The sequence below is a fragment of the Neobacillus paridis genome, from assembly GCF_016765675.1.
In the GTDB taxonomy this organism is placed as follows: Bacteria; Bacillota; Bacilli; order Bacillales; family Cytobacillaceae; genus Neobacillus; species Neobacillus paridis.
The window spans coordinates 1-177,151 of sequence record NZ_JAESWB010000362.1 but is presented as its reverse complement, the minus strand read 5'-3'; the positions used below and the strand labels follow the sequence as shown (position 1 = coordinate 177,151).

Annotated in this window: 139 protein-coding genes, 2 pseudogenes, 1 riboswitch and 1 other annotated feature; of the genes and pseudogenes, 99 read left to right on the top strand and 42 right to left on the bottom strand. The window is 42.0% G+C overall.

Annotated elements, in window-relative coordinates:
• Positions 1–484 precede the first annotated feature (484 nt).
• Together JK635_RS21605 and JK635_RS21600 are read right to left on the bottom strand one after the other, a co-directional pair.
• The gene (locus JK635_RS21605; protein WP_368857111.1) at positions 485–2,488 is read right to left on the bottom strand and encodes an oxidoreductase; all 2,004 of its coding nucleotides are present in this window, start codon (positions 2,486–2,488) and stop codon (positions 485–487) included.
• 275 nt (positions 2,489–2,763) lie between these two features.
• Positions 2,764–3,783, bottom strand: a complete 1,020-nt coding sequence (locus JK635_RS21600; RefSeq protein ID WP_202655993.1) for a LacI family DNA-binding transcriptional regulator — start codon at positions 3,781–3,783, stop codon at positions 2,764–2,766.
• A gap of 409 nt (positions 3,784–4,192) precedes the next feature.
• On the opposite strand from JK635_RS21600, the gene JK635_RS21595 reads away from it, so the two are divergent.
• From JK635_RS21595 to JK635_RS21495, 21 genes are all read left to right on the top strand, one after another.
• Complete coding sequence (locus JK635_RS21595) at positions 4,193–5,515, top strand: extracellular solute-binding protein (RefSeq protein WP_202655992.1); 1,323 nt, start codon at positions 4,193–4,195, stop codon at positions 5,513–5,515.
• The gene (locus JK635_RS21590) at positions 5,515–6,393 is read left to right on the top strand and encodes a carbohydrate ABC transporter permease (RefSeq protein ID WP_202655991.1); all 879 of its coding nucleotides are present in this window, start codon (positions 5,515–5,517) and stop codon (positions 6,391–6,393) included. Before JK635_RS21595 ends, JK635_RS21590 begins: the two co-directional genes overlap by 1 nt.
• Positions 6,380–7,210: a carbohydrate ABC transporter permease gene (locus JK635_RS21585; RefSeq protein ID WP_202655990.1), complete on the top strand. Its 831-nt coding sequence runs from the start codon at positions 6,380–6,382 to the stop codon at positions 7,208–7,210. Before JK635_RS21590 ends, JK635_RS21585 begins: the two co-directional genes overlap by 14 nt.
• A 23-nt stretch (positions 7,211–7,233) precedes the next feature.
• Positions 7,234–8,841 carry a glycoside hydrolase family 13 protein gene (locus JK635_RS21580; protein ID WP_235888290.1) on the top strand — a complete coding sequence of 536 codons (1,608 nt, stop codon included), beginning with the start codon at positions 7,234–7,236 and terminating at the stop codon, positions 8,839–8,841.
• Positions 8,838–9,776 (top strand): MTP-1 family protein, encoded by a 939-nt coding sequence (locus JK635_RS21575; protein ID WP_202655989.1) that lies wholly within the window; start codon positions 8,838–8,840, stop codon positions 9,774–9,776. Before JK635_RS21580 ends, JK635_RS21575 begins: the two co-directional genes overlap by 4 nt.
• Before the next feature lie 22 nt (positions 9,777–9,798).
• Positions 9,799–10,863 carry a BtaManbiosPhlase gene (locus tag JK635_RS21570; RefSeq protein ID WP_202655988.1) on the top strand — a complete coding sequence of 355 codons (1,065 nt, stop codon included), beginning with the start codon at positions 9,799–9,801 and terminating at the stop codon, positions 10,861–10,863.
• 99 nt (positions 10,864–10,962) lie between these two features.
• Positions 10,963–13,524, top strand: coding sequence for a glycoside hydrolase family 2 protein (locus tag JK635_RS21565; RefSeq protein WP_202655987.1), 2,562 nt, complete (start codon positions 10,963–10,965; stop codon positions 13,522–13,524).
• Positions 13,496–14,491 carry a zinc-dependent alcohol dehydrogenase family protein gene (locus JK635_RS21560; RefSeq protein ID WP_202655986.1) on the top strand — a complete coding sequence of 332 codons (996 nt, stop codon included), beginning with the start codon at positions 13,496–13,498 and terminating at the stop codon, positions 14,489–14,491. The genes JK635_RS21565 and JK635_RS21560 overlap by 29 nt, the downstream gene beginning before the upstream one ends.
• Positions 14,492–14,533: 42 nt before the next feature.
• Complete coding sequence (locus tag JK635_RS21555) at positions 14,534–15,757, top strand: MFS transporter (RefSeq protein WP_202655985.1); 1,224 nt, start codon at positions 14,534–14,536, stop codon at positions 15,755–15,757.
• 72 nt (positions 15,758–15,829) lie between these two features.
• On the top strand, positions 15,830–16,690 hold the full coding sequence (locus JK635_RS21550) for an ROK family protein (protein WP_202655984.1): 861 nt from the start codon (positions 15,830–15,832) through the stop codon (positions 16,688–16,690).
• A 243-nt stretch (positions 16,691–16,933) separates the two neighbouring features.
• Positions 16,934–17,893 (top strand): mannose-6-phosphate isomerase, class I, encoded by a 960-nt coding sequence (manA, locus tag JK635_RS21545; protein WP_202655983.1) that lies wholly within the window; start codon positions 16,934–16,936, stop codon positions 17,891–17,893.
• Positions 17,894–18,994: 1,101 nt separating this feature from the next.
• A complete protein-coding gene (caiT, locus tag JK635_RS21540; protein WP_202655982.1) occupies positions 18,995–20,566 on the top strand; it encodes an L-carnitine/gamma-butyrobetaine antiporter in 1,572 nt (523 codons plus the stop codon).
• Positions 20,567–20,661: 95 nt separating this feature from the next.
• Positions 20,662–21,801: a crotonobetainyl-CoA dehydrogenase gene (gene caiA, locus JK635_RS21535; RefSeq protein WP_202655981.1), complete on the top strand. Its 1,140-nt coding sequence runs from the start codon at positions 20,662–20,664 to the stop codon at positions 21,799–21,801.
• Between the two features lie 72 nt (positions 21,802–21,873).
• Positions 21,874–23,085: an L-carnitine CoA-transferase gene (gene caiB / locus JK635_RS21530; RefSeq protein ID WP_202655980.1), complete on the top strand. Its 1,212-nt coding sequence runs from the start codon at positions 21,874–21,876 to the stop codon at positions 23,083–23,085.
• 118 nt (positions 23,086–23,203) lie between these two features.
• On the top strand, positions 23,204–23,974 hold the full coding sequence (locus tag JK635_RS21525) for an electron transfer flavoprotein (RefSeq protein ID WP_202655979.1): 771 nt from the start codon (positions 23,204–23,206) through the stop codon (positions 23,972–23,974).
• Between the two features lie 24 nt (positions 23,975–23,998).
• A complete protein-coding gene (locus JK635_RS21520) occupies positions 23,999–24,952 on the top strand; it encodes an electron transfer flavoprotein subunit alpha/FixB family protein (protein WP_202655978.1) in 954 nt (317 codons plus the stop codon).
• 133 nt (positions 24,953–25,085) lie between these two features.
• Positions 25,086–26,369, top strand: coding sequence for an FAD-dependent oxidoreductase (locus JK635_RS21515; RefSeq protein WP_202655977.1), 1,284 nt, complete (start codon positions 25,086–25,088; stop codon positions 26,367–26,369).
• On the top strand, positions 26,366–26,650 hold the full coding sequence (locus JK635_RS21510; RefSeq protein ID WP_202655976.1) for a ferredoxin family protein: 285 nt from the start codon (positions 26,366–26,368) through the stop codon (positions 26,648–26,650). Before JK635_RS21515 ends, JK635_RS21510 begins: the two co-directional genes overlap by 4 nt.
• A 67-nt stretch (positions 26,651–26,717) precedes the next feature.
• Positions 26,718–28,274, top strand: a complete 1,557-nt coding sequence (gene caiC / locus JK635_RS21505) for a crotonobetaine/carnitine-CoA ligase (RefSeq protein WP_202655975.1) — start codon at positions 26,718–26,720, stop codon at positions 28,272–28,274.
• Positions 28,275–28,563: 289 nt separating this feature from the next.
• A complete protein-coding gene (locus tag JK635_RS21500; protein ID WP_202655974.1) occupies positions 28,564–29,439 on the top strand; it encodes a MaoC/PaaZ C-terminal domain-containing protein in 876 nt (291 codons plus the stop codon).
• 119 nt (positions 29,440–29,558) lie between these two features.
• Complete coding sequence (locus JK635_RS21495; protein ID WP_235888289.1) at positions 29,559–30,899, top strand: MFS transporter; 1,341 nt, start codon at positions 29,559–29,561, stop codon at positions 30,897–30,899.
• A 132-nt stretch (positions 30,900–31,031) separates the two neighbouring features.
• Here the strand turns inward: JK635_RS21495 and JK635_RS21490 are convergent, their stop codons facing one another.
• The 9 genes from JK635_RS21490 to JK635_RS21450 form a co-directional block, all read right to left on the bottom strand.
• Positions 31,032–32,504: a sigma-54 interaction domain-containing protein gene (locus JK635_RS21490; protein WP_202655973.1), complete on the bottom strand. Its 1,473-nt coding sequence runs from the start codon at positions 32,502–32,504 to the stop codon at positions 31,032–31,034.
• A gap of 1,454 nt (positions 32,505–33,958) precedes the next feature.
• Positions 33,959–35,773, bottom strand: coding sequence for a methyl-accepting chemotaxis protein (locus JK635_RS21485; RefSeq protein ID WP_202655972.1), 1,815 nt, complete (start codon positions 35,771–35,773; stop codon positions 33,959–33,961).
• Positions 35,774–35,962: 189 nt separating this feature from the next.
• On the bottom strand, positions 35,963–36,961 hold the full coding sequence (locus JK635_RS21480) for an HAAS signaling domain-containing protein (protein WP_202655971.1): 999 nt from the start codon (positions 36,959–36,961) through the stop codon (positions 35,963–35,965).
• Positions 36,948–37,295 carry a PadR family transcriptional regulator gene (locus tag JK635_RS21475; RefSeq protein WP_202655970.1) on the bottom strand — a complete coding sequence of 116 codons (348 nt, stop codon included), beginning with the start codon at positions 37,293–37,295 and terminating at the stop codon, positions 36,948–36,950. Before JK635_RS21475 ends, JK635_RS21480 begins: the two co-directional genes overlap by 14 nt.
• A gap of 205 nt (positions 37,296–37,500) precedes the next feature.
• Entirely contained in the window at positions 37,501–37,728 is a 228-nt protein-coding gene (locus tag JK635_RS21470; protein ID WP_202655969.1) for a hypothetical protein, read from the bottom strand.
• Positions 37,725–38,942, bottom strand: a complete 1,218-nt coding sequence (locus tag JK635_RS21465; RefSeq protein WP_202655968.1) for a Ger(x)C family spore germination protein — start codon at positions 38,940–38,942, stop codon at positions 37,725–37,727. Before JK635_RS21465 ends, JK635_RS21470 begins: the two co-directional genes overlap by 4 nt.
• Positions 38,939–40,045, bottom strand: coding sequence for a GerAB/ArcD/ProY family transporter (locus tag JK635_RS21460; protein WP_202655967.1), 1,107 nt, complete (start codon positions 40,043–40,045; stop codon positions 38,939–38,941). Before JK635_RS21460 ends, JK635_RS21465 begins: the two co-directional genes overlap by 4 nt.
• A gap of 11 nt (positions 40,046–40,056) precedes the next feature.
• Entirely contained in the window at positions 40,057–41,637 is a 1,581-nt protein-coding gene (locus tag JK635_RS21455) for a spore germination protein (RefSeq protein ID WP_202655966.1), read from the bottom strand.
• Between the two features lie 618 nt (positions 41,638–42,255).
• Positions 42,256–43,266 (bottom strand): LacI family DNA-binding transcriptional regulator, encoded by a 1,011-nt coding sequence (locus JK635_RS21450; RefSeq protein ID WP_202655965.1) that lies wholly within the window; start codon positions 43,264–43,266, stop codon positions 42,256–42,258.
• Between the two features lie 459 nt (positions 43,267–43,725).
• Between JK635_RS21450 and JK635_RS21445 the strand changes: the two genes are divergently transcribed.
• The 6 genes from JK635_RS21445 (at position 43,726) to JK635_RS21420 (ending at position 49,885) form a co-directional block, all read left to right on the top strand.
• Positions 43,726–44,676, top strand: coding sequence for a sugar kinase (locus JK635_RS21445; protein ID WP_202655964.1), 951 nt, complete (start codon positions 43,726–43,728; stop codon positions 44,674–44,676).
• A gap of 88 nt (positions 44,677–44,764) precedes the next feature.
• Entirely contained in the window at positions 44,765–45,847 is a 1,083-nt protein-coding gene (locus JK635_RS21440; protein ID WP_202655963.1) for an alanine racemase, read from the top strand.
• A gap of 25 nt (positions 45,848–45,872) precedes the next feature.
• A complete protein-coding gene (locus tag JK635_RS21435) occupies positions 45,873–47,051 on the top strand; it encodes a M20 family metallopeptidase (RefSeq protein ID WP_202655962.1) in 1,179 nt (392 codons plus the stop codon).
• Between the two features lie 141 nt (positions 47,052–47,192).
• A complete protein-coding gene (locus JK635_RS21430; protein WP_202655961.1) occupies positions 47,193–48,503 on the top strand; it encodes an MFS transporter in 1,311 nt (436 codons plus the stop codon).
• A 147-nt stretch (positions 48,504–48,650) separates the two neighbouring features.
• Positions 48,651–49,289 carry a bifunctional 4-hydroxy-2-oxoglutarate aldolase/2-dehydro-3-deoxy-phosphogluconate aldolase gene (locus tag JK635_RS21425; RefSeq protein ID WP_202655960.1) on the top strand — a complete coding sequence of 213 codons (639 nt, stop codon included), beginning with the start codon at positions 48,651–48,653 and terminating at the stop codon, positions 49,287–49,289.
• A 134-nt stretch (positions 49,290–49,423) separates the two neighbouring features.
• Positions 49,424–49,885, top strand: a complete 462-nt coding sequence (locus tag JK635_RS21420) for a RidA family protein (RefSeq protein ID WP_202655959.1) — start codon at positions 49,424–49,426, stop codon at positions 49,883–49,885.
• Positions 49,886–50,231: 346 nt separating this feature from the next.
• On the opposite strand, the gene JK635_RS21415 is transcribed toward JK635_RS21420, so the two are convergent.
• The 5 genes from JK635_RS21415 to JK635_RS21395 form a co-directional block, all read right to left on the bottom strand.
• A complete protein-coding gene (locus JK635_RS21415; RefSeq protein WP_202655958.1) occupies positions 50,232–51,311 on the bottom strand; it encodes a YkvI family membrane protein in 1,080 nt (359 codons plus the stop codon).
• 218 nt (positions 51,312–51,529) lie between these two features.
• On the bottom strand, positions 51,530–52,636 hold the full coding sequence (gene menC / locus JK635_RS21410) for an o-succinylbenzoate synthase (RefSeq protein ID WP_202655957.1): 1,107 nt from the start codon (positions 52,634–52,636) through the stop codon (positions 51,530–51,532).
• The gene (locus tag JK635_RS21405; protein WP_306792985.1) at positions 52,633–53,649 is read right to left on the bottom strand and encodes a GNAT family N-acetyltransferase; all 1,017 of its coding nucleotides are present in this window, start codon (positions 53,647–53,649) and stop codon (positions 52,633–52,635) included. The genes menC and JK635_RS21405 overlap by 4 nt, the downstream gene beginning before the upstream one ends.
• On the bottom strand, positions 53,615–54,787 hold the full coding sequence (locus tag JK635_RS21400) for a M20 peptidase aminoacylase family protein (protein ID WP_202655956.1): 1,173 nt from the start codon (positions 54,785–54,787) through the stop codon (positions 53,615–53,617). Before JK635_RS21400 ends, JK635_RS21405 begins: the two co-directional genes overlap by 35 nt.
• A gap of 279 nt (positions 54,788–55,066) precedes the next feature.
• Complete coding sequence (locus JK635_RS21395) at positions 55,067–55,918, bottom strand: MurR/RpiR family transcriptional regulator (RefSeq protein ID WP_202655955.1); 852 nt, start codon at positions 55,916–55,918, stop codon at positions 55,067–55,069.
• Positions 55,919–56,355: 437 nt separating this feature from the next.
• Between JK635_RS21395 and JK635_RS21390 the strand changes: the two genes are divergently transcribed.
• Positions 56,356–57,537 carry a NupC/NupG family nucleoside CNT transporter gene (locus JK635_RS21390; RefSeq protein ID WP_202655954.1) on the top strand — a complete coding sequence of 394 codons (1,182 nt, stop codon included), beginning with the start codon at positions 56,356–56,358 and terminating at the stop codon, positions 57,535–57,537.
• 431 nt (positions 57,538–57,968) lie between these two features.
• Here the strand turns inward: JK635_RS21390 and JK635_RS21385 are convergent, their stop codons facing one another.
• The gene (locus JK635_RS21385) at positions 57,969–58,487 is read right to left on the bottom strand and encodes a glycerol-3-phosphate acyltransferase (RefSeq protein WP_202655953.1); all 519 of its coding nucleotides are present in this window, start codon (positions 58,485–58,487) and stop codon (positions 57,969–57,971) included.
• Positions 58,488–58,791: 304 nt separating this feature from the next.
• Between JK635_RS21385 and hcp the strand changes: the two genes are divergently transcribed.
• From hcp to JK635_RS21370, 3 genes are all read left to right on the top strand, one after another.
• Complete coding sequence (gene hcp, locus JK635_RS21380) at positions 58,792–60,084, top strand: hydroxylamine reductase (RefSeq protein WP_202656001.1); 1,293 nt, start codon at positions 58,792–58,794, stop codon at positions 60,082–60,084.
• A gap of 191 nt (positions 60,085–60,275) precedes the next feature.
• Positions 60,276–61,097: an ABC transporter ATP-binding protein gene (locus JK635_RS21375; RefSeq protein WP_202655952.1), complete on the top strand. Its 822-nt coding sequence runs from the start codon at positions 60,276–60,278 to the stop codon at positions 61,095–61,097.
• Positions 61,098–61,100: 3 nt separating this feature from the next.
• Complete coding sequence (locus JK635_RS21370; RefSeq protein ID WP_202655951.1) at positions 61,101–62,744, top strand: hypothetical protein; 1,644 nt, start codon at positions 61,101–61,103, stop codon at positions 62,742–62,744.
• 98 nt (positions 62,745–62,842) lie between these two features.
• On the opposite strand, the gene JK635_RS21365 is transcribed toward JK635_RS21370, so the two are convergent.
• From JK635_RS21365 to JK635_RS21355, 3 genes are all read right to left on the bottom strand, one after another.
• Entirely contained in the window at positions 62,843–64,060 is a 1,218-nt protein-coding gene (locus JK635_RS21365; RefSeq protein WP_202655950.1) for an MFS transporter, read from the bottom strand.
• Between the two features lie 220 nt (positions 64,061–64,280).
• Positions 64,281–65,912: a PucR family transcriptional regulator gene (locus JK635_RS21360; protein ID WP_202655949.1), complete on the bottom strand. Its 1,632-nt coding sequence runs from the start codon at positions 65,910–65,912 to the stop codon at positions 64,281–64,283.
• A gap of 202 nt (positions 65,913–66,114) precedes the next feature.
• Positions 66,115–67,008, bottom strand: a complete 894-nt coding sequence (locus tag JK635_RS21355) for a sulfite exporter TauE/SafE family protein (RefSeq protein WP_202655948.1) — start codon at positions 67,006–67,008, stop codon at positions 66,115–66,117.
• Between the two features lie 342 nt (positions 67,009–67,350).
• Here JK635_RS21355 and argF point away from each other — a divergent pair, with 342 nt between their 5' ends.
• The 5 genes from argF to arcC all read left to right on the top strand — a co-directional run bounded on the left by argF (position 67,351) and on the right by arcC (position 73,112).
• The gene (argF, locus tag JK635_RS21350; RefSeq protein WP_202655947.1) at positions 67,351–68,364 is read left to right on the top strand and encodes an ornithine carbamoyltransferase; all 1,014 of its coding nucleotides are present in this window, start codon (positions 67,351–67,353) and stop codon (positions 68,362–68,364) included.
• Positions 68,365–68,414: 50 nt separating this feature from the next.
• The gene (locus JK635_RS21345) at positions 68,415–69,938 is read left to right on the top strand and encodes a YfcC family protein (RefSeq protein WP_202655946.1); all 1,524 of its coding nucleotides are present in this window, start codon (positions 68,415–68,417) and stop codon (positions 69,936–69,938) included.
• A gap of 132 nt (positions 69,939–70,070) precedes the next feature.
• Positions 70,071–70,925, top strand: a complete 855-nt coding sequence (locus JK635_RS21340; RefSeq protein ID WP_202655945.1) for a dimethylarginine dimethylaminohydrolase family protein — start codon at positions 70,071–70,073, stop codon at positions 70,923–70,925.
• A gap of 70 nt (positions 70,926–70,995) precedes the next feature.
• On the top strand, positions 70,996–71,928 hold the full coding sequence (locus tag JK635_RS21335) for an NAD(P)-dependent oxidoreductase (RefSeq protein ID WP_202655944.1): 933 nt from the start codon (positions 70,996–70,998) through the stop codon (positions 71,926–71,928).
• 245 nt (positions 71,929–72,173) lie between these two features.
• Positions 72,174–73,112 carry a carbamate kinase gene (arcC, locus tag JK635_RS21330; RefSeq protein ID WP_202655943.1) on the top strand — a complete coding sequence of 313 codons (939 nt, stop codon included), beginning with the start codon at positions 72,174–72,176 and terminating at the stop codon, positions 73,110–73,112.
• Positions 73,113–73,345: 233 nt separating this feature from the next.
• Here arcC and JK635_RS24495 read toward each other — a convergent pair.
• Together JK635_RS24495 and JK635_RS21325 are read right to left on the bottom strand one after the other, a co-directional pair.
• Positions 73,346–73,516 (bottom strand): annotated as a pseudogene (locus tag JK635_RS24495) (proline dehydrogenase family protein); the annotation flags it as partial.
• Between the two features lie 104 nt (positions 73,517–73,620).
• On the bottom strand, positions 73,621–74,526 hold the full coding sequence (locus tag JK635_RS21325; RefSeq protein WP_202655942.1) for an acetamidase/formamidase family protein: 906 nt from the start codon (positions 74,524–74,526) through the stop codon (positions 73,621–73,623).
• Between the two features lie 261 nt (positions 74,527–74,787).
• On the opposite strand from JK635_RS21325, the gene JK635_RS21320 reads away from it, so the two are divergent.
• The 9 genes from JK635_RS21320 to JK635_RS21280 all read left to right on the top strand — a co-directional run bounded on the left by JK635_RS21320 (position 74,788) and on the right by JK635_RS21280 (position 83,790).
• Positions 74,788–75,567, top strand: coding sequence for a sensor histidine kinase (locus JK635_RS21320; RefSeq protein ID WP_202655941.1), 780 nt, complete (start codon positions 74,788–74,790; stop codon positions 75,565–75,567).
• Positions 75,545–76,270, top strand: a complete 726-nt coding sequence (locus JK635_RS21315) for a response regulator transcription factor (protein WP_202655940.1) — start codon at positions 75,545–75,547, stop codon at positions 76,268–76,270. Before JK635_RS21320 ends, JK635_RS21315 begins: the two co-directional genes overlap by 23 nt.
• A 10-nt stretch (positions 76,271–76,280) precedes the next feature.
• Positions 76,281–77,321: a hypothetical protein gene (locus JK635_RS21310; protein WP_202655939.1), complete on the top strand. Its 1,041-nt coding sequence runs from the start codon at positions 76,281–76,283 to the stop codon at positions 77,319–77,321.
• Positions 77,322–77,325: 4 nt separating this feature from the next.
• Positions 77,326–78,984 (top strand): ABC transporter substrate-binding protein, encoded by a 1,659-nt coding sequence (locus tag JK635_RS21305; RefSeq protein ID WP_235888286.1) that lies wholly within the window; start codon positions 77,326–77,328, stop codon positions 78,982–78,984.
• A 63-nt stretch (positions 78,985–79,047) separates the two neighbouring features.
• On the top strand, positions 79,048–79,995 hold the full coding sequence (locus JK635_RS21300) for an ABC transporter permease (protein WP_202655938.1): 948 nt from the start codon (positions 79,048–79,050) through the stop codon (positions 79,993–79,995).
• 11 nt (positions 79,996–80,006) lie between these two features.
• Positions 80,007–80,927, top strand: coding sequence for an ABC transporter permease (locus tag JK635_RS21295; protein WP_235888285.1), 921 nt, complete (start codon positions 80,007–80,009; stop codon positions 80,925–80,927).
• Positions 80,928–80,942: 15 nt separating this feature from the next.
• Positions 80,943–81,833: a DUF1028 domain-containing protein gene (locus JK635_RS21290; protein ID WP_202655937.1), complete on the top strand. Its 891-nt coding sequence runs from the start codon at positions 80,943–80,945 to the stop codon at positions 81,831–81,833.
• A 5-nt stretch (positions 81,834–81,838) separates the two neighbouring features.
• The gene (locus JK635_RS21285; RefSeq protein WP_202655936.1) at positions 81,839–82,825 is read left to right on the top strand and encodes an ABC transporter ATP-binding protein; all 987 of its coding nucleotides are present in this window, start codon (positions 81,839–81,841) and stop codon (positions 82,823–82,825) included.
• Positions 82,826–82,827: 2 nt separating this feature from the next.
• Entirely contained in the window at positions 82,828–83,790 is a 963-nt protein-coding gene (locus JK635_RS21280; RefSeq protein ID WP_202655935.1) for an ABC transporter ATP-binding protein, read from the top strand.
• A gap of 209 nt (positions 83,791–83,999) precedes the next feature.
• Here the strand turns inward: JK635_RS21280 and JK635_RS21275 are convergent, their stop codons facing one another.
• On the bottom strand, positions 84,000–84,527 hold the full coding sequence (locus JK635_RS21275) for an NUDIX hydrolase (RefSeq protein ID WP_202655934.1): 528 nt from the start codon (positions 84,525–84,527) through the stop codon (positions 84,000–84,002).
• A 403-nt stretch (positions 84,528–84,930) separates the two neighbouring features.
• Here JK635_RS21275 and JK635_RS21270 point away from each other — a divergent pair, with 403 nt between their 5' ends.
• The 5 genes from JK635_RS21270 (at position 84,931) to JK635_RS21250 (ending at position 91,235) form a co-directional block, all read left to right on the top strand.
• A complete protein-coding gene (locus JK635_RS21270) occupies positions 84,931–85,899 on the top strand; it encodes an SIS domain-containing protein (protein ID WP_202655933.1) in 969 nt (322 codons plus the stop codon).
• Positions 85,900–85,916: 17 nt separating this feature from the next.
• Positions 85,917–86,735, top strand: a complete 819-nt coding sequence (locus JK635_RS21265; RefSeq protein ID WP_202655932.1) for a fructoselysine 6-kinase — start codon at positions 85,917–85,919, stop codon at positions 86,733–86,735.
• An 88-nt stretch (positions 86,736–86,823) separates the two neighbouring features.
• Positions 86,824–87,543 (top strand): GntR family transcriptional regulator, encoded by a 720-nt coding sequence (locus JK635_RS21260; RefSeq protein WP_202655931.1) that lies wholly within the window; start codon positions 86,824–86,826, stop codon positions 87,541–87,543.
• 528 nt (positions 87,544–88,071) lie between these two features.
• Complete coding sequence (locus JK635_RS21255; protein WP_202655930.1) at positions 88,072–89,697, top strand: amidohydrolase; 1,626 nt, start codon at positions 88,072–88,074, stop codon at positions 89,695–89,697.
• A 65-nt stretch (positions 89,698–89,762) separates the two neighbouring features.
• Positions 89,763–91,235, top strand: coding sequence for a YfcC family protein (locus JK635_RS21250; protein ID WP_202655929.1), 1,473 nt, complete (start codon positions 89,763–89,765; stop codon positions 91,233–91,235).
• A 105-nt stretch (positions 91,236–91,340) separates the two neighbouring features.
• Here JK635_RS21250 and JK635_RS21245 read toward each other — a convergent pair whose 3' ends face one another.
• On the bottom strand, positions 91,341–93,056 hold the full coding sequence (locus JK635_RS21245; RefSeq protein ID WP_202655928.1) for a putative bifunctional diguanylate cyclase/phosphodiesterase: 1,716 nt from the start codon (positions 93,054–93,056) through the stop codon (positions 91,341–91,343).
• Between the two features lie 244 nt (positions 93,057–93,300).
• Between JK635_RS21245 and JK635_RS21240 the strand changes: the two genes are divergently transcribed.
• The 11 genes from JK635_RS21240 to JK635_RS21190 all read left to right on the top strand — a co-directional run bounded on the left by JK635_RS21240 (position 93,301) and on the right by JK635_RS21190 (position 107,735).
• The gene (locus JK635_RS21240) at positions 93,301–94,662 is read left to right on the top strand and encodes a sigma-54 interaction domain-containing protein (protein WP_202655927.1); all 1,362 of its coding nucleotides are present in this window, start codon (positions 93,301–93,303) and stop codon (positions 94,660–94,662) included.
• 382 nt (positions 94,663–95,044) lie between these two features.
• Positions 95,045–95,536 carry a zinc ribbon domain-containing protein gene (locus JK635_RS21235; RefSeq protein WP_202655926.1) on the top strand — a complete coding sequence of 164 codons (492 nt, stop codon included), beginning with the start codon at positions 95,045–95,047 and terminating at the stop codon, positions 95,534–95,536.
• A 12-nt stretch (positions 95,537–95,548) separates the two neighbouring features.
• The gene (locus tag JK635_RS21230; protein WP_202655925.1) at positions 95,549–97,165 is read left to right on the top strand and encodes a zinc ribbon domain-containing protein; all 1,617 of its coding nucleotides are present in this window, start codon (positions 95,549–95,551) and stop codon (positions 97,163–97,165) included.
• Between the two features lie 59 nt (positions 97,166–97,224).
• Positions 97,225–98,664: a zinc ribbon domain-containing protein gene (locus tag JK635_RS21225; protein WP_202655924.1), complete on the top strand. Its 1,440-nt coding sequence runs from the start codon at positions 97,225–97,227 to the stop codon at positions 98,662–98,664.
• A 1-nt stretch (position 98,665) separates the two neighbouring features.
• Entirely contained in the window at positions 98,666–100,021 is a 1,356-nt protein-coding gene (gene nagZ / locus JK635_RS21220; protein WP_202655923.1) for a beta-N-acetylhexosaminidase, read from the top strand.
• Between the two features lie 570 nt (positions 100,022–100,591).
• Positions 100,592–101,911, top strand: coding sequence for a GntP family permease (locus tag JK635_RS21215; protein WP_202655922.1), 1,320 nt, complete (start codon positions 100,592–100,594; stop codon positions 101,909–101,911).
• Positions 101,912–102,292: 381 nt separating this feature from the next.
• Positions 102,293–103,069: a 3-hydroxybutyrate dehydrogenase gene (locus JK635_RS21210; RefSeq protein ID WP_202655921.1), complete on the top strand. Its 777-nt coding sequence runs from the start codon at positions 102,293–102,295 to the stop codon at positions 103,067–103,069.
• A gap of 367 nt (positions 103,070–103,436) precedes the next feature.
• Positions 103,437–104,273, top strand: a complete 837-nt coding sequence (locus JK635_RS21205) for a DUF4405 domain-containing protein (protein ID WP_202655920.1) — start codon at positions 103,437–103,439, stop codon at positions 104,271–104,273.
• A 217-nt stretch (positions 104,274–104,490) separates the two neighbouring features.
• Positions 104,491–105,702 carry an acyl-CoA dehydrogenase gene (locus JK635_RS21200; protein ID WP_202655919.1) on the top strand — a complete coding sequence of 404 codons (1,212 nt, stop codon included), beginning with the start codon at positions 104,491–104,493 and terminating at the stop codon, positions 105,700–105,702.
• Between the two features lie 94 nt (positions 105,703–105,796).
• Positions 105,797–106,573, top strand: coding sequence for an SDR family oxidoreductase (locus JK635_RS21195; protein ID WP_202655918.1), 777 nt, complete (start codon positions 105,797–105,799; stop codon positions 106,571–106,573).
• 91 nt (positions 106,574–106,664) lie between these two features.
• A complete protein-coding gene (locus JK635_RS21190; RefSeq protein ID WP_202655917.1) occupies positions 106,665–107,735 on the top strand; it encodes a phosphotransferase family protein in 1,071 nt (356 codons plus the stop codon).
• A gap of 260 nt (positions 107,736–107,995) precedes the next feature.
• On the opposite strand, the gene JK635_RS21185 is transcribed toward JK635_RS21190, so the two are convergent.
• The 3 genes from JK635_RS21185 to JK635_RS21175 form a co-directional block, all read right to left on the bottom strand.
• Complete coding sequence (locus tag JK635_RS21185) at positions 107,996–108,901, bottom strand: PhzF family isomerase (RefSeq protein WP_202655916.1); 906 nt, start codon at positions 108,899–108,901, stop codon at positions 107,996–107,998.
• A gap of 137 nt (positions 108,902–109,038) precedes the next feature.
• Positions 109,039–109,242, bottom strand: coding sequence for a zinc ribbon domain-containing protein (locus JK635_RS21180; RefSeq protein ID WP_202655998.1), 204 nt, complete (start codon positions 109,240–109,242; stop codon positions 109,039–109,041).
• A gap of 178 nt (positions 109,243–109,420) precedes the next feature.
• A complete protein-coding gene (locus JK635_RS21175; RefSeq protein ID WP_202655915.1) occupies positions 109,421–109,723 on the bottom strand; it encodes an MTH1187 family thiamine-binding protein in 303 nt (100 codons plus the stop codon).
• Positions 109,724–109,938: 215 nt separating this feature from the next.
• On the opposite strand from JK635_RS21175, the gene JK635_RS21170 reads away from it, so the two are divergent.
• Positions 109,939–110,736 carry a carbon-nitrogen hydrolase family protein gene (locus JK635_RS21170; RefSeq protein ID WP_202655914.1) on the top strand — a complete coding sequence of 266 codons (798 nt, stop codon included), beginning with the start codon at positions 109,939–109,941 and terminating at the stop codon, positions 110,734–110,736.
• Positions 110,737–110,890: 154 nt separating this feature from the next.
• Here JK635_RS21170 and JK635_RS21165 read toward each other — a convergent pair whose 3' ends face one another.
• The gene (locus JK635_RS21165; protein WP_202655997.1) at positions 110,891–111,811 is read right to left on the bottom strand and encodes an NAD(P)H-dependent flavin oxidoreductase; all 921 of its coding nucleotides are present in this window, start codon (positions 111,809–111,811) and stop codon (positions 110,891–110,893) included.
• 354 nt (positions 111,812–112,165) lie between these two features.
• Between JK635_RS21165 and JK635_RS21160 the strand changes: the two genes are divergently transcribed.
• Positions 112,166–112,945 (top strand): TIM barrel protein, encoded by a 780-nt coding sequence (locus tag JK635_RS21160; RefSeq protein ID WP_202655913.1) that lies wholly within the window; start codon positions 112,166–112,168, stop codon positions 112,943–112,945.
• A gap of 16 nt (positions 112,946–112,961) precedes the next feature.
• On the top strand, positions 112,962–113,855 hold the full coding sequence (locus tag JK635_RS21155) for an NAD(P)-dependent oxidoreductase (protein WP_202655912.1): 894 nt from the start codon (positions 112,962–112,964) through the stop codon (positions 113,853–113,855).
• An 864-nt stretch (positions 113,856–114,719) separates the two neighbouring features.
• Here JK635_RS21155 and JK635_RS21150 read toward each other — a convergent pair.
• Positions 114,720–115,220 (bottom strand): sigma-70 family RNA polymerase sigma factor, encoded by a 501-nt coding sequence (locus JK635_RS21150; protein WP_202655911.1) that lies wholly within the window; start codon positions 115,218–115,220, stop codon positions 114,720–114,722.
• A gap of 304 nt (positions 115,221–115,524) precedes the next feature.
• Positions 115,525–116,427: an AraC family transcriptional regulator gene (locus tag JK635_RS21145; protein ID WP_202655910.1), complete on the bottom strand. Its 903-nt coding sequence runs from the start codon at positions 116,425–116,427 to the stop codon at positions 115,525–115,527.
• Between the two features lie 164 nt (positions 116,428–116,591).
• Between JK635_RS21145 and JK635_RS21140 the strand changes: the two genes are divergently transcribed.
• From JK635_RS21140 to JK635_RS21110, 7 genes are all read left to right on the top strand, one after another.
• Complete coding sequence (locus tag JK635_RS21140; RefSeq protein ID WP_202655909.1) at positions 116,592–117,935, top strand: carbohydrate ABC transporter substrate-binding protein; 1,344 nt, start codon at positions 116,592–116,594, stop codon at positions 117,933–117,935.
• Between the two features lie 74 nt (positions 117,936–118,009).
• On the top strand, positions 118,010–118,900 hold the full coding sequence (locus JK635_RS21135; RefSeq protein ID WP_202655908.1) for a carbohydrate ABC transporter permease: 891 nt from the start codon (positions 118,010–118,012) through the stop codon (positions 118,898–118,900).
• A gap of 12 nt (positions 118,901–118,912) precedes the next feature.
• The gene (locus JK635_RS21130; protein ID WP_202655907.1) at positions 118,913–119,794 is read left to right on the top strand and encodes a carbohydrate ABC transporter permease; all 882 of its coding nucleotides are present in this window, start codon (positions 118,913–118,915) and stop codon (positions 119,792–119,794) included.
• A gap of 18 nt (positions 119,795–119,812) precedes the next feature.
• Complete coding sequence (gene gnpA / locus JK635_RS21125) at positions 119,813–121,984, top strand: 1,3-beta-galactosyl-N-acetylhexosamine phosphorylase (protein ID WP_202655906.1); 2,172 nt, start codon at positions 119,813–119,815, stop codon at positions 121,982–121,984.
• A complete protein-coding gene (locus tag JK635_RS21120; protein ID WP_202655905.1) occupies positions 121,974–122,141 on the top strand; it encodes a DUF6903 family protein in 168 nt (55 codons plus the stop codon). The genes gnpA and JK635_RS21120 overlap by 11 nt, the downstream gene beginning before the upstream one ends.
• A 137-nt stretch (positions 122,142–122,278) precedes the next feature.
• Positions 122,279–122,366: riboswitch (glycine riboswitch) on the top strand.
• 90 nt (positions 122,367–122,456) lie between these two features.
• Complete coding sequence (locus tag JK635_RS21115) at positions 122,457–122,732, top strand: ACT domain-containing protein (RefSeq protein ID WP_202655904.1); 276 nt, start codon at positions 122,457–122,459, stop codon at positions 122,730–122,732.
• A gap of 14 nt (positions 122,733–122,746) precedes the next feature.
• Positions 122,747–124,108 carry a PFL family protein gene (locus JK635_RS21110; RefSeq protein ID WP_202655903.1) on the top strand — a complete coding sequence of 454 codons (1,362 nt, stop codon included), beginning with the start codon at positions 122,747–122,749 and terminating at the stop codon, positions 124,106–124,108.
• Positions 124,109–124,286: 178 nt separating this feature from the next.
• Here JK635_RS21110 and JK635_RS21105 read toward each other — a convergent pair whose 3' ends face one another.
• Positions 124,287–126,404 carry an Ig-like domain-containing protein gene (locus JK635_RS21105; protein ID WP_202655902.1) on the bottom strand — a complete coding sequence of 706 codons (2,118 nt, stop codon included), beginning with the start codon at positions 126,402–126,404 and terminating at the stop codon, positions 124,287–124,289.
• A gap of 409 nt (positions 126,405–126,813) precedes the next feature.
• Here JK635_RS21105 and JK635_RS21100 point away from each other — a divergent pair, with 409 nt between their 5' ends.
• From JK635_RS21100 to JK635_RS21065, 8 genes and pseudogenes are all read left to right on the top strand, one after another.
• On the top strand, positions 126,814–127,581 hold the full coding sequence (locus JK635_RS21100; RefSeq protein WP_202655901.1) for a dimethylarginine dimethylaminohydrolase family protein: 768 nt from the start codon (positions 126,814–126,816) through the stop codon (positions 127,579–127,581).
• Positions 127,582–127,665: 84 nt separating this feature from the next.
• Entirely contained in the window at positions 127,666–129,099 is a 1,434-nt protein-coding gene (arcD, locus tag JK635_RS21095; RefSeq protein WP_202655900.1) for an arginine-ornithine antiporter, read from the top strand.
• A 331-nt stretch (positions 129,100–129,430) separates the two neighbouring features.
• Entirely contained in the window at positions 129,431–131,848 is a 2,418-nt protein-coding gene (locus JK635_RS21090) for a molybdopterin-dependent oxidoreductase (RefSeq protein ID WP_202655899.1), read from the top strand.
• 11 nt (positions 131,849–131,859) lie between these two features.
• The gene (locus JK635_RS21085) at positions 131,860–132,426 is read left to right on the top strand and encodes a 4Fe-4S dicluster domain-containing protein (protein WP_202655898.1); all 567 of its coding nucleotides are present in this window, start codon (positions 131,860–131,862) and stop codon (positions 132,424–132,426) included.
• Positions 132,427–132,445: 19 nt separating this feature from the next.
• Positions 132,446–133,291, top strand: a complete 846-nt coding sequence (locus tag JK635_RS21080; RefSeq protein ID WP_202655897.1) for a dimethyl sulfoxide reductase anchor subunit family protein — start codon at positions 132,446–132,448, stop codon at positions 133,289–133,291.
• Between the two features lie 83 nt (positions 133,292–133,374).
• Positions 133,375–134,070 carry a Crp/Fnr family transcriptional regulator gene (locus JK635_RS21075; RefSeq protein ID WP_202655896.1) on the top strand — a complete coding sequence of 232 codons (696 nt, stop codon included), beginning with the start codon at positions 133,375–133,377 and terminating at the stop codon, positions 134,068–134,070.
• A complete protein-coding gene (locus JK635_RS21070; protein ID WP_306792982.1) occupies positions 134,042–135,316 on the top strand; it encodes an MFS transporter in 1,275 nt (424 codons plus the stop codon). Before JK635_RS21075 ends, JK635_RS21070 begins: the two co-directional genes overlap by 29 nt.
• A gap of 56 nt (positions 135,317–135,372) precedes the next feature.
• Positions 135,373–135,567, top strand: a pseudogene (locus JK635_RS21065) (twin-arginine translocase TatA/TatE family subunit).
• 405 nt (positions 135,568–135,972) lie between these two features.
• Here JK635_RS21065 and JK635_RS21060 read toward each other — a convergent pair.
• A complete protein-coding gene (locus JK635_RS21060; protein WP_202655894.1) occupies positions 135,973–136,644 on the bottom strand; it encodes a Crp/Fnr family transcriptional regulator in 672 nt (223 codons plus the stop codon).
• Between the two features lie 341 nt (positions 136,645–136,985).
• Here JK635_RS21060 and JK635_RS21055 point away from each other — a divergent pair, with 341 nt between their 5' ends.
• Genes JK635_RS21055 through ulaA form a run of 4 tightly spaced genes read left to right on the top strand, consistent with a single transcriptional unit; the run spans position 136,986 to position 141,108 of the window.
• On the top strand, positions 136,986–139,100 hold the full coding sequence (locus JK635_RS21055) for a BglG family transcription antiterminator (RefSeq protein WP_202655893.1): 2,115 nt from the start codon (positions 136,986–136,988) through the stop codon (positions 139,098–139,100).
• A 25-nt stretch (positions 139,101–139,125) separates the two neighbouring features.
• Positions 139,126–139,554: a PTS sugar transporter subunit IIA gene (locus JK635_RS21050; protein WP_202655892.1), complete on the top strand. Its 429-nt coding sequence runs from the start codon at positions 139,126–139,128 to the stop codon at positions 139,552–139,554.
• 12 nt (positions 139,555–139,566) lie between these two features.
• Positions 139,567–139,839 (top strand): PTS sugar transporter subunit IIB, encoded by a 273-nt coding sequence (locus JK635_RS21045; RefSeq protein WP_202655891.1) that lies wholly within the window; start codon positions 139,567–139,569, stop codon positions 139,837–139,839.
• Between the two features lie 6 nt (positions 139,840–139,845).
• A complete protein-coding gene (ulaA, locus tag JK635_RS21040) occupies positions 139,846–141,108 on the top strand; it encodes a PTS ascorbate transporter subunit IIC (protein WP_202655890.1) in 1,263 nt (420 codons plus the stop codon).
• 153 nt (positions 141,109–141,261) lie between these two features.
• Here ulaA and JK635_RS21035 read toward each other — a convergent pair whose 3' ends face one another.
• The 3 genes from JK635_RS21035 to JK635_RS21025 form a co-directional block, all read right to left on the bottom strand.
• Entirely contained in the window at positions 141,262–141,405 is a 144-nt protein-coding gene (locus tag JK635_RS21035; RefSeq protein ID WP_202655889.1) for a YvrJ family protein, read from the bottom strand.
• Between the two features lie 69 nt (positions 141,406–141,474).
• Positions 141,475–141,693: a DUF2922 domain-containing protein gene (locus tag JK635_RS21030; protein WP_202655888.1), complete on the bottom strand. Its 219-nt coding sequence runs from the start codon at positions 141,691–141,693 to the stop codon at positions 141,475–141,477.
• Positions 141,694–141,807: 114 nt separating this feature from the next.
• Positions 141,808–142,029 (bottom strand): DUF1659 domain-containing protein, encoded by a 222-nt coding sequence (locus tag JK635_RS21025; protein WP_202655887.1) that lies wholly within the window; start codon positions 142,027–142,029, stop codon positions 141,808–141,810.
• Between the two features lie 230 nt (positions 142,030–142,259).
• Here JK635_RS21025 and JK635_RS21020 point away from each other — a divergent pair, with 230 nt between their 5' ends.
• Positions 142,260–144,650, top strand: coding sequence for an Ig-like domain-containing protein (locus JK635_RS21020; RefSeq protein WP_202655886.1), 2,391 nt, complete (start codon positions 142,260–142,262; stop codon positions 144,648–144,650).
• A 1,419-nt stretch (positions 144,651–146,069) separates the two neighbouring features.
• Here the strand turns inward: JK635_RS21020 and JK635_RS21015 are convergent.
• From JK635_RS21015 to JK635_RS21000, 4 genes are all read right to left on the bottom strand, one after another.
• The gene (locus tag JK635_RS21015; protein ID WP_202655885.1) at positions 146,070–148,223 is read right to left on the bottom strand and encodes a methyl-accepting chemotaxis protein; all 2,154 of its coding nucleotides are present in this window, start codon (positions 148,221–148,223) and stop codon (positions 146,070–146,072) included.
• A gap of 551 nt (positions 148,224–148,774) precedes the next feature.
• Complete coding sequence (locus tag JK635_RS21010) at positions 148,775–149,146, bottom strand: hypothetical protein (RefSeq protein ID WP_202655884.1); 372 nt, start codon at positions 149,144–149,146, stop codon at positions 148,775–148,777.
• Between the two features lie 279 nt (positions 149,147–149,425).
• Positions 149,426–150,310, bottom strand: coding sequence for a cidABC operon transcriptional activator CidR (gene cidR / locus JK635_RS21005; RefSeq protein ID WP_202655996.1), 885 nt, complete (start codon positions 150,308–150,310; stop codon positions 149,426–149,428).
• A 33-nt stretch (positions 150,311–150,343) separates the two neighbouring features.
• Positions 150,344–151,192 (bottom strand): glycerophosphodiester phosphodiesterase, encoded by an 849-nt coding sequence (locus JK635_RS21000; protein ID WP_202655883.1) that lies wholly within the window; start codon positions 151,190–151,192, stop codon positions 150,344–150,346.
• A gap of 301 nt (positions 151,193–151,493) precedes the next feature.
• On the opposite strand from JK635_RS21000, the gene JK635_RS20995 reads away from it, so the two are divergent.
• The 10 genes from JK635_RS20995 to ftsH all read left to right on the top strand — a co-directional run bounded on the left by JK635_RS20995 (position 151,494) and on the right by ftsH (position 164,662).
• Positions 151,494–153,998, top strand: a complete 2,505-nt coding sequence (locus JK635_RS20995) for a bifunctional diguanylate cyclase/phosphodiesterase (RefSeq protein WP_202655882.1) — start codon at positions 151,494–151,496, stop codon at positions 153,996–153,998.
• A 349-nt stretch (positions 153,999–154,347) separates the two neighbouring features.
• Positions 154,348–155,601, top strand: a complete 1,254-nt coding sequence (locus JK635_RS20990) for an ABC transporter substrate-binding protein (protein ID WP_202655881.1) — start codon at positions 154,348–154,350, stop codon at positions 155,599–155,601.
• A gap of 228 nt (positions 155,602–155,829) precedes the next feature.
• A complete protein-coding gene (locus JK635_RS20985; protein ID WP_235888291.1) occupies positions 155,830–156,762 on the top strand; it encodes a carbohydrate ABC transporter permease in 933 nt (310 codons plus the stop codon).
• A gap of 89 nt (positions 156,763–156,851) precedes the next feature.
• Positions 156,852–157,610: a carbohydrate ABC transporter permease gene (locus JK635_RS20980; protein ID WP_202655994.1), complete on the top strand. Its 759-nt coding sequence runs from the start codon at positions 156,852–156,854 to the stop codon at positions 157,608–157,610.
• Positions 157,611–157,638: 28 nt separating this feature from the next.
• Positions 157,639–158,904, top strand: coding sequence for a Gfo/Idh/MocA family protein (locus JK635_RS20975; RefSeq protein WP_202655880.1), 1,266 nt, complete (start codon positions 157,639–157,641; stop codon positions 158,902–158,904).
• Positions 158,905–159,004: 100 nt separating this feature from the next.
• Positions 159,005–159,724, top strand: coding sequence for a GntR family transcriptional regulator (locus tag JK635_RS20970; RefSeq protein WP_202655879.1), 720 nt, complete (start codon positions 159,005–159,007; stop codon positions 159,722–159,724).
• A 68-nt stretch (positions 159,725–159,792) separates the two neighbouring features.
• Entirely contained in the window at positions 159,793–160,980 is a 1,188-nt protein-coding gene (locus JK635_RS20965; protein ID WP_202655878.1) for an SIS domain-containing protein, read from the top strand.
• A 236-nt stretch (positions 160,981–161,216) separates the two neighbouring features.
• The gene (locus JK635_RS20960) at positions 161,217–162,149 is read left to right on the top strand and encodes an ROK family protein (protein ID WP_202655877.1); all 933 of its coding nucleotides are present in this window, start codon (positions 161,217–161,219) and stop codon (positions 162,147–162,149) included.
• 195 nt (positions 162,150–162,344) lie between these two features.
• A complete protein-coding gene (locus JK635_RS20955) occupies positions 162,345–162,815 on the top strand; it encodes a MarR family winged helix-turn-helix transcriptional regulator (RefSeq protein ID WP_202655876.1) in 471 nt (156 codons plus the stop codon).
• Positions 162,812–164,662, top strand: coding sequence for an ATP-dependent zinc metalloprotease FtsH (gene ftsH, locus JK635_RS20950; protein ID WP_202655875.1), 1,851 nt, complete (start codon positions 162,812–162,814; stop codon positions 164,660–164,662). The genes JK635_RS20955 and ftsH overlap by 4 nt, the downstream gene beginning before the upstream one ends.
• A gap of 571 nt (positions 164,663–165,233) precedes the next feature.
• Here the strand turns inward: ftsH and JK635_RS20945 are convergent.
• A complete protein-coding gene (locus tag JK635_RS20945) occupies positions 165,234–166,067 on the bottom strand; it encodes a TetR/AcrR family transcriptional regulator (RefSeq protein ID WP_202655874.1) in 834 nt (277 codons plus the stop codon).
• Positions 166,068–166,165: 98 nt separating this feature from the next.
• On the opposite strand from JK635_RS20945, the gene JK635_RS20940 reads away from it, so the two are divergent.
• The 5 genes from JK635_RS20940 to JK635_RS20920 all read left to right on the top strand — a co-directional run bounded on the left by JK635_RS20940 (position 166,166) and on the right by JK635_RS20920 (position 174,552).
• Positions 166,166–169,249: an efflux RND transporter permease subunit gene (locus tag JK635_RS20940; RefSeq protein WP_202655873.1), complete on the top strand. Its 3,084-nt coding sequence runs from the start codon at positions 166,166–166,168 to the stop codon at positions 169,247–169,249.
• Positions 169,250–169,478: 229 nt separating this feature from the next.
• Positions 169,479–169,772, top strand: a binding site (T-box leader).
• A 240-nt stretch (positions 169,773–170,012) separates the two neighbouring features.
• Positions 170,013–170,870: an SAM hydrolase/SAM-dependent halogenase family protein gene (locus tag JK635_RS20935; protein ID WP_202655872.1), complete on the top strand. Its 858-nt coding sequence runs from the start codon at positions 170,013–170,015 to the stop codon at positions 170,868–170,870.
• A gap of 339 nt (positions 170,871–171,209) precedes the next feature.
• Positions 171,210–171,767, top strand: coding sequence for an ECF-type riboflavin transporter substrate-binding protein (locus tag JK635_RS20930; protein WP_202655871.1), 558 nt, complete (start codon positions 171,210–171,212; stop codon positions 171,765–171,767).
• 251 nt (positions 171,768–172,018) lie between these two features.
• Positions 172,019–173,722: an ABC transporter ATP-binding protein gene (locus JK635_RS20925; RefSeq protein ID WP_202655870.1), complete on the top strand. Its 1,704-nt coding sequence runs from the start codon at positions 172,019–172,021 to the stop codon at positions 173,720–173,722.
• Positions 173,722–174,552: an energy-coupling factor transporter transmembrane component T family protein gene (locus JK635_RS20920; protein ID WP_202655869.1), complete on the top strand. Its 831-nt coding sequence runs from the start codon at positions 173,722–173,724 to the stop codon at positions 174,550–174,552. Before JK635_RS20925 ends, JK635_RS20920 begins: the two co-directional genes overlap by 1 nt.
• 304 nt (positions 174,553–174,856) lie before the next feature.
• On the opposite strand, the gene JK635_RS20915 is transcribed toward JK635_RS20920, so the two are convergent.
• Complete coding sequence (locus JK635_RS20915) at positions 174,857–176,041, bottom strand: transglutaminase-like domain-containing protein (RefSeq protein WP_202655868.1); 1,185 nt, start codon at positions 176,039–176,041, stop codon at positions 174,857–174,859.
• A gap of 45 nt (positions 176,042–176,086) precedes the next feature.
• Positions 176,087–176,767: an HTTM domain-containing protein gene (locus JK635_RS20910; protein WP_235888283.1), complete on the bottom strand. Its 681-nt coding sequence runs from the start codon at positions 176,765–176,767 to the stop codon at positions 176,087–176,089.
• Between the last annotated feature and the right edge of the window lie 384 nt (positions 176,768–177,151).

The following is a 177,151-nucleotide window of genomic DNA, read 5'->3' as shown; positions in this document are numbered from 1 at the left end:
TTCAGGTTAAACTGTACTTGAGTCATTTTTATTCCTCTTTTCATTGTTTATCGTGGTTGAAAACAGTGTTGCCAAAAGTGAATAAAATGACTCATTATTTTTACACAATTATACGGACTTAATCGAAAAACCCCCGAAAAGTGCTCATGGTGCTGTTCAATGAACAGTTTTTTGGGGAAAGGTCCAAGTGAAGTGCTCATGGGATGGTCCAATGAACACTTTATTGTGGAAAAACCCCCGAAAAGTGCTCATGGTGCTGTTCAATGAACAGTTTTTTGGGAAAAGGCCTCAGTGAATTGCTCATGGGATGGTCCAATGAACACTTTATTGTGGAAAAACCTCCGAAAAGTGCTCATGTCTGTACTATTTTGGACTTTTTAAGAGGATAAAAAAAGAGGCTGTTCAAAAGCCATGGTGTCAGGCACCACGTGAACAGCCCCTGTTGCGCTTTTACTAAACCTTTGCTCCTTTTTAGGGCGTCTGATTATACAGAACGAGCTACTTCGTAAGCTTCCCAAATAGCTGCGCGGATATTACGGACTTTTTTGCTGTCGCCTAAACGATAAACATTTGTATATTCGTTCTTCAGTTCATCGTATAAAGGGCTGGTGGATTTATAGCCGACCGAGATGATCACTTGGTCTGCCGCGAGTTCCTTTTCTTCGCCGTCCACTACGACTTTCGCCCCGGCAGCGGTCACTTCAGCCAATTTGGCATTGGTGACAATCTCCACGTTATTGAAAGCTAATAAGTCACGCAGCATGAAGTCATTCATTGGCGGTAGCGGAATGCCAGACGTCAGTATATCATTCATCGCTTCGACAATCGTTACCTTTTTCCCTTTTTGTGCCAGATCCAGCGCCAGCTCGCAGCCGACTAAACCGCCGCCGACAACCACGCAGGTCTCGTCTACCTTGTTTGGATCGAGCAACACATCTTGAGCATAATAAACATAATTACTTTCAATACCAGGCAGATTCAATTTGATTGGCTGGGAACCTTCCGCTAAAAATAGATAATCTGGTTGTAACACTTCGATTATTGCTTTACCAGCTTTCGTATTGAGGTGAACATCGACCCCTAATTTCTTCAACTCGTATTCATACCACTTGATGAGTTCACGGTCGTCCTTTTTGAAATCGGACATGCCTCCTGGAACGAGCTCGCCGCCCAAGCGATCTTTTGCTTCAAATAAGGAAACTTGATGTCCACGGATGGCGCTGACACGGGCTGCTTCCATCCCGGCAGGACCGCCGCCGACAACGACCACATTTTTCTGCTCTTTGGCCGGCTCGATACCGGTGAAGATTTCACGTCCGCATTCCGGATTGACGGCACATGAGCCGATTCCGCCTTCCAATAAACGGCCAAAGCAGCCATCATGGCAGCCCAGACATGGACGGATGTCATGCAGTTCTCCGGATTTTACTTTATTTACGTAGGCCGGATCCGCCAATAGAGGACGTCCTAAGCCAACGGCATCAATTTTTCCAGAATTTAAGGCTTCAACCGCCATATCCGGATCATCCATCCTGCCGGCGACCATCACTGGAGTGTTGGCTACTTCTTTTAACTTTTCACTCAGGTGCAGGTAGACTCCTTTTTCAAAATACATTGGTGGATGGGCCCAGTACCAGGAATCGTAGGAACCGGCATCGGCATCAAAGGCATCATAACCGGCTTCTTGTAAAATTTTTGCAGCTTCCAATGCTTCGTCAATATCGCGGCCCAACTCCTTGAAGTCTTCACCTGGCAGACCGCCTTGGCGGAGTTCTTTTATGTAGCTTTTTATACTAAAGCGAAGAACGACTGGGAAATCTTCGCCGCATGCGGCTTTAATGCCTTTGACGATTTCGGTCGCAAAACGGAGACGGCCTTCGAGATTGCCGCCATATTTATCCGTGCGCTGATTAAATAAGGCCATTGTAAAGCAATCCAGGAGATAACCTTCATGGACGGCATGAACTTCGACGCCATCAAATCCTGAATTTTTGGCGATTACAGCCGATTCAATCATTTTTTGGATAATATGTTCGACTTCTTCGGTTGTGATTTCACGGCATTCGGCATTCGGGATCCAACGGTTAGTTGTTGGTGACGGTGCCACAAAGCCGCCATGAACAGCAGTCGGTAAGGCTGAGCGCCCGAGGCCGGCAGTGATTTGCATGAAAATTTTTGTATCATAGGCATGAACGCGGTCCGTCAATTCACGGGCCCGTTTTTCATAGAATTCCGGTGATTTCGTAGGGCATGGAAAGAGGACGCCGGTATGCTGCTCGACATCATTTTCGACAAAGTGGGCCCCGGTAATAATCAGGCCGACTCCGCCCTTCGCTCGCTCCACATGGTATTGGATGCTCCGGTTTGTGTAGGCGCCATTTTCATCTACTTCTGACAAAGTTCCCATCGGCGCCATAAAGAACTTGTTTTTAATCTGGACCTTGCCAATTGTAAATGGCTCAAACAGGGGTTCATATTTTTTGTCCACATTGATCACGATCCTTATAGGTATTTTTTAAAAAATTGTGAACTACTGAACAAATTGTAAATCTTTATTTTCGGGAGAACAATGGGGGCACGAAAGTCTTAACAAAGTTTTCGAAATTGAACGCTTTAATTATAAAGAGATAACGAAATGGGATTGGATCAAAGAAAATTCAATTCCAAGATAAAAAGACTTTGAATTGCTCGATACCAGCGGATAGCAAAAAGACGGTTTCCATACTTCCTGTTATGAGCAGGAGCTGGGAAACCGTCCTTTCTTTAATTTTTTCGTTCAGCGGTGGATTCCCTGATGAGCAACTTAGTTGGCAGCAATATTTCATGGATGGGATCATCACGGTTTTCGATTCTCCAGCACAGCTGTTCAACCGCTTTTTTGCCAAAGTATTTCAGGTCTATATCTACAGTGGTGATTTTGGGGGTCGATATTTGTGATAATTGTCCGTTGTCAAAGCTGCAGATGGAAACATCGTCGGGAACTTTAAAGCCTTTTTGCTGCAGAAGTGACAGGATCAGGAATCCATGTCCGTCGTTGACGCAAAACCATGCTGTTGGCTTTCTTTCCAACCCTTCAAAAAAATCAGTTAATTCATCCTGATCTTCATGTGCTGTTTTAAACATAAAATCTTCGTTCGGAGTAATGCCGTATTTATTTAGAGCGAGCAGGTATCCTTCTAACCTTTCTTGATAGCTTGGTGAAAACTCTACATCTCCAATATAGGCAATATCACGATGGCCCAGTTTTATTAGGTGTTCGACGGCTGTAAATGCCCCAAAGCGATTATTGGTCAAGATCGAATCAGCCTGCAGCCATGGTTCGTGATGGTCGATTAAAACGGCCGGGATCCCTGTTTCGAGGATTTTTAAAATATAATCTGTGCTTATATGAGATAGAATCAGGATACCATCTATATTATGGGTAGAAAGCAGAGCAGGCAGGGTTAAGCTTTCTTTCGCCTCGCGATCAATTGATTCGATAAATAAGTTCATTCCGCGCTCTCTTACTTCTTTTTCAACGCTTAAATAAATTTCTCCAAAAAAGCTTTTAAATGAGAAAGCATAATCTGAGGCAATTAGGGCAATGTTTTTAGGTGCGTTTTGTTCAGCCGGCTTTGCCTTTCGTGATTTGGTATAATCATAACCTAACTCATCGGCCGTTAGTTGGACCAGCCGCCTTGTTTCCTCGCTGACACCCGGTTTTCCGGATAACGCCTGAGAAACAGAATTTTTTGAAATGTTGAGCCTGTCTGCGATATCCTGCATGGTAATTTTTCTGTCCATATTTAAACGATCTCCTCTAAATAATCAATAGATAAGCATGATTACGAATTTAGTTTGTAATTATATTGTAACGTTACAAAATATATTTAGCAATAGTAGAATTACCTTTTTAATAGTCCTATTTCATCGTTTTGTCATAATTTGCCCCAATATTTTATTTGACATTATATTATCAAGGTGTAATAATTACATTGTAAGGTTACAAAAATAGTTACAAACGAAATAAGTAATTTAATTTGTAATTTTAAAAAGAAAGAAATAAGAAAAGAGGGGTCCTGACAAACATCATTCGATCATTACCTTTCTATTTTACTCATTTTTGATAGCGTTACCATATTATTTTAGTAGATTTGCTTTTACTAATTAGGTTTATCATGGATGGTCATAATAATAACTGGAGGGAAGAAGAATGAAAGTTAAAAAGGTTGCATCAGTCCTATTAGCGGCTTCACTTGCTGTATCCGGACTGGCCGCTTGTTCCGGGAAGGATCAAAGCAAAGGAGAAAGTTCAAAGGATGGAGTAACAACGATTGAGTTTTGGGCAGCTCCAAACCCAACACAGCAAGTATATTGGAAGGAAGTAGCGCAACAGTTTACCAAAGAAAACCCAAAAATCAAAGTGAATGTAAGCCCAATGAAAGAAAGTCCAACTTCGGAAGCTAGTATTCAATCTGCAATTGCCGGCGGCAGCGCTCCAACAATGTCTGAGAATATTAACCGTGGATTTGCTGCTCAATTAGCTGAAAGTAAAGCGCTTGTTCCGCTTGATACTTTAGCTGGCTGGGATGAAGTGAAAAAAGAACGCAATATGGAAAATACCATGAAGGGTTGGCAATTTGCCGATAGCCATCAATATGTATTGCCAATCTATTCAAACGCTATGTTGTTTGGCTGGAGAATTGATGTTCTAAAAGAACTTGGCTATAACGAAGCGCCAAAAACTTATAGCGAAATGTTGGATGTAGCGAAAAAATTAAAACAAAAATATCCTGATAAATATGTCTGGGCAAAAGCGGACCTTGCTGACCCAACTGCTTGGAAAAGATGGTTCGACTTCTTTATGCTATATGATGCCGCTTCAAATGGGAATAAATTTATCGAAGGTACAAAGTTTACCGGGGATCAAAAAGCCGGTGAACAAGTGCTGACATTAATGGCTGTCCTGCAAAAGAATAAGGCGCTATTAACGAAACAAGCGAAGGATCCATTTGAAAATGCTTTAGGAATTTTCTCGGATATTGGTCCATGGACGATTGCTTATTGGAAAGATAAATTCCCGAAAATGAAATATAACGAAACCTATACATTATCATTACCTCCAGTCCCAGATGGTGTGGATACGACGAATGTTAAGACATTTGCTGATACAAAAGGTTTGGTCATTTATGCTTCTGCAACCAAAGCACAACAAGAAGCAGCAATGAAATTTATTAAATGGGTTTATTCAAAACCTGAAAATGATGTGAAATGGCTTGAAAAAACAAGCTTACCGCCTGCGCGTGATGATTTAACAACTAATGATTCTTTTAAAGCGTTCTTTGACAAGAATCCAGCGTTACAACCATATGCTGCAGCTGTACCAAATGCAATTCCGCCAATGGATAACGCAAAATACAATGACCTGCAAACGATTATTGGTCAACAGGCATTCAATCCGGTTGTAAAGGGAGAGAAAGATCCGAAAACAGCCTGGCAGGATATGCAAAAGGCAATTGAGGGGGCTCTCAAATAATGAGAACAAAGGAAGGACGGTTGGGCTGGCTTTTTGCCAGTCCTTATCTTTTATATGCGGTCGTTTTTTTCTTGATTCCGCTCGTTTGGTCGCTCTTTTTGTCGGCGACGAATTGGAACTTAATTTCACCGACCTTTAGTTTTGTCGGAATTCAGAACTATCTTGAGGCGTTTAAAAGCCCTGGGGTACAGGCCGCCTTTTTTGTAGCCTTTAAATTTATGGCTGTATTCGTACCTTTGGTGATTGCTTTATCGATTATTGTCGCATTAATTGTTCAAGGTCTGCCAAGATTTAAAGGGATATTTTTAATTGGCTTCTTCTTGCCTTATTTAGCATCGGGTGTTGTCTCGTCTTTAATCGTTAAAGGGATCTTATCTTACAACAGCCCTGTAAATGAATTTTTGCGGAAGGCCTTTGGATTGGATATTGACTGGCTGGGGTCGCCATTTGCCGCCCTGTTCGTAGTCGCCTTGATTATCGCTTGGAAATTTACCGGATATTATGCCTTAATCCTAACGTCCGGCTTTGAAAGCATCAATAAAGAGGTATATGAAGCGGCGATGATTGATGGGGTCAATGCTTGGCAGCGGTTTTGGAAAATTACCTTTCCTCTGCTTTATCCGGCGTTATATACCGTTTTAATTTTAGCGATTGGTGTTACATTCGGTATTTTTACTGAAGTGTACCAGTTAACCGGCGGGGGACCGAACTTTGCCACGAATACATGGCAAATGGAGATTTTCAGCCGAGCCTTCACGAATCTTCAAGCTGGCTATGCATCAGCCATTGCCATTATTGCTTCAGTTGTCACATTTATTTCTATTTATGTCATTCGAAAACTATTAGAACTATGGGGGAAACGAAATGGCTGGGACTAAGAAAAAAGGTTTATGGTTTCGTTACCTAATAGCGGTGGCCTTTTTACTCGTTATGATCTTTCCTTATATCTATATGGTATTGAATTCCTTTGCGGATTGGGATCAAGTGGACAGAAAGTTAATTCCCACTCATTACACTCTCAAGTCTTATCAATGGCTCTTGGGTGGTGGAGAAGCGGTCATCCCAAGGCCATGGATTCATGCATTTTTCAACAGCTTTATTGTATCTGCCGGATCGACATTTTTGATGATGGTAACGGCTGTAATGGTTGCTTATGCCTTAGCAAAAATCCCTTTTAAAGGAAGAAATACGATTAATAACATTATTCTGTTTCAAATGTTCTTCCCGGCGATTATTTTGCTGATCCCAACTTTCCTGGTGATTCAAAAGGTAGGGATGTACGACTCTTACTGGGGAATGATTTTGCCAAAAGCGCTTAGCTTATGGGCCATCTTCATGTATACAAACTTTTTCAAGGCGATTCCGGAAACCTTTATCGAGGCTGCGAAACTGGATGGGGCCAGCAACCTGCAGATTATGTTTAAAATTGTGCTGCCAATGTCCAAATCGATTACAACGGTTATTTTCTTATTCTTATTTATGGAAAGATGGACAGAGCTGTTATGGGACATGATTGTTACGAAAAGCGACAATATGTTAACGCTGAACGTCTTGTTATCACAAATGTTTGGTCCTTACGGCGGCTATCCAGGCCCCATGTATGCGGCCTCTGTTTTATTGACCATGCCAATCATTCTTATCTTCTTGGCTTTCGCGAAAAAGTTCCAGGAAGGTATGCAATTTACGCTTAAATAAAATAGCCGGGAGCTGCTATCGTTATGAAGAAATGGTGGAAAGAAGCCGTATTTTATGAAATCTATATGCCAAGCTTTAAAGATGGAAATGGAGATGGAATTGGCGATTTTGCCGGGATTACCTCAAAACTTGATTATTTGAAGGAATTGGGGATTGATGGTTTGTGGCTGACGCCTTTTTATCCATCGCCAAAAGTCGATAACGGCTATGATATTGCTGATTATTATGATATCGACCCTGATTATGGAACGCTGAGCGATTTTGAGCGATTGATCAAAGAAGCTCATCAGCGGAATATTCGAGTCATTGCTGATTTGGTATTGAACCATACATCGAGCGCCCATCCGTGGTTTCAGGAATCCCGCTCCTCCAAAGATCATCCAAAGCGGGATTGGTATATTTGGCGCGATCAGCCCAATAATTGGGAATCATTCTTTGGCGGTCCGGCATGGGAATGGGATGAAGAAACTAATCAATATTACTATCATGCCTTTGCCAAAGAACAAGTGGATTTAAATTGGGCCAATCCCGAGGTTAAACAAGCAATGTTTGACGTGATGAAGTTTTGGCTTGAAAAGGGAGTCGACGGCTTCAGGCTTGACGTCATTAACTTTTTGACAGTTCGTGATTTGTTTCCAGACAATCCGTTTGATGCTGCTAAACAGGAACAAATCCATGTATATGATAAGGACCAAGACGGGGTTTTAGAGGTTATTTCGGAAATTGCTGCTTTCGTTCATCAATATCCCGACAAATTCCTTGTCGGGGAGGTTGGTTCCGAGGATTTGGATGTTTTGAAACACTATTCGGGCACCGGCAAGCTTGATGTGGTATTTAATTTTAACATTGGCAGTATCGAAGAGTTTAATCCGAAAAAACTTTATCAGGAGTTATCGGCAACTGAAAAGACTTATGACCTGGAACAAACGCCAACTTTATTCTTTTCCAGCCATGATATGCCACGGTTTATTTCTCGTTTTGGCGGCGGTGAAGACCGGGCGAAACAATTTGCTGCCTTTATGCTGACAGCAAAAGGGGTGCCGTTTATCTATTTTGGTGATGAAATTGGTATGCGTGATTGGGTGACAGATGACATTGAAAAAATGCAGGATGTTCAAGGAAGAATTGCCTATACGCTGGCATTGGAGGAAGGCAAGTCTGACGATGAAGCCCTCTTGATTGCTAATGATAAATCACGTGATAAGTCACGAACTCCGATGCAATGGAATGGAGATATCTATGCAGGATTTTCAGAGACGGAGCCTTGGATTACGATCCCAGCTGATTATCGGGAAGTAAATGTCGAGAAACAGCTTCAAGATCCAAATTCGATGCTGTCCTTTTACAAGCAATTGTTACAGCTGCGAAGGGAACACCCATCGTTACGCACGGGTGAGTATGAGTTATTTGATTATGATTCAGGCATGATCTATTTCGTTCGAAAAGATCCTTCAGAAAGGGTTCTTGTCCTATTCAATTTCACCGACCAGATCAAAACATTAGATCTAGATCGGTATTTTTCAACCGATGTGAAATTATTACTATCAACTAAGCGAAAACCAATCGAGGCTGGTAATACCGTAAAGATTCTTCCCGATGAAGCCTTGATAGTAAAGGAGGAAAAAGGGTGACCGGATTACAGAAAGGCAACGTGAAAACATGTGAACAGCTGCTGCAGGAATTTTCCGTAAGATCTGTTCAAGTTGAAAAAATCCGCTTCTCTGGAGTTGGCGAAAAGGATGTCTATAATATAACGGCACCATTTGAAGATGAAGGTGAGCTTGTCATTGCGGGACGGGTGGAAGCGCGTGACAGTGAACATTCCCAGGTTCACTTTTTTGTCGAGCGGGGCGGGCAGTGGATTCCAAGAGAAAACGCCCCTGTATTTGAGCTGCAGGATCCTTTTTTTACGAAAATAGCCAGTGAACTGGTGTTGGGAGGCGTACAAATTTTTCCTCACGCTACTCTTGCTGGTCAGCTGGGCTGGCGCACCGTACTTTATCGGGGCAAGTCGATTGCCGAATTAACTGAATTTGCCAAGGGCCCGAACGGCATGAAGGACCTCCGTCTGATTGAGCTAAAGGACGGAACAATTGGCGTGTTGACAAGGCCGCAGGGAGAAAAGGGCGGTCGGGGAAAAATTGGCTGGACACGTATTTCCTCGTTAGCGGAACTGTCAATTGAGGTCATCAATAAGGCGCCTTTATTGGAGGGACAATTTATTGACGAACAGTGGGGCGGTTGCAATGAACCACATTTATTGGCACATGGTTTAGTAGGTGTTTTAGGGCATATTGCTAATTTTGATACGGAAGGGAATCGTCATTATTATCCAATGGTTTTTGCTCTTGACCCAGATACCGGGGAAATCTCCGATATGAAGTTAATTGCAGTGAGAAGTCAGTTTCTGCCCGGGCCTGCAAAACGTCCAGATTTAATCGATGTCGTCTTTAGCGGCGGGCTTGTCCGTCAGGCTGATGGCAACGCTGTATTATATGCCGGGATTAGTGATGCAGAAGCGCAAAAGATGATTCTGCCCGATCCTTTTTTACAATATGAACGTTAATTTATGAATAGGAGCATTAAAAATGAAAGTATATCGATATGAACAAAACCCATTGGTTACCCCTGCCGATGTTAAGCCCCATCGGGACGACTTCGAGGTAATCGGTGCGTTTAATGCTGGTGTTACCACCTATCAAGATGAAACGATTATGCTGCTGCGCGTAGCGGAGCGGCCCATTAGCGAAGATCCAAACATAATAAAAGCTCCGATTTACAATCCTGACAAGGGACAGCTGGAAATTTTAGAATTACGTTTAGATGACCCTAAATATAATTTTTCCGATCCCCGGGTCATTCGTGAAAATGACTCATCCGAAGGGTTTAAATACTTAACTTCTTTATCATATTTGCGGATTGCCAGAAGTAAAGACGGTCATCATTTTACAATTGATGACAAGCCGTTTGTGTACCCTTCTAATGAATTGGAGACGTTTGGAATTGAGGATCCGCGGATTACTAAAATCGATGATACGTATTATATCTACTTTAGTGCGGTTTCTCCTGTTGGTGTTGGAGAGGCGATGGTTTCAACCAAGGATTTTATCCATCTTGAGCATCACGGGATGATTTTTGCGCCGGAAAACAAGGATGTATTGATTTTCCCGGAAAAAATTAATGGCAAATACTATGCGCTTCACCGACCTGTTCCACGAAGTGTGGGTAAACCAGAAATTTGGATTGCTGAATCTACCAACCTTTTACATTGGGGAAATCATAAATACTTGCTGGGTTTACGAGAAGGCATGTGGGATAGCGGCCGTATGGGCGGAGGCGCCGTGCCGATTAAGACAGAAAAAGGCTGGCTCGAGATTTACCACGGGGCGTCCAAGGATGACCGCTATTGTATGGGGGCGGTGCTTTTGGATTTGGAAGATCCGACAAAGGTCATCGCTCGTTCAGATAAGCCTGTACTTGAGCCGGAGGCTGACTATGAAGTGGATGGTTTCTTTGGAAATGTCGTCTTTTCCTGCGGCGCAGTTGTTGCTGGCGACGTGGTAAAACTGTATTACGGGGTCGCTGATACATCCATGGCTTGCGCAGAATTAAGCTTGCAGGAAATCCTTGATTCTCTAAACTATGGAAATTAGTAGGTAACGGGCCATAATTGCCGCAGCAATTCTGGTCCTTTTAAGTGTGCATCTACTTTTTGAATCACTTCAGCAAAGAACAAGGCAGGCGAAGTTTCAATGAAATTAAATGATAACTGGAAAATTCGGCAATTTGATGTGGGAGCTGCTCGTGATCTTGAAGTGGCTTCCCCGGAATATATTGATTATTTTTGGATGACAACGAAGGTACCGGGTGATGTTCATTCTACCTTAATCGAGCACAAGCTGATCGATGCCCCCTTTTACGGTCATAACGATTTAAAATGCCAGTGGGTGGAGGAAAAGGTATGGTGGTATCGCAGCACCTTTGAATTTCATGCTGATATAAGTCAGGAAGACCGCTATGAATTAATTTTTGACGGACTGGATACCTTTGCCACCGTCTATTTAAACGGAATTGAGCTAGGTTCAACGGAAAATATGTTTATTAGCCATACCTTTGAAGTGACAAGGGAGCTGCGGCATGGAAAAAATGTTTTGGCGGTTAAATTTGACCCTGTTCATATTCACGTGAAGGATAAGGTGCAATATTATTGGTCTGGTTTTAGTAAAAAGCGGATTTGGACGAGAAAAGCCCAAAGCCATTATGGCTGGGATTGGGGACCTCGTCTGGTTACTGCTGGCATTTGGAAAGATGTTCATTTAGAAAAAAGAACAGCAGCCAAAATTGATGCCGTGTTTGCCAAAACGACGTCTATTTCAGCAGATCAAGCGCGAGTTGCAATTGAGCTAGAGATTGAAAAGTTTCACAGCAATAAAAGTTTCGAGGTGCAGGTCAGCCTTGTGGATTCTGATAATGCGGTTACGGTTACGGCTCATCAAAAGATTGTCGGTAAAAGCACGGTAATGAATTTGGAAGTGCCTGCTCCCAAGCTGTGGTGGACCCATGATATTGGAACACCACATTTGTATCAGCTTCAGGTAGTTTTGTTTGCAGATGGGATCCAAATTGATTGCCGAAGTGAGGATTTTGGGATAAGGACGATAGAGGTAATGCAGACGGATGAGAAAGGAAACCATCGTTTCACCTTTGTTCTAAATGGAGTGAAGATTTTTGCTAAAGGAGCTAATTGGATTCCCATTGATAGCTTTATCGGGGCCGTACCGGATTCTCGCTACCAGCATTTAATCGGAATGGCGAAGGATGCCAATATGAATATGCTTCGTGTTTGGGGCGGCGGCATTTATGAAAGGGAAGTCTTTTATCACGAATGCAACCGGCTGGGAATTTTAGTTTGGCAGGATTTTATGTTTGCCTGTGCCTTGTATCCTGATTACAACAGAAATTTCATGGCTAATGTGCGCGCGGAAATCATCCAGATTGTCAAGCGATTACGCAATCAGCCGTGTTTGGCGATTTGGTGTGGTAATAATGAGAATGATTGGCTCTACGAGGCTCTGGCAGCTTCAGGGGAAATCCCGCATCCTTTTTATGGAGAAAAGATCTATCATGAATTAATGCCCGAGCTGTTGGCAGAATTGGACCCAACCAGACTGTTTTGGCCAAGCTCGCCCTTCGGAGGGAATGACCATAACTCAAGGGAACAAGGCGACACTCATAATTGGCAGGTTTGGCATGGAAATATTGAGCCGAGAAAGTTTGGTGAACCGCAAAGGGTGGATTACAGCGTAGCAGGTTTATCGTTTAAAAACTTTAAAAACGATACAACCCTGTTTGCCAGTGAATTTGGAATGCATGCCTCATCAAACCGCTATACTTTAGAGCGCAATATTCCGAAGGAGCAATTTTTCTGGGGCAGTGAAGAAATGGCATACCGCAATAAAGATATCCATCATCCAAAGGGCATTTTGTTGATGGAAGGGTATACGGGGGTTCCCCAGAATCTCGATGAGTACATTGCTTATTCGATGTTAACCCAAGCGGAAGGCTTGAAGTTTGGGATTGAGCACTATCGCAGGAACAAACCGCATACGAGCGGAACATTGGTTTGGCAGCTCAATGATTGCTGGCCGGGAACAAGCTGGTCGGTGATCGATTATTATCTGTTGCCGAAGGCTGCTTATCATTATGCACGGAAGTTTTACAGCCCAATTTTATTAACGGCAGACCATGAACCGGGTGAAAAAATCGCCATTTGGGTTGTCAATGATCGATTATCTGCCTACAAGGATGAGATTGAATTGGCAGTCTATCACTATAATGGGGAAAAAGTCTTTTCCAAGACATGGTCTGTATTGGTTGAGGCCAATGTTTCAAAACAGATTGATATAGTAGTGGAAACTGAGGCATTAGGCAGGCTTAATCCGACAGATGCCGTTATGGTGCTCCGCTCGAAAAATCATCAAGTCTATGAAAATATGTATTATTTCCGTGATCAAAAGGATTTAAGCTTAGGTTGTGCTGAGTTAACGGTAAAGGTAAATAAAGCTGCAGGTGAGTTAACCATTACCACGAATGTATTGGCACGGATGGTAACGATTGAACTGGATATGGAGCAGTTAATTATCGAGGATAATTTCTTTGATCTGCTTGCCTATGAATCCAAAACAATTAAAGTTTCGCAGGCGCAGGGAAAAGAAATTCCTTGGGGTACATTAAGAGTCAGTGCACTTAATAGTACGGGTATTTTTAAGTTTGGAGATGAGACGAATGAAAGCAGCGGTGTTACAAGGCGTTAAGCAATTAGAGGTTATCGATTGGGCCTATCCCAAACCGGCAGAAAAGGAAGTGGTCATTAAGGTCAAAAGCTGCGGTATTTGTGGGACCGATCAGCATATATATCATGGGCACCCGGGATCTGCCGAGGTCCATACCCCGATTGTTCTTGGCCATGAATTAGCGGGGGAGGTAGTCGAGATAGGTTCAGAGGTTACGAACTTGGAAATAGGGGACCGGGTTTCAATTGATCCCAATATTTATTGTGGGACTTGTAAATATTGCCGTAGTAACAGGGCACATTTATGTGACCATCTTCAGGCAGTAGGTGTGACCCGGGATGGCGGTATGGGTGAATACTGTACAGTACCGGCGGCAAATTGCTACCCCTTTCCTGACAATTTAACGTTTGAAGAAGGATCACTGATCGAGCCTTTGGGCTGTGTGTTGCATGGCTTTAAAAAGATTCAACTATCCCCACTTTCAAGGGTATTGATTATTGGCGGCGGCTTTATTGGACAGTTATTTTTACAATTGGTCAAACAGCAGCATGTCCAATCAATTATCGTGAGCGAGCCTGCCGAGAATAAAAAAGATCTCTTGTATAGGCTTGGCGCCGACCAGGTAATCAATCCATTCCATTCTTCTAAGTTGGCGGCAGACGTTGTGATTGAATGTGTCGGCAGACCGGAAAGTATGGAGCTGGCTGTTCGTTCTGCTGCTAAAGGCGGGCAGGTATTGCTTTTTGGAGTAGCTGCTCCGGAAACGGTTATGATGGTCTCACCGTTTGAGATTTTTTCTAAAGAGCTGACTATCAAGGGCTCGTTCGTCAATCCCTTCACACATGAAGAAGCTATTTCCTTAATTGAAAAAGGGGTGGTAGACGTCAAATCACTTATTTCTCATCGCTTTACCGTTGACGAGCTGCCGAAGGTGATGGGGGATTTTGCAAGCTTGCACGTTTCCAAGGCTGTTATTCTTTACGAATAAGAACAGGGTGTAATAAAATCTGTTTTTTGAAGGGTCATTTAGATGATAAAAATTTTTAATTCCTTTTCAACTGAGTTGAAATTTTACCTAATCATGAATGGTTTGTTTTCCTTTGGCACGTCTCTGTCAGCTATTTTTCAAAGTGTCTTTTTATGGAAATTGGACAAAACGTATTCCTTATTGGCCTATTACAGCTTATTTTGGTCGGTTTCGATTATCTTTTGTTTTGGAATATGTGCGTGGTTTGCCAGGAAAACCAGTCCGATGATTACGATGCGCTTAGGGTTTATTTTTTACCTTATTACGTATTTAATCATGCTGCTATTTCACCATAGCTTAAGCCATCACATTTTTTTGATGGGGATCTCCATGGGCTTGGCGATGAGCTTGTATTATGTCGGGGTGCATATGGCTGTACTGGACCTGACAACTAATGATAAACGTGACCAATTTTTATATATTGAGGGAATTTTGTTTACTGTTGGCGGGATCATCGCTCCTTTTCTTTCTGGGATCATTATCTCTCAATTTAAAGGGATGATCGGATACTATATTGTCTTTATTGCAACCTGTATTTTCTTTTTTCTTTCATTTTTGGTTTCGTTAAAAGTAAAGGGAAATCCTGTTTCTGAAAAAAGCTATCTCTGGGAGGTACTGAAGAATCCATCGCGGGAATGGAAAAGAATGTATCCGGTTATGCTGGCTGATGGGGTTGTTTCGGGAGTCTATACGACCTTCCTTATTACGATGATTACATTCAAGGTGGCTGGCGGGGAATTTAGCCTGGGTGTCTTTAACACAGCAGCTGAGGTAATGTCGATGTTGGCTTTTTATGTATTGGCCAAGTTTTCAAATCCCGATTATCGCATTGCTATTTTTTCGATTGGCTCCATTAGTATTTTATTAGGATCGATTTTAATCTCGGCCTATCCGGTAATCCTATCATTAATTATTTTTGCTGTGATTCAGCCGGTTGCGATGAATATGATTAACACATCGATGAATGCGATGATTTACTCTTCGATTGAAAAGGATCCACAATATAAAGTTAGACGACTGGATTATATCATTATTCGTGAAATTCCACTTGGAGTTGGTAGAATAATAGGTGTATTGATCTTTTTGCTGATGAGAAAATACTTAAATATGGAACAACTGTTGCCGATTTCGTTTAGTCTTTTTCCAATTATTTATGTGATAATGGTTCCAACGTTATATTGGATTTGGAAAAAGCCAAGCCTGGTGACAAAGAACGGGAATGGTTAGTTTGCTTTTTTCAAAAAAGCATCCCGTTACTTCTGGTAAAATATATGATTGAGCGGTAGGAGGGAAATGTTAATGTTAGGGGCAATTGAAGCAGGTGGAACAAAATTTGTTTGTGCTGTTGGGGATGAAAAGGGAAATATCGTGGACCGGGTTCAGATTCCAACGACGATTCCTGAAGAAACAATTGGGAAGGTGATCGAGTTTTTTCAAGGACATTCAATCAAGGCGATTGGAGTGGGCTCTTTTGGACCGATCGACGTTGACCGCGAAAGTCGCACTTACGGGTACATAACGTCGACTCCAAAACCGGGATGGCGGAATTATCCGTTTGTCCAAACATTGAAGGATGCGTTGGCTCTACCCGTAGGTTTTACGACGGATGTGAATGCCGCTGCCCTGGGCGAGGTAACGCTGGGGGCGGCCACAGGGGTAGACAGCTGTTTATATATTACCGTCGGGACAGGAATCGGCGCTGGTGCGGTCGTTCACGGACAGATTCTTGAAGGGCTTTCCCATCCTGAAATGGGGCATATTCTGATCCGGCGTCACCCAAACGATTCTTATCAGGGCAAATGCCCTTATCACCATGATTGTCTGGAAGGCTTGGCTTCCGGGCCGGCGATCGAAGAACGTTGGGGCGATAAAGGGGTCCAGCTTGCTGACCGGGCAGAGGTGTGGGACCTAGAAGGGTATTATCTGGCACAGGCTTTGATGCAATATATTTTGATTCTTTCGCCAAAGAGGATTATCCTAGGTGGTGGAGTCATGAAGCAACAGTCGGTATTTACAGCAATCTATCGGTATTTGCCGGAGTTTGTTCAAAATTATATCTCATTGCCCGAGCTGCCTGATTATATTGTTAGCCCAGGTTTGGGAGACAATGCCGGGATTACCGGAGCGCTGATCCTGGCCCAGCATGCGTTAGACGCGTGAAAGCGTCATCGCGGCCTCTCGCATTTTTCATACTGAATTTCATTCAAAATTATTGCTATTTTTGATTCGCTAATAAAACCTTTCAATCCGCTAATAAGTGATCTGAATTCGCTAATATAACTTAAAAATTTGCTAATAAATTTATTAAATTCGCTAATTAGCTATGACTCTACACTGTATTTTGTCTTTTAAGAGTGATTTTAAAAAAAAGTTATCACCATGAAATGTAATGGGAGGTTTACAATGTACAATAATGAGCCGATTTTTTTGCAGCCAGTATTTCAGGAAAGGATTTGGGGCGGGCAAAAGTTAAGCACAGAATTTCATTATCAGATACCGTATGAGCGAACAGGAGAAGCTTGGGTAATCTCCGCTCATCCGCATGGCCCAAGCGTGATTATGAACGGCCCGCTTGCGGGGAAGACGTTGGTGGATGCCTGGAAAGATCATAAGGAACTTTTTAATAAAGATGCGGGCGAAACAGGAGAGTACCCATTACTCATTAAAATCCTCGATGCCGCTGATGATTTATCTGTTCAAGTCCATCCAAATGATGAATTTGCCCGTGAAGTGGAAGGCGTTCCTTATGGCAAAACGGAATGCTGGTATGTGTTAAGTGCGGAAGACGGGGCTGAGCTTGTATATGGCCACCATGCCAAGACAAAAGAGGAATTGGTCTCGATGATTGACCAAGGGGAATGGGACAGGCTGTTAAGGCGCATTAAAGTCAAGGCCGGCGACTTTGTCTATGTTCCCAGCGGTACCATTCATGCGATTGGAAGAGGCATCGTCATTCTCGAAACGCAGCAAAGCTCTGATATCACATATCGTGTTTATGATTATGATCGGACAGATGCTACCGGTAAGAAGCGCGAACTGCATTTGGAACGGGCCAAACAAGTGACTACTGTTCCCCATCAGGATGCGGTTTTAGAGCAGACGGAAACCGTGAATGGCGGCTTAGTTGAAAAGAAATTAGTAGAAGAACAGTATTTTACCGTGTCTCATTGGCAAGTAGACGGACAGGCCAATTGTAAAATGACAGCAGATTACCTGCAGGTGAGTGTCATCGAAGGGAAAGCTGTGCTCACAATTGCTGGACAGTCCTTCGACGTCAAAAAAGGCAGCCAATTTATCCTGCCTCATGGTGTTCGGGAATATCAATTAGAGGGAAAAGCGGAATGTATTGTTTCGCATGAATAAGTAAAAATTGTCACTCAGGAGTTTTTTTAAAAAAGGGTTTAAAGCATGGGGGAATGCCCTCATGCTCTTTTCTTACGCAGGAAAGGGGGTAAAGATCTGAACGGTGTCAGCCATCGTTTATTTTTTAAATAAAGTGGTGGAAAAAGCAACGTTGAGGACGACTTGAGTGTCGTTCTTTTTTCAAACGAGGGAAATAGGAAGCTCACGGAAAATTCTTCTGGAAAATTGTCGTGTGAAAATCCAATTCAATTAAACGTTTGTTTAAAATGACAAGATTTTTAAATATTTAGTGGCCAGACTCATTACCTACCAAGGAATTGGCTATTTTTAATCAAACGATTGTTTAACTTTGCTTAGCAGGACAATGTTGAAATTTGTCAGCGGTTAAACCTGAATCATCATTTTTTCAAAAAAAGAATGATGATTTTTTTTTGAGCAAAAAAGTGTCTCTCGAAGATCATCTCTGCTGAAGATTTTGAAATCCGAGCAACTTTGATTAGTAAAATAATTTTTACACCAACGCAGATTCCTTATGAAAAAAGGATATTTTCCTAGAAAAAATATTTTACACGTAAAAATTTTTTTACAACAGAGAATATTGGATTCTATTTTTTCTATCCGTTCTTTTTAAATTGAGTGACAAAATGCTCACCATTTCACATGTTAGTCACAAATTCGTGATATTCCTGTCAAAATTTCAGCGGCATAATTTTAAAATTTGGCACGGATGATGCAAATATATAAGGACGAAACCATGGTTTTTAGTACAAAGAGTTTTAGTTTCCTACAAAACATTCTAATTGAAGGGTGGGTGGCTTTTTCAAAGAGAGGATTTCAAAGAATGTGTTTAGCTAATAAGGAAGTGAAAATTTTTCCAAAATTTATACTCCCTTATGTCGCATAAATTCAACTACGCCTCATGAACCGTCCTTAAGGACTCGTCAGTCGGCAAGTTTTCATTTAATCGCAAACTTAAAGCTGAAAGCAGAATACAATTCTTGAAAACCAATCTACCAACAAACTTCTCCAGGCCCATAATAAGCAAAAACAATTAGATGGACCAACATTTGGAATTTTAATTTAGGTAGGAGTGGGATCTTTATGGAACCAAATAAGAAAAAATTGAGTCTTGATCACGCCATATTTTGGCCGCCATTAATCATTATTGCTATTGTATGTGCATTCATTATCAAAAATCCTGAGCAGGCAAACAAAATATCGGGAAGTGCCTTAAGCTGGGTAACCAACAACCTTGGCTGGGCCTTTGAATGGTACGTCATTATTATGTTTGCGATCTGTATGTATTTCGTTTTTGGAAAGCTCAAAGATAAGAGATTGGGAGACGGCCCGCCAGAATTCAGTACGTTTTCTTGGCTCGGAATGATGTTTACCTCTACGTCAAGTGCAGCTCTCATTTATTGGGCATCGATTGAATGGCTCTATTATATGCAAAGTCCGCCGCATGGCGCTAAACCATACTCAACGGAAGCGGCTATGTGGGGATCTGCTTATGGGATGTATCACTGGGGACTTATTCCTGTTGCCATGTATGTAGTTGTCGGTGTAGCCATTGGATACAACTTCTTTGTTAAGAAAAGAGATGTCATTAAACCAAGCAGTGTGTGCGGCGTTTTAGGCAAGCGGAAAGAGGGCTGGCTCGGGAAAGTGATTGACGTCCTCTATATTATTGGGATGGTTGCCGGCGTGGGAACATCGTTAGGCTTAGGTACTCCACTTGTAGCTGAACTTATTTCCAAGATTTTTGGAGTTAAACATACCTTATCGCTGGACGGTTCGATTCTGATCGCCTGGATTGCCTTATTCATCATCACTCTCTATTTCGGTTTACAGAAGGGGATCAAATTCCTTAGCGACCTCCGGGTTTGGCTGGCATTTGGAGTTATCATATTCGTTCTAATTTTTGGGAACATGTCTTATATTTTAAACGGCTTTACAGATGCAGTTGGCATGATGCTGCAAAATCTAATCGTTATGACCTTTTATACCGATACATTTGGAAAATCCGGTTGGCCGCAAGGTTGGACGATTTTCTATTGGGCTTGGTTCTTGAACTGTGTATTATCTTATGCGATTTATCTTGTCAAAATTTCCAAAGGAAGAACGATTCGCGAATTTGCGCTCGGCGTTTTAGGATCGATTACCATTGGTGAAATGGTGTTCTTCGGTGTGTTTACCCCTTACAGCATGAATATTTACTATAAAGGAATTATTGATATTCCAGCGATCTTTGCAAAATTTGGAGCACCACATACCATCGTCGAAATTTGGTCTACTTTACCGCTAGCTGCAATCGTTTTACCTGTTTTACTTGTATATTGTTTTGTTTCTACTGGTACATTCATCAACGGTGTGGCTTATACGTTGGCAATGGTTACGACGAAAGGGATTACCGAAAATGATGAACCTTCAAGATTTAATCGTATTTCCTGGGCGTTGATTCTTGGTTTATTAGCGATTTCATTATTGTTACTAGGTGGACTGCAGCCGTTACAAACTTCCTCTGTTATCGGCGGCTTGCCAATGATGGTCGTTTGTATCATTATTCCGATTTCTTTCTTCAGAGAAATTAAGAAGACCGGCTGGGGCGGTATTGAGCAAGATTTAAATGCAAATGTAGCGATGAATCTGAAAAAGAAAAAACAAAGTGTCTAGAAAAAACAACCGGATAAACATTTGTAAAAAAGCAAGTTTTCTCTGCCGCTTAGGCAGAGAAACTGCTTAATTGATAGATTTAGGAGGTTTCAACAATGGATTTCAGACTTACAGATGAACAGGAATTATTAGTAAAAGGTATTCAGGATTTAATGGCAAGAGAAAACTGGGAAAGTTATTTTGCAGAATGTGATGCCAAAAGTGAATACCCTGAAAGATTTGTAAAAGAACTAGCTGATTTAGGTGTGGACAGTCTTTTGTTACCTGAAGAATATGATGGCTTTGATGCAGGATTGGTAACGGTAACAGCTGTTTGGGAGGAACTTGGAAGGCTGGGTGCCCCGACTTATGTGTTATATCAGCTGCCTGGATTTAATACGATTTTGCGTGAAGGTACCGAGGAGCAAATCGAGAAGATTATGGCTTTACGTGGTACCGGCAAGCAAATGTGGAATTCAGCAATTACTGAACCAGGAGCAGGATCAGATGTTGGTAGCCTGCAAACAACGTACACCCGTAAAGATGGAAAAGTATATTTAAACGGCCATAAAACATTTATCACAAGCAGTGCAAAAGCTCCTTACCTGGTGGTTATGGCCAGAGATTCCGAAAACTACGATACCTTCACAGAATGGTTTGTCGATATGAAGAAACCAGGAATCAAGCTGGAAAAGCTGACAAAGCTTGGTTTACGAATGGACAGCTGTTGCGAAATCTACTTCGACAATGTGGAATTAGAAGAAAAGGATATGTTTGGTAAAGAAGGCAACGGCTTTAACCGTGTGAAAGAAGAATTTGACTTTGAACGCTTCCTCGTTGCCTGCACGAACTATGGTACGGCTTATTGTGCGCTTGAAGATGCCGCGAAATATGCGAACCAACGGGTCCAATTCGGTGAGGCGATTGGAAGAACGCAATTAATTCAAGAGAAGTTCTGCAACATGGCAATCAAAGTAACGAACATGCGCAATATGTTATATGAAGCTGCTTGGAAATATGATCATGGCATGATGACTTCCGGAGATGCGGCAATGTGTAAATATTACTGTGCCAATGCTGCCTTTGAAGTGGTTGATGATGCGATGCAGGTTTTAGGCGGCGTAGGTATTGCTGGTGACCACCGCATCAGCCGTTTCTGGCGCGACCTTCGTGTGGACCGCGTTTCTGGTGGAACCGATGAAATGCAAATTCTTACTGCAGGTAGAGCAGTGCTTAAAAAATATCGTAATCAATAAATAGCAATTTTTCGCTAGGAATAGTTGTTTAACAGCAATGGTGATCCGCTCAAGAGGAGGAAATGAATCGAAATGTCAATGGAAATGAAAACTCCCGCATTTGGGAACTTACAAGGATTAAAGGTTGTTTACTCCGCTGTTGAAATTGCCGGTCCGGAGGCCGCACAGATGATGGCAGAATGGGGTGCCGATGTTACCTGGATTGAAAATACCTTCAATGGGGATTCAATGAGGGATACAACATATGTCAAAGAATTGGAACGCCGCAATCAAAAGAGCTTATCCTTGAATATCTTCTCAGAGGAAGGCAGAGAAGTATTCTTAAAATTAATTGAAACCGCCGATATTTTTATCGAATCAAGTAAAGGTCCGGCATTCGCCAAGCGTGGTCTTACCGATGAATTATTATGGGAGCATAATAAATCACTCGTTATCGTCCATGTTTCCGGATTTGGTCACACTGGGGTACCGGATCGAGTCAACCGGGCTGCCTACGACCAAACAGCTCAAGCGTTCAGCGGCTATTTAGCCCAAAACGGTACAGAAGAACAGCCAATGATTGCTTCTCCATATACAGGTGATTATTTTACATCCCTAATGGTTGTAGGATCTTCGCTAGCCGCCCTCTATAAAGCACAAAAAACAGGGGTTGGCGAAAGTATTGACGTCGCCATGTACGAAGTTATGCTTCGCATGGGTGCCTATTATATGATGGATTACCTTAATGGCGGCATTCTCTATCCGCGTGCCGGGGCAAGACATCAGAACCTCTGCGGCATCGGGGTCTATAAATGTAAAGATGGCTTTTTGAGCCTCTGTCTATATGGAGCGAAACAGAACAAAGCCCTACTTGATCGAATCGGTCTGGGTTACCTGTGGGGTACTGAGGAGTATCCGGAAGGCACGACTGCGCTTTGGCTTGATGGACCTAAGGCAGAGCTTATCGAGCAGAAACTGGAAGAATACTTATTGACGCAGCCGGTAGACGAAGTGGAAGAGGACTTCTCCAATTGCAAAATTGCTGCGAATAAAGTGATGACATTTGAAGAATTGCCGGAGCATCCACATTTTAAAGCGCGTGAGGCCTTCATTGAATGGGAAACGATGGAAGGCAAGAAGTGTAAAGGACCAAACATCTTCCCTAAATTCAAAAACAACCCGGGACAAGTTTGGCGGCCAATGCCAACACTAGGAATGGATACGAAAACGATTTTAACAGATTTGGGATATTCCAGTGAAGAGATCCACGAACTGAAGGAAAAAGGCATTATTAAAATGTCTTAAGGGAAATGGCTCACATTTCAATTCATGAAGCGGGATGTATGAATCATTTGAATTCATGCACCCGCCCTATCAAGAAATCAACGATGAAGCAGACTAATGATTAAGAAGGTGTAAAAAAATGAGAGTTATTGCATGTGGCAAAGCGGTTCCTGAAGAACAGGACATTGTTATTTCAAAGGATAGACAAGTTTCTTTTGATAAAGCGGAATGGAAATTCGGTTCCTATGACCTAAACGCAGTTGAAGCAGGGAAACAGATTGTCGAGGCTGCAGGGGGCCAATTATCCGGTTTATGTGCCGGCGGAAAAATTCTCGAAAATCCAAAAATGAAAAAGGATATCGTTTCCAGAGGGCTTGATGAGTTATTTACCGTAACAGATGAAGCGCTAGAACAGGTAGACAGTTTTCAAACGGCTAAAGTTCTTGAAGCGGCAATTAAAAAAATGGGCGAATATGATCTCGTTTTATGCGGCGCTGGTTCTTCTGACTTATATGCACAAGAAGTCGGTAATCAACTAGGTGAATTATTAGGCGTGCCGGTAGTGAATGCGGTCAACAAAATTACTCCTGAAGGAGATAAAGTGATCGTGGAACGGGCGCTGGAAAATGAAATTCAAGTGCTGGAAATTTCTCTACCTGCCGTTCTGTCTGTAACTTCAGAAATTAATACTCCACGTATTCCTGGAATGAAGGACATTATTTCTGCGAATAAAAAACCAGTCACAAGATGGAGCTTGGCTGACATCGATGTGGCTGAATTGGAACCATCTCGTGAAGTTGTCAGTACGTTAGCACCAGAGCAAGCCGATCGCCGCCTGAATATTTTAGAAGGCGATTCTGAAGAAGCAGTTGCAGAATTTGTAAAACTGATTAGTGCCGAATTGAAGTAAACAGAATAACGAGGTGAAATGAACATGACTGTAAATAAAGTATGGATTATAACGGATGACCGTAATGCTTTAGGAGAATTATGTGCTGGCGGACGCCAGCTGGGCGAAACAGTATCCGCCGTTGTCTTTGCCGATAAAACACAAGCAGAAGAAGCGATTCAACTTGGAGCAGACGAGGTTTACGTATTTGGACAGCCTTCGGAATCAGTGGTGATCGAATCTTATTCCAAAGCAATTGCCGATATGATTCGTGAGGCGGAAGTAAATTTAGTGATGGTTCATGCTTCTGTTAGCGGCAAGCTCATTGCCGGAAAAATTGCCGCCCAATTAGGAACGGGAGCATTAGCTAATATCTCAGATATTGATGTCGAAGATGGCATCGTGGTGAAACATATGGTGTACGGCGGGGCCGCAGTTAGAACGGAAAAGGCCTTATCAAAAACGGCTGTTGTTACCGTAGGAACCGGTGTATTTACAGCATTGGCAAAAGATCCGTCACGACAAGGGAGCGTAACTGAAGTAAATCCGGAACTGGCTAATACAGGAATCCGCGTCTTGGAAACACGTCCAAAACAAGGTGAGGTCGTCAATTTAAGTTCCGCCAAACGAGTAGTCGGGGTTGGCCGTGGTTTTGCCAGCAAGGATGACCTGCAAATGGCGGAAGAACTTGCTGCTTTAGTTGGTGCGGAAATGGCTTGCAGCCGTCCAATTGCCGAAGGTGAGAAATGGATGAGCAAGGAGCGCTATGTAGGTGTTTCAGGTGCCGTTGTGAAGCCGGATATTTATCTGGCAATTGGAATCTCTGGCCAAATCCAGCATATGGTAGGCGTCAATCAGGCAAAAACACTTGTGGCCATTAACAAGGATAAAAATGCCCCGGTATTCAAACAAGTGGATATTGGTCTGGTCGGGGATATCTATCAAGTTCTGCCGCAAATTGTTGCCAAATTAAAAGAGCAAAAATTAGTGACGGTTTAGTAAGTGGAGGCTGCTGACAGCAGCTTCTTGCCACATCTAAACAAAAGGATAAGCAGAACGGAAGACAAGCTGCAAGGTTACAGCAACTTAGAATCAATTATCATCAAATACAACAGGGCAGAGGTGAAAAAGATTGAGCGAATTTGATGCCATTATAGTAGGTGGAGGCCTTGCCGGCTCTACTGCGGCTTATGTCTTGGCGCAGCAGGGGTTGGAGGTTCTACTTATCGAAAGAGGAAATTATGGTGGTTCCAAAAATATGACCGGCGGTCGTCTCTATGCTCACAGTTTGGAAAAAATCATTCCAAACTTTGCTGAGGAGGCACCAGTCGAGCGAAGAGTGGTTAAAGAGCGGATCAGCATGATGACAGAAAATGATGCGTTCACGATCGATTACCATTCACCGCGTTTAGCACAAGCTGGCAGTGATTCATACGTTGTCATGCGCGGTGAGTTTGACCGCTGGCTTTTCGACAAAGCGGAAGAAGCAGGAGCGATGACTGCAGCTGGTATCAAGGTAGACGAGCTGATTGTTGAAAATAATCGCGTCACTGGTGTGATCTGCGGTGATGAGGAAATGCGGGCTGACGTCGTCATTCTCGCCGATGGGGTCAATTCCTTATTGGCAGAAAAAGCTGGCTTAAGAAAAAGAGTTCAACCATCTCAGGTAGCCGTAGGAGTCAAAGAAGTATACGGGCTGCCTGCCAAGGTGATTGAGGATCGCTTTGGCTTAACAGGTAATGAAGGTACGGCTTGGTTATTTGCCGGTTCGCCAAGCAATGGCTTGGTTGGCGGCGGCTTTCTGTATACCAATAAGGAAAGCATTTCTCTTGGTCTAGTCCTCGGTCTTGAACATATCGGCGAAAGTGAAAAAACAATTGAAGAAATGATGGTTGCCTTTTCCAATCACCCTGAAATAGCTCCGTTAATTAAGGATGCCAAGCTATTGGAAAGAAGTGGACACGTTGTTCCGGAAGCCGGTTTATCGATGGTTTCAACCTTGTACGGTGACGGTTACTTAATTTGTGGCGATGCCGCCGGCTTTTGTTTAAACATCGGTTACATGGTGCGAGGAATGGATTTGGCGATTGCCTCAGGAGAGATGGCCGCAAAAGCTGTCATTGCTGCAAAGGAAAAAGGCGACTTCAGTTCAGCGACACTACAAAGCTATAAAACTATGCTGGATGAAAGCTTTATCATGAAGGATCTGGCTGTTTATAAAAATTTCCCATCGTTTATGGAAAATCCGCGGATTTTTAACCAATACCCGGCAATGGTATCGGAAATTATGGCAGAAATGTTTATCGTCAACGGGTCTCCTGCCGTTCCATTACGGAAAAAGGCCATGAAACATCTGAAGACTGTTGGCTTAATGAATCTGCTAAAAGATGGATTTAAGGGGGTTAAATCTGTATGACCATGTCTGTTGAAGAAAAATTGGGCGTCAATAAGTTTTTTGTGAATGAAGGCAAACCCCATATAGAGATCGACCCTAACTATCCCGATATGAAGGAAAAGCTGAAGCTTGTCAAAGCCTGTCCGGGCGGCTTATATAAACTGAATGAAAATGGAACATTATCGTTTGATTATGCCGGCTGTCTGGAATGTGGGACCTGCAGGATTTTGTGTTTAGGTACGGTTGTTAAGAAATGGGAGTACCCGGAAAGTACCATGGGTGTGGAATACCGGTACGGATAATAAAGTGAAACTTCCATCAGCGGGGATAAAATAGCTGAACCTTTTGAGATGCTAAGAGGTGGAAAAAATGGCAGATATAGTGGGGAACAAGACTTTACGGGATTTGTGGGATGAGCTGGTCCGTATCTACGGTGAAAAAAAAGTCTTGATCTTTCATGACTGCAATGGAAATGTCAATGAATTTACCTATCGACAGTTAAATGAAGAAATTAATAAGACAGCCAATTTATTCCTCGATCTAGGAATAAAGAAGGGCGATCATGTTGCCATTCAACTGCATAATTGCCCGGAATTTTTAATGAGTTGGTTTGGTCTGGCAAAAATCGGTGCCGTCATGGTTCCTTTAAACACACAATATACCGAAGAAGAATGTGAATACATTATCAATAAATGTGACGGTGTCGAGCTCGCCATTGTGGAAGAAGAGTTTTTACCGTTTTACCAAGGTGCCGACTCTGGCAAGATGATGGGGATCAAACACATATTGTTGGCGAGAACTGATAAGCAGCTCCCTGGTACAGTAAATTTTACCGAAAACAAGGACAAGCAGCCTGTGGAATTAACGGAACTGATCCCTTTAACAAGCGATGATACCGCCGAGATTTTGTTTACATCAGGAACTACATCAAGACCAAAGGGTGTTGTGCTGACACATTGCAATATGTTATATGCCGGTCATTTTACTGCCTGGCAGCTATCGATGCGGCAGGATGATCGCTATTTAACAATTATGCCGGCCTTCCATGTTGATTTTCAGCTTAATGCCTTAATGCCTGTGTTGACCGTCGGGGCGACGATGATTGCTGTGGAGAAATACAGTGCAAGAAGGTTTTGGAAACAAATTGTTGATTATAAAGCGACGATTACAGAATGTGTCCCGATGATGCTTCGGACAATGATGCTACAGCCTCAGCAGGAATGGGAAAAAGACCACTGCGTTCGTGAAGTGTTCTTCTACCTAGCAATGACTCCTGAAGAAAAGTTAGCTTTTGAAGAGCGTTTTAACGTGAAATTTTTAAATTCATATGGCTTAAGTGAATCTCTTGTTGGTGTTATTGGTGACTCTCCATCTGGAGAAAGGAACTGGCCTTCGATAGGGAAACCGGGACTGTCCTATGAAGCAAAAATTATTGATGAAGAAGGCAATGAGCTTCCTCCTAATGCCATTGGAGAAATTTATATAAAAGGTGTTCCCGGAAGAACGATCATGAAGGAGTACTATCATGACCCTGAAGCGACAGCAAAAGCCCTAAATTCAGAGGGATGGCTGCATACCGGAGATAAGGGTTATGTGGATGAGTCCGGTTGGTTTTACTTTGTGGACCGCAAAGTAAATATGATTAAAAGATCGGGAGAAAACATTTCCACCTCGGAAATTGAAAATATTCTGATGTCCCATCCGAAAATTGAGGAGGCGGCAGTCATCGGCGTCCCCGATCCGATTCGGGACCAGGCAGTCAAGGCCTTTATTGTCTTTAAAGAGGGCGAAGAGCTTAGCCAGGAGGAGATCTTAGCCTATTGTCATTGCCATATGGCTAAATTCAAAGTGCCTTCCTTTATCGAAATAAGAAAATCATTACCAAGAACCTGCACTTATAAGGTCCAAAAAAAATTACTTAAATAAGCAGATTAGTCAGCTCTGGCTGCATGAGCGGTCTATGAAATGATCAAACGCTGATGAATAGAATGAGTGGTAACAACTAGCATTTGCTAGGCTAATAAAAAAGCGTGCCTGTCTTCCTAAAGCTTTATACTTTCTTAACGCATAAGCGCACCAAGGAAAGCTTCATAAAAGCATAGGTATCGCAGCCCAAAAGTTATGTTTTGGGCGACCTAGCCTCTGCCTTCGCCCTTTGGGGCTCGCCAGTCGGCGAGTTTTCTTTAAAATTATAGATTTAGAAAGGATGAAAAAAATGACGTCAGCAACAGAAACCAAATCAAGAATTAAAATGGAAATGGTTGGACAAACATTCGGCCCATTCGAAAGGGATTACAATTTTAAAGATTTGATCCTTTTTGCCCTTGGCTGCGGTGCCGGCATCGATGGTAAAACAGATTTGGAATATGTTTACGAGAAGGACTTGAAAATTCTCCCCATGTTTGCAGCGATGCCAATTGTCGACAGTGAAGTCACGAAAACGATTGATTACGGCTATAATTATGCCGGCTCCCTTCATTGGGGCTTTGATTTAAAATTCCACAAGCCGTTGACAAAATTATCTGGTAAACTAAGTACACATGTATTGCTGAAGGGCTTATACGACCGTGGTCCTGACAAAGGTCTGTTAGCCCAGCATGTTGGTGATACGTATGATGAAAATGGCGAATTATTATTTACCAATGAAAGCTGGGATTGTTTAATTTATGATGGTGGCTTTGGCGGACCGAAACCACCAAAAGATATTGTAGAAATGCCGGATAGAGAACCTGATTTTGAAGTAGAGGAGCGGATTCCTGAGAATCAAGCGTTAATTTACAGACTATCAGGAGATTTCCATCCACAGCATATCGATTGGGAATATGCCAAGGCAAATGGCCAAATGAAGCCAATTCTTCATGCTGTAAGTTTTGCTGGGGTTGCCTGCCGTCATTTTATTAAAACATTCATTCCTGGTGAACCGGAGAGATTAACCCGCTTCAAAACACGTATAACGGCTTCTCTTCTGCCTGGAGCAACGATTAAAACACAAATGTGGAAAATGGGTGAAAATAAGATTCATTTTAGAGTCATCGATGCTTACACACAAGCAAAGCCTTACCTGAACTTTGGCATTATTGAATGGAAATAGATTGATGATACCTAAAGGTTAAACTCACTGGAATGCGGCAGCGGAGCCTTGGTGATTGTTAAAGAGTGAGCAAGTGCTTCGCTCCACTTCCAGCCGAAGGTTTACCAAAAAGGGAGATAATGATGATGCAACCACAAAAAACCCTCGATGATTTTGAATTAACACCTTTTTTAAAAAAGATGATCATTTTTGCCAGCGGCGGTCCATTTTTGGATGGCTATGTTCTCGTTATTATTGGGGTAGCTCTGGCCCAATTAGGCCCAAAATTGCATTTGACGGCGCATTGGAGTGCATTGGTCGGAGCAGCCGCCTTGGCAGGGATTTTTATTGGCACGGCCCTATTTGGTTATGTAACCGATATAATCGGCCGACAAAAGATGTTTACTATTGATATTATCGCTATTGCCATTATTTCTATTGCTACAATGTTTGTTACTACCCCCATTCAACTTGTTATTATGAGGTTTTTAATCGGGATCGTGATTGGAGCAGATTACCCGATTGCCACTTCTCTAGTAACGGAATTTACACCACGAAAGTACAGGGCTATTTCAATCGGATTTATTGCTGCTATTTGGTATGTAGGAGCCACCGCAGCGGACATTGTCGGATACTATTTGATTGATGTTGACGGTGGTTGGCGCTGGATGCTGGGCAGTTCTTTTATCCCTTGCGTGATCCTTTTAATCGGAAGATGGGGAACACCGGAATCGCCGCGCTGGCTGGCAAGCAAAGGGCGGATGGAAGAGGCGAGAGCGATTGTAGCCAAGCTCTTTGGTCCCGATGTAGAAGTGGAAGCAGAAGAGGTTCAAAAGACTCGTTATAGTAAGATTTTTGAAAAAGGCTATTTCGGAAGGATGCTGTTTGTCGGTACCATCTGGGCCTGTCAGGTAGTTCCGATGTTTGGATTATATACCTTTGGGCCGCAAATCATGAGTGCCTTTGGCTTTGGTTCAGGCAGCCAAGCGATATTAGGTGATATCGTGATCAGTATGTTTTTCTTAATCGGCTGTATTCCGGCAATGTTCTGGCTCAATTCGATTGGCCGACGCCCTTTACTAATTGGCAGCTTTGCGATTATGACGTTTGCCCTAGCTGTTTTGGGATTTTTCCCAAACGCTAATATCTGGATTGTTGTTGCGGCCTTTGCGCTATATGCTTTCTTTTCCGGCGGACCTGGGATTTTGCAATGGCTTTATCCAAATGAACTGTTCCCAACGGAGATTCGCGCTTCGGCTGTAGGAGCCGCCATGGCCTTTAGTCGAATTGGCACCGTTTTGTCAACCTATGCCTTACCAATCTTTATGGAGGCTCGGGGAGTTGGCCCAACGATGTTTGTTGGCGTGGCCATCACAGTTCTCGGTTTAGTCGTGTCCATAGCGATGGCTCCTGAGACAAAAGGATTAACATTGGCTCAGTCAAGCTCGGTCGATTTAGGGAAACGAGTAATAGCCAAATAATCTGGTTCCTAAACCGTATGCTGAAAAATTCGAAGAGATCCTTAATCTCGTATTACATTAAAAAGTTATCCTGAAAAAGACAATGAAAAAACCTTAACATTTACGAAAAAGTGTTAAGGTTTTTTATTTGTACTATTTAATGTGAGTCTCATACTCGATGTCGATATTCAATTTCTTTAGTTTGTAAAATAAACTTTGGCGTGACAAGCCTAATTCTTTTGCAGATTGATTCATATTCCCGTTATTTCGCTTGAGCGCTTGCAGCAATATATCTTTCTCAACTTGGTTCATAATTTGTTTAAAATCGTTTGTTTTTGGCAAAATGATCGGCAAAATATTACTTTTGAGGGCATTCTCTTGAATGAAAGCAGGTAAATGCCGTACTAACAGGGAAGTATCATTGGGATCAACCATGTTCATTGCATGCTCGATACAGTGACTTAATTCCCGGACATTTCCCGGCCAGTTATAATTTTCGAGTATTTTCATGACCTCCGGGGAGAGTCTGTCGATTTTTCTTCCCAGAATCTTATTGTATTTTTTTATATAATGCCAGGATAATGTAATGATATCCTGCTTTCGGTTTCGTAAAGATGGACATTCTAACGTAACAACGGCGAGCCGGTAATAAAAATCACTCCTTAGCTTTTCATTTTCAATCGCCTCTAAGGGATTAATATTCATCGCACTAATAATCCGTGGATTCACAGGGATTTCCTGGTTCCCTCCGACCCGGCGAATGCGATTGGTCTCCAATGCTCTTAACAATTTGGCTTGTAGAACAATACTCATGGAATTGAGCTCATCAAGAAAGAGAGTGCCATTTTTAGCTTCTTCAAATAGTCCGGCTTTATTTTCAGCCCCGGTAAAGGCACCTTTCGTTGTTCCGAACAGTATGCTTTCCAGTAACGAATCTGGAATCGCCGAGCAGTTGACGGCGATAAACGGCTCTTTTGCGCGGGAGCTTTCGTTATGAATACTTTGGGCAAAAAGCTCTTTACCGGTTCCGGTTTCCCCTAAAATCATGATGCGTGACTCTGACCGGGCCATTCTTTTTGCCGATTGAATCACACTTTGCATCGCTTCTCCCGAGCCAATAATGTCCTCGAAGCAAAACTGGGTTCCATTATTAATCTGATGATGCAGTTGATTATTAAGGGCTTTTTGCAGTTTAGTGACAATCTCTGTAAGGGCTTGGATTTTGCTGGTATCGCGGCTGATCGCGACTGAACCGGTGACCTCCTGTCCTGTGAAGACAGGAAAAATGTCCATTACGAGCTCTACAGGCCCTCCACTGGCTGAAGTATAACGTAATAGCGTATTTTTTAATACCCGTTTTTCTTTGATAGCCTTTATGTGGACACTATTTTCTTCCCCGAGTTTATAAACATCTAATACATTTTCTCCGATAATTTCACTCGTTTTATAGCCGTCCAGCTTTTCAAAATCCTTGGATGCAAAAACGATTCTTCCTGTGGCATCAACAATGGAAATATAACAGTCTTCTAAGCAATCTAAAGAGTGAATAATTAATTCCAAATCATCATGGTCCGCTATCGAATTGTTTTTAACTATTTGAGATTTCGAAAAATTGTTTATGGCCATCAATTACATCTCTCCTAAATGGCGTTCATTATTTGTTAAAAAAATCAGATAACTTACTGAAAAATCTTTGATGTCCTGTAACAGTACCGTTTCCTCTATTCTATTTTGTCACAGTTTTTCTAGCTGTGTGATTTCAAAAAATGAAAGTTTTATTAAATTTAGCTGCCTGTTATCTTGACGAAAGCTGGGATGATCGGGAAGTAAAGTTGATTGAAATTCTCTGATGCTACAATCAACATAGAAAACATTCCCAAGACGGCGATGCATCCATAAAGATTCATATTTCTTTAATTACGGGAGATGGTCATGAAAAATGCAAGACTAATTAGAATTCACAATATTGCCACAAATATTCGCTTGATTCTTAATTTTCTGTGTTAAAATGTAATTGTAAAAGATAAATAACAAAAACATAACATCTTAGGAGACTCAACCATACGTGTTCGTTCCGTTCGTGAACGAGTAGTAAGGTAATTCCTTTACAAAACGGAATGAGGAGGAGCGAGAAGATCATTTTGAGAAAAGAATAAATCATCAATGATTCCTTCGAAATTAGCATTAGTTAAACCTAATGCTCAATTAAGAAGCAAGCTTGAAAGTGAATAAAAAAACACTTACAAGTCAGAAAAGTTAATGATTTATAAGGTGAATATGAAGGAAAATAAACCGACATATTCTACCCGACTTGATCAAAAAGATCGATTGCGAAGAGGCCAAATTCCAATTGGGGAATAAAGAGTCTTAATCGGTCCTAAACCGAAAAAGTTTCTTACAGGAATTTGAATTCCATTTAACATGCGAATTAATTCCTTTAACGGAACAAACACACATCGGCTAATTTTACCGAAAATCCAAATTAAAATTACTTTTAATAAGGATTAGGTTAAAATTTTAAATTGGCTGATGTCATGGTTGGGTCTCCTAAGGTGTTATTTACTAAGGAGCTGTTTCATAAAATGGAGCAGTTCCTTTTTATTATCTTAAAATCAAATAAATCCTGTGAACATTGCTGAATTTAAAGAAAAAAGCCGATCAAGATCTCGATCGTTTTAAAGTTACCGTGATTGTCGGTGCGATGTTAATTGGCTTCGTTGCCTTGATGGCTGCGATTAATAATTTTTGATATTAATGCGTACGGCTTGATACATTTTCTAGGTGTATGGAATACCCCGTGGCAAACTATTGGTGTCTGGCCCCGAGCGAACCATTTAATTCCAAGCTTTGTAAAATTATATTTGGATTTTGTAAAAAAGCCGTGGTTTTTGTAAATTTGTGCGCGGATTTTGTAAAAATAGATGAAAAAAACCCGCCATCTATTTTATGACCATTCCAGCTCCGGAGAGGTTCAGAGAAATCGATTTTCTACCTCGAAATATTCCAGCATTTGGGGTCGCTGCAGAGGTATCCTTTAAAAAACAAAAATTCCCTTTTTTGACGTAGGATTTAAGGTTATCTTATATGACAAATTTATTTATTAAAATCTCTAATTTTTGGGCCATTTTTGCTAAATAATCAGTGGCATGAGCAATTTCCTTCATAGATGCTAATTGTTCCTCCGAAGAGACAGCAACATTTTTAGAAAAGCTTGCAGAATTAGTAGCAACATCAGCCATTCTCTCCACTGAAGATGCAACTTGCTGAGAACTAGCGGCCATTTCCTCTGCTACCGCTGAAACTTCCGTTGTTTGTTGAACTACATTTTGGGCTGCAAGAAGGATTCTTTCGAAAACATTTCCCACTTCATGTATTTGTTTTAACCCTTGATCAACTTCAATATTGGCGTTATCCATTGAGTGAACGGAGGATATTGTATCTTTTTCAATTTCGTTCACCATTTCTTTCACATGTTTCGCAGAAATAGCAGCTTGTTCAGCCAATTTTCTTACTTCTTCTGCTACAACCGCAAATCCCCGACCTTGTTCACCAGCTCTAGCTGCTTCAATTGCAGCGTTTAAGGCAAGTAAATTTGTTTGGTCGGCAATACTAGTAATCAATGCTGCCATTTGTCCAATTTCTTTCGACCGTTCATTTAATTGGTTCACCAAATTGGTAGATTCCTCAAATGATTGATTGATTTTTTCCATTTGCCCAATAGCCAATTGAATCGACTTATTGCCTTTTTCGGCCTCTTGTTCCGTTTTTTCAGAGTTAGACGATACGATCGACATCGTATCCGAAATATGTTGAATTCCTTGCGTCATTTCCTCAATTGCCTGGGAAGATTCCAGAGCCCCTTGTAGTTGAGTTTCCGCGCCGCTTGCAACTTCCGAAATGGCTGAAACAATTTGGTTTGCGGCCTTTGTTGTTCCCTCTGAATTTAAGGATAACTCTTCGGAAGAGGAAGCTACTTGTTCGATTGTTTCCGCAACATCTTTAATTAATTTGCGGAAGTTTGAAATCATCACATTCAGGGAATTGCCCAATTTCCCTAATTCATCCCTATGGTTAACTAGTTTATCATTGATTTCAAGTTTCAAATTTCCTTTTGCAACATTTTCCGAAACTGAGACAAACTGTTGAATCGGTTTAATAACATGCCAGTAAACCAAAAAAGATAGTAATGCCAAAATAATCATAAAAATAACACCAATAAAAAGACTTACATTGAATAAATTGCTTTTAACAGATGTGCTTGTTTTCTGCTTTTGATTTATATAAAGAACCCCGATTGGTTTATTTGTAAAGTCCTTTAAGGTTGTGATCAACTGAGCATTTTCAATTGAACCGGATTCAGAAGTCTTATAAATATGTAAATCTGAATTTAGTTTGGATAAATATGTAGAGAGCTGGTTTTTATCAACTTTTAATGAAGTCGTTAACAAAGTTCCATTCTCGGTTAGTACAGCAATATCATCATGCATGGTATCCTTAATTTCATTAATCGCATGATTGTCAAGAATTCTTCCGAAAATCAAAATGCCTGTTGGTTCGGCGGTACCATTGTCATCCGTAATGATAGATGCGGCAATAACAGCTAAGCCTTTGGAAGTTTGAAATAGACCTGTAAATTCTCTTTTATTTTTTAATTTATCGACTATTGCTGGATTACTTAGTTTGTCGGTGAACTCCGGAACATCTCCGGATTGTGAAATGACCTTCCCATTCAAATCCGTCGTGGCAACATAATGTATATTAGGTATCGCCCTTACACTTGAATTAATATTCTCTTTTATCCATGTGACGTCTCTGTTCTTAACTGCCAACCTGAATTCTCCCCAATAGGAGTTAGACTTTAATGTGTCTAAAAGTTGGTCTCCGTATTTTTGCATTACATTCTCAGTTGCTTGACTGGATAATTTTCCGCCGGAGGAATGTATTGTATCTCAGATCCTCCCGCCTTTGAAAGTTCACAACAAAAAAAGTTCCTCAAAAGCGACGGTATCACCGCGTTTTTGAGGAGTATTGTAAATTTTTTAGTACATTAGTATTCCATTTTTTTCTGTCACTGGAATTCCGGCTTAACGAGTCCCAGCCTTGCGAAACCCATCAATGACATTGAACGCCGCAAATACAGTAAAGATGGAAATTATACCGCCAACGATCCACATTTTTAACTGACTGGCAGTAATAGAAAATAGATTGGTCAGATACGTAATAAAATCGTAGTTTAATAGATTGGGATGAACTAGTATCACAATGAATACGAGGGTTCCTAATACTTCAACAACAGAATGGCAGATGGCAACGTTTTTCGTCCATTGTCTTGCGGTTAATTTATATAGGGCCAAGGCAATCTCCAAACCGATGACCAACACAACGATTGGCCAATATTGGAGTAAAACATTTTGATTGAAAGCAGGAGTCACGAATTCAATTCCATTGTTGCCGCCTTGATAAACACCGACAAGCTGATTGGCATAAAAATAAAGTGTTGCCCAAATCGCGGTCCACATTAAACTTCCAAACACTTCAGTCTTTGAAATGGCTTTTTTCCTGGGGATATTAGGGATTTTTTTTAAATCATCAGGGGTCCATTTTTTAAGGCAGGCTGCCAGCGGTTTGTTATCTTTTCGATTATCCATTCTTTCGATCATCGCAAACACAATTGTCAGCCAAAAGAATGTCTGAATTCCCACTTCTATGATTCTCGCAATCCCTTTGCCTATTAGACTTATAATAATACCGATGACAGTTTGGTCACCGCTATACCCGATAAAATATTCCGCCAGCATCGTGATCAACGAAATAACCGCTGCAATCGGCAAAATCATTTTTAGAAGTGTCAGATAGACATCAAAATAGCGCGAACCAATTAAGTGCCTTGGCCGATCCTGATAATTGCCGGCCAACGTAACGGGGTCCCCCAACTTTTCAAGAACCGCCTTTGCCTCATCTTCGCTGTAATCAGCTGGCAGCATATCCTCAATCGTTGACCGTAACTCTAGGGCAATATCCTCCCGATTTTTTTCTGGAAGCCTTCGAGTCACTTCCTGGATATAAATCTCAATTAGGTTCATCTTCTTCCTCTCCCTTTAATAGGCTATATAGCTGTTGCGAGTTCTTCAGCCACTCCTTTTTTAATTGTAAAAAAATCTCTACCCCATAATCGCTTAAAACATAGTACTTGCGGGGTCTGCTCTCGGATGTATCCCAGCTGCTCGTCACCAGCTCCTGTTTTTCTAAACGGCGAAGCAGTGGATACAGGGTGCTTTGATCGATGGTAATTCCCGATCCCTCCAATAACTGAACAAGTGAATAGCCGTATTGTGGGGTCCGCAACTGACTTAATACCGCTAATGTCAATGTTCCTCTCCTAAGCTCGGTTGTTAATGACTGCAATAATTGACTCATTCCCCCACCTCATTTCCATTACTGTAGATGATACAGTATTTGCTCTATACTATGCATCGTACACTATTATTGTGCCGAAAACAATGAAAAACTAAAAAAGAACCAACAAATTAGACCTCGTCTAAAGTGTTGGCTCCTTTTTTCAGGGCTGATTGATTTTATACAAACTATTGGAATTTTACCGGAACCCACTGGACCCTGTCACTCATTTCTCCAGCAGTTTCCCCAAAGGTTTAAAGATTCCGTCCATCAGCTCTGTCGGACCAGGCGGATTAGGAAAGAAAACAAGCATGCTTCCAAGGAACCAGCCGATTACAGATAGCGAAAGGAAAATAATTTTTTCCTTTTTCGATCCCCGCCCAAGCTTCGGCCATTCAAATAATGCCATGCAAACGAAAATGAACGTAATCCCTAGTACCGCAGCCCACTTCATTCCGTTTTCACCTCTTGTTCCGGATAAGCACCAGGTTCGGTGACGATTCCCGGTCTGCGGATTTTCGCTGTTGTCTCAAGCGTTACTTCAACCGTTGGAAAAATATCATCCCAATTCTGTTTGTATTTTTTCCAGACATTGGGGTAAGCACGGTGGAAGGCTTCGGCAAAGCCAAAAATATCGGCATTCATCTCGTGCTGAACCTGCTTTAAAGCTTCCTTCACTTTATTATCAATATCTGCCTTTAAGTCTTGTTCCAGCCTGTGAATCGTTTGCGGATTTCCAGTATTAAGGGTTGTCCCATTTTGAATAAGGTCATCTTCTGTTTTGGCTTGCATGGTGATTTTCCATTTTCCATTTTCAATTTTAGGAATCAGCCTAGAGTAGGCCCGCAGCAGTTGCATTGAAACGTATCCTTCCGTATTGTCCGGCTTTACCGTTACAACGGCTAATTCGATTTCATTTCTCAGCCATAGTAATCCCCTTGTTGTCGAGGCATCGATCGAACCAATCATTTTTCCATTTTTCAAAACGGCTGTTCCAATAATATCGGCGATCGTTTGCTTTTTATCTTGACTTTCCGGCGGAGATAATATATCGATGTAAGGCAAAGCGGCGGTTCCACTTTCCCCGATGAGCATTTCCGCGAGATCTTTCAACGTGATATCCACGCCAATCTTTAAGCCTGCCAAATTCCGCAAGACTTCTGCCAAATCCCGCTCTAATGGTGGATTAAGGCTAAATATGTTTTTCACCTTTTGTTTGCTGATAAATATGTGAGAACGTTCACGTGTTTGTGGATGGCGCATGATAAAATCGATGGTAGGGCGAAGATCTTCGTCTCTGGCCAACTCCTCATCGATCACAAACACCTCATTATGCCCCCAAAATAAATGACGGGGGAATTCCTGTTGTAGCATCGAGATCGCCTCCGCAATCGAGATGCCTTCAGCTGAACGGACTAATACTTGCTGACCTTGACCGCCGTTGCCGCCGCCCATTTCTTCTCCCACACCGGCGTTTTTCGGAATATAGACAATCACACTTAATTCAATCGTCGATTCTGTTTTTTTATCAATGCCAGCCGCCGTAATAATCGCCATATCATTCAATTCTTTTCTGTCCCAGCAGCCTGTAAGAAGGGTAACAGGCAGGAGAAGGGAAGAGATTTGCAGCAAGATATTTAATTTTGTAAAAAAGGTAATCGCTCTCATTGGCCTCCATCCTTTTTCTGTTGAAACTTCTGTTGGATCCAAGCGATGCATAGCAGCACAACCGGAATCCCCAGCTGGAGCGTTAACATATAAAAAGCCCCCGATGTTCCTAGAAAGTGCGCTAATGATTGCAGATTGGGAGCTGCCCAATGGCCGAGCACCAGTATAAGAAACCCGATTGGCAAAACAATCGGGCGATAATCAGATAGGCTGAGCCACTGAGCCATCCCAAGAACAGTGCTGTAATAAAACATGGAAATTTTTATAAAAGTTCCGGACACCCAAATGGCCATAACGATGGCTTCAAGATGCTCCAAAAAGTCAGCAATACTGATGTAGCGGACGGCAACCATGACCGGATAGGTATCCTTTATGGTCAGCTTGCCTAGAAGCATATAGGTGGACAGGTTCGTTATGACTAACAGGAACATGACACTTAGAACGGAAAGCACGCCCCATTTCATCGCTTTTCCGGAATCTTTTAATAACGGTAGGACAAACGCCATCAGGATGAACTCACTGAACCAGGCTGAGGGGACAATCGAGCCCATGAAAGAGGGCATGATTCCATTCTCCATTACGGGTAATAATTTTTTCGGATCAAGATCTTTGACGAGTAATAAGGTCATAACTAAAAAAAGCAAACTTACGACCGGTACGATTATTTGTGAAGATCTACCGATTGCCTCAATTCCGCCGTAAACGGCAAGGGCGCAAACAAGGAGCATCGAACCCATCACCACATTCATCGGTGTGGTGTTAAGAAAAGTGCCAACGACAAACTCACCGTATTCCCGGACGATAATCCCATTCAGGTGGAGAAAATAAAGCAAGAAGATCAGCCCCAAAATTTTTCCTGCTATTTTCCCCAGGATTTGCTCGCTATATTGAATAAGACTTTTTTCAGGATAGAATTTATTTAATTTACAGGAGATATAGACCGTTAACAAGCCGCTAATAGCTGCCCAAATCGGTGATAGCCACAAATCTTGTTCAGCGTGTTTGGCTGTAATCGCCGGAACTAATAATAAGGCTGTCGCAAAAATGGTCGGATTCATCATCAGCGCCAGCTGAAAGGCAGATATTTTCCCTTTTTCAATCATTGTGATAACACCTACTCCGTACCTTTGGATGGGTCTGGTTTTTGCCCCGGTGGCTGCCGATTTTGATTGTAATCCCCTGTTAAACGGGGCCGTTTGCGCAGTGCCCACCACGGCGCCCGGAACATGACATCCTTCATTTCGCTCGCTCTCATTGGACCCATTGGCGATAAATAAGGCAAGCCAAAGGAGCGCACGGTGCTTAAATGGACAATAATGGCAATCAGTCCAAGCATAATTCCCAGCAGTCCTAACGTCCCCGCCAGGAGCATGATCGGAAAACGCAGCATTCTGATGGCGATAGCGGCGTTGTAGCGTGGTATTGTGAACGAAGCAATTCCCGTAATCGCCACAACCATAACCATGGGCGCGGAAACAAGGCCTGCGGATACGGCTGCTTGCCCGATGACAAGTGCCCCGACGATGCTGACAGCAGAACCAACTTGCTTAGGAAGCCGGATTCCCGCTTCCCGTAATGCTTCGAAGGTGATTTCCATAATCAATGCCTCGACCAACGCGGGAAAGGGAATCAGTTCCCTTGACTTGGCAAAACTGAGCAGAAGAGTGGTGGGCACCATCTCTTGATGATAGGTAAGGACGGCTACATACCCAGAGGGCAGCAACAAGGCCATCACGAGAAATCCATAACGCAGCCAACGAATTAATGTGCCAATCATGAACCGTTGATAATAATCCTCGGAGGCTTGAAGCAGCGAATAGAGTGATGTCGGAACAATGATGACAAAAGGCGTTCCGTCTACCAATATCACAATCCGTCCTTCCAGGAGATTAGCCGCAGCCACATCCGGACGTTCGGTGTTCAATATTTGCGGAAAAGGGGAGTATGGATGGTCTTCAATGAATTCTTCGATATACCCGCTTTCCAAGATGCCATCAATCTGAATCCGTTGCAAGCGACTCTTAGCTTCCTCTACCAGGGTGGTATCTGCCAGCCCGTCCATATAGGCGACGATTACTTTCGTCTGTGTTTGCCGTCCAATGTTCATCGAAATCATTTTAAGCTGGGGACTTTTAATTCTCCTTCGTAAAAGCGAAGTATTGACAGCAATCGTTTCCGTAAAACCTTCCCGTGAGCCGCGAACGACTGATTCAGACAACGGTTCTTCAATCGCTCGTTTTTCCCATTTGGACAAACCGACAGAAATGGCTATGGAATATTGATCTACAAGGATGACAGGGTTGCCCGTTGAGATTTGTTCCGCTACTTCAGCAAACGTCTTGTTTTCTTTTATACTGGAAACGGTTATGCTTTGTTCCATGATTGCATGCAAATTTTCTAACTCGGCGGGTGTTTGCTGCATGAGTGGTGACAGGACGCTTTTATCCATTTCTTCAATATTAGACATGCCTTCAATATAGATCAGGAGAGCTTTCATTTTACCGGCAATGGAAAAATGACGATACACCACATCTGCACAATTGTGGTAAACCGATTGAAAGAACTGCTCATTTGTTTGTAAATTCGCGCTAAGTGAATCCTGCAATGAAAGAGACGATGGATTCGTCCCCGGCTTTTGAATGGGCTCCTTCAATCCGGTTAATTTTCTTTTTTTCAATCTTTTAAACAAACCCAACTACATCACCCCAATTCATTGCATCCTTAAACTTGTCACGATCTTTATAACATTGCCGTTTGTTTAGCTACCAGGGAAGTCTAAATTATTTACTCAAATTTAGACTTTTTTAGACTTTCCTGACGCATAAATTCAACTACACCTCATGCCCCGGCCTTAAGGACTCGCCAATCGGCGGGTTTTCATTAATCTGCGATTTGGAATATGGTACGGGAGAATATCGGCAAACACCCCGGCAAGTCGACCACACCCCAGTATTTACATTATTCCCCTCATTTAAACCATTATCGGCAAATGGGGGATATGGTGAATGAATGGGCGTGGCAGAAATGCGTGAGGCTGTGGTGAGAAAGTCAAAAGCATTAAAAAACCACCTTCATTATTCGAAGGCGGCATCTTTATCACCATATATGCTAATCTTTTGAGGCATGTATGAAAATATGAATAATGTGCACAGTATGAAAGTTACTAAATTATATGAGAAATGTTGTATGAATACTAAACTTCTATATTTAGAAGTGGTAAAAATATTGGTCAAATTAATTTTTAGATAGTAATCTTCGAAAGGTAATATCTCTTCAACTCAATAATGACAAGGCAATTTCCATAGTTTACTTGTTAACAAGACTCACGTATTTTTAATTCTGGAGAAAAACGATAAACTACCGGCACCTTCTGTGTATTCTCTTTTATTCTTTCAAGTATAATTTCTGCTGCCTTTAAACCCATTTCCTTTGTTGGCTGAGCGATCGTTGTAAGGGCAGGATGATAAATATCAGCATAGGACACATCATCAATTCCAATTATAGCCACTTCGTCGGGTATAGAAATTTTTTGCTCCTTTAAAAAGCTAAGAGCTTCCTTAAGAATAAGGTCGTTACCTGCAATTATTCCATTAGGTTTTATATCAGATTCAAATAAACGAGTTAATTCCTCTTTTATATTAATAAGAGGGCAAGCGCTTACTAATTCTTCACGATAGTCAATTTTAAAAAAGGATAATGCTTTTTTATATCCTTCAATCCTTTCTAACCGCGGAGAAAGATTATTTGTAAGCGGTAATGTCAGCATTGCAATACGATCCCTATTGCTTTTAACCAGCGTTGAAACAGCTAAGAAAGAGGCAGCTTCGTTATCAAGCATTACGGTATCTGCCAGGATCCCTTCAATTTTTCTATCGATAAATACGACTGGAATTTTATTATCGATTAAACGGCTATATTCAGAATAATTAGCACCGGTTGGAAAAATAATTAAACCATCAACATTTCTTGCCGCAAGTAGATTGATATAGGCTACTTCTTTTTCAGGATTGTCATCTGCATTACATATGATGACGTGTATCCCTTGTTCTTGAAGCGATTGTTCAACGATCCTAATAATTTCTGTAGAAAAAACGTGGCGTATGTTAGCAACAATTATCCCGACCATCTTTGTTTTCCGACTTTTTAAGTTTCTAGCAAAATGATTTGGCTGAAATTGCAATTCTTCCACTACTTTTTCTATTTTTTCGCGAGTACTTTTGCTCATATATTCATATCTTTTATTTAAAAACTGAGAAACAGTGCTTTTGGAAACCCCTGCAGCGTTAGCAACATCTTCAATTGTAACCGTTTTAGCCTCTTTCATAATAATTCCTCCGTTATGATGAAGATCTTGATAGCAAATCTTCCATATACCATTCAGTTGTAGTACTAATCATCACCTGTAGATTAAGTAATTTCCAGCATCCTTTTCATGCTCAATTTCTTTCCTCTATTATAATATAGAACTAGTTAATACATATCCATCATCTAGTAAAGATTTGTGTAATGTGTAATTTCTGCTTGTCCATTTGTTGTGGTCATAGACTTTATCAATACTAAACCGTTTTATTAAATTATACAAGAAACCGAAACCATTTTGTCGAAGGAGAGTATTTTTAATCCGATTTTTGATGAAAAGCACACAAAATTGTGCTGGAATCAGTTATTTTTAATAAATTTTTAAATATTTTTATTGTAACCGTTATCTGAAAGCGTTAAAATAAGTCCATAAATCGATTTAGTAGTTTAAATAGCCGCGGGTTTAAAGGGAGGTTTTCATTAATTGTTAGATGTCATCACAATTGGGGACGGAATGATCACAATGAATCCTATGTCTAAAGGTCCTCTTCGATTTTCCAACACATTCGAAAGAAAAGTGGGTGGTGCTGAACTAAACTTTGCGATTGGCTGTTCTCGTTTAGGCTTAAAAGCGGGTTGGATTAGTAAACTAGGAAATGATGAATTTGGAAGGCATATATTATGTTATGCCAGAGGAGAAGGTATAGATACTTCAAAGGTTGACCTTGTTGATGGATATCCTACTTCTATTTATTTTCGCGAAATATTAGCTGATGGATCAAGCAGATCCTTTTATTATCGTGATAATTCACCAACATTAACCATGAGTGAAGCAGATTTAAGTGAGGATTATTTTAAACAAGCAAAACTGTTGCATATTTCAGGGGTATTCCCGTCGATAAATGCTAATAACAAAAAAATCATTTTAGAGGCTGTTAAATTAGCCAAGAAAACCGGTTTATTGATCTCCTTTGATCCTAACATTCGACTTAAAATGTGGTCAAAAGAAGAAGCAAGAGATTATATCGAACAACTTCTACCTGATGTCGATATATTGTTAACCGGTGATGAAGAGGCAGAAATCATCCTTGGCCCGAACTCTTTAGAGACCTATTTTCAAAAGTTTCATGAATTTGGAATATCAAAGATCGCGATTAAGCAAGGTGCTGCTGGTTCTGTTGGATTCGATGGAAAGCAAATATATACTGCGCCTTCGATTAAGGCACGGGCTGTTGTTGATACGGTTGGTGCAGGAGATGGGTTTGATGCAGGGTTTATAACAAGTATTTTAAAAGGCATTCCCTTTGAGAAAGCGCTTCATATAGCGAACGCGGTTGGGGCGATGGTCGTCAGCGTGTATGGGGACAATGAAGGTCTTCCATATGCCGAAGATGTACAAGCTTTCTTGGGGGTAACAGAAACGATCGAACGCTAATAAAACCGCAACAACGCTTGGTGAGTTTTTCTAACTAATTTATTTAATAGGCAATCTGCTAAAGCTTCAATATCAAGGAGGAAAGAGAATGTTTACAACACCGTATGTTTATGTTGATTTGGACAAAGTTGAAAAAAATATTAAAAATATGATTTCTCGTTTGAACTCCAAGGGGATCGAACATTGGCCGCATATCAAATCTCATAAATCAGTGGAGTTGGCCAAAAAACAATTAGAATATGGTGCAAAAGGAATTACTTGTGCAAAGTTATCTGAAGCAGAGGTTATGGCCGAAGGTGGAATTCAACCGATTCTTATCGCTTATCCAATCATTGGAGAAGAAAAATTGAATCGATTAGGAAAACTGGCTAAAAAAATTGATATAAGAACAACAGTCGATAGTCTGCCAGTAGCGGAAGGCTTATCTACAGTGGGTGAAACCATCGGAAAGAAAATAGAAGTGCTAATTGAAATTGATGGTGGTAGTCATCGAGGCGGAGTGCAACCCGGTCAGGCAACGTTAGATTTTGCCCGGGAGATTATTAAATTACCTGGTATTCAATTGGTTGGGGTATTCACTTACGTGGGGCAAATTTACGGATGTCAAACTGAGGAAGAGATCAAACAGGAAACCCGACTTGAGGCGCAAATTCTTCTAAAAGCCAAGGAACTACTTAAGGCAAATGGAATAGAAGTGACGGTGACTTCAGGCGGCTCCACGGTTTCTTCCTTTCATGCTGAAGAGTTGGAGGGCATTAGCCAATCACGTGCAGGAAACTACATTTTTGGCGATATGAATGCCATTCACGTTGGGGTGTATACAGAGAGTGATTGTGCCTTAAAAGTCCGTTCAACTGTAATTAGTGTACCACTGCCAGGTTATGCGACTATCGATGCCGGTACCAAAACTCTAACCAGTGACCTTTCTTGTAGAGGAAATACATACGGATTGCTTGTTAGCCACCCAGATATTCAACTCTTCAAGCTAAATGAAGAACACGGTTATCTTAGCTATGATCCGAAGCTCCATACCTTGCATGTAGGAGATCAAGTGGAAATCATCCCGAATCACTGTTGTGTGATTCCGAATCTTTATGATTCGATTTACTCCTTCAGAGGTGAGGAACATATTGGTTCCTTAAAAATCGATGCGAGAGGAAAGAATTATTAATATCCCGGAAGGAGTGAAGAGTAAAATGACAACCCAATTAGCGGATGTACAAACCTATTTTGATTCTGAGGAACTAATTCAAATAGTAAGTGGTTTAATTCGGCAGAAGAGTGAAAATCCTTTGGAAACAGAGGAGGAAGCTGCACGGTTTGTTTATAACTTACTTGTTAGGGAAGGGATAGAGGCGGAACTCTCCTGGGCAGCTCCTGGAAGGCCAAATGTGATTGCCAGAATCAAGGGTAGTAATCCTACCGGTCCAACATTGCTTTATAATGGCCATTTAGATGTGGTCCCGGCCGGAGAAGGGTGGAGTATGGATCCTTTTGCAGCGATCATTCAAGACGGAAAACTCTATGGTCGTGGCGCAGCAGATATGAAATCTGGCGTAGCGGCCATGATTTATGCAGCTATGATGCTCAAAAGAATGGGTAACCCTTTTAGCGGTGAGTTAATCCTTTTTTTCAATGTGGATGAAGAGCGAGTTAATATTGGGATGAAGCAATTTCTAAAAGAAGACATATCGGCCGATTATGCAATTATTAGCGAGCCTACGGAATTGGACATATGCATTGCCCATAAGGGAGTGGGACGCTATCGCTTGGTTACACAAGGTGTTCCCGGACATGCTGCAGCCGTTAAAGAGCCGGATAACGCTATTTGTAAAATGGCAAAACTAATTTCATCCCTGGAACAAACAGGAAGGGAAGTGAAAAAGAGGGTTCACCCGCTCCTTGGACCGGGCTCTTTAACAGTGACGCAGATTAAAGGAGGGACGGCCGCAAATATCGTACCGGGGTATTGTGAAATTGAGATTGATAGACGTGTCATTCCGGGGGATACCCGTGAATCGGTTTTAGAGGAACTGAACGAAGTTATCGGAAAGACTGCCAAGGATAATGGTTTTGACTATGAATTGATAGATTACTTGTTTATCCCCGCATCGTATATTCCTCAAGACCATTCTTTGGTTCATGGACTTTTAGAGGTGAGCCGTTCGATACAGGAAAAAGATCCTGAGGTAAAGATTTTTGAAGCGACTTGTGAAGCACCATTTTTATCTGTAGATAAGGGGATACCAACGGTTATATGTGGTCCTGGCTCACTTAAACAGGCTCATATTACGGATGAATTTGTAGAAATTAAACAAATTGTAAAAGCATCCCGTATTTATATTGATCTAGTAATGCATTTACTAAAGAATTAAACAAGGTCGCTAATATTGGAACAAATATTGTGGAAGTAAAGTCATAGTGGCAGTATGCTTTCCATTTGGTTTGGTAATTAATCAATAGGAAAGAGTTTGACGATTGGGACTTTTTAAAGAGATGAAGAAAGGGATGAAATCATGGAAGCTTATAATCTTGCTCGTAAAACCGGCACTACCAAAAGGTTTTCAAATCTTCGTTGGCTCATTTTATCAATGAACGGTCTTTTATTACTACTGAATTACGGAGATAGGGCAGCAATCGGTGTTGCAGCACCATTTATTATGAAAGATTTTCATTTTTCACCGGAAACTTGGGGATTAATTATTAGTGCTTTTTCATTTGGCTATGTACCATTTTGCTTTTTGGGTGGCTGGGCATCCGATAAATATGGCCCGCGGAAAGTTATGGGCATTGCCGCCATTTGGTGGTCCGTTTTTACAGCGATGACCACAGTGGGATTTAATTTTATCAGCTTTGTTATCATTCGAATATTCTTTGGTTTTGGTGAAGGTCCTCAGGCAGCTGTTACGGCAAAAACGATCGGAAACTGGTTTCCAAAACGGCAATTGGGATCTGCGTTGGGTATTTCTCAGGCCACTACCCCATTAGGTGGGGCCATTGGGACTCCGGTATTTGTATGGCTTATGCTATTAACCGGGAACTGGAAAATCCCATTTATTTTTCTTGGAGTCATTGGAGTTTTATTCGCTATCGGCTGGTTTGTCATTATGAGAGATAAACCTGAACAACATCCTTGGATTTCTGCGATGGAATTAGCAGTTATCAATGAGGGTCGCGAGAAAGAAACATCCGTCGATAATGGTCCAAAGGCAACACTAGGCCAATGTCTGAAAAAACCATTAGTATGGATTATTGCTTTTTCATTTTTCAGCTATTCTTGGGCTCTGAACACATTCCTGAGTTGGTTTCCTACCTATCTTGTAAACGCTCACCATATTAATATTCATGATCTTGCTATAAGTGGCTCCATTCCATGGATTGCAGGTACGATCGGGTTAGCAAGTGGCGGGATTGTTACGGATTGGATTGGGAAGAAAACCGGAAAAACTACTGCTTCCCGTAAATGGCTGACAGTTATTTGTTTACTTGGAGTTGCGGCAGCCTTTATTCCTAGTACAATGGTAACTTCTACCACTGGTGCTGTCACTTTAATGGCATTTGCAGTCTTTCTCCTTTATTTAACGGGTGCTCAATATTGGGCAATTATCGCCGAAACCTTCCCACTGTCACATTTAGGAGGAATTGGTGGATTCGTGAACGCACTTGCCAATTTAGCTGGTATTGTTGCACCTATCGTCACTGGGGCTGTTGTACAAAGCACAGGTTCATGGGGATCTGGATTCGTCGTGGGAGCGATCATCCTGGCGATTGGTGCTCTTAGTTTGGCCTTTTTTGGAAAAGTCGGTAATGGAACTGTTACAGAATAGCGATTTAATACTAATATGTACAAGAAAAGGAACAGCAGGATACTTTATAGGAAGGTTTATCCATGTTCCGATCAAATTGGCGAAAAAGTTTAATTATAATGGGGTAACATGAATTTTATATCTTCAAATAGTAAGTGAGGGAAGGAAATGTCTTATCATCAGCAATTGGATGGGGAGAATATTATCGCAATTATGAGGGGAGTTGACCCCAAGAATGTAAGTTCAATTGCTCAATCACTTAAAAAGGGTGGTATACGAGTGATTGAAATAACTCTTGATTCACCTAACGCTCTTGAGGTTATAAAACAATTATCTTTAGAGGAAGGAGATAATATGTTGATAGGAGCCGGAACAGTTCTGGATCCCGAATCAGCTAGAATGGCTATTCATCACGGGGCTAAATTCATCATATCTCCTACGTTGAATATCAAAACGATTGAAATGACAAAAAGATATGGGGTATTAAGTATACCGGGATGTTTAACTCCAACGGAAATCTTAACAGCATATGAAAATGGTGCTGATATGGTTAAGGTATTTCCAGCTAGTTCTATGGGGGCAAATTATTTTAAAGACTTATCCGGCCCGCTCTCTTACATTCCTTTAATAGCAACAGGGGGAATAAACGAGAACAATATTCAGGACTTTATCAAATCAGGGGTTACTGCTGTTGGTCTGGGTAGTTCTTTAATTGGAAAAAAAGTTTCTGATGATAGAGATTTAGCGCTATTAATTGAAAAAGCCTCAAGGTTAGTAAAACTAGTGAATGACTGTAAAAATAACTGAAAAGGCACATGTCGTGATTAAATTTGTCGAAATTTAACTAGTCCTTTATACATCAATTAATGTTACAAAGCTTTCTTAACATATTTTAATACTAGAAAGCAATCAACCAGAGTATTACAAAAGGAGAGATAAAAATGTCAATTGAAAATAGATTAGAAGATTTAGGTATTAAGCTAGAAGAAGTTAAAACACCAAAATTCTCCTATACGCCGGTAACACAGGTGGGAAATTTAGTTTACACCTCTGGACAGGATTGTCGTGTTAATGGAGAACTGATTCTTGAGGGGAAGTTAGGCAGAGAGTTAACAATTGAGGAAGGAAAGCAAGCAGCTCGGCAGTGTGCCATTAATTGTTTGTCGGTCCTTAAATGGCACCTAGGCAGCCTGGATAAAATAAAGAAAGTTGTAAAAGTATTGGGGTTTGTACAAAGTCATGATGAATTTAAAGACCAGCCATATGTCATGAATGGTGCATCCGACTTGTTCTTGGAAGTTTTCGGTGAAAAGGGAAAGCATGCCAGATCAGCTATTGGGGCAAACGAACTTCCATTTAATACTCCGGTAGAAGTCGAAATTATTGTAGAAATAGAAGACTAATCAGCTTCTATTTCTACTCTAACCCGTACTGGAAACTCTTTTTTGTTTATTGAAGACCAAAGGTATCACTTAAAACATACCACGGTTCAATTACTAAGGGGCTGTTTCAAAAAATGGAGCAGTTCCTTTTTAGTTTGTAGAACAAAATGGTTGCTGTGCAAAACCCGCTGCAAGTTTGTAAGAATTCAGATTTCCTTGTCTTTAAATAAAAGAAAAATCCACAGAGTTTGACAGCTTATAACAAAAAACTCCCCAAAAACAGCGGTGTGCCCGCGTTCTTGAGGAGTTTTTTATTTTTTTTCACGTAGATATCCATTTCATCGGTTTTGACCGAGAACTTCCTACACTAAACTGCGATTTCCCCCTCTTGCTTTTCTTCCTTTTCTTTCCGTGAACGAGCCCAGGACACGATAATCGCAGCCATAATGGTAAAGCCGAGGTACCCCATGACAGGATAAACAGTTCCGACCAGCTTGATAAAGCCGATAAAGCTGGAAGCGAAGGCTAGGATGCCAAACCCGACAACGGCCGGTTTAAATTTGGAATTGCCCGGCTTTACGATGCGGGCGGCAAAGGCGTAAAGCATGCCAACTGCTGTATTATAAATCATTCCGAGCAAGGCAATCGACATTAGTGCTCCAAGCACAGGATGAAGCTGGTTAGCAAGAAGTAATGTCGGCATGTCTACTCCTTGTAACGTATCTAGTTTGGCAAACATGCCAATGTTAATGAGTAAAATTAACAGTCCAAGTCCAAGACCGCCTAAAATTCCGCCACGACCAGCGACCTTTGCATCTTTTGTTGTTCCACCCATTACCGCAAGCATCGCTGCTCCCGCGGCTATATTATAAGAAACATAAAGAAGTCCGCCGAGCAGCCAGTTTGATGCTGCTGCCGGTTGTTTTTTGGCAACGGCTTCAAGTGCAGTAAAGCTTTGATCCATCGTTAATAAGGAATAGCCAGTAATAATGAGGACCAGCACCATTAAATATGGTGTAATCCAACTGATGACGGACAGTAATTTTTGAACATTTAGGCAAACGGTTAAAATGGTGAGGACCGCCATAACGACATTTCCGACCATTGCTGGCAACCCAAATTGCTGTTCAAAAATCGAGCCGCTTCCAGCCATCATGACAACCGTCACGCCGAATAAGAAGAAAGTAATAATGATATCCACAACCACTCCCAAATAACGGCCGCAAATATGATAAATGACCGCTTTATGAGAATCGGTTTGCAGTTTTGATCCAAGCTGTGTTAATTGCATGCCTAAGAAGGCAAAGAAAAAGGTTGCAATCACACCACCAATGATTCCCAGTAAACCAAAGCTGGTGAAAAATTGTAAAATTTCCTGACCGGATGCAAAACCGGCCCCGACGATAATGCCGACATAAGCCCCGGCAATTTGTAAGCTTTTCCTCATGATAAAACCTCCAACCTATTCATAGAATTATTTAAATATTGGGACAATTTATGACGTGAGAGGGGAAGACCTCTCTTACGGAAAAAATGAAAATCGCTAATAAAAGCTTCAGAATCGCTAATATATCGCTTGAATTCGCTAATATATCGTTCAAAATCGCTAATAAACGGTTTAAAACTGCTAATAAATAGCGCTAATCCGCCATATACAGTGATTTTTTAAGAAAAAGTCTGCTCGCGAACGGTAAAGCGGTCAATCGTATTTAAATCAACGCTGTAGCCAATTCCCGGTGCTGTTGGGACGGTGATCAGGCCGTCATGGACGGTTACCTCCGGTTCGATGATATCCTTTTCCCAATAGCGTGAGGAAGCTGCGGTATCTCCCGGCATTGTGAAGTTAGCCAGAGTCGTTAAAGCAATATTATGGGCTCTTCCGACACCCGCCTCCAACATGCCGCCGCACCATACCGGGAGCCCGCGTTCCATGCAGAGGTCATGGATTCGTTTGGACTCCGTTAAGCCACCAACCCGGCCGATTTTAATATTAATAATTTTGCAGCTTCCAAGACTGATAGCCTTCCGCGCGTCTTCTACCGAATGGATGCTTTCATCAAGGCAAATCGGTGTGGCCAGCTGTTTTTGCACAACGGCGTGATCAACGATGTCATCGGAGGCGAGCGGCTGCTCAATCATCATTAAATCGAACTCATCCAGCTGTTTTAACAGATCAATATTATGAAGGCGATAGGCAGAATTGGCATCGGCCATCAATTGAATCGTCGGAAATGATTTGCGAATTTCGCGGATGACGTCAACATCCCAGCCCGGCTTGATTTTTACTTTAATCCGGCGATACCCTTGTGTCACAGATTGGTCGATAATTGTTAGCAGTTCATCGACTGTTTTTTGAATCCCAATGCTGATTCCGACTTCGATTTCTTTTTTCTCACCGCCAAGAGCGGTTGCCAGCGGAAGATTCTCGCGCTTGGCGTACAGGTCCCAAATGGCGCCTTCAATCGAAGCCTTGGCCATATTGTTTTTACGAATCGGTTCAAATAAAGCGGAAACCTCATCCGGATGGGTGATTTCCTTATCCAGCACGAGTGGAATGAGGAAATCCTCAAGGATGTGCCAGTTTGTCTTTAATGTTTCTTCGTTATAAAGCGGTGACATAAAGGCGACGGATTCGCCCCAGCCGGACCTGCCGTTTTCATCCTTCACTTCCACAAGGATAAATTCCTTATCAAGGAAAGTGCCGAAGCTTGTGGTAAACGGAAATTTCAGCTTCATTTTTAAGTGGCGCAGTGTGACATTTTTGATGTTCATTTTGTATCCTCACTTTCTAATCGAAGTGTAGTGCGTCTTTTCAAGACATAATAATGGACTGGTTCATCATTCATTTTTATGAGTTTCATTGCAGCAAACCCTTGGGTAAACAGCGCTTGAAAAATATGCCTTGTTTTTATGCGCCAATCCAATGCCAGCTCAAAGTGCTCTTTTTTGAGCTGCTGAAAATGCCTTGGGATTGGAACGAGCACCGCTTCTTGGTCGTTAAAAAATGAAGCATCCACTTCGAGCGGTATGGGCTCTCCATCTACAGTCAACTCGTACGGAATACGTTTGTAAGCGGTCCAATCATCCGTATCATTTTCATTGATGTGTGGGCTTTGAATCCACCATTCCACCTGAAAACGGTCGGAGGCGAGTCCCCGGTTAAGCGGGTCTTCCATGTCGCCATAACAGTTTTCAATATAAGTGCTGCAAATTGCTTTTAATTTTGTCAAATTTAAAAAGGCATTTGCGCTTTCAAGCGGATCATAAGTCCAGGTGACCATCTTATATCCTTTTTCAATTGCGGCCTGTCTTTGCGCTTCTTTTAACATTGCGCCAATGCCATGGCTGCGAAAGTCTTCGAGAATTCCCAGCATATGGGAGCAAAGATAGGATTGGCCGTTGTGAAAACCGGCAAACCCGTAGCTGAAGCCGACCATGTTTTCTCCATGAAAGGCACCAATCATAATGCCACCGTTTTTCACCGCAGTCAGTGTGTGGTGAATCGGGATCGGTTTCATGTTCCAAATCGCTTTTTCGAGCTGTTGTACCCGTTCCAGCTCGCTAATCGTAACAAGTTGTCGTACTTCGATTGCTTCCTGTAGGTTATTTTTCTCCAGTTTTGGCTCAACTGCTGTTGGGCCCTCTGATGCTTCCGGCATGTTGAATTCCTCCCGTTCAGGTTTAAATATGGGTGGTGTTGGCTCTTCCGTTGGAGCTTGCATATGGTGTTCCGTCAGTCTAGGCCTAGAGTCAGCTTGGATTGGCCTTCCGATTGCTTCCGTCATGCTGCGTTCCTCCCTCAAGAAACTCAAAGGTATTTAGGATGGTTTTCGTTAAAATTTCAATTCCATCAAAGATGGCGTCGCGGTTGAAAGTCATATCGGGATGGTGTAATCCCGGCTTGAGATCACAGCCAAGGCCTAACATCGTCGCTTTTAGCTGTGGTCGTTTCAACGTGTAAAAGTGAAAATCCTCACCGCCGCTGGTTGGTGCGGGTTCCACGAGATGCTCTGCCCCAAGTGTATCGGTTATCGCTTTAGCCATCAGTTCTCGTGCCTTAGGATGAACGGTCGCTCCGACCACTTCTGCTTTCGTCTCCAAGGGAATTTCCACCTCGTACATTTCAGCAAGTGCTTTTGTGATAGTTATCACTTTTTTTGTGATAAATTCCATCGCATCGTTCGTCTGGGCCCTAAGGTCAAGATGGAACGAGGCATGTCCGGGGATCAGGTTGCTGCTTTCTCCGCCCGCATGGAACTTGGTCATTTTCACCGAATAAGGAATCATCGGGTCGAGATGAATTTTGCTTAGCTCCTGAACAAGCGAGGCGCCAATTTCGATCGCATTTTTTCCTAAATGTGGCCGAGCCCCGTGGGCATCCTCACCGATAATTTCACCGGCGATAAATTTTGCCGCACCATGCAGAATCGCAGGAGCCGCCTCTCCGGCTTGGAGCTCTTGAATGGGGCGCAGATGGACGCCATATAAAAAGTCGAGGTCATCAATGACGCCTTTTTCTACCATTTTAAGGGCTCCGGTTCCTTTTTCTTCGGCTGGCTGGAAGATAAATTTCAGTTTGCCGCTAGGTTGATAGTTTAGTTTTTTCAAAAGCAAAAGAACGCCCAGGGTCATTGTCATATGAGCATCATGACCGCAGGAGTGATTAGCTTGAAACGTTCCGCCGACCTCTTGCCAGAGAGAGTCGATATCGCTCCGAAGTCCAACGGTGTAAGGCCCGTCGCCATATTCCACGACAAGCCCGGTACAATCGCAAAAGGTTCGTACCTGAAATCCCTCCGCCTCGAGCAGCTTGGAAAGATAAGCCGTCGTCTCAGTCTCCTGCCAACTTACCTCCGGATGCTGATGTAAATGATCAAATATCTCACAAAGCCTCGGCTTCAATTCCGCTAACAGCGTCTTCATAGTTTCCTCCTTTTGGAATATGGTGTCAGGCACCGCTCGTGGACATTTGTCCGCGCAGGGTCGACAATTTGCTTCTAAAACGCGGCCCACTGTTGTGACAGGATTACCTTTCAGATATTCCGTAAATTTGAGCTCGTGGGCATTTTCCTATGTTGCCTAATTCAACTCCGCCTCATGAACCGTCCTTAAGGACTTGCCAGTTGGCAAGTTTTCATTTCGGGGACGCTGTTTGTCGCTTCCCTATACCGTTGCCATTTTTTTGAAAGTCTCTGCTGTAACCTATTCCTCGTAGAACAGATGCCTGATGTCCAGTGATTCGTATTGTTGTTTTCGGTTTTCAAACCGTTGTTTGTCTTGGACGGATACTTTCGCCACGATGGCGTTTAACAATGAGAACAGTGACGGTGTTGTATCAAGGGTTGACTTGCCGGAGGGGGCGATGGTCAGCAACACATCGGCAAATTTATGGATCGGCGCCAATGGTGAATCGGTAATCCCAATGACCGTCGCTCCCCGCTGTTTGGCAAGTTTGGCCATATTAATAGTTTCTCTGAGATAGCGGTGGAATGATATTGCTACCAAGACGGAGTCTGCATTTAACCGATCCAACGCAGCCCCCAGTCCGTCAGTATCTGATTTATATAAGAAAACATTTTCCCGCATCAGCCCTAATGTGAAAGACAACCAATGAGCTGCAGCAAACGATGAACGCAAACCGGAAATCAGAATTTGTTCGCCGAAAATAAGATGGTCAACGGCTTGCTGGACATCCTTTTCATTCATTTGTGCTGCCGTTCGTTTGATGTTTTGGCAATCTTGCTCCATCACATGTGCAAAAAAATGCGGTTCGTTCAACAGTTCAAGCTTGTTCGAATAATATTGGTCCAAGCTGCTTTTTTGCATCAGCAATGCTTCGCGAACCTTCTTTTGCAATTCCGAAAATCCGTTATAGTCCAAGGAATAACAAAAACGGATGACAGTTGTTTCGCTCACGCCAACTTCCTTGCCAATTTGATCCGCTGACTTGATCGCGAACTGGTGGGGCTCATCCAGCAGGAACTTAGCAATTTTCTTTTGGCTTTTGGAAAACTCTGGAAACTTCTCTTTGATGCTTCGCTGAAAGTCGGTCATGATCAACACCTTTTCTAAAAAATTAATGAAGCTTGTCATTCATTTATTACGAATAATGAAGTATACACTTCATTTTTATATATTATAAAAAGTATCATCATTCTGAAAATTCCGCAATATAAAAGACTGAAGTTTTTGAAAAATAATTTAACGGACCTTTGCCATCTGAATCCGCTGTTTTTAAAAAGGCCTCAAGGTCGGAAATGTTTTGTCAGCGGAAGACAGCATCGAACTGGTCAAAAAATGAGGCAGGCCCGCTTTGTTAAAAGCGAAGCCTTAGTAAATAGTAACAGATAAAATTGGGGATAATTTTAGCAGTAAATGAAAACGTAATCATCATGAGGTCTTCCTGCCCGTTAAAGCAGGATAAATTTTTTACACCTAGCGGAAGAAAGGCAACAGCATCAGATATTTTTACATCTTTGGAGGACAACAACATGAAATACATCATTGCCATCATTGGTTTACTGGTTGTTTTTGGCTTAGCTTACATCGTCAGTAATAATCGAAAAAATATCCGGATCAAGCCAATTATTACTATGATCATTATTCAATTGATATTATCTGCTTTATTATTAAATACAACGGCCGGTTTGGAATTAATCAAGGTGTTTGCCGGCGCTTTCGGTAAACTATTGGAATATGCTGGCGCCGGGGTATCATTCGTGTTCGGCGGCATTGCCAATAAAGGAGAATCTCCATTCTTCCTGAACGTCCTGTTGCCAATTGTGTTTATTTCCGTGTTAATTGGAATCTTCCAGTACCTGAAACTTCTCCCGTTGATTATGAAGGTCATTGGCATCCTGCTTAGCAAAGTGAACGGCATGGGGAAATTGGAATCATACAATGCTGTGGCATCCGCGATGATTGGTCAATCTGAAGTGTTTATCACCGTGAAAAAACAGCTTGGCTTACTGCCGGCTAATCGTTTGTACACTCTTTGTGCTTCGGCCATGTCCACGGTTTCGATGTCGATTGTCGGGGCGTATATGACAATGATTGAACCAAGATATGTCGTCACGGCGCTAGTGCTCAACTTATTTGGCGGATTTATCATTGCCTCGATTATTAACCCTTATACGGTAAAACCAGAAGAGGACCTTTTGGAAATTCAGGATTTGGAAAAACAAAGCTTTTTTGAAATGTTAGGAGAATATATTTTGGACGGTTTTAAAGTTGCCGTGATTGTCGGTGCGATGTTAATAGGCTTCGTTGCCTTGATGGCGGCGATTAATAATATTTTTGAGATGATTTTCGGCATTTCTTTCCAAGAAATTTTAGGCTATATTTTTGCCCCAATTGCCCTCATGATGGGCGTTCCTCTTTCGGAAGTGGTAAAAGCGGGTGGGATTATGGCCACCAAGCTGGTGACAAATGAGTTTGTCGCGATGATGGACCTGGCCAAAGTGGAGAACACATTAAGCCCGCGAACATTGGGGATTATCTCCGTATTCCTCGTCTCGTTTGCCAACTTCTCTTCGATCGGGATTATTGCCGGTGCTGTTAAAAGTCTTAACGAGAAAAAAGGAAATGTGGTCGCCAAATTTGGTTTGAAACTGTTATATGGTGCGACATTGGTAAGTGTCTTATCAGCTGTCATCGTAAGCGTTGTTTTATAATGCGTATGGCTTGATAAATTATGGAAAAGCAATTTGTAAAGGTAAAAAACTGCTTTTCCATATTTTAAGGAGGGAAAAAAGAATTTTGTAAAAATGGGCTAGAATTTTGAAAAAAGGACTACAATTTGCAGAGTTGCACCATTTAATTCCAAGTTTTGTATAATTGAATTGTGACTGTGAAAAATTGCCCAGGGGTTTTGTTAGATTCTGCTTGGATTTTGTAGAAAAAGAATGCAAGTTGCAGAGGGGAATCACTCTATTTCTAATTTTTGTAAGCAATATTGAGATTTTGTAAGATAAAAGAAGGGGACGTATCTTCTGCTTCAGTTTGTGGATGAATGAAGCTAAAGAAGCGTCCCCACGCTTATTGCACTGACTTAAGTTCCAGCTGTCCATGATCAGTGTTTGACACCACGACCATCTCCAGCAGATCAAGCAATTTTTCCAAAACAGCACAAGGATAATGAAATAACGCAACTTAGCCAATTTCCGCTTTTTATCATGATGGTTGCAGGAATGGCGAGAAATGCCCCCAAACCTGATAAGGTAAAGCTTTTGGTGAATGGGTAGAGGACGAGAAAGCTAATGATAATGACGAAAGCAAGCCACGGCTCAAGGGCGAGCATCCCGCCGATAAAGGTCGAAACGCCTTTGCCGCCTTTGAATTTCAACGTAATCGGTTTGATGTGGCCAATAATTGCAAACCCAAGACCGAGCAGCAGCAGAGGTTCGGCATAGTTGAGATAGCGCCCGAGGAGAATAACGGAAGCACCTTTCAGGGCATCTCCGAGAAAAATTGCCGCAAACGCAGGTGCCCCCCGCAGACGCCCCCCATTCCGTGCCCCCACATTCCCGCTTCCAACCGAACGAATATCCTCCCGATAAACCAACCTCATTACCCAATAACCAAACATTACACAACCAATCAAATATGAAAAAATAAAATACAACTTATTCCCTCCCTGTCAGACAACATAAGTGGACATGTTGGCGGTATTGTCCACATGGGGTGGACATTTAAGTTGTTGGTATTTTATAACATCCCTACCTTTATTTTGCGGTTAAATGGTGAGGATTTCAAATGATTTTTTTGGCTGGGGGGTCATATTTTGATCTTTCTGGTCAAAAGATTGACCATAATTTTTTGAACATTTTTTAACAACTAAAATTAGTGTGATTTGCATCACAACAAGGGAGTGATCTTTTTCCTATCCTGTTTACGATACATAAATAAGAGAAAGTGAGTGATGAATGATGTTTTGTCATCAATGCGAACAAACTCCTGCAGGCGGCTGCAAAGTTCTCGGCGTGTGTGGAAAGGATGAAACGATTGCCAGCCTCCAAGACACGATTATTTTTGGGTTAAAAGGGATTGCAGCTTATCGCACGCATGCCAACCAATTAGGATTTACCGACCCATTCGTTGATACGGTAACCCATGAGGCCCTTTATATGACGCTGACGAACTCAAACTTTAATGTCCAGGAACATATTGACATGGCGATGAAGGTCGGACAATCAGCCGTGCGCGTCATGGAAATGCTTGATGAAGCCCATACGAAGCGCTTGGGCATCCCGGAACCGATTCGTGTCAGCCAAAATAAAATTGAAGGTCATTGTATTGTCGTTACCGGACATAATCTGTTTGCCTTAGAAGAATTATTGAGGCAGACAGAAGGAAAGGGTATCAATATTTACACTCACTCGGAAATGCTTCCGGCCCATGGTTATCCGGCATTAAAGAAATATTCTCATTTAAAGGGCAATATCGGCAAAGCATGGTATGATCAGCGCCGCCTGTTTGAAAAATTCCCAGGGGCCATTTTGGCGACGACGAACTGTGTAATGCCGATTAAAGGCTCCTATGCCGATCGGATGTTTTCCTATGAAGTAGCCGGGCTTGAGAATGTCCAAAAAATCGTCAATGACGACTTCTCGCCATTGATTGAAAAAGCGTTGGAATTACCTGAGGCAGCTATTGATTCAGACGAAACCTTATTGACAGGATTCCACCACGAAACGGTTTTAGGCTTAGCTCCTGAAGTGATCGATGCTGTGAAAACGGGAAAAATCAAACGTTTCTTTGTGATTGCCGGCTGTGATGCCCCTGGGAAAGGCGGGGAATACTATCGTGAGCTTGCTACTTCCTTACCGCCGGAAACGGTTATCTTAACAACATCATGCGGTAAATTCCGCTTTAACGATGTGGATTACGGTGTTGTACCGGGAACTGAAATTCCACGATATATTGATTTAGGACAGTGCAATAATTCCGTCTCCACAGTTAAAATCGCTAAGGCTCTAGCCGAAGCATTTGAATGTGAGATCAATGAACTTCCGGTCAGCATCGTGTTATCCTGGTTTGAGCAAAAAGCAGTTGCTATTCTTTTAGGCTTGTTCAGTTTGGGCATTCAGGATATCCGAATTGGACCAAAAGCCCCGGAATTTATCTCTGAAGGGGTATTGCAGGTTCTGCAAGATGCTTTCAATTTAAAACTCATTGGCACTGCCCAAGAAGATATGAAAGAAATGCTGCAACTGGCATAATTTATTAATAAGCGCTGGGGTTTTCTACTAAACTAGAAATCCTAGCGCTTTTATTTTTTTTCAATGAATGACAGAACTTGTATTCACCTCATGATGAGGACAAGTGAGGCAGATTTTCTCCGCGAGCTGTCCTCATAACTGTTCGTAAAAATTCCAAAATCTTAAAAAAGCCAGAGGAAAATTATGCTAAAATGGAATTAACTTCGAGAGAGAAGGTGATTGTGATCGAACAAAATCAAGAAATTGCATTGTGTCTAAAGGGTCTAAAAAAGGATTATGGAAGCAAACAGGTATTAAAAGGAATTGATTTAACGGTCCAGCGCGGGCAAATTATCGGCTATATTGGTCCGAATGGTGCCGGCAAAAGCACGACGATCAAGATTATTCTTGGGCTTGAAGGCGACTACTCCGGGAAGGTGGAAATTTTCGGTGAAGAAGTTACCGAACAAAGCGTTGATTATAAACGAAAAATTGGCTATGTCCCGGAAGTCGCCGAACTCTACGATAATTTGACAGCGCGGGAGTATTTGACCTTTGTCGGGGAACTATATGGGCTGGACTTTCAGACGGCCGATCAAAAAGCGCAGCAGCTGATGAAAGTTTTTGGTTTGGAGGAAGTGTACCACGCAAGGATTGCCTCTTATTCCAAAGGGATGCGGCAAAAGGTGCTGATTATTTCCAGTTTAATACATAACCCGGATTTGTTATTCTTGGATGAGCCATTGAGCGGTCTCGATGCCAACAGTGTCATGGTGTTCAAAGAAATTCTCGCCGTCCTTGCGGCACAAGGGAAAACGATTTTCTACTCATCCCATATTATGGATGTCGTCGAAAAAATCAGCAACCGGATCATCCTTATTAACGATGGAAACATTGTTGCCGATGGCAGCTTCGATGAGTTAAAGCAGCAAAATCATGAGGGGACATTGGAGCAAATCTTTAATCAGCTGACCGGTTTTAATGAGCATAAGGCACTTGCTGAGGAATTTGTCGCGATTGTCCAAGGGGTGTAAGCGATGAAGGACTTTCGAACATTACAAATTTTAGATTTATGTAAAGGTCTTTTCGAGCGGCTTGGCGTTGATTATCCCGTTATGCGAAAAATTCTCGCGGTCAAATTAACGATGGATGGGCGCCGAACACCGACCATTTTTAATCAGCAGCAGGCGAAGAAAAAGAATAAGCCGGAAGAAAACGGTTTTCTCAAATCATTGGGGATGTATGTCTTATTGAGCCTATTTATCATTCCGATTATGCTGTTCTTTGACAATTATCTTTATCAAATGAGTATTTTCTTCGGCATCGTCATGTTTTTGGTGATGACCTCGATGATTTCCGATTTTTCCAATGTGCTGCTCGATCTTAAAGATAAGACGATCCTGCAGACAAAGCCGGTTGATAAAAAAACGATCAGTGCCGCCAAAACGGTCCATATTTCGATCTATTTATTTTTCCTGACCGCGGCCATCGCCGGTGCTCCCATCATTGCCGGGACGATCAAACATGGATTGTTGTATTTACTTTTGACACTGGTGGGGCTGGTTTTCGTCGACTTATTCATTGTTGTGTTAACGGCGATTATCTATTTTCTCATCTTACGGTACTTTGACGGGGAAAAGCTAAAAGATATCATCAATTATGTGCAAATTGGCCTGTCAATCACCATTGCCATCGGCTATCAGATTTTGGCACGGGCGTTTGAGTTTGTTGATCTAAGTATTACCTTTACCCCCAGCTGGTGGCATTACCTCATTCCGCCTATATGGTTTGGAGCGCCGTTTGAGCTGTTTTTGAACCACGATTCAAGCGGCTACCTGGTAGGCTTTTCCTTATTGGCCTTGGTTATGCCGATTCTCATGATGATGATTTACAGCCGGATGTTACCTTCCTTTGAGCGAAATCTGCAAAAGCTGGCAAGTCAAAGCGGGGAAGGGAAACGCAAAGATAACCGTTGGAAAAATTGGCTGGCCGGGATCGTCTGCCGCAGTCATGAGGAAAGGGTGTTTTTCCGCTTTGCCGATCATATGATGCGGAATGAAAGGGAGTTTCGCTTAAAGGTTTACCCAGCCTTAGGTCTGTCACTTGTTTTTCCATTCGTGTTTATCTTTAACGAAATTCGCATGAATTCCTATGCTTCTTTAGTTGCGAGTAAATGGTATTTGGCGATTTATATGGCGTGCCTGATGATCCCGAGTGCGGTGGCGATGCTGAAATACTCGGGAAAATATAAAGGAGCCTGGATCTACCAAACGGCACCGCTGACTAGTCTAGCACCTTTATTCAGTGCGGTGTTAAAAGTGTTTATCGTCAATCTGTTTTTACCGGTGTATCTTGTCCTGAGCGTGATCTTTATCGCCATCTTTGGGTGGAGAGTGGTCCCGGACCTTTTGGTAGTGTTTGTTTCTTCGATCCTCTTTACGGTTATTTTTTCCGTATTCTTAAAAGACAGCCTGCCGTTTTCCGAATCGTTTGCGGATGCCCAACAAAGCGGCGGTATTAAGATTCTTCTTGCCACTCTGGGAATTGCGATGTTTGTCGGGATTCATTTTGCCGCAACCTTAGTTCCATTTGGGGTATGGGGATATCTCATACTTTTGCTCTTGATCACCTATTTTGCCTGGAAACTGGCGTATAAAACGATGTGGAATGTTAAAACCTGACATTGGAATATTTTTGTAAAATAGCAAGGTAGTTAGACAAAAAAGGCCCGAACGCTTCGGGCCTTAAATTAATCTGTTTGAACATTCAATGATAACGCCTACTGTGCTGCATGTTTGGCCAACTTCGGACTCCGATGCGAGGCTGCATATAAGATCAATCCGCTCACAATTAATAATGTACTGGTGCTGATGAAGACGGCGGAAAAGCCGTAGAAGCCGGAGATGAAGCCGCCGAGCATCGGACCGACGATATTTCCAAAAAATCGTAGGCTAGTATTATAGCCGAGAACCTCTCCCTGCATCTCAATCGGGGCTTCCTGACGGATATAAGCAATCCTAGTCGGGACAACGCCGCCGATTAGGACACCAAGCACAAACCGAATGACGACAAGCTGCCAAAAATGATTGACGGCTGCTCCCGGCATGTAGACTACACCGGCTGCGATGAGAAGAATCACCAGAATTTTAGTATAGCCATACTTGTCGGCGATTCCTCCCCATTTTCTCGCCATGAATAAGTTCCCCAGCCCTGCCGCGGAAAAGGCAATCCCGGAATAAAAAGCAACATTGGCTTTTCCATGCAAATCGCTGACAAACAAGGACAAAATTGGCTGCACGCTGTAATGAGCAATTTGCTCCAGCGCAGACAGCAACAGTACCGTTAAGAAAACGGGATTTTTGACAATGTGTTGTAACACTTCTTTGCTGGAATAGAGTGCTTTGCTTCCTTCATTTACATCCATGCGGTATTCCCTCGTAAAGAAAACCAGCAGGACAGAGATGTAAATCGCAATCGATGTCCATCTAAATGTCATCGCAAACCCTAACGAATCAGCCATTAAGCCTCCGAGCATCGGACCAAGTAAAGAGCCAGTGATGCTTCCTGTTTGCAGCGTCCCCAAGACACGACCGGCAATTTTTCTTGGCGTTTGCGTGGAAATGAAGGCCTGCGACATTGAAATAAACCCTGAGAAAAAGCCCATAAAAAACCTGAGAATAAATAGTTGCATAACGGAATCGACAAAGCCCATGAGAAAAATGGAAGTCCCCAGTCCTAATCCGGAGTAAATCAGGATTTTTTTCCGGCCGTAACGGTCACCAATTCTTCCCCAAATCGGTGAAAAGAGAAAAGCCGAGACAAAGGTAATACTGAAAGTAATTCCCGCCCAATGCTGGACATATTTTTCCGAAAAGTTACCAAACGACTCTATATATAATGAGATAAAAGGCAGAATCATCGTCATGCTGCCGCCGACAAAGAAGTTGGCAAACCACATGATCAACAGATTCCGTCTAGCACTCTTCTGTTGATTCAAGGAATAACACTTCTTTCATTAAAATACTTCGTATCACTAAATATTATCATAACGAAACTTTTTTGCAAATAGGCAGGAATTACTAGCGTCGGCTTTTGGATCATGATTTATCAAAAGAAACTGTTTCCAAATAGGGAATTTTTACATCTGGAAACAGTTTCTTGTTGAAAATATCGTTATTCGTTTTCCGTGGAGTTTCTTTCAAATCGCATAATCTATCTTAATTGATTGATTCATAAATTTTTAAGGCAATCTGCATATTAAGCATGTCATCATTATTAGTGGTGTCAATCGATAAAATATCTTCAATTCGCTTCATTCGGGCGCGAAGTGTATTTTTATGAATGTAAAGTTCATCACTTGTTTTTTTGTTGGAAAGATTGTTTTTAAACAATACTTTCAATGTGTCCAAAAGCTGTGTATTATTTTTGGTATCGTAATCGATAATAGGGTAAATAAAAGAATGTAATAATTCTTCGAAATAAATATTATCAATATCCCCCTTTTTATCGGTAAGGAGCCGTAAAAAGCCTAATTCCGTATAAAATTGATAATTTTTCGGAGAATGAATCTTTGTTAAGGTATTGAGCGCCTGTTTTGCTTCTTTCATTCCAACATATGATTTTTCGAACCTTTGTAATTGGCTAATACCTGCGTAAATGTCGTTACAGGAAAAATAATATTGAAAAAGGCTAAGTAGTTTTTCTATCGCTTTTTCCGGATTGTCGATTGATTCCCCCAGAAAAATAATTAATTTCTCATCTTTAATAAAGACAATAATTTTGGAGTAGTTTTCATAATTCATTTTCAGAAACTCTGTAATATCTTGTTCCTGTTCTACCAGCCGAATTGTTTTGTTGTTTTGGCTTGGCAATTGAAAAATACTGATGTAGTAATTATTTTCAATTAGATGGCCAATGGTAAGTTCAAATTTAATTTTTTGTGTACTGGTTAAATGTGTAAGATTTAAGATTTCATCAAGTATTAAATCATGATAATAAAGATTTGCTTGATAGATATCGCTATAGATCATATATTTCAATACGAGTATTTGGGCAAAACTTTGAATTTTTAAGATTAGACTTTTTTCTAATAAAGTAGTGTTCTCATCGATTTTGATTAAAATATTGGATATTGTTTTATTTTTATGCTGTATAGGATAAACGACCAGTTGGTATTCATTTGCATCCCTCTTTTTTTTGGGCGTATAGACATATCCCATGATCGGATGATCCTGAAAATCAAAACCGATAACAGTACTGGAATTTTTATTGATGGAAAACTGCCTTAATGCATTTGTCCAGTCAAAGTCAGATGATGCGTCAACAATTTCATTATGTTCGTCAATAATGGCAATCGAATGATGAATCGCTGGTGCAATGCTTGTACACATGTTCTCAAATGAGTGGTTCATGAGAACAGAGTTAATTAAGGCACTCTGAAAATGGTCAGACTCCAAAAGTAATTGTTGTTGCAGTTTAATGATTGCTTGCGTTATCGGTGTCATTAGCTCGCTCCAGCTAAAAACATCCGAAACAACAATGATTGGAAAGTTTAGCTCATTAGCTAATTTAATAAAATCCTCGGAAATATGTTTTGTGAATTTTTCCTTGGTAATGATGCCAGAACAATTTTTTTCATTTAGCCTTATCATAAATTCTGCATCAACGGTATTTTCAAAAAAAGTTCCTACGATTAATAATTCATTTGGTTTGATCCATTCATCGATAGTTGGTATATCCATAATGGTGATGCTAGTTACTTTTTTTGTTAAAGCATTTTTACCTGAAAGCAAATAGGCATTACTAAATTCTTTTAAAACCATTAAATCTTCGATTGTTAGATTCATCATGAAAACCACTCATTTTTACATAATATTTCTTTTTAATTTTGAAATACCCACGTGAGATATTTCACAAATTTCGTTAGAGTATTTATTTTTTTAAATTTGAATCCAAACTCTTTATGTGGTGTTTCAATTAAATTTTAGAATATCTAATCAGAAAATCAATGGTTAATCTTCCTGGCACTTATAGAATAATAGATTTACTTTGTTAGGCTACCGTAGAGTTTTCACCGTGTTTGTTCACTGCATAGGATTTGAACATTTTCAACGAAGTATAAAGTACAACTACTAAGATGATCCATTTTAAAGCGGCTAGTGGAATCGACTTCACGATAAGGCAAGCGATTAAGGCGCCGATGACACCGAAAATCGTAATGGCTAGCGAGGCTTTTCTATCATAAGTGCCTTCTCTGATAAACTTGAGACTGGCAGTTGGCTGAAGGAATGCACAGGCCGCCATCATAATGGGAAATGCTGCCGCAGGGCTCATCCCCATTGCATAAACAAGCGCCATACATGGGGCAAAAAAGCCGATCCCAATATTCATCAAAGCCCCTAAAACAAACACGACAGCACCAGCAATGATAAGGTTCACTCCTGATAAGCCAATAGCTTCCCCGCCAGCAGGCATTAATTTTAGTTGACCAAGAAGAATGAGTGCCGCGACAACGGCTAATGCGGTCCCCATTGCCAGTTGAATGAACTTTTCTGGCAGTTTAGAAATAATCCCTGCGCCAATAAATCCTCCTAAAGATGCCATTATGGTTGTAACGATTAATGTTGTCGGGTCGACTTTAATGGCTGTGACAAAAATGAATGCCTCCACTGCACCGCCAATCGTAGTCGAAACCATCAATGTCCCCGGGAGTGTTTTATCCTTTGTTAATTTAAAGTTTTTGACCATAGGTGTAATGGTGTTAAAACTGCCAATCCCTAATGAATCCAAGAATAAAGCGATAAAACCGACAATGCCCATTTTCCAAAAGCTAGTTTCCTTTTCCAACAGGTTTGCCGCCCTCGCCTGGGAAATATCCCTTAAAAAAATAACAGTGAAAAAGACAATCAAAATAAATATCAATCCTAATACTATTTTTGTTAGCACGGCTCTTCCCTCCTTCTCATTGGTTTTAAAAATTTTCCGTCGGACTCACATTCGTTGTTCCTGTCCTCCTGTTTTTGGGAGCAGGCCAATCGGAAGTACAAAAAAATCAAAATTATATGTTCCGTTATGCTTTCAGATCTCGGCTTTTTGTAAATCTATTTTGTATCTTTTTATACTACTAATATACCTCTATTAAAACGCTTTCTCTGCAAGTTTGCTATGTGAGAAGATACAATAATTCACTATGTGTTTTGTACCTTTGCCTAATTTAAACAGGTATTCAGTCCGCCTTATAATGCGATTGTAAACACCACAGCAACAGATTTGAGAGGGGACAGAAAAATGAAATCAGTATTTCAAGGCCGCAGTTTATTGTCAACGAAGGATTACAGTAAGGAGGAGTTAATGTATCTCATTGAATTTGCCGAGCATTTAAAAGAAATGAAAAAGAAAGGGGTCCCACACCGGTATCTGGAAGGGAAAAATATTTGCCTATTGTTTGAAAAAACATCCACACGTACACGTGCTGCCTTTACGGTAGCTGCTATTGATTTAGGCGCTCATCCAGAATTCTTGGGGAAAAGTGACATCCAATTAGGAAAAAAAGAAACTGTAAGGGACACGGCCATTGTCCTAGGATCCATGTTTGATGGCATCGAATTCCGTGGTTTCAAACAATCAGTTGTAGAAGAACTGGTTGAACATTCAGGAGTGCCAGTTTGGAATGGCTTAACAGATAAGGAACATCCAACTCAAATGCTTGCTGATTTTATGACAATGAAAGAAGAGTTCGGAAAACTGGAAGGACTTAAACTTGTTTATAGCGGTACTGGTCGAAATAACGTCGCTAATAGTTTATTAATTACCGGCGCGATCCTAGGTGTCAATGTCACAATTGCCACACCTAAAGAGTTATTCCCAGAAGTTGAAATCATTGATGCTGCAAAACATTTCGCCGAAAAGAGTGGCGCAGTCATTGAAATCACCTCTGATGTAAAAGCTGCTGTAAGAGGGGCAGATGCTATTTACACCAATGTTTGGGCAGCTATGGGCGAAGAGGGCCAATTTGAAGCGAGGATTAAACTCTTAACACCATATCAAGTAAATAAAGAATTATTAGAACATGTTGGAAATGACGATTATATCTTACTCCACTGTCTGCCTGCATTCCATAATACAGATACGACGATTGGACGGGAAATTTTTGGGAAATATGGTGTTGCAGAAATGGAGATGACGGATGAAGTTTTTTACTCAAAAAATGGTCGTCAATTCCAACAAGCTGAGAATCGGATGCATACCATTAAAGCCATAATGGCTGCCACATTAGGTAATCTTTATATTCCGCGTGTCTAAAAAGTAAAAGAAAAACAGTTCCATTTAAATTGGAAAGGGGCTTGAGAAAGATGGGAAAAGAAGGTGTTGTAGAAAAGAAAAAGAAAAAAGCCTTCAAATCGCCGAATGTGTATGTCACACTGTTTCTCATCATTGTTTTTATCGCAATTTTGACATGGATTATTCCTGGTGGACAATACGAAGTAAATAAAGCTGGACAAGCTGTAGCAGGTACCTATAAACAGGTTGATTCAAACCCACAGGGTCTATGGCAAATCCTCATGTCACCGATCATTGGCATGATCGGGGGCGAAGGTATTACCGGTGCGATTGGAATCTCGCTATTTGTCATGCTATTTGGCAGCTTACTAGAGATGATGGATCGCTCGGGAGCCATAAAAATTGCCTTGAAAAATATTACTTTAAAAAATAAACATAATATGCATAAGTTAATTGCTATTTTAGTCATTATTATGGGCATTTTGGGAACAGTAGAAGGGGCATACGAAGAAGGCTTTGTCTACATGTTAATGATCATGCCGGTCATTCTTGGTATTGGCTTGGACCCGGTAGTTTCAGTCGCTATTGTCGTTTTGGGTACTCAAGTTGGATGTTTGGCATCAACGATTAACCCATTCTCAGTCGGTGTAGCTTCAGAAATTGCAGGAATTAGCCCTGGTGAAGGATTATTCATGAGGGTGATCATGCTTATTGTATTTTTAGCAGTTACCATTATCTTTATTTGCAAATACGCAGATAAAGTTCAGAAAAACCCGCAGTTATCACCACAATTTTTTCGAAGAGCAGAAGATTTAAAAGAGTTTCCTTTGGCTGAAGAGGAAAATGTCGCCATGACGAAGGAGCAAAAGAGAGTTCTAACACTTTTTATCGGATTATTTGTCATCATGATTATTGCCTTAATCCCTTGGGATTCGCTTAACTCCCATTGGACCTTTTTTATCAGTCTTAATAACTGGTTGATTGGAATACCAGTAATCGGGAAAATCCTTGGTACTGATATGGTTCCATTTGGTCAATGGTATTTTAACGAGCTTTCCATGTTAATATTGGTTATCACTTATTTTTGTGGTGTTGCCATGCATATGAAATCCGGAGAAATAATCGATGTTATTCTAAAAGGAGCAGGAAATTTAGTAGGTACAGCTCTCATTATCCCATTAGCCCGTGGGATCCAAGTTGTGATGAATAACGGTTTAATTACTCCAACGATTTTGCACTTGGGAGAAACATCGTTAGGCAGCTTGTCTCCTGAAATTTTTGCAGTCGTAAGCCTGTTATTCTATCTTCCTTTAGCAGCACTGATACCGAGTTCAACCGGATTGGCTGCAGCAACTATGTCGATTATGGCTTCTTTGTCCCGGTTTGCCAATTTGCCTGAGGACCTGGTGATCACTGCTTATGCTGCTGCTCTTGGAATAGCCAAGATGATTGCTCCTACATCCATCGTTGTGATGACAGGATGCCAGCTATCTCATGTCAGCTATACGACCTGGGTTAAATATTCCTGGAAGTTTGTTGTTGGGGTCATCGCTTTAAGTGCTGTGTTCCTATATGTAGGCGCTTTACTAGTCTGATAGATAGAAATTAAACCCGCTAAGTATCGATTGAAGGTCTCATTAAAAACTCGCCAAATATAACAAGTTGTGGTTCGCTCGAGACCTCCATCTTATACTATTAAATTTGTAATAAAAGGAAGGGATTTCAAAATGTCAGAACAATTTTATGTGAAAAATGCTACAAATAAATTAGAAAAGGTCCTTGTTTGCTCACCTAAGTATTATAAGTTTAATGCCATCAATGAGATTACAAAAAGCTGGATGGAAAAAGGAGACGCCGAGAAAAATGACGTCATGGTTCATGAATGGGAGTATTTACTACAGGCTTACAGAGATAGTGGCGTTGAAGTTATCGAAATGGAACCAGATCCACAACTAGAAGTGATGACTTTTGCAAGAGACTTCGGAGGAATGGTAAAAGAAGGCGCGATTATCGGACATTTCCGTCATCCCGCACGTCAAAGGGAAACAGAAGTATATGAAGCAAAATTAAAAGAACTTGGGATTCCTGTTATTGCCCGTGTAAATGCTGGCTGCTTTGAAGGTGGAGACATTTGGATGTTGGATGAGCATACCATCGCTTTTGGACTTGTCGATCGTACGGATGAAGCCGGTGTAGCAAACTTACGAGATCAATTGTCAAAATACGGTTACACCGTAGTGGGAGTTCCCGTTCCTCCAGCAAATCTGCATTTGGATATGGTATTTAATATTGTAACAGAGGATGTTTGTTTAGCAGCGACAAGGGAACTTCCATATAATTTCCTACAAATGGTGAAACGTCGTGGCTTTACCATTATTGATGTACCTTCAGAAGAAGTTTTCCGACATGGCTGTAATGTCCAAGCTCTAGGAAACAATAAGGTCATTGCCATTGAAAATAATCGAACGATAAATAATCAGATGAAAGAGGCAGGAGTGGAGGTTATCGAGGTTCCATTTGTTCAAGTTTTACATGGTGGCGGTGGCCCTCACTGTTTAACATTCCCACTAAAACGGGCGTAGAAAGGTCAAGGTGAGGAAAATGAAAATCCTTATAAGTGACTATCCCGAATCGATGATGCCCACTCACGATTTGGAAAAAGAAGTACTAAAAAAGGGATTAGGGAATGAAATTGAAATCGAAGTATATCCATATCATGACGCCAAAAGAGACGAATTTTATGACCGATTAAAAGATGCAGCTGCATTATTGACGGCATTTATCAAAATAGATAAAGAGGCATTCGAACATGCCCCTAATTTGAAAATCATCTCATTAAACTCAACGGGATATGATGTGGTAGATTTACAAGAGGCAACCAACAGAGGAATAGGGGTCAGTCCTGTAGGAGAATATTGCACTCAGGATGTTGCTGAAGGAACGTTAGCCTTCATGTTTGCCCTTAACAAAGGCTTAAAACATTATATTAAAGATATTGATGAACTTGCCCGTTGGGATTTTGCTAGTTTCGACCCAACTCCTAGAATGGAAAAACAAACGGTTGGTATTTTCGGGTTTGGAAAAATAGGGCGCTGTGTTGCAAAGAAAGTAAAATCTTTATGCCAGAGAGTTATTGCCTATGACCCTTATGTTGATAAGTCATTAGCTCACGAATTAGATGTTGAACTTGTATCAGCTGAAGAAATATATAAAGAAGCTGACATTATTTGTAATCACATGAATTTAAATAACACAAATGTCCACTTTTTTGGTAATAGAGCGTTTGAATTGATGGAAAAACAGCCAATTTTTATTAATATGGGGCGTGGCTTAAGTGTAGACGAAGATGCCCTCGTGGAAGCATTAAACACGGGAAAAATTCGCAGCGCCGGTCTTGATATTCTGACAAATGAAACACCTGATTTGAAGAATCATCCACTGGCACATCGCGAAAATGTGATTATTACACCACATGCTTCGTTCTATTCAACAACATCATTGGAGTCTCTTCAAGAGCTTTCATGTAAAAATATTGTTTACTATTTAAAGGGAGAAAAGGCCAAAGTATTTAAACTGGTGAATTAAATGGTAAACTGTGTGTTTAAAAAGATGTTGTGTAAATTGCAAAAATGGTTCATTGTCAATTAAAAAGTATGTCGGTTAAGGACAGATGTATGTAAACGGAGTTCACAAAAGGATGCGGTACTTTATAAAAATGAATCTTTTGGGGTGTCCAAAGCCTTAATATTGGGCCCTTTTTTTTAACCGCTTTTAAGCAGAATTACTTTTATTTTTAAAATAAATGATGGTTTGGGAAGGGGAGAATAACAATGCCGCGACAAAAACTAGTAATTGCTTTAGGAGGAAATGCGCTTGGCAATAGTCCTCAGGAACAATTGAAATTAGTAAAAGAAACAGCTAAAACGATTGCCAGCTTTGCAAAAGAAGATTTCGATATTATTATCGGTCATGGAAACGGTCCACAAGTAGGAATGATCAATCTTGCTTTTGATGTTGCAAGTCTTAGCGATAACACGATCCCTCCTATGCCTTTTCCCGAATGTGGAGCGATGAGTCAGGCCTATATTGGTTATCATCTTCAACAAGCTATTCAGAATGAATTGGCTGCCCAGCACATTAACCGCACTGTATGTACATTGGTGACTCAAGTAGTGGTTGATGAGGGAGATCAAGCATTCAAAAAGCCTTCTAAGCCAGTAGGAATATTTTATAGTAGAGAGCAAGCAGAAAAACTGGCACAAGAAAAAGGTTTTAAATTTGTTGAAGATGCAGGACGCGGGTATCGGCGCGTAGTTCCAAGCCCATTGCCGAGAAAAATTGTCGAAATGGACTTAATAAAAGAGCTAGCTTCAAAAGGTGAGATTGTTATTACAGTTGGTGGTGGGGGAATTCCGGTAGTAGAGGACGAAAATGGTTATCATGGAGTTGCAGCTGTAATCGATAAGGATCGTTCAACTGCTAAGGTGGCGATAGATGTCCATGCTGATTTGTTTTTAATTTTAACTGCAGTAGACCAAGTGTACATTAATTTCAACAGCCCTAATCAAAAAGGGTTGAGTTTTATAAGTTTAAAAGAAGCAAAGGATTATATTATGGAAGGGCAGTTTGCTAAAGGCAGCATGCTTCCTAAAATAGAGGCATGTTTATCCTATTTAGAGGCGTGTCCAAGTGGCCAGGCAATGATTACTTCCCTGGAACATGCACCAGCTGCTTTAGCAGGTAAAACTGGCACTGTGTTAACGGTTTGAGATCGATTGAATTATGATTTATCAAAAGAAACTGTTTCCAAGCCGAAAATTTATCCGGTTGGAAGCAGTTTCTTTTTGTAAATATCACCATTCGTTTTCCGTGGAGTTTTATTACTAACCTGATAGATAGTATAATTAAAAACATTTTCCAATATTTCGTCGTTTAGGATGTTAAACCGTCCACTTAAAAAATAACAAAACAGAAAAAGTGGATAACATAATAAAAAAAGCCTTTATGAACCAAAAAAGCCTTTAAAAGCGAAGGCAACGTTTTGTGGCCTTTCAGCTAGACGGCGCATGAAATAGTCGAACCAGTCGTTGCCGAAGGGTACGTAGACTCGAACTTTGTAACCCTCTTTGACAAGGGTCAGCTGTAGATCATTTCGAAATCCATATAGCATTTGGTTTTACTAGAAAAGGCGCTTTTTTTGTGCGCTTTTTTGAAAAAATACAAATAATAGGGCATCCAAAAGTCAAAATCAATGACTTTTTGGACAGCCCATCGTTATTATTCAAACAATTTAACCCGATACGCATCCAGCACAGATTTAGGCACAAAGAATCGGGCGGTTACCAGTGGATCGACAATTTGCGAAATTTGTGTTTGCCCGACTGCGCTCATTAACATGGTAATATGGTTCAAGCTTAAGTCCGTATGCGGCTGAAGCAAATCAATCATTTCTTCCACTGAAGTTTTCGCAGCTTCATCCAGTGTCTCGGCGGATACAATCACCGCAATCCCTTCCTCATTTACGAGCAGCGGATGCCGCAGCGAGCTCCCTTTAATGACATTCAAAGTGACGGTGACGCTCCCGGGGATTTCAATACCGGACACGCCCACTTCGCCGTCCCCCATAGCGGCATGCAAATCGCCCAAGGCGAACAAGGCTCCCTCGGCAAACACTGGGAAGTAGAGAGTAGCCCCCTCAGTAATGAGCTTCGTATCCATGTTGCCGCCGTGAGCCCCAGGTGTCCCGCAAGAAACCGGATCGCCGGCCGGAGCAACGCCGATAACGCCAATCATGGGATTAAGCGGAATCGCCAGCTTGTCATTAAAAACTGCCTTTCCATCCACAATTGGAATCATCTTTGCCTCGAATTTTTCTAACCGATGGCCCATGACGCCAAGTCCTGGCCCTACGGTCATGACACCCTCGCTAGCTAGGTCAATTTTTTCAATTTTAACAGATAAGACATCACCCGGCAGAGCATCTTTTACAAAAATCGGACCGGTAGCCGGATTAATCTGCTCCCAATCAATGGAGTTAATCTCCGTATCATTGGAGCGGATTTGGTTTTGAAAGCAATCGTATGTTTCAATCGTAATGGTAGAACCAGGCTCGACCGTTTTCACCGGAGTATTACTCTTGCTAAAGGCATAAATCGCTTCGCCACAGGCTAATGTTTCAACCATACTTATGCACCTCATTTAAAATTGTACTCTATTAAATAGTAACTTAAAATTATGAAAATTACTTATCTAACCTTTAAATAATTTTAAAAGCTATTAACCCCTGTTTATATAATTTAACTATTACAAACTTTTAAACCGTATTTATCATGATCGTTAGCAGTGGAGGTTTATCAAGATAGATAATCATGCCCACTTACATATTGACTATAAACAAATATCAGGTATGATATAAGAAAATTCAGAAAACAAGGAATGGTACGGGTGCTATCATATGAAAGTTTTTTTCTCATCATTCTTATCAGTATTATAGGTCCGGTTATTGGGCTTGTGGCACTCATTTTCTACAATATGCTGGAAAAGCGTGTATATCTATTGCAGGTTCAAAATAAACAAATATTATTAGAAAAGGAGTTGGAGACGAGTCGGTATTTACAGCTTAATCAGCAGATTCAACCCCATTTTTTATTCAATGCCTTGAATTCTATTTATGGCCTTATTCGGCTACAAAAATATGAAACTTTGACCAAGTCATTTGAATATCTAGTGTTATTTATTAGAACGAAATATATGAATAAAGAGCTTCTCTGTCCATTGGAGAAGGAAGTAACACATACAAAGTACTATCTTGAAATCCAGAAACTTAGGTTTGGCGACCGCTTGAAAATTATTTGGCAGCTAGATCAGGACCTTAATCAGGCCTTAATAATTCCTTACTTGCTACAATCATTAGCAGAAAATGCCTTTAAGCATGGGATAGAAATGATTGAGAGAGAAGCTATATTAGAGATCACGATCAAAAAAATTCAAAAGAGAAAGATTCAGATAAGTGTAAAGGACAACGGTCCGGGATTTCAGCTTGACCCATTTATTGACGACCAAGCGGGAGTTGGAATGAAAAATATTAAGAAGCGGCTTCAGCTGATATTCGGTGAAAATGCATCCATTACAGTGAAGTTAGGCAAGGGTGGCTCCGTTTCTATTGTGTTACCATTAATCTATAAAATGGAGGAGATGTCAAGTGAATCTATTGCTCTTAGATGATGAACCCATTGAACTGGAACAGCTGGAATTTCTAATTCATCTTCATTTTCCTTCATGGGATATTGAAAAATGCCTCAATGGTTCTGAAGCGGTAGCGCTTGTGCAAAGGCTAAAGAATAAAGGTAAGCCCTTGCAATTAGCACTTGTTGATATCAAACTCCCAGGAAAAAATGGCCTGGATGTTGCCGCGCAAATGAAAACAATCATGCCGGACATGGACATTGTTGTTGTTTCGGCGTTGCAGGAGTTTGAATATGCGAAAAGATCGCTCACGTTAAAGGCAGTTGACTTTATCGTAAAACCTATCATTGAAAGTGAACTTATCAAAGTGTTAAAAGACTATATTGAGAATCATCCTGAATATATGATTGGTTCGGAAATGATCCAAAACGTACTTGCAATTGTAAAGGAACGATATCATCAACCACTAAAATTGGCAAATATTGCCGATGAGTTACATATAAATTCAAATTATCTGTCACGCTTATTTAGTGAAGAGGTAGGTGTTCCATTTTCTGATTACCTGCTCCATTATCGTGTTGAAATGGCGAAATATTTATTATTAAAACAAAAGTCTTGGAGCATACAGCGAATTGCTGAGGAATGTGGGTTTAACAGTCAGCACTATTTTAGCACCACCTTTAAGAGGCTAACTCAGACCACTCCAATGAAATTTAAGCAGTCCGCTTTGCCTGTAGACTAAGGAGATAGCTATGATCGAGAAAAAACCGTTAAGTATTACATTTTTACTTGGCAGTTGGGGGTCAGCAAGTATGATTTTCTTAATAGGAGAGGCGGTCTTCCAATCAGGAGCATTGACAGGATTAATGATTACTACCGCACTATTATTAGCTTTCCTACTGAACATTCCCTTGCTTTATTCCAATAGCGTTTCTACTTGTACAACTATCTTAAAAAAAGCGATTACCTACATTTCATATATGGGAGCTATGCTCCTTCATTTATTGATTGGCTCTTTCATTCTACAAGTCTTAGTTCAACTAAATGTATATATGACATTATTACTTCACTTGTTATTGATACTCATCGTGATTCAGCTTTGTAATAATTGGGCTTTTTTAAAACAAGGTGCGCTCTTTGGTAATGTATCCCTGCTGTTTGGATTGGCCATTTTTCTCCCAATTTATATTTACCTGCAGGAAGGCCTTGAAACCGTTTATCATAATCTTTTACATTATCATCCCTATGTACTGCATCTAAATCAACAAAACTATCTCAGCTATTTCTTTATTTGTCTGGTGATTTTTAGCGGAAAATTATATTGGCAGCTGCCCACACTCAAAAGATTTGCTGGGCCTCAGATGGGCAAAGGTATTCGCAAATTGTTAGTGGCCATCGGCATTTTTACAACACTGATCCTGTCATTTTCGACCATGACCATTGTTGCCGCTACACAAAATTTTGATCTTGAAAATCCTAATGCAGTTCTTCTCTATTTAATTGAAAAGAAGTCCTCGTCTCCTATTTTTCATCTTGTCTGTATGAGCTTATATGGATTATCGCTATTGTCGGCGATTACAATTCATTTCAAAAAGGGGAAGGAGGATGACCAAATTCGGAATTGGATTCCAGGGATGTTGTTAATCGTATCCAGCTTTATTTCCATTGTTTTATTATATAAAAATATAAGTCTCCTTTATGTGTATGTTACTTTCGGATTAATCATTGGTATCACTGCTATAATCAGTTTTATCATGACTGGAATACAAGTAATAATATTTAAAAAAGTCTGAACAATTGTTTAAAAAATTGTTGAGGCTTTTTTTTATAATAAAAGTATTAGGACTTTCGTATGAAGGGGGAATGAAGATGAAGATTAACAAATTGCTCATGGGTACATTGATTGCAGCAATAATGATACTTGGTGCTTGTTCATCGAAAACGTCTGATCAGGAGAAAAGTGGAAATAGCCAAATTGTGATTGGACTGGAAGCTGAACCAACTTCCTTAGATGCCCATCAAATATCAGATTATAACTCTAGTCGTGCTGCCATGGAAATTTATGATCAGCTTGTCCAGTTTAAGGATGAAAGCACAGAAATTGAGCCAGACTTAGCTGAGAAATGGGATGTGTCAGACAATGGACTTGTCTATACGTTTTATTTAAAAAAGGGTGTCAAATTTCATGATGGCACAGATTTCAATGCTGATGCTGTGAAATTTAGCATTGATCGACAAATCGACCCTAAACATCCTTATCATAATACAGGACAATTTGCTTATGCAGACTTTACCTTTGGAATGGTTAAAAAGGTTGAAGTTGTTGACGATTACACGGTGAAAATTACCTTGAAAGAGAGGTTTGCGCCATTTTTAGGTAATTTGGCTATGCATGCAGCTAGTATCGTCAGTCCGGCAGCCGTAAAAAAATATGGTGCCGATTTTACCAAACATCCTGTGGGAACAGGACCTTATAAATTTTCAAGTTGGAACCCAGGAGTAGAAATTGTATTAAAGAAAAACAAAGATTATTTTAATGGGAAAGCAAAGGTTAACACCTTAATTTTTAAGCCAATCACTGATCCACAAACTCGCTTGGCTGAACTTGAATCAGGTAACATTGATATGATTGTCAATATTCCTCCAGATGACCTTAGCCGCCTTCGTGCTGATGATAACTTCCAAGTCATTGAGCAGGCTGGTATGCATCTTTGGTGGACAGCCTTTAATACACAAAAGAAGCCATTTAATGATATAAGGGTACGTCAAGCAGTTAACTATGCTATTAATAAAGAATCAATTGTAAAGGATATTTTAAAAGGAACTGGTGAGGTGGCCAATACCGTTCTTCCATCCACTGTTTGGGGTCATAACGCAGAGCTGAAAAACTATGAGTATAATCCGGAAAAGGCGAAACAGCTGTTATCAGAGGCAGGCTACAAGGATGGACTGAAAGTGACGTATTGGGTTCCAGAGTCTGGTTCTGGTATGCAACAGCCACAGGCGATGGCTGCTGCTATCCAATCTGACCTGGCAAAAGTGGGTATTGAAGTGAAAATCCAAACCATCGAATGGGGTGCCTATCTCGATAAAGTATTTGTCCCAGTCGCTGAAAATGAGATGGATATGCACCAAATGTCCTGGATTGGTGATAACGGAGACCCGGATAATTTCCTTTATATTCTCTTTAGCAGTCAGCAATGGCCAACGGCTGGATTTAATGATGCCTATTATAAAAATAAAGAAGTCGATCAATTATTAAATGATGCCCGAGTGACCGAGGATAAAGGCGAGCGAACAAAAATGTATGAAAAAGCTCAGGAAATTATTATGAAAGACGCACCATGGGTAGTGATAGACTCCGAAAAACAAATTGTTGTGGCAGGTAAGAAGATTAAAAACTTTAAACTTCACCCAACCGGAGTGTTCCGTTTTGCAAATGTAGAAGTTCAATAAATTTGGTAAATAAAGAGGAGATAAACTCCTCTTTATCAATTTAAATGAAAAGAGGTGTAGGTAGTGGCTTCTTATATATTGCGAAGAATTTGGGGATTAATACCCGTACTTATCGGAGTAACGATTCTGGTATTTATGATTATGCATTTGTCGCCTGGTGACCCAGCCAAAATTATGCTTGGCCCAAAGGCAACAACTGAATCAATTGCAAAACTGAATGCCGAACTCGGTTTGGATCAGCCTCTATATGTTCAGTACTTTACGTGGATTAGCAATGTCTTAACAGGTGATTGGGGGCGCTCTCTGCAATTAAAGATGGAGGTCCTGCCGTTAGTTGCAGACCGTTTCGGAGCAACTTTACTCCTGACCCTTTGTAGTATTCTAATTGCCACAGCAATTGGGATTGGTTCGGGAATTATCTCCGCATATAGAAAATTTTCCTGGACGGACCGTAGCTTAATGCTGTTTGTGCTCGTGGGTTTTTGCCTTCCGGTATTCTGGCTAGGAATTATTTTGCAAATTGTGTTTGGGTTAAAGCTTCAGTTATTTCCAATCTCGGGAATGTATTCACCGGGTCAAACGGGTTTGATGGATCTATTCCTACATCTAGTCCTTCCATCGCTTGCTCTATCAGCAGGGGCAGGGGCCGTGATTGCCCGAATGACTAGATCTAGTATGCTAGAAGTCTTCGAACAGGATTATATTCGTACGGCTCGTTCAAAAGGGATCAATGAAAGGCGGGTCATCTATATTCATGCATTAAAAAATGCTTTCATTCCTGTATTAACGGTACTGGGAATGCAGATTGGCTTCCTATTGGCAGGGGCTGTTTTGGTGGAAATGGTTTTTGCCTGGCCTGGCATCGGGACGTTAATGGTGAATGGGATTCTGGCGAGGGATTTCCCGCTTGTTCAAGGAGTTATTCTGTTCGTGGCAACAACGTACGTCATCGTAAATTTAATTGTTGATATCCTTTATGCCATTCTCGACCCACGAATTTCTTACCAATAGGCGGTGATAAAATGAAACCACAATTACAGAATGAACAAGAAAAGGTGCTAAATCCAACTGTTGTAATGGAGGGAAAAAGGGGAAAGAGAGCGGACGGTCCTTGGAAAATTGCCTGTAAAAAAATTATTAGAGATAAAGCCTCGATGGTTGGCTTTGTGCTGCTGTTTTTATTTCTCTGCTTATTTTTGCTAGCTCCAGTGTTACCTCTGCAAAATCCAGTTGAGGTAAATTTGGCAAAACGGCTGCAGCCAATTGGGACACCGGGAAATATGTTAGGTACGGATCACCTTGGCCGTGATATGTTAAGCAGGCTTATTTGGGGAGGAAGGGTTTCTGTTGTCATTGGCTTTATTGCTGTCGGAATTGCGCTTGTTTTCGGGACAATTTTAGGTTTAGTTGCCGGTTACTTTCAGCGTTTTTTTGATACAGTAATCATGCGTTTTATGGATATATTAATGGCATTTCCATATGTGTTATTAGCGATTGCAATTATTGCTGCTCTTGGCCCCGGATTATTAAATACGATGATTGCGGTCAGTATCGTTGGGATTCCCTACTATGCCAGAATCGTCCGCAGCAGCACACTGATGTATCGCAATATGGAATTTGTCCTTGCACAGCGGGCACTAGGGGCCGGTCATTGGCATATTATTGTTCGACATATTTTTCCAAATTGTTTACCGCCATTGATTGTGGCTGCCAGCTTGGATGTTGGCTGGATGATTCTAGCTGCATCTGGGATGAGCTTTCTCGGACTGGGGGCTCAGCCTCCATTAGCTGAATGGGGAGTAATGTTAAGTGAAGGACAGAAATATATTCGTGTGGCACCACACGAAAGCCTTCTTCCGGGCTTAGCTATTTTCTTGGTGGTACTTTCCTTGAATTTAGTAGGGGATGGATTAAGAGATGCGCTTGATCCGAAATCAAAATAAGAAGGGATGATAGTGATGAATCAGAAGAGAATTCCAAAGGATTTTGTTAATACGTTTTCCATTGTAGGCTTTGACCCGCAAACAGGTGAGCTTGGGGTTGCCGTTGCTTCTAAATTCTTAGCAGCTGGGGCACTTGTTCCTTGGGCAAAAGCCGGAGTAGGGGCAATCGCAACACAGTCCTGGGTCAATGTCGGTTATGGAAAAAATGGGCTCGAATTAATGGCAGAAGGAAAAAGCCCACAAGAGGTTATTGATTTCCTAACAGCAGATGACGGGATGAAGGAATCAAGACAGGTAGGGATGGTTGACGTAAAAGGAAGAAGTGCTACCTTTACCGGATCCGATTGTTTTGAGTGGGCCGGCGGTATTGCCGGTGAGAATTTTGCCTGTCAAGGTAATATCTTGACTGGGGAAAATGTGGTCAAAGCAATGGCCGAAACATTCCAACATACTTCAGGCGATTTAGCAGAACGATTGGTGAAGGCACTACAAGCCGGAGAGGAAGCCGGCGGGGATAGCCGTGGTAAACAATCAGCAGGCCTTTTAGTCGTAAAGGAAAATGGCGGATATGGAGGTTACGATGATCGATACATTGACCTCCGCGTTGATGACCACACTAGTCCTTGCCTAGAATTAGAGCGCCTCCTCAATCTTCATGCGCTGTATTTCAAGAAATCAAATCCTGAAGATATTTTAAAAGTCGAAGGAGATTTAAAGGAGGAACTGCTTCAGCACTTAATTTCATTACAATACCTTAACGATGAGCAAGTGTCAGAAACTGTGTTTTTTGAGGCGCTGAATTCATTCCATTTAATTGAGAACTTTGATGAACGCATTCAAGAGCAAGGCTGGATTGACCGAAAAGTAGTAGAGTTCATGGAGAGACTAGTAAGCCGAGAGGACTGAGGCCGATGTCAGCACTATTACAAGTAGAAGATTTGGAGATTTTATTCAAAAAGAAAAAAGAATATGTTTCAACAGTCAGCGGGGTTACATTTCATGTGAATCCTGGAGAAACATTGGGAATTGTCGGTGAGTCAGGCTGCGGTAAAAGTGTTACTTCCCTTTCGATCATGGGACTTTTACCAGACAATTATAGTCGAATTAGCGAGCAGAGCACGATTCAATATAATGGCAGATCCTTGGTCGGTATTTCCGAGAGAGAGTTCCGCAATATTAGAGGCAAGGAAATTGCTATGATTTTCCAAGATCCGATGTCATCCTTAAATCCAGTACTGACAATTGGCTACCAGATGGTTGAAATGATACGGGCCCATGAACCGCAGCTATCAAAGAAAGCGGCCGAGGAAATCATTATTTCTATGCTAAAAAAGGTTGGAATACCACGCGCTGAGAAAATTATTGATGAATATCCCCATCAGCTTTCAGGTGGGATGAGGCAAAGGATCATGATTGCAATGGCGTTATCGTGTAATCCCAAGCTGTTAATCGCCGATGAGCCGACTACCGCGTTAGATGTTACCATTCAGGCCCAAATTCTTGAACTGATTAAGTCTCTACAACAGGAATTCAATACTGCGGTCATGTTGATTACCCATGACTTAGCGGTTGTTGCCGAGGTGTGTGACCGTGTGATGGTGATGTATGCTGGAACCGTTGTTGAGGAAGGCCAAGCTGCTGATATTTTTAATGAAGCAAAGCATCCATATACAATCGGACTACTGAATTCAATCCCAAGTCTTGAAGAAAATATTAGTAGACTTGACGCAATCCCAGGGTCGGTCCCGTCCCCTGAGGAGTTTCCAAGCGGCTGCCGTTTTGCCCCGCGTTGTCCTCATGCAACAGAAAAGTGCTATAACCAGCCCCCTGACCATTATCAAATCTCAGATCATCACTTTGCAAGATGCTGGCTCTATAGTAAGGAAGGTGTGAATTGATAATGGCGAAATTACTTCAGGTTACTAATTTAAAGAAATATTTCCCGGTTAAAAAGGGCTTGTTTCGACAAACGGTTAGTGAAGTGAAGGCCGTTGATGATGTTTCGTTTACTCTGTATGAAGGGGAGACATTGGGACTTGTCGGGGAAAGCGGCTGCGGAAAGTCTACACTAGGTCGTACCGTACTGCAACTAATTAAGCCAACTTCAGGTGAAGTGGTGTATAGAGGGAGTAACCTGACCGACATGAATTTTCGCGAATTACGACCGTTTCGAAAGGAAATTCAGATGATTTTTCAGGACCCTTATGCATCACTGAATGGCAGGCAAACCGTTAAACAAATCTTACAGGAGCCATTTCAAATCCACCAGCTTTACTCGAGAAAGGAACGAGAAGAACGAGTACAGGAGATTCTTGAAAAAGTCGGGCTAAATAAGGAGATGAGCAACCGCTACCCGCACGAATTCAGCGGCGGTCAACGACAAAGAGTAGGAATAGCGCGAGCTTTAATGCTTGAACCAAGCTTAATTATTGCTGACGAGCCGGTATCAGCATTAGATGTCTCGGTTCAGGCTCAGGTCATCAACTTAATGCAGGACTTGCAGGAGCAATATAAGCTAACTTATTTGTTTATTGCCCATGATTTGAGTGTTGTGAAGCATTTTAGTACTAGGGTAGGGGTTATGTATCTTGGACGAATGGTAGAACTAGCGGAGAAGAGCAGTCTTTATAAGCGACCGCTTCATCCTTATACAAAGGCATTACTATCGGCTGTCCCTGTACCTAAGGTAGGGAGCAAAAGGGAGCGGATTATCCTTGAAGGAGATGTTCCAAGCCCTGAAAACCCACCGACAGGTTGTACCTTTCATACGAGATGTAGCTATTGCATGAACGTTTGTAAACAAGAACGCCCTAACTTTAAAGAGGTGGAAAACGGTAGATTTGTAGCGTGTCATCTATATTAGTTAGTATAAGAGTTGGAAACCTTACTATCTTTATTATTTTGAAAAAAACGATCTCCAATCAAAGACAGCTGTGATGGGAGATCGTTTTTTTGACTTGTAGAATTAACGTTGTATTCATTAGGCTCTGCATCCGTTTATAAGGTCTTTAATGCCGTCTATATAGGCGGAAAGTTACGACAGATCTTATTTTTTCAAAGGCGATATGTCTGTTAATCAGTAATGAATTTGTATCGTAAAACCGCCGCGAGGCCTGCACCATGCTTGAACTCGCCAATTTTAATTAACGTTTTTAGTTCTTCCATTGTCAGTTTATGTAATGCGATTTGCTCGCTGCTTTCCAGTTTTTGTTCAGTAGGAATTAAGCCTGCAGCGGCAAATAAGAAAATTTCTTCAGAAGTGGATCCAGGTGACGGGTAGAAGCTGCCTAATTCAAGCCAATGTTCGGCCTGATAGCCCGTTTCTTCCTCAAGTTCCCTTTTTGCTGTGTCCAGCGGAGTCGGGTCCGCCTTGTCAATCGCGCCGGCCGGCAATTCCCACTGCCAGCTTTTTAAGGCGTGACGGTATTGTTTCAGACAAATGATTTCCGCGTCCTCGGTAATCGGGAGAATACAAACTCCTTTGGCAAAATCTAAATAGGCAAAGGTTTTTTCCTCTCCATTGGGGACTACCACCTGGTCGATCGTTACCGTATAGCGGTTTATTTTTTCCTTATGTGAAGAACGAATCGTCCATTCCATTTATTATTCACCTCAATAAATAGTTTATTGCAATATTAAATTTATCATTTTTAAAAAGAAAACACGAGTTAGGGAGCCATTAAGTTGTAGGCTTACGCTGGAAAAGTGTAGATATCGTCCCAATTAGTGTAGATGTCCAATAAAAAAGTGTAGATATTGCAGATATACCTGTCTTTAAGACCTAGGAAAGCGCTGTAGCGAGTTCTCATCAGCCATCTATGAGAATATAAGCCAAAGAAAAAGCAGCTGCAGGTTCTCATAAACCAGCCCAAAGGCACGCTACCGTTTTTTCACCCAAACGACACAAATTTGCCATTGACGAAGGTGATGGAAGCGTTTATATTAAGAGTGTAACTATAATACGTTATATAACGTTATATAGATAACAGAAGGAGTGACTGAAATGAACGTAGTTAATGTCATCAACGAAATTAATTCTCAGACCGAACAGGGGATTACCGAGGTATACCTGGTTGCCTGTGGCGGATCTTTAGTAGATATGTATCCGGCAAAATACTTCCTTGAAAGCGAAGCGAAAAAGGTTGTGACCGGTTTATATACCGCAAACGAATTTGTTCATGCGACCCCAAAACGTTTGAATCAAGATTCTCTTGTGATTGTCTGCTCTCATGGCGGCAACACGGCAGAATCAGTCAATGCAGCGAAAGTGGCAAAGGAACACAGTGCCCATACGATTGGCCTGACCCATAACAAAGACGCTGCCTTGAATGAACATTCCGATTATGTATTTTTGTATGAGTGGGGCGAGGACAGCGATGTCAAAAATAATCCAATGGCGATCATCCTTCAATTAGTGGTTGAGGTTCTTAACGCAACGGAAGGATATTCCGATTACGAGGCATTCCAAAGCGGCATCGAAAAAATCAATGGCATTATTAAAAAAGGGGAGCAGCAGGTTGCCGACCGGACAAAAGAATTTGCTGAAAAATACAAAGATGAAGAGCTGTTTTATGTTTTATCCAGTGGCGCTTCCTATGGACATGCCTACGGTTTTGCGATTTGTTCCCTGATGGAAATGCAATGGCTTAATGCGGCTTCGATTCATTCGGGCGAATATTTCCATGGACCGTTTGAAGTCACCGATAAAGAAACGCCGTTTATTTTGCTGATGAATGAAGGACGGACGCGGGCATTGGATGAGCGGGCGAAAACATTCCTCCTTGAATACGGTGAAAAAGTCGAAATTGTCGATGCCAAAGAGTTGGGCATTAACACGATTGCTGATGAAGTGGTGGAATTTTTCAATCCAATTTTATTTTATAGCATTATGTGTGTGTATCGTGCGGCATTGGCTGAAGTGCGCAATCATCCATTAGAAACTCGCCGCTATATGGGGAAAGTATCATACTAAAAAAGAGGGTGAATGATATGGTTAAAGTAATAGGAATCGGCGATAATGTCGTAGATAAATATGTTCATATTAAAACGATGTACCCGGGCGGAAATGCCTTGAACTTCAGTGTGTTTGCAAAAAAATTAGGCTTTGAAGCCGCGTTTATTGGAACATTCGGTGATGATGCCGAGGCCGAGCATGTTCAGCGTGTGGTCAATGAAATCGGCATCGATGTCTCGCATTGCCGTCATTTTAGCGGAGAAAATGGCTGTGCCCGCGTTACCTTGGAGGATGGCGACCGGGTTTTCCTCGGCAGTAATGATGGAGGGGTGACACGCGAATATTTACTGGAGCTGACAGAAGACGATAAAGCCTATATTCAAGAATTTTCGCTTATCCATACAGGGCTGTACAGTCATACGGGCCATATTTTAACAGAACTAAGCGCTCTCGGAGTGCCGCTATCATTTGACTTTTCCGATGATTTCCAGCAGGAACAGATTGACCAATTTATTTCTGATGTCAATTATGGATTTTTCTCCTGCAGTCACTTGTCTGAAGAAGAGGCCAAACAATTATTAAAGGCCAATTTTGCAAAAGAGGGGCAAATTCTCTTGGCAACCCGCGGCAGTGAGCCGGCGATTGCCTTCGACGGGGCAAACTACTATTATCAAGCTCCGGAATATGTCAAAGCCGTGGACACAATGGGAGCGGGCGATTCGTTTATTACTGCGTTTCTGCTTTCTTTGATCACAGGTCATGACATTCAAACAGCGATGAAAGAGGCGGCCGGGTTTGCGGCGAAGAGCTGTCTTGTAGAAGGATCGTTTGGCTATGGTGTGCGTTATCAGTAACATGATTGATTCCTTCTTGTGATAGAACGAAAGCTCTGGTACTCTTTTCATAAGAGTAGATAACGTTTTAAACAAGAAGGGGAACATAATGTTAAACGCGGACCATCAAGAACCATTATATATTCAATTGAAAAAAGCCATTCAAGCTGCCATTTTAAATGATCAATTTCAGCAGGGGGAAAAAATCCCCACTGAAGTAGAATTAAGTGAGCGGTACGATGTTAGCCGAATTACCGTCCGTAAAGCGGTCGAAGAGCTGGTTAAGGAAGGTTACTTAGTGAAGAGGCAAGGGAAAGGTACGTTTGTCAGCCTTCGAAAAATTGACCGCAAAATCGAATTTGATCATGTCATGGGCTTTACCGCGGCTTGTCAGGCCAATGGGTTAAGTTCGCACAGCGTCGTGACGAAAAAAGAACTGATCAAGCCTGATGCTGCTCTTCGTCAGCTGCTGCAATTGGCGAAGGATGAAAAGGTGCTCTATATTCAGAGGAAAAGATATGCCGGCGATGCCCCGCTGATGCTGGAAAATAACTATTATCCCGGTACCCGCTTTCGCTTTCTGCTGGAGGAGGCGTTGGAGGGGTCACTCTATGATTTGCTGCGGGAAAAGTATGGAATCAGTCCGGAGCAATCGGGAAAAACCACTTTAGAAATCGTGTTAGCCGATGAAGAAAAGGCTCAGCTGCTGGAAACATCGATTGGGAAGCCTTTGTTCTTGATGAAGACCGTTATTTTTGACCAAAACAACGATCCGGTACATGTCGGCAAACAGTATATTATCGGTGACCGCTATCAGTTTACGTTGTAGTTAATGATGTTTTGAATAAGCGCGGGATTAGCACACACTCGGCATTGTTGGAGCCCGCGCGATGGAAAGTTGTTGAGTTGTCTCGGTCCCCAATAGGCTGGATAGGCGCCCGCGCGGCCGATAATTTGATCAGTTCGGTCCCCAATAGACGTTGTTGGAGCCCGCGTGATGGAAATCTGAGTTGCCTTGGTCACCAATAGACCGGATAGGTGCCCGAGCGCGGGAAAATTTGTGCCGCCCTGGTCGACAATAGCATCGATCAGCATAACGTTCCATATCGTTATGCTAAACTAAATCTATTTTTTCAAAAATGACAGCGTTTTAATAAAGGAGATCATCATATGCCTCATATAAAACGTCAACAAATTGCGGGAATGAATATTCACTATCTGTTCTATTCACTGGATTAATACGGGAAAGGGGGCTGGTGTCCGAATCAGTACCTAAATATTCCTAAAAGTATTTCTAAATAGTAGCAAGGCTGAACTATCTATGCTTTACCATTACCAATAGGAAGAAGTTGCTTGTATGACAAATACTGTATCGGATGAGACGCTGCAACATACCGAGGCTGCAAATAGCCGAACGGCAGACATTGTCCTAATTTCAAATCATATTTTTTCAAGCGAGCCGGATGCAGAAGAACCGTTTGCCGGGTTTATTGCGATTCAAGGTAACAAAATTGCCGCTGTTGGCGCACAAGATGATGAGGCTCAGCAATGGATTGGTCAGGAAACAAAGGTGTACCAACTCGGGGAACAGCTTGTGATGCCGGGCATTCATGACAACCATGTGTTTTTCACCGGATACATGTCGATGCATCGAGGTGTTGATTTATCAGGCATCACAACGGTTGAGGAAGCATTGCAGCGGTTGATCGAGTCCGCCGTTATCCTCGATTCGGAACAAAATCTGTATGCCTATGGTTGGGATCAGGAAACCTGGGGCGGCAAACCGGAACAGCGCCTCCTTGATGAAGCTTTTCCGGACAGGCCGGTGATTGCCATTAACCGCACGAAAAGCTTTGTTTGGATGAATCAAAAGGCGATCGACCAATATCATTTTACACCGGAAAATTGCAGTGCCGAGGCGAGGGCCCATTTATTAAAAGACATGCTGCAGGACCAGAAGCAAGTGAAGCAGGAATTCCTGGACTTCTGTCAGCTGCTGGCATCCCGTGGGGTCACCTCAATTAAGGATATTGGGTTTGATCAATATGACCTGCTACCGGTATTAACCGAGCTAAAATCGGAAGAGCGCCTGCCATTAAGGGTCCACTTTGCCTTGGAACCTGTCTTGGAACCTCTTAATCTCGAAGTCGGGCAAACCTATCAAGCCCAATATTGCGATGACCACCTCCATTTTCAAGGTTTTAAAATAATGATCGATGGTGTCGTCGCTGACCATACCGGCGATATGCTCGAGCCATATGCCGACATGCCCGGAGTCAAAAGTTTACTGGATATTGATTATCAAAAGATTGAAGAGTTGGTGTTACAGGCGGACAAGCTGGGGCTCAAATGCTGTTTGACTGCGGAGGGCGACGCGGCCATTCGCCAGGCAGTATCCATTTTGGAAAAATGTCGCCAAGTCAATGGTCAGCATGATGTCCGCCATTCGCTTAGCGATCTAGAGTTTCCTCATCCGGACGATTTAAAGCGAATGGGTGAGCTGGGGGTATTTGCTGAGGTTTATGCCCAAGTGCTGCTGCTGAATCCTTCGTATCAGGAGGCTTATATGGCAGCGGTTGTCGGAAAGGAAAAAGAACATCGCTTTTACGATTATCGCGCGATGCTGGATGCAGGGATTACGGTTACCGCCGGAACCGATTTGCCGCTGTTCATTACCAGTGTTCCGGATTCTATTTATGCCGCTAACAAGCGCTTGTTCCCTGATGGCTCACCAGAGGGAGGCTGGTTCCCGGAGCGGGGCATGCCGATCCCGGAGCTTCTAAAAGCATGGACGATTAACGGGGCGAAGCATCATCAGATGGAGGACCAAACGGGCTCGCTTTCGGTCGGGAAATATGCCGATCTTGCCGTGTTTGACCGGAATTTATTTACCACTGATGCCTCCGAAGTCCGCGCTGCCAAGGTGGTTTTGACGATTGCTGATGGAAAAATTGTTTATGATCTCATAAAAGAGAACGAATGAAAGTGTTTCTTAGTTTTCGGTAATACGTTATAAAACGTTATTTTAAAAGGAAATGGGGAACTGCCATGGAAGCAAATCAATTGCAAGCAACATTCGAGGAAAAACAGCCACAAAAAACGGAAAAACGAAAAAAATGGACGCTGCCACATAGCTACACACTTATTTTTCTGATTATAATTGCTGTCGCCCTGTTGACCTGGATTATTCCGAGCGGTCAATTTGACCGTAAAGATGTAACCGTCGACGGAACAACAAGAAGTGTCATTGTTCCGGGAACATTCCACACCATCCCGAAAACAGGAGAAAATGGTGATTTACGCCAAGGTCTTTCAGGCATCCTTAGCGCACCGATGGAAGGTGTCATCAATGCCGCTGATGTCGTCGCCTTTGTGTTGGTTGTCGGTGGAGCATTTGGGATTATTTTAAAAACAGGTGCGATTGACAGGGGACTGGTCGCCCTTGCCGGCCGATTGAAAAATAAAGGGATTCTCGTCATCCCGATTGCGATGATCATTTTCAGCTTAGGCGGATCAACGTTTGGGATGAGTGAAGAAACCATCCCGCTTTATGCCATCTTTATTTCATTAATGTATGTTCTACAATTTGATTCGATCACGGCGATTCTGATTCTATTTTTAGGGACGCAAATCGGCTATGTCGGTTCGACACTCAATCCGTTTTCCGTCCTGATTGCTCAGGGCGTGTCCGGAATTGAAGGAAATCCGCAATTATGGCTTCGCTTTATCGAGTGGATTGTCTTCACCGGAGTTTCGATTGCGTTTACGATGTGGTATGCCAACAGAGTACGGAAGCATCCGGAGAAGTCGGTTGTTTATAAAAATGACCTGGAAAATCGCGACCGCTTCATCAAAGCCGATGATGGGCAGGATATTACTTTCTCTTTCAGAGATAAATTGATTTTGTCAGGCTTTGTCGTTGCACTTGGCTTAATTGTTTGGGGCATTCTTGCCAAAGGCTGGTATATGACAGAAATCGGTGCGATTTTTGTCGCCTTAGGTTTATTTGCCGGTATCGTTGCGAAAATGAATCAAAAGGAAATGGCCGAGAACTTTGTTCAAGGCTGCGCTGACTTCGTCTACGCGGCCGTGATTATTGGACTGGCCCGCGGAATCCTTGTAATTGCTGATAACGGGATGATCATTGACACGATTTTGAATACATTGGCCGGCTGGATGCAGGGGCTTCCAAAATTCGCCTTTACGACGATCATGTTGCTGGCACATAATCTGATTACCTTCTTTGTTCCATCGTCATCAGGCGAGGCTGCCCTAACGATGCCAGTCATGGCCCCATTAGCGGAGCTCGTCGGGATTAACCGCGAAGCAGCGGTTACCGCCTACCAATTTGGTAACGGGTTAACGAACCTTATTTCGCCAACCGGCGGTGTGCTGTTAGCAGGCTTAGCCATTGCCCGCATCAGCTTTGGCCAATGGCTGAAATTAATCATGAAGCTTTTCCCGATCCTCTGGGTCATCGCAGCCATTTTCGGAGCCATCTCGGCTTATGTTGGGATGTAAGTAATGCTGGCTTTCAAAGCGACAGAGAATTAGGCTTATGTAAAAAATAAAGCTAGTACAAAAAAGTAGGGAGCAACGTCTCTCTACTTTTTTATGTATTTCTTTTTACTGATAACTGTAGTGTTTCACCAAATTATGTTCCAAAAATTTGCTGAAGTCCTCTGATGCCATTGGCTTGGCGATATAATATCCCTGAATTTCATTACAGCCCATTTCTCCTAACACGCGAAGCTGGTCATCGGTTTCGACACCCTCGGCGACGACTTTAAAGTCTAAGGATTGGGCCAAAGAAATAATCGAACGAATGATAGCGGCATCTTGATGATTGAAAAAAATATCCTTTATAAAGGAACGGTCGATTTTTAAAAAGTTAATTGGAAGGGATTTAATATAACTTAAAGATGAGTATCCGGTTCCAAAATCATCTAATGAAATGGTGACGCCAAATTGTTGTAAGTGCTGTAATTTTTGAATTGTATCCTCAATATTGTAAAGCGCAATTCTTTCGGTAATTTCCAGATTCAGGGACTGCGGCTGGAGGGAGTTTTCCCTGATAATTTGTTCGATCATTTTTGTGAAATCATTTTGTAAAAATTGGATACTGGAGATATTGACGCAAACATGCAGATCAGAATACCCCATCTTCTGCCATTCCAAGACTTGCCGGCTGGCTTCTTCCAAAACCCATTTTCCGATCGGAATAATTAAACCAGTCTCCTCGGCAACCGGGATAAATTCATCCGGGGAAACATTCCCCAAAACAGGATCGTTCCATCTTAACAGCGCCTCTAAGCCGGTAATTTGATTTAAATGCAAGTCGAACTTCGGCTGGTAAAAAACTTTCAGCCGCTTCTCCTCCAACGCTTTGCGTAATCCTTGCTCCAGTAACAGCCGGCGATTGGCTGCTTCAACAAATTTCGCACTATAAAACTGATATTTGTTGCGACCTGTCTCTTTGGCAAAATGCAAAGAAGAACTTGCTTTTTGTAAAGAAACCTCGAGCGAATCTTCCTCTTGAATATTGACAATTCCGATGCTAGCAGACAGGCGGATTTCTATTTTTCCAAAGTGAATCGGCTTTGAAAATTCCATTAATATTCGATTTGCTAATTCTTTTGCCTGGTCAGGGAGTGTTTCCGGCAGGTAAAGGATGAAATCGTCGCCCCCTGATCGTACAGCAGTACCGCCTGGTTCTATCAAAGACAGCAGCTTTTCGGCAACGAGTTTAAGTATCTGATCACCAAATGGGTGCCCATAGGAATCATTGATCAGTTTAAACCGGTCCAAATTAAAGAACATTAAACAAGCGGGTATTCTGTTTATCTTATTCTCTTCGAACTGTTTCGTTAAACGGTGGCTAAAATAATTCAAATTATATAGTCCGGTTAAGGAATCGTGAAAGGCGATATATTCCAAGTCTGCTTTTGCTTCTCCTAATTGCCGTTCCAGCTCCTTTTGCCTCCCCAGTTCCCGATTATTCCGCTTCACAAGTTGACCGACAATAACCGTAATTAGGACATTAACCAAAATCAGCTCTGCTAACGTGATTAGTCCTTGACTGACAATCCCGCTAGGTTGAAGTGATTCAGTCAAAAGAAAGAGCAGCGAACCTGCCCCTGTTGAAAGAATTCCATATTTACTGCCATGTAAAAAAGTTAAAAACAATGTTGGAATTAAGTAAAGAAACCAAAGGATATTATGAAAATAAAGGTCATTAAAGTCTATTAAATCCAACAGAGCAGGAAAACCATAAAATAGGATGATAAATAGCCATGTTTTCACAGGAACTTTGAAGAGTTGAATGGATAGGAAATTTGACATTTTGGCAACCCTCCTTAGGGGAATAGCTCAGCAATTACCTCTAAGGGTAAAAATTTCCTCAGCTTATGTCAAAAGTATATGAAGTTTGTAGAATAATGTCAATGATTGTCACGGACCTAACACAAAATGTTCAAAGTAACATTGGCGTAACTTCGACTCAATTTGGCGACCCACGCCGCCACTTCTAACAAAATTCATTGCTTCATATATTAATAGGAAAGTGCAGATGGAGGTGGTTGGCGGCATGGATATTTTGTACAAGAATGATCTTTTAGAGACCATTATTGATTGTGCCTATGAGTGGATTGTCGTGGTGAATACGGAAGGCAGGATCGTTTATATTAATCAGGGATACTGCCAATTTCTTGAAATTGACAGAGGAGATGCACTCGGACGTCATGTGGCCAAGGTGATTGAGAATTCAAGGATGCATATCGTCGCGCAAACAGGAAAAGAAGAGATTGCTGATCTGCAGTATATCAAAGGAAATTATATGATTGCCAACCGGATTCCGCTGTTTTCCAATGGGCGATTGATTGGCGCGTTAGGCACTGTTATTTTTCGCGACACAAAGGAATGGAACAGGATGAATTCGCATATTAAAAGCCTGCTGCCAAAGCTGCAAACGTATTTGCAGGACTGGAATGAAAATAACGGTGCGAAATATACACTTCATGATATTCAAACGGTGTCTCCGTCCATGATGGAATTAAAGGAAAAAGTGAAAAGCATAGCATCAGGTAATATTTCAGTATTGATTCGCGGCGAAAGCGGCACTGGCAAGGAACTGTTTGCCCACAGCATTCACTGTTTGAGCCCGCGGAGTCATCAGCCGTTTATCAAGGTCAACTGCGGCGCGATTCCCGAGCACTTATTGGAATCAGAGCTGTTCGGGTATGAAGAAGGGGCGTTTACCGGGGCGAAAAAGGGCGGCAAGAAAGGAAAGTTCGTGCTGGCTCACGGGGGAACGATTTTCCTTGATGAAATTGGGGACATGCCTCTAAATATGCAGGTGAAGCTACTTCGTGTGCTTCAGGAAAAAGAAGTCGAGCCAGTTGGTTCACTGAAGCCGATCCCTGTTGATGTTCGGGTGATTGCCGCGACCAACCGTCCATTGGAAAAAATGATTGAGGAGAAGCGATTCCGCGAGGACCTATTTTACCGAATTCATGTCATCCCCTTTAAAATCCCTCCGTTACGCGAGCGGCCGGAGGATATCCCTCATTTGACGGATTATTTTCTTGAAAAAATCTCACGGCGTGCTGGAAAACGGATCACAACGATTGATGATGAGGTTCGCCGCTTGTTTAATCGCTATCATTGGCCGGGAAATTTGCGGGAGCTTGAAAATGTAGTCGAGGCGGCGATCCATCTTGCGGATGGCGAAAGAATAACCCTGTCTTCCTTACCCGAGTCGCTGACTGGCGATCCGAAAGTGCTGATCGGTCAGCTGTCGTTAAAGGAGATTCTAGAGGAGACCGAAAAGCGGATTATCGAGCGGACACTGGAACAGTATCACCAGGACAAACTGGAAGCCGCCAAAGCTCTCGGCATCAGCAAATCAAGCATCTATGAAAAAATTAAGAAATACCGGCTTGAAGATTAAAAATCGTTGGGCAAGCAGCCATGGACTGCCTGCCCAATTTTTCTTTGATAATAGTAATTGGGAAAACTGGAAGTGGTCCATGTATCTGTGCCCATGGCAATAGCTAATTTCGGTTAAACAGCCTGGCTCTAAGTGCTCGAAGCAGCAGCATTTATCATAAATATACACTGAATTTATATGAAACGGTAAGGCGATTTTGGAGTACTTTATTAAAATAACATTATTCAACTTCTGAAAAGTCTATTTTCGTTGCAGTACATGGATCCGCTGAATGCAAGTTATTTTCTTAAAATAGAAATAATTTATAGATTATCAGTCTAAGTGCCTAAAAATATGGTAAATTAGTAATTGGATTTTATTTTTAGAATAGGAGGAATGGAACATGAGTAATTTACAGACAAAACTTGGGGGCAGCATAAATAAAATCCAAGATTCCCTGCAACAAGGGAAGCAAAAGTTTCAGACTGTTCAGGAAATGAGCCAGTATAAAAAGGAGATTCAGGACATTTCCGCAGCGCGGAGCAGTCTGATTTTAAAACTTGGCGAAGAAGCTTATCAAAAAATTCGTACCGGGGAACTTTCAGATTCGAAACTTCACGGTTATGTTGTTGAGATTGCAAACCTAGACAGCCAAATCTATCAAGCGCAAAAGGCGCTGGAAGAGTTAAACCAAAAAAGCGCCACTAAAACATGTACAAACTGTGGAACAACGATTGATCATGATGATAAGTTCTGCGGATACTGCGGCCAAAAGCAGGAAACGGCCACTGATATGAATCGACAAGCTGAACTTGTCACTTGTCCGACATGTGAAGAACAAATTCCCGCAAATGGCAGCTTCTGTCCTTGCTGCGGCAGCCGTCTGGTTTTGTAGGAGGTTTACAGAATGTATTGTAAAAGCTGTGGGGCAGAAAATCCTGCATCTGCCAATTATTGCTCCCACGACGGGGCCTTTTTGAAAAATCATAATGTGAAATATCGGAAACAAGAGCAAAGCTCCAGCTATTGTCCCCAATGTGGGGGAACGGTTTCGACCCTCGCCAACTATTGTCAACATTGTGGTCAAAGCTTGGGGAAGTATGTAACTGAAAAAAGTAATGCTCCAACCATCATGAAAGATCCAACAAGACTCACACCGACAATGCCTAAGCTGGGGAAATGGCCTGTCATAAGTTTTCAACAGATCAAACAAGCGGTTATTCCTGCTCTGCTGGCTATTGTTATTGTTTTTGCCATTTCCTTTTTCATGATGAAATCAACTGAAAAGCTGTATAGCAACCTGATGAATGAAGCCATGTCGGATTCTGAGATCTCCAATTTGGTTGGTTCGGATGTAAAACTGCTTACGGGTAAATTTATTGGTGTGACCGATATCATGATGATGGCGAACCTGCAAAATCCTAACCTTACCGTAAAGGCGGGAGGGGACTTGGGCTTTGATGAGGGAAGTTTTTCCGTTGATGCACTGGCGAAAAACGGATATTTGCCCTATTTATTAATCCCGTTTATCGGGCTGTTTGCCGCAGGGATCTGGGCCGGCCGGAAAACAAGGGGAGAGGATTTAGCCAGACGCCTGACTGACGCCGCAGGGATTGCGATTATTTATGCACTTGTCTGCACGGTCATTTCCTTCTTTGCCGGATTCTCGCACGAAGTCAATATGAGCCAGATGGGAATGAAGTTTTCTCTTAGCATTGATACCCATTATTCCTTTATTAAAACATTGCTGATGACGTTATTGATCGGCTGTTTATTTAGTGGTTTTGGTATTTTATTTTCTACTAATTTTAGAAAAATCACCGGGCATCTTAGCGAGAAGCTTCCTTTTGGAGAGTCCATCCACCAGGCAATTGCCGTTCCATTTAGGGGGATTCTTATTTTCTTCGTGATCATTTTGGTGATGTTAGTAAGTCAAGTTGCCAAACTTAAAGAGGAATTAGGCTTTGAATTGGATGGTACGCCATTAGAAGAGCTGTTGAACAAAAGCTATTCGCTGATTGCCGCTTCGTCCGTTCAATTGGGAACCTATTTGTGGAATTTGCTTCATTTTGCCTCATTGACCTTTAGTGGGGGGGAGGATAAGAATACGGGCGCGATTTCATATCATCTTTTATCCGGATTCCACTTGAAAGGCGCAGCTGCCGATTCTGATTTTGAAGCGATTGCCAGCTTTATGGCAACGAATGACGTTGGAATGTATTTAAAGTTTGCTCTTATTATTCCAATCATCCTGCTGGTTTGGGCGGGATTCCGTATTGCCAAACAGCCAAATGTGGTTAAGAATCTAGTTGTTTTCAGCGTTGTGTATGCGGTGATGATGATGGGACTGGCATCGTTCTCCGACATTGGTTTTTCGCTCACTAGCAAGGACAATGGGGATCCCTACAACATGTCGATGATGCTCGGATTTAGTCCATTTAGCACCTTGATTTTCAGTTTTATTTTTTCCTTTATTTGTGCCTATGGCGGTTCATGGCTTTATAAACTTCGGATGAAGCAATAGAAAGCAAGTAAGACTTTTTTAAAAATATTTCACCATCAGATCGAAGGAAGTGTAACAGTATGGAAAGTTGTCAAAACTGTGGACATAAATTAAATCCCGGGCAAAAATTTTGCCCAAAATGTGGTGCGGTGCAAAAACGGGAAGCGGCAGCACCGCCTCCTTCCGCCCCACAAAATCGTTCACGGGAAGAAAACCGTAAAGGGCCGTCTTTTTTTCGCTCGAAAAAGTTTAAGGTTCTTGCCGCAGTCATTGTCATCCTGGCAATTGGAATGATTGGCGCCTATCAATATATCGCTTCAACCATGACACCTGGAAAAATTCAAGCACAATTTGTAGATGCCGTGAAAAAGCAGAATGTCAAGGAAATGAAACAGATTTTAAACAAAAATCAAACGGAACTGGATCTTACGGATGACGTTATTTCCGATTTTCTTATGTATTTAAAAAAACACCCGGATGTTTATACCAAAACGGTGTTACAATTGAAAAAGGATGCAGGAAAATTAGCCGTTAACAAGGACTATGATGATCGGAAAAGACCAGTCAGCCTTGTCCGCGACGGAAAAAAATGGCTGGTATTCGATTACTATGCCATCAATGTCAAGCCGTATGCGGTTAAACTGGAAACCGATCAAGATCCTGTTGAGATTTCGATCAATGGAAAAGCAGTCGGCAAGATTAGCAAAAGCAATGACACCTTTGGTCCATACTTGTTAAGTGATATCGAGATCAAAGCGACGTATAAGGGCGAGTATATGAATGTCGTGAAAACCGAGTCTATCGATCCATATGAAGAGGATGGTCAAAATAAAGAGGGGATTCAAAACATTAACGTGGAGCTGGATTTATCAGGAAATACCGTAACAGTTTCCTCGAATAATGAGGATGCCCTTTTATATGTAAACGGCAAATCGACCAGAAAGAAAATTAAAGATATTGAGGAATTTGGCCCGGTTAAAACGGACGGATCGATGAAATTGCAGGCCGTCTATCAATTGGGTTCGCACACCGTGAAAAGTCCGGAAGAACCGATTACCTCTGATGGCCAGGAAGTGTACCTGGAAATTCCGGCCACTGATTTTGTTGGTGATTATGCCGGCAATGATGAATATTCCGGATATGACGAGGATATGGGATATATTGACGGCGACAAAGAAGCCATTGCCCAAGCCGTCCGTGATCATTATAACTATATTTCAAGCGGCAATTATGAGGAAGCGTATGACTTATTTTCTTCGAAAAAACAACTCAACTATAATCAATGGAAACACGGTGTTGAAAAAAATTACCGAAATATAGTAGAGATTTCAAACATCGAGCAAATTGATGAAACAAACGCCAAGGTATCGCTAACCTTAACATCTTACGACCGGAAGTCTAGCGGTAAAACATTAGTTCAAAAGTTTGGAGGGACATGGAGTCTTATTTATCAGGATGGGCGTTGGCTGCTCAATGCATCCAAGATTAAACCACAAGGTTCCTATACGACGAATGAATAGGATGGATAGAAGAAAAAAACAGAAAAAATCAGCCTGGATATTATTGCTGGTTGCCGTCGTCCTGCTGGGCGGGCTGGCCTTTCAGTTTTATCATCAGAAACAGGTGACTAAATTGGCGGAGCAGCAAAAACAACAGTCGGCAGAAAAAAATAAATCTGCTGCTAACAAAGAGGAAAACGGGAAGAAGCAAAAGTCAAGTCCGGCAACTGCTGCGAAAAAAGACAAGGAGCCCGCTGCGGGCAAAAAGCAGTCGACTGCGGAAAAGGTAGACAAACTGTTAAAACAGATGACTTTACAGGAAAAAGTCGGGCAGATGTTTATGGTGGGGTTTCAGAGTACAGAAGAAGATCAAACTATTCAAACCATGATTCGTAAACAAAAAGTCGGCGGGGTGATTTTGTTTGATCGTAACATGCAATCGCCTGAACAGGTGGCGGAGCTTACAAACCGGCTAAAACAGGAAGCAGCGAAGAACGATGTTTCACTTCCACTCATGATTGGCCTTGATCAGGAAGGCGGCCCAGTGTTACGTATGCGCGATCGCGTTTCACCGATCCCCTCGCAGCAAAGGCTCGGAAGGACAGCAAGTCCCGAACAGGTATATAAGGTGGCCCGGTTAAACGGTACCGAACTTGCTGCGATGGGGATTCAGGTTGACTTCGCACCGGTTCTGGACTTGTCTGCCAATGATGAACGGTCATTTGGCCGTGATCCCGGAAAAACGACGACACTGGGACTTGAGGCAGTGAAAGGTTTAAATGCTGCTCATGTTACCGCCTCACTGAAGCATTTTCCAGGAAACGGCCGAGTCGTCGTGGATCCGCACTTGGATGAATCGATTGTAAAGGCCGATAAAGCGACGCTGGAAAACGTCGATATGGTTCCGTTCAAGCGAATGATGGAAAAACAAGCGGAACAGCAATTTTTCGTCATGGTCACTCATGTAAAGTACCCGGCCTTCGACGCAAAAATGCCGGCCAGCATCTCCAGGACGATTATTCAAGATGTTCTTCGCGGCCAGCTGGGGTATCAAGGAATTGTTGTCACGGACGATCTGGACATGGGAGCCGTGAGTAAATACTATTCCTATGATCAGCTGGGATACATGGCGGTAAATGCCGGTGCAGATCTGTTGTTAGCCTGTCATGAATACGACCATCAGTTGAAATTGTATCAGGGTATTCTTCAAGCAGTTCAGGACGGGAAACTCAGCGAGGAGCGGATCAATGAGTCGGTGAAACGCATTCTTACTTATAAATTGGAGCATGTCTCAAATGATCCGGTTTCACCGGCTAAAGCCAGCCAAATCGTCCGCAGCCCGGAACATGTTGAGCTAATGGAAAGCATAACGAAATAAGTACTATTGGACAGGAGATCACACATCTCCTGTTTTTTTTACCGGATAGAAGCGGAGCACTACGGAATCCGTCGAAGTTATTTTTCCGCGGCAGAGGGTTGTTAAAGGGAATTGAGAAGCCCTCTAAAGTGGCTTTTCTGCACCAAAGGGCTGTCTCCTCCTTGAAAATTAAATTTTTTAAAGAGATTAGATAGAACGAATTGGTGTACCGGGGAAATGCAATATAAAAATCAAACCTTGAAAAAAGAGCCCCCTGGGAATTCCTAAACGAGATTTCCACAAATCTGGAATCTTTTCCGAAATTCTGGAAGGTTCGTTACACTAAAGTATGTAGACGTTTACAATCATTGTGGTATTCGTCCATTCCAGCTTTCCGGACAGGATCCATCACAAGCATAGCCACCATTACGAGTATTTAGCTGTTTCATAGATTGGCACAGTGCTTGCATAAATATAGACAAGGCAATCTAAAAAGGGGGAGATTTTTCAGGCAAAAAGGAAACCGAAAAACAGGAAATGCCGGCTGGTTAGAGGTGGAACGAAAGATCATTTCGCTAAGGGGGAAACGGAATGCTAAGCATGATTGGTCTTATCGGAGGTTTACTTCTCTTAATCTACTTAACGATGAAGGGGATGAATTTGCTCATTGCCGGGCCGCTTTGTGCCTTGTTCGTGGCGGTCTTGAGCGGTTTACCATTGTTTCCGCAGCAGGTCGGCCAAGGGGAAGCCAATTTAGTGACAAATTACATGGGCGGCTTTTCTGGATTTGTGACGTCATGGTATTTGATGTTCCTTTTAGGATCGATTTTTGGAAAGGTCATGGAAGACAGCGGGGCCGCTGACAGCGTATCGAAGTGGGTCGTTGAAAAATTAGGGATGAAGCATGCAGTGCTTGCGGTTGTTGCCGCCTGTGCAATTTTAACCTATGGCGGCGTTAGTTTATTTGTCGTCGCTTTCTCGGTCTATCCAATGGCCTTGAGCCTGTTCAAGCAGGCAGATCTGCCACGTCGCTTTATCCCGGCGGCACTGGCCCTCGGATCGGTGACGTTTACGATGACGTCCGCTGGGTCGCCGGAAATTCAGAACTGGATTCCGATTGAGTATCTTGGAACTTCGCCATATGCCGGCTGGGAAGTCAGCTTGATTGTTGCCGTCTTTATGGCGGTGTTTGGTTACTGGTGGCTGAAGCGGATGATTAAAAAAGCGGTTGCCAGGGGGGAGAGGTTCATTACCCGTGACAACGATCCGAAGGTGGAGGATAAGAAGCTGCCGAATCCACTGACTGGCTTAATTCCATTATTAGTGGTTCTGATTATTTCCTTTGTTTTTCACGATACGCTGAAACAATCGGCGCTTATTATTGCCTTGTTAGGCGGGGTGATCGCGACTTATTTATTGAATCGCAGCTATTTTAAATCATTTTGGAACGCGGTTTCCGATGGAACGATGGGCGCTTTGGTGGCAATTGGTAATACCGCCGCGGTTGTTGGCTTTGGCGGCGTTGCCCAAGCGGTCCCCGCTTTCAAAACCGCAGTTGAGGCAATGACTAGCATTCCAGGAAGCCCCCTCATTGGCGGTGCGATTGCCGTCAGCGTGATTGCTGGGATGACTGGTTCTGCTTCTGGCGGGCAGGCTATTGCCTTGCCGCTGTTGGCTCCGCATTATATGGATATGGGCGTTAACGCCGAGGCACTGCATCGGACTGTGGCGATTTCCTCGGGTGCGCTTGATTCCCTGCCCCATAATGGCTATGTGGTAACGACCATCCGCTCCATTTGCGGCGAGTCCCATCAGGATGCGTATGGCGCTGTTGGCGCCTTAACGGTGATTGTTCCGGCCATTGGCGTGGCGATTGCGATTGTTCTGTTTTCACTTGGATTGGGCATTTAAGTTTGCCTGGTTTACAGGAGTAGTTTACTGCCGCTAAATCTAGGTTTACAGTTGTTTCACAATGGGTTACTGCCTGGATGTGCTTGGTTTACTGTCTTATAACTCTGAGTTACTGTCGTAAAACATTGGAATACTGTCGGATGGACTTGTATTACTGTCTTATAACTTTAATTTACTGGAGCAAAACATTGGCTTACTGTCGCTAACGCTAGATTAACTGTCGTGGAGCCCCGAATTACTGGCTTATAACCTTGATTTACGCCACAAAATATTGATTTACTGTCACTAACCTGTTTGGCTGGTTTGTTGGCTACAAAGGAAAGCTTCTAAGGGGGATCAGCCAATCGGCCAGCCCAATTTAGGAAGGAAGGTTGTTTTTCCATGGTGGAAAATAAGGTCGTTTTTATTACCGGTGCGGCTCGGGGCATTGGTTTCGAGATGGGAAAACTTTTTGCCGAAAACGGCGCCAATGTGGTGTTAACCGATTTAGAAAAAATAGCAGTAGAGGAGTCCGCAGCTTCACTGCAAGATGCCGGTTTAACAGCCATAGGGCTAAAATGTGATGTCACGAATGAACAAGAATTGAAGCAAGCCCTAGCCGAAACCATTGAGCAATATGGCCGCGTTGATGTTCTAATAAATAATGCCGGTCTGCAGCATGTGGCCCCGATCGAGGAATTCCCTAAGGAAAAATTTCAATTGCTGCTTTCGGTCATGTTGACGGCGCCTTTCATCGCGACCCAGCAGGTTTTCCCGATTATGAAAAAACAAAAATCCGGTCGGATCATCAATATGGCCTCGATCAATGGCTTGGTTGGATTTGCCGGAAAAGCTGCCTATAACAGCGCCAAGCATGGGGTGATTGGCCTAACGAAGGTGGCGGCGCTGGAAGGGGCGGAGCACGGAATTACCGTCAATGCAGTCTGTCCTGGATATGTTGACACTCCGCTCGTCCGCAACCAGCTAGCCGACCTTGCCAAAACTCGAAATATTCCAGTGGAGCGGGCCCTCGAGGACGTCATTTTTCCACTCGTACCGCAAAAAAGACTACTTAGTGTTGCTGAAATTGCCAATTACGTGATGTTTCTTGCCAGTGAAGAGGCGAAGGGGATCACTGGCCAAGCCTGCGTTATCGACGGCGGCTACACGGCCCAATAAGTATGTTGGAAGCCTTGTGCTTCCTATTTTTTTACATGTCTTCCAAAAGAGTGAGTTCGTGAAATATTGGACTAAAACCACCGAGGGCTTAAGAAAACGGCTGCCAATATAACGGGGGTGTAGACCCAAAAGGAGAAAGTGAGCCGCTAGTCCTCCTGGAGCGTTCATGAGAACAGAAAGTGAGGAAAAAGTGCGTTGCTAGTTCTCATAGAGCGTTCATGAGAACAGAAGGCGAAGAAAAAGCCCATCTCCAGTTCTCATAAGGCTATGACCATCCACTTGTGGTCTCAAAGTTAAGGATTTCTTAAGATTCTCCCGCTAAAATGTGAAATAGTTAAGCAAACATGCTTGAATTGGGAGGATTAGAATGAAAAAGAATTATATAAAGATGGTACTCGATTTACTGATGGCGATTACTTTTGTGTTACTGATGAATCCAAGGGTTTTAAACGGGCTACCGTTTCACGAGATTGCCGGTTTGGTGATCGGGGTGGCCATTTTGACACATATCGGATTGAACTGGCGCTGGGTAATCAATACAACGAAAAAGATTTTTACTCCCAAGCTCCCTGGGAAAACAAGATTGAGCTATTTGTTAAACATCTTGCTATTAATTTTGATGGCGACTGTGATTATCTCCGGTATCTTCATTTCGCGGGTGGTTTTTCCAAACCTCGCTGTTGAAGGTTGGCACTCGCTTCGGGGAATCCACAGTTTTTCGGCTGATGCAACTTTGGCATTAGTTGGTCTGCATATTGCCCTGCATTGGCAATGGGTGATGAGCATTTGTAAAAAAGCATTGAAAACGAAGGAAGGAAAACTGCGCAAGGGTATCCTTGCATCCGTTATTCTGTCACTGGCCATCTTGGCTGGAGGAATGCAATGGTATGCTTCGACAGCGACTCCAAGTATGGGAGAATTCTATCCAAAACAATTTCAACAAAGCGACGCGGGGCCATCCTTTAATAATGGCAACAACACGGGAAACTCGACGTTTTCGCATCAAGGGCCGCCACCTAATGGAGATTTTCGTGACGGCAAATTTCACGGAAAAGATGGACATGGCGGCAGCAATAACCCATTTCTTGAAATGTTGAACTATTTCGCGATTTGGGCAGTGATCATCATCCCTGCTTACTTTGTGGAAAAACGAATCCTAAGGAGTAAACGCAAACCAAAAGAGGTTCAGCCTAAACTATCTTGAAGACGTGCTCTTTGCTTTTCGAATTTGTGCCACCTAAATTTTGTCGACCCTTCGACAGAATACTAGGTGGCAAAGTTATACTTGAAAATCATGACTCTTTTGTTTTAAAATAATCATATGGTTCGAATTTTCAAAATTAATCAAAAACAGACGACGAAATTTTTTTACACAAAACATACTAACTGGTCAGTCAGTAAAAAAAATAAGGAGGCATAACATGGACTTTTCTTATTCACTGAAGGTACAGGAACTGCAAAAAAAGTTGAATGCATTTATGGATGAGTATGTTTATCCGAATGAGGCCGTATACGAACAGCAGGTAAACGAGCAGAAGGACCGCTGGAGCGCCGTTCCGCCAATCATCGAAGAGCTGAAGGAGAAAGCAAAGCAAGCCGGTTTATGGAACTTGTTTTTGCCGGAAAGCGAGTATGGGGCCGGGCTAACGAATGTGGAGTATGCCCCATTGTGTGAAATTATGGGGAGGTCGATGATCGGACCTGAAATCTTTAATTGCAATGCTCCGGATACGGGAAATATGGAAGTACTGGTCCGATACGGAACAGAGGAGCAAAAACAACAATGGTTAATCCCGCTGTTAAATGGGGAGATCCGCTCCTGTTTTTCAATGACCGAACCGGCGGTTGCGTCCGCTGATGCCACAAATGTCGAAGCGGATATTCGTAGAGAAGGCGACGAGTACGTGATCAATGGACGCAAATGGTGGTCGTCGGGCGCGGGCGATCCCCGATGCAAAATCGCTATTTTTATGGGAAAAACGGATCCAACCGCGAAAAAACATGAGCAGCAGTCGATGATTTTGGTTCCGCTGGATACGCCGGGGGTCAAAATTGAACGGATGGTTCCGGTTTTTGGATATGACCACGCGCCGCACGGCCATGGAGAGATCACCTTCGAAAACGTACGGGTTCCCGTTGACAATATTCTTTGGGGTGAAGGCAAGGGGTTTGCGATTGCTCAAGGTCGTTTAGGTCCAGGCAGAATTCATCACTGTATGAGATTAATAGGTGCCGCGGAACGGGCATTGGATCTTTTATGCGAACGTGTACTCAAGCGTGTTGCATTTGGAAAGCCATTAGCTGAACAAGGCGTGATCAGAGAGTGGATTGCTGATTCCCGGATTGAAATAGAACAAGCCAGGCTGTTGACACTGAAAGCCGCCTACATGATGGATACGGTGGGAAATAAAGTCGCAAAATCGGAAATTGCGATGATCAAAGTCGTTGCCCCATCGATGGCGCTTAGAGTGCTGGACCGGGCGATACAGGCCTTTGGCGGTGCCGGTGTTTCTGATGATTTCCCGCTGGCTGCCCTTTGGGCGAATGCCAGGACTCTTCGGATTGCCGATGGGCCGGACGAGGTTCACCGTGCTTCCGTAGCCAAATATGAACTGAGAAAGCATCTATCGTAGGCAGGATGAATAGGTTAAAAGAATAGCAGGGATAGTTAGCAAAGAGCATCTGTCATAGCTTAAATTAGTAGATTAACAGGAAAGAGGGATGGGTATGAAGGTATTGGAGTTGTTTGACTTAACCGGAAAAACGGCAATTGTGACTGGCGGCGGCCGCGGTCTGGGGGCTCAGATTGCGGAGGGCTATGCTGAGGCCGGTGCCAATGTCGTGGTTTGTTCAAGAAAAGTCGAGGCCTGCGAAGAAACGGCAGCCCGCCTTTCCGATTTGGGGGTGAAGGCATTGGCATTAAAATGCGACATCACCAGTCCTGACGATGTACAACATGTTGTTGAGAAAACCTTAGCAGAATTTGGTTCGATTGACATCCTCGTCAACAATAGCGGGGCCACCTGGGGGGCGCTTGCAGAGGAGATGCCGCTGGAAGCCTGGGAGAAGGTGATAAACGTTAATGTCACCGGTACCTTTTTAATGAGTCAGGCTGTAGGGAAAGTGATGATTGGGCAAAAGTCCGGAAAAATCATTAATATTGCCTCCGTAGCAGGGCTTGGCGGTACCGATCCAAGAGTGATGAACACGATTGGCTATAACACCAGTAAGGGTGCCGTCATTACGATGACCAAGGATCTTGCGGTGAAATGGGGACAGCATAATATCAATGTTAACGCCATTGCTCCCGGCTTTTTCCCGACGAAAATGTCTAAGGTAATTATTGAACATGGAAAAAATCCAATTCTCGAAGCGACACCACTCCGGCGATTTGGCTCGGACGATGATTTGAAGGGAGCCGCCTTATTCCTGGCATCCAATGCCTCCAACTACATCACCGGGAATGTCCTGATCGTCGACGGCGGCACCCATGCGCGAGGTTAACAGATTGATCGGTGGCTGCGTCTTCCGAAAGGAGGGAACCTCAAGCATGCTGTGCCAGGGCACCGATACATTGAAAAAAGGAGTGAAATGATTGGAGCGTCAAGTGAACCTAGACACCATTCCTGTTAGAAAAGGAGAGCAATTAAACGAAGCGGTATTGGGGGAGTTTCTTCGAGAGCATATCGATAGCCTGCCTGATGGGCCCTTAGAGGTCCTTCAGTTTTCCGCGGGTCATTCCAATCTGACTTATCAAATTAAAATTGGCGAATGGGAAGCCGTCCTGCGCAGACCGCCTCTGGGGCCAGTTGCCCCGAAAGCTCATGATATGGCCAGGGAATACCGGGTGCTTTCAGAAATTCATCCGCTTTTCCCACAGGCACCAAAACCATTATTGTTTTCCGATAATCCCGCAATTGTCGGCAGTCCGTTTTTTATCATGGAAAGAAAACGCGGTCTCGTTTTGGATACCACTTTTCCAGAAGGAGTGGTTCCCTCGGAAGCCCTGTGCCGCCGGATATCGCAACTAATGGTCGATAAACTTGCCGACTTGCATTCCATTGATTACAAACAGACAGGGTTGGTGGAAATCAGCAATCCCGATGGCTTTATGGAAAGGCAGGTACATGGCTGGATCCAGCGCTATGAACGGGCAAAAACGGAGGAAATTAAAGAAGTTGAGCTGTTGAAAAAGTGGCTGACCGGAAATATTCCGCCAAGTGGCCAGCCTGCTATAATTCATTATGACTACAAACTAAATAACAGCATGTTCAATGAAGACTTGACTAAAATGACCGGCTTGTTCGACTGGGAAATGACAACGGTGGGTGATCCCCTTGCCGACCTCGGAGCGGCCATGAGCTATTGGCTCCAAGAGGATGATCCAGACTGGCTTAAATATGGAATGGGGAAGCCATCCGTAACCATAAATAAAGGATTTTATAGCCGTCAGCAGTTTATCGATGCCTACGCGGAAAAAACAGGCCGTGATATATCCAAGGTGAATTTTTATTTGACCTTTGCCTATTTTAAGCTCGCGGTCATCTGCCAGCAAATCTATTACCGCTTTAAAAAGGGCCAGACAAATGATCAACGGTTTGCCCAATTTAACGAGGCAGTCAAGGTGCTGATCCAATACAGCCTTCATGTCGCAGGCGAAAGATAGCAGCATAATGCTTGTCTGAGTGAATGTTTGTCGAGAAAAATGGGAATAGAAATTAAACAAAAGGGGCTGTCCTTAAAATGGAGGATCCCTAATATTCAAGGCTTTTAAGCATAAAAAGGGGTGCCAAAACTCAAAACTATGATTCTGGACACCCCTATAATTTAATTTTTCCTTCCGCTAAAGCACACAAGCTATGGCAAATACCCTCATTGGTTAACAAGTATGTAACCGGGATTAATCATTTGGTTCACTCTAGCAGGTTATAAAGTCAGCTCAGTTTTAAAAACGATGACCGCTGTACCCGAAATGCTGACTTCTACAGGTTCTTCATTGTCTATTTGAACGGCAACATCAATCGTCCCGGTTCGTTCTATTGCTTCCCCTTGTTTCGCCTTGAATTCGAAGGAAGAACCATTGTAAGGTACGAGTTTGTGATGGATCAGATAAGCACCAAGGGGCCCATTCGCATTTCCGGTTACGGGATCTTCGTTAATTCCTATGGCTGGAGCGAACATCCTCCCATTTATCAAAATATCCCTCTCGGCAGAATCCATTGTGAAAGTATAATAACCATTACAGGCAATACGTTTACTCAACTCTGTAAGAGCTTGATAATTCGGCTTGAGTTGACTTAATATCGAACTGCTTTTTAGGCCAATCATCACTTTTGAGTGACCAGTTGATACAATTTGAATCGGACAATCGGCAATTAAGTCTTCTTCGGTGAGGTTGAATGCGGCCAAGAGATATGCTCTGTTTTTTCCGTCAATAACTGAACCGAACTCAATTTTCCCCTGTTTCATAATGATTTTATAATCGTTTTGTTGCCGAATGATATCTACTGGTAAAATGCCTGCCCCAGTTTTATGATAGACTCGGGTGGTATTCAATTGTAGTTCAACAGCCCGGGCGTAATGGGCAGCAATCGTTGCATGTCCGCAGATCGGCACCTCAGTAGTCGGAGTAAAAAAACGAACATGAGCATCATACTTTGGGTTATCAGAAGAAAAAATAAACGCTGTTTCCGAATTGTTAAGTTCCCTCGCGATTTTCTTCATTTCGTTTTCAGTCAAGCCATCAGCATTTGTGATAACACCAGCAGGATTTCCAGCAAACTTGTCTTTCGTAAACGAGTCAATCTGATAGAGACGGTATTTTCTTGCCATGCCGCTTTTCCCCCATTAGGATTCTATTTTTAGCTAAGAGGAAATTTTTCCAAATTTTATACTTTCCTCTGTCGCATAAATTCACCTACGCCTCATGAACCGTCCTTAAGGACTTGCCAGTCTGCGAGTTTTCATTTTCAGCCAAAGAATAAATCAAGAATATTGGATGCCGTGGATGATTGCTTATTATAGAACTCGGAATACCCACAGTTTTTGCAATATACGACAATAAACGTGTTATGCTGAACGTCAAAAATTTTCGATAATCCGGTTCCTGTCATGGCAACTTCTTTTTTTCCTGCATCCTTGCTTCCGCATTTAATACAACCTTTTTCCGCCATCATTTAATTCCTCCCAAACGAACAGAATGATTTGTACAATAATACGGAGATAACCCGAAAAGGTTTCAGTGGGTTAGGCAAAATATTGTTTAGCTTCTATCTAAGAATATCATTACCATACTGATTTGGTCTGATTATCGGTCTTTCTTTTCCCATCACAAAAATTAAAATGTTCAGCCTATAATTTTTGCTGTACCGATTTCACCTTTTGTTCCATCGTGAGGTCTTTGTCACGGCGGTCATCGATGCGGATGTTGGTGCAGACTCTTTGGGCGCCTTTTTCAAATGGAAGCTCGTGCAGCTGTTGGACAATTTTCAGCAATTCTTTCAGGTCGCCTTCGATTAAGGTACTCATTGCCGTCAATTCATATTTAATCGAACCTTCATACTGCTGCAGGAACTTATGGAGTTCGGCGACATACCCGCTGACGCTTGGCGAAGCCGTCCCAACCGGAATCACAGTAATATCAACAATAGCCATTTTAACCATTCCCCCTAATTGGATAATCTACTTTCATCATAGCATACCTTATTCAAGTGGCGGTCATACGGGGCTTGACACACCGTGATTTTTCCATTTACCCAAGAGACTTTACTGTACGCATTCAGTCCAAATATGAAAATGAACAAAATAATGCCACAATATTATAAAATAAACTAAGAACCTAAATCAGAAATCTGTAGGAGGTATGTGAAGTGAGAGTCGCCATTGCACAATTAACGACAAGTGCTGAAAAAGAAGCGAATTTATCCAAGGCAAGAACCTATATTGCGAAGGCAAAAAGTTTCGGAGCTGATGTGGTCATCTTGCCCGAATATTTTATGGGACTGGCGACACCAAGAAACGGTATTTTACCGGTGGATTTGGCTGAACCGTTGGATGGTCCGTTTGTGACCGCTTTGAGGCAGGCTGCTGCTGAAAATCACATCTATGTCGTCTGCGGGGTGTACGAATCCAAAATCGGCGATGAGAAAAGAGCTTATAATACGTCCGTTTTTATCAATCGTTCCGGCGAACTTCTCCATGCTTATCGAAAAACCCATTTATATGATGCCTTTAATCATAAAGAATCGGACACGATCATCTCCGGTGAGAATCCCTATACAATAGTAGAAACAGAGTTTGGAAAAATTGGCTTGATGGTTTGTTACGAATTGCGGTTCCCCGAGATTGCCAGACAATTCGCCCTTCAAGAGGCCGCGATATTGTTCGTTCCGGCCGCATGGGTGTACGGGACGTTGAAAGAGGACCATTGGGAAACGCTCATCCGTGCAAGAGCAATCGAAAACACGATGTTCGTTTTTGGCGCAAACCAGGTTGGAAATATGTATACCGGGCGTAGTTTGATTGTTGATCCTATGGGGGTGATCGTCGCCAGTGGTGGAGAAGAAGAAACGTTGATTTTGGCAGACATTGACGTCAATCGGATAGAGCGGGTGAGAGAAAAACTTCCAAGTGTACGAGACCGCAAACCGGAATTTTACTCAAACTAGATACCTGCTCATTCATAAAGGGGCAGCACCAGGGAACCACATTTACAATGTTAAGAAAATTTCAATATTAAAAAGCCTAATTTCTCAATTTAATACGTAGAAATTAGGCTTTTTTCAGTTCTCCATTAAACAATTCTTTTTCCGGTTGGGGTTGCTAGATGCACGCTTTGTATTCGTTCATGATGTTGTGAATGATGGTTTTTACAGGAAGTATTTCGTTTATTTCGTCCACCCTTGCTCCCGCAAAAACGAGACCATTCTCGCAATCCCCATTCATTGTTGTTATCAAAGAATCCAATGTACAAAAGCGATAAGAGCAATTTTTAAGACAATCCATGCACTTCTTGATTTTTACCTTTTTATCATCAGATATGAGTTCAGTAAAATGGTTCTTTATTGCCCGACCTTCCAATCCCACGGTTGTTTTTACTAATATCGTATCTTTTTTCTTCGCCTGTACATATTTTTCTTTAAATGCTAATGGTGCGTCACACTCGTTACTAGCAACAAATCTTGTTCCCATTTGAACCCCGGATGCCCCCATTCGAATGGCACGGGCAAGATCCTCTCCTGTCATAATCCCTCCAGCAGCAATGACGGGAATCTTAACGGCCTTCACCACTTCCGGCAAAATATCGAACAATGGTCTCTCGGTCCCCAGGTGTCCACCGGCTTCATGGCCTTCGACAACAACGGCAGAAGCACCAAGACGTTCTGATATTTTTGCGAGTCTTGCTGAGGATACAATCGAGATAACCGGTATGCCAGCCTCTTTGCCCCAACTATACATATCCCTTGATATACCAGCACCCGAAATAATGAAATCGACTTTTTCCTCAATCGCTACTTTCATTTTTTTAGCAAAATCATTCATCGCAAAAAGAACATTGACGCCAATATAGCCATCCTGAATGGATTCTTTCGCCTTCCTAATGTGATATCGCAACTCATCAAAACTAATCCCAGTTCCAGAAATAATTCCTATTCCTCCGGCATTTGCAACAGCAGAAGCTAGTCCGCTTAAAGAAATACCAACTCCCATTCCACCTTGTATAATTGGAACCTTGGGTACCATATGTCCAATTTTTAATTGAGAAAAGCTCAAACGAATCCCTCATTTCTTCATGATTGTTATCCCCCAAGCTTATTGTAACGACTTGATACCAAATGAATAGTTACAAATATAATACCTAATCCTAAAGGCAGATAATAATTTTGTTATTGTCATAAAATGTTCAAAATAATAAGTACCACCGCTTGAGTTTTGTCGAAATAACATTGTAATTTTGACGTGTTTCGGGTAGTGCCGGGCACCTTAAGTAATTAGAGAAGTGCAAAGGCATTTCTCTTTTTTTAGGTTAAAAGCCTTTTCGTAGTTGGTCTGATGGTTTACAATATTAATAATATTTAGATAATAGGGGTCGAGCAAATGGTTAAACAGCCATTTTTAAACAATATGGCAATAAATCTATCAACGATTTTTACGGAAGTCCCCTTTTTGGCGCGGTTTGGGAAGGTGCGGGATTACGGGTTTTCTACTGTCGAGTGTCAATTTCCTTATGACTATTCTGTTGCGGAGATCCGCCAGGAATTGGAGCGGCATCGGCTTTCCCTTGTGTTAATCAATTTGCCTGCGGGGAAATGGCAAGCAGGCGAGCGGGGGCTGGCTGTGGATCCTGCCCGAATTCCAGAATTTAAGGAATCGGTCCGACTGGGAATTCGCTATGCCACTGCCTTGAAGGTACCAAGAATTCATTGCATGGCCGGTGTGGTTGCGGAAACTGCCGATTTAACAGCAGCAAAGCAGGTGTATATAGAAAATCTTCGCTACGTTGCGAAAGAGGCGGCGACCTGCGGGCTAACCATCCTGATAGAACCGATTAACCGGTTTGATATGCCGGGGTATTTTTTGAATGATATCCAGCAAGCGAAGGCAATTCTTGACGAAGTGAATTGGCCAAACGTGAGGCTGCAATTTGATTTTTACCATATCGAACGAATATATGGAAACGCCCTCGCAGTTTTTCAACAATATGCGAGCCTTTGCGATCATGTTCAGATTGCTGATGTTCCAGGGCGGCACGAGCCGGGTACAGGGGAGATGGATTATCAGGCGATCTTTGACTATTTAAGCAGTCATTACAATGGTTACATCGGTTTGGAATACACCCCGCTTGGAAAAAGCGAAGCCAGCTTTAAATGGCTGTAGGCAGGAGGGAATTAAGATGAAGATTGGCTTTATCGGAACAGGTGTCATGGGGGCGCGGATGGTATCACGGCTCCTTGTACACGGCTATCAAGTCCAGGTCTACAATCGGACCAAAACGAAAGTACAAACATTGGTAGAGCAGGGGGCGGTGCAGGCCGCATCGATTTCCTCGCTGTCGGCTGATTGTGATATCATTTGTACTTGTTTATCGATGCCCGAAGATGTACTGGAAGTTTACCTCGCGGATTCGGGGATCATCAACCATGCCCATCCCGGCACGATTTGCATTGACCTGACAACAGTAGGAGCCGATACGAGCAAGACCATTTTTGAAAAAGCAGGCAGCCGAGGGATCGATTATTTGGATGCTCCCGTTAGCGGCGGGCCGGAAGGAGCAGAAGCAGGGACATTAACAATTATGGTCGGCGGTTCGCACCGGGCTTTTGAAAAAGTTTTTCCATTGCTTGAGGTTTTAGGAAAAACGATTGAATATCTTGGTCCGTCTGGCTCGGGAAGCATCGCCAAGCTGATTAATCAATATCTTGTCGCTGTTCATTCGCTGGCCGCATCAGAGGCAATGGTCACGGGAGCAGCCTTTGGACTCGATGCTGAAAAATTGCTAAACATTTTAAAAGTCAGCTACGGGGACAGTAAAATGCTGCGGCGGCATATGGAACAATATGTGTTGGACCGCGAGTTCGAACCGGGCGGGGCAGTCAAATATGTTCATAAAGACGTTCGCCTTGCCAACGTACTGCTGCAACAGGCTGGTCTCCGTAAATTTACCGGGCAGATGGCAGAAAGCGCCTTTGCAACTGCTGCCGCTCAAGGTTTGGACGACCTCGATATGTCCGCGATTATTCAGCCGTTAGAAAAACAATGCGGGGTTATCGTCAGGAAGCGCTCATAATATATGGATCAAACAGAAAAAGACGATCTGCTAGTTTAAAAGCATTTCGTCTTTTTTTATGTATTGGCGGGTAAAGTGGGAAAATTGGCGGGTAAACTATTGAAATTGACGAGTTTTCAACAGTTTCAAAAAAGGTGGACAATCATAGACAAACCGGAATATTTATAGTATTAAATGAAACATACGTTTGTACATTTTATCATTTTACTCCATGTTTCATCTTTTTGGCATTGACCCTTCTTGGACAGACGAGTGATTTTTTTCCATCAACTGAAATTATTACGCAATGCCACTTTTAATTAATGTGGGAAGGGGATGAAAAGATGTTACAAACTTACCAGATGAAGCTGCCGAACATTTCACTACATAATGGGCTCACGTCAGATAGCTACATCCAAGAGTATGCAGCGTATTTCGGCAGACTGGAGCGTAGCAAATGCCACAATAATTAGCCAAGACAATGTAAATCCCTCCTCATTTTTTTACATTGTATTGAACTGTTGATTAACTGTTGACATATATTCAACAGATGGTACAAGTGCTTTTAACAAAATTTTTGAAGGATAAAAGTGAAATCGGGCTGAGGAAAGACAAAACAGGTTTAGAAACCACTAAAAGTAACTTTCATCGGGTTTATGAGGGACAAACCAGGGTAGAAAAACTATAAAAGTGTCTTTCATCGGGCTTATGAAGGACAAACCAAGGCAACAAACACCCCAAACTGTCTTTCATCAAGCCTATGAATTAAAAATTATAAATTGGTGAACAACGTAAAATGTTCTTTTCTGAAAAAAAACGAGGAGAGGTCACCATACGCCTCTCCCGATCGCCAAATTACCGTTATTACTCCCGGCTGGACACGGTTTAAGTAGGACCACCACTTTGACATTCCCAGCTTTGCCGAAGTTTTGTCCTTGCCCCCTTTCGCCAGTTTTTTACAGCGGATAAGGAGACGTTTTCTCTCTCGGCAATTTCCCTGATTGATAAATCGTATGCAGCGGTATAGTACAGCCATTTCTGCTGGTTGGCTGTAAGCTTCTGCCAGCAGTCCCCAAGCTGGTCAAGGATGGCTGGACAAAGGGGCTGCAGATCTTCCACTGTCTCCCAAAATAGTTCATCAGGGAAAACAGTTCTTTCCTCGAATTTTCGGGCTTCCGTTAATTCTGACAGCATGCGGCCCTTAATATACGTATAAGCATAGTTGGCGAAGCTTCCCTTATCAGGATTAAAACGTTCGCTTGCCTCCCAAAGGGCAATCAGACCTTCCTGGTAAAACTCATCGTGATTTTTATAAAGATGTAACGAATGGATGATTTTATGAATCATTGGTTCAAACTGCTTAGCTAAATGTTCAAAGCTTTCCACTCAGAAATCCCTTCAGGAAAGCGCGCTTTACCATGTATTCCCGGGTACCTTTACGATATCGGGAATCGCCGCCGCGGTCGAACGAGGGGAATCCTATTTTGCAGGGAAAATGGGACCTAATTTACAAAAAAAGGAGGGAAAAAAATCATTTTCAAGCAGACCAATATCATTTTGGATGATTTTACCGTTTTTCTGGTAACTAGAAAAGGACCGCTTCGTTACGAAGGGACCTTTGGTTTGACAAGCAATTTCCTGCTGCTTTTCGAGATTATCCGCGGGCGAGACCTGGAGTTTCTTCCATTGGTTAGGGGAGGCGAGGTTCTTTTTTGTTCGCCTTTGATTTGCTGCGTTCGCTTTTACGGGATGAAGCAGAGGAACTCTCCCCATGCATTCTCCGGTATTGGGAGGGAGTTTGCTTTGTAACCCGTTTAAAGGATTGGGCAAAGAATGATTGGGAAGAGAAGCCGGTAATCGTAGCAATATTTGAGATCGGGTAATTAGTGGTCTCTAATAAGATCTTACTCTCTTTAATCCGGATTTGAATTAAATATTCAATTGGTGAGATGCCGACTGCTTTCTTAAAGGAATGGGCGAGATAGTATTTATTAATATGACCTGCCTCGGCTAACGTATCAAGATTGATATTTTCACGAAAATGCTGCTTCATGTAATTTTTAATAAAGGCGATATCTTTGCTGATGATTTCGGAAGCGGTCTTTTCCAGGTTGAAGGTTTTTTTGCGCATCATTTTAAGCAGTAATATTTCCAATAAATTCTGACAAACCAACTCATAATCTTCTTTGCGGCTTTCCACTTCCTTTATGAGCTGCTGAAAATAGAACTGATAGGCCTTTTCGCCTTGATGATCGTTGAGAAAATTGACCTCTAATCCCGCAGCATCTGGAGATGAAAACGCCAGCCCTTGAATACCAAGTGCAATGTATTCAAGCGGGTAGTCCGCACAAGATTTTTCCGTGTGCTCCACATTTGGGTTGATGATGATGAGATCATTTTCTTTAACAGGGACTTCTTCATGGGAAAAAACAAAGGTCCCTTTTCCTCTGGTAATATATAAAAGTTCTGTAAAGTGATGAGCATGATTCGTGCTATGCCAATCTTTGTCGTACTTTGCCTTGGTAACATAGAGCAGTTTTACGGAAAGATGCTCTTTTTGAGTTTGCTTCATTTCATATAGCTCATTTGACAAAAAATGAACCCCCTATCAAAGCCTCGTTCTTCCTGTACTTTCATTTTAGTGAGAGTTTTTGTGAAAAGCAAGATATCTAAAAAACAGAACAATATGTTGATTGTGAAAGCGCTTTTTCAGCCGTATACTTTAGCTAGAAACAGGAAAAAAGGAGGAGGAGCAGGTTGAGAAAGAAAGCTTTGTTGACAGGGTTGACAGTCTTATTATCCCTTAGTTTAATAGCTTGTCAGAGTGGTGAAAGCAAGAAGACAGACTCAAAAGGCGGCAAGGCCACGGATGAAAAACAAACGCTCCATGTGGCTGCACTGGAATCTGCTTATGGTAAAGATATGTGGACGAAAGTCGCCGAAGCCTATCAGGAGGCAAATCCGAAGGTCAAAGTGGAACTGACTGTCGATAAAAACCTGGAAGAAGTCATCAGCCCGAACATGAAGGCCGGAAACTATCCGGATGTTGTGCTATTGGCAACCGGGAGAAAACTGGCACTGACTGAAACATTAATTAAGGATAAAGCGTTAGAAGACATTACCGATGTTTTCGATAAGAATGTCTATGGGGAAAATGTCAAAGTCAAAGATAAGCTGGTACCGGGCTTTACTGATACACTTGCCACTAATCCTTATAACGACGGTAAAACCTATATGGCACCAATGTTCTACAGCCCGACAGGTTTATTCTACAATGCCGCCTTATTTAAGGAAAAAGGCTGGGAAGTGCCAAAGACATGGGATGAGATGTGGGCATTAGGAGATCAAGCGAAAAAAGAAGGAATTTCCTTATTTACCTATCCAACAGCCGGTTATTTCGATGCCTTCTTCTATTCATTACTTTTAGAAGCAGGTGGACCTGATTTCTACAATAAAGCCATGAGATATGAAGATGGTATTTGGGAGTCCCCGGAAGCCACGAAGGTATTTAACATTGTCGGAAAACTAGCGAAATACACGGCACCAACCACAGTGGCCAATGCCAACGATAAGGACTTTACGAAAAACCAGCAATTAATTCTGGATAACAAAGCATTATTTATGCCAAATGGCACATGGGTAGTCGGAGAAATGAAGGATGCCCCAAGAGCAAAAGGCTTTGAATGGGGGATGACGGCACTCCCAGCCATTGACAATGGCGGTGATCGTTATGCCTTTACGTTCTTTGAACAAATGTGGATTCCGTCCCAAGCAAAAAATAAAGATGCTGCAAAAGATTTCTTAACATTTGTGTACTCCGATAAAGCAGCGGAAATTTTTGCAGAATCTGGAGCCATTCAGCCAATTGAAGGAATTTCCAGCAAACTGTCTGGCGACAATAAACTGTTCTACAGCATCTATGATAATGGTGCTAAAGCAGGTATGGGTGGATTTGCCGCAACCGAGGCCGTTGAAGGCGTCAACATGGGCGATACCTTATTCCGTACAGTCGACAGTATTGTATCTGGCGATAAAACGGTGAAACAATGGCAGGCGGCCGTTGAAAAAGCTAGCGATCAATTGCGGAAAGCCTTAAAATAAGAGAGATTTTATTCGCTACAGAATAACGGTGAGCAGCCATTCTCACCGTTATTTTCTTAAAAGGGGTGAATACAGTGAATAAAACAACCCAAAAAAGAATTTTTATTTTTGTTTGTACCGCACCTGCTCTGCTTCTGTTTACGATTTTTATGATCATTCCAACGGTTGAGGTATTCAGGATGTCGCTCTATAAGTGGGGCGGTTTCTCCAATCATAAAGTATTTGTCGGAATCAATAACTTTAAAATCTTATGGACTGATATGAATTTTATTCGCTCATTGCAAAACAGTGTGTTATTGATCGTCGCAGTTACGATCATCACGATGACGCTGGCGGTATTATTTGCTTCGATCCTGACAAGGGAAAAAATGAAGGGTAACAGCTTTTTCCGGGTTATTTTTTACATCCCCAATATTTTATCAATCGTCGTCATCGCGGGGATTTTTTCCGCCGTGTATGACCCAACAACTGGTTTATTAAATAATATGCTGGCCCTATTCAATCTTGACCACTTGCAAAAAATGTGGCTGGGCGACCAAAAAATAGCGATTTACAGCATCGGCGGGGCGCTTGTTTGGCAAGCTATCGGCTACTATATGGTCATGTATATGGCGGGCATTGCCAGTATCCCGGAAAGCTTTTACGAGGCGTCTGCTTTGGAAGGAGCCGGGCGCATCAGGCAATTCTTCGATATTACACTCCCGCTTATTTGGAATAACATTCGGACCACTCTGACATTCTTTATTATCAGTACGATCAATTTGAGCTTCCTGCTCGTTCAAGCGATGACAGGCGGCGGGCCTGATGGGGCGACGGAAGTATTTTTAAGCTATATGTATAAACAGGCGTATACGAATTCTTCTTATGGATACGGTATGGCGATTGGCGTTGTCATCTTCTTGTTCTCCTTCGCATTATCGGCCATTATCAGCCGCGTCACCAAACGGGACATACTGGAGTATTAGGGGGCGGAAGTTATGAAAAAACATGCAGGAGTAAGTGCAGAGAAAATTTATCATCTTTTTATATATGTCGCTCTCATTACACTTGCCATTTCCATTATTATCCCGGTTGGCTGGGTGTTTCTAGCGTCGATTAAGCAAAATAAAGAGTTTTATGGCAGCCCATGGACATTGCCAGAAGGGTTTTATTTTCAAAACTTCATTGATGCCTTTGAAAAAGCGAACATGGGGACATATATGTTGAATTCGGCGATGGTTACAGCCTTGGCGCTGTTGATTCTGCTGGTCGTGGCGTTGCCGGCGGCCTATGTCTTGGCGAGGTATACCTTCAAGGGCAGCAGACTAATGAATTCGTTGTTTAAAGCGGGTTTATTCATTAATGTGAACTACATCGTTGTCCCGATTTTCTTGATGTTATTAAAGGGAGATACGTTGTTACGCGAACAAATTGGCGATGGCTTTTTTCTCGATAATTTATTTGTTTTAGCGGTTGTCTATGCGGCGACGGCTTTACCGTTTACCATCTACTTGTTGTCCAGCTATTTTCAGTCCTTGCCATCCACCTTTGAGGAGGCCGCAATGGTTGATGGGGCGGGGTATTTCAAAACGATGGTAAAAATTATGATTCCGATGGCACGGCCAAGTATTATTACCGTTATTTTATTTAATTTCCTGGCATTTTGGAATGAATATATCATTGCGCTGACATTGATTCCCGGACCAAATAAAACACTGCCTGTCGGATTGATGAACTTAATGGCGGCACAAAAGTCGGCTGCGAACTATGGTCAAATGTATGCGGGCATGGTTCTCGTCATGCTGCCAACCTTGATTTTATACATTATCGTGCAAAAGAAATTGACACAAGGTATGACCCTTGGCGGATTAAAGGACTAAGGTGAGGAGGATTTTTAGATGAAAAAGCCTAGAGGACGTGTTACCTTACCGAGTGAGCAAAACTTTCTCAACGAGACAAAAGAATTGATGGAACGCTGGGGTGCCGATGCCATTCGCGACAGTGACGGGACGAAACTCGATGATGAGATCAAAAAACTCGAAGCAAAAATTTACACTACTTATTTTGTGGCCCGCGGCCATAATGATTTTGCAGCCGAACATATGGATGAATGCCAGCAGCTTTACTTAATGAGTGAGTTCAATACTGCAACAGCTGAGATGCTGGAAATTGATTTGATGAAAGGATATTTTACGGAACAAGTACGGCCGGATTATCTCCATGATCCGAAAAAATATTGGGAGGTAGTCGACCGGACAAGCGGTGAAGTGGTGAACACGGCTGATTGGGAGGTTGACAAAGAGACTAACCGGGTAGTGATTGCGAAGGCGGTTCCTTGGCACGAATACACCGTATCGTTCCTCGTATATATGATTTGGGATCCGACGCAAATGTACAATCATATCACCAATAATTGGGGGGATAAGCCGCACGAGATTCCTTTTGATGTAAGGCAGCCGCATGCCAATCAGTATATGTCATCCTATTTAAAGCAATGGCTAAAGGATAATCCGGATACCGATGTGGTCCGGTTCACGACGCTCTTCTATCATTTTACACTGGTGTTTAATAACCATGGTAAAGAAAAATTCGTCGATTGGTTTGGCTATGGTGCCAGTGTATCGGCGGCGGCTTTAGATGCATTTGAAAACGAAAAAGGCTACCGTCTGCGGCCGGAGGATTTTGTTGACCAGGGGTATTATAATAGTTCCTTTCGTGTGCCTACCCCGGCCTATTTGGATTATATTGATTTTGTGCAGCATTTTGTTGCCGAAGAAGCAAAGAAACTTGTCGATCTTGTCCATGAAAGCGGCAAGGAAGCCATGATGTTTCTGGGCGACAACTGGATTGGCACAGAACCGTACGGAAAGTATTTCGCCAGCATTGGTCTAGATGCTGTTGTCGGCAGTGTCGGCAGCGGGGCTACGCTCAGGATGATTGCCGATATTCCAGATGTTCGCTATACAGAAGGGCGATTCCTGCCGTACTTTTTTCCGGACACATTTTATGAAGGCAATAACCCTGTGATAGAAGCGAATCAGAACTGGCTGACCGCACGGAGAGCGATTTTACGGAATCCGGTCGACCGCATCGGCTATGGTGGCTATTTGAGCCTAGCTTATAAATTCCCGGAATTTGTTTCCTATATTGAAAAAGTCACCGATGAATTCCGTGATATTTATGACAAAATCAAGGGTGTGAAGCCGTACTGCGGCTTGAAAGTGGCAATCTTAAATGCCTGGGGCAAACTGCGGACATGGCAGACGCATATGGTCGCTCATGCTTTATGGTACAAACAAATTTATTCCTACCTCGGTGTGTTGGAAGCCTTAAGCGGAGCGCCGGTTGATGTTTGCTTTCTTAGTTTTGATGACGTGATGAACGATGGGGTGCCAGAGGATGTTGATGTGATTATCAATGCCGGTGACGCCGGTACCGCTTTTTCTGGCGGCGAATATTGGGCGAATGAAACATTGGTTGCTACAATCAGAGCCTGGATCCATAACGGCGGCGGCTTTATTGGGGTCGGCGAACCATCAGCCTATCAGTATCAAGGCCATTATTTCCAATTAGCAAATGTGTTAGGTGTCGATAAAGAACTGGGTTTCAGCTTATCGACCGATAAATATTTTGTTACTCCGGTTAACGAGCATTTCATTGCTGCAGATCTAACCAGGTTTGATTTTGGTGAGAGTATGAAAAATATTTATGCCTTGTCAGAGGAGACGGAAATCATTGAGTATTCCGATGGGGAAGTCCATCTTTCCAGTCATTCATTTGGTGCTGGCCGGGCTGTCTATATAGCTGGACTTCCGTACAGTGAGGAAAATACGAGGCTGTTAATGCGGGCATTATACTATGCTGCCCATAAAGAGTCGGAATTTCATCAATGGCATGCCAGCAATATGTATTGTGAGGTTCATGCCTATCCGACGATTAAAAAAATGGCAATTGTCAATAATTCGATGGCGGAACAAACGACGCTTGTTTATGATGGTGACGGCTACAGCAGAAAAGTAACGCTGGAGCCAAGCGAGATTCGCTGGGAGGATTTTTCTGATGAAAGATAAAATTCTGGTTGTCATTAAGCTGGTTGTGTTCGTCCTGAGCTTGGCATTGATTATCATCGGGCAAAAGACGGTTGGCAAACCCGAGCTTGGACTGATGCTGCTTGGCCTTTCCGGCCTGTTGGGCTTGCTTTACGATTATAATCGGAAATATGCTTAAGGGGGAAATGGGGCCGGTCCCAAAAGTTTCGACTGAAAGGACTGCCCCGTTTTTTCCATTGACGAAATGGATCTATGTTTGGTACGATTTGTTTAATTCAATAGAGCGCAATGAAGGCTGTGGATCAAACTATAGCTGGAGCAGCTTCTGGAGAGACCGCGTGGCAAATGGGCTATGTGGCGCCGAAGGATTCATAATCTCAGGCAAAAGGACAGGAGAAGGATGCTGTGCAATAGCGAAACTGTTACACACATTTTTTCCCCTGAGATTGGAGCAATTCCAATCTTTTTTATTTTTCTAAAAGAGGTGGAGGAAATGGAAACAAGACGTGCCGTTGTAAGTGTGATCGGAAAGGACAAGGTGGGCATTATTGCCCGGGTGACGACCGTATTGGCGGAAAACCGGATGAATATCTTGGACATCAGCCAAACGATTTTGCAGGATTTTTTCACGATGATGATGTTGATTGATATCTCGGAAACCGCCAACCTGCATTCCTTACAGGATCAATTGAATCAGGTTGGCGATGAGCTGGGTTTAACGATTCACGTTCAGGCCGAAGAAATTTTTCAAGCGATGCACAGGGTATAAGGGGAGGATGAACGATGAAGATTGCAATGGATGAAATTCTCCAGACGATTCGCATGGTGCAAATGGAAAATCTCGACATCCGCACAGTAACGATGGGCATCAATTTGCACGACTGCGCTGATTCCGATTTTAGCAAAATGCAGCAGCGAGTTTATCAAAAAGTTACTTCCTATGCCCGAAATCTAAAGGCGGTTGCCGAGGAAACGGAAAAGGAATATGGCGTACCGATTGTTAACAAGCGGATTTCGATTACCCCGATTGCTGAAATTCTTGGCAATGCCTCTGTCGCGGAGGCGGTGGAACTGGCGAAAACACTTGATCAGGCGGCAGCGGAATTGGGGGTCGATTTTATCGGTGGCTTTTCCGCGCTCGTTCACAAAGGGCTGTCAAAAAGTGACGAGACCTTATTGAAGGCCCTTCCCGAGGCGCTGAGTGTAACCGAGCGGGTGTGTGCCTCTGTTTCGGTGGCAACCACCAGGACGGGGATTAATATGGATGCCGTATGCGAGCTGGGCTTTATCATCAAGGAAGCAGCGGAGCGGACTAAGGAGCAAAATGGGATTGCCTGTGCCAAACTGGTCGTGTTTTGCAATCCTGTTGAGGATAATCCGTTTATGGCCGGAGCCTTTCATGGTGCCGGCGAAGGTGAAGTGGTGCTGAATGTTGGTGTCAGTGGCCCGGGTGTTGTCTTAAATGCCCTGAAGCGCCACCCTGAAGCGGATTTGGGAGAAGTTTCCGATATTATTAAAAAGACGGTTTTTAAAATAACCCGCGCCGGGGAACTGATTGGCCGCGTCGTCGCAAAACGTCTCGGTGTCCCATTTGGGATCATGGATCTTTCCCTTGCGCCGACCAATGCTTTAAATGACAGTGTCGCCGAAATTTTAGAGGAAATTGGCCTGGAACGGGTCGGAACCCATGGTACGATTGCCGCGCTAGCGCTGATGAATGATGCGGTGAAAAAAGGCGGGGCGATGGCGAGCTCCTATGTTGGCGGTTTAAGCGGCGCCTTTATCCCGGTCAGTGAGGATAACGGGATGATTCGCGGGATCGAGGAAGGGGCGCTCTCGCTATCGAAGCTCGAGGCAATGACCTGTGTGTGCTCGGTTGGCCTTGATATGATCGCTCTTACTGGCGATGTCACGCCGTCGACCCTTTCGGGGATTATTGCCGACGAAGCAGCAATTGGGATGATCAATAAAAAGACTACCGCTGTTCGCGTTATTCCGGTTCCCGGCAAGACGGAAGGCGACATCGTCGAATTCGGCGGCCTGCTTGGCCGAGCTCCCGTGATCGGCGTTAATCCCTTCAGTTCGCAAAAAATGATCAGCCGCGGCGGAAGAATTCCCGCACCGCTGCAGGCGTTAATTAACTGATTCGGAAGGGCACTTCTGTATTGCAATAGTTGGGAAGTCCCCAAGCTTTGTTAAAGGAAGTGGAATTTTGCTGCTGTGGTTAATAGGAGATATTGAAGAGGGGATATGCATAGATTAAGGATGAGGGGTGTCACATGACGCCCCTCATCCTTAATCTTTTAATAGAAATAGATTGTGTTTACAAAACTCTTACATATTTATTTTTGCTTTTGTTTTTTGCTTTGTCTATTGCATAAATCGTAAGGGTACTCCGCTTTTTCTGGGCTTTAATTTTGACCTTGAAATTGCCTTTGCTGCTTACGACCGCTTTCCCTAGACTCTGTTTTCCACGGTACACATAAATCGTGCTACCTTTTTCTGCTTTACCTGTTATCGTTTTGCTTTTATAAGTCACCTTATTGACGGTGGGAATTTTTGGCGGTGTTTTATCAATTACCTTTATCACGCTTTGGCTCGTATTATTTGCAAGATCAAAAGCGATGATTTTGATTTCAGTTCCTGCTTTTTGTTTAGAAATGGTAAATGTATATTTCCCATACTTGTCCGCTTTAACTTCTTTTTGATAACTCCCCTTTATATAGAGCTTCACCTTCGCGTTAGGTTCTGTTTTTCCGTAAATGGATGTTGACTGGTCAGAAACTGGATTTATCGAAGGTTTAGCCGGCGGGGTAAGGTCTTTAATGTTTACGATCTTTTTTATTTTCCGTTCATCATCATAACCTGTAACTTCCACGGCTGTCCCGGGAGAAAGTTTAGGAATATTGATGCGGAATGAATTGCCTTTTTTGGCTGTAGCCGTTCCTACCGATTTTCCTTTTACAAGGGCCTCCAGTTTTATTGGGGTGCTGGATGTGACGGATCCGGTTATCGCCGTTTCGGATTTCATGTTATCCGTATAAATGAAAGGTGAGTCAACGATTTTCTTTAGTACCGCGCTTTTTCTTCCTTTTTTATCTTGTGCATATACTTCGAGATTTGTTTTTACGTTAAGTGAATTTAATTTAAATTCGAAAAAACCTTGTGTGTCGGCCGCATCTTTTCCAATTACCACACCGTCTTTTTTTACAAAAACTTCAGCGTTTGCTGCTGTTTTTCCTGATACTTCTTTGTCACTGTTATAAATGGAGCTTACATAAATAGGGACAGCAGGTTGGCTGGCTGGAACGGTAAATTTTTGAACTTTACTCTGATTGCCATCGGGGCTGAACGCATAAACATAAATTGTTGAACCAGCCGGTTGATCAGTTAAAGTAAAAGAAAACTCGCCATACCGGTCAGGTCTTGTTCGTTTGCTTTCTCCCTTTCCATCTTTGACGAAAATACTCAAGTCTTGTCTGTCCGTTTGACCGGTGATTTCTGTATAGTCTTGTTTTAAAAAGGTCACAGGGTCCAGTTCCGTAGAAAACAATTCCTCCCCATCAGCCAAAACAGGCTCCTCTCCATCTCGGTCTGCTGTATTATAGTAGCTATTGAGATTTTGATCCCGGTATTTTTTCAGATTACCGTATAGGTCATGTACTTGAGTGGTAAAAACATTTTCCCTTGTTGTTTGAATTGTATAAGCATTCCCGGTCTGTGCAATCTTCCCTTTCACATATAGATTTCCTTTGTCCAAAGAAATTCCCGTTTGTGTAGGGCCATTGATCGTGGTATCCCCTTCCAGCAGGACGGATCCCTTTTGGATCAACATTCCCTTCTCAGTATCCGTGTCAATCAATAAGTTTTTTATCGAAACAGATTCCGCGGCTATTGTTAAAGGGGTAGTTGGAGAAGTAACCGCATCTTTTGAGTAGGTCATTTTTACATTCTCTAATTTGCTGTTCCAGCTGTAAACTCCTACCGAAGAATTATTAAATGTTACATTCGATAAAATAAGCGGATCCAGTAAAGGCTTGGTAATGGACGACTTATCCAGAGTGCTATCATAAATTTTCAGTTCCTCGGACCCATCCATTAGACTGTCAACCAGCTGCGAATTTTTAATTGTAAATGTATTGGTAAATCGAAATAATTTAATCGAACTATTTGTAACATTTTCAACGGAGATGCTGCCTGCAGAGTCAATATTTATTAAGCTGTCTTTTAAATGAATAAACTGTAAGCCGGGGCCGGAAAGGAGTTTCATATTTTGAGTCGTAAACGAGAACCCATTTCCATTAATAATTTTGGTAGTACCGGCAATTTGCATTTCCTGATATCTCTGGTCAATTATTATGTTGTTCTCAAAATTAATTTGTTGAATATCGGGATCTTCTAAAGCATTAACCAGTTCATTTGCTGTGCTGACAGATATCACGCTAGCGGCTGCTTTGACGTTTATCAGTGGAAAAAAAGAAAAAATTAGAAATAAGCTGACTAGTTTTGAAGTGAAAACTCTTATCCTCATAAAATGCGATCATCCTTTCATCATTTAAAAAACGGAAAAATTGGGATTTACGTGATTTTCCGTTTTTGCCATTAAACTGATTATACCTCACGCAAACACAGAGATTTTTTACAAAAAAAATTACCGTTTATTCCAATAAAGGGGAATTCCCCTCTTTTTAGTGCTATCACCGACTGATTTTGTAAGCATCCTAACAGTTTTGGTGTTGAAAATTACCACATTGTATTGCGGAATCATCCACAATGGATGGTAACCGATTCGTTTACAATAAGGATGTAGCAATTACTAGACAAAAAAAATCGGAGAGAAGGGTTTCAATATGTTTAAAAATGTGATTGTACGGGTACCATCAAAATCAGTAGTGGAAGGAATTAGCAGTGCGAATCTAGGTAAACCGGACTATAATCTTGCACTAAAACAGCATGAACTTTATGTAAGCGCCCTCACAAAAACCGGTGTCAATGTAACAGTACTTGAACCAAATGATGAGTTTCCTGACTCTTGCTTTGTTGAAGACGTTGCGTTATGTACAAGGAAATGTGCGATTATCACCCGTCCTGGTGCCGAAACAAGAAGAAATGAATCAGCTTTACCTGACCTTCAAGAAGCTTTAAGTAAATTCTATGAACATATTGAATATATCAAAGCACCGGGGACGATTGAAGCCGGCGATATTATGATGGTTGGCGATCATTTCTACATTGGCGAAAGTGCCCGGACGAACCGCGAAGGGGCAGAGCAAATGATTGCGATTCTCGAAAAATATGGCTTATCCGGCTCGATCGTTCCATTAAAAGAAGTCTTGCATTTGAAAACCGGTTTAGCTTATTTGGAAAATAATAATCTTTTAGTTGCCGGTGAATTCGTTAAGTCTCCGGAATTTGAAAAGTATAATAAAATCATCGTTCCGGAAGACGAAGCCTATGGTGCGAACTGCATTTGGGTCAATGACTATGTATTAGTACCGGAGGGCTATCCAACTGTGCAAAAAGCAATTGAAGACCTTGGCTATAAAGTATTGGTCGTTGATACTTCGGAATTTAGAAAGATTGATGGCGGCTTAAGCTGTCTATCACTGCGATTCTAATAGATTGAAAATCCATGAGAAGAGTATGGGGAATGATTTTCTCATACTCTTTTCTATGTACGTCCAACCTAGGAGGAATTCTAAATGGGAGAGGAAAAAAAACTAAACCTTGGTTCTTTAACCGCTGTCATCATTAGTTCGATGATTGGTGCCGGGATTTTCAACTTAATATCAGATATGGCCTCTCAAGCTGCTCCGGGCGCGATTATTTTAGGCTGGCTCGTTACCGGAATCGGAATGGGCACGCTTGTCTTTTCCTTTAAAAATTTAAGTGAAAAACGACCAGAGTTAGACGCTGGCATTTATAGATATGCCAAGGAAGGTTTTGGCGATTATATGGGGTTTAACTCAGCGTGGGGGTATTGGTTATCGGCGTTATTGGGAAATGTTGCATTCGGAACATTAACCTTTAGTGCCTTAGGCTATTTTTTCAAAACATTTGGCAATGGTCAGAACATTTATTCCGTTTTAGGGGCCTCCATCGTATTATGGATCATTCATTATATTACCATTAAAGGTTCGGGCACTGCTTCCTTCGTCAATTTCATCGTAACCGTGGCCAAAGTGATCCCAATCATTATGTTTATTATCGTCGTTATTTTTGCCTTTAAAGCAAAAGTGTTTTCATTGGATTTTTGGGGAACCGTTTCAGGGAATTTTGAGTTTTCATCCGTTGCCACACAAGTGAAAAATGTCATGTTAACCACCGTTTGGGTCTTTATTGGGGTAGAAGGCGGGATTATTTATTCCGGCCGCGCGAAAAGAGCGAAGGATGTCGGTAAGGCCACTTTAATTGCCTTTACATCCGTGCTTGTCCTATATGCTTTAGTCACGATTCTATCCTTTGGTGTCATGCCGCAGGATGAATTGGCCAAAATGCCAAAACCGTCGATGGCACATGTGCTGGAGAGCATTATTGGAAAACCGGGCGCGATTATTATCAATATTGGAGTCATTATCTCGATTATTGGCTGCTGGCTTGCCACTACGATGTATACCGGAGAAGTACCCTATCGGGCAGCACAGACAAAGAACTTTCCGCGTCTGTTTACAAAAGTGAACGAAAATGGTGCGCCGACAGCAGCGCTCTGGGTAACCAATATGTTAATCCAAATCTTTTTATTCACCTTTTTAATCAATGACAGCGCCTATAACTTTATGTATTCCCTTTCAGCTTCAGCCATTTTGTTACCATACGGATTAGTGGCCTTTTATCAATTAAAATACTCACTGGGTGAAGAAAAAGGGACAAAACATCGTGTTCAGAATATTATTTTGGGAATTGTCTCCAGTGTGTTTGTGATTTGGGTAACATTTGCCTCAGGAATTGAGTATTTCTTATTAACGATGTTTGTCTTTGCCGCCGGATTCTTCGTGTTTGCCTGGGTGCAAAAAGAAAACAAGCGCAAGTTATTCGCAACAAAACTAGATTTGCTTTTTGCCGCTATCGTCTTAATTCTGTTTATCACCTGTATCATCCAAATCGCGACGGGCGCAATTGATTTAAGAACGATCTAAAACAAATCATTGGCAGTATAAAACAACGTGTTCCAAACGCACTAATGAAAAATGAGCGACAGGTAAGAGATTAAAAACAGCTCCTCCTACATCTATGAGTTTGTTCAAATGGGGACAAGAACATGGATGTTGGGGGTTTTTGTTGTCTAGGCAGATTTATGCTATTAATTTACTCATCATTCCCGGAAAATCCCCATGACTGATTATGAAAAATATCAGAAATCTGTAAAAATCTTCAGTTTATATGCACAATATTGTGCATTGTTTCACAAGTTATATTGATACAATAAAACGTGTATTAAAATGAAAAGTGTTCACGAGGAGGATTCACATGAAAAAAACAGACGACACTTTATTTAACGAGGTGAAGGATAAAAAATTCACTAGGCGTACGTTCATTAAAGGATTAGGGACTATAACAGTTGTCAGTTCTATCGGTTTTGGAACCGCCTCAAGATCAAAAGATGTACTTGCAAAAGAGAAAAAAAGCGAAACAGGTAAAGTTGTCGGTGGCCTTTGTACCTACAATTGTACGTCGCGCTGTCACTTGAAAGCGCATGTAAAAGATGGCCGTATCATTACCGTCACACCTGGAGAAATGCCAGGAAGAGCAGATTATGCGAACTGCTGCTTAAGAAGCATTGCTTATAGTCAAAGACTGCAAGATGAAGATGCAAGGATTCTTTACCCGATGAAACGAGTAGGAAAGCGCGGCGAGAAAAATTTTGAGAGAATTTCATGGGAAGAAGCATTCGATACAATCGCCAGGAAACTAAAAGAGGCAAAGGAAAAATATGGACCGGAATCCGCCGGGTTTTTTACGATGACGGGGAATCTTGCAAAGCTTGCATGGGAATCTCCTATTCGTTTTGCTAACTGTTTTGGGGGAACTACTTTTGATGTGGAGGCTTTGATGTCTGACCACGGGGCAACGATGGGGATGGGTCTTGTATACGGACAGGGAAGAGGTGGGCACGATACCCGGGATTATATGAATTCGAAATTAATTATCCTTTGGGGAAGAAATGTCGTTGATACTCATACGAGTGAAACAAGATACCTTATCAAAGCAAGAGAAAATGGTGCGAAGATCATCGTTATCGATCCAAGACAATGTCCGTCTGCTGCGATTGCGGATCAGTGGATTGCTATTAATCCTGGGACGGATACAGCATTAGCTCTTGGGATGATGAATATTATTATTTCGAAAGATTTACATGATAAAGAATGGCTGCGTAAGTATAGTTGTGCCCCATATCTTGTCAATGATCAAGATGGAAAGTATATGCGAGACGGGAACCATTATCTCATCTGGGATACAAAAACGAAAAAGGCTGTCTATGCTGATAGTAAAAAGGCTGTTGGAGCTATCAATGGAGAATTTACTGTCAACGGAGTAAAGTGTAAGCCTTCATTTGAATATCTCGTTGCTGAAACCAAGAAATATAATCTAGAAAAGACCGCAGAAATTACCGGCATTGACAACCAGGTCATTGAAACCTTAGCAATGGAATATATCACGATGAAACCCGCAGGTATTCGTATGGGACAGGGCATGCAACGGGTATACAACGCCCATTCCCCATTCCGGACAGTCGCGACACTAGCCGCTGTTGCTGGATACATCGGAATTCCCGGAGGAGGCGCATCTCACATGGGAGGAACCTCTGCTAATAAACCATTGCCGGGTGTAACGACACCTGTTTTTAACTATGAGGATTGGACGGATTATGGCGGGAATTCTGGTAAGATGCAAAAAAGTTCGCTTATGTATGACATGATCACGAAGAAGGATCCCTATCCAATCGATTTTTTATGGCTTGCCGGAACGAATTTCTTGAACCAAAATCCAGATCCAAACAGAGTGATTAAAGAGGTATTCCCAAATATCTCATTTATTGTCAGTGTCGATCCTTTTTGGACATGGACTTCCCTTTATGCCGATATTATTTTACCAGGTAATACATATTGGGAAAAATGGGACTTTTATGATCGAGCACCTTGGGTTTTTATCATGCAGCCAGCCATTAAACCAATCGGTGAAAGTAAATCCGATCCTGAGATCTTTGCCGAATTGGCGAAGAGATTGGACTTTGGCCATTTATGGAAAAAGACTGATGAGGAATGGGTTAAAGGGTTTATTAATCTTGAACATCCGGCATTTGAAGGCTTTGACTGGGATAATGTATTAAAGGATGGTGTATGGGGGCGTAAAGATGGAATTTATGAACCTGTTTTCGCCTTTGGGCCTGAATACCAATATCAAACACCTACCGCTAGATTTGAGTTTTATACAGAGAGCTTGAAAGAATTTAACCAAGAGGTTCCAACGTATACACCAGGATTAGAAAACCCTAAATCCGAATTAGGGAAAAAGTATCCGCTATTAGTGTTTAACTACCATGACCGCTTTAACGTCCATAGCCAGCATGTATTAGAAGAGTCGTTGAAAATTGTCCAAAAAGAACCTGAAGTATGGATCAATACGAAAGATGCTAAAAAACGAGCGATCAACCATGGTGATGTGGTACGGGTATTTAATGATCGCGGATCCTGTACACTTAAAGCTTTTGTTACGGAAGGAGTCGTACCAGGGGCAATCGCTCTGGCCAGCGGCTGGCAGCCTGAAAGTTATATTGAGGGACATCACCAAACCTTAACTCAATTAACGATTAATCCGGTTGAAGAACAGATTAGTGCAACGAATACCGCCTATGGCGATGTATTAGTACAAGTAGAAAGAGTATAGGAGGTGCGAAAATGGTTAAGAAAATTCAATACGGCATGGTGATTGATACAACGAGGTGTATGGGCTGCCATACATGCGTTGTTACATGTAAGGTTTCCCATCAAAATCCAAAAGGGGTGTATTGGAGTAAGGTTAAAACGGTTGGAAGCGATGTTAATTACAAACCAACGGGAAAATACCCAAACCCTGAATTAGTTTTCCAACCATTATTATGCAATCATTGTGAAAACCCTGCTTGTGTAGCTAATTGTCCAACAGGTGCAATGCATAAGCGCGCTGATGGCATTGTAGAAGTGAATCAGGAAGTTTGCATAGGCTGTCAATATTGCAGTTGGAATTGTCCATATGATGCCCCTGTATTTGATCCTGTAAAGAAAACAGTGAGTAAATGTAATCTCTGTGCGGAACGGATTGAAGGTGGAGAAGAACCATATTGTGTGGAAGCCTGCCCTGCTGAAGCACGTCACTTTGGGATGATCAGTGACCCTTCCAGTGAGATTTCTAAATTGATTGCCGCTAAAGATGCTAAGCCATTTAAACCACAATATGGAACAAAGCCGTCTGTTTATTATATTTAATTTGTAGGAGGTGTAAGGAATGAGCGAACTTCCAATTTCATTAATCGTGTTTACGTATCTTAGCGATATTAGTGCTGGTACGTTTATCTTTTATCTTCTTTATCAAGCATTCTTTTCAGGGAATGCAACCGTCGAAAAAATACAGCAACGGAAAGGTGGTATCTTTACTTCTATAGACGCAAAAGTATCCGTACTTTCTATCATTTTATTGGGAATAGGAATGCTGGCCTCAGCACTTCATTTAGGCCATCCTTTCCGATTTTTAAATGCTTTACACAATCCTAATTCGATGATTACCCAGGAAGCTTACTGGTCTATTGGATTTGGAATTCTGTTATTAATCGTTACAATCTGGGCCTTTAAGGGAAAAAAGCCTTCTTTCGCTTTAAACTTATTAACTGCTTTAGCCGGCTTAGGTCTATTAACGGTCACAGCTTTAGCCTATGCGAAACCAAAGGGTATCCCAGCATGGAACCAAGGGCTAACCCCGATCATCTTTATCATAAGTGCGTTGATTATGGGAAGTGTCGTTTTCTTACTGTTATTAGTACTTCAGTCTAACGATACAGATGTACTCAAAAAGATGGTATTTATTTTCCTTGGGTTGTTATTTATCCAATTCTTTGTTGAAATTGCCTACTCTATCCAACTTTCGATGGGAACGTATGGTGTAGAGCTTCCTGACTTGCTTACCCTAAACATCAGCCGATGGTTAATTGGTTTACTTGCTCCATTGGTGGTTCTGTTTGCATTATTCAAAAAATCTTTAAAAATGAAAACGGGAATTACTCTCATATTTGCTACAATCATAATAGGGGAAGGCATCTCCAGAATCATCTTCTTTATGAATGGGGTACATTTATAGACTGGATTTCGGATCATGTTTGTCAAGAGGGGGCAAAGAGTTCATCAATCCTTTTCTCCCTTTTCAGTTAGGGAGGAACTAATATGAGCAAATGCATAAATCCCTTTATTTCTTCAAACGAACAATTAAAATTATTTACAGATATTTTTTCCAACCATTTAGTCCCTTTTTCAAAGAAAAAAGTCAAAAAGGATGATATTATTTTTCATCCTCAGTCTTCCCACCAATATAGCTACTATGTAAAAAGCGGTTTGATTAAAATTTCCGCTTTTGGCTATGAAGGAAAAGAAAAGGTTCTATTTTTCCACCAATCAGGGTCGCTGTTTGGTTTTCAAAATATTAATCTAAAAAAAATCACCATTACAAAAGCAACCGCTGTAACAGACTCAGTGTTATATCAATTTGAATATGAATTCTTCCATGAGTTTTTACGGAACTCACCTGACTATTTTTCTTTATTTCTAAGCTATATTTTTAACATGATGGCTTTACAAGCCGAGGAAGCGATTAATCTCTCTTTTTACCCAACCAACGAACGATTAGCCGGCTTATTGATAATTCTTGAGGAGGAATATAACGGAAGTGCGAGGGAAAACGAGCTCCTTCCGTATAATAATGATGATTTAGCATCAATGTTAGGAGTTTGCCGAAATTCCATCAGTCATGCTATTGGGCTCCTGCAAGCCGATAATATCCTAAAGAAGAAACGAAATGGAATTATAATAAAAGATTTGCAGAAGTTAAAGGAATATGCAACGGATATCGGCATGGAGGCTTAAAATAATGCCAATGGAAAATTTGTTCATGAAAACAAGGGTAAACAAGAATCTGATGGGGTTGTTTACCTCTGTTTTTCTAATCTTTAGTTATAATAACATTTTTATGACGATAACACCTGTCTATTTAATGAAATTAGGAGGAAATCAGTTTCTTGTAGGACTCCAAAGCGCTATTTTCCTTATTTCAGCAATAGGGTTAAGGTTCTTCTTTGGGCCGCTGGCGGATGTAAAAGGTCCAAAACTGACGATGTTCATTGGAGCAGGGGCTTTTTTGGCGGCCGGCATCCTCTTTATTTTTAGCAGCCATGTATGGGAAGTCTTTTTTCTTCGGTTTATTCAAGCCATCGGGTTGGCAGCTTATTTTCCAGGTGCCACAACAACTGTCATGAATGGGGCACCAGAAGGAATGGTAGGAAGATACGTAGGTATTTATCGCTTAGTAACCACATCGACATTACTTTTTGGACCGGTTTTTGCCTTGGGATTAATCGCTGCACAGGGGTATGAAGTATATTATCTCATCATGGCGGTAGTGGCATTAATTGGCTTACTCTTGATTCTGCCGATTCACAACCGAATTCAACCCTTCAATAACAATCGCAAATATAGGCATAGTTTAACAATCGAGAACTTTAAGGGTACATTTGTGATATACTTTACTACCTTTGTTTTTGCCATCGGCTACGGACTTTTATTTAACTTTACGATCTTATTTGTAACAGCACATACCAACATTTCTAACCCAGGTCAATTCTACACCCTATTTGCTATCGGAGGAATCATAGCTAGTTTGACGCTTGGGATGATGTCAGACAAAATTGGGCGGTTAAGAGCTATGACTTTCGCCCTTTTCTTTCTGGGGATTGGGATAGGCGGTTTCTATTTCATACCAGGAGCATCTAGTCTTTTTTATCTTTCGGGGTTATTCACAGGCTTTGGCTATTCCGGCGGTATTGTCATTTCCGTGGCCTGGATTGGTGATTCAGTAAGTCAAAGGATTCGGTCTACCGCTCTTTCATTCCATCAAAATTGCATTGATTTAGGAATTGCCTTTGGCTCCTCTACTTTTGGAATTGTTCTAGGAAAGTTTAATTATTCTCCCATGATTTTTGCCTGCATGGGAATAGGATTGATTGCATATATGCCCATCTTACTTCATTCGAATAGAAAGATAGACAGGATAAGATCTAACGGGGGTGACTTCAGTGGGTCTAATGGAGAAATGGATAGAGAGTCTCGACTATGACTATGAACTAGTCAAATCAGCATGTGTTCGTTACAAGAGCCCCCGGTCAACATGTGATGCCTGTGTTACTGCCTGCCCAGGAAATTCTTGTTTTAGTTTTGGCGTTAATTATTTTTGGGCCAAAGAAACTTCCTTAAATTGGAAGTTCATTTGGACAGACATTACGAGAATTTAAAAAATCCACGAAGGACTTAATTGACGAAGACGAAGAAAAAGAGACTATCAGTTCCTCACCACTTGATAAAAAATAGACTGTTGTGAAATTGGTAACTAGCTTGGGGCTAAATGTTAGCCTAGATTCAATCGAGAATACCACTATAAGAAAAATTAATGATGGAAACACCAAAATACCATCCATTTTAAAAGGAATCTTTGCAGCAAAAAAACTTGAGGTAAAAGTGAATATGGTAGTTCAAAAAATGTAAATGACCAGCAAATATTGCCCATTGATTGAAGGCAAGGAAAAATTGAAATGTACTATATTAGAGGATAAGGAATTCGGTAAGAAAGGTAAAAAAACAACAAAAAGTTAAACAAAAGGCACTCTATCATAATGTTGCGTTAATGACAATTATGATAGAGTTTGCCAATTAAAAAGCTATTTTTCATTTTTAAATAGCTGAAGAAATCTATTTAAAGGAAAAGATAATTTCCGCTTACTTTAGCCTATTTAGAAAATAATCAGGCTGATTGATGATGATCTGTTTATTGTCATTTTGGGAGATGAGTTTGTCCTCTTTTAATTCTTTAAAAATATGGGATACCGATTCTCTGGATGCCCCCGATAGCTTGGCTATTTCCGTTTGGGGGATCGGGATATCTATGATGATACCGTTTTGAATTTTTGTTCCATAATAAATCATTAAATAGGCGAAGGTTAATTCAATCCGGTCTTTAACGTAATTAGTCGTGATGATTTCTATTCGCTTTTCGTGCTGTTCCATGATGCCTGTTAATATTTTGACGACGTGAAATAATCGACTTTTATCCGATAAAATAAAGTTTTCAAAAATAGTCATTGGGATATAATAGACAACGATATCAGTAAGGGCATATGCTGAGAAATGATAATATTCATCTGTAAACATTCCGCGGTAAGGAAAAAAATCGTTTGGTTTTAAATAGTCCAAATACAGGATCGTTGCTTCTTGATTGAACCGTTCCAGCTTAACAAATCCCTCAAGCAAAAAATAAATTTTATCACGCGGATCACCTTCTGTAAAAAGAAGTTGATTTTTTTTGTATGTCCGCTTATACATGTGCTTCTCTAATGATTTAAAATCTTCCTCATCACCTAAGGAAAAAAGTTGACTTTGACCTAGATTCATGCCGAGTTACCCTCTCCTTCCTCCCAGTCATTTCACTCACTTCCAAAAGAAAAACAACTAAATACTATTATACAAAAGTAAAGTCGATAATTTACGTATTTGCTGAATCTTTTAAAAATAATTCATAAATGTTCAGCTGGTATGCGGCCTAAAATTGCACAGAAACAGTGCAAAAAAAGTACTTTTGCTAACATTCATAAGTACAACTTTTGCACAAATAGTTGAGCGTGATTTGGTCTACACACGCATTAAATCAAGGAGTATATTAAAGTCAAGCAATTGCTCAAAGTAAATAAATATACTTTTTTGCACAAACTATTTGTGCAAAGGAGGTACTTTAGATGTCACTAACGCAACGCAGTACTGCCATCTTATCCCATTTAGTAAAAGCCAAAACATTTGTATCTGTTGAAGAATTAATCGAGAAGTTTCATATCTCCAGAAGAACGATTTATTACGATATTGAGAAAATCAATGATTGGTTAAAAAAGAACAATCTGCCAGCCGTAAAACATGTGCGGTCTGCCGGATTTATGCTAGAAGAGGAAGCCATAAACAAAGTTCCGGATAAACTCAGTTTTTTGAAAACCGATCATTATGAGTATTCTGCCAAGGAACGCAAAGCGTGGCTGGCCATCTGCCTAATGACGAGAGATACCCCGCTTTTTCTCGAAGATTTAATCGAGATTTTCCAGGTCAGCCGTAATACAATGCTCGATGACCTTAAGGGGTTAAAGACCGAGTTGAAACGGTTTGACTTAACGCTGGAAGCGAAACGGAAACATGGTTACGTCATCGTTGGGAAAGAGGATGATAAGCGCAAGGCGATTGTTCATTATCTGCAGCATGTGCTGCCGAATCAAAATTGGCAGTTATTATTAACGAAAATTCCGCTCATTTTAAATGCTCACAATGATGGTCTGGATCTGTTTGATTTCGAAAAAATGAAAACGGTTCAAAAAATCATTAGCGACAGTGAACAAGAATTAAGCGTTCAGTTTACGGATGAATTTTTGTACAGCCTAGCGATACGCCTGCTGCTGTTTGGCAAACGGGTGTCGCAAGGGAAGAAAATAACCATTGATCCGGTGGAAAAGGATGTTTTAGCAGAAACAAAGGAATACGTGGCTGCCGAAAAAATAGCTGAAAAGCTTTCGACCCTGTTTGAAATTGAATTTCCCGAAGATGAGATCTTCTATATTACCAAGCATTTGCTTAGTTCAAGAGTGCAATTTTCAGGTGATTTACAACTTGACGCCCATACCGATGCTCGGATTCTTGCCGATGTGGTGACAGAAATGGTGACGGATTTTCAAAAATACGCCTGCGTCTTTTTTGAAGATCGCAAAGAAATGGAGAAAAATCTATTGCTTCATGTAAAACCGGCGTACTATCGGATCAAGTATGGGCTAGAGTTTGAAAGCGAAATGACCGAATCGATCAAGGAGCAGTATCACGATATTTTCGTGATCACGAAAAAGTGCATCTCCCATCTCGAGACAGTTGTTGGAAAACATGTCAATGATCACGAGATTGCTTTAATTGCGATGCATTTTGGCGGCTGGATGCGGAAGGTGGGGATCAAGCCGGCCTCCCGGAGAAAAGCCCTGCTCGTTTGCACAAATGGTGTTGGAACATCACGGCTGCTGCTGCATCAATTGGAAGGTTTATTCTCGACGATTGATCTAATTGGCAGTGTGTCGCTAAGGGAATATCAACAGCAACACTGGGATGTTGATTTCATCATTTCGACGATACCGCTGGAAGAAAAAGAGATACCGGTTTATGTGGTCAGCCCAATTCTCACAGAGAAGGAAAAAGAGAGCCTGTTAAAAAAGGTGGTGGGACTGGCCGAAACGAGCGGCAAACAAAAATCTTCCATAGATGCGCTAATGGAAATTATTCAGAAGCATGCGACCGTTCATGATCAGGAGAGTCTCCTCCGGGATCTCAAGCAGTACCTTTATAAACCGGAGAAGGTTGGCAAGGAGATCGGGAAGCCGAAATTGCGCGACCTCCTGAGACAGGAAAACATCCAAATAAAACCGGAAGTAAGCAATTGGCAAGAGGCCATCCGGACAGCGGCCGAACCGCTGCGGGAAAAAGGTTTCATCACACCAGGTTATATTGATGTGATGATTGATAACCTTGTGAAAATCGGTCCCTATATTGTCATTGCCCCAAAGGTCGCGATCCCGCATGCACGACCGGAGGATGGGGTCAATGAGTTAAGCATGAGCCTGTTAAAGCTTGAAAAAGCGGTGTCTTTTTCGGATAAAGCGGATCACGATATTCAACTTGTGATAGTCTTGGCAGCGATTGATGGGGAAACTCATTTAAAGGCACTTTCTCAATTAACAGAGATGCTTTCTGATAAAAAAAGTTTTACAAAAATCATCCAAGCGAAATCGGCAGTGGATATATATAATGTTATAACCGCCTTCTCTAAAGAATAGCAAGAATTAAAAGGGGGTGATGCAAATGCTTGAAAAATATTTAACAGCAGAAATGGTTCAGTTTAAAGCAGACAGTGAAAATTGGCAAGAGGCGATTAAATTAGCCGCTGAACCATTGGTTCAACATCATTTTGTAGAGCCCAAATATGTCGATACGATGATTGAAAATGTCAAGCAATTTGGTCCTTATATCGTCTTGCTGCCAAAGTTTGCGATGCCGCATGCAAGACCGGAAGACGGGGTCAATAAATTAGGCTTAAGTTTATTGGTTTTAGAAAAAGCAGTTGAATTTGCTGATGGGAAGATTGCCAATGTTTTCTTGGTGTTAGCAGCGCCTGACAAGGACTCCCATTTGTCCCTGCTTTCCGAGCTGTCCGCTGTTTTAGCCAGCGAGGAAAAGGTGGAGGCAATGGCTTCAGCGAAAACGTATCAAGAATTAATTAAAATTATTTAGGAGGAATTACGAATGAAAATTTTAGTTGTTTGCGGAAATGGCTTAGGAAGCAGTTTTATGATGTCGATGAATGTACAAAAGGCAATGAAGGAATTAAATATTGAAGGAACTTGCTCGCATACAGACTTGGCAAGCGCTAAAACGGAAAATGCCGATTATTACATCGGTTCACCTGAAATCATGGATCAATTAAACGATGGAAAAAGAAAAACAATTCCGTTAGTCAATATGTTCAGCTTGGAAGAAATCAAAAAGGCATTAACAACACACATTTTAAAGGGGTAGATGATCATGTTACATTTAATTATGAATGATATACTGGGAACTCCTGCGATCCTGGTTGGTTTATTTGCACTTATTGGTTTACTTTTACAGAAAAAAGGTGCCGCAGATGTTGTTTCCGGTACGTTAAAAACGATCATGGGCTTTATCATTTTAGGTGCAGGGGCAACGGTTCTCGTTGGTGCACTTGATTTATTTGGTCAAATGTTTGAACATGCATTCCATATTAAAGGGGTTATTCCAAATAACGAAGCGATTGTCGCTTTAGCGCAAAAAACATTTGGTGCTGAAACAGCCATGATTATGGTCTTTGGTATGATTATTAATATTTTACTGGCCCGTTTCACGAAATTAAAATATATTTTCTTAACAGGGCACCATACAATGTTCATGGCATGTATGCTTGCTGCCGTATTATCAGCAGGCGGTATGAAGGGGGCGACGCTTGTTTTAGTTGGTTCTCTTATTCTTGGCGCATTAATGGTTGTCATGCCTGCGATTCTTCAACCATATACACGTCAAATTACTGGTTCTGACGATGTCGCTGTTGGTCACTTCGGTTCAATTGGATACTTTGTTTCCGGTACAATTGGGAAATATTTTGGTAATAAAGAAAAGACAACTGAAGAAATTAAAGTGCCAAAATCCCTAGGATTCTTACGCGATTCCTCAGTAGCTCTAGCTTTGACAATGGCATTGATGTTCCTAGTCGTTGCCGCTTTTACTGGTCCAGCTTTTATTGAAAGTAAATTGAGCGGCGGCACAAACTTCGTCGTCTTCTCAATTACGCAAGCGATTACATTCGCCGGCGGCGTTTACATCATTTTAGCTGGTGTTCGGATGATTATTGCGGAAATTGTTCCAGCATTTAAGGGGATTGCCGATAAAGTCGTTCCTAATGCCAAACCTGCATTAGACTGTCCGATTGTCTTCCCATTTGCGCCAAATGCTGTTATTGTTGGCTTCTTATCCAGCTTTATTGCCGGTGTTATCAGCATGTTCTTACTTCCGGTTTTCGGATTATCGGTTATCGTTCCAGGACTTGTGCCTCACTTCTTTACAGGTGCAGCTGCCGGGGTGTTCGGTAATGCCACAGGAGGAAGACGCGGTGCGATTCTCGGCTCATTTGCCAATGGTTTAATTATCAGCTTCTTACCTGCTCTGTTATTACCGGTTCTTGGCTCACTTGGCTTCAACGGCACAACATTTGGTGATGCAGATTTCGGTGTTGTCGGTATTTTACTAGGTAATCTATTAAAATTAATCATGTAATTCTGGGAAGCGGAGGGTGATCGTTATTCACCCTCTATGTTGATGGCTTATAGAAGGCCGCTATCTGCCCTCTAAAAATAGAAAAATTAAACTCAGGCAAAACAAAAGGGGCGGACCTATGTGTATAGCATAAGATCCGCCTCTTTGCTTGCTTTAGCTCCCACCTTTCATCCGTTCGGGCAGACTCTGGATCGATTGGACCACTAAATCGAGCTTTGCTTCAATCCGGTAAAGCAGATAAAGGGTCACGACGATAGGAAAGCCAACCTCGCTGATGAGCGGTACGATTTCCTCCACAATGATTCTCTCCTTTCATTAATATTTTGAAAAAGACCGGATTTCATATGAAACCCGGCCTGCCTTTCGTTAGATAATTTCATATTCGGTAACGTTGCGGTCGATAACGCGTGCGCCCTTCGCAACGGCAAATTTGCCGCTGGAAGTGAAGAAAATATCAGCTGCAATAATTTGTTCCATCGCTTGCTTTACAAGGGCCTCATCAATCGGCTCCTTCGGATTATCAACAGAAATCCGTGCCATCTTACCCGAATCCGTTCCAAACTGCAATTCCAATGTTTTCGCCATTTCATATCACCTCCTATTTGTGTGTGGTGTCAGGCACCGCTCGTGGACATTTGTCCGTGTGGAGTGGACAGTTGATGCTCAGTTCAATCTTACTTCCTGCCTGCCGTTGGCAAACTATTCAGCGAGAATCTCTGAGCTGTCGTTGCGCTCAAGGTTGTTGAGCATGTCGTCGGTCAGCGAGGTAATTGCTGTTGCTGCCTGAAATAATTGATCAGCTGTTGCCTCTTTTCTGACATTACTGAACGTTTTCGATTTTAGAATGGCATTCCCCTCGTCATCCATGCCAACTTGGAATACTAGGCGCAGCTTTGTTCCTTTCAATAATGCTTGTGCCATAGTCTCTCACCTCCTCTCACCCTCTATATAGGGGGAAACGAGGGAAAAAGACATGGTGCAAATAAATATTTTTCATAGTGTCAATTGCCCTTGCATAAAGTTCTTATCTTAAATAATCGCGTCAATTTTACAAAATATTCATAAAAATTTACTTTGAATTAATGCTCCATCAATAATCAAGCATTAATCTTAAACATGTTAGGAAATAGATCAATCAAGGAGGATGGACTATGAAAAAAAGAAGTACAGCTATCGCACTAGCATTGGCTTTAATAATTCCTGCCCTCACACCGGCAGCGGCTGCAGAGAACAAGCAGGTAAAAATTGAGTCGGTGAAGTTTAATGGCATGCCAGCACCAACGACCATCAAGCAAATGGTAGATACTTATTCAACGGCCTCAGTGGATGTCAAATACAGCAATGGAAAGATAAAAAGATTCCCACTCAGCTACAAAAGGCTTTTTAAATCAGAGGATAAAGTGGCAATAAATAATGAAAAACTTATCCCTGCAGGCACTCCGATTGATTATTATGGTGCTCCAATTATGGATCAAAGTGTTCCAGGAAAGCTAACACCCTTTGTTTCTGATGCACCCGATTCCAATAGCTTGCTGAATCCAATTAATGGGAAACTATACATGGTGACACACTATGAATATCAGACATTAGATGCTGCCGGTAATTCCGCATACGGTATTGTGCCTGCCTCCATGTCGTTAACAACGTTAGACCAGGATAAGAAGACTGGTGAGCTAAAGGCGAAAGAGGTTAAGAAGATTGATTTTTCAAGCGTGAACGGACTTTGGATTCCTTGTAATGGTTCGCTCTCTCCCTGGAATAGCCACTTAGGGTCGGAGGAATACGAGCCGGATGCCCGCAAATTTGAATTTGATCCGAAGTCATCAGCAAGAACCCAGGTTGAAAGCTTTGCCCAGCTTTACTTTGGCGACAAATCAAAGGCAAATCCGTATTTCTATGGCTATATCCCGGAAATTCACGTCAAGAAAAACGGTGGGGTAAAGGTAGAGAAACATTATAGTGTTGGTCGTTTTTCCCATGAATTAATGAAAATGATGCCTGACCAGCGAACCGCCTATTTTGGGGATGACGGCGGTAACACAGGTTTGTTCATGTATGTGGCCGATCAAGCAGGGAAATTATCTGCTGGGACGTTATATGCTGCGAAATTCCTGCAAACGGGAACGGACAATGGCGGTTCCGGCAAGTTAGAGTGGATTAAGCTGGGACATGCTACAGATAAGGAAATTAAAAAGCTCATTGATAAAGGGATTAAGTTTAGTGATATTTTTGAAACGTCAGAAATTCCGCAGGAAGGCTACAAAGCTATTAAGCAATATTCCTACGGAAAAATAGAATATCTGAAACTAAAGCCTGGCATGGAAAAAGCAGCAGCATTTTTAGAATCACGCCGCTATGCAGCATACCTTGGGGCGACAACTGAATTCAATAAAATGGAAGGTGTCACCTATAACGCCAAAGATCAAAAGGTATATATTGCAATGTCTTACCAAAGCGGGGGCATGGAGAAGGACACCTCGGGATCGGGATTGCAGGATGATATTCAATTGCCAAGGATTGATGCTGGGGTAACCTATCAATTAGATTTAAACAGTGGTCAAAACGATCATAGTGGTAGCCGCATTCTTAGCGAATATGTTGCAACATCGATGTCTGGTTTAATTGTCGGTGAAGACCTTGCCGCTCCTGATGCTTATGGAAACACCGCTAACGTGGACAAGGTGGCAAACCCTGATAATCTAAGCTTCTCTGAAGCAATGAGAACATTGTTTATCGGTGAAGATAGCGGTATGCATACCAATAACTATGTATGGGCGTATAATGTCGAAACGAAACAGTTATCACGGATTTTATCAAACCCGGCAGGTGCTGAAGCCACTGGCTTATTTGCCGCTGATGACCGAAATGGTTTCTCTTATATCATGAGTAACTTCCAGCATCCTGGAGACGAAGTAGACGGAAAGGCGATTACTGCTGTTAATAAAGCAGAGCTGTTGATAGCGATGGAACAAGAAATCGGAATAAACAAAACAGGCGGGATTGGCTATATTTCAGGTCTTCCGTCATTTACAAATATGCCGGATTTCACTCCGCCTGCGACTCCAACCATTGACAGAGTGACAGACCAAACAACAGCAGTGCAGGGGAAAACTGAAGCAAACGCTACGGTCAAATTATATATTAATGGAAAATATCAAAAAAGCACCATCGCTGATAAAAATGGTCATTATAAATTTTCCATTGGCAAGCAGCGTGCCGGAACAGAAATAAAAGTCACCGCGACCGACGAAGCGGGGAACGTAAGCACTGCTAAAGTGGTGAAGGTAATCGATCAAACAGCACCAGCTAAGCCATCTGTCAATCCAGTAACGACTAAATCTACTAGTATTACAGGAAATGCCGAAAAGGGGTCGACAGTCTATGTTTATAGTGGAAAAAAACAACTAGGCAAGACCATTACCAATACCAAAGGAAAATACTCTATTAAAATCAAAGCTCAGAAAAAAGGCACAGCCTTAACAATCTACGCTCTAGACAAAACCGGCAACAAAAGCAAACCGGTTACGATTAAAGTGAAATAAGGTGAGCGAAACTTTGGTGTCAGGCACCACTCATGGACATTTGTACGCGTGGGGTGGACAGTTGGTGAAGCATGGGACGGCTCTGCTGCATGGATGGGAGTTTAAAGATTGTATCGATTTTTTTTGGAAGATAAAAAGTAGAAGAATAATGGTAATCAGTTTTTCGGATACCTCATTAAATATGGATTAATTGAAAAGGCCGTTCTTTCACCACGATAAGTCGGTGTAGGGGCGGCCTTATTGAAAAAATGAAAACCATGCAGTCGGAGCGTAAGGTTCTAGAGAGATTTCAGCGAGGTTTCAAATAAAGCTTCTAATAATGCATAGCAATCTTATTGCATTATGTGCACAAAGATAATGGTAATGTTCGACTGCTTATCTTTTATCCCAATTTTTCACGAATAAAAAAAGAGGTAGCAGTTCAGCTACGCCCTTAATTCCTTTATTTTGCTGATATAGTTAAAAAATAATAATAAAATTTACTCTTTATAGCTGTTTTCTTAATTTCTATACGGAGTAGAGATCGCTATATATGTTATTATTTGATGATGTCCTGTCTTTTATCATAAAACTGAGCACACAAAGAAACAAAGCCATTAGATGATTTCTTATACTGTTGCAATAATCAATTCGGGAGAATATTCAAGTATAATTACCTAACAATCCTGAAAATATGCTATGTGATAGTTGCCAGGGACAATTGATTGAAATTAGCTGTACAATTGTACTTGAAGAAGAGGTAAGGAAAGTCAATTTGCCTATTCTATGTTTTTCATTATCGCTTCGGTGTGTAAAAGTTAATTAATCCTTTTGATAAAAAAGCATTTGTATGTGATCAGCGCTAAAGTAATTAAAAATTCTATTGCCATTATATAGAAAATGAGCATAATAACTTTTTGATTATTTACGCTGTTATTTACCAATGTAAAGACGATAATGAGAACGCCTGTATTTAGTACAAATCTTCCCATTGATTTTGCTAAAATGTTGATTTGCTTATCCGAGAAATTTTCCTTATCAAAACCGGCTATTAAAAATAGAGCTCTTTTCTTGAAAAAAAGTATTGTATGCCAATGAATAAAATACCAATAGAATATCCCAATAGTGAATCAAATAGTGACATAATTTTACTTCCTAGTATACTGATGGATTCTCGGCATTCCCCGAGTTCAGCGGACAAGGATTCCCTCTCCTCTTCAAATTGACTTTCCCTCGTATTTATTTCCAGCAGACTGCAGGATGGAATAGTCACCGAGAGAAGTACTATACTGGGTACTCATTTTACAAGATCAATGTTTGTGATAGTCCGGATAAATTTAATTGATATGGAAACTGTTACATAATTATAACATATTATTCCATTTATTAGAATACAAAAAACACCTTCGCAAAAAAATGCAAAGGTGTTTTTCATAAAAACTATTTTAACTTTCTCACCTGGTTGGTTACTTCTTCGATTGCTTTTGCCACGTCCTCGACTTCTTTTGTTTGCGTTTCAATGCTGTAGTCTAATCCTTCGGCTTGTTTCATGACGTTGCCCACTTCAGCTGCAATTTCATGACCATATCCTGCTTGGTCATTTGTGGCGTGCATCATTTGCTGCACCATTTCTTTAATGTGGCTGATGTTTCGTGCGATTTCATCGGCGGCCTTTGCCTGTTCTTTCGTGGCATTTGTCACAGAGCCAGATTGTTGTGTAACATTTTCAATAGCCTCTACGATTGAACGTCCACCTTGCGCCTGCTCTGTTGTTGCAAAGGATATTTGTTGGACTTGGTCTTTTGTATTAATAATCCCTTTGACGATTTCTTCAGCTGTAATGGCTTGTTCTTTCGTTGAATGAGTCATTTCAATCGTTTGTTTTGTCACATTGGTAACCGCCTGGGTGATCAATTCACTGTTCTTTCGTTGTTGTTCCGTTGCTTTCGCAATTTGATTCATTTCCTCCGAAACCTGCGAAATGCCTGCGGAAATTTTCTTAATGGCTTGGTTTGTTTTTTCCGCCAATTGGTTTCCGATTATTACTTTTTGAGCTCCTTCATTGATGGAGGAGACGGCAACGGCGGTTTCCGCTTGAATTCCCTTGATCAGCATGGCAATTTCTTTCGTCGCTTGGGCAGAGCGTTCAGCAAGCTTGCGAACCTCATCGGCGACAACAGAAAATCCCTTTCCATGCTCTCCGGCCCTGGCTGCTTCAATCGCGGCATTAAGGGCTAACAGATTCGTTTGTTCAGCAATTTCATCAATCACTTGAATAATGCTGCCAATTTCTTCAGAGCTTTTTCCAAGATTATGCATGATTTCACTGGCTTTATGAATCACTTGGGAAATTTCCTGCATACCGTTTAATGTTTCATTTAAGGACATCGTCCCGTTGGCGGCATCCTGTTTAACCGAGTGGCTAAGCTCATTTACGCTTTGGGCAATGTCCGCCACTTGCTTGATGGAGATAATCATCTCATCAACTGTTTTGGAAGTTAGTTCCGCTGTTTCAGTCAGGCTTGCAGCATGTTCACTGACCCCTTTGATGGACGCGCTCATTTCTTCAATCGCAGCCGAAATTTGCTCCACCTCAGTACTTGCATTTCCAACATTTCCGGCTACTTGCTCAATCGAAGCCATCATTTGTTGAATTGCTGAAGATGTTTCTTCCGCGGAAGAAGTCAAAGTGTCAGCACTTGCCGCAACCAGATTAATTGTTGCGCTCATTTGTTCAACTGCGGCGGATATTTCATCGACGCTGGCAGATGCTACATTAGTATTACCGGCTACTTGTTCAATCGACTCGACCAGTTCGGTGACAGAATTATTGGCTTTGGTCATCGATGCATCCAATTCCTGGGCGCTTGTTGCTGTTAATTGTATGGATCGTTTAATTTCGTTAACGGAATTTGTCGTCACATCGACGCTTTTTACCAGCCTTTTCACCATTCGGGAAATGGTTCGTGTCATGAGAAAGGCGATAATAGAGCTGAAAATGGAAGCGATCACTGATAGGATGAGAATTTCATAGTTGTCTCTGTTCGAGTCCTCATAGGAATGATCGATCGTTTCAGCAGTACTTTTTTGGGCAGATTGGCTTAGTTTCTCAAGCGTAGCTTGACTCTTTTCACTGGTTTCATTTAACGTAGATAAATGTGATTCGATTGTGGTGTAATGGTTTTTCTTCGATTCTTCAATAAAGGAAGGAATAATTTGACTGTATTCAGCGAAATCCTTACTTAGCTGGGAGAGGTATTCTTTTTCCTGGGAGGAATATTTCAGCTTCTCCGCCTTCGCCAGTCCTTTTTGAAAGTTGGCAATGTCCTCATTGATCCGCTCTTCAATTGATGCTTTCTTGCCGCTGTCGCGCTCAAAGGCATGTTTAACCGTATTTTTATCAAGGCTGGCAAGTTCCTCTTTCAGTTCTCCTGCTAAAACAATTTTGGGCACATCCTTTTCTCCAATTGAAAGGGTCTGGTCTCTTAAATGGTTTACATTGTTGTAAGAAACGTCTGTAATTACAATAAAAAACAGGATAATGATGATATAACTCCCCATTTGTTTTACATTCATTGACAAATTTTTAAACATGCTCCCTGTTCTCCCCTAACCATATTCTACTATTATGATAATAAAATACCATTAACACCACCAAAATGGTAGGTAAAAAGACCGATTGTTATGAAAAAATTTTTACGATTTGGTGAATTTTGTCAAAAAATAGCATATCACATCTGGGAGGGATAAAGATCCATAAGGTTAGGCCACTTGTGAATATTTTTAGGATAAAGACCTTTTAATTGGTCGATGATTTTAGCGGTTAAAATAAGGGTGATTTTTGAAAAAATGAGCTTCCATCATTGGGATGGTCATCTCGATGTGCTCGATGCTGCCCTTGAGCAGGGGATGGCAGCAAAAGAGATTGTGTGCTCGATACGACGGGCTTTCGGGTAATTCCAGCTTACGAAATGCACCAGGTCTGAACCCGTATCATGCCCCTCTCTATGGGATAAATCACCGTCTAATTCAAAGCAAACTGTCCCATAGAATCTATCTATGGGACAAAGCGCCGTCAAGTTCGAGGCAAACTGTCCCATAGAACCCCCTCAATGGGACAGTCCCCTTTCAATCACCTCTAATTATTACTGAACGAAGGTCGGTCCTACTAATGACTCGGGGTTTTGGCCAAGAACGAGCAAGCAGAGTTTAGCATATCCATTACTCTTATGTTCCTTTAGGATGGCTCTTAATGCTCGGATATTCTCATCATTTTTTAGTTGTTGGATTTCCCTTTTGTAGAGGCGAAGCACAGAACTATGGACAAATCCCGGGGTATTCTCACCGGGGTCCTCGTCCATTAGTAAGCATCCCATATATTGATATTTAAATTGAAGAGCCCGTGTAAGGTAAATAACATCCAAAAATTTTTCAAAAAGATCGGGATGTGTTTTGTGAAGATCCCTAAATGCCTCCTGGGCACTGGTGAGATCGCCAATACTTGATAATGTAATCATTCAAATTCCCCCTATGATTTGTACCGTGACCGATTTCCAACGAGTTTCTTACAGCAAGATTCCTATTCTTGTTCTCTAACAGTGTTTAAAACATCCCCAAAACAGAAGAATTATTCTAATATAGGATAAGTGTATGTTATATAACAGATAAAGTAAAATAGTTAAAATTTATCCAAACTATAGATATTATCTATGAAGGCAAGAATGGAAATGCGCGGGATAAATAGTCAGACTAGAAGGAAAAAGACAGCCTATTATAAAAATAAGCTGTCTTTTTCCTTATTCCTTTACAAGATGCTGCTTTATGAAGTGAAGCCAGTGTTTGGCGGCGAACGAAAGGTACTGGTCTTTGCCCCAAATGATTGCTAAATTCCAGGATATCGTGGGGTTTCCCACTTTTATCGCCTTTACATTTTCAGGAAGCTGTCGGCAAATACTTGTGGGCAGAAGGGCAATTCCGAGATTAAATGCCACCATTTCTTTGATAAACGAATGCTGGGCACTTTCCGAAACGATATTAGGGTGAAATCCCGCAAGGTTACAGGATTGAATGATGCGGTCGTTCAAGACAAAATCATTATTAAACAAAATAAAGGACTCTTGGGACAAATCGATTAAACTGACTGCATCCCGGACGGAGAGCGGATGTGATTTGGGCAGAATTAGTTGTAAGTCCTCTTCCAAAATTGAAAAATAGTTAAATAGCTCCGGCTTGGTAGGGAGGACGACCATTCCGACATCGAGAAGATTGCTTTCCACATCCTCTTCAATTCTTTTTGATCCTTTCTCCACCAATTGAAACGTTATCCCAGGATATTGTTCGTGAAACTTGCTCATTATTTCGAGAAAATGATGGGCAGCAAATATGGGCGGCAGCCCGATTCGAATCTGTCCCTTTTTTAGCTCTAATAGATTACTTAGTTCCATACTTACATTTTTCATTGCATGATCAATCAGTTTGGCATGCTCCAGGATGACGCGGCCGGCATCTGTTAACGTTAATTGTTTTCGCGAACGGTCAAAAAGAACGACCCCCAGCTCTTGCTCCAGATTTTTAATCATTTTACTGATGGTAGGCTGTGTAATAAACAACGCATCGGCCGCACGTGAAAAACTATTCAGCTTGGCCACTTCAAGAAAATACTGTAAATGCTTGATATCCAATTGTTCCACCTGCCTCCTGTGCGGGAAGCAGATTTATTCTTCTCCGTGCTTCCCCACATGTTTTCTGGCGATCTTAACGTAATTGGTGAAGATGCCGTCAACATTCCAGCTGTTCAATTTTATCATAGCGGTTTCGCTGTTGACCGTCCAGCAATGAACAAGGAGGCCGTGCCGATGGGCTAGTTTTACAAATTCTTCGTTAAGGGTGGAAAAGTTTGGGCCGACACCGTCGGCATATTGGGCGATTTCCGCCAGCTTCATTTCAGCTGCATCCTCGCCCAATTGGATGAGGAGCAGTTCAGGTGCTTTGTGGCGCAGGTATTTCAGACTGTCCGGATGAAACGATTCGATGATGATCTTTCCGCGGTCAGCAGGGCCTGTACGCTTGCCAATCAATTGCTGCTGTCTTAAAACCCTTAGCAATTCATCAGCCATTTTTGGAGTCTGCTGTGGTTTTTTTATTTCGATATAGTAGTTGATAGATTTTCCATAATGGTTGATGACCTCGGCTAGAGTGGGAATTGTTTGTCCGTGGTAATACGGCTGCGCTTTTCCCGGGTATTTGTGGTTAAACCATGAACCGGCATCAAGCTGCTTTATTTCTGCAAGTGTAAAGGCGTGCACCTTTCCGCTGCCATTTGTGGTCCTGTCAAGAGTATCGTCATGAATGGCAATGAGCTGCCGGTCTTTCGTCATATGTAAATCTAATTCGATATAATCGGCCCCCTGTTCGACAGCAAGCTGATAGGCGGCGATTGTATGCTCAGGGGCGTCTCCAGAAGCACCGCGGTGAGCAATAATGGTCATCCTTTCCTTACCAAAACCTGCTGCTGTCGTATGGACTGGGAAGGTCACTAACCATAAAAGCAAAAGAACACGCACATCATCACCACTCTCCTGTGAAGGCTTAAAAAATTTTCACGGCTATCATGTCATTTCAGTATATTTTAGCTAATAGAAATATGTAAATTTTTTACAATTGTTATCCTTTCCTATGTCGTATAAATTCAGCTACGCCTCATGAACCGCTCGAACGGACTCGCTAAATGGTGCGTTTTCATTTAATATTTGATTTGTAAGAAAAATCATTCGCTATTATCGGGAGAAATGTGTAAAATATAGTCGAATATCCATGATTTACTAAATAAATGGAAAACAACACAAATGAAGGGAATGGGACTGTGTGGTACGGACAAATCGACACCTTCACTATTTATGGAAGGAACACGGTCTAGTTATTGTAATATCATTCATCATTCTGATAAGTGCGGTCATTTTTCGTCAACCTTTATATGGAATTTTTGGTGAACAAAACTATCTGGCGATTCATTTTCTCATGGAGTCGCTCATTTTAACGATTGCCCTTATGATTACGACGCAATCTTGGACGATTTTCCCGCATAATTTATCAAAATATCGCCTATGGATTGGTTCAATCTTTTGTTCCGTTGCCCTTTTAGAAATGGCTCACATGTTGACTTACAAGGGAATGCCGCATTTTTTTGGTGATAGTTCGGCGTATAAGGCGACATGGTTCTTTATTGTCTCACGCTTAACAGAAGTATTCGGAATATTGTCGGTTGTCGCTTTGAAAGATAAGGTGGTGACCTATAAAAGCAGAATGATCGCTTATAGCCTTGCCTTTATTTATTCGCTTTTTTGGATTATCGTAATTTTTTATCCAAAGCAATTACTTCCACACCTTGTAATTGATGGAATCGGTACAACCAGCCTAAAGGACAATTTGCAGTATGTTGCCATGGGGGCGGAATTTCTCATTATTATTTTGTTACTGTTTCGGATTCGATCGAAGGAAATTTTTAATACGATGCTGATTGTGGCCTCGATCTATATGATTTGTGCTGATTATTTATTTACAACGTATAAAAGTGTGTATGATATTAATAATTTTGTAGGGCATTGGTTTCAATTGGCCGGCTTCTATTTTTTACAACGGGCCGTTTATCATTCCGCGATTGAAGAGCCCTTTCATAAACAAAAGGAGGTGGAAGATCTATTAATCCAAAATGAGCGCTTTCTTCAAGCAATCACCTCCAATATGGGTGAAGGCCTTGTCGTAATGGATCCAACTGAAAAGGTAACGTATATAAATAGAGAGGCGGAGCGGTTACTCCAATGGTCAGCGAGGGACATCCTCGGCAAGAATTTTTATGAGCTTGTTCTGAGAAAAAACAAGGCGGCAAACCGGGGCAGCGATTTATTCAAAGATGGTGAGGAAATGCTGCTGAAAAAAAGCGGAGAGCTTTTCCCAGCTTCAGTTGTGGAGACGCCATTTTTTGAAAAAGAACAGTTGGCTGGCTCTATTATGGTCTTCCGGGATATTACACAGCAAAAAAAAGACCAGGAATTGATTCAATACATGGCTTTCTATGATGAGTTAACGACTCTACCCAAAGCGCGGTTTTTACATGATAAATGGAGCGAACTCGTGCAGCGAGATCCGAATCAAAAACGAGCGATCTTGATTTTGGATATTGACCGCTTTAAAAAAATCAACGAAGCTCTGGGGCACTCTTTTGGTGACGTGATTTTGTGGGCAACAGCGGAACGGCTCAAAAGTTATCTGTCGCCAGAGTTGATTTTGGCGCGGCTGACAGGCGATGAATTTGCCTTAATCCTGCCAATTTTCAACCAGGAAGATGATGTTACCGTCGTAGTGGAGCAAATTCACACGGCTTTAAGGGAGCCCCTTCAAGCACAAAATCAATTCGTCAATGTCACGATGTGTATTGGGGCTGCTGTTTATCCCGATCATGGCAGAACGACTGAAGAATTACTGCAGCACGCGAACATGGCACTTATGGAGGCTCATGCCCAAAATCAGTCGTTTGGATTCTATCATCCATCAATGGATGGGAAGGCGCTCGACCATCTCGTGTTAGAGAATGATTTATATCATGCATTGGAAAATAATGAATTATACTTGGTTTACCAGCCGCAAATTAATCTGGATAATGGCGAGATCACTGGTGTCGAGGCGTTGCTGCGCTGGCGTCACCCCAAATATGGAATTGTCTCGCCGGCTAAATTTATTCCAATTGCCGAAGAAACGGGACTCATCGTGCCCATCGGGGAGTGGGTATTGCGGACCGCCTGCCGTCAAGTGAAGCAGTGGCATGATCAGAATCTCCCGCCAATTGCTGTCGGCGTCAACTTGTCGGTACGGCAGTTTTATCAACAAAACTTAGTTGATAAAGTACGGCAAATCTTAGCGGAGACCCAGCTGCCGCCGCAATATCTGGAATTGGAAATTACCGAAAGCATGATGATGAATATTGATCATACCCTTAAAATGCTGCAAGCGTTGAAGGAATTGGGGGTACATATTGCGATTGATGATTTTGGGACTGGATATTCTTCCTTGTCTTACTTGAAATATCTAAAAGTCGACCGCATCAAGATTGACCAGTCATTTGTCCGCGATCTGCTGTTGCATGAAAACGAAACAACCATCGTATCAATGATTATTTCAATGGCACATCACTTGCATTTTAATGTTATTGCCGAAGGTGTTGAAACAGAGAAACAAAAGGAAATCCTTCATCAGGAAAAATGCCAGCAGGTCCAAGGCTATTTATTTAGCCCGCCGCTACCGTTTGACCAATTAGTCGATCAATTTGGACTTAAAGCACAGGAAAGCTCAGTTACAGGCGAAGGGATCGAGTAAATAGGCAGCTGTCAATCCGTTTGATAGCTGTCTTTTTTAGAGAAAAATGTCGAATAATGTCGAAATTATTTTGAAAGGGATAACAAAAAATATATTTTGAAAACAATAGATTGATGCTATACTATAACAGACTGGTAATGACATCATTACTAAAGAAGTTTCATGTTTATCAATCTATCTGCATGGGGGTGGTAAAGGCCACAGAACTTAATAGGGTGGGATATAAGAGAAAGTGGGCCTATTTTTTATGCTGATATATAACAGTTGGTTATAACTGGTCATAACATCGTGATGTCACTATTACCCTGCTCAAAAATCTATTAATCTGTTAAGAAGGAAGGGAAGCATTGTGAAAAAGTGGTTGATTATGTTGGTAGCCATAGTGTTGGGATTATTAGGATTAGCCGGATGCAGTTCAAGTGATAAATCATCCGGAGAATCGAAAGATGGAAAAGTTGAAATTACCTATGGATTTTGGGATAAGAAACAAGTTCCGGCAATCAACGAGATTATTAAAAAGTTTAACGAAAAATATCCAAACATTAAGGTGAAAACAGAAATTACTCCGTATGGTCAGTATTTCCAAAAGCTTGAGACCGCAGCAACAGGCGGGGCATTACCAGATGTTCTATGGATGAATGGGGCTCACGTGCAGCAATATGCAGAAGGAAAGGTTATTATCCCGCTGAACGACCTTGTTAAAAAAGACGATTATAGTTTAGATAACTATCCGAAGTCATTGGTTGATCTCTATACAGTCAATGACCAAGTATACGGAATTCCAAAAGACTACGATACGATCGGCTTATGGTATAACAAGAAGATCTTTGATGATGCAGGTGTAGCTTATCCTGATGAATCTTGGGACTGGAACAAATTAAAAGAAGTGGCGAAAAAGCTGACAAATAAGGATAAAGGGATTTGGGGTTTTGCTTCTACACTGATGAACCAAGAAGGATACTATAACTTCATTTGGCAAAATGGCGGTGAAATTGTTTCTGCTGATGGGAAAACCGCTGGGTTTGACAAACCTGAAACAATTGAAGCCCTGAAATTCGATGTAAGCTTTATTAAAGAAGGTTTATCGCCAACACAAGCGCAAATGACAGAAACGGCCGCATCTGAATTATTCTCATCAGGAAAAATTGCGATGATGTTCGATGGTCCGTGGATGGTTCCGGAATATAAGAAAAATCCTGACATTAATGTTGCCGTACTGCCAAAAGGCAAACAACGTGCTGTTTCGATCCATGGTTTAGCCAACGTGATTGCGGCCAATACAAAGCATAAGGATGCAGCTTGGAAATTTGTCCAATTCTTAGGATCAAAAGATGCGGCTGAAATATTTGCCAAAACCGGAACAGTCATTCCGGCCTATAACGGCACGCAAGATGCTTGGCTAAAATCAGTTCCGAATATGAATCTTAAGGTCTTTATCGACAGCGCCGAATATTCTGTGCCCCTTCCAAGTGTGAAAGCAACAGGGGAAATTTGGCAATATGAAGTGGATGTGTTGAAAAAAGCCTGGAGCTTGGAAGTTAGTGTTGAAGATGCCGCCAAAGAATTAAATAAAATGGCAAATGATGCACTCGCCAAGAACTAGAATAAATAAAGAGGGGAAATGGATCTTTCTCCTCTTTGTTTTCTAAAGAAAACTCGCCGATTGGCGAGCCTTTAAGGCGAAGACAGAGGCGTAGTTCGCCCAAAAGCACTACTTTTGGGCTGCGATGACTACCCACAGGAAGTCTTCCCTTGTGCACTTATACCTGATAGGAAAGTTATACTTTCCTATCGGCTAAAAAAAGGAGGGAAAACAGTGAAGGAACTTCCTCTGAATGGTGATGTGAAGGGAAAAAGGAAAAAATCCGTCTCCAGTTTAGCAAAGACGAAGAAACGGTCTGACTACTTCTGGGCTTATGTGATGATTGCTCCAACGATGCTGGGCTTGTTTATTTTTTATCTCTGGCCGATTCTCCAAACTTTTTACTATAGTTTTACTGAATGGGGTGCGTTTGGACAGCATGTTTGGATTGGATTGGAAAATTATAAACGAATGCTCACTGACGCAAACCTATTTCAATCGATTAAAAATACGGCCATTTACATTATTTTTACCGTCCCGATTGGAATTTTCCTTTCGATCCTGGTAGCTGTTCTCCTGAATCAAAAGATAAAGGGAAAAACCGTATATCGAACCTTGTATTTCCTGCCTGTTATTACTATGCCTGCTGCGATCGCTATGGTGTGGAGATGGTTATACAATGCAGATTACGGTTTATTGAATTATCTCTTATCACTGTTCGGAATAAAAGGGCCACATTGGGTTAGTGATCCAAAAATAGCTTTATATTCAATCATAGTAGTAGCCATTTGGAGTGGAGTCGGCTATAACATGGTTATTTTTCTTTCTGGTTTACAGGGGATTCCCAGAGTTTATTACGAAGCGGCGGAAATTGATGGTGCCGGGCCGTTCACGGTATTCTTTAAAATCACGCTGCCATTGCTGTCTCCTGTCATTTTCTTTGTGACGATCATGTCCTTAATTGGCGCTTTTCAAGTATTTGATTTAATTTTTATGATGATCGGCAAAGGCAGTACAGCGTTGGAACATACACAATCCATTGTTTATTTATTCTATCAGCATGCCTTCGTCTTAAATGATAAAGGATATGCAGCTGCAATCGCTGTCGTATTGTTGATTGTCATCCTGATTATTACGGCGATTCAAATGGCCTTGCAGAAAAAATGGGTTCATTATGATTAAAGGAGGGGGAACCATTGGAAAAAACAAAACGGCTTTTTACCGGTAAGACATTTTTGATTCATTTCATTCTCATTCTTGGCTCTGTGGCAATGGTAGTGCCCTTTTTATGGATGATTCTCACATCATTAAAGACCTATGGTGAGTCGATTCATGTTCCCCCGGTGCTGATTCCAAAGGATTTACAATGGGGGAATTACAAGGAAGTTTTCGATTTGCTGCCCTTTTTTAAATTCATGCTGAACACGTTTATCGTAACCGTTGCCCGAACGGTTGGACAGTTGTTTTTGTGTTCGCTCGCAGCCTATGCTTTTGCTAGAATCGAATTTCCGGGCAGAAACTTTTTATTTTTGCTGGCGCTTTCGGTTTTAATGGTTCCCGGGCAGGTATTTTTGCTTCCACAATACATGATCATGGTCAAATTAGGCTGGTTAAACACCTTGCAAGCAGTCATTGTTCCCGGTTTATTTAGTGCCTTTGGGACATTCTTATTGCGGCAATTTTTCATGGGGCTTCCAAAGGAACTGGAAGAGGCCGCCCGGCTTGACGGCTGTAACCATTTTCAAATCTATTGGCGGATCATGCTGCCTTTGGCTCAGCCAGGGCTGATTGCTTTAGGAATTTTCACCGCTCTATGGAGCTGGAATGAACTAATGTGGCCAATGATTGTCAATAGTTCACCAGACAAAATGACATTATCTGTAGGCTTAGCTTCATTACAAGGCCAATATTTAACCAACTATCCAATTTTGATGGCAGGTTCGTTCTTAGCGATTTTGCCAATGTTAATCTTATTTATTATCCTGCAAAAGCAATTTATTGAAGGGATTGCGCTAACAGGTGGAAAATAACAGAATTCACAAGCAGGGAGGAATCATAATGATACAAGCAGCGTTAATTGGTGCAGGGAATAGAGGATTCTATGCCTATGGTTCATATGCATTAAGGTATCCTCATGAAATTCAGTTTATTGCCGTAGCTGAACCTGATAAGGAAAAACGTAATAAATTTGCCGAGGCACACGGGATTCCGGAGAGTAGGAGATTCGCAGATTGGACGGAACTGTTAGAAAAAGAGAAACTATGTGAGGCATTGTTGATCTGCAGTCCTGACCGTGATCACTATAAACCTGTGATGCAGGCAATTGAGAAAGGCTATAGTATTTTGCTGGAGAAGCCAATGTCACCGATCCCGCTTGAGACATTAGAAATTGCCGAGGCAGCTGAAAAGCATCAAACAATCTTGACCGTTTGCCATGTATTGAGGTATGCCCCATTTTATCAAGCATTAAAAGAAATCATCGATAGAAAAGTAATTGGGGATATTGTTTCCGTGCAATGGAATGAAAATGTCGGTTTCTATCATCAGGCACATAGTTTTGTCCGCGGCAATTGGCGCAATTCCCAGGAATCGAGCTCAATGATTTTGCAAAAATGCTGCCATGATATGGATATGCTGGCATGGTTAATTGGTACGGAATGTAAGAGTGTTTCTTCTTACGGCAGCTTAACCTATTTCAAAAAGGAAAATGCCCCTGAAGGTGCCGCATTACGCTGCCTTGACGGCTGTAAGGTGGAAAAGGAATGCCCATATTCCGCTGCTAAATGGTACTTACATGACCGCGATGAATGGCCGGCCAACGTGATTACCGCCGACTCAAGCCTTGCCAGCAGATTAAAGGCGATTCAAGAAGGACCATATGGGCGCTGCGTCTACCACTGTGATAATGATGTGGTTGACCATCAAGTCGTTAATTTATTATTTGAAAATGAGGTGACCGTCTCCTTTACGATGACCGCCTTTACGAAGGATATTTGCCGCCACTTTAAGATTATGGGTACAAAAGGTGAAATTATTGGAAATGATGCAAAAAATGAACTGCTGATAAACTATTTTTCCGGTCAAACGGAAATGGTTCACCCGGCAACCGTGAAGGGCGGACATATGGGGTCTGACACGAAAATTATGGCTGATTTCATCCAGCGGGTAAATGAGAAAAATCATAGCAGCTTAACATCAGCACGTGCATCGGCTCAAAGTCATATGATTGCTTATGCCGCCGAAGAATCCAGAGTAACCGGGAAAACAATTTCCTTAGAGGAATATGTCGCCAATTTGAAAAAGGAGAAAGCAGAAACTGTTTAATAAAATTCACAGCTGAGGTGGTAAACTTTTCTACCTTATGTATATAATAGAATAGCAGAAAACTGGTCATAACAAAGATACCACTTTAAAGGAGTTTATCATGGTAGAAAAGGATTCTCGACTCCCACTTTATCACCAGCTAATGGATATCTTGTTGGAAAAAATTGAATCAGGTGAGCTTGGAGAGAATGATCAGCTCCCATCTGAACGGGAATTATGCGAAACTTATGAAGTCAGCCGGACAACGGTAAGGCAAACGATGCAGGAGCTGGAAAAGGAAGGGTATATTTATAAAATTCATGGAAAAGGGACATATGTTTCACCGAGAACATATAAACAAAGCCTGGTGAAATTTTATAGTTTTACCGAAGAAATGAAGAAAGCAGGGAAACATCCAACGACACAGGTGATTTCCTTCAGTAAGGTGATTGCTGATAGCAAATTGGCAAAAGTCATGAACCTAAGGGTCGAAACAGAACTTTTTAAAGTAACTCGCCTCAGGCTTGCAGACGCAGAGCCGATGTTATATGAAACCTCTTATTTGCCGGTGGATGTTTTTAGTAGCCTTTCCCGTGAAGACTTGGAGCATGCCCCAATGTATGAAGTATTTCGAGAACAATACAATGTAAACATCTCGAGTGCAGTGGAAAGCTTTAAAGCAGTAAGTGCGGACAAAATGGAGGCGGACATGTTACAGATCGTCGAAGGCTCTCCATGCTTACTGTTAGAACGAATTACGTATGATCAAAGCAAGGTCATTGAATATACCGTTTCCATTGCTAGAGGTGATAAGTTTACTTATACAGTAGAGCTGAAATAGATACATTTTGTGTCTATTTCCAACTAAACTGGTAATGACGACATGAACAGTTGTAAGGAGGAGAATTCATGGACCTTTTAAAGTCTAATGAGACGGTGAGAATGAAGGTTGGCGCCGTCCATACTGCTAAAGAAATAGCGCAACAGCCGGGGTTATGGAAAGAGACTTTGGAGATTCTTTTAGATAATCGTGAGCGGATCATTCAATTTATCAAGAGCATCGAAAAAAAGCACGAGCAAGTGCGCGTTATTTTAACAGGGGCAGGAACATCGGCCTTTGTTGGCGAAACGGTGCTTCCCCATTTAAAAGGGATTGTTAATTACAAAAAAATAGTCGTGGAAAGTATTGCGACAACCAATATTGTTTCGAATCCCTACTCCTATCTGGATGCAGACTTTCCGACGATTATGATTTCCTTTGCTCGCTCAGGAAACAGTCCTGAGAGCCTGGCGGCGGTTCAGTTGGGTGAACAAATGATCAAGGATTTTTACGGTATTATCTTAACCTGTAATCCTACAGGGCGCTTAGCTGAGGAAAAGAAACATGATGAAAACCACTTGGTAATTTTTATGCCTGAAAAAGCGAACGACCAGGGCTTTGCGATGACGAGCAGCTATACGACCATGCTTCTTTCAGTGCTTTTGCTATTTCACATTGATCAGCTGGAGGCTCAGGTAACCACGGTTGATGAAATCATTCACGCCGGTGAAGCGGTCATTCAAGAAAGCGAAGAAAAGATTAAACAACTGGCTGGATTATCATTTTCCAAGGTTGTGTATTTAGGTTCCGGAGTCTTTGAAGGTTTATCACGGGAGGCATCGCTAAAACTGTTGGAATTAACAGGTGGAACGATTTCGACAACCTTTGATACATCGTTAGGGTTTCGGCATGGTCCGAAATCAGTTTTAGATAAGGAAACGATAGTATTTGTATTTTTATCAAGTAACCCTTATACAAGAAAATACGATCTTGATATTTTAGAAGAAATTTATCGTGAGCCGGACCGCGGGAAGTTGATTGCGATTTCTTCTGTTAAGGATGAGGCTGCTGAACAATATTGTGATGTTTGCTTCCATCTTAATCTCGAGAATATCGCTGACGATATTTTCCTCGCCTTCCCTTACATTTTGTATGCTCAAACCTTTGCCCTGTATAAATCAGTGGAACGCGGCTTTATACCGGACAATCCTTCCCCTTCAGGTGTCGTGAACAGAGTTGTGAAAGGTGTAACGATCCATACTTATCAAAATGAATAACGGAGAGGAGTAGCAGGATGATTATTTCAAAGAGTACAATTTTACTAGATGCTCAGTCAAAAGGTTATGCTGTGCCGGCATTTAATATTCATAATTTGGAAAATTAAAATCCTTGAAAAGGGGCGGAGATCAGTGCGGATGAGCAGATGCTATTTTTGCACGAATTCGCGGAAATTCTTGAAAGTACGAATTTGTCAAGCAAATCAAGGTACATGATTTAACGAGGAGGTCTTAAGTTGGACTATATCGCCTGCTTTGATATTGGTGGCACGTTTATCAAATATGGCCTGATTGATCGCGATGGCCAGCTTCATTTGAAGGATAAAGTGCCGACCCCGAAAGAGAACCTCCAAACGGAGCTTCCCGAGGTTTTAACAGGAAAGATTAGGGAATTAACAAGAGCATTTCCTCTTACCGGTATTGGCATTTCCTCCTGCGGTCTTGTTGATTGCGAGAAGGGGGAAATTTTGTTCTCGAGCAATCTTAAAGGCTATTCCGGCATGAAGCTGGCAAAAATTTTAACCGCTAAAACCAACTTGCCGGTTAGTGTTGAGAACGATGTAAAAAGTGCCTGTTACGGAGAAATGTGGAAAGGCGCCATTAAGGGAAAGAAAAATGTTGTTTTTTTAACATTAGGAACAGGTATTGGCAGTGCCATTATTATCGATGGGAAAGTTGTTAATGGTTCGGGTAACCTGGCCGGGGAATTGGGCCATACGGTAATTGTTGACAATGGGCGGCCGTGCAGCTGCGGTCGGAAAGGCTGCTATGAAAGATATGCCGCCACTTCTGTGTTAGTCCAGGACTATATCGAAAAAAAACAGCAAAATAGCGAAGTGATTGAGCACATTTCCGGAGAAGAAATAATTGCCCTCGTCGCGAGGCGGGATCCGCTTGCTGTCGCAGTGTATGAACAGTTTATTCATTATATTTGTGTCGGATTGGCAAATGTAACGCATCTGTTAAACCCAGAGGCGATTGTGATCGGGGGCGGCATCGCCGAGCAGGGTGATCAGTTTTTCGCCGCCATTAACAACGGCTTGAAACAGGAAATTATGCCCCTCTATCATCAGGACACGCTTGTATTTCCGTCTGCTTTGGGCAATCTTGCCGGTCTGTACGGTGCCTGTTATTTGACGTTAAAAAAATTCAAACATCCGATTGCTTAAACCCGCCGATAAATCGGCCCAACAGGTGATGATGTCGTTCAACTCGCAGTAAGCTGATTTGAAGCAAGGGAGCTGTCTCTTGCTTCTTTTTCGTGTTGGCGGGGTCGAAAGCTGTTTTGGTTGAAGTTATGACGTATAATATATATAATGTATAAACAATTTTCTCCATAAATAAATCAAGTTTGGAGGTTCCCAATGAATTTACACGAGTTTAAGCGGATCATTTTAGAATATCATCGTGAAATAAATGAAAATGTGAATACTGCTTTCCGTTTTTTAGGGGTAAATTATGGCTTAACCATGCTGCAGTTCCGGCTTCTAATGGAAATATACCGTCAAGGACCGCATACAATCGGCAGTCTGGCTGAAGCCTGTGGGATCGCCGGTGCCAATATTTCGACGATGTGCAAAAAGCTTGAAAAGCAAGGCTTTGTCAGGCGGATGAGGGACCAAACCGATGAAAGAGTAGTTCGAATCCGATTAACTGATTTCGGCGAAGGGACAATTCGCGAAATTGATCGCTATTTAAATGACAAGTTGACCCGCATTCTCGCAAACGAGGCCGAGGAAACTTTTGAAATGATTACAGCGGGAATGGGCAAAATAAGCTCATTGCTGCTAAAAATGGGTAGTGATGACGAAGGAGAGGTAGGAGAAACACCATGAAAGAAATCAAACCGCCAAAAAAACCGCTTATTTTTTATTATGGAATTATTTTAGTTGTCGTCCTATTGTTAAATTCGGTGATTTTTCCGGAAATTACCCGCCATTCGGTAAAAGAGGTTGATTATGGGACGTTTTTAACAATGGTCGATAAAGGACAGGTAAAAGAGGTCCAAATTGAGGAGAATTATATTGTTTTTAAACCGGAAAATGCCGGTAACTATAAGTACTACAAGACGGGCGTCATGGACGATCCGCAACTGGTGGACCGGCTCCATCAAGCGAATGTGAAATTCACCAAGGTCATTCCGAAGGAAAATTCGCCGCTGTTGAATTTCTTCTTGACGTGGATTCTCCCGTTTCTGATTTTTATCGCGATTGGCCAATGGTTAACGCGCAAATTCCAAAGCAGGATGATGGGCGGCGGCAATGCTTTGTCGTTTGGAAAAAGTAATGCCAAAGTTTATGTCGAAGCGCAAACAGGCATTACCTTTAAAGATGTTGCCGGACAGGACGAGGCAAAAGAGGCATTACAGGAAATTGTTGATTTCCTCGATAATCCGAAAAAATATAAAGAAATTGGTGCCAATATTCCCAAAGGGGCGCTGCTCGTTGGACCTCCTGGTACCGGGAAAACGTTGCTGGCCAAAGCTGTTGCCGGAGAGTCAAAGGTGCCGTTCTTCTCGATGTCGGGATCTGAATTTGTCGAGATGTTCGTCGGCATGGGCGCGGCGCGGGTCCGCGACCTTTTTAAACAAGCACAGGAAAAAGCTCCGTGCATTGTGTTTATCGACGAAATTGACGCCATCGGGAAAAGCCGGAATTCCGGCATGGTCGGCGGCAATGATGAACGCGAGCAGACCTTGAACCAGCTGTTGACCGAGATGGATGGTTTCGATGCTGATAAAGGGGTTGTTATCCTCGCTGCAACCAACAGACCTGAAACATTGGATAAAGCCCTGCTTCGTCCGGGGCGGTTTGATCGCCGTGTTCCAGTTGAATTGCCAGATTTAGCAGGCCGCGAGTCGATTTTACGAGTTCATGCAAAAAAGGTGAAGCTTGACGATAACGTTGACTTTAATGTGATTGCCAGGGCAACATCGGGGGCCTCTGGTGCGGATTTGGCGAATATTATCAATGAAGCGGCGTTGCGTGCCGTCCGGCTTGGGCGCAATAAAGTTACGCAAAGTGACTTGGAAGAGTCGGTTGAAGTGGTCATTGCCGGTTATCAGCGGAAAAATGCCGTGATTTCGATGAAGGATAAATTAACGATTGCCTATCATGAAATTGGCCATGCTTTGGTAGCAGCGAAACAGAGCCACTCGGCGCCTGTTCACAAAATTACGATTATTCCAAGGACGTCAGGTGCCTTGGGCTACACGATGCAGGTCGATGAACATGAGACCATTTTGATGACAAAAGAGCAGGCATTAGATAAAATTACCACCTTTATGGGGGGCCGCGCCGCGGAAGAAATTATTTTTAAAACAATCACGTCTGGCGCCTCCAACGATATCGAGCAAGCGACCAAGATTGCCCGCTCGATGGTAACAAGATTCGGGATGAGCGATGAATTTGACATGATGGCGCTGGAAACGGTGAATAACCCATATTTGGGCGGGGACACAACGTTGATGGTCTCAGCCGAAACAGCTTCAAAGGTCGACGCCGAAGTGCTGAAAATCATCAAGGCCAGCCACCAAAAGGCCAAGGATATTTTGCAGGAAAACATTGACAAGCTGCATGAGTTAACGAAGTACCTTTTGGAAAAAGAAACGATCACCGGTGAGGAATTCATGGCGATCCTAACTGGAAAGCAGGAAGTTGATCTTTCTAAGTCCCTTGTATAAATTCAGGATGTCTTGGAAATGTTTGTTTAGGAAAAACATGATTGGAAAAATCGGTGATTGTGTTTAAGCAGGGCCCCTCAGGATAAATTGGTTCAACCTGTCCTTCATCGTGGTGATGAAGGACAAAATAGCATGAGAAATCGGCCAAACTGTCTTTCATCATGGTGATGAAGGACAAAACGGCATGAAAAATCGGCCAAACTGTCCTTCATCGTGGTGATGAAGGACAAAACGGCATTGGAAATCGGGCAAACTGTCCTTCATCGTGGTGATGAAGGACAAAATAGCATTGGAAATCGGGCAAACTGTCTTTCATCATGGCGATGAAGGACAAAATGGCATGAGAAGTCGACCAAACTGTCCTTCACCGTGGTGATGAAGGACAAACCAGCATGAAAAATCGGGCAAACTGTCTTTCATCATGGTGATGAAGGACAAACCAGCATGCAAAAACATCAACTTGTCCCATAGCGGAGTTCTATAGCATATTCTCATTCGCAACCACCGTTAACCTGTCCGACAACGATGAATGCTATTACCAAAAAAGCTTGGGTATTCCCCCCAGCGCTCCCTAATCAAAATACCGCCGTAGCAAGTAAGCCACCCACTTGCAATGGGGATGCTTGCGGATGTTTTCAAGCAATCCTACAACCACTGCTGGCGGGAACTTAGGTTCAAGCAGCTCCTCCTTCAGCAAAACCAACGATTCTTTTTCAAGCGATTCTTCCATTTCCGCTATTTTACTGTCGACGACGGTGATAATTTGTTCCTTCGTCACCTCTTCATTCAGCGGCTGGCATAACCTAATCAAATCAACCAGATCCTCCGAAATAAATGGGACGGTCATATGCTTGGCCAGCAGACTTGTTTTTTCCACAAGCGACTGTGCCAGCACGTTTAAATCCAATGGTATGACAAAAAACACAAATAACTGGGCATACGTATTGATCAAGCCTTTAACGCAGTACATCAAATCGTATTTGATCTCCTTGACTGCTTCGCCAAATAAACGGTCTATCATCGAAAGGATGCTATTTGTTAACAATTTATCGTAGTATTGCATCTTTAAAATCAGCGCTTTGTTAAAAGTTTGCGATTGTTCCTTAAAGAGAACTTTTGCAAAATCAGAATGCTTATAAAAATATTTATAGATCGTATAAAAAAACTGATATAAAAGTTCCTCCTCCTTCGTGTTTCTGACTATGTGGTCAATATCGGAGGTAATCTGCCTCATAAAATGGTCAATTAAGGCCAGGATCAATTCATCCTTTGACTTGAAAACTAAGTAAAAGGCTCCCTTTGATATTCCGCAATGCGATGTGATTTCCTGGACGGATGTTGCTTCAAATCCCTGTTTTGCAAAAAGCTCCAACGCTGTATCCATAATCAATTGTTTTTTTGACATTTTTACATCCGCTCCCATGTCTATTTGTTGACAAATGACTAACCGGTCATTATTATAAATAATTGAGTCTTATTAGTCAATTAAGGGTAGGTGTAATAGTGAAAGGATTAGTCAATTTTGTCATTCGGAATAAATTAGCAGTGTGGCTTTTAACCATTATCATCACGGCATCTGGGATCTATTCAGGGACAAGAATGAACATGGAGACGATTCCAAACATCTCCATTCCATACTTAATGGTGACGGATGTTTATCCGGGGGCCACTCCTGAACAGGTAATGCAGGATGTGTCCAAGCCGATTGAAAAAGCAGCCGAAGGTCTTGACCATGTAAAGGCGGTTTATTCCAATTCCTATGCCAACATGGCGAGCATACAAGTGGAATACGAGTATGGTATTGACATGGACGAGGCGAAGCGTGAGCTGAAATCAGCGCTGGACTCGATAAAATTACCGGAAGATGCGAAGGAACCGACAACTTCAGCGATCAGCATGAACATGATGCCGGTCATCGCCTTAAGTGTCAGTAGCACGAAAGAAAATATTGTGGATTTAACGTCAACAGTTGAGGCGAGCTTGCTGCCAAAGATTGAAAAACTGGATGGCGTTGCCTCGGCAACGATTACCGGTCAGCACATCGATGAAGTCGACCTGACATATAACAAAGCAAAAATGGATCAATTTGGCTTAACCGAAGATAAAGTCAAAGAGATGATCCAAGCGAGCAATATGTCTGTTTCCTTAGGCCTGTATGAGTTCAAGCAAGGCGAGCAGGCCGTTGCCATCGACGGCAAATTCATGACTGTAAAAGAACTGAAGAACATGAAAATCCCGGTCACACCGTCAGCGGCACATCCATCACCATTTGTTAAACTGGGTGATATCGCCGACATTAAAAAGGTCGGTAAAGTCCAATCGATCTCACGGACAAACGGTAAAGACGCGATCGCGATTCAAATTGTCAAAGGTCAGCGGGCCAATACCGTCGATGTCGTCAACAAAGTAAAAAAATTAATTAAAGATGAAAAGGCGAAAATCGATGGCTTGGTGATCAATGTTACCCTTGACCAAGGAAAGCCAATCGAAGAGTCGATTTCAACAATGGTGGAAAAAGCTGTATTTGGCGGCTTGATTGCCGTCCTTATCATCCTTTTGTTCTTACGTGATTTTAAATCGATGATGATTTCAATCATTTCAATCCCAGTGTCCATTTTTATGGCATTAATGCTGTTGCACTGGCTCGATATTACCCTCAATATTATGACGCTCGGTGCGATTACCGTTGCGATTGGTCGGGTCATCGATGACTCGATCGTCGTCGTCGAAAATATCTACCGGCGCCTGCATTTGAAAGAGGAAAAACTAAACGGCCGGGCCCTGATTCGCGAAGCAACGATTGAAATGTTCAAACCAATTTTAGCCTCAACATTAGTAACGGTAGCTGTATTCGCGCCATTAATGTTTGTCGGCGGGATGGTGGGCGAACTGTTCGTACCGTTCGCTTTAACGATGGCCTTTGCGCTTGGTGCTTCATTGCTGGTGGCAATCACTGTCGTACCAGCATTCTCCCACACCTTATTTAAGAAAAAGCTCTACGGCGAGAAAACGGAGAAGAGCCACAAAGAGGCTGGAAGACTAGCAAAATGGTACAAAGGTTTTCTCGATAAAGTGCTGAACCATAAAATTATCGCCTCGGTTCTTGCCTTACTTTTATTAGCCGGCAGTGTAGCTTTGACACCACTGATTGGTTTTAGCTTTATGGGCAGTGACGAGGACAAAGTGATGTACTTAACGTACACGCCAAAGGCTGGCGAGCTTCATGAAGAAACTGTGCAAAACGTCAAAGTCGTCGAAGATAAGATGCTGAAACGCAAAGATATTGATACGGTTCAAGTATCGATTACTGAAGCCGGTGACGAATCAGCAGTGATGATGGGCGGCGGTGGCAGCGGCGCCTTAATGTACCTGATCTTTGATCCGGACATGAAGAACTTCCCGGAAGTTCGCGATAAAATTGAAGATGAATTGAAAAATATCAATCAATCTGGCGAGTGGAAGAGCCAAAACTTCTCATCAATGTCGGTCGGCGGTAATGAGGTCAGCTATACCTTCTACAGTGAAGATCTCGGTAAACTGAATAAATCAGTTAAGATGGCCGAAGATACGTTGAAGAAACAAAAAGGCTTAAAAGATGTTACTTCCAGTGTTGAAGATGCGTTTGTTAAGTATACCTTCCGCGTGGAACAAGATAAATTAATCAATTACGGTCTAACAGCCGGTCAGCTGGTCATGATGCTGAACCCGCAAAGAACGGAAAATGTATTAACGACGATTGAAAAAGATGGGAAATCGATGGATGTCATCGTGCAGCAGCCACAATCCAAGCAGCCTAAATCGATTAACGAGATGTTAGACACACCGGTCCCGACAGCGCTTGGTAAGACCATGCCGCTCTCTGAGCTTGTCACGGTGAAAAAGGGCACAACTCAAAACACCCTGACACGCAGTAAAGGCGAATACTATGCCACGGTTACCGGGAAAATCACCGACAAAGATGTTTCCAAAGTCACTTCGAGTGCCCAGAAAAAAATTGATAAGCTGGACTTGCCAAAAGGGGTGACAACCGGTGTTGCCGGTGTCCAGGCCGATATGAATGAAACGTTCACACAGCTTGGTGTCGCGATGCTTGCGGCGGTGGCGATCGTTTACTTTATCCTGGTGGTTACCTTTGGTGAAGGTCTCGCGCCGTTTGCGATTCTGTTCTCGCTGCCATTTGCCGTGATCGGTTCGTTCGTTGGCTTATTCCTAGCCGGCGAAACGATTTCTGTTCCGGTCATGATGGGACTGTTGATGTTAATCGGAATTGTCGTAACGAACGCGATCGTGCTTGTCGATCGGATTATTCATAAAGAGCGGGAAGGTCTCGTCATGCGTGAAGCGATTCTCGAAGCGGGGGCAACACGTCTTCGGCCAATCTTGATGACCGCCATTGCGACCATTGGTGCACTGATGCCGCTCGCGTTTGGTGCAGGAGGCAGTGCCCTAATTTCCAAAGGCCTTGCTATTACCGTTATCGGCGGTCTCACCAGTTCAACGCTATTAACGTTGGTGGTCGTACCGATTGTATATGAAATCTTATCCAAGCTCTTCAAGAAAAACCGCAGGGACATTGAAGAAAACTAAATAGCATGAAAGACAGAGGGCGAAAGGGCTCTCTGTTTTTTATGGAAAAGGTGGAGTTATTTTTGGAGGCAGTATTTACTTGCGGAAAGTCACCTGTTACTTACATGTGCAGAGGTTACTTGCGGATGGGTCTCCTCACTTGCTGGCAGCTCTCTGAAATTATTTTTTTGCTTGACTATTTAAAAAACAAGGAATATAATTTGAATAAATTTTCAAAGTAAATAAGCAAATTAAAGCGTTGAAGAGGGAAAGTACGATTCAGGTATTTTTCACAGAGAGCTTCGGTAGCTGAAAAGAAGCAAAAGTACGAATCCGAAAAATGGCCTCAGAGCTGCGTGCTGAAACAATCTATTCAAGCATGAGCACAATAGATTGAAGTAGGTTCCGACGAGATTTGGTACTCGTTATCAATACCACAGTATAAAGAGCGGCATTCGCGCTCTCGTACTTGCAGAGGCTGATTTGCGTGAGCAGACAGCGAATTAAGGTGGTACCACGTGGATGATTTAACCACGTCCTTATCTATTTTCTAACAATGGATAGGGGCGTGGTTTTTTATTTTTCCCGCCTTAACGGGCAGTAAGATCCCCACCTCGAGAGTCCAAGTCTATAAATGGAATCTAGGTGGGGGATCAACTGCCCGTAAAGGTCCGATTGGTTCAACTAACCATGAGTGGGGGATGAAGAACCCCCCCACTCATGGAAGTTTCACTTTATCTAAAACGGTCAAGACCGAGCATTTTACGAAAGGGAGGAAAATACAATGAATAACAATCTCGTATTGCAAACAGATTTTGGCTTAAGTGATGGTGCCGTCAGTGCAATGTATGGCGTTGCGATATCAGTGAATCCGGGGATTCGAATTTTTGATTTAACTCATGACATACCGCAGTACAATATTTGGGAAGGTTCCTACCGCTTGTATCAGACGGTTGCATATTGGCCGGAGGGAACGGTATTTGTATCCGTAGTCGATCCGGGGGTCGGTTCGGAGCGTCGCAGTATTGTCGCCAAAACCGCTTTGGGTCAATATATTGTCACACCTGATAACGGCACGCTGACACATATTAAAAGCTGTATCGGTATAGAAGAGGTGAGAATGATTGATGAATCGGTCAACCGCCTGCCGAACTCCGGTGAATCGTATACATTCCATGGGCGTGATGTTTATGCCTACACGGGTGCCAGGCTGTCATCCAATATCATTACATTTGAACAAGTGGGACCAGAAGTGCCGGTTGATTCGGTAATTGAGCTGCCGAAGGACGAGCCGAAAATTACCAACCAAGTCCTGACAGGAAACATTGATATTCTTGATGTTCGTTTTGGTAATTTATGGACCAATATTGACCGCAAGCTGCTAAAGGATTTAGCCGCTGATTATGGTGATTCCTTTGAAGTGACGATTGAAAATGATACCCGCCAAGTCTATAAAAATATCATGACCTATGGCCGGACATTTGCTGATATCCATTTGGGCGAGCCACTGCTTTATGTCAATTCACTGGATAAAATTGGCGTAGCGATTAACCAAGGCTCTTTTGCCAAAGCATACCATATTGAAACGGGGGCATCGTGGAAAATTTCTATTCGCAAAATACCGAAGATTGTTTACAATTGAAGTAGAAAAGCGGAAGCGCCTTGGTCATCGCCGTACAAACTCCTCGAAAAAGCTAACGCTTTTCCTTCGTGCGATGTTGATTCTGACGAAGCCTTCCTTGTGGTGGGGCTTCGAATGAGATAAAGGAAACACGATGCTCCTGCGCCAAAGACGATTCGAGGAAGTGAATGTTCAGCTCGTCGCAAAGCTCCATGATGATTTTTCATAGAAGCTGCTTTGTTGACTTATCGTAGGGAGGAGACCTGAAGTTTGCTAGGCGATAGGCGCTGGAGCTAGACAATTAGAAAAGCGGAAGCATCTTTAAATGAGATATTAATAGAAAAACAGGAGGAGAAAACAATGAAAAGAAATCAGTTATCAATAAAAACGATTGTAGCGATCGGAATTGGTGCTGCCGTGTTTGTGATTTTAGGGCGGTTTGCGGTAATTCCAACAGGGGTTCCGAATACAAACTTTGATACATCGTACGGCTTTTTAGCGTTAATGGCGATTATCTTCGGACCGGTTGCCGGCGGTTTGATTGGCTTAATTGGCCATGCCTTAAAGGATGCCATTTTCTACGGAACACCGTGGTGGAGCTGGGTCGTTGTATCTGGCCTAGTAGGCTTCTTCATCGGCTTAGCTACGAAGAAAATCAATATTGAGTCCGGAATTTTTAATGTAAAAAAAATCATTCTCTTTAATGTCGTGCAAATTATCGTTAACGCAATTGGCTGGATGGTAATAGCGCCAACATTGGATGTCCTGATTTATGCTGAACCAGTAAACAAAGTGTATTTGCAAGGCATTGTTGCCGGTTGCCTGAACATCGTAACAGTCGCTGTTCTCGGTACACTGCTATTATCTATCTATGCCAAAAGCCGCGGCCAAAGTGGCAGCCTCACCAAGGACGTGTAGTTCCTGCGGTTATTGGGAGTAGTATCCGATATCGACAGCAGTTTCGCTGGTATCATCAAAGGAATCGCCGATATCGACTGCAAAATCTCCGATATCTAGAGGGAAATCACTGATTTCGACAAAGAATTTCCGTTATCATGTGAGAAATCACTGAAATCATCATGAAAAATTCGCACATAACCAAATTTAACACATTGTTTTTTGAAAAATAACAGCCAAAACGAGCTTTGTACTGCTAGGAGATATATTCTATGAGGAAACCGGTCATTCAATTCGAGAATTTTAGCTTTCAGTACCGCAGTCAGACGGCACCAACATTACAGGACATTAATTTAACGATCTATGAAGGGGAAAAGGTTCTCATTGTCGGTCCTTCCGGGTCGGGAAAAAGCACCCTTGGCCATTGTCTCAATGGACTGGTTCCCTTTTCTTATAAAGGGAAGGTGACAGGCAGTTTAACAATTGACGGTGAGGATACCCAAGGGCTCGACATATTCTCCCTTTCGAAAAAAGTCGGTATGGTTCTGCAGGACCCCGATGGTCAATTCATTGGTCTGACGGTGGCTGAGGATATTGCCTTTGCCTTGGAAAATGACTGTCTCCCGCAGCCGCAAATGATCACGAAGGTATCCGAAGTGGCAAAAATTGTGGATATGGAACCCCATCTGGAGGCCTCGACCCATCAGCTATCTGGCGGGCAAAAACAACGGGTCTGCCTCGCCGGAGTCATGGTTGATGAGGTCGAGATTTTGCTGTTCGATGAGCCGCTGGCCAATCTGGACCCGGCAACTGGAAAATACGCAATTGAACTGATTGATCGGATTCAGCAGGAAACAAACAAAACGGTCATCATTATTGAGCATCGTCTAGAAGATGTGCTTCATTGCCCGGTTGACCGCATCATCGTTATCGACGACGGCAGGGTGATTAGTGACATGACTCCGGATGAACTGCTGGCCTCGCCTGTTTTAGAGCAATGCTCAATCCGCGAGCCGCTGTATGTAAGAGCGGTAAAATATGCTGGCTGCCGGCTGACGCCGGAACTGAGGCCTGCCCATCTAGATACCTTTCAAATCAACGCTTGTAAAAAACAACTCCACGATTGGTTTGAAAAAGTGGACATCCCGAAGGCCAGAGATAAGACAGAAACGATTTTGGAATTAAAAGCGATTGATTTCAGCTATTTTCCGGGGCAGCCGACGATTCACGATGTATCTTTTTCGATCCAAAAAGGTGAGATGGTCAGCATCGTTGGCAAAAATGGCGCCGGGAAATCAACGCTGTCAAAACTAATTTGCGGCTTTGAAAAGCCAAATGCGGGGAAAATTTATTACCGCAGTCAGGACATTACCGCAGATACAATTAAAGAGCGAGCATTGCGGATCGGTATGGTGATGCAAAATCCGAATCAAATGATTTCGAAACAGATGATCTACGATGAAGTGGCCCTCGGCCTTGTGATCCGTGGCGTCCCGGAAGCAGAAATCAAAGAACGGGTCCTTGCTACATTGAAAATCTGCGGCTTGTATCCATTCCGAAACTGGCCCATTTCAGCGCTCAGTTTTGGACAGAAAAAGCGCGTCACCATTGCCTCGATTTTAGTGCTGGAACCGGAGGTCATCATTTTGGATGAGCCGACGGCCGGGCAGGATTTCCGCCATTATACCGAAATCATGGAATTCTTGCTGGAGCTGAATCAGCGGGGTGTGACGATCATCATGATTACCCATGACATGCATTTGATGCTGGAGTATACACCAAGGGCGATTGTCATTGCTGGCGGTCGGAAAATTGCTGATGACACAGCGGTCAATGTCCTCACGGATGCCCGCATTATTGAAGAGGCGAATTTAAAGGAAACGTCGCTGTTTGAATTAGCAGTTCGGGCGGGAATCAGTGAACCGAAGCAGTTTGTCGAGCGGTTTATTGCCTATGATCGGGAGGTGCGGCAATAATGGCAGTCGAAATGCTTTCTTATATTGAACGGAAGTCTCCGGTGCACCGGCTGACAGGAGTCACCAAGCTGCTTTGCTTTTTGATCTGGTCGACGGTGGCAATGCTAACCTACGATACCCGGGTGCTCCTGTTCTTGTTCCTGTTCAGTGTCGCGATATTTAAAGTTTCCAAAATAAAATGGAAGGAAGTCGCCTTTGTCCTCCTGTTTATTTTAGTATTTTTATTGATTAATAATCTGGCAATCTATGTTTTTTCGCCGCAAGAAGGGGTGAAAATTTACGGAACGCGTCACGTCCTTTTGGATATTGGCGGCGGCCGCTATTCACTCACGCTGGAGCAATTGTTTTATCAATTCAATGTTACGCTGAAATATTTTACCGTGATTCCGGCGGCGCTGTTGTTTCTCGTAACGACGAATCCGAGTGAATTTGCGGCGTCGCTTAACCGCATCGGCGTCAGCTATAAAATTGCTTATGCAGTTGCTCTGGCACTGCGGTATATCCCTGATATTCAGCGCGATTTCCGCAATATTTCATTGTCACAGCAGGCACGCGGAATTGATATGTCACGCAAGGAAAAACTGTCGAAGCGACTGAAGAATGCCGCTTCGATTATTATCCCGCTGATTCTTTCAAGCCTTGATAAAATTGAAATGATCAGCAACGCGATGGAACTGCGCGGATTTGGGAAAAACAAAAAGCGCACCTGGTACCGCGCCCGACCATTTCAAAAGATAGATATCATCACGCTTATGTTATTTATCATCATGCTCATCGTATCACTTTATATTACCTTTTATGACGGCAACCGGTTTTATAATCCGTTTTAAAGGAGTAAACACGGAGGATAAATCGGGTCTTGGCACCACATTGTAATAAAAGCAAAAAGAAGATTCTTGACGTCAATACAACGAATTTGCCAACATAGGCAGTAGGCTCAGTCTTATCAAATTGAAAATAGACCACCTAAAGATTTTTGAGGTCAAGGGGTGGTCTATTTGTCTTTTCTAGAAAGTAGCACTTGAAGATCCAAATTGAATCATCATTTTTCCTGGTTCAACAACTCCAATGCTGATCGCTTCTAAACCGGAATCGTCCGTACTGGTGATAAATTGTCTGCTGTATATTATCACCTCATAAGGAACATGCGCTTAATTGAGATATTGTAGATAGTATTGAGAGAATCATCAAAAATAGTAGAATACTAAATACAACAGTCCTTTCTTTTCTAAGAATAAAACATAAAAAGCCACTAATAAGGCCTAACTTATAGATTAGTTCTAAAAGGAGAATATCCCAAAATAAACTAATAACCATAACTATTAAAGAAGGCATTATTAGCATTGCTTTTATTGAAGATAAGATACCCCTTATTCCGTTTTCTTTGGTTTTCCAATTTCCGATTAGATTAAATGTTTTAATTGTCGCACTGGAAGGATCAAAAATTCCATCGAACTTCACATATGCTGGTTGCAAATAAGGGGCGCAACCATTCAACGATTCTTGTCCCCAATAGAATGGAGTATTATTAATATAAAGTGGTTTAATTATTATCGACTTTTCCACACAATTTATATAAGAAGGTGAGAGTTTAATTTCGGCATCTTTTGAAAAAATAATTCTTTGTCCCTCTGTTTGGCCAAAGTATTTTTTCCAATGCATAGTTCTTATGTTGCTAATTAAAAAACTAAATCGATTATTCTTTTGTATATTAGCCATACTCGTATCTACTGAAAACCATCCTATATCTTCTAAGAAAATTTCGTTCCACGCATGACCATTCATTTTTCCGTTTGACCATCCGCCAAAAATCGTCCTTGTTGGAATCCCAATGGATCTACATAATGAAGAAAACAAAAAGGAAAACTCCCCACAATCTCCTTCTTTTGCTTTTAAAAATGATAGTGCTCCTCTACTTCTAGGTGGATATTTATATTTAAAATTATTAACAATATATTCAAATATATCACGCGCTTGATCCTTTTTAGTATTTTTTCCTTTAGTGATTTCCATCGCAAGAGCAGTTATTTCTGCATTAATAGGTGATAAGATAGTATTTCTTAAATAATATTTTTCTTCTTCATTGTTCAAATAAACTTCATAGCTTTTTGGGTTGTACCAATCCACGTCAAAATTCAAATGGATTTTATCATTTTTATGAAGAATGAAATATCCTAGACTTTCTTCGGTGGGAACTCTATGGACTTGTTTAGGTTTTACTGATTGGTTCATTCCTTCTTTAGGAAGCATCATCCATAATTCTACCTTATCGAATAATGTGTTCTCATACCAATAATCGATATTTATTGATTTCTTCAATCCATTTTCACCCCCATTTAAATTAAATACTTGTTAGTGTTAATTTCAAACTGACTTTGAAATAGGTTCTATGATTGTTTCTTCTTTTTTTCTAAATTTCAACATCTTTTGTCTGGAAAATGAGTATATTTTTTTGTAATCATTATCACTTATAAGTACTGTATCAATCAATACCATAGTCAGTGAGAAACTCACTAATCCCATTACGAATGCTATACCAAAATGCATTAGTACAACAAAAAATAAAGCAATGTATTTTGTTATTCTATTGAATAATAAAAAAGGGAAAGCAACTTGCAATATCACGGTGAAGTAAGTTATAAATACTATCAAAATATCAGAAGAGAGAATTAAATTACTTATCCAAGGTAAATTGAATTCCTTAACTTGTAAAATGTAATAGATAGCAGTACCATTTTGCCATTGTTCACCCATAACCTTATATAAAGATGAATTTAAATATACAACACACAGCTGTACAATTATTGAGAGAATACCCATATTATGAAGTATATTGGAGTAAATATTATCTTTTTTATTCTTCCTCAGGTGTTTATCTATAGACAGATATTCATTGGTCTTAACAAATATTAAATAGATGGATATTATAAGCATAATATTATTTCCACCATCTAGTATAGAACCATTTTGATGGTAGATTGAATATAGGAAAATGAAATTTAATATAGTCATAATTTTTGTTTTAAAGCCCAAAGTAAACAACATTGCTATTACAATTCCTAAATGGAAGATGAATTCAAAGTATATAATGGAGTCACTAAGGCTGAATAGGGTAAACTCTCCCAATTGTTTAGAATAATCCGTATTAGTTAAACCATTAGGCCCCACAAGAACTGTCGTTGTGAATAGTTTATGGCATATGAATAGAGAATTATGATGCCAAATCCTACCCTTAAAATACTAGCACCTATTAAAGATCTTTTAATTGAGGCGAATCTTATTATATTATCTAACACTTACAAGTATGAGTAAAATTAATGTGGGCAAAATTTAACCCCTTCATTTGGTGAGGGATTGTCAGATCGCTCACCAAATGAAGGGGCCACCAAGCGAAAGCGCGGTAGTGTTCTAAGCTAAATACATGAAAAA

What these genes read in the sequence shown, in the direction of transcription:
- JK635_RS21260 (WP_202655931.1), top strand. Translation starts at nt 86,824, where the DNA reads ATGTTAAACGCGGACCATCAAGAACCATTATATATTCAATTGAAAAAA.
- JK635_RS21420 (WP_202655959.1), top strand. Translation starts at nt 49,424, where the DNA reads ATGTCAATTGAAAATAGATTAGAAGATTTAGGTATTAAGCTAGAAGAA.
- JK635_RS21115 (WP_202655904.1), top strand. Translation starts at nt 122,457, where the DNA reads ATGGAAACAAGACGTGCCGTTGTAAGTGTGATCGGAAAGGACAAGGTG.
- JK635_RS21200 (WP_202655919.1), top strand. Translation starts at nt 104,491, where the DNA reads ATGGACTTTTCTTATTCACTGAAGGTACAGGAACTGCAAAAAAAGTTG.
- JK635_RS20930 (WP_202655871.1), top strand. Translation starts at nt 171,210, where the DNA reads ATGAAAAGAAATCAGTTATCAATAAAAACGATTGTAGCGATCGGAATT.
- JK635_RS20975 (WP_202655880.1), top strand. Translation starts at nt 157,639, where the DNA reads ATGATACAAGCAGCGTTAATTGGTGCAGGGAATAGAGGATTCTATGCC.
- JK635_RS20935 (WP_202655872.1), top strand. Translation starts at nt 170,013, where the DNA reads ATGAATAACAATCTCGTATTGCAAACAGATTTTGGCTTAAGTGATGGT.
- JK635_RS21085 (WP_202655898.1), top strand. Translation starts at nt 131,860, where the DNA reads ATGGTTAAGAAAATTCAATACGGCATGGTGATTGATACAACGAGGTGT.
- JK635_RS21415 (WP_202655958.1), bottom strand. Translation starts at nt 51,311, where the DNA reads ATGAGGAAAAGCTTACAAATTGCCGGGGCTTATGTCGGCATTATCGTC.
- JK635_RS21235 (WP_202655926.1), top strand. Translation starts at nt 95,045, where the DNA reads ATGAGTAATTTACAGACAAAACTTGGGGGCAGCATAAATAAAATCCAA.
- ftsH (WP_202655875.1), top strand. Translation starts at nt 162,812, where the DNA reads ATGAAAGAAATCAAACCGCCAAAAAAACCGCTTATTTTTTATTATGGA.
- JK635_RS20955 (WP_202655876.1), top strand. Translation starts at nt 162,345, where the DNA reads ATGAATTTACACGAGTTTAAGCGGATCATTTTAGAATATCATCGTGAA.
- JK635_RS21250 (WP_202655929.1), top strand. Translation starts at nt 89,763, where the DNA reads ATGGAAGCAAATCAATTGCAAGCAACATTCGAGGAAAAACAGCCACAA.
- JK635_RS21500 (WP_202655974.1), top strand. Translation starts at nt 28,564, where the DNA reads ATGACGTCAGCAACAGAAACCAAATCAAGAATTAAAATGGAAATGGTT.
- JK635_RS21255 (WP_202655930.1), top strand. Translation starts at nt 88,072, where the DNA reads ATGACAAATACTGTATCGGATGAGACGCTGCAACATACCGAGGCTGCA.
- JK635_RS21475 (WP_202655970.1), bottom strand. Translation starts at nt 37,295, where the DNA reads ATGAGTCAATTATTGCAGTCATTAACAACCGAGCTTAGGAGAGGAACA.
- JK635_RS21010 (WP_202655884.1), bottom strand. Translation starts at nt 149,146, where the DNA reads ATGATTACATTATCAAGTATTGGCGATCTCACCAGTGCCCAGGAGGCA.
- JK635_RS21195 (WP_202655918.1), top strand. Translation starts at nt 105,797, where the DNA reads ATGAAGGTATTGGAGTTGTTTGACTTAACCGGAAAAACGGCAATTGTG.
- JK635_RS21130 (WP_202655907.1), top strand. Translation starts at nt 118,913, where the DNA reads ATGAAAAAACATGCAGGAGTAAGTGCAGAGAAAATTTATCATCTTTTT.
- JK635_RS20920 (WP_202655869.1), top strand. Translation starts at nt 173,722, where the DNA reads ATGGCAGTCGAAATGCTTTCTTATATTGAACGGAAGTCTCCGGTGCAC.
- JK635_RS21055 (WP_202655893.1), top strand. Translation starts at nt 136,986, where the DNA reads ATGTCACTAACGCAACGCAGTACTGCCATCTTATCCCATTTAGTAAAA.
- JK635_RS21180 (WP_202655998.1), bottom strand. Translation starts at nt 109,242, where the DNA reads ATGGCGGAAAAAGGTTGTATTAAATGCGGAAGCAAGGATGCAGGAAAA.
- JK635_RS21205 (WP_202655920.1), top strand. Translation starts at nt 103,437, where the DNA reads ATGAAAAAGAATTATATAAAGATGGTACTCGATTTACTGATGGCGATT.
- JK635_RS21075 (WP_202655896.1), top strand. Translation starts at nt 133,375, where the DNA reads ATGAGCAAATGCATAAATCCCTTTATTTCTTCAAACGAACAATTAAAA.
- JK635_RS21480 (WP_202655971.1), bottom strand. Translation starts at nt 36,961, where the DNA reads ATGAACCTAATTGAGATTTATATCCAGGAAGTGACTCGAAGGCTTCCA.
- JK635_RS21395 (WP_202655955.1), bottom strand. Translation starts at nt 55,918, where the DNA reads ATGACCGACTTTCAGCGAAGCATCAAAGAGAAGTTTCCAGAGTTTTCC.
- JK635_RS21225 (WP_202655924.1), top strand. Translation starts at nt 97,225, where the DNA reads ATGGAAAGTTGTCAAAACTGTGGACATAAATTAAATCCCGGGCAAAAA.
- JK635_RS21565 (WP_202655987.1), top strand. Translation starts at nt 10,963, where the DNA reads ATGAAATTAAATGATAACTGGAAAATTCGGCAATTTGATGTGGGAGCT.
- arcD (WP_202655900.1), top strand. Translation starts at nt 127,666, where the DNA reads ATGGGAGAGGAAAAAAAACTAAACCTTGGTTCTTTAACCGCTGTCATC.
- JK635_RS21570 (WP_202655988.1), top strand. Translation starts at nt 9,799, where the DNA reads ATGAAAGTATATCGATATGAACAAAACCCATTGGTTACCCCTGCCGAT.
- JK635_RS21370 (WP_202655951.1), top strand. Translation starts at nt 61,101, where the DNA reads ATGAAGGACTTTCGAACATTACAAATTTTAGATTTATGTAAAGGTCTT.
- JK635_RS21050 (WP_202655892.1), top strand. Translation starts at nt 139,126, where the DNA reads ATGCTTGAAAAATATTTAACAGCAGAAATGGTTCAGTTTAAAGCAGAC.
- JK635_RS21215 (WP_202655922.1), top strand. Translation starts at nt 100,592, where the DNA reads ATGCTAAGCATGATTGGTCTTATCGGAGGTTTACTTCTCTTAATCTAC.
- JK635_RS21405 (WP_306792985.1), bottom strand. Translation starts at nt 53,649, where the DNA reads ATGACGGAAGCAATCGGAAGGCCAATCCAAGCTGACTCTAGGCCTAGA.
- JK635_RS21285 (WP_202655936.1), top strand. Translation starts at nt 81,839, where the DNA reads ATGTCAGCACTATTACAAGTAGAAGATTTGGAGATTTTATTCAAAAAG.
- hcp (WP_202656001.1), top strand. Translation starts at nt 58,792, where the DNA reads ATGTTTTGTCATCAATGCGAACAAACTCCTGCAGGCGGCTGCAAAGTT.
- JK635_RS21060 (WP_202655894.1), bottom strand. Translation starts at nt 136,644, where the DNA reads ATGAATCTAGGTCAAAGTCAACTTTTTTCCTTAGGTGATGAGGAAGAT.
- JK635_RS21020 (WP_202655886.1), top strand. Translation starts at nt 142,260, where the DNA reads ATGAAAAAAAGAAGTACAGCTATCGCACTAGCATTGGCTTTAATAATT.
- JK635_RS21185 (WP_202655916.1), bottom strand. Translation starts at nt 108,901, where the DNA reads ATGGCAAGAAAATACCGTCTCTATCAGATTGACTCGTTTACGAAAGAC.
- argF (WP_202655947.1), top strand. Translation starts at nt 67,351, where the DNA reads ATGAAATCAGTATTTCAAGGCCGCAGTTTATTGTCAACGAAGGATTAC.
- JK635_RS21555 (WP_202655985.1), top strand. Translation starts at nt 14,534, where the DNA reads ATGATAAAAATTTTTAATTCCTTTTCAACTGAGTTGAAATTTTACCTA.
- JK635_RS21015 (WP_202655885.1), bottom strand. Translation starts at nt 148,223, where the DNA reads ATGTTTAAAAATTTGTCAATGAATGTAAAACAAATGGGGAGTTATATC.
- nagZ (WP_202655923.1), top strand. Translation starts at nt 98,666, where the DNA reads ATGGATAGAAGAAAAAAACAGAAAAAATCAGCCTGGATATTATTGCTG.
- JK635_RS21110 (WP_202655903.1), top strand. Translation starts at nt 122,747, where the DNA reads ATGAAGATTGCAATGGATGAAATTCTCCAGACGATTCGCATGGTGCAA.
- JK635_RS21230 (WP_202655925.1), top strand. Translation starts at nt 95,549, where the DNA reads ATGTATTGTAAAAGCTGTGGGGCAGAAAATCCTGCATCTGCCAATTAT.
- JK635_RS21345 (WP_202655946.1), top strand. Translation starts at nt 68,415, where the DNA reads ATGGGAAAAGAAGGTGTTGTAGAAAAGAAAAAGAAAAAAGCCTTCAAA.
- JK635_RS21295 (WP_235888285.1), top strand. Translation starts at nt 80,007, where the DNA reads ATGAAACCACAATTACAGAATGAACAAGAAAAGGTGCTAAATCCAACT.
- JK635_RS21485 (WP_202655972.1), bottom strand. Translation starts at nt 35,773, where the DNA reads ATGCAAAAATACGGAGACCAACTTTTAGACACATTAAAGTCTAACTCC.
- JK635_RS20970 (WP_202655879.1), top strand. Translation starts at nt 159,005, where the DNA reads ATGGTAGAAAAGGATTCTCGACTCCCACTTTATCACCAGCTAATGGAT.
- JK635_RS20925 (WP_202655870.1), top strand. Translation starts at nt 172,019, where the DNA reads ATGAGGAAACCGGTCATTCAATTCGAGAATTTTAGCTTTCAGTACCGC.
- JK635_RS21550 (WP_202655984.1), top strand. Translation starts at nt 15,830, where the DNA reads ATGTTAGGGGCAATTGAAGCAGGTGGAACAAAATTTGTTTGTGCTGTT.
- JK635_RS21470 (WP_202655969.1), bottom strand. Translation starts at nt 37,728, where the DNA reads ATGAAGTGGGCTGCGGTACTAGGGATTACGTTCATTTTCGTTTGCATG.
- JK635_RS21175 (WP_202655915.1), bottom strand. Translation starts at nt 109,723, where the DNA reads ATGGCTATTGTTGATATTACTGTGATTCCGGTTGGGACGGCTTCGCCA.
- caiT (WP_202655982.1), top strand. Translation starts at nt 18,995, where the DNA reads ATGGAACCAAATAAGAAAAAATTGAGTCTTGATCACGCCATATTTTGG.
- JK635_RS21210 (WP_202655921.1), top strand. Translation starts at nt 102,293, where the DNA reads ATGGTGGAAAATAAGGTCGTTTTTATTACCGGTGCGGCTCGGGGCATT.
- JK635_RS21160 (WP_202655913.1), top strand. Translation starts at nt 112,166, where the DNA reads ATGGTTAAACAGCCATTTTTAAACAATATGGCAATAAATCTATCAACG.
- JK635_RS21460 (WP_202655967.1), bottom strand. Translation starts at nt 40,045, where the DNA reads ATGATTGAAAAAGGGAAAATATCTGCCTTTCAGCTGGCGCTGATGATG.
- JK635_RS21120 (WP_202655905.1), top strand. Translation starts at nt 121,974, where the DNA reads ATGAAAGATAAAATTCTGGTTGTCATTAAGCTGGTTGTGTTCGTCCTG.
- JK635_RS21425 (WP_202655960.1), top strand. Translation starts at nt 48,651, where the DNA reads ATGTCTTATCATCAGCAATTGGATGGGGAGAATATTATCGCAATTATG.
- ulaA (WP_202655890.1), top strand. Translation starts at nt 139,846, where the DNA reads ATGTTACATTTAATTATGAATGATATACTGGGAACTCCTGCGATCCTG.
- menC (WP_202655957.1), bottom strand. Translation starts at nt 52,636, where the DNA reads ATGAACATCAAAAATGTCACACTGCGCCACTTAAAAATGAAGCTGAAA.
- JK635_RS21090 (WP_202655899.1), top strand. Translation starts at nt 129,431, where the DNA reads ATGAAAAAAACAGACGACACTTTATTTAACGAGGTGAAGGATAAAAAA.
- JK635_RS21325 (WP_202655942.1), bottom strand. Translation starts at nt 74,526, where the DNA reads ATGGTTGAAACATTAGCCTGTGGCGAAGCGATTTATGCCTTTAGCAAG.
- JK635_RS21290 (WP_202655937.1), top strand. Translation starts at nt 80,943, where the DNA reads ATGAATCAGAAGAGAATTCCAAAGGATTTTGTTAATACGTTTTCCATT.
- JK635_RS21525 (WP_202655979.1), top strand. Translation starts at nt 23,204, where the DNA reads ATGAGAGTTATTGCATGTGGCAAAGCGGTTCCTGAAGAACAGGACATT.
- JK635_RS21100 (WP_202655901.1), top strand. Translation starts at nt 126,814, where the DNA reads ATGTTTAAAAATGTGATTGTACGGGTACCATCAAAATCAGTAGTGGAA.
- JK635_RS21155 (WP_202655912.1), top strand. Translation starts at nt 112,962, where the DNA reads ATGAAGATTGGCTTTATCGGAACAGGTGTCATGGGGGCGCGGATGGTA.
- JK635_RS21025 (WP_202655887.1), bottom strand. Translation starts at nt 142,029, where the DNA reads ATGGCACAAGCATTATTGAAAGGAACAAAGCTGCGCCTAGTATTCCAA.
- JK635_RS21270 (WP_202655933.1), top strand. Translation starts at nt 84,931, where the DNA reads ATGAACGTAGTTAATGTCATCAACGAAATTAATTCTCAGACCGAACAG.
- JK635_RS20945 (WP_202655874.1), bottom strand. Translation starts at nt 166,067, where the DNA reads ATGTCAAAAAAACAATTGATTATGGATACAGCGTTGGAGCTTTTTGCA.
- JK635_RS21360 (WP_202655949.1), bottom strand. Translation starts at nt 65,912, where the DNA reads ATGATGAATCTAACAATCGAAGATTTAATGGTTTTAAAAGAATTTAGT.
- JK635_RS21375 (WP_202655952.1), top strand. Translation starts at nt 60,276, where the DNA reads ATGGAATTAACTTCGAGAGAGAAGGTGATTGTGATCGAACAAAATCAA.
- JK635_RS21070 (WP_306792982.1), top strand. Translation starts at nt 134,042, where the DNA reads ATGCAACGGATATCGGCATGGAGGCTTAAAATAATGCCAATGGAAAAT.
- JK635_RS21275 (WP_202655934.1), bottom strand. Translation starts at nt 84,527, where the DNA reads ATGGAATGGACGATTCGTTCTTCACATAAGGAAAAAATAAACCGCTAT.
- JK635_RS21245 (WP_202655928.1), bottom strand. Translation starts at nt 93,056, where the DNA reads ATGTCAAATTTCCTATCCATTCAACTCTTCAAAGTTCCTGTGAAAACA.
- JK635_RS21400 (WP_202655956.1), bottom strand. Translation starts at nt 54,787, where the DNA reads ATGAAGACGCTGTTAGCGGAATTGAAGCCGAGGCTTTGTGAGATATTT.
- manA (WP_202655983.1), top strand. Translation starts at nt 16,934, where the DNA reads ATGTACAATAATGAGCCGATTTTTTTGCAGCCAGTATTTCAGGAAAGG.
- JK635_RS21240 (WP_202655927.1), top strand. Translation starts at nt 93,301, where the DNA reads ATGGATATTTTGTACAAGAATGATCTTTTAGAGACCATTATTGATTGT.
- JK635_RS21600 (WP_202655993.1), bottom strand. Translation starts at nt 3,783, where the DNA reads ATGGACAGAAAAATTACCATGCAGGATATCGCAGACAGGCTCAACATT.
- JK635_RS21340 (WP_202655945.1), top strand. Translation starts at nt 70,071, where the DNA reads ATGTCAGAACAATTTTATGTGAAAAATGCTACAAATAAATTAGAAAAG.
- JK635_RS21310 (WP_202655939.1), top strand. Translation starts at nt 76,281, where the DNA reads ATGATCGAGAAAAAACCGTTAAGTATTACATTTTTACTTGGCAGTTGG.
- JK635_RS20965 (WP_202655878.1), top strand. Translation starts at nt 159,793, where the DNA reads ATGGACCTTTTAAAGTCTAATGAGACGGTGAGAATGAAGGTTGGCGCC.
- JK635_RS21520 (WP_202655978.1), top strand. Translation starts at nt 23,999, where the DNA reads ATGACTGTAAATAAAGTATGGATTATAACGGATGACCGTAATGCTTTA.
- arcC (WP_202655943.1), top strand. Translation starts at nt 72,174, where the DNA reads ATGCCGCGACAAAAACTAGTAATTGCTTTAGGAGGAAATGCGCTTGGC.
- JK635_RS20980 (WP_202655994.1), top strand. Translation starts at nt 156,852, where the DNA reads ATGGTAGTGCCCTTTTTATGGATGATTCTCACATCATTAAAGACCTAT.
- gnpA (WP_202655906.1), top strand. Translation starts at nt 119,813, where the DNA reads ATGAAAAAGCCTAGAGGACGTGTTACCTTACCGAGTGAGCAAAACTTT.
- JK635_RS21510 (WP_202655976.1), top strand. Translation starts at nt 26,366, where the DNA reads ATGACCATGTCTGTTGAAGAAAAATTGGGCGTCAATAAGTTTTTTGTG.
- JK635_RS21450 (WP_202655965.1), bottom strand. Translation starts at nt 43,266, where the DNA reads ATGAAAGAGGCTAAAACGGTTACAATTGAAGATGTTGCTAACGCTGCA.
- JK635_RS21435 (WP_202655962.1), top strand. Translation starts at nt 45,873, where the DNA reads ATGACAACCCAATTAGCGGATGTACAAACCTATTTTGATTCTGAGGAA.
- JK635_RS21585 (WP_202655990.1), top strand. Translation starts at nt 6,380, where the DNA reads ATGGCTGGGACTAAGAAAAAAGGTTTATGGTTTCGTTACCTAATAGCG.
- caiB (WP_202655980.1), top strand. Translation starts at nt 21,874, where the DNA reads ATGTCAATGGAAATGAAAACTCCCGCATTTGGGAACTTACAAGGATTA.
- JK635_RS21030 (WP_202655888.1), bottom strand. Translation starts at nt 141,693, where the DNA reads ATGGCGAAAACATTGGAATTGCAGTTTGGAACGGATTCGGGTAAGATG.
- caiC (WP_202655975.1), top strand. Translation starts at nt 26,718, where the DNA reads ATGGCAGATATAGTGGGGAACAAGACTTTACGGGATTTGTGGGATGAG.
- JK635_RS21465 (WP_202655968.1), bottom strand. Translation starts at nt 38,942, where the DNA reads ATGAGAGCGATTACCTTTTTTACAAAATTAAATATCTTGCTGCAAATC.
- JK635_RS21440 (WP_202655963.1), top strand. Translation starts at nt 44,765, where the DNA reads ATGTTTACAACACCGTATGTTTATGTTGATTTGGACAAAGTTGAAAAA.
- JK635_RS21280 (WP_202655935.1), top strand. Translation starts at nt 82,828, where the DNA reads ATGGCGAAATTACTTCAGGTTACTAATTTAAAGAAATATTTCCCGGTT.
- JK635_RS21590 (WP_202655991.1), top strand. Translation starts at nt 5,515, where the DNA reads ATGAGAACAAAGGAAGGACGGTTGGGCTGGCTTTTTGCCAGTCCTTAT.
- caiA (WP_202655981.1), top strand. Translation starts at nt 20,662, where the DNA reads ATGGATTTCAGACTTACAGATGAACAGGAATTATTAGTAAAAGGTATT.
- JK635_RS21430 (WP_202655961.1), top strand. Translation starts at nt 47,193, where the DNA reads ATGGAAGCTTATAATCTTGCTCGTAAAACCGGCACTACCAAAAGGTTT.
- JK635_RS21595 (WP_202655992.1), top strand. Translation starts at nt 4,193, where the DNA reads ATGAAAGTTAAAAAGGTTGCATCAGTCCTATTAGCGGCTTCACTTGCT.
- JK635_RS21580 (WP_235888290.1), top strand. Translation starts at nt 7,234, where the DNA reads ATGAAGAAATGGTGGAAAGAAGCCGTATTTTATGAAATCTATATGCCA.
- JK635_RS21045 (WP_202655891.1), top strand. Translation starts at nt 139,567, where the DNA reads ATGAAAATTTTAGTTGTTTGCGGAAATGGCTTAGGAAGCAGTTTTATG.
- JK635_RS21560 (WP_202655986.1), top strand. Translation starts at nt 13,496, where the DNA reads ATGAAAGCAGCGGTGTTACAAGGCGTTAAGCAATTAGAGGTTATCGAT.
- JK635_RS21495 (WP_235888289.1), top strand. Translation starts at nt 29,559, where the DNA reads ATGATGATGCAACCACAAAAAACCCTCGATGATTTTGAATTAACACCT.
- JK635_RS20910 (WP_235888283.1), bottom strand. Translation starts at nt 176,767, where the DNA reads ATGTTGTTTACTTTGGGCTTTAAAACAAAAATTATGACTATATTAAAT.
- JK635_RS21080 (WP_202655897.1), top strand. Translation starts at nt 132,446, where the DNA reads ATGAGCGAACTTCCAATTTCATTAATCGTGTTTACGTATCTTAGCGAT.
- JK635_RS21265 (WP_202655932.1), top strand. Translation starts at nt 85,917, where the DNA reads ATGGTTAAAGTAATAGGAATCGGCGATAATGTCGTAGATAAATATGTT.
- JK635_RS21490 (WP_202655973.1), bottom strand. Translation starts at nt 32,504, where the DNA reads ATGGCCATAAACAATTTTTCGAAATCTCAAATAGTTAAAAACAATTCG.
- JK635_RS21390 (WP_202655954.1), top strand. Translation starts at nt 56,356, where the DNA reads ATGAAATACATCATTGCCATCATTGGTTTACTGGTTGTTTTTGGCTTA.
- JK635_RS21165 (WP_202655997.1), bottom strand. Translation starts at nt 111,811, where the DNA reads ATGGTACCCAAGGTTCCAATTATACAAGGTGGAATGGGAGTTGGTATT.